The sequence below is a fragment of the Marinobacter sp. ATCH36 genome, assembly GCF_023555055.1.
GTDB lineage: Bacteria > Pseudomonadota > Gammaproteobacteria > Pseudomonadales > Oleiphilaceae > Marinobacter.
The window spans coordinates 288358-471911 of record NZ_JAMJPL010000003.1; the positions used below are offsets into that span (position 1 = coordinate 288358).

The 183554-nt window shown below is 55.4% G+C and carries 168 protein-coding genes and 6 tRNA genes (1 of these 174 running past the window's edge); 64 read left to right on the forward strand and 110 right to left on the reverse strand.

All coding sequences use genetic code 11. The features are described 5' to 3' along the window. The 4 genes from M8010_RS12210 to M8010_RS12225 form a co-directional block, all read left to right on the forward strand. Positions 1-676, forward strand: the end of a protein-coding gene (locus M8010_RS12210; RefSeq protein WP_250091574.1) for a glycerol-3-phosphate dehydrogenase/oxidase. The gene continues 947 nt to the left of window position 1, outside the view; the window shows 676 of its 1623 coding nt (coding positions 948-1623); its start codon lies beyond the left edge, outside the window; it ends in the stop codon at positions 674-676. Continuing rightward, on the forward strand, positions 673-2235 hold the full coding sequence (locus tag M8010_RS12215) for an FGGY-family carbohydrate kinase (protein WP_250091575.1): 1563 nt from the start codon (positions 673-675) through the stop codon (positions 2233-2235). Before M8010_RS12210 ends, M8010_RS12215 begins: the two co-directional genes overlap by 4 nt. A gap of 108 nt (positions 2236-2343) precedes the next feature. Continuing rightward, positions 2344-3186 carry a cytochrome c oxidase assembly protein gene (locus tag M8010_RS12220; RefSeq protein WP_250091577.1) on the forward strand — a complete coding sequence of 281 codons (843 nt, stop codon included), beginning with the start codon at positions 2344-2346 and terminating at the stop codon, positions 3184-3186. Further along, complete coding sequence (locus M8010_RS12225; protein WP_250091578.1) at positions 3183-3806, forward strand: SCO family protein; 624 nt, start codon at positions 3183-3185, stop codon at positions 3804-3806. Before M8010_RS12220 ends, M8010_RS12225 begins: the two co-directional genes overlap by 4 nt. On the opposite strand, the gene M8010_RS12230 is transcribed toward M8010_RS12225, so the two are convergent. From M8010_RS12230 to M8010_RS12270, 9 genes are all read right to left on the reverse strand, one after another. Continuing rightward, the gene (locus tag M8010_RS12230) at positions 3783-3944 is read right to left on the reverse strand and encodes a hypothetical protein (RefSeq protein WP_250091580.1); all 162 of its coding nucleotides are present in this window, start codon (positions 3942-3944) and stop codon (positions 3783-3785) included. The genes M8010_RS12225 and M8010_RS12230 overlap by 24 nt on opposite strands. A 59-nt stretch (positions 3945-4003) precedes the next feature. Beyond that, on the reverse strand, positions 4004-5308 hold the full coding sequence (locus tag M8010_RS12235) for a TRAP transporter large permease (RefSeq protein ID WP_250091581.1): 1305 nt from the start codon (positions 5306-5308) through the stop codon (positions 4004-4006). A gap of 4 nt (positions 5309-5312) precedes the next feature. Beyond that, a complete protein-coding gene (locus M8010_RS12240) occupies positions 5313-5852 on the reverse strand; it encodes a TRAP transporter small permease (RefSeq protein ID WP_250091582.1) in 540 nt (179 codons plus the stop codon). A gap of 38 nt (positions 5853-5890) precedes the next feature. Then, a complete protein-coding gene (locus M8010_RS12245) occupies positions 5891-6865 on the reverse strand; it encodes a TRAP transporter substrate-binding protein (RefSeq protein WP_250091584.1) in 975 nt (324 codons plus the stop codon). Between the two features lie 142 nt (positions 6866-7007). Next, entirely contained in the window at positions 7008-7751 is a 744-nt protein-coding gene (locus M8010_RS12250) for a 3-oxoacyl-ACP reductase family protein (protein WP_250091585.1), read from the reverse strand. Positions 7752-7964: 213 nt separating this feature from the next. After that, complete coding sequence (locus M8010_RS12255) at positions 7965-8534, reverse strand: condensin complex protein MksE (protein ID WP_250091586.1); 570 nt, start codon at positions 8532-8534, stop codon at positions 7965-7967. Beyond that, the gene (locus M8010_RS12260; RefSeq protein WP_250091588.1) at positions 8527-9927 is read right to left on the reverse strand and encodes a hypothetical protein; all 1401 of its coding nucleotides are present in this window, start codon (positions 9925-9927) and stop codon (positions 8527-8529) included. The genes M8010_RS12255 and M8010_RS12260 overlap by 8 nt, the downstream gene beginning before the upstream one ends. Next, positions 9920-12862 (reverse strand): coiled-coil domain-containing protein, encoded by a 2943-nt coding sequence (locus M8010_RS12265; protein WP_250091589.1) that lies wholly within the window; start codon positions 12860-12862, stop codon positions 9920-9922. Before M8010_RS12265 ends, M8010_RS12260 begins: the two co-directional genes overlap by 8 nt. Further along, complete coding sequence (locus tag M8010_RS12270) at positions 12855-13637, reverse strand: hypothetical protein (RefSeq protein WP_250091590.1); 783 nt, start codon at positions 13635-13637, stop codon at positions 12855-12857. Before M8010_RS12270 ends, M8010_RS12265 begins: the two co-directional genes overlap by 8 nt. Before the next feature lie 141 nt (positions 13638-13778). Here M8010_RS12270 and M8010_RS12275 point away from each other — a divergent pair, with 141 nt between their 5' ends. The 3 genes from M8010_RS12275 to M8010_RS12285 are packed head-to-tail and all read left to right on the forward strand — an operon-like array spanning position 13779 to position 15763. Next, positions 13779-14306, forward strand: coding sequence for a CIA30 family protein (locus M8010_RS12275; RefSeq protein ID WP_250091591.1), 528 nt, complete (start codon positions 13779-13781; stop codon positions 14304-14306). 47 nt (positions 14307-14353) lie between these two features. Beyond that, positions 14354-14668 carry an ArsR/SmtB family transcription factor gene (locus M8010_RS12280; protein ID WP_250091835.1) on the forward strand — a complete coding sequence of 105 codons (315 nt, stop codon included), beginning with the start codon at positions 14354-14356 and terminating at the stop codon, positions 14666-14668. A gap of 48 nt (positions 14669-14716) precedes the next feature. Further along, positions 14717-15763: a permease gene (locus tag M8010_RS12285; protein WP_250091592.1), complete on the forward strand. Its 1047-nt coding sequence runs from the start codon at positions 14717-14719 to the stop codon at positions 15761-15763. An 8-nt stretch (positions 15764-15771) separates the two neighbouring features. Here M8010_RS12285 and fdhF read toward each other — a convergent pair whose 3' ends face one another. Both fdhF and M8010_RS12295 read right to left on the reverse strand, forming a co-directional pair. Beyond that, the gene (gene fdhF, locus M8010_RS12290) at positions 15772-18630 is read right to left on the reverse strand and encodes a formate dehydrogenase subunit alpha (protein WP_250091593.1); all 2859 of its coding nucleotides are present in this window, start codon (positions 18628-18630) and stop codon (positions 15772-15774) included. 10 nt (positions 18631-18640) lie between these two features. After that, positions 18641-20356 (reverse strand): NADH-ubiquinone oxidoreductase-F iron-sulfur binding region domain-containing protein, encoded by a 1716-nt coding sequence (locus M8010_RS12295; RefSeq protein WP_250091594.1) that lies wholly within the window; start codon positions 20354-20356, stop codon positions 18641-18643. Positions 20357-20646: 290 nt separating this feature from the next. Between M8010_RS12295 and M8010_RS12300 the strand changes: the two genes are divergently transcribed. Together M8010_RS12300 and M8010_RS12305 are read left to right on the forward strand one after the other, a co-directional pair. Further along, a complete protein-coding gene (locus M8010_RS12300; protein ID WP_250091595.1) occupies positions 20647-21429 on the forward strand; it encodes an SDR family NAD(P)-dependent oxidoreductase in 783 nt (260 codons plus the stop codon). 48 nt (positions 21430-21477) lie between these two features. Beyond that, positions 21478-22413, forward strand: a complete 936-nt coding sequence (locus tag M8010_RS12305; protein WP_250091597.1) for a ketopantoate reductase family protein — start codon at positions 21478-21480, stop codon at positions 22411-22413. 628 nt (positions 22414-23041) lie between these two features. Here M8010_RS12305 and M8010_RS12310 read toward each other — a convergent pair. Both M8010_RS12310 and M8010_RS12315 read right to left on the reverse strand, forming a co-directional pair. Then, on the reverse strand, positions 23042-23473 hold the full coding sequence (locus tag M8010_RS12310) for a hypothetical protein (protein WP_250091599.1): 432 nt from the start codon (positions 23471-23473) through the stop codon (positions 23042-23044). A 12-nt stretch (positions 23474-23485) separates the two neighbouring features. Then, positions 23486-23944 (reverse strand): hypothetical protein, encoded by a 459-nt coding sequence (locus M8010_RS12315; protein ID WP_250091601.1) that lies wholly within the window; start codon positions 23942-23944, stop codon positions 23486-23488. 770 nt (positions 23945-24714) lie between these two features. Here M8010_RS12315 and M8010_RS12320 point away from each other — a divergent pair. Further along, positions 24715-25278, forward strand: a complete 564-nt coding sequence (locus M8010_RS12320) for a hypothetical protein (RefSeq protein ID WP_250091603.1) — start codon at positions 24715-24717, stop codon at positions 25276-25278. Positions 25279-25280: 2 nt separating this feature from the next. Continuing rightward, positions 25281-25787, forward strand: a complete 507-nt coding sequence (locus tag M8010_RS12325) for a replication protein P (protein ID WP_250091605.1) — start codon at positions 25281-25283, stop codon at positions 25785-25787. On the opposite strand, the gene M8010_RS12330 is transcribed toward M8010_RS12325, so the two are convergent. Both M8010_RS12330 and M8010_RS12335 read right to left on the reverse strand, forming a co-directional pair. Then, positions 25776-26926 (reverse strand): IS3 family transposase gene (locus tag M8010_RS12330; protein ID WP_250091508.1). Its coding sequence is split into 2 segments (ribosomal slippage): positions 25776-26683 and positions 26683-26926, totalling 1152 coding nucleotides; the frame shifts between segments, so codons are not numbered across the junction. The two genes, M8010_RS12325 and M8010_RS12330, sit on opposite strands and share 12 nt — an antisense overlap. A gap of 23 nt (positions 26927-26949) precedes the next feature. After that, positions 26950-28896: an AAA family ATPase gene (locus tag M8010_RS12335; RefSeq protein ID WP_250091606.1), complete on the reverse strand. Its 1947-nt coding sequence runs from the start codon at positions 28894-28896 to the stop codon at positions 26950-26952. Positions 28897-29137: 241 nt separating this feature from the next. Here M8010_RS12335 and M8010_RS12340 point away from each other — a divergent pair, with 241 nt between their 5' ends. The 9 genes from M8010_RS12340 (at position 29138) to M8010_RS12380 (ending at position 38518) form a co-directional block, all read left to right on the forward strand. Continuing rightward, positions 29138-30511 carry a hypothetical protein gene (locus M8010_RS12340; protein ID WP_250091608.1) on the forward strand — a complete coding sequence of 458 codons (1374 nt, stop codon included), beginning with the start codon at positions 29138-29140 and terminating at the stop codon, positions 30509-30511. Positions 30512-30695: 184 nt separating this feature from the next. After that, a complete protein-coding gene (locus tag M8010_RS12345) occupies positions 30696-30956 on the forward strand; it encodes a hypothetical protein (RefSeq protein ID WP_250091610.1) in 261 nt (86 codons plus the stop codon). 1 nt (position 30957) lies between these two features. Further along, the gene (locus M8010_RS12350; protein WP_250091612.1) at positions 30958-32229 is read left to right on the forward strand and encodes a site-specific integrase; all 1272 of its coding nucleotides are present in this window, start codon (positions 30958-30960) and stop codon (positions 32227-32229) included. A gap of 92 nt (positions 32230-32321) precedes the next feature. Beyond that, positions 32322-32558, forward strand: coding sequence for a type II toxin-antitoxin system Phd/YefM family antitoxin (locus M8010_RS12355; protein ID WP_250091614.1), 237 nt, complete (start codon positions 32322-32324; stop codon positions 32556-32558). Continuing rightward, a complete protein-coding gene (locus tag M8010_RS12360; RefSeq protein WP_250091616.1) occupies positions 32558-32992 on the forward strand; it encodes a type II toxin-antitoxin system VapC family toxin in 435 nt (144 codons plus the stop codon). Before M8010_RS12355 ends, M8010_RS12360 begins: the two co-directional genes overlap by 1 nt. Before the next feature lie 5 nt (positions 32993-32997). Next, positions 32998-34272, forward strand: coding sequence for an MksB family condensin complex protein (locus tag M8010_RS12365; protein ID WP_250091617.1), 1275 nt, complete (start codon positions 32998-33000; stop codon positions 34270-34272). Further along, positions 34265-34858: a condensin complex protein MksE gene (locus tag M8010_RS12370; protein ID WP_250091618.1), complete on the forward strand. Its 594-nt coding sequence runs from the start codon at positions 34265-34267 to the stop codon at positions 34856-34858. Before M8010_RS12365 ends, M8010_RS12370 begins: the two co-directional genes overlap by 8 nt. Next, on the forward strand, positions 34855-37626 hold the full coding sequence (locus M8010_RS12375; protein WP_250091620.1) for an Mks condensin complex protein MksF: 2772 nt from the start codon (positions 34855-34857) through the stop codon (positions 37624-37626). The genes M8010_RS12370 and M8010_RS12375 overlap by 4 nt, the downstream gene beginning before the upstream one ends. 34 nt (positions 37627-37660) lie before the next feature. Further along, positions 37661-38518: a DUF7281 domain-containing protein gene (locus M8010_RS12380; RefSeq protein ID WP_250091622.1), complete on the forward strand. Its 858-nt coding sequence runs from the start codon at positions 37661-37663 to the stop codon at positions 38516-38518. A gap of 420 nt (positions 38519-38938) precedes the next feature. Here the strand turns inward: M8010_RS12380 and M8010_RS12385 are convergent, their stop codons facing one another. Next, positions 38939-39127, reverse strand: coding sequence for a GFA family protein (locus M8010_RS12385; RefSeq protein WP_250091837.1), 189 nt, complete (start codon positions 39125-39127; stop codon positions 38939-38941). Positions 39128-39206: 79 nt separating this feature from the next. On the opposite strand from M8010_RS12385, the gene M8010_RS12390 reads away from it, so the two are divergent. Beyond that, entirely contained in the window at positions 39207-39797 is a 591-nt protein-coding gene (locus M8010_RS12390) for a LysE family translocator (protein WP_250091838.1), read from the forward strand. Here the strand turns inward: M8010_RS12390 and M8010_RS12395 are convergent. From M8010_RS12395 to M8010_RS12475, 18 genes are all read right to left on the reverse strand, one after another. Next, a complete protein-coding gene (locus tag M8010_RS12395) occupies positions 39756-40613 on the reverse strand; it encodes an AraC family transcriptional regulator (RefSeq protein WP_250091624.1) in 858 nt (285 codons plus the stop codon). The genes M8010_RS12390 and M8010_RS12395 overlap by 42 nt on opposite strands. Positions 40614-40702: 89 nt before the next feature. Beyond that, positions 40703-41536, reverse strand: coding sequence for a PhzF family phenazine biosynthesis protein (locus tag M8010_RS12400; protein ID WP_250091625.1), 834 nt, complete (start codon positions 41534-41536; stop codon positions 40703-40705). Positions 41537-41628: 92 nt separating this feature from the next. Next, positions 41629-42048 (reverse strand): GFA family protein, encoded by a 420-nt coding sequence (locus tag M8010_RS20140; protein WP_502846217.1) that lies wholly within the window; start codon positions 42046-42048, stop codon positions 41629-41631. A 101-nt stretch (positions 42049-42149) separates the two neighbouring features. Next, a complete protein-coding gene (locus tag M8010_RS12405) occupies positions 42150-42638 on the reverse strand; it encodes a hypothetical protein (protein WP_250091626.1) in 489 nt (162 codons plus the stop codon). Between the two features lie 32 nt (positions 42639-42670). After that, positions 42671-42997: an antibiotic biosynthesis monooxygenase gene (locus tag M8010_RS12410; RefSeq protein WP_250091628.1), complete on the reverse strand. Its 327-nt coding sequence runs from the start codon at positions 42995-42997 to the stop codon at positions 42671-42673. A gap of 33 nt (positions 42998-43030) precedes the next feature. Then, entirely contained in the window at positions 43031-43441 is a 411-nt protein-coding gene (locus tag M8010_RS12415) for a hypothetical protein (protein WP_250091629.1), read from the reverse strand. A gap of 95 nt (positions 43442-43536) precedes the next feature. Further along, on the reverse strand, positions 43537-43842 hold the full coding sequence (locus M8010_RS12420) for an NIPSNAP family protein (RefSeq protein ID WP_250091631.1): 306 nt from the start codon (positions 43840-43842) through the stop codon (positions 43537-43539). A 107-nt stretch (positions 43843-43949) separates the two neighbouring features. Further along, a complete protein-coding gene (locus M8010_RS12425; protein WP_349666107.1) occupies positions 43950-44210 on the reverse strand; it encodes a DUF3303 domain-containing protein in 261 nt (86 codons plus the stop codon). A gap of 87 nt (positions 44211-44297) precedes the next feature. Beyond that, positions 44298-44615, reverse strand: coding sequence for an antibiotic biosynthesis monooxygenase family protein (locus M8010_RS12430; RefSeq protein WP_250091632.1), 318 nt, complete (start codon positions 44613-44615; stop codon positions 44298-44300). 91 nt (positions 44616-44706) lie between these two features. After that, the gene (locus M8010_RS12435) at positions 44707-45384 is read right to left on the reverse strand and encodes a class I SAM-dependent methyltransferase (RefSeq protein WP_250091634.1); all 678 of its coding nucleotides are present in this window, start codon (positions 45382-45384) and stop codon (positions 44707-44709) included. Positions 45385-45494: 110 nt separating this feature from the next. After that, positions 45495-45860 carry a cupin domain-containing protein gene (locus tag M8010_RS12440; RefSeq protein WP_250091635.1) on the reverse strand — a complete coding sequence of 122 codons (366 nt, stop codon included), beginning with the start codon at positions 45858-45860 and terminating at the stop codon, positions 45495-45497. Between the two features lie 112 nt (positions 45861-45972). Next, entirely contained in the window at positions 45973-46371 is a 399-nt protein-coding gene (locus M8010_RS12445; RefSeq protein WP_284048088.1) for a GFA family protein, read from the reverse strand. Between the two features lie 465 nt (positions 46372-46836). Next, positions 46837-48045 carry a VRR-NUC domain-containing protein gene (locus M8010_RS12450; protein ID WP_250091637.1) on the reverse strand — a complete coding sequence of 403 codons (1209 nt, stop codon included), beginning with the start codon at positions 48043-48045 and terminating at the stop codon, positions 46837-46839. 88 nt (positions 48046-48133) lie between these two features. Further along, positions 48134-48964, reverse strand: a complete 831-nt coding sequence (locus M8010_RS12455) for an abortive infection family protein (RefSeq protein ID WP_250091638.1) — start codon at positions 48962-48964, stop codon at positions 48134-48136. 108 nt (positions 48965-49072) lie between these two features. Next, complete coding sequence (locus M8010_RS12460) at positions 49073-49600, reverse strand: hypothetical protein (RefSeq protein ID WP_250091640.1); 528 nt, start codon at positions 49598-49600, stop codon at positions 49073-49075. Between the two features lie 100 nt (positions 49601-49700). After that, complete coding sequence (locus M8010_RS12465) at positions 49701-50654, reverse strand: restriction endonuclease (RefSeq protein WP_250091642.1); 954 nt, start codon at positions 50652-50654, stop codon at positions 49701-49703. Positions 50655-51266: 612 nt separating this feature from the next. After that, positions 51267-51340, reverse strand: a tRNA-Cys gene (locus M8010_RS12470). A gap of 66 nt (positions 51341-51406) precedes the next feature. After that, positions 51407-51482 (reverse strand) — tRNA-Gly (locus M8010_RS12475). A 182-nt stretch (positions 51483-51664) separates the two neighbouring features. Between M8010_RS12475 and M8010_RS12480 the strand changes: the two genes are divergently transcribed. Genes M8010_RS12480 through M8010_RS12495 form a run of 4 tightly spaced genes read left to right on the forward strand, consistent with a single transcriptional unit; the run spans position 51665 to position 55148 of the window. Beyond that, positions 51665-52789 (forward strand): ABC transporter permease, encoded by a 1125-nt coding sequence (locus M8010_RS12480; RefSeq protein ID WP_250091643.1) that lies wholly within the window; start codon positions 51665-51667, stop codon positions 52787-52789. Continuing rightward, the gene (locus M8010_RS12485) at positions 52786-53592 is read left to right on the forward strand and encodes an ABC transporter ATP-binding protein (RefSeq protein ID WP_250091645.1); all 807 of its coding nucleotides are present in this window, start codon (positions 52786-52788) and stop codon (positions 53590-53592) included. The genes M8010_RS12480 and M8010_RS12485 overlap by 4 nt, the downstream gene beginning before the upstream one ends. Before the next feature lie 18 nt (positions 53593-53610). Next, positions 53611-54549: an MlaD family protein gene (locus tag M8010_RS12490; protein WP_250091646.1), complete on the forward strand. Its 939-nt coding sequence runs from the start codon at positions 53611-53613 to the stop codon at positions 54547-54549. Beyond that, positions 54546-55148 carry an ABC-type transport auxiliary lipoprotein family protein gene (locus M8010_RS12495; protein WP_250091648.1) on the forward strand — a complete coding sequence of 201 codons (603 nt, stop codon included), beginning with the start codon at positions 54546-54548 and terminating at the stop codon, positions 55146-55148. The genes M8010_RS12490 and M8010_RS12495 overlap by 4 nt, the downstream gene beginning before the upstream one ends. A gap of 6 nt (positions 55149-55154) precedes the next feature. Here M8010_RS12495 and pgsA read toward each other — a convergent pair whose 3' ends face one another. The 4 genes from pgsA to M8010_RS12515 all read right to left on the reverse strand — a co-directional run bounded on the left by pgsA (position 55155) and on the right by M8010_RS12515 (position 58599). Further along, positions 55155-55712 carry a CDP-diacylglycerol--glycerol-3-phosphate 3-phosphatidyltransferase gene (pgsA, locus tag M8010_RS12500; RefSeq protein WP_250091650.1) on the reverse strand — a complete coding sequence of 186 codons (558 nt, stop codon included), beginning with the start codon at positions 55710-55712 and terminating at the stop codon, positions 55155-55157. 7 nt (positions 55713-55719) lie between these two features. Next, positions 55720-57597: an excinuclease ABC subunit UvrC gene (gene uvrC, locus M8010_RS12505; protein WP_250091652.1), complete on the reverse strand. Its 1878-nt coding sequence runs from the start codon at positions 57595-57597 to the stop codon at positions 55720-55722. Next, complete coding sequence (gene uvrY, locus M8010_RS12510) at positions 57581-58246, reverse strand: UvrY/SirA/GacA family response regulator transcription factor (protein WP_250091655.1); 666 nt, start codon at positions 58244-58246, stop codon at positions 57581-57583. Before uvrY ends, uvrC begins: the two co-directional genes overlap by 17 nt. Before the next feature lie 101 nt (positions 58247-58347). After that, the gene (locus M8010_RS12515) at positions 58348-58599 is read right to left on the reverse strand and encodes a YheU family protein (RefSeq protein WP_250091656.1); all 252 of its coding nucleotides are present in this window, start codon (positions 58597-58599) and stop codon (positions 58348-58350) included. 117 nt (positions 58600-58716) lie between these two features. Here M8010_RS12515 and M8010_RS12520 point away from each other — a divergent pair, with 117 nt between their 5' ends. The 6 genes from M8010_RS12520 to M8010_RS12545 all read left to right on the forward strand — a co-directional run bounded on the left by M8010_RS12520 (position 58717) and on the right by M8010_RS12545 (position 62764). Then, positions 58717-59421, forward strand: a complete 705-nt coding sequence (locus tag M8010_RS12520) for an AzlC family ABC transporter permease (protein ID WP_250091657.1) — start codon at positions 58717-58719, stop codon at positions 59419-59421. Further along, complete coding sequence (locus M8010_RS12525; protein ID WP_250091658.1) at positions 59414-59752, forward strand: branched-chain amino acid transporter permease; 339 nt, start codon at positions 59414-59416, stop codon at positions 59750-59752. Before M8010_RS12520 ends, M8010_RS12525 begins: the two co-directional genes overlap by 8 nt. Positions 59753-59755: 3 nt before the next feature. Then, entirely contained in the window at positions 59756-60355 is a 600-nt protein-coding gene (locus M8010_RS12530; RefSeq protein WP_250091659.1) for a DUF938 domain-containing protein, read from the forward strand. Between the two features lie 31 nt (positions 60356-60386). Beyond that, complete coding sequence (locus M8010_RS12535) at positions 60387-60662, forward strand: acylphosphatase (protein WP_250091660.1); 276 nt, start codon at positions 60387-60389, stop codon at positions 60660-60662. A gap of 11 nt (positions 60663-60673) precedes the next feature. Beyond that, a complete protein-coding gene (locus M8010_RS12540) occupies positions 60674-61621 on the forward strand; it encodes an AEC family transporter (RefSeq protein ID WP_250091661.1) in 948 nt (315 codons plus the stop codon). 117 nt (positions 61622-61738) lie between these two features. After that, positions 61739-62764, forward strand: coding sequence for a GGDEF domain-containing protein (locus tag M8010_RS12545; protein ID WP_250091662.1), 1026 nt, complete (start codon positions 61739-61741; stop codon positions 62762-62764). A gap of 32 nt (positions 62765-62796) precedes the next feature. On the opposite strand, the gene M8010_RS12550 is transcribed toward M8010_RS12545, so the two are convergent. After that, positions 62797-62887: transfer RNA gene (locus tag M8010_RS12550), tRNA-Ser, on the reverse strand. Positions 62888-63156: 269 nt separating this feature from the next. Here M8010_RS12550 and M8010_RS12555 point away from each other — a divergent pair. The 3 genes from M8010_RS12555 to M8010_RS12565 all read left to right on the forward strand — a co-directional run bounded on the left by M8010_RS12555 (position 63157) and on the right by M8010_RS12565 (position 67717). Then, positions 63157-66435, forward strand: coding sequence for a carboxyl transferase domain-containing protein (locus tag M8010_RS12555; protein ID WP_250091664.1), 3279 nt, complete (start codon positions 63157-63159; stop codon positions 66433-66435). Positions 66436-66518: 83 nt separating this feature from the next. Beyond that, positions 66519-67049 (forward strand): isochorismatase family protein, encoded by a 531-nt coding sequence (locus M8010_RS12560; RefSeq protein ID WP_250091665.1) that lies wholly within the window; start codon positions 66519-66521, stop codon positions 67047-67049. A gap of 17 nt (positions 67050-67066) precedes the next feature. Further along, on the forward strand, positions 67067-67717 hold the full coding sequence (locus tag M8010_RS12565) for a cupin domain-containing protein (RefSeq protein WP_250091667.1): 651 nt from the start codon (positions 67067-67069) through the stop codon (positions 67715-67717). A gap of 19 nt (positions 67718-67736) precedes the next feature. Here M8010_RS12565 and M8010_RS12570 read toward each other — a convergent pair whose 3' ends face one another. Next, positions 67737-68264, reverse strand: a complete 528-nt coding sequence (locus M8010_RS12570; RefSeq protein ID WP_250091668.1) for a lipocalin family protein — start codon at positions 68262-68264, stop codon at positions 67737-67739. 571 nt (positions 68265-68835) lie between these two features. Between M8010_RS12570 and M8010_RS12575 the strand changes: the two genes are divergently transcribed. Then, a complete protein-coding gene (locus M8010_RS12575) occupies positions 68836-69897 on the forward strand; it encodes a Glu/Leu/Phe/Val family dehydrogenase (protein ID WP_250091670.1) in 1062 nt (353 codons plus the stop codon). Positions 69898-69958: 61 nt separating this feature from the next. Beyond that, positions 69959-71365 carry a sodium-dependent transporter gene (locus M8010_RS12580; RefSeq protein WP_250091671.1) on the forward strand — a complete coding sequence of 469 codons (1407 nt, stop codon included), beginning with the start codon at positions 69959-69961 and terminating at the stop codon, positions 71363-71365. Positions 71366-71427: 62 nt separating this feature from the next. Here M8010_RS12580 and M8010_RS12585 read toward each other — a convergent pair whose 3' ends face one another. Genes M8010_RS12585 through M8010_RS12595 form a run of 3 tightly spaced genes read right to left on the reverse strand, consistent with a single transcriptional unit; the run spans position 71428 to position 74423 of the window. After that, entirely contained in the window at positions 71428-72615 is a 1188-nt protein-coding gene (locus M8010_RS12585; protein ID WP_250091673.1) for an MFS transporter, read from the reverse strand. Positions 72616-72623: 8 nt separating this feature from the next. Beyond that, positions 72624-73451 (reverse strand): CheR family methyltransferase, encoded by an 828-nt coding sequence (locus M8010_RS12590; protein ID WP_250091675.1) that lies wholly within the window; start codon positions 73449-73451, stop codon positions 72624-72626. Positions 73452-73490: 39 nt separating this feature from the next. Next, the gene (locus M8010_RS12595) at positions 73491-74423 is read right to left on the reverse strand and encodes a chemotaxis protein CheV (protein WP_250091676.1); all 933 of its coding nucleotides are present in this window, start codon (positions 74421-74423) and stop codon (positions 73491-73493) included. A 196-nt stretch (positions 74424-74619) separates the two neighbouring features. On the opposite strand from M8010_RS12595, the gene flgA reads away from it, so the two are divergent. The 3 genes from flgA (at position 74620) to M8010_RS12610 (ending at position 76311) form a co-directional block, all read left to right on the forward strand. Further along, the gene (gene flgA, locus M8010_RS12600; protein WP_250091678.1) at positions 74620-75324 is read left to right on the forward strand and encodes a flagellar basal body P-ring formation chaperone FlgA; all 705 of its coding nucleotides are present in this window, start codon (positions 74620-74622) and stop codon (positions 75322-75324) included. A 182-nt stretch (positions 75325-75506) separates the two neighbouring features. Further along, positions 75507-75833, forward strand: coding sequence for a flagellar biosynthesis anti-sigma factor FlgM (gene flgM / locus M8010_RS12605; protein ID WP_250091680.1), 327 nt, complete (start codon positions 75507-75509; stop codon positions 75831-75833). Positions 75834-75840: 7 nt separating this feature from the next. Further along, positions 75841-76311, forward strand: a complete 471-nt coding sequence (locus M8010_RS12610) for a flagella synthesis protein FlgN (RefSeq protein WP_250091681.1) — start codon at positions 75841-75843, stop codon at positions 76309-76311. A gap of 34 nt (positions 76312-76345) precedes the next feature. Here the strand turns inward: M8010_RS12610 and M8010_RS12615 are convergent, their stop codons facing one another. Beyond that, positions 76346-77038, reverse strand: coding sequence for a cyclic di-GMP-binding domain-containing protein, MshE-related (locus tag M8010_RS12615; protein ID WP_250091683.1), 693 nt, complete (start codon positions 77036-77038; stop codon positions 76346-76348). 217 nt (positions 77039-77255) lie between these two features. Here M8010_RS12615 and M8010_RS12620 point away from each other — a divergent pair, with 217 nt between their 5' ends. From M8010_RS12620 to M8010_RS12630, 3 genes are read left to right on the forward strand one after another with little or no spacing between them, the layout of a single operon-like run. After that, positions 77256-77873, forward strand: coding sequence for a peptidylprolyl isomerase (locus M8010_RS12620; RefSeq protein WP_250091684.1), 618 nt, complete (start codon positions 77256-77258; stop codon positions 77871-77873). 29 nt (positions 77874-77902) lie between these two features. Next, the gene (gene mnmC / locus M8010_RS12625) at positions 77903-79816 is read left to right on the forward strand and encodes a bifunctional tRNA (5-methylaminomethyl-2-thiouridine)(34)-methyltransferase MnmC2/FAD-dependent 5-carboxymethylaminomethyl-2-thiouridine(34) oxidoreductase MnmC1 (RefSeq protein ID WP_250091686.1); all 1914 of its coding nucleotides are present in this window, start codon (positions 77903-77905) and stop codon (positions 79814-79816) included. A 60-nt stretch (positions 79817-79876) separates the two neighbouring features. Then, positions 79877-80509: a CBS domain-containing protein gene (locus M8010_RS12630; protein ID WP_250091688.1), complete on the forward strand. Its 633-nt coding sequence runs from the start codon at positions 79877-79879 to the stop codon at positions 80507-80509. A gap of 24 nt (positions 80510-80533) precedes the next feature. Here M8010_RS12630 and M8010_RS12635 read toward each other — a convergent pair whose 3' ends face one another. The 5 genes from M8010_RS12635 to M8010_RS12655 all read right to left on the reverse strand — a co-directional run bounded on the left by M8010_RS12635 (position 80534) and on the right by M8010_RS12655 (position 90724). Further along, positions 80534-83281 (reverse strand): hypothetical protein, encoded by a 2748-nt coding sequence (locus tag M8010_RS12635; RefSeq protein ID WP_250091690.1) that lies wholly within the window; start codon positions 83279-83281, stop codon positions 80534-80536. Positions 83282-83384: 103 nt separating this feature from the next. Next, positions 83385-85418 (reverse strand): NAD-dependent DNA ligase LigA, encoded by a 2034-nt coding sequence (gene ligA, locus M8010_RS12640; RefSeq protein WP_250091691.1) that lies wholly within the window; start codon positions 85416-85418, stop codon positions 83385-83387. Continuing rightward, entirely contained in the window at positions 85415-86413 is a 999-nt protein-coding gene (gene zipA / locus M8010_RS12645) for a cell division protein ZipA (protein WP_250091693.1), read from the reverse strand. Before zipA ends, ligA begins: the two co-directional genes overlap by 4 nt. A 131-nt stretch (positions 86414-86544) precedes the next feature. After that, positions 86545-90039 carry a chromosome segregation protein SMC gene (gene smc / locus M8010_RS12650; protein WP_250091694.1) on the reverse strand — a complete coding sequence of 1165 codons (3495 nt, stop codon included), beginning with the start codon at positions 90037-90039 and terminating at the stop codon, positions 86545-86547. Between the two features lies 1 nt (position 90040). Then, complete coding sequence (locus M8010_RS12655; protein WP_250091696.1) at positions 90041-90724, reverse strand: GntR family transcriptional regulator; 684 nt, start codon at positions 90722-90724, stop codon at positions 90041-90043. Positions 90725-90997: 273 nt separating this feature from the next. Here M8010_RS12655 and M8010_RS12660 point away from each other — a divergent pair, with 273 nt between their 5' ends. Further along, a complete protein-coding gene (locus M8010_RS12660) occupies positions 90998-91927 on the forward strand; it encodes a GGDEF domain-containing protein (protein WP_250091698.1) in 930 nt (309 codons plus the stop codon). Here M8010_RS12660 and rluB read toward each other — a convergent pair whose 3' ends face one another. From rluB to sdhC, 13 genes are all read right to left on the reverse strand, one after another. Beyond that, positions 91928-92899 carry a 23S rRNA pseudouridine(2605) synthase RluB gene (rluB, locus tag M8010_RS12665; protein WP_250091699.1) on the reverse strand — a complete coding sequence of 324 codons (972 nt, stop codon included), beginning with the start codon at positions 92897-92899 and terminating at the stop codon, positions 91928-91930. A gap of 36 nt (positions 92900-92935) precedes the next feature. Further along, positions 92936-93598: an SMC-Scp complex subunit ScpB gene (scpB, locus tag M8010_RS12670; RefSeq protein WP_250091701.1), complete on the reverse strand. Its 663-nt coding sequence runs from the start codon at positions 93596-93598 to the stop codon at positions 92936-92938. Between the two features lie 39 nt (positions 93599-93637). After that, positions 93638-94483, reverse strand: a complete 846-nt coding sequence (locus M8010_RS12675; protein ID WP_250091702.1) for a segregation and condensation protein A — start codon at positions 94481-94483, stop codon at positions 93638-93640. Positions 94484-94512: 29 nt separating this feature from the next. Beyond that, a complete protein-coding gene (locus M8010_RS12680) occupies positions 94513-95727 on the reverse strand; it encodes a tryptophan--tRNA ligase (protein ID WP_284048090.1) in 1215 nt (404 codons plus the stop codon). Positions 95728-95883: 156 nt separating this feature from the next. Beyond that, entirely contained in the window at positions 95884-96756 is an 873-nt protein-coding gene (sucD, locus tag M8010_RS12685) for a succinate--CoA ligase subunit alpha (RefSeq protein ID WP_250091703.1), read from the reverse strand. Then, the gene (gene sucC, locus M8010_RS12690) at positions 96756-97922 is read right to left on the reverse strand and encodes an ADP-forming succinate--CoA ligase subunit beta (protein ID WP_250091705.1); all 1167 of its coding nucleotides are present in this window, start codon (positions 97920-97922) and stop codon (positions 96756-96758) included. The genes sucD and sucC overlap by 1 nt, the downstream gene beginning before the upstream one ends. A gap of 76 nt (positions 97923-97998) precedes the next feature. Next, complete coding sequence (lpdA, locus tag M8010_RS12695; protein WP_250091707.1) at positions 97999-99438, reverse strand: dihydrolipoyl dehydrogenase; 1440 nt, start codon at positions 99436-99438, stop codon at positions 97999-98001. A 35-nt stretch (positions 99439-99473) separates the two neighbouring features. Continuing rightward, complete coding sequence (odhB, locus tag M8010_RS12700; RefSeq protein WP_250091709.1) at positions 99474-100724, reverse strand: 2-oxoglutarate dehydrogenase complex dihydrolipoyllysine-residue succinyltransferase; 1251 nt, start codon at positions 100722-100724, stop codon at positions 99474-99476. Between the two features lie 25 nt (positions 100725-100749). Beyond that, complete coding sequence (locus tag M8010_RS12705; RefSeq protein ID WP_250091710.1) at positions 100750-103587, reverse strand: 2-oxoglutarate dehydrogenase E1 component; 2838 nt, start codon at positions 103585-103587, stop codon at positions 100750-100752. Positions 103588-103896: 309 nt separating this feature from the next. Further along, the gene (locus M8010_RS12710; protein ID WP_250091712.1) at positions 103897-104601 is read right to left on the reverse strand and encodes a succinate dehydrogenase iron-sulfur subunit; all 705 of its coding nucleotides are present in this window, start codon (positions 104599-104601) and stop codon (positions 103897-103899) included. 13 nt (positions 104602-104614) lie between these two features. Next, a complete protein-coding gene (sdhA, locus tag M8010_RS12715) occupies positions 104615-106387 on the reverse strand; it encodes a succinate dehydrogenase flavoprotein subunit (RefSeq protein WP_250091713.1) in 1773 nt (590 codons plus the stop codon). 3 nt (positions 106388-106390) lie between these two features. Further along, the gene (gene sdhD, locus M8010_RS12720; RefSeq protein WP_250091714.1) at positions 106391-106735 is read right to left on the reverse strand and encodes a succinate dehydrogenase, hydrophobic membrane anchor protein; all 345 of its coding nucleotides are present in this window, start codon (positions 106733-106735) and stop codon (positions 106391-106393) included. Beyond that, entirely contained in the window at positions 106729-107103 is a 375-nt protein-coding gene (gene sdhC, locus M8010_RS12725) for a succinate dehydrogenase, cytochrome b556 subunit (RefSeq protein ID WP_250091715.1), read from the reverse strand. The genes sdhD and sdhC overlap by 7 nt, the downstream gene beginning before the upstream one ends. 457 nt (positions 107104-107560) lie before the next feature. Here sdhC and gltA point away from each other — a divergent pair, with 457 nt between their 5' ends. Together gltA and M8010_RS12735 are read left to right on the forward strand one after the other, a co-directional pair. Further along, on the forward strand, positions 107561-108835 hold the full coding sequence (gene gltA, locus M8010_RS12730; RefSeq protein WP_250091716.1) for a citrate synthase: 1275 nt from the start codon (positions 107561-107563) through the stop codon (positions 108833-108835). Positions 108836-108951: 116 nt separating this feature from the next. Next, positions 108952-109824 carry an NAD(P)-dependent oxidoreductase gene (locus M8010_RS12735; protein WP_250091718.1) on the forward strand — a complete coding sequence of 291 codons (873 nt, stop codon included), beginning with the start codon at positions 108952-108954 and terminating at the stop codon, positions 109822-109824. Positions 109825-109973: 149 nt separating this feature from the next. Here M8010_RS12735 and topA read toward each other — a convergent pair whose 3' ends face one another. The 3 genes from topA to fadB all read right to left on the reverse strand — a co-directional run bounded on the left by topA (position 109974) and on the right by fadB (position 116221). Then, complete coding sequence (gene topA, locus M8010_RS12740) at positions 109974-112616, reverse strand: type I DNA topoisomerase (RefSeq protein ID WP_250091719.1); 2643 nt, start codon at positions 112614-112616, stop codon at positions 109974-109976. Positions 112617-112864: 248 nt separating this feature from the next. Beyond that, on the reverse strand, positions 112865-114040 hold the full coding sequence (fadA, locus tag M8010_RS12745) for an acetyl-CoA C-acyltransferase FadA (protein ID WP_250091720.1): 1176 nt from the start codon (positions 114038-114040) through the stop codon (positions 112865-112867). Between the two features lie 33 nt (positions 114041-114073). Beyond that, a complete protein-coding gene (gene fadB, locus M8010_RS12750) occupies positions 114074-116221 on the reverse strand; it encodes a fatty acid oxidation complex subunit alpha FadB (protein WP_250091721.1) in 2148 nt (715 codons plus the stop codon). Positions 116222-116609: 388 nt separating this feature from the next. Here fadB and M8010_RS12755 point away from each other — a divergent pair, with 388 nt between their 5' ends. Together M8010_RS12755 and M8010_RS12760 are read left to right on the forward strand one after the other, a co-directional pair. Beyond that, complete coding sequence (locus tag M8010_RS12755) at positions 116610-117431, forward strand: hypothetical protein (RefSeq protein WP_250091723.1); 822 nt, start codon at positions 116610-116612, stop codon at positions 117429-117431. Between the two features lie 156 nt (positions 117432-117587). Beyond that, positions 117588-118019 (forward strand): universal stress protein, encoded by a 432-nt coding sequence (locus M8010_RS12760; protein WP_250091724.1) that lies wholly within the window; start codon positions 117588-117590, stop codon positions 118017-118019. A 33-nt stretch (positions 118020-118052) separates the two neighbouring features. On the opposite strand, the gene M8010_RS12765 is transcribed toward M8010_RS12760, so the two are convergent. The 3 genes from M8010_RS12765 to M8010_RS12775 are packed head-to-tail and all read right to left on the reverse strand — an operon-like array spanning position 118053 to position 121460. Then, positions 118053-118724: a DUF6901 family protein gene (locus M8010_RS12765; protein ID WP_250091726.1), complete on the reverse strand. Its 672-nt coding sequence runs from the start codon at positions 118722-118724 to the stop codon at positions 118053-118055. Further along, positions 118721-120649, reverse strand: a complete 1929-nt coding sequence (locus M8010_RS12770) for an ATP-binding cassette domain-containing protein (RefSeq protein ID WP_250091728.1) — start codon at positions 120647-120649, stop codon at positions 118721-118723. Before M8010_RS12770 ends, M8010_RS12765 begins: the two co-directional genes overlap by 4 nt. Position 120650: 1 nt before the next feature. Further along, a complete protein-coding gene (locus tag M8010_RS12775) occupies positions 120651-121460 on the reverse strand; it encodes an MOSC domain-containing protein (protein ID WP_250091729.1) in 810 nt (269 codons plus the stop codon). A gap of 82 nt (positions 121461-121542) precedes the next feature. On the opposite strand from M8010_RS12775, the gene M8010_RS12780 reads away from it, so the two are divergent. Next, a complete protein-coding gene (locus M8010_RS12780) occupies positions 121543-122196 on the forward strand; it encodes a protein-L-isoaspartate(D-aspartate) O-methyltransferase (protein WP_250091731.1) in 654 nt (217 codons plus the stop codon). A gap of 28 nt (positions 122197-122224) precedes the next feature. On the opposite strand, the gene M8010_RS12785 is transcribed toward M8010_RS12780, so the two are convergent. Beyond that, positions 122225-122300: transfer RNA gene (locus tag M8010_RS12785), tRNA-Gly, on the reverse strand. Positions 122301-122527: 227 nt separating this feature from the next. After that, entirely contained in the window at positions 122528-123130 is a 603-nt protein-coding gene (locus tag M8010_RS12790; protein WP_250091733.1) for a DUF924 family protein, read from the reverse strand. Positions 123131-123227: 97 nt separating this feature from the next. Here M8010_RS12790 and M8010_RS12795 point away from each other — a divergent pair, with 97 nt between their 5' ends. The 3 genes from M8010_RS12795 (at position 123228) to M8010_RS12805 (ending at position 124758) form a co-directional block, all read left to right on the forward strand. Beyond that, positions 123228-123596 carry a sirohydrochlorin chelatase gene (locus tag M8010_RS12795; protein WP_250091735.1) on the forward strand — a complete coding sequence of 123 codons (369 nt, stop codon included), beginning with the start codon at positions 123228-123230 and terminating at the stop codon, positions 123594-123596. A 78-nt stretch (positions 123597-123674) separates the two neighbouring features. Next, positions 123675-124580 (forward strand): TIGR01777 family oxidoreductase, encoded by a 906-nt coding sequence (locus M8010_RS12800; RefSeq protein WP_250091736.1) that lies wholly within the window; start codon positions 123675-123677, stop codon positions 124578-124580. A 102-nt stretch (positions 124581-124682) separates the two neighbouring features. Then, positions 124683-124758, forward strand: a tRNA-Glu gene (locus M8010_RS12805). Between the two features lie 16 nt (positions 124759-124774). Here M8010_RS12805 and ccoM read toward each other — a convergent pair. Beyond that, positions 124775-124936, reverse strand: coding sequence for a cytochrome c oxidase subunit CcoM (gene ccoM / locus M8010_RS20145; RefSeq protein ID WP_250091737.1), 162 nt, complete (start codon positions 124934-124936; stop codon positions 124775-124777). A gap of 243 nt (positions 124937-125179) precedes the next feature. On the opposite strand from ccoM, the gene M8010_RS12815 reads away from it, so the two are divergent. The 3 genes from M8010_RS12815 to pta are packed head-to-tail and all read left to right on the forward strand — an operon-like array spanning position 125180 to position 130983. Next, positions 125180-127594, forward strand: a complete 2415-nt coding sequence (locus M8010_RS12815; protein ID WP_250091739.1) for a bifunctional diguanylate cyclase/phosphodiesterase — start codon at positions 125180-125182, stop codon at positions 127592-127594. A gap of 27 nt (positions 127595-127621) precedes the next feature. Then, positions 127622-128830 carry an acetate/propionate family kinase gene (locus tag M8010_RS12820; protein WP_250091742.1) on the forward strand — a complete coding sequence of 403 codons (1209 nt, stop codon included), beginning with the start codon at positions 127622-127624 and terminating at the stop codon, positions 128828-128830. Further along, positions 128830-130983, forward strand: coding sequence for a phosphate acetyltransferase (gene pta, locus M8010_RS12825; RefSeq protein ID WP_250091743.1), 2154 nt, complete (start codon positions 128830-128832; stop codon positions 130981-130983). The genes M8010_RS12820 and pta overlap by 1 nt, the downstream gene beginning before the upstream one ends. A gap of 32 nt (positions 130984-131015) precedes the next feature. Here pta and der read toward each other — a convergent pair whose 3' ends face one another. The 13 genes from der to trmJ all read right to left on the reverse strand — a co-directional run bounded on the left by der (position 131016) and on the right by trmJ (position 143738). Then, positions 131016-132440, reverse strand: a complete 1425-nt coding sequence (gene der, locus M8010_RS12830) for a ribosome biogenesis GTPase Der (protein ID WP_250091746.1) — start codon at positions 132438-132440, stop codon at positions 131016-131018. A gap of 62 nt (positions 132441-132502) precedes the next feature. Then, the gene (gene bamB / locus M8010_RS12835) at positions 132503-133675 is read right to left on the reverse strand and encodes an outer membrane protein assembly factor BamB (protein WP_502846218.1); all 1173 of its coding nucleotides are present in this window, start codon (positions 133673-133675) and stop codon (positions 132503-132505) included. After that, positions 133675-134331 (reverse strand): YfgM family protein, encoded by a 657-nt coding sequence (locus M8010_RS12840; RefSeq protein ID WP_250091748.1) that lies wholly within the window; start codon positions 134329-134331, stop codon positions 133675-133677. The genes bamB and M8010_RS12840 overlap by 1 nt, the downstream gene beginning before the upstream one ends. A 51-nt stretch (positions 134332-134382) precedes the next feature. After that, positions 134383-135663: a histidine--tRNA ligase gene (hisS, locus tag M8010_RS12845; protein WP_250091750.1), complete on the reverse strand. Its 1281-nt coding sequence runs from the start codon at positions 135661-135663 to the stop codon at positions 134383-134385. A gap of 40 nt (positions 135664-135703) precedes the next feature. After that, complete coding sequence (gene ispG / locus M8010_RS12850) at positions 135704-136822, reverse strand: flavodoxin-dependent (E)-4-hydroxy-3-methylbut-2-enyl-diphosphate synthase (protein ID WP_250091752.1); 1119 nt, start codon at positions 136820-136822, stop codon at positions 135704-135706. Positions 136823-136855: 33 nt separating this feature from the next. Continuing rightward, positions 136856-137851: a RodZ domain-containing protein gene (locus M8010_RS12855; RefSeq protein ID WP_250091754.1), complete on the reverse strand. Its 996-nt coding sequence runs from the start codon at positions 137849-137851 to the stop codon at positions 136856-136858. Next, the gene (gene pilW / locus M8010_RS12860; protein WP_250091847.1) at positions 137841-138605 is read right to left on the reverse strand and encodes a type IV pilus biogenesis/stability protein PilW; all 765 of its coding nucleotides are present in this window, start codon (positions 138603-138605) and stop codon (positions 137841-137843) included. Before pilW ends, M8010_RS12855 begins: the two co-directional genes overlap by 11 nt. A gap of 87 nt (positions 138606-138692) precedes the next feature. Beyond that, the gene (gene rlmN, locus M8010_RS12865) at positions 138693-139805 is read right to left on the reverse strand and encodes a dual-specificity RNA methyltransferase RlmN (protein ID WP_250091756.1); all 1113 of its coding nucleotides are present in this window, start codon (positions 139803-139805) and stop codon (positions 138693-138695) included. A 60-nt stretch (positions 139806-139865) separates the two neighbouring features. Next, positions 139866-140294: a nucleoside-diphosphate kinase gene (ndk, locus tag M8010_RS12870; RefSeq protein WP_250091758.1), complete on the reverse strand. Its 429-nt coding sequence runs from the start codon at positions 140292-140294 to the stop codon at positions 139866-139868. Between the two features lie 67 nt (positions 140295-140361). Then, entirely contained in the window at positions 140362-141510 is a 1149-nt protein-coding gene (locus tag M8010_RS12875) for an IscS subfamily cysteine desulfurase (protein WP_250091760.1), read from the reverse strand. Positions 141511-141530: 20 nt separating this feature from the next. Beyond that, the gene (gene iscR, locus M8010_RS12880; RefSeq protein ID WP_250091761.1) at positions 141531-142028 is read right to left on the reverse strand and encodes a Fe-S cluster assembly transcriptional regulator IscR; all 498 of its coding nucleotides are present in this window, start codon (positions 142026-142028) and stop codon (positions 141531-141533) included. A gap of 77 nt (positions 142029-142105) precedes the next feature. After that, on the reverse strand, positions 142106-142879 hold the full coding sequence (cysE, locus tag M8010_RS12885) for a serine O-acetyltransferase (protein ID WP_250091763.1): 774 nt from the start codon (positions 142877-142879) through the stop codon (positions 142106-142108). 4 nt (positions 142880-142883) lie between these two features. Next, complete coding sequence (gene trmJ, locus M8010_RS12890; protein WP_250091765.1) at positions 142884-143738, reverse strand: tRNA (cytosine(32)/uridine(32)-2'-O)-methyltransferase TrmJ; 855 nt, start codon at positions 143736-143738, stop codon at positions 142884-142886. 200 nt (positions 143739-143938) lie between these two features. Between trmJ and M8010_RS12895 the strand changes: the two genes are divergently transcribed. Beyond that, complete coding sequence (locus M8010_RS12895; protein ID WP_250091766.1) at positions 143939-144736, forward strand: inositol monophosphatase family protein; 798 nt, start codon at positions 143939-143941, stop codon at positions 144734-144736. A gap of 65 nt (positions 144737-144801) precedes the next feature. Here the strand turns inward: M8010_RS12895 and secF are convergent, their stop codons facing one another. The 18 genes from secF to M8010_RS12985 form a co-directional block, all read right to left on the reverse strand. Beyond that, entirely contained in the window at positions 144802-145758 is a 957-nt protein-coding gene (gene secF / locus M8010_RS12900; RefSeq protein WP_250091768.1) for a protein translocase subunit SecF, read from the reverse strand. Then, on the reverse strand, positions 145751-147625 hold the full coding sequence (gene secD, locus M8010_RS12905; protein ID WP_250091770.1) for a protein translocase subunit SecD: 1875 nt from the start codon (positions 147623-147625) through the stop codon (positions 145751-145753). Before secD ends, secF begins: the two co-directional genes overlap by 8 nt. Before the next feature lie 77 nt (positions 147626-147702). Then, a complete protein-coding gene (yajC, locus tag M8010_RS12910) occupies positions 147703-148065 on the reverse strand; it encodes a preprotein translocase subunit YajC (protein ID WP_250091771.1) in 363 nt (120 codons plus the stop codon). Positions 148066-148124: 59 nt separating this feature from the next. Further along, on the reverse strand, positions 148125-149243 hold the full coding sequence (gene tgt / locus M8010_RS12915) for a tRNA guanosine(34) transglycosylase Tgt (protein ID WP_250091849.1): 1119 nt from the start codon (positions 149241-149243) through the stop codon (positions 148125-148127). A gap of 14 nt (positions 149244-149257) precedes the next feature. Beyond that, the gene (gene queA, locus M8010_RS12920; protein WP_250091772.1) at positions 149258-150322 is read right to left on the reverse strand and encodes a tRNA preQ1(34) S-adenosylmethionine ribosyltransferase-isomerase QueA; all 1065 of its coding nucleotides are present in this window, start codon (positions 150320-150322) and stop codon (positions 149258-149260) included. Positions 150323-150363: 41 nt separating this feature from the next. After that, positions 150364-150450, reverse strand: a tRNA-Leu gene (locus M8010_RS12925). Between the two features lie 82 nt (positions 150451-150532). Further along, positions 150533-151750, reverse strand: a complete 1218-nt coding sequence (flgL, locus tag M8010_RS12930) for a flagellar hook-associated protein FlgL (protein ID WP_250091774.1) — start codon at positions 151748-151750, stop codon at positions 150533-150535. Between the two features lie 19 nt (positions 151751-151769). Continuing rightward, positions 151770-153821, reverse strand: coding sequence for a flagellar hook-associated protein FlgK (gene flgK / locus M8010_RS12935; RefSeq protein WP_250091775.1), 2052 nt, complete (start codon positions 153819-153821; stop codon positions 151770-151772). A gap of 5 nt (positions 153822-153826) precedes the next feature. Then, a complete protein-coding gene (gene flgJ / locus M8010_RS12940; RefSeq protein WP_250091776.1) occupies positions 153827-154816 on the reverse strand; it encodes a flagellar assembly peptidoglycan hydrolase FlgJ in 990 nt (329 codons plus the stop codon). A gap of 8 nt (positions 154817-154824) precedes the next feature. After that, positions 154825-155922 carry a flagellar basal body P-ring protein FlgI gene (locus M8010_RS12945; protein ID WP_284048091.1) on the reverse strand — a complete coding sequence of 366 codons (1098 nt, stop codon included), beginning with the start codon at positions 155920-155922 and terminating at the stop codon, positions 154825-154827. After that, positions 155919-156623: a flagellar basal body L-ring protein FlgH gene (gene flgH / locus M8010_RS12950; protein ID WP_250091778.1), complete on the reverse strand. Its 705-nt coding sequence runs from the start codon at positions 156621-156623 to the stop codon at positions 155919-155921. Before flgH ends, M8010_RS12945 begins: the two co-directional genes overlap by 4 nt. Positions 156624-156651: 28 nt before the next feature. Then, positions 156652-157440: a flagellar basal-body rod protein FlgG gene (gene flgG, locus M8010_RS12955; protein ID WP_114612551.1), complete on the reverse strand. Its 789-nt coding sequence runs from the start codon at positions 157438-157440 to the stop codon at positions 156652-156654. Between the two features lie 83 nt (positions 157441-157523). Continuing rightward, a complete protein-coding gene (locus tag M8010_RS12960; protein WP_250091780.1) occupies positions 157524-158276 on the reverse strand; it encodes a flagellar basal body rod protein FlgF in 753 nt (250 codons plus the stop codon). Positions 158277-158358: 82 nt separating this feature from the next. Continuing rightward, positions 158359-160257 carry a flagellar hook protein FlgE gene (locus M8010_RS12965; RefSeq protein WP_250091781.1) on the reverse strand — a complete coding sequence of 633 codons (1899 nt, stop codon included), beginning with the start codon at positions 160255-160257 and terminating at the stop codon, positions 158359-158361. 27 nt (positions 160258-160284) lie between these two features. Beyond that, entirely contained in the window at positions 160285-160959 is a 675-nt protein-coding gene (locus M8010_RS12970) for a flagellar hook assembly protein FlgD (protein WP_250091783.1), read from the reverse strand. Between the two features lie 18 nt (positions 160960-160977). Continuing rightward, positions 160978-161427, reverse strand: coding sequence for a flagellar basal body rod protein FlgC (gene flgC, locus M8010_RS12975; RefSeq protein WP_250091785.1), 450 nt, complete (start codon positions 161425-161427; stop codon positions 160978-160980). A 34-nt stretch (positions 161428-161461) separates the two neighbouring features. Continuing rightward, on the reverse strand, positions 161462-161863 hold the full coding sequence (flgB, locus tag M8010_RS12980; protein WP_250091788.1) for a flagellar basal body rod protein FlgB: 402 nt from the start codon (positions 161861-161863) through the stop codon (positions 161462-161464). Positions 161864-162074: 211 nt separating this feature from the next. After that, on the reverse strand, positions 162075-162632 hold the full coding sequence (locus tag M8010_RS12985) for a nitroreductase family protein (protein ID WP_250091790.1): 558 nt from the start codon (positions 162630-162632) through the stop codon (positions 162075-162077). 204 nt (positions 162633-162836) lie between these two features. Here M8010_RS12985 and M8010_RS12990 point away from each other — a divergent pair, with 204 nt between their 5' ends. Beyond that, on the forward strand, positions 162837-164273 hold the full coding sequence (locus tag M8010_RS12990; protein WP_250091792.1) for an adenylate/guanylate cyclase domain-containing protein: 1437 nt from the start codon (positions 162837-162839) through the stop codon (positions 164271-164273). A gap of 14 nt (positions 164274-164287) precedes the next feature. On the opposite strand, the gene queF is transcribed toward M8010_RS12990, so the two are convergent. Genes queF through M8010_RS13005 form a run of 3 tightly spaced genes read right to left on the reverse strand, consistent with a single transcriptional unit; the run spans position 164288 to position 166845 of the window. Continuing rightward, positions 164288-165106 (reverse strand): NADPH-dependent 7-cyano-7-deazaguanine reductase QueF, encoded by an 819-nt coding sequence (queF, locus tag M8010_RS12995; RefSeq protein ID WP_250091794.1) that lies wholly within the window; start codon positions 165104-165106, stop codon positions 164288-164290. Positions 165107-165127: 21 nt separating this feature from the next. Beyond that, positions 165128-165901, reverse strand: a complete 774-nt coding sequence (locus M8010_RS13000) for an ABC transporter permease (RefSeq protein ID WP_250091796.1) — start codon at positions 165899-165901, stop codon at positions 165128-165130. Further along, the gene (locus M8010_RS13005; RefSeq protein ID WP_250091797.1) at positions 165898-166845 is read right to left on the reverse strand and encodes an ABC transporter ATP-binding protein; all 948 of its coding nucleotides are present in this window, start codon (positions 166843-166845) and stop codon (positions 165898-165900) included. The genes M8010_RS13000 and M8010_RS13005 overlap by 4 nt, the downstream gene beginning before the upstream one ends. A 219-nt stretch (positions 166846-167064) precedes the next feature. On the opposite strand from M8010_RS13005, the gene M8010_RS13010 reads away from it, so the two are divergent. Beyond that, positions 167065-168186: an organic solvent ABC transporter permease gene (locus M8010_RS13010; RefSeq protein ID WP_250091799.1), complete on the forward strand. Its 1122-nt coding sequence runs from the start codon at positions 167065-167067 to the stop codon at positions 168184-168186. A gap of 18 nt (positions 168187-168204) precedes the next feature. Here M8010_RS13010 and M8010_RS13015 read toward each other — a convergent pair whose 3' ends face one another. The 3 genes from M8010_RS13015 to M8010_RS13025 form a co-directional block, all read right to left on the reverse strand. Continuing rightward, the gene (locus M8010_RS13015; protein ID WP_502846219.1) at positions 168205-169512 is read right to left on the reverse strand and encodes a cyclic di-GMP phosphodiesterase; all 1308 of its coding nucleotides are present in this window, start codon (positions 169510-169512) and stop codon (positions 168205-168207) included. Between the two features lie 179 nt (positions 169513-169691). Further along, positions 169692-170297, reverse strand: coding sequence for a hypothetical protein (locus M8010_RS13020; RefSeq protein ID WP_250091802.1), 606 nt, complete (start codon positions 170295-170297; stop codon positions 169692-169694). A 16-nt stretch (positions 170298-170313) separates the two neighbouring features. Beyond that, a complete protein-coding gene (locus M8010_RS13025) occupies positions 170314-170586 on the reverse strand; it encodes a PilZ domain-containing protein (protein WP_250091804.1) in 273 nt (90 codons plus the stop codon). A gap of 199 nt (positions 170587-170785) precedes the next feature. On the opposite strand from M8010_RS13025, the gene M8010_RS13030 reads away from it, so the two are divergent. Then, positions 170786-171799, forward strand: coding sequence for a Fe(3+) ABC transporter substrate-binding protein (locus tag M8010_RS13030; protein ID WP_250091806.1), 1014 nt, complete (start codon positions 170786-170788; stop codon positions 171797-171799). Between the two features lie 91 nt (positions 171800-171890). Beyond that, positions 171891-173579 (forward strand): ABC transporter permease, encoded by a 1689-nt coding sequence (locus M8010_RS13035; protein WP_250091808.1) that lies wholly within the window; start codon positions 171891-171893, stop codon positions 173577-173579. Between the two features lie 25 nt (positions 173580-173604). Here M8010_RS13035 and M8010_RS13040 read toward each other — a convergent pair whose 3' ends face one another. Together M8010_RS13040 and M8010_RS13045 are read right to left on the reverse strand one after the other, a co-directional pair. Further along, positions 173605-174090 carry a thioesterase domain-containing protein gene (locus M8010_RS13040; protein WP_250091809.1) on the reverse strand — a complete coding sequence of 162 codons (486 nt, stop codon included), beginning with the start codon at positions 174088-174090 and terminating at the stop codon, positions 173605-173607. Between the two features lie 67 nt (positions 174091-174157). After that, a complete protein-coding gene (locus tag M8010_RS13045) occupies positions 174158-175825 on the reverse strand; it encodes an AMP-binding protein (protein ID WP_250091810.1) in 1668 nt (555 codons plus the stop codon). A gap of 296 nt (positions 175826-176121) precedes the next feature. Between M8010_RS13045 and M8010_RS13050 the strand changes: the two genes are divergently transcribed. The 5 genes from M8010_RS13050 (at position 176122) to M8010_RS13070 (ending at position 182191) form a co-directional block, all read left to right on the forward strand. Further along, positions 176122-177096, forward strand: a complete 975-nt coding sequence (locus tag M8010_RS13050; RefSeq protein ID WP_250091812.1) for an ABC transporter substrate-binding protein — start codon at positions 176122-176124, stop codon at positions 177094-177096. Between the two features lie 61 nt (positions 177097-177157). Then, a complete protein-coding gene (locus M8010_RS13055) occupies positions 177158-178060 on the forward strand; it encodes an ABC transporter permease (RefSeq protein ID WP_250091813.1) in 903 nt (300 codons plus the stop codon). A gap of 10 nt (positions 178061-178070) precedes the next feature. Beyond that, entirely contained in the window at positions 178071-178865 is a 795-nt protein-coding gene (locus M8010_RS13060; RefSeq protein WP_250091814.1) for an ABC transporter ATP-binding protein, read from the forward strand. Between the two features lie 470 nt (positions 178866-179335). Beyond that, a complete protein-coding gene (locus M8010_RS13065; protein ID WP_250091816.1) occupies positions 179336-181474 on the forward strand; it encodes an adenosylcobalamin-dependent ribonucleoside-diphosphate reductase in 2139 nt (712 codons plus the stop codon). 27 nt (positions 181475-181501) lie between these two features. Then, entirely contained in the window at positions 181502-182191 is a 690-nt protein-coding gene (locus M8010_RS13070) for a TSCPD domain-containing protein (RefSeq protein ID WP_250091818.1), read from the forward strand. The last annotated feature ends 1363 nt before the right edge of the window (positions 182192-183554 follow it).

Consider the following 183554-nt stretch of genomic DNA (forward strand, 5'->3'; position numbering starts at 1 on the left):
CGCGGCAACCCTGTTTCCTTCCAGTGCCATTACCGAGCGCGACATCATTGCAACCTGGGCCGGTGTGCGGCCAGTGGTAAGCGCACGGAGTACGAAAGCAAAGAGTACAGACGCAAAGCCCGTGAAGCCTTCAAAGGAAAACCGTGAGCACGTCACCTGGTCGGACAACGGACTGATCAGTATTGCCGGTGGAAAACTCACCACCTTCCGGCTGATCGCCCGGGAGGTACTGGCGCGCGCGCAAAACCTCGTACCAGGCTTCAAGCTCAGAAAAAACGAGGCGCGCGTTTTCTCACCACCAGCGGAGCTTGAGCGGCCGCCGAGTATCGGCCATCAAAATTGGGAACGCCTGCAAGGCTTCTATGGGCCCTCATTGAGCCAGGTGCTGGCTGCCGGCTCCCACAGCACCATAGCCCCGTCGGACACATTGTGGGCGGAGCTGGCCTGGGCTGCGGGCCACACCGGCGTTGTCCATCTGGACGATTTGTTACTCCGGCGCACGCGACTTGGCCTGATTCTACCGTCGGGAGGAGAGTCACTGATGCCAGAAATACGAACGCTATGCCAACCCATCCTGGGCTGGGACAACAGCACCTGGGATCGTGAGCAGGTGCGGTATCTTGGAATTAGGCATTCCAGCTATTCGCTCCCCGTAAACGGCAGCAAGGCGAGATGAGCCCGGAAAAACCGCTGATTCTGGCCATCGACAACGGCACACAGAGCGTTCGCGCCCTGCTGTTTGACGCTCATGGAAACCTGGTGGCCAAAGGCAAGCAGAACATTGAACCCTATTATTCCGAACAGCCCGGCTGGGCCGAACAACACCCGGAGTATTTCTGGGAGTCCCTGGGCGACGCATGCCGGCGGTTGTGGGAGAGTTCAACTGCTGACCCGGGCCGGGTAGCCGGTGTCACCGTAACGACCCAGCGTGGAACGGTGATCAATCTTGACAGCAATGGCAAACCCCTGAGGCCGGCCATCATCTGGCTGGACCAACGCCATGCCAAAGTTGACGGGCCCGTGCCAGGCCCCTGGGGATGGCTCTTCAAACTCCTCCGCCTGGAACCTACGGTTGACCGTTTTCGCGAGAAAACCCAGGCCAACTGGATCGCCCAGAACCAGCCTGAAATCTGGGCTGATACGAGTCATTTCCTGCTACTTTCCGGTTACCTGAATTATCGTCTGACCGGCCGCTTCCGCGATTCGACAGGCAGCCAGGTGGGCTACATTCCCTTTGACTTCAAGCGCCACCGCTGGGCAGGCAAGCGTGATTTCAAGTGGCAGACCATGCCGGTCAAGCCCGAGATGCTGCCGGAACTGGTCCAACCCGGCGACCGAATCGGCGAGCTGACGGCTGATGCCGCCGCTCACCTCGGCCTCCCTGCATCCTTGCCGGTAATTGCCGCAGCGTCAGACAAGGCCTGTGAAATCCTTGGGTCCGGCGGTCTGACTCCAGATATTGGTTGTATGAGCTATGGCACTACAGCCACCATCAACACCACCAATAAGCGCTATATCGAGCCTGTACGGATGATGCCGCCCTATCCGTCCGCCCTGCCCGGGCACTATTCCACGGAAGTCATGATCTACCGGGGCTTCTGGATGGTCAGCTGGTTCAAACGGGAGTTCGGCCTGAGGGAGCAGAAACTGGCTGAACAAAGAGGCATAGAGCCAGAGGTGCTATTCGATGAGCTGGTTCGTGCCGTGCCGCCCGGTTCCATGGGCCTTATGCTGCAACCTTACTGGTCACCCGGGGTACGCCAGCCCGGTCCCGAGGCGAAAGGCTCCATCATCGGCTTTGGTGATGTACACACCCGTTCCCACATTTATCGTGCCATCCTGGAGGGGCTTGCCTACGCACTGCGTGAAGGTAAAGAGCGCATTGAAAAACGTAGCGGCGTTCCTATCCGCAAATTGAGAGTAGCCGGGGGCGGTTCCCAGAGCGACGCGGCCATGCAGCTGACTGCAGACGTATTCGGGTTACCCGCCGAACGCCCCCATACCTACGAAACGTCCGGTCTGGGTGCGGCCATCGACGCTGCTGTGGGGCTTGGCCTGCATGCGGATTTTGAAACCGCGGTTGGGGCTATGACCCGCGTCGGTGACGTATTTTACCCGGAGGAAAAGGCCCAGAAGCTGTATGAGCGGCTCTATCGGGAGGTATACCTGAAGATGTATCCGCAGCTGCAGCCCCTGTACCGAAAAATAAGAGACATCACCGGTTATCCCGAATAACACGGGCAGTCCAACTATCGCTTGAATTTAATCGCCAGTCCGGTAAAACTCTGATCCTGCGACCATAACAATTCTCTGGTTTCACACCAGTGCATCAAGGCATACTCGATGTCCGCCGTAGACTACCTGATACCCTATGATTTCTCGCCAGTGACCATACTCGGCTTCGTGCTCGTGCTGGGTTTCTATGGGTACGGGCTTTTGGCGATGCCAGAGGCAGATCGGCCAGGTAGTGGACGAATACTGGTCTTTGTTGTCGGGGTCATGATTTGCTACGGCGTTATGCAGACCCGGTTCGACTACTACTCCCAGTACATGTTTTTCGTTCACCGGGGCCAGCACCTGATCCTTCATCATCTGGGTCCATTTCTGATCGCACTGTCCAACCCACTGCCGGTGATGCGCTTTCTTTACAGCCGAATCAAGCCTGGTATCAGGCAGGCACTGACGCCTCTGGGATGGATATACCGGTTTTTACAGCACCCGGCCATTGCATCCTTCCTGTTTGTCGGCCTGATTTACTTCTGGCTGTGGCCGCCTATTCACTTCGACGCCATGCTAAGCCGTGATCTTTACTGGATCATGAACTGGAGCATGCTACTGGACGGACTGCTGTTCTGGTGGCTTATCTTTGACCCCCGGTCACCGGTTGTCAGCGATGCGCTTGGCTATGGCAAACGCATCCTGCTACTGGCGCTGGTAGCGCTTCCCCAAATGGTCCTGGGAGCCACAATCGTGTTTTCCAGGGGCATGGTTTACGACGTCTATGAAGTCTGCGGCCGCGCCTGGCCAATGCCACCGGAAACGGATCAGCTGCTGGGCGGGCTGCTTACCTGGATTCCACCCGCCATGATGAGCATTCTCGGCATACTGATCATCCTTCGCCGCGCCATGCGTGAAGACGGGAAGCTATCCCCCTATTCCGAAAAACTGGAGGCCACCCACCCATGAGCATCCTGCGCCGATCACGCTTTCTTAACCGACTGTCAATCATCGCTGTGATGACATCATCGGCCATACTGGCGGGCTGTTTCGGCGATGACGAGTCCTGGCGTGGCAAGGACATTAGCGGTCTGATGCCGGAACTGGCCTTCGAGCTGACGGACACATCCGGCGACACCCTGACCGCTGATGACACCGCCGGCGAAATCCGCATGGTGTTCTTCGGCTTCACCTCCTGCCCTGACGTCTGCCCGGCAACGCTTCAGAAGCTTTCTCGTGCTGTGAAAGACATGCCCGGCGAGTTACAGGAAGACACCCGCATTGTCTTCGTCAGCGTGGACCCAAAGCGGGACACTCCGGAGCGTATCGCCAGTTACGTGGATTTCTTCAGTGACAGAGCCATTGGCCTGACCGGCGAAGAAAAGGCACTGCGGGAGCTGAGCAAGCGTTATCGCACCACCTTCGGTTACGATGACCCGGATGAGGAAGGCAACTACAACGTTTCCCACAGCGGAGCGGTCTATGTGTTCGACCGCGAGGGAGACGCTCGCCTCCTGTTCAGGCCTGACCTGAGCATTGAGGACATCCGCGCTGACCTGGTTGCGTTAGCCGAGGAAAGTGGTATCTAAGTTGTCGGTCCTGGCCCAGCCAATGTCTTGGTCCACAAAACGCCCAAGCAGGCGTTCCGGTACGAACACAACGGCGGCTCGCCCGCCGCGATGAGGTGTGGATAGCAACTGGGGTAATCCGGGGAACTGTGGCTTCATGAGCAATGCTCCTGATAGAGCTGACTGACGTTTGCTTGAGTATAGTCGGGTTTGGTCGGTCAATTTCCCATTTTACCGGGCAGATAGGTGACAATTTCCGGGAAAATGGTGATCAGGAACACTCCGGCCAGCAGCAGCAGAAAATAAGGCAACGCGGCCATCGCAATCCGGATAATGTTGTCACCGGTAAGCCCCTGGATCACAAACAGGTTGAACCCCACCGGAGGCGTTATCTGGCTCATTTCCACCACGATCACCAGGTAGATTCCAAACCACATCAGGTCGATCCCGGCGGCTTGCACCATCGGCAGGATCACCGATGTCGTCAGCACCACAACGGAAATACCATCGAGAAAGCAGCCCAGAAGAATGAAGAACGCCGTCAGTGCCAGGAGCAGCATGTAGGGAGACAATTCCAGTGTATTGATCCAGGCTGCCAGGTCCCGGGGAATGCCGGTAAAACCCATGGATACAGTCAGAAAATGGGCGCCAACGAGAATGAAAGCGATCATGGTGGAGGTTTTCACCGTGCCCATCAGGGCTTCCATACAGTTGGCCCTGCTCAGGGAACCGCCACGCCAGGACAGCAGGTGCGCCAGGGCAACACCGACCGCAGCCGATTCGGTTGGTGACGCCAGCCCGGCATAGATAGATCCGATGATACCGACAATGAGCAACACCACCGGAATCAGTGGCTTGCTGCGGCGAAACTTCTCTGCCAGCGGCAAGGATTCTTCTTCATCAGTCGGCACGCCGGAGGGATTCATCCTCGACCATATACCGACATAGCCAGCGAACAACACCATTAACAGCAGGCCCGGCAGAATGCCGGCCACGAATAGCCTGGCAATGGATTGCTCAGTGGCAACGCCGTACACAATGAGGATTATCGACGGGGGAATCAGCAGGCCGAGGGTGGCTGAACCGGCAAGAGTTCCCAGGACCTGCTTGCGATCATAGCCTCGCTGGGTGAGCTCCGGTATTGACATTTTTCCGATGGTTGCCGCGGTCGCCGCCGACGAACCGGAAATTGCAGCAAAGATTCCACAACCGATAATGTTGGTATGAAGAAGTCGGCCCGGAATGCGACCAACCCACGGGGCAATACCGTTGAACATTTCCTCCGAGAGCCGGGAACGAAAAAGCACCTCGCCCATCCAGATAAACATGGGCAGCGCTGCCAGCTCCCAGGACGCGCTGGCCCCGTAAAACGAGGTTGACAGGCTCTGGCCTATCGGAATGTTGCTAAGGAAATGCAGTGCCGCCAGGCCAGTTGCGGTCAGAGCAAAGGCTACCCATAGCCCTGCTGCAAGCAAAATCAAGAGCCCGATCAGGAGCGCCAGGCTCATCCAGATCATGTCCATGGTTTTACTCCATCGGGGCCTGGTCTTTGATATGGGTAATGCGACCAGTGATCAGCCCGACCAATACATCGAGCAAGGCAACCAGAAGCCAGATGAGCCCGACCACCATTACTGCTTGCGGGAACCAGAGGGGAACCGGAACCATGCCAATGGAGAGATCGCCATAGTCATAGCTGTCATAGGCCAGCAGAATACAGTACCAGGTGGCGAATCCGGTGATCGCCAAAGCGGTTACTGTCACCAGAACGTCCAGGGCTTTCTGAATACTCCCCGGAAGTGCCCTGTGCAGAAGGTCAACCCGGATATGCCCGCCCACCATCAGTGTGTAGGCCAGCCCGGTGAAGGTGGCCCCGAGCAACAGAAAACCCGCCAGTTCCGCCAGACCCGGTATCTGCAGGCCCAGAGATTTCATTCCCAGAGCCTGCAGGGCTTCGTCGAGAACTCGTCCGGACACCTGGAGCACCACCATAGCCATGATCGCTGCAAGCTGCAGTGCCGAGAGGTACCCGCCGAACCGGTACAGAGAGTCCAGAAACCTGCGCATGGATATTCTCCGGGTTGTTTTGCCTGTCTATCCGAAGACTAGCGGGCGCGATAGGCTTCCAGCAGCTCCTTACCGTCATCACCGGCACGCTCCAGCCATTCCTGCTCCATCGCCGCACCAACTTCCTTGAGGCGTTCAACCAGTGCATCGCTGGGTTCGGACACGATAATGCCGTTTTCTTCCATGATTTTGATCTTGGCGTCGGTCTCGGCCTTGCTGGCTTCCCATCCCCGCTTCTCGGCTTCAGCAGCGGCCGTATCAATCGCTTTTTGAGCAGACTCAGAAAGCGCGTCGAAACTCTTGGCGTTGACGATAACCATGTTTTTCGGCAACCACAGTTGAGCATGGTTGAAGTGGCTCAGATAATCCCATGCCCTCGTATTGGCCCCGGTTGACGGGGATGTGATCATAGCGTCGACTCGACCGGTGCCAAACGCCACCGGAATATCCGGCACTTCGACCTGAGTCGGGACAGCATCGAAGAGTTCGGCCAGGCGTTCGCTCGATTTGTTGTAGGCGCGCATCTTCACACCCTGGAGTTCGTCGCCGGTTTCCACCGGGAACTCCGTATAAATACCCTGCGGCGGCCAGGGCACTGCAAATAGCAGCTTCAGGCGCTGGCCTTCAAGACGCTCTGCAAGGATATCCCGGGACGCCTGCCAGAGTTCCCAGGCTTCATCGTAGTCGCTGGCCAGATAGGGAACCGAATCCGCCTCGAACAGCGGATCCTCATTTGCCAGTCGCGACATGATCAGCTCGCCGATGGGTACAAGGCCACGGCGAACAGAGTTCTTGATTTCAGGATGTTTGATAAGGGACCCGCTGCTGTGAACCGTAATGTTGAGTTCACCATTGGTGGCCTCTTTCACATCTTCAGCAAATTCGCGAATATTGACCGTGTGGAAGTTGGAATCACCGTAAGGCGTTGGCATATCCCAGTTCGTCTCTGCCTGGGCATTACCGATGACCGCGCAGAGAATAAATGCAGCCAGGTGCTTGGTGTTTATAGTCATGTCCCCTCCTTTTGGCACCGGAAAATTTCGATCCAGGCCATGCGATTTTGTTTCACCCGCCGACGGCCATGCAGCATGACTCGTCGGCGGATGTTGCGTTTCCCACTGCAATTAAACGCATTTGAGCACGGGCCCGGAACACCTACATATAAACACCGCCGTTCACATTGATCTGCTGTCCGGTAATGTAATCGCCTTCCGCCACAATGAATACCACTGCACGGGCAATTTCTTCAGGCTTCCCGAAGCGCCCCATGGGCACCCTGGCAACTATCTTTTCCCGGATATGATCAGGAACCTGGGCCAGCATCTCGGTTTCGGTAAAACCCGGAGCAATGGCGTTAACCGTGATGTTGTATTTCGCCAATTCGATCGCAAGGGTCTTGGTGAACGCGATTATTCCGCCTTTACTGGCAGCATAGTTTGCCTGGCCATAATTGCCGGCCTGGCCCACAAAGGAGGTAATGTTGACGATGCGACCATAACCCTGGTCCATCATGATTTTATGCACTTCCGAGCAGGTGGCGTAAACACTCCCCAGGTTGGTGTCCAGCACATCCGTCCAGTCCTCGTCCGTGAGGTTCTTCATAGCCTTGTCGCGGGTAATTCCGGCGTTATTGATGAGAATATCAACCCGGCCCCACGCGTCGTTCACTTTGCGAATCAGGCCCCTGGCAGCGCTCATGTCCGACAGATCTGCCTGAACCGCCATTGACCGGATACCGGTGTTCTCCAACTCTTTAACGACTTCATCGGCATCAGCGCTTCGGGAGCGGTAGTTAATGGCAACGTCAGCCCCACGACGTGCAAGCTGCAAAGCTATTTCCCGACCAATCCCCCGTGAGCCACCCGTTACAATCGCCACTTTACCTTTAAGATCCTGCATATTCGTTCCCACCCTTTTGTTTTTGTCGATCCTGCCCCTCCCCTGTTAGAGGCCGGGACGCGGCACCAGATCAGGCAATTTCTTTTTTCTGAAAGCCTCAATTGAAATTAGCAGAGGGAACAGGACCGGACAAATTCGGGGATGCAAGTAATCAGATACCCCGGAAGATTTTCTCCAATCCAAAAGCACCATTGATTTCATGTGGTCTGGTTCTTATCCGTGCTCATACTCACGAACCAGCTCCTGAAGAAAATAGAGCCCCGCGGAGCTCAGAAAGCACCGACCGGCCCCGGCGCGGAACAGCAGATTGCGTTTATCCAGGTAATCCAGGGCTTCCGAAAAGTCTTTTTCAAACCGTGCCGCCCGCAGAATTTCCTGATATTCCTCATCGCCCGCCAAAGCTTCGAGATCCTGCTCATTCAACCCCGCATCGGGCCGACCAAGGTATTCCAGATCCCGACCGCTTCGCGCGAAATAGCGCCCGATCAGTAGCAGTATTACCTGGACCCGAAAAGCATTTTCATCGTGCTCTTCGTTCTCGTCGTCACTGCTTTCCTTGAGAAAGAAAAACGAACCGGTATCGTTGAACACCAGCTCGCTGCCCAGGTGCTCATAGAAAGTGCGGAAATGGGACAGATGGTTGTACAGCAGGTTGTAAAGCGGATTGGCACGCAGCTCGGAGCGGTTGCTGTCCCAAACGTCACGCACAATTACCCGACCGGCCTGGAATTCCCGGAAGATAGCAGCGCTGTGGGCGGGCAGGATTTGATCGAACTCAGACATGGTGTTGCTCCAGGCGACGCTTACGGTAGACAAACTGCTCACTGTCGGATGACTGGTCCAGGATTCGGAAACGGTTGGTGGTGACCACCTGCAGGCCCTCCGGTGGCGTATTGATCAGCCGGTTCAGGGCCGCCAGCAAGTCCGGAAAACGATAGCCGGGGATAAAGCCGTCCAGCCGGCCGTGCAGCTCCCGCACCAGGTCGGTGGTCGGACGCAGATCCAGGGTTTCCAGCCATTGATAGAGCTGGTTGATGCGCTGAACATCGATGCGGGTGTGGCGGCCGCTGCCTTCTACTGCCTGCAGAACCGGTACCTCGGCTTTGCGGCGAAGATCGTTCAGGCGCAGGTCCAGTTCGCTGAACAACAATTGGTAGTAGCTGGACGAGTTACCGAAGGCGTAGTGTTTCGGGTGCTGCTGGGCCCGTAGGCCGAGCAGGAAACCGGTGCTGCGGGCAAAGTCGCCTCCCTCCAGCCATTTTCGCTTGAGGCTGAGAGTCTCGGTTTCGCCCTTGAGTTCCTGTAGCTTGCTGTAGAAATGTTCCATGGCGTTGTACTGGACCATGCCCTGGCGGGTCTTGCGCAGGAAATGCTCCACCTCCCGGGCCACTGCCTGAATGGGTTTGTAAAGGGCGTTTAGGCTGATGGAGGAACGGAACAGCTGGTCCGCCAGGCTGTGGTCGCCGGCATTTTCCAGCAGACGGACCATGGCTTCCAGGGTCTCGAACAGGTTGCTGCCATCGGGCAGGCGGGTGTCCGGGTTGAGGAACACCAGGGTCGGCTTGATGTGGCGCTCGTAGAGGGTAACGATCTGCTCGAACAGGTTCTGGCGGAACTCCAGGTATTTGTCCGGCGCCCGGCTGGCGTCGCCGGACAGATCCGCAAGCTGCGCGCTGATCATCTGCATGCGCAGCACGTTCTGGCGCAGCAGGCCGATCAGCTGGCTGACCCGCTCGTTCAGGTCGTCCCGCAGTTCGGTGTAATCCGGGTCCGCGTCACTAAAGCTGCTGGTTTCCAGACGATTACGCACGTCCCGCAGGGTCACCAGATGGCCTCTCAGGCGGGCATCGGTCAGTTCCTGGTAGAGCGACGCGTTGCAGGCCCGCATCAGGTTGATCAGGGCATCCTGGAACACCAGCCGCCGCTCGCCCTCGGCCTTCATAATATCGATCACCAGGCCGCTGCGGAACAGGTTATCGGTGTTCAGGGCCAGTCGCACCCGGTCCCGGTCGGCCCTGCCGAGGGTGCGGGTATAGTCCATTACCTCGGCCACCAGATCACTCTCGCGAATGTAACGGGCCTCATTCCGGTCCATCCGTTCGATCATCCGAAACAGGATCTTTGGGTGCTCGAACAGCAGCCGGGTGGTATCCAGGGTGCTGAAGCGCTTACTCATCCGCTTGCTCCAGCAGACTGTTCTGGGTCTGGTCGGCCCAGTGGCTCACCGGCTCGCCATTGGTGAAGCCTTCCGGCCCGCCCCAGAACACCAGGGTGCGATTGGCACTGTAGGGCCGCGCGGTGCGCATCTGCCCCACTTCCAGATGGCGGCCAACCAGGTAAATCACTTCGGCGCTGGCACTGTGGGTAGCGGCGGAGAACAGGTTGAAGCCCTGCTTGCGCAACCGTTCCAGAAGCGACGGCACCTGGCTGATGTCCACGCTGGCCAGTTCGTCCAGAACCAGCGGGAAGGACAGCTGCACGCCCGGGTAAAGCACCCGTTTCAGCAACCGGTACACCAGCTCCAGATTGATCAATGCGATGGTGGAGGTGGACTGGCCTTTCTTGTCCAGGCCCGTGGCGCTCTCCTTGCGGGTGCGGTAGGAAATGCCGGTGATCACCCGGTCCATGGTCAGGCGCTTGCTACCGCCCTGCTCCCCGAAAAAGTCCGCCACAAACACCCGCAAACGGTCATAGAAGGCATCGGACTGCAACTGGTTGCCATAAGGGTCGATGTTGTTGGCTTCCTCCACCAGGTTGCGGAATTTCGGGTCGGTGTGGATATCGACCCGGATTTCCACCAGATCGTTGATGCGCACGCCATCCAGCTCACGGTTCAGCTGCGCTTCAAAACGGGCAATGTGCTCGTGGTTGGATTTCAAAGCCTGCCGATAGCTGGCCACAGTCTCGTTGTGGATACCAACCTGCTGCTCCAGCACACTCCAGCGCTCTGCCATACCGGCAAACAGGTCCGACAGACTTTTGAAAGTTTCGCGGATGACCGACGACGCCGGGCTGTCTTTCTGCAATTCGCCTTCGGTATCTTCGTGGATGCCCAGGTAGACGAACTGACGCAGGTGGTCGAGGATGCTGCGACGGCGTTCTTCCAGATCGTCCAGCTGGGTTTGCAGGTCGTCGAATGCGGCGACCGAGACCTGCTCGATATCCAGTGGTTGCTCGATTTCCACGGTTTTCAGGTGCGGGAAACGGTGTTCCACAGTGCCTACACTACGGCTAAGGCCCGCCAGTTCCCGCTCCCGCTCTTCGATACGTTCTTTTTCGGCCCTGGCTTTAGCGGCTTTTTGCTGAACGGCGTCCTGCTTCTCGTGTTCGAACCGCGCCTGCTCTTCCAATTTGGCCAGCTGTTCCTCGGCTGCCTGCTTTTCCTCGGTGGCGTCCCGAAGAGTGGTTGCGGTGGCCGGATAACGCTGGAGCGTTTCAAGGTCTTTCTCGATGGCGCGGATTTCCTTTTCCGTGCGCTCGATCAGTTTGGGCCGGTCCTGTTCTTTATTGGCTGTGTCCGCCAGCTCGGACCGCTCCCTTTCCAGGCCATGAAGCTCGCCATCAATGTGCCGACGCTGCTCGGCGAAGTCGGTCTGCCGGGCGGGCTGAGCCGGGTATTCGGCGTCGAACCAGTCAAAGCCTTTGTCATTGGGCACAAACAGCCGGGCAAAGGCTTCGATGGCGGCTTTGCTGTCGGCATCCAGATCCTGGCCCGGGCTGGCCATCACCAGCCGAGGGTCGACGGCTCGCAGAGGCGCGGCGGTAGCCTCGTCCAGCTGGTTTTGCAGCTGCCATTGCTGTTTGCTTTCACGTTCTTTCAGGGTTTCGAGCTTGCGCTCCAGTTCCTGGGTTTTGCGCTGGATCTGTTCCAACCGGATTTCTGCCTGGGCGGCACTCTTCAATGCGGCCAGGTGACCTTTCTTGCTCTCGAGTTCCTCTCTCTGGATGTCCTCGATTTCCTGCAGGGTCATTTCCCCGTACTGGGATACCAGCAGATCGCCGTCTTTCTGGTTCTGCTCCGCCTGCTTGATGCGGCGGTCGGCGGAGCGGATTTCGCCCCTCAGGCCGCTGTCGTCCTGCTCCAGCTTTTTCAGGGCCTGCAACACATGGCGCAGGATGTCGTTCTGCTCGTTGAACGCTTCTACGGCGGCTTTGCGCCTGGCACCAATATCCTGCAAGGCATTGGCAACTCCATCCCGAAACGCGGCAAAGTCGTGTTGGCTGCGAAGCAAGGTCTGGTAGGCCTGATAATCCCTTTGCAGCTTTTCAAACCGGACCCGCTCTTTCTCGATCTGGTTCAGCTGGGTTTGTTGCTGCTTTAACTGTTCATGCCGGTTAAGGAAATCGTCGATGTTGAAATCGAAGGCATCTTCGGCAAACTTCTTGTCCGCCTCGATGATGCTGGCCACCGCATTGGCCATGGCCTGATCGTCCGCCTTCATTTCGAACAACAACAGGATCAGCGTCCGCAGCGACTGCACCCGGCGCTCTTCGGACTCGCCCAGAGGCAGCACGGAGTAGCGCACGGCATCGGCGTTCATCAGCTCGCTGCTGTACAGCATCTGTTTGAGTTTGGCTGGGTCACTCACCAGACGGGTTTCTTTGGAAAGTTTTTTCAGGTTTTCCGACAAGCGGCTGAACGACAGCTCCGGCACCGCCTGCCCGATACCGTCCTCATCGTCGCCGTTCCAGAACATGGGCCGCAGCTGATCATAACCCACCGGCACAAAAGCGCGACCGTAGCTGAGCTGGCTGGCGCTGTCCCGGTACAGAATCTGGCAATGCACCCCGGCCGGGTTCTCGGCTTCCATGATCAGGAAACTGAACTGACTGGGAAAGTAATGCTGGTAGCTTTCCTCGTTGGTGTAGAAGCTGCCGGCGCTGGCATTGCGAAAAGCGAATTTCTTGCGGCTGTTCTTGAAGTTGTTCTCTGGCAACAGGAACAGCCGCAGGCTGTTTAAAAGGCTGGACTTGCCCAGGTTCCCCGGCCCCAGGATCAGGCCGTGGTTATCCAGCGGAATTTCCACGTAACAGAATCCGGCGGAATCCACCAAGACAAGACGGCGAATGCCAAAGGTGTAATGGCTTGGGCTCCCCTGGGAGTCACTCATCCAGAATCATCTCCTGTTCCATGAATTTGCCGGTCGCTCGAAACGCCTCTGCAAGGGCCGCAAAGCCAAGCCCTTCCGCCAGCGATACCGCTCTTGTAAAGCGTTCGGTACTGTCCGGTATCTTGCAGAACTTCGCCAGCCATGGTTTCCAGTCACGCGGCTGCACAAAGGTGGCCTTGTCACCGAGCGAGGCCGCAATTGTCGAGAACATTTGCAGACCACCCGCATCATAATCGAATGCGCAGAATACTGCTTCGTAGCCGCTTAACCAGTCAAGAATTGCGCCCCGGGTAATCCGGTTGCCACCCCCCAACACCAGGTCACAGTTTGCCAGCTCCAGACGCTTGCCCAGTGCCTCGCTGGCAAAATTCAGCATCTGCGGATACTGGTAAAAATTACGCTCATTCTCCACCACCAGCACCGACCGGGCCCTTTGAAAACCAGCATTGACAGACTCGTTCTCTATCACCGCCACATCCGGCCGACTGGACAACAGCCCCTGATGATAAACCAGAACAAAACTGACCTCGGTGCCATGACGGTGGGAATTGCCCTTCTTCGCGGCGTCTACCCGGCTTACCGGGGCTTCCGCGACATTCTGCAACTCCGCGAAAGTGGTTTCATCCAGGACTGTGACGATCCAGCGGTTGGTTTGTACCTTTTCCGTGGCAAATAATTCCCGATGGCGGCGGCGAAACTTGTCCGGGAGCTTTTTTAGAAAGGCCTCGTAATTTATCGGGTGGCCGTGAAGGATTTTCTCGAGGTAGTCGTTCAAGGGTGCACCACAATCACTCTGAATAGTGTTTTTGAACGTATGGTTGGCAATTAGTGTAACGCTACCATGCGCCTACTGTATCGGGGGCTTTTGATACAGAATGATAGGCTGAGCCTCTGCAAAACTATTGAAGGTAAATCAATGAAAGAAAGGCACACTAGCAGTAACTGCAACCCAACCCTGGTTACGTTCGATATTCAGGGTAATCCATTGGAATGGGAATCCCTCGGTGACCAGGTGATGGGCGGACAATCCGACGGCCAGCTGGTCTGCTCTGAGGAAGGCGTCGGCCACTTCCATGGCACGGTTCGACTGGACAACGGCGGCGGCTTTGCCTCCGTCAAAGCAGACTTGCCGGAACCGATCGATGCCGCGCAATGGACTGGTATTGAATTGCTAGCACTGGGGGACGGAAAAACCTACAAGATTGGCCTTCGCAACAGCACCGACCGACGCAGTATTGTGTACCAGCATGCATTTACACCCGACACCAGAAGCTGGAGCCGCATCCGGCTTCCTTTCATGGACTTCATTCCTACCTGGCGAGGCCGGACAGTGCCCGATGCAGAGGCACTTGAAACCAGTCGATTGGCGTCAGTGAGTCTGTTTGTTTCTGGGCGGCAGGCCGGGGAGTTTGCGTTGAAGATGCAGGACTGGCTTCTTTACTGATCGATAATATTTACAAAACCAGTTTTATAGTTATAATTGCGTTTATGATGACGACAACCCGAACAGCCCGCGCGCTTGCCGCGCTTGGACATGAAGTACGCCTTTCCATATTCCGGCTCCTTGTAAGAGCAGGCGATGAGGGATTGAACGTGGGTGAAATCAATCAGCATCTCGGCATCGCGCCTTCCACGCTGGCGCATCACCTGTCCACGCTTGTGGATGCCGGGCTTGTAGTACAGGAAAAGCGCAGCCGTGAAGTCGTCAACAGGGCGGAATACGCAGTGATGCGGGAAACGCTGGACTTCCTCACCTCTGAATGCTGTACGGGTGTAAAGATAAAGCCTTCCAAGGAAACCGCCTGAACTGAGTTTTTTTGGCGATAATATAACTACTAACCTAGGTATATCGTTATGGAAAATATAACCCCTAATGTCCCGATGGTTCAGGCGCTGACCAGGATCTGGAGGGAGTACCGAGTCTGGCTGGCCTCCTTGACGATCGTAATGGTATTGGCCATTTTTGATCCAGGACAGGCATTGGACAGCGTTCTTTTTGCAGCCAAGGCGTTAATGCAGACCGCCCCTTTCCTGGTGCTTTCCATTGCTATCGCTGCCTGGGCCTCAGCAACCGGCGCCGACAACCTGATTGCCCGGGCTTTCACTGGTGCTCCCATGACCATGATCCTGATGGCCGCGATTGCGGGTGGCGTCTCGCCATTCTGCTCCTGTGGGGTGATACCGTTAATTGCTGCGCTGCTTGCCATGGGGGTGCCCTTGTCGGCAGTAATGGCTTTCTGGCTGGCCTCCCCAGTCATGGATCCCTCCATGTTTGTCCTGACAACGGGTGTCCTCGGGCTGGAATTTGCCATCGCAAAAACGCTGGCGGCAGTCGGACTGGGTTTATTCGGTGGTTGGGTTGCTCACAGCCTGAGCAAAATCGGCGGGCTGTCTTCGCCGTTACGTGAGGGGATTGGTAACGGTGGTTGCGGCGGGAGCAAGATCCGCGCGCCCAAACCGGTTCTGTGGCGGTTTTGGGAAAATCCGGAGCGCCGTGCAAGATTCGGGCGCGAGGCGTCAGGCATCACCCTCTTCCTTACCAAGTGGCTGGTGCTGGCGTTCCTGTTGGAGAGCCTGATACTGGCTTTCGTCCCGGTCGAGACCATTACCTCGGTTCTGGGCGGCACCGGATTCGGTCCAATTGTGCTCGGCACCCTGGTCGGCGTACCCGCCTACCTGAACGGTTATGCGGCGTTACCACTTGTTGGTGGACTCATTTCCCAGGGTATGGCGCCCGGCGCCGGGCTGGCGTTTCTGGTTGCCGGAGGGGTGACATCGCTTCCCGCGGCTCTTGCTGTATGGGCCCTGGTAAAGCCAGGAGTATTTGGGCTCTATATTGCGCTGGCGCTCAGTGGCGCTTTGTTTGCAGGCGTTCTGTTTCAGCTATGGAGCGCAACGTGAGAATGACATTAGGCCGGGCTCAGCCGGCACGCCGCATACTTGAACTCCGGAATCTTCCCATAAGGGTCCAGCGCCGGGTTGGTAAGCAGGTTCGCTGCCGCCTCCGCAAAGGCAAAGGGTATGAACACCATACCTTCGGGCATGGCCTGATCGACCCGTGCAGTCAGGGTAATGCTGCCACGCCGGGTGGCGACCTGGATTGCATCGCCCGACGCTACGCCGAGGCGAACCATTTCCGATGGTGCCAGATAGGCGGCAGCCTCGGGCTCCCTTTCGTCCAGCACCCGACTGCGACGGGTCATGGCCCCGGTGTGCCAGTGCTCGAGCAGTCGGCCTGTGGTTAGAACGGTGGGATAAGCCTTATCCACCGGCTCGTCTGGCGGTAGCGGACGAGCCGGCGAGAATTTGGCCCGGCCACCCGCGCGAGGGAAAGCGTCAGAGAAGACCACATCCTGCCCAGGCCCGTCGTCGGCAGGGCACGGATAGGTCACCGAGCCTTCGCGTTCCAGACGGAACCAGGAGATGTGATCGAGCGAGTGCATACCCTGTTTCATCTCGGCGAATACCTGCTCGGGGCCATCGTAATCCCAATCCAGCCCGAAACGCCGGGCAATTTCCTGAATAATCCACCAGTCGGGCTTTGCTTCTCCCGGCGGCGCCAGCGCGGCGCGGCCCATTTGCACCTGCCGGTTGGTGTTGGTGACAGTACCGGATTTTTCTGACCAGGCGGCAGCAGGCAGGATGACGTCAGCAAACTGGGCGGTTTCTGTGACAAACAGATCCTGCACCACCAGGTGTTCGAGTGCAGCAAGCGCAGCTCGGGCATGGGTCAGATCCGGGTCGGACATCGCGGGGTTTTCGCCGAGGATGTACATGCCCTTGATGGTGCCCGCCGTGATGGCGTCCATAATCTCCACAACGGTGAGCCCCGGCTCCGGGTCAAGTTTGGTGCTCCAGAGTTCTTCAAAAGCAGAGCGCAGCTGGGCATCGCCCACCGGTTGGTAGTCGGGCAGTACCATGGGAATCAGGCCGGCGTCCGAGGCGCCCTGAACATTGTTTTGGCCACGCAATGGATGCAGGCCGGTTCCGGGCCGACCGGTGTGGCCGCAGGTCAGGGCCATCGAGATCAGGCAGCGGGCATTATCGGTGCCGTGCACGTGCTGGGAAATGCCCATGCCCCAGAAGATCATCGCCCGCTCGGCACCTGCGTAGGCCCGGGCCACTTCGCGAATGGTGTCCGGTTCAACGCCACAGAGTGGGCTCATTGCCTCCGGCGTCATGTCCGCGACACTAACTGCAAGTGCTTCGAAGCCTTCGGTGTGGTCGTCAATGTAGGCCTGATCGTAGAGTCCTTCGCTGATGATCACATTGAGCATGGCGTTGAAGAGCGACACGTCACCGCCCGGCGAAAAACGCAGGCTGCGCCATGCGTAGGCATCCAGCGCCTGGCCCCGGGGGTCGATGATAATCAGTTTGGTACCGTTTCGTGCTGCCTGCTTGAAATAAGTGGCAGCCACCGGGTGGTTCACGGCCGGATTGCAGCCGGTGAGGATCACCACATCGGCCTGAAGCGCCTGCATGAAGGAGGCAGTCACTGCGCCGGAGCCCAGGCACTCCATCAACGCTGCGACGGAGCTGGCGTGACAGAGCCGGGTGCAGTGGTCAACGTGGTTGGAGCCGAAACCGGTGCGCACCAGTTTCTGGAACAGCCAGGCTTCTTCGTTGGAGCACTTGGCGCTGCCAAAGCCGGCAAGCGCACTGGGACCGTGCATCCCTTTGAGCTCAGTTAGCCCGGTTGCGGCAAATTCCAGTGCCTCTTTCCAACTCGCCTCTCGAAAATGAGTAAGGGGGTTGGCCGGGTCAAAATCGGGGTCGAGGGCCTTGGGCATGCCCTCCCGGCGGATCAGCGGCCGGGTAAGCCGTGCCGGGTGCGCAGGGTAATCGAAGCCAAAGCGCCCCTTGACGCAAAGCCGGCCCTGGTTTGAGGGTCCGTCCCTGCCCTCAACAAAGAGGATGCGCCCTCGCTGCTCGCCATTTTGAGACGGCTCATCGTTCACGTGATAGGTCAGCTGGCAGCCAACGCCGCAGTAGGGACACACGGAATCCACCGTGCGATCGGCCATGGCGGAGTCTCCGCGGCCTTTGGCATCAATCAGGGTGGCCGGCATCAGCGCCCCGGTCGGGCAGGCCTGCACGCATTCGCCGCAGGCAACGCAGGTGCTGTCTCCCATGGGGTCATCAAAGTCAAAGACCACCTTGGACGCCGCACCGCGGTGCGCCAGACCAATTACGTCATTGCCCTGCACTTCCCGGCAGGCACGCTCGCACAAGCCGCAGGTGATGCAGGCGTCCAGATTGACGTTCATGGCAGAGTGGGTGGCGTCATGGCCCTGAGCGTGAGGTAGCTCATTGGACCGTTCCGCGACATGATGAACCGTGGGCTCTTCCCGCTCAGAACGGGCCGGCAGACGCTGGCGGACGGTACTGGCATCAATGGCCAGTTGATCCGCCGTATCCCACAGATGGCTTGAGCGATCCGGACTTTCTGTTCTCTCGGGTTGATCCGCCAACAACAATTCCAGCACCGTTTTACGGGCCGCCTGGACACGGCCGGAGCCCACGCTGCGAACAACCATGCCGGGCGCCGCCTCGCGAATACAGCTTGCGGCCAGCACCCGCTCACCCTCCACTTCCACCATGCAGGCGCGGCAATTGCCATCCGCGCGGTAACCTGGGGCGTCTTTGAAGCAGAGGTGCGGGATGGTCTCACCAGCGCGCTTGGCTACCTGCCAGAGTGTTTCGCCGGGGAACGCCTGAACGTCAGCGTCGTCCAGGGTCAGGGTGAAACTTATGCTGGAATGGCCCATGGCGGTCTCCCTACCCTTTTGCGATCAGGTTGTGGCTGGCGAGTTCGCTGCGAAAATCGCGAAGCAGACTCAGCACCGGATTGGGTGCAGCTTGGCCCAGACCGCAGATGGAGGCATCCGCCATCACCCCGGCCAGCTGCTGGAGCGTTTCCTCATCCCAGGTTTTTCGTTCCAGCAAGGTGAGCATTTTCTCGGTGCCGACGCGGCAGGGCGTGCACTGCCCGCAGGATTCATCCGCGAAGAAACCCAGAAGGTTGGAGGCTGCAGCGGCCAAGTCGTCCTGATCGGACAAAACAATCACCGCGGCGGAGCCGATAAAACAGCCGTGTTCCTGCAGGGTGTCGAAGTCCAGGGGGATGTCGGCTTTGCTGGCGGGCAGTATTCCGCCGGAGGCTCCGCCAGGCAGATAGGCCAGCAGGCGATGCCCTTCGGCCATGCCGCCGCAAAACTCCTCAATCAACTCATTGAGGGTGATCCCCGCCGGGGCAAGGTGCACGCCGGGCTGGGCAACCCGCCCGGAGACCGAAAAGCTGCGAAGCCCTTTACGACCATGTCGCCCCTGGCTGGCGAACCATTCGGCACCCTGGGCATGGATGCGCGGGATCCAGTAGACCGTTTCGACATTGTTGACCAGGGTGGGCTGACCAAACAGCCCTTTCTGAGCAACGAACGGGGGGCGATGGCGGGGCTTGCCGGGTTTGCCCTCCAGGGATTCGATCAGGGCTGATTCCTCACCGCAGATATAGGCGCCGGCGCCACGACGCAGGATCACAAAGCCAGGCTCAATGAATCCGGCCGCTTCCAGTTCGGCAATGGCCTCCTTCAATACCCTGAGAAGGCCGGGGTATTCGTCCCGCAGGTAAATGTACAGAGCCTTTGCCTCGACTGCCCAGGCGCTGACCAGTGCGCCCTCCAGGAAGACATGGGGCTCGCGTTCCAGGTAATAGCGATCCTTGAAGGTGCCCGGTTCGCCCTCGTCGGCGTTGATTACCGCGTAGCGCGGCCCCGGCTCAGCCCTCACTGCCTGCCATTTGCGGTAGGTGGGAAATCCGGCGCCGCCCAGTCCCCGCAGGCCGGCCTGCTCAAGTTCCTGCGCCAGGGATTCGACGCTCACCCGGCCTTCACGGCAATCTGCCAGCAACCCATAACCACCCGCGGAACGGTAATCCGCCAGACTCGGCCAGCGGATTTCTTCTGGTCGAACCTGCCCATGCTCTACGGCGTCACCCACATTGAACGCATTGGCATGGCACACATGATGATGCCCAACGGCCACCACCGGCGCTGTATCGCAGCGCCCCATGCAGGGCGCGCGCAGTACCCGAACCCGGGCGGGATCAGCCCCGTCAACCAAATCCTGATGCAGTGCTTCCGCCCCGGCCAGCTGGCAGGAAAGTGAGTCACACACCCGCAGGGTTATCTCGGCCGGCGGCACCTGTTCATCGTGAGTAACATCAAAGTGGGCGTAAAAGGTGGCCGTTTCATAAATGGCGGCCATGGGAAGATTCATGAAAGCAGCCAGGGCCCGGAGCCGTGGCATGGAGAGATAACCGTAGTTGTCCTGCAGTGCATGCAGGTGCTCGATCAGGCGATCACGGTGGCGCAGCGATGAATCGATTCGTTCGTCACCGATCAGATCCCGCAGTTCCGACAGTAAAGCCGTTTCCAGTTGACGGCCCCGAAGCGCGGAGCGCCGGCGTTTGACCGTCTTATCGTCTGTGCTCATTGTTTTTGACCAGACCCCTGGGTACAAAAGACAGCCTTGGTGGCTGGCCTGACTATTTAACATTGATTGAAGCATATCCGGCTGGGTCGCCGCCAGCAGCCTGTCGGACTTGCACCTGACAACGTCGTTTTTAGTTGCCCTGTTCTTTAGGCTGCTGGCCTCTTTTCAATCCACCGGGTACCGACAGCAATTGATGTAATCCACTGTTCGAGAGAAGATAACGTTCTCAGACTTCACGGGCGAAACCTGTGCCCCCTCTGCAAACCAACAACCACAAAAAGAGACTTGCCATGAAACTCAAAGATTCCGTCGCCATTGTCACCGGCTCCTCCTCCGGTATCGGCGCCGCCATCGCCCGCCTGTTTGCCGAACACGGATGCCACGTGGCGATCAACTACAGTAACAATGAAGACGGCGCCCGGGCGGTAGCCGCCGACTGCGAGAAGCATGGTGTAAAAACCCTGGTAATGCGCGCCGATGTGGCGGAGGACGCCGACTGCCGCGCCCTGGTGGACGCCACCCTGGATCAGCTAGGCCGTGTTGATATCCTGGTAAACAACGCTGGCACCACCAAATTCTGTGATCACGCCAACCTCGACGGCCTCGACAAACAGGACTTTCTCGACCTGTACGCCGTCAATACCGTGGGCCCCTACCAGATGACCCGTGCCGCCGAGAAAGCCCTGCGGGCCAATGGTTCCGGGCACATCATCAACATGGCTTCCATTGCCGGCCTCGCTGGCATCGGCAGTTCCATTGCCTATGCCGCCTCGAAGGGCGCCCTGGTAACCATGACCCGCTCCCTGGCCCGGATCATGGGCCCGGAAGTCCGAGTCAATGCCGTCTGTCCCGGTTTCGTACAGGGTGAATGGCTGAAAAAGGGCCTGGGCGAAGACAAGTATGACGCGGTACTGGAGAAGACCAAGGGTGCCTCGCCCCTGCATGATGCCGCCTCACCGGAAACCGTAGCCGACGTCTGCCTGGGCCTGATCATCGGCGGCGACCTGACCACAGGGGAAACCATCCTCATCGACGGTGGCGCTCACCTGGGTATGGCGCCGGTCCGTCGCTAACAGCCCTGAGCAGAGGGATCCACTTCGAAACAACGAGATCGTCCTGACATGAGCAATAAACCCAGCATTCTGATCGTCGGCGCGGGCGCCATTGGCAGTTTTTATGGCGCCATCCTCAAAAAAGCCGGTTGTAGCGTCAGCACCGTGGTGCGCTCCGAATACGACGCGGTGAAAGCCAACGGCATAACCATTTCGAGCCCCCTGGGGGACCTCTCCTACCGACCAGATCATCTCTACCGTGGCGGCGACACACCAGTGGCAGAACCGGATTACCTGATCCTGTGTGTGAAGGTACTGCCGGGCGTAGACCGCGCCGCCCTGGTCAAACCCTGGATGGGCAGCACCACCCGCCTGGTGCTGATCGAAAATGGTCTGGACATCGAACGGGAGCTGGCCGAAGCCTACCCGGACAATCCCCTCATCAGCTGTCTGGCCTTCATCGCTGCGAGCCGCACGGAACCTGGCGTGGTCGAGCACAAGGCCTATGGCAAGCTGGTCATGGGCCGCTACCCCAAAGGCATCGACGACAACTGCCGGGAATTGTCACAACTGTTCATGGACGGCGGCATCCGCATCGACCTGACCGAGCAGGTTGAGGGTGAGCGCTGGCGCAAGTGCCTGTGGAACACCCCATTCAATCCCCTGTCGGTCATCGCCAATGGCGCTGACACCCGGACCATTCTGGACACCGAAGGTGGTGAGGATCTGATCCGTGCCATGATCCGTGAAGTCATGGACGTCGCTGCCGCCGAAGGCTACCCCATGGACGACAAGGTGATCGAGCAGAACATTACCGGTACCCGAAAGATGCCGCCTTACAAGAACAGCATGGCGGTGGACTACCTCAATGGCCGGCCCATCGAGCGGGAGGCCGTACTGGGCAATGTGGTGACCATCGCACAACGTCATGGCATTCCGGTACCGCACCTGAACACCGTGCTGGTGACGCTGAAAATGCGGGCGGCGCTGGAAGGCCGGGACTGACCGCAACAAAGCACACCCCAAAGCGATGAAAAAGAAGCTAACTATTTTCTATCGCTTCAAGTTGCTATAAAAAATGGAGAAAAATGGAGGCGCGGGTCGGAATCGAACCGGCGTTAACGGAGTTGCAGGACGAACATCCAGAATGCTTTTTTTCTTTTTAATACAATGACCTGGAAAGTATTCCTCCGATATAAACTACGCCCATTGGGTTTTTATAAAATCGTTTCCGCTCAATAAGTTACATTTTTATTTTTTGGGTAAATTACCGCGCTTCCCCTGGATCGAAGAGGGTCACATTCCAGAACGGTCGAGCAGCAGACGGCCGCACCTGGATTCAGACGATTCAGAACATTGGGAAAACCCAAATCCGTAGCGGCACTGACAAAAGCAAAGCCGGCCGCATCGACACTACTTGCAACCAATTCATGTCACTGATGTAGCCTGAAAACCATCGGGTAAAAGCGACCTGAATATGTTTGCGGTCTGGCGACAGCAAGGTTCTACTTCGTTTCCAGGGACGCTTTTCGGGGTAAGTCCATGCCCCTAATGTTTGGTTGGAAGCCCTGATCGTCAGAGTAGTGCTCGGAAATCAGGCAGTTATGGGTGGCTGTTGAGGATATATCCCAGCTCAATCGATGGGCTGACGCAGTTGGATAACTTCCCAAGCTGGCTTTTCCTGAAGGCGGCTGAATAACTCCTCAGTGTCCAATCGCAGTAGGTCGTCAGGCACTGCTGCGTGCAGCTTCCGCAGTTCGCTCGAGGAGCTCGAGATATTTTTAAAAAGATCCCATCTGATGTCGCGAATGAACCTTTTCGAATCTACTGACATTGCCGGCTTAAAGGGCCACCAGCAAAAGATACACAGTGGATGAACAACGTCCACCCCCGGCCAAAACCTACGGCTCAAAAGCTCAGCTCGCCGCTGCCCAAGCTCCCAACCTCCAACTACGATTTCATTACTATTTTCATGTGGCATAGCGGTTAGACTCACCACATTTTCGAAAACTTCTATCCAATTCTCGTCGCTCCATTCTTCCGATGTCGAGTTTGAAATTGACATGATTTGCCTCCGTTAAGCGTAAACAGCAGTATATATTCCGGAAACTAACCAAATCATCCCTATTAGCAAGGCAGCCAACTGAGGACCAAATGGAATTCCGGTCAGCATGTCTCTTACGACGTTATATTTTTGGCTTCTCATTGGAATCAGGAAAAGAAGGAACAAGCCAAATGCTAGCGACAGTAGAAACCATAAAGAAGCTCTAAAGACCTCTTCGAGGGCTCGATTTGGAAACCCCGTTTTCTCTGCCCCTAGTTGAATCATAATCACTGATGCAGGTATCAGAATGCTCACCGCCGTCACCCCAGCTACACTCGCGTTATTCAATGCGGATGCTGCAAACTGTCTCTGTTCAAGACAATCGAGCGGACTGGACCTAAGCGAACTTCGTATTTCCAGCCATCCGCCAATATGGAAAACTGCAAACAAAAGGAAGACGATGATATCCCACCACTGATAGAGATAATTCATTGCGCCTCCATAGGGTTGATCCAGAGATTCGTAGTTACCCAACTGCGTACTATGCGAACGCGTTCGGTTATATATGTTTGCATAACATAAATTTCAGTCGATCCTGCGATCCTAAAACCGTATTGATAATAGTTTGCCGAACTCTTCTGGACATAAGGATATAAATTCAGAGAGCATCAATCTAGCTATTGTTATGCGTCGACCAGTTACTCACGTTAGTAATTGAAGACCAAGAATGCGAAGAGCGCAATACAGGGGCTACCCACAGGCTAATGCCTACAACGGGGCAACAAAGGGCGCGAGTGGTCCTGTTGAGTAACAAGGGCTTTTCCGGGCGGGTGTTCGCGGACAGAGTGAGTGTCTTTGTAGAGCCGATCAGTAACTGGGGTCATCCACTTGAGCATTTCGCGTCTCTACTGAAGTGGGGGAAACGCACCTTGAAGTGGATCGGCCCGATCGACCAAAGCGCCGGCCCTAAGGAACATTTGACCCTATTGATACCAAAAGTGCTGCCAGAACTGTGTTGCCAAGCATTGCGACGGCAATAACCAGTAACCTGACGATTAGAAACCGTTTGCTGCACTCATCCCACAACTCACCACTCATTCGAACTGTCAACACAACACGCAGCCAGTTTTACGCGGGCGTATTGACAGTCAGGCGGTTTGCAACCCGGTAAATTAGTTTTCACGCAGTAGGGGGCGCTACCGGCACCAAACGTCAGACGCGCTCCCCGGGTAATGAATCCAAAGCTTCAGGAACAAACAGTAATGACGATTGTTAAAAAACGATTAACTGAAAATTTCGCTACGATTCCAAATTCCATATTCGATGGTACACAGCTGTCGCTCGACACTATAGGAGTATTAGTTTATCTCCTCTCACTTCCCGAGAATTGGGAAGTCCGGGCTGACCATATTCGGAGAAAATTTAATATTGGCAAAGCAAAACAACAGCGAATCTTCAAAGAACTCGAGAATGCTGGTTATTTGATTCGGGACAAAGCGCAAGGAACCGATGGGCGCTGGACCACGGGTATCAAGATTCGCCAGGTCCCTCAAAAGCCAGCTGCTACCAAGGACGGATCTTCCGGTATCGGATTTTCGGGCAACGGTCGTTCCGACACCGGTGCACATGGTCCTTTATGTAAGACAATATCCAACAAGAAATACTCAAAAAATAAAAATATCACTAATACGCAGCCAAAGCCCGACAGCAAGTGCAAGAACCCAACTCCGAATGAAGAAATAACGGCAACCAGGTCAAATGACAGTACGTCAGCTTTGACATTCGATATAAATCACGGAGACATTTCCTGGCTATGGGAGAGTTAAAAATGCAGTCACAACTAAAGCCGATTGATGCCGAGATTCAGATGGCAAAGGCTGTTGAGTATATATTCACCCAAATTAAGCTGATCTGTCCGGGTTGGAAAGCGACGTGGTCAAACGAATCAGTTGAAAATGAAGCGAAGAAATTCTGGCTGAAAGTTCTCTTGGAGACGGGTATCCGAACCGATCTTGAAATCAAGTGCGGACTGCAGAGAACTTTGAAAGAAGGAGACCCATACTGCCCTCCGATAGGACGGTTTATCAGGTGGTGCAAACCCAATCCTGAGGTTCTGGGATTACCATCGGCAAGTGCTGCCTACAGGGAGGCGTGCCAGAAAGTTCATCCTGCGCGACGACAGTGTGCTTGGAGCCATGCAGCGGTATTTCTCGCAGCGCAATCGGTAGGAGCACATGAACTCCGCATATTGAGCCAGGACAAGAGTTGGCCAATGTTTGAGCGAGCGTACGCGATTGCCTGCGACTGGCAAGCCCCCGATATCCTAGACACCTGACAGCTTTGTGAAATACTGCTTTTCGAAGTCCGCTGGCGACAGGCCACCGTTGTTGCCATGACGGCGAACCGGGTTATAGAACATCTCGATGTAATCGAAGATATCTTGGCGAGCCGTTTCCCGATCTTTGTAGATTTTCCGTTTCACCCGCTCGCTCTTGAGCAACGAGAAGAAGCTTTCGGCAACGGCATTGTCGTGACAGTTGCCACGCCGGCTCATGCTGGGTTTCAGTCGGTGGTCTTTCAGGAAGTCTCTCCATTCACGGCTGGTGTACTGCGATCCCTGATCGGAGTGGATCAGAACCTCCTGTTTTGGCCGACGCTTCCAGGAAGCCATCAACAGCGCATCCATAACAAGGTCTGTCGACATTCTCGATTTCATGGACCAGCCAACGATTTGTCGTGAGAACAAGTCCAGCACTGCCGCGAGATACAGGAAGCCCTCATGGGTACGGATGTAGGTGATATCGGTCACCCAACGTTCGTTCGGCTTCTGGGCCTCGAACTCACGGTTCAGATGATTCGGTGCCACGTGAGCCGGCTTGCCACCGTAATAGCCCTTGTGGCGCTTGTAACCGCGCTGTGCGCGGATGCCTTCGTTTCTCATGAGCCGGTACACCCGGTTCTTACTGCACCGCTCTCCGAGGTCTTTCAGATCCAGGGTGATGTTCCGGTAGCCGTACACGCCACCACTTTCGAGCCAGGCCTGTTTGATCAATCCCACCAAGCGACGATTGGCCTTGGCGCGAGGGCTTTCCGGTGTATGTAGCCAGCTATAGAAGCCACTGAAGTGGACTCCCAGAACCCGGCACATGACACGGACTCGAAATTCACTCTGGTGAGCCCTGATGAAGCGATACTTTACTTGGACTCTTTGGCAAAGAACGCTGCGGCCTTTTTTAGTATGTCGCGCTCTTCACTGACCCGGCGCAACTCCGCTCTCAACTTGCGCAGCTCATCCTGCTGGTCGTTGATCTGTTGGTGCTGGCTGCCAGCATCACCGTAGAGCTTGATCCATTTATGCAAGCTGGCTGAGGTGATCCCCAGTCTCCGGCACACATCCGTCACCTTGTAGCCACGCTCGGTGACTTGCTTGACGGCCTCAATTTTGAATTCTTCGGAGTATCGCTTTCCGCTCATTACCAACACCTGTAGATTTGCGTTTAGTGTAACGCTATCAGGCGTCTACTGTATCGGGGGCTTGCCACCCATTTCACTTCAAGAAGATACATATGGGCATTGAGAGGAGTTTTTTTCTTTCGACCGTTAATATGGTCGAACCAGTTACGAACTAAGCGGAAGAGCTGAAAACTATGTGTAAGGATGAATAGTTGCGCGGCTTCTGCTGTTTTCATTTTCATAAAACTGAAGGCGCTATACAGGGAGTTAGCATCCAGGCTGGATATTGGGTCATCTATGACGATGATTGTTTTCGTTAAATCCAGACTTTCATCCTCGAGCGTCTTCAGAAAATACATGAAGGCAATCGCCGTCCGCTCACCCTCACTGAGATGATACGCCGGCTCTCCGTAGCGAAATAATCGATAGCCTGAGTCAGATGTCTCAAACGTCAGTTCGCGCCTCCCAAGGTATGCAGCTACCTCTTCGTTCAATTCCTCTGCTGCTTTTAGATGATGACGTACCTCCTCTTCAAGTTGTTTTATCCGAGCCTTGTTTTTGTCACGCTTGCTCCTTTTGTCCTCAGCGCTGGCATCCAGCTGAAGCAAATCGGCCTTGTATTGTTGATACTCATCTAGCGCCTCGAGAACCATGTCATCCGCAACGCGATTCATCGCGTCTTGGACTTGCTGCTCAAATGATGAGCTGTGCCGATTGTGCTCGTCGATCAACTTATTAATCCCGTCAACGACCCCGAGCCCAAACTGCGCTGCAATATTCTGCGAGGCATCCAGCGCTATGCTAACGGTCTTGACTAACCAGTTGGAGTCTTTCGCTGCAGTCGAAAAGGCGAATAGAAAGTCTCGAAGATCCATCCGTTGAAAGGGATTTTCACGTTTTTTCTGAAGAGCTGATGCCAACGAATCCAGGAAATTAACAACGCTTAGTTTACTCGAGCTCCACCGTTCAGCGTATTTTTCGAAGTCAGCCTGAAGGTGTTGATAAAGTAATCCTGTAGCAGGAAGCTCGAAGTTCTTGATTGCTCTGATGGAAGACTCGATATTCTGGATTTGACTGTCCAGTTCCGCCTGATACCGATTAAGCTCATCATTAAAATGGGCTTCTAGATCTTCGAGGCGATTTTCGGGGAGGCTCTGTTTACAAAACAGGCAGTGGTCTGTTTCGGAGCGATTCTTATGGAGGTTCAAGCCAGATTGAACCCACTGTCCAAGCTGGGGGTTGTCACGGAGCTCCTGGATAACCGACGCCGTAACCGACTTCTCCAGTAAGCGCTCGACCCTTTGGGTCAGTTCCATGAACTTAATCGGAGGCAACTTCACGTTGGCAACCGTTTTCATGAGTTGCGCATGTGCAACTCCCAGAAGTTGTTCCCTGTCAGCTTCCTTCAAGCGAGCACCACCTGAGGTCAACAGCTCCTCTACCCGGCTTTCGAAAGCTGGGCGATTGTAATTGTTGAATCGGCCACCAGGCCGCGTGAGAGCATTTTTTATGTTCGACGCGCCCTCACTGCAGAATTTGTCGAACCCCTTCTGTTTAGCGCTCTTCTGGGTATCGAGCGACTTCAGATCTTCAACGATGGTTTCGACATCGGACCTTAAACCTGAGATTTCCTTCTGCTTTTCAACAGAGTCCTCACCAAGGTAGAAAACTGGAGCCAACTCCTGCTGCGCCGGATCTTCGAAGATGGCGTGTTCGATGAAACTTCGATTAAATACCCGGATCGGCGGAATGGAGCCTTTTTGAGGAAGCTTTCCGTTCACCGTTTTATCACCGAATTCGAAGTTCAATGACGATGCGCTGGCCGAACGCCGATGTTCCAGATCGGAAAAAATGGTCGTCAGGGTTGTTTTGCCACTTCCATTTAATCCGTAAATCAAGTTGAAGCGTGCAAAGTCATCAAGGTTATCCGGCCAAGTGAAGTCTTTAAAAATCCGAAACCCTTTGATTTCCTTGATTTTCGTTAAACGCATCCTGCCCGTCCCTAGTTTACTGCCAAAGCCAAGAAATGGTGTGTGGTGAATACTGAATGATTCGCTAAGGGAAACCAAGATCCTGAGCTGATTCCGGCTGCGACGAGTTGAACACAACCCATACAAGAGAAAATCGCCTAGAATCTCAACAGAAGAGAAAGGGATCGGGGCAATGGAGTCAGAGTCAGACGATAGCCGGCTCGAGAGAGACCGAGAGGAACTTTTCCACCTTGTGTGGTCGATGCCCAGTGAACAAGTAGCCACAACACTCGGGATTTCTGGCGTCGCGCTCACAAAACGATGCGCCAGGCTTGGAATTCCGAAGCCCCCTCGCGGCTACTGGGCACGATTCAAGGGCAATTCGAATCGATCTATTCCACCAATGGCTGCTTATCAGGAAATCCTTTCGGCTCGGCTTAGCCAAAAGTCAATTCAACCGGGACTGCATTTATCCGAAAGAAAACAGGAGCTCTTTCAAAAAGCCGCCGATACCGTTCTGGCCCAGAACCCCGAACTGGGCCGACTCGAGTTCAAAGGGTCGAGGCTTATGCATATAGACCTCGCGCTCGCCTCTGCAGTTTTAACCACAGCGATCAAGCACTTTGAAGAGTTCCTGCCCAACACACCGTTTGTTTCCGCAAGGCAGGTAGCAGCCGGCCTATTGGATGCCCTTCTCCCCGTGGTTGCGAAGAATGTGTTGGTTTTTCCTAAATCCGAAAAACCGAGTTATCGGTCTGAGAGTGATTTTTTGGTGGTCCGCATTTCCGAGAATTTGCTACGCCATCTTGCCAATGCCAATCGGTTAGTGAGCGACCTGCAGCTGGCGTTTTCAGCGATCCCACTAAATAGCTCAGAATATTGCCAGAGCGTTCGATATATTTTCACCCCAAAATCCTATTGGATCGCCAAAGCCGATTTGTGCGTGTCTAAGACACATGCCTGGCTTAGGATTGAGCAACAGTCTCCCGCGAACACCTACGAGACCATTCAGGTTCCGATCGACCATCTTGGACCGCTATCTTTCGTGCCAGGGCTGCCTCGTTACACTCACACCGATCCGGAAGTTCGAATATACCGAGAAGACTGGGACCTGCTGCAAACGCTGCTGGAGGCTGAGGATATGCATACACTTGGCTCCTCTATCGTGTACGACCTCCTGGATGAAGATTTACACCTGAAGCTCGGACGCGCTATGAAGATATGGTGGCCCCGCGAACAGTTTCAGGCGCTCCAAGTACTGCAGGAAGGATTGGTCTCTGCTGAGCAGCGCATCGAACAATGGGAATCGGAACTTGCGGCCGCCAAGCAAAGACTTTGTGAAAAAATTCTTGGCATTCGCTCCGGTGATGTTCTGCAGGTCATGCAACAAGGAAAGCCGGGACGCATTCAGGTCGACAGGTTGGACGTGTTCAAGTATGAGCACAAGATCACGTTTATGGCGCATGGCAAGCTGTTCAGAAAAGACGGGATGGTCGGAAAGCGGAATGAAACGTTGTATCTGTCGCTGCCAACCATCATCGCTCATCAGCTGACCGGATTTAAAGAACCCCCCCAGCCATCTCCGCAACAAAGCGCGAGGGCCTACCCATTCTGGAAATGGAGTTGGCAACGTTGAGGGAGCCTCGAGTTACCCCAGAAGCAGCGGTACTGCAAAACGATGGCATTTTTATGCTGTCTTTTTGCGCTTGCTCCTCCCACAAAAGACGTAAAGTGATCTCAATATCTGATCATTGCCGCTTCTGACGCAGCGTCTCTAAAGCGATCAGATGCGTCTAAACCAATGAGTTCGGGAGATTGCCATGCGTCCGGTATCGATTGAAGATTTTATTCAAGTGGTCTTTGAATACGACAGCACGCCACCTGCCCCATCAACTATTCGCCGGCTCTGCGCAACAAAAGACGAGTTCGGGCTGGCAGTCATCCCCGGTGCCTTTAAGCTAGGAAAAGCCTGGAAAATTGACTTGGATGGCTATTTCCGGGAGATGGAGCGTCGGATGTCCGGATCCGACTTTGAAGACGACAACTTCATTCACGAACTGGCGAATAAATTAGCGTCCTGACATGGCACCGAAATACCGCTCTGACAAAAATTCGACTCTACACAGGTATCCTGGCCTCTATCTGAGCGAGGACGGCGTCTACTTTGTCGTCCATCCCATAACCAAAAAACGTGGCAGTTTGAGAACGAAGGACCGAAACGTCGCTATTCGGCGGTGGTCGGTGCTAAACCAATCGTGGGAGACAGAAGTCCATGAATGGCACGCCAACTCCCTTGCTGAAAAATTAAATGGTCTTTCAACACCGGCAAGCAAAGGTGATCATACCCTCCTCCAAGACTACCTCAAGAAATGGAGAACGGAGGTTCTTGGTCATCAAATAGAAGGTAAGCGCATAGTTTGGTCTGAGTGCCGGGTTCTATCGCTACGAGGGCCAAACAAAGGCGCCCCTATTGCTAGGCCAACCAGAGTGGATTACGCAAGCGATGCCAGGCAATTGGAACAGAGTGACGACGCAAAGTTTCCCCTTTCTGATCCACAGATTCTTCGCAAGATCCGAAAGCTGATGTCGCCATGGTTGCCGATGCCGACACATTATAACGGCCTCAAGAATACGTTGAACCGGGTTTTCCTCCATGCCGTTCAAGAAGGTCTCATTGACAGAAATCCGATGATTGATATCCGTAAGGCGGCCGAGGAAAAGCGCAAAGTGCTAATCCCCGATGAAGCCTACCGGAGGATCACGGAACATTTATGCGTTCACCGGCACAACAAACGAGACATGGACGGCACCTGGCGCGCAAAGATTTGTGATCTCATCTATATGATGAGCCAACAGCCCATTGACGTGTTCAATCTGAAGGAAAACCAGGGCGAGCTCTATGACAAGCCCATTGATCGTGGGGACTACGTTGCACACGGCGTCATCCGGTTCGCACGACACAAAACCAAAATCGGCATCGAGCTTGAAATGAATGAGGACCTGGCAGACTTGTGGAGGTGGTTTATCGAGTTCAAGCGAAGGGAGGCAATTATCAGTGAGTATCTGCTCGTGTATCCACGCTATTTCGACATGCGCTCCCGAGCACAACACGTGAAACACAGAACAATGCAGGAAGCCTGGCGAGACGCATGTAAAAAAGCGGGCTATGGTGGCATGTACCACCTCAGAGATCTTCGCAAAAAGGGATTGACAGAAGAATTCCTGAGCCAAGGGGAAAACGACAAAGGTGGCCATGAAACGGAGGCCATGCGCAATCACTACCGGTTGATCAAACCGCCGAAGCGGGCTAGGACAACAATCCGATTTGAACGGGAGCAGAAAGTATCGGAGTGAGTGAGATAAAACCAAAATTCTCCGAAGGCCCTGATTGCCAGAAAACTTCTACTGAGAGTACACTAGTTGTGTACACGCATAGGGTGAGAATAATGCAAACCATAAATGTTCGGGAAACTCGGGAAAAGCTCTCAAATCTATTGGATGCTGTGGCTGCAGGAGAAGAGGTTGTGATTCTTCGCCACGGCAAACCTGCCGCACGCCTGACCGGCGCCCTGCCCGAGAAGATCCAGTTTCCAAACCGTTCGGAACTCAGGGCATCTCTGCCACCTGTTCGGGAAAGCGCTGCCCAAGCGGTGCGGGAACTCAGAGATGAAGAGCGCTATTGATGCTGTATTTCGATACAAGCGCCGTTCTCCCCTACTACCGTCAAGAGCATGCTAGCGATAAGGTTCAGGCTTTGCTTGAGTCTCAGACCAAGCCTGTTCTCATCAGTCATCTCACTAAAGTCGAGGTGGCAAGCGCACTGGCCCGGTGGGTACGTATGGGAGAGCTCAGTGAACCTCAGGCGAACCGAATCGAAAGTGCCTTCCATGATGATGTTAGCCATGGGCGCTTCAGCCTTTGCCCCATTGAAACGGACCACTATCAACGCGCCAGCCAGTGGATTGCGACAAGGAAGACAAGCTTGAGGACATTGGATGCACTTCACCTGGCCTGCGCAGAGCATCACCAGGCTCGTTTGATCAGTGAGGATGAGGCACTTGTTTCCGCTGCCGTTTTCTTTGGTATTGATGCCAGCCTTGCCTCAAAGAGCGCCTGAGCACCATGGCTAGCCCAAAACACCTCACTCGGACACTTTTTGAGCACTGGGAAACTGCCGAGGCATTGGTCCGGGCCACCCGGGAAATGCCGGCTTTCTCCGAGGAACAGGTTCTTTCTGCAATTCGTCAGGCTCAGCCCGCCCTTGACGACGTTCAAGTTGGAGATGCCCTACGCAAGCTTGTTACAAGTGGCGTGCTGGAGGTTCAGAGTCGTTCTGAAAGCTTTGTGGTCAATGCCCATGTGCTTGAGTTTGTGCGTGGCCTGACGCATGAACACGAACTGGGGCTGTCTTCAGTCATTCAGGTGCGCATCGAAGCGATTCGTGGCGCGACAGAGACTCTCACCGCCGGCATCGAAGCCGGAGATACCGGCCAGCAGACTCAGGCAATTAACCGACTATCTACCCTGTTCAGAGATATTGCCCGCCAGCTTGAGCAGGACCGCCATGCGATTGCCGAGCTGGCCGAGCAAGCAAAATCAGCAGACACCCGGGCCCCAATAGCAAAACGCTACAAGTCCGTCCTCGACGCCTACGATCAGTATGTTGAGCCGATGAACGAGATGATGGATTCCGGACCTTCCGGGATTTTCTACCACCACCTCGCTGCAGCGGAAGACGCCCTCGACCTGGGCTACAATCGCCTGGTCACCAAAGGTGCGCTCTACAGCCACCTCAACCGCCTCCGGCACGTTGGTTATCAGGCCAAGGAACTGCGACGGCTGGGGCGAATCACGGCTCAGCAATGTGCACATATTCTATTGCCGCTGCGAGAAGAAGCACGCCAGCATAACAATCTTTCCTCAGCCATCAGCCGATTGCTGGGGCAGGTTCGCAAAAAAGGGCTCAACCGCACCTTTCGCAAACGCCAGGATCAGCCCTGGCTGCCTGTGTGGCGCGTGAATCAGGGTCGCAGTGTGTCTGTAGGCGACGAGGTCAAAACAATCATGGCCGACGCCAGGAAGTTTGAGCCGATTGAACGGGAGTTCCCGGACGAAGTGGATGCAGCGCCTATAACCATTGCCGAGTGGATCGACGAAGACCAGCTCCGGCGACAGTTGTTGAATGAGCTCCCGGTCAGCAACTTGCTTGAGTGGCTGCAGCAGCACTACCCCGCCCTGCCTGACCAGGTTCTTCTGCGGCTTTACCATGACCTGGCACGTGAGGATCAATGGGAATTGGAGCTCGAAGAGCGGCCCACAACATCCACCCTTTCCCGGGTTTCAGTGCATTACTGGCCCTATCGTCTAACGCAACCGATGAGCAAAACCCGTGAGTAATTCCAGCCAATTCCAGCAAATCGCCAGCAACCTGCCGAATCTGGCCCTGCTTTTTCGTTGGTTCAACCGGGGCCGGCACCTCAACCGGATTGCGGAACCGGTGTTATGGGAAGAGCTTGAACGCAACCTCGACGACTATACGGCGATTTTTACCGCATTGGGTTCTGAACTTCGCCTGGATGGCCGAGGCTTTGCCTGGTTCCATCAGGACGATGGCAGCAGCAATACCAACAAGGCCACCCGGCAACTGGCCCTGTTGTTCATGGTCATCTTTGATACACAGGCCGACGCCGGCATTCCTCTGATGAAATTCGAGCATTGGAGAATCGACCAAACCTTGCTGACAACGGTTTTTCAGCAACATCAGGACTTGCTGGAAGCCGAGGAGCTGGATCTCGCAGGCCTGGCAGGCCTGATGAAAACCGCCGAAAACTTCGGCTTTGCCCGTTTCGATGCTGGGGCCTGGCAGTTGTTGCCGGCGGTGTGTCGTTACCTGGACCATTACGAAGAACTGGCGACCAAGGTGGATCAGGATGAAGATGTGTCCTGGGCGCGCGATCAGGACGACGAGGATACTTCCCTATGAGTTCCGATTACGGATTTCAACAGCTGGTGCTTCTCAACAGCGCCGGATACGAGCGCGCAGAGCTTCCTCTGGATGAATCAGTTTCTCTCATCGCCCCCAACAATACTGGCAAGACCAGCTTGATCAATGCTCTGCAATACCTGCTGATTATCGACAAGCGGCACCTGGATTTTGGTGCCCACGACAAAGACAAAGCGAGACGTTTCTATTTCCCATCCAACAGCAGTTATATCCTGCTGGAAGTCACTTTGCCTGAATCCGGCACTGTGGTGCTAGGGTGTGTGGGCAAAGGATTTAGCCATGACTACGACTATTTTGCCTATCAGGGCCCTCTGCATATCGAGGAATACAGGCTGGACAATGGCAAGCTGGTGACCCAACCCCAGTTGCTGGAGCAACTGGCTCACCACGGGCGAACGGCCAAATTCTACTCGTCGACTGAGTTTGCCGAGATGGTCTACGGCGGTGCACGCAAGCGGGGACAGACCAGCTCCGAGTTTACGGTGTTCCGGCTGGAGAACCGCAAGGACGCAAACGCTTACCGTCAGGTTCTTACCCGGACCCTGCGCCTGGACAGACTCAGTTCCGGCGAAGTAAAACGCCACCTGCTGCAGATCTTCAGCCGTCAGTTGCCGGACTCCGTGGTGGATTTCAAACAGGAATGGGACAAAGCCTTCGCCGAGGTGAACCAGGACCGGGAGCAATATCGGGCCGCCAAAAACCAGCAAACACAGATTGACGAACTCGAACGCCAGCAGGACGAGCGACTCGCCACCAGAGGCCGAATCATTGCCCGCCGACCACTCATCGACGATGGCCTGCAACGCTGGCAGAACCATTACCATACAGAAAGCGAAAGCCTTCAGCATCAGCTTGGGAAATTGCAGAAGCAGGAAGCAGAACTGCTTCAGAGGGACAGGGAACAGACCCGCCGCCAGAGTGAACTCGATCGGCAGCTGGAGGCAATAAACAAGGACGAGCAGCGACGTAAAGAACTGGAGAACCGGTTCGCGCTGGTCAATGACCGCAGCCAGCTTGAGCAGCAACTTGCCAGCGCTACCGCAGAACGCGACCGGCAGATTGCCTTACTCACCAATGTCCATGGGCAATCTGCTGCCGCCACTGACAATCAACTCCTGCGCGAGCAACAGGAACTATCAGCACTGCGCAAGGAACATGAAACGCTCTCGGACAATCTTTATCTCACACTTAAACAACACCTCTCCGAAGAGCAGCTCAGTACCCTCAACCGAGGGCTCAACCGCCAGCTTCTTACCCTGGCCCCTGAAGACTATCAACTGGATTCCGGTCAGCTTCGACAATGGCTACAGGCAATGCGCGAAGACCGGTTTGAACTAACCGGGCTAAATCTGTCTGTTGAACATCAGGTGCCGCAGTATGAGCAGCGATCAGACGACGAGATTGTCCAACTGATTCAGGATTGCCAGGGCCGACTCCGGCAATTGCAGGAACAGAAGGCCGCCACCGAGCAATTGGATACCCAGAAGAAGCGCAAGGAAGAACTGGAGCAGGAAGTAAAAAGCCTGGAAAAAGATCTGGAACAGTTTGACGAGCTGGCTCAACTTCAGAAATCGCGACCGGATCGCCTGAAAGCGATGGAGGCAGCCAATCAGGAGCTGGCAGAGATAGAGCACGCCCAAAAACAGGCGGGTGCCCGGCAACAGGCGCTCAGGGAGCAAATCCAGGGTGTCGCCAAACAGCGGCAGGCACTGGATACTGCTCACCAGGAGATAGATCGTATCCGCCAGAACCGGGGCGACAGCGACGATCAGTTCAACTGGCTAGCTGAGCTGCCCCACACACCATGGATGGGTGATCCTGAGCTACCGCTCGACCAGCTCGCCCAAACATTGCGGGACTATCAGCGGGATTGTCACCAATTGAAGGACCTGGACCAGGATCTGCATCACCGACGCATTACCCTGCACAGCGGCGGCCTGACCAAGTTCCAGTATGCCCCAAACCCGGAAGAGGAAATCCGGTTGATGGTAGAATTTCGCCATCATCTGGCCCGGGAAGCAGAAGCACTGGAAAAGAAAGCCCGCAGTGCCGTCGTCACTGTGACGGCCAGCCTCCGGGATCTTCGCGGCAACCTGCGGTCATTCGAGAATGCCATGCATGAATTCAACCGACTGATCAGCCGCAGAAAACTTTCCGACCTCAAGGTATTTCGCATTCAACCGGTTCATGAAAGTCATCTGGTAGAAGCCATCGACCTGCTGATCCAGACAGCAGAGAAAGTGGAGTCCGGTGAATCCTTCGAGCTGTTCAATCAAACCAGCGTACTGGACGACCGTCAGCTGGACCACGCGCGCCAGTTACTGATTGATGAAGGTGGCGCCCGCCACGGGCTGAAGGTCGCCGATTTGTTTCGCCTCATGTTCGAGCTCGGCAAAGAAAATCAGGATATAGAAAGCTTTGACGACATCGATAGTGCAGCTTCCAACGGCACCGTGCTCATGGCCAAGTTGGTGACCGGTCTTGCCATGCTTCACCTGATGCAAGACAAGAGCCGTAATGTTCAAGCCCTTTGCTACTTGGATGAAGCCCTCGCCCTGGACGCGGCCAACCAGAGAAGCCTGATTAAAACGGCTTCCGAATTTGGTTTCGCGCTAATGTTCGCTTCCCCTTCACCGTTAATTACCGCTCATTACTGCGTCCCTATCCAACAGATGAGCAACGGCAAAAACCACATCAGCCGCAAGCACTGGCAGATTCTGCAGCCGCTCGAAGCTGTCGAGGCATGAGCTCCCCCTGATGAATAGGTCACTCAGAGAAGCATTGATCAAACTTGAGGACTCCGGCGGAGAATGCCTTGGATCACGGTTCACCCCCTCACAGAAGCGGGTGCTTGATGAGTTCCTTCGCAGAACTGCATGTGTTACCAAGCTGCGTCAGGGCAATGGCTTCGTTTATCGCATCAGCAACTCACCGGTTTTTGAGCAGCACCTTCGGGAGTTTCGACCCGATGCAGATTCAGCCAACCAGGCGCACCCAGTTCGGGCACAAAACCTCGCATTTACCCGATCCACCAAAGGTCGAAAGAATTTGCACGAGGCTTCTTACCGTCTTTTGAAAGCAACAATACGAGGCGTAACCTGGCAATGTGACGGAGAAGCACTCGATCTATGGCACCTGACATGCATCGCCGGTGCCCTCGCCATCGATATCAGCCAGATGGATGCGTCCCTGGCCACAGACAGTACCTTATGGCTGGTTGAAAATCAGGGCCTGCTGGACGATACCAGCTGGGTGCCCGATGGCCTGCATGGGTCTGTGCTTTATTATCAGGGCCAGGTCAGCGAACGGCTGGTAGAGTGGTTACGCGGGAAAAAACGAAGTCCACGGATTCTTATCTTTCCAGACTATGATGGCGTCGGCCTGGAGAATTACGCTCGTCTGCGTAAAGCGCTTGGTGAAGACATCGAACTATGGCTAATGCCTGACTGGAAACGAAAACTGGAACGCTATGGCAATTCTGAGGTATGGCGAAATAATCTTAAATATGTTGCCAATGCCGAGAAAAATTTATATTTGGATCAGGAACCGGAGGAGGTCCTCAAGCTTATTGATACCCTGAAGCTGAGCGGTAAAGCGTTAGAGCAAGAGGCTGTCTTTCTGATCACAACAGACAGCTAATCAAGCGTGTTCAAGATGCTCTGCGCATTCAGTTATTCGCTCTTCCGCCACGTATTGAAGCGGATAATATCGCGAGGCGCTGGAAGAGGACAACTGAGCAAAAAAGCAAGGTTTAACCTTGATCTGATCAATGTGTAGTAATTAACCGACCCTCAAGCCTCGACCAGCATATGGCGAGGCTTTTTTATTATCAGGTGCCAATCACTGTTCTTGAAACCATAGTCTGGCCGAAACGTCCACATTATGGCGACATAAGTCGGCAGTTCTGGCAACGCTTTCATTGGAAAGCGGACCTTTGTGCTGCCCCTAGATGGGCTATTAGGAGTGCCTGGATAGTGTTCCAAGCAGCAAATTGCTCGGTGAAATGATCTATTTTTTCGAACAGCCCCAATCCCGTAGCTGCGACTTGTTATCGCTGTCTTAGTCGTACTTTGAATGCTGAGGCAAATCATCCGTAATCTCGAACCACGGAGCCTTACTGCCCACGAATACATGACGCCTTGGTTTTACCCCGGGGTCGGTGTCGAGTGTTCCGAGCGGAAAACCATAGACCTCGGGATTGGCATCAAACTTGGTGTAGAGGCTGGAACCGCAATTCGAGCAAATCACCGCAATTTTGTTCAATACGTCGCGCCAGCGCTATCGCAAACTCCAAGAGAAGTTAATCAACAAAGAGAAAAAAATGACAATCTCATTGATTCTACCAATGATGGCATTTGCCCTTGCAGCGTCTATCTCACCCGGCCCGGTAAATTTGGTGTGCCTAAGCAGCGGCGCCCGTTACCCCCTTTCCAAAGGCCTTATCTTCGTTACAGGCGCATCCCTGGGCTTTATTGCTCTTTTCCTTGCTATCGGTCTGGGGCTGTATTCAGTGCTGACGGTGGTGCCTGGATTCGATTCACTCTTGAGATGGACAGGCATCGCATTTTTGCTTTATCTGAGTGTTCAGCTCTTTCGCGATAACGGACACCTGCCTACTGGTGAGCAGCAGAAGCCACCGGGTTTCATAACCGGCACTGTCATGCAATGGCTCAATCCTAAGGCCTGGCTTGCGTCCGCTTCGGGGATTGGAGCTTACACAAGTGGTCATGACTTAACTGAGATCATCCTTTTTGCAGCGCTTTACTTGCCTATCTGCTGGTTATCACTGAGTTGTTGGGTTTACGCTGGCGCTTTTCTCCGTCGTTACATTCATGAGCCAAAAGTGCTGATCACCCTCAACCGAGGACTCGCCCTGTTACTCGCCGCAAGTTGTGTCTTTCTGCTGATTGAGCAGTGACTGTCGGTACTGCTTTGGTGTGGCCGCCAGTAGTTTCTTGAAGGTGCGCTGAAAATGCGGCTGATCCGCAAAGCCTAAATCGACTGATGTATCAGCTATAGGTTTGCCACGTTTCAACTCCCGTTGTCCGCATTGGACCCGATGATTGATCAGATAAGCGTGTGGAGTGAGACCGAAGTAATGCTTAAACGAGCGGATCAAATGCCCGGGACTGTATCCAGAACGTTCGCACAACGTGTCTAAGGACACCTCCAATGCCGAGTTAGCCTTCAAATAATCAGCCAGCGCTTGCAAGGTATCGGGCGTTTTCGGTGGCGGCGGAGCCGCCTGGCCTGACAGCTCAAACATCAGGGCAGTCAGGTATTCCACAGTAACCGTTTGCTTCTCTAACAACTCTCGCTCGGAATCCAGCAAACACTCCGCCATCCGACAGTATCCCGTGTACCACTCGGGATCAGATAAGGTGGCTGTCGCGATATCCTGCCAACGAGGAGTGTCCAGAAGGCCCGCCTCATACCGCAGACTGGTCAACCAATCCGAGTCGATATAAAGCATCAGGTAACTCCAGGGCTTATTATCGATCGGGTTGCAGGCGTGAACCCAGTCAGGGTTCATAATGACCAGGGTACCTGCACTGACCTGAAACTGATCGTGCCGGTAGAGAAACGTGCTTTGCCCCTCGGTTATAGCGCCCAAAGACCATTGAGTATGGCTGTGGGGGGCATAACAGACCTTCCTCCCGTCATCGACTTTCCGAAGTTCCACATGAGGCATGCGCCAATCACGCCAAAACACGGGTTTGCTGGGATCATTCATGGCTTACACAGTCTGGTTGTTGCTTGAATGCCAATGCAATGCAGTGGCGACGAAAAAGATAATCAGGCCTGAAATGCGGCCTGGACCAGTCAAAGGGTAATTTCACCCTGAATAACATCCACAACCTGGCCGCCCACCCAGACAGTGTTTGACGTTTGACTGAGGTGAACCCGCCCAGCGCGTTGCATAACCGTTCCTTGCGCGGCGGTGTAGGGCGAGCTTACCAAGCCAGCAGCCATGAGCCATTGTGCCAGGCTCGCATTCAGGCTGCCTGTTACCGGATCTTCGTATCCACCTCTCCCGATAAATGCTCGAACCTCGACTGTCGCGTCAGCCCCAGAACGATGAGGGCCGACGACGCCAAGGTTAAACGGCAAAAGGGTGGCCCAATCCGGTTTGATCGAAAGCACTCTCTCAGCGGAATCAAGCATTACTGCGCACCAGCCCGGGCCGTTATCCACCCATTGATGGTGCGCTATGTCAGCGACCGAGAGCCCAAGTCCTCTGGCAATCTGCGCGAGGTCACCCTTGGCGATGGGCCCGGAACGAATCAATGGTGGCGCTGAAAATTCGAGCCGAACATCGTTTCTTCTGATACTCACTAACCCCACACCGCATTGCTGCAGAATGCGATCCGCCTTGATGGGCGCCCCGCCGGCCATCAACCAGACATGACAGGAGCCTAGCGTGGGGTGCCCGGCAAAGGGCAATTCTCCCTGGGGTGTGAAAATGCGCACGCAGTAGTCTGCGTCCAGATGTGTCGGTTTCAGGAGAAACGTCGTTTCCGAAAGGTTTGTCCAGCGTGCAAGCGCGAACATTTGATCCTCACTGAGGTCGTCCGCATCATGAACCACTGCCAGCGGGTTGCCGTTTAGGGGGCTGGCTGAAAATACGTTCACTTGGGAAAATCGATAGGTTGGCATAGTAGAGCTTTCCTTTCAGCACCCGTGTCTAGCGGCGCCCACGTAGCGCAGCGAAATGGACGTCCAGTGGAGGGCCGAAAGCCTGGAACGTACTACAACAATTTATTAAGTGATTCCAGACTCTCAAGTCCGCCGTCGAACCGAACGCAAGCCGTCGATTCCTGCTCCCATGGGGCAGCGGACGTCGTGTGAAGATGAACAGAAATCCGCGATGTAACCAATTCATCAAGCAAACCGGCTGGAATCCAGACCATCTTGGTACCATGCAAATTATTCGGAATCGGACTCCCACAAACTCCACAAAAGTCGCTTCGGAACCCGCTTGGCTTTTGGTAAGACCGGATCTCACCTTGGCCTGACACCCAGCGAAAGCTATCACTCTGCACAAAAGTTGCGGCATTAGCCGCAGCCCCGGTGACTTTGCGGCAGAGCGAACAGTGACATTGATAGAGATTCCGTATTTCCCCGTCAATTTCGAATTTCACGCTTCCGCAGAGACATTCACCTTGCATTGATCAACCTTTTGACACCTGACCGAGAGCACACCGGTCGCCTTTACAGAGCGAAGCGGCGTAAAGGGCATCCGCGTGACGCGTTTTGGTCAAACCTGACATCAGGATCCACCTGACTTAACCAGCCGCACCGCGACATCGGTATGGAGCGATTCATTTTCACTCTCGTGACGGTAACCAAACAGGTTTACCCATTGGCCTTTCTCCAGCAATAGCTGCCCTTGGCCCGAGCTATTCCCGTTACGTGTGGTGTACGTGCCAGCGTAACTGAATTCGAATTTGCCGGATGAGTCTTTGACTCGATTGAATTCATACCCGACTGAAATTTCGTGGGTCGAGACGAATCCCTTATCTTCGGGGGACACAGCGACCTTCAGAATACTCGACTCCTCCAGAAAAGCCGTTAACAAATCGGATGGAGAACCATCAAGGCTGGCCGCCTCGCATTCACAGTATCGGACTTCCAAGACCAATTGTTTACTTCCGATGTAGTCGTCAGGATCCGCTTTTCCAGCCAGTGTAAGCCCGGAGAAAACAAACAAAGCGGACAGAATTAACTGGGAAATAGTTTTTGGTGTCATCCATGGCATACAACCTCCTGCTTTCTGGTTTTAGCACCCGCCTACCTCCGCTGCGCAGGCGAAAACTGATGTTCGATGACCTCATAGTGCTGTACTGAGAGGTCAGGCTCAAGCTCGTATACCGCATCCTCCGGGTACAAGCGAGCCCGAGAAATGTCGTTGCCAGCAAACGCCTTGATTGACTCCATCTTGTCCCAGTACGTGATGAGGGTAAGCTCCACCTTGCCGGCCACAGTGCGATGGAAAATCTGGGCGCCGAGAAAGCCGGGGGTTTCGGAGGAGTCCTTAATGCCAGTCTCATAGAGATAGGCCGTGAACCCCTTGCTGTGAGGTTCAGGTACCCGACATTTCCATTCCCTGGCGATCATCACTCAATGCTCTCCCTGTACTACAGCGCCTTATTAATTGGTAATCTCAATGTACCACTTGGGCTTGATACGCCCGAAATCTTGACGAACGTTTGATCGCAGAGCCCTTTTGGAGTCCAGCACCATGGCTTGACCGCCTTCTCTGACGAACAGCACCCAATGCCAGAATGGTTTGCCATACTCCATTCTCCACTTGATGGCCAAAAGTGCTTTATCGGGTAAACGTTCCCACGACTCAAATGGTGTCTCTGTTGGAGAAACCGATACGCCGCAATCACGCAAGAGCTTTCGAACGTACTCTGTGTCCGACCAAAGCGAAGTGTCAGAGGCAGAAATACCTAGTGCACTGGCTCTATTTTTGGCTTCGCCATAGCTGAGACCGGCGAGCGCAGCAGATGCGGCAATACCGCAACCTGTTGCTTCTTCTTGGATGACGACTTCCATATTTTACCTATTAACGCCAGCAATAAACGGCGCCCTGACAAGGGCGTCCGGTGGGGGCCGTAGGCCGGAACTAATTTGATCGCCTTGTTACAAGCCTACTCGAAAACCGGCCTCATAAAACTGCGCTCACAGCTTAGTACACAACGAGTTTCTTCGGCGTATTTGAAGGCAGCTTGGCAATCCGAGTCTTTGAACGAAGCCTCACGATATTTTTCATAGGTTGCCAGCGACTCGAACGTGAATAACGCGATGGCGATATTGTTGGCCCCCTCGGATGGCAAGAAATACCCATGATGTTGACCACCGAATTTCTCGACCAAGGGTATCCACATTTTCGAGTAGCGCTCGAACTCGGCGGCTTTGTAGGGATCTATAACGTACTTTAGATAGCAGGTAACCACTTGAACTCCCTTTCAGTTGGACTTGTAACGCTGTGCATAAACAGCGCCCGACTAGGGCGTCTGGTGGAGGCGGCAGGCGGTAACGAATTTAATGCATGGTAAGCATTTTATTGACTCTGAGACGAGTCATCTATAGGCACAATGTTAAATTCAACCAGGTCGTTCCAGTGGCTAGACCATATGCTAAACAATTGAAAATCGGTGGTTTCCATCAGCTGATAGCAAATTCCGAGCTCATTGTTTACCCATGAGTTCACATAGTGAAGCCCCGACGGCAGCATGCGTCCTTTCCTGCTAAGCCTCTCGTAAACTGCCTTCACACAGCCGGGCTTGAAGCGCTCGATTACCATGTATTGCTTCATGGGCATGAGTCCGTGTCACAGCTTAATTCTGGTAAAGTCGGCGGGCCGGCAGAGGCGTCCGATGGGCGCCGCAGGCCGGAACGAACTGATTGGTCATATGCCGTAATCACGCTCCACCCTCGCGACACGAACCCGAAAGCTGGAGTACCACTTTTGATGGCCTAATCGCTGAGCTTCCTGATGCTCTGCGTTTCTTTTCCAATTGGTGATGCATTCCAAGCTTTCCCAGTACGATACCGTGATACCCAAATCCTCTCTGGCAGACTCAACACCCAGGAATCCAGGCTGGGTTGCAGCCAACTCTACCATCCGCTCAGCCATTACCCCGTAACCATTGTCTCCTTCTGTACGATGACTGCTAAAAATGACTGCGTAGTAAGGCGGTTCAGGAGTCTTGGCTATTTCTGACATAGATCCCTCTAGGCATTTAACACCGTCAGCCTATGCGGCTGTCGAAATGGAAGCGAAGCCCCAATGGCAGGCGTCGCCGTGACTGACTTCGTTATACAGACTTCGCCACCAACATTTCTGTAGCACCTTTTTGAAACCGGTAGCTGACCGGCTGCAACGAGACATCAATACCATTTGCGGATAATGCCGCCATGACCTGATCCAAATGCTTCGAGGTAGCTCCGTCCAGCGATACAACAGGAAAGACGCGGACCTCAGACGCAACTCTGCATAGCTCCCGCATTGATGCCAGGTGAGCCGCCCCATCTACATGGTCACTGTAGAGAAAAAGGTAGTGGGAGCAGAGCGCTAAATCGAACTCGGAGTCAGGGAATGGCAGCGTAGGCAACGATGCTGATACATACCGCCCTTGCCGGCAACCAGCATCAAAGTCGGACAGGAACCTCGACATGGCCTTCATCCGGATCTCGCCAAGCCGCTCGACGCTACCCAGTGACTCCCAGATATAGTTGTTCGCTCCCTGATTCATCTTAGCCATGATTTCCGGGTACACATCTTCAATCCGGCGGCGTATTTCATCAGCCTGAAATTGATACACCGGGTCACAAGACGTAACTTGGTGCCCACGGTCTGTTGCCTCTACATTGAAGCTCGCGAGGCCATCACCACAACCAAGAATTCGATGGTTGAGGTCGCCATACGACAATCCGAACATTTCCTGGTATTCGGCAAAAGACCGACCCCATGGGACTACGTTAGCTAACTCCAAATCTGACCCTCCCTAGTCTCTATAACGAATGAAATAAGTGGCAACCGGACAGGGACGTTCGGTGGACGGCTGTCGGGCCGGAACCGAACTTAATTGCCTTTTTGACTGGCCTAGACCCAAACATCGCCTTCTGCTGTCTGGCTACCGGATTCGTCGCCAGTGTTAACCACTCCTCGTGGTTCGATCAGTAAGACTTTTGCTTCACTCTCCGCATAAGGCTTATGTTCAACCCCCTTCGAAACAACGAACATTTCGCCCTCCGATAGATCCACATGCCCATCCCTGAAATCAATTCTCAGACTACCCTCAAGCACAATAAATGTTTCGTCCGTATCTTTGTGGTCATGCCACACAAAGTCGCCCTCAATTTTGACGACCTTGAACTGGTAGTCATTCATCTCGGCAATGACCTTTGGTGACCACTGTTCATCGAACAGGCCGAACTTGTTTTTGAAATTGACGGCTTGATAGCTCATGGGAACCCCTTTTCAGTAACAGTTAGCGACAGCCAGCATGCGCGGCTATACAGAATGGAGGCGAAGCCGCAATGTAGTAGACGCAACTGTGCCTGGCCTTGTTATCACTGCTTCACGGATTCTCGGAATACTGAGGCAGGTCGTCGGTTATTTGAAACCACGGGGCTTTGTTTTTCACGAATACGTGACGGTCTGCACGGACTCCCGGATCGCTATCAAGGGTGCCGAATGGAAAAGCATAGAACTCAGGATTCGAGTCGAATTTTGTGTAAATACTCGATCCACATGTGGAGCAGAAAACTTTATGCTCGCCCGGCGACGACTCATAGAATTTTAGTAGATCCTGACCGTCGACGATGCTCCAATCGCTGGCCTGCACTTTGGCGCGTGTTCTAAAGGCCGAGGCGTGAAGTTTTCGGCACATTGAGCAATGGCAATTAATGACCTCGGTGAGTCGCCCATGCACCTCGTACCGGACCCCGCCGCAAAGACAACTACCCGACAACGCCATTGGTCTACCTCCCTTTGTGATAATAGCAATTGGACTGAGATCGCAGCGATTGCACAAACTTGACCGCTTTATGATTAGGTTCTTTTGAAACGATACCGCTTAACCCAATAAGAATGTAAATCAGTAGCTTAGACCACCGCTCAAACTTTTGCCACGCGATCATTTTACCTTGGTGTTTTGTGCACACCGTAATTCCGCGGCAGGAAAAGTTCGCTTTGTGGTCATGGCCTTGAAATCTAGTCTGGTCGGAATGGCGACATTTGAGGAGTTCTGACTGCGGAACCATTGGAAAGCGGACCTTTTTTCCGGGCCGGTAGCTGCATCGTCATATCGTGACCAGCTGTTGAAGACATAAAATGGCAGTTCGGTCGCAAAGCGAACCGTGAGATGGTGCGGTAACGCCACGCTTTTCGTCAATTTTGGAACCACGAAGATTTAGAAAAATTGTCCTGCAAAAATAAATAGTTACGCTTTGCCAACTTTAAAAATTGTTGCATTAAACCCCATGTGGGCATGATTACCCAACAGCCAATTTTTCTGGTCTTCACTCAGCTTGTCGTTCTTTGACTTAACTTCAACGAATCGTATCTCATCGTCATTGTGAACCAACAAATCAGGCCATCCGCAAAAATTGCCCCAATAATCCATAGATAGGTAATGGAGCACCTTTTTTAAGTTTTCCAAGCCGAGTGCGCGCATTACTTCTTTCGCTTTTGAAACGTCACTATCACGGTGCGCCCAAAGATATTGCCTAAAGTCAGAACTATGACCAAGCCAATAATCGAATAGCCATTCAGGATCGTCTAATTCACTTATGTGCCAATTTACCAAATCTTTTTGTCTTTCGTAGTACGATTTACTTCCGAAGTCATCTGGAAGAATGGTAGATATAGGGCCTTCATCCGACCTACCGCTATCAAAATCGTTTCTGCTTCCAAACCGGACGAATCGACCTTTCTCATCCCCAACATCTTGGATAACAAGAAACATGAAAATACCGAACAAAACGTGAAAGGGCACACTCTCAACATGCATTACACTGTATCCGAGACTTTTAAAATAACGAGATGCAAACTCTTCTACAGTGACGAGTTCGTTGTCGTCCCGAATAGCGACTTTACTCTCTTCAGTTTTAACGTGCTCGGCATTGACGAGAACAAATTCGGTGTTCGTTTGAGATATAACTTCAGACTGAGATAGCTCGTTGTATTGATATTTAGGGGAAATTTCATGAAGACTTTTCATTTCTTCAATAACTTGCTTTTCTATAAGCGTCCGTTCCTCCGTAAAGCTAAACTCAGATAGGCCATAGTCGTTCGGATCAATCTCTGGATGGGAATCGTAGAATCTCTTGGTGGTCTCAAAACATATCTCTCGCCAGTAGTACCTAGCTATCTTCGATGTTGCCCCATGCATAGGAGCTTTCGGAGCAGCTTCGGGCTTCTCTCCTCTGCATTCCGGACACGTATTATCCTGGAATCCAAGTGTGACGGGCACCCTCACTCTGGAACCATACCAGGAACCAAATTTAAGCTGGTGAGGCAAGAACCGCTCGCCGTGCTCCCTATCACAGGTGCACATCATCACCTCTTTACAGAACTCGCACTGGTATTTACGAATCAAGTCATATTGATTCAGGCATTTCAAATATGGATGCGTGCAATTCTTATTCATAACTTATTCATAGAGCCTAGGCAGAGCCGCCGGTTTAGAGACGTACCGCGCCGGGAAAGTGGTGGACTTTCCCCGGCGCAACGCTTTGTTATGGCTTTTTCCTCTCAAGATTATCCAGCATAAGCTCTGAAATCGTGCCTATGAACTCAACTGCTGCTTTTGCTTCAGCTGGCCTCAAATCGGGCACCCAAGGACGACCATGCCCGGTACCTTGTTTGTTCCTAAGGTTGTTAATTGAGCATGCGGTTTCATAGAGTGAACGCTCCATCCTACAGCGCTGATGCTCCCCTTGTGCAGGGATCTGCTCTGGAGTAGCCATTTCAAGCGCAATAAATGCCTGCCCGAGAAGGCTTGGAAAGTTGGCCGTAGACGGATAGCTGCCCCATAATTCCTGAATTACATGAGCAGCTACCGCTTCCATTAAATCTTTACTTGTTCCTACTGCGAGCGCCGCGTCTTCGATACCTTTTTTTGCACGATTTACATAACCACGCAAAGCCTGGCTAAGATTTCGGCCTGAGAGGCTATCAAGTGCAACAGGGGACATCGATCCATCTTCGCCCAATACAACACCTTCTGGACGTAAAGCCGCACTTAAATCGGCAATAGCGTCAGCCCCAACGAAGTTAGGTGAGGAATTCCGAAATCCACCGCAGCTTTTAACTGAGGAGATTATTCCAGCGGCCAATTTCTCTGCTTTGGCTATTTCGTTCTCTATCGCCCAATTTAGTACTGTGCGCAGCCTTTTGGCTTTGCCCACAGGTGAACCATCTTTATTTGGATCGACACGGTGTAATGCAGCTCTGTTAAGTTGGAATTCAATATCTGAATGACTTGGATCACGCCTATCTTTTTGCGCGTCGTCAACGAGACGCGCCAAAGAGTAAATGATCGTGTCGTTTACAGGGATTCTATCCATTTCATCCTATCTTCCATTTTCGGCAAGCCATATCGCCAGTGGTAATGGCGTGCCAACGGAGCGCAGCGTATATAGCGCCCCGTTGACCATCTTGTTAAGTCCTTTTACTCAAGGCTCGATGCCAACCTCTTCGGGATTCTTAACTAAATGTGCCATGGCGGCACTAACAGCAAAGGAAAATCCAACTGCAAAAATTACGACTACAAAGTTAGCGACGCTAAACCACGGTGACACCGATTCTTCGAGAGTAAGCCAAAATACCAACCCGGCGCAGCTCATGAAGATAGCAAGAAATGCTATCATAAGAACAACAAACGCTTCCGGCGCAACCTTTCCTTTAGATGCTACGGCTCCCTTTACTAAGCTGAACATGGCAATACCGGAAACGATCATAGCGGCCATTGGCAGTTCGGGAGTCGTCAGAAATTTCAAAATTGATCCATTCAATCCGTGTGCAATTGAATAAAGCACGAAAGGAAAGAAAACGAAGGCGATCTCACCACCCGCATTTCGATAAGCCCATGTTTTGTTTTTAGAATGCCCCTTAGATTTTCCGAACATCATTGCAAAAATCATCGCAAACAAAACCAATGTAAGATTAAAAGACCAAAAAAGCGGGCTCGTAACATAGATCAACTTCTACCTCTCCTTTTTTACTTAAAGCCGGGCTTACGCGCCGGTTTGGAGCCGCCAAACAACGGAAAATCGGTCGTCGTGCAGCCAATTAAATGAACATTTACCCTTGGTACATCTCGCTGATAAATTCATCTCTAGCAAAACCTATTCGATACCGATCCATATATGGCTCGTAATACTCTTTGTGATCCAAGTGAAAGTGATCACTAATTTGCCAGCATGGTACATATCTTATATCCCAATGCGTAATAAACCACATTCCTTCCCCATCAGAATACAGACCCATACCATCATTGAGGTATTCATCAATTTCTTGGGGAGAGGCAACGTCACCTTCTTTGTCGCGAGGGTATAAATAATCGGCGAACACGGTGAAGTTTTCATGCTTGTTATCAAAGTAAACGGCTCTCGGCCTAATAAAGTGTCTGTTCCAGTTGTCTCCTTCAGGCAACTTTACGCTCTCTAATCGCCTTACAATTTCCTCAACATCTTTTAGCTCTGGAAAGGTGTTAGCGGTTCTCGATCCCAGATACAAAAAGTAGTCCTTGTAATTGGCCGCCCAAAAAGAAGGGGTATGTGTGTTGTATATTTTCCATTTAAAGTTTTCGGCACTTTTAGGGAAGAACAGGCTAATGAGGGGGAAGGTGGAAGGCGTATTAAGCCGTTTTTCAATCTCTACACCATCCAAATACTTAGTCAACACTCTCCCGTTCCCGTTGATTTCTTCTAGACGCCTAACAACTGTTGAAGAGGGTTGAGTTGAACAGGCTAGAAGAAAACCTTGGGCATCAACAGCCGCACATGCATCTGTTACATCAGCAACATCTTGGAGTCCAACAGATTTTCCAGAATTTGCATAATGCTTACAGCTTACCAGCCATTTTCTGTTGAACGGAGCTAGATGCCCCTCAGCTTTCTCAGTTACAACAAGATCACGACCTGCATCGGGTCCTACGCCAGTCCAATGTACTTCAAATCCACTTCGGATAAATAGCTCTCGAACCAATTGCTCAAACTTCGTACCGTTCGATGGAAGTTCCGAAAAATCGATCATAATTTCCCTTTTGGGGGATTGGTCTAAAAGTAAATTGGTTTGAATTCCGGCTATACTGCAGTTGCCGCCACTGAACTGTGACCATCCTAAAAAGTAGATCGTGATGCTATCATTAAGCTACCAAACCAGTCATTTCTGAAGCAGCGACTTTCTTCTGTGTGACAATGCGCCTCAGCTTATCTGAAACTAGATGAGACCACATATGTAAACGTTTGTCAAAAAAACTAGAAAAAACAATGCGTTGAAGATCTGGATCGGGATAAATGCGCCTGGCCTCCACGGGTTCAACGAGACCTCCAAGCATTGAATCGATGCATTCTGCCCTTGTAACTATGTGTTTATTCAGAATCTACTTGGGCAAATTGCTGCTTGTAAAGCACTATTTTGGACCGCGAAAAAGGTCCGCTTTGTGGTCATAGCAAAGAAGTTGGGTCAGAGACGGGCAAACTATTGTGTAAAACGGCGGCCAAATTATATGGTGAACTGATCAATGACTCGCCCAGAGGCAACTCGACGAGGCGGATAATACTTTGGGTTTAATTTGGGTTTAATTTGGGTCAGGAATGCAACTAAAATCGATGGACGTAAAATGTTGATTTTAATCGGTAAAAATGGAGGCGCGGGTCGGAATCGAACCGGCGTTAACGGAGTTGCAGTCCGCTGCATAACCACTCTGCCACCGCGCCGGTAAAAGCTCGAAGGGGATTCGATACTTTTATGCTCTCAGGTGGGCATTGAGAGACTGTGTTAATTGGAGCGGGAAACGAGATTCGAACTCGCGACCCCAACCTTGGCAAGGTTGTGCTCTACCAACTGAGCTATTCCCGCTTGATCAACGAGGGCGTATTCTACGGATTCGTCCGTTTGCGTCAACCACTTTTTTCAACTTTATGTTTTAGCTCAGGTTCTTGATTATTTTTCACCCAAGGATCGGAAGCCCAATGGTAGAATCCCAGCTAGTATCACGGACACACCACAAGATTGACTGAAAACGGGCACAGGAACCTCGGATGTCATCACCCGGCCAGCTCGCCTATGAAGCGGATCGCCTCGTCGTTAACGGCGACTGGACGCTGCCGAATTATGCCAGGCTTAAAAAGGAAGTGTTTGCCGCCCTCGCCTCACAGAAATCCGGGGGCCAATCTCCGGACCTCACGGCAATTGAAGCACTGGACACAGCAGGAGCCTCCCTGTTGGCTGATCTTCTGGGTGCTAAAAGATTGGTGGAGCTGACTGACGAAGAGTCGGGACTTCCGACTGAGCGGCGGGACCTTTTGCGCCTGGTGGGCGAAGCTCTTTCCAGCCCGAATGAGGAATTACCTCGCCGCGGGTCAGCTGTCGTCGCTTTTCTCGCGCAAGTTGGACGTCAGGTTGCCGATTACTGGGCGCAGCAACGTTTGCTGATGGGTTTCACCGGGCAGATCCTCGCGACGTTGGGCGCTATTCTGCCCACCCCCTGGCGTTGGCGCATGACGTCATTGGTTGCACACATTCACCAGACCGGGCTAAACGCTCTGCCGATTGTGGCCCTGCTTACCTTTCTGGTGGGTGCGGTAGTCGCGTTTCTGGGTGCCACCGTTCTGGATCAGTTTGGCGCAACCATCTATACCGTCAACCTGGTGGCGTTTTCCTTTCTGCGGGAGTTTGGTGTGCTGCTGGCAGCCATCCTGCTGGCAGGCAGAACGGCAAGCGCTTTCACGGCACAGCTTGGGTCGATGAAAGCGAATGAGGAGATTGATGCCCTCAGAACTTTCGGTCTCAGCCCGATTGAACTTCTGGTTATTCCACGTGTGCTGGCAATGGTTATCTCCCTGCCCATACTGACCTTTGTCGGTATGATCAGCGGCATCATTGGCGGTTCAGTGGTGTGTCTAACGGTACTGGATATTTCCATCCCACAGATTATTAACATTCTGGAGAACGATGTGGGCCCAATTCACTTCCTGGTCGGGCTTGGTAAGGCCCCGGTATTTGCCTTTGTTATCGCAGTGATCGGCTGCCTTGAGGGTTTTAAGGCCAGCGGCAGCGCGGAATCCGTCGGTGAGCACACCACTTCCGCCGTGGTACAGTCAATCTTTATGGTAATCCTGCTGGACTCCATAGCTGCAATTTTCTTCATGGAGATGGGTTGGTGAATCAACAGGCCTCGCAACAGGATGTGGTTATCAGGGTCCGGGAGCTTAATAACCGGTTTGGGGCTAACGAGGTCCACACGAATCTTGATCTTGAGCTCTATCGCCGGGAAATACTGGGTGTGGTGGGCGGATCGGGAACCGGTAAGTCGGTGCTGTTACGCAGTATTGTTGGACTACACGAGCCCCATTCAGGAGTCATTGAGGTCTTCGGCCACGAGTTGCGGGCACTCTCTGCGGACCAGCGATCCCGGGTTGAGCGGCGCTTCGGCGTGCTATTCCAGGGTGGCGCCCTCTTTACGTCGCTGACTCTACAGGAAAACGTTGCACTGCCGCTGATCGAACACGCCAGGCTCTCCAGAGAGGACGCGGAGTATCTCGCAAGGGTAAAGCTGGCACTGGTGGGCCTGCCTGCGAATGCATCTACCATGGTGCCTGCGCAGCTGTCCGGTGGCATGGTAAAACGGGCATCACTGGCACGAGCGATTGCACTGGATCCAGAGATTCTGTTTCTTGATGAGCCCACGGCAGGTCTTGACCCGATCGGTGCAGCGGCATTTGACCGGCTGATCGTTACGCTGCGTGATGCCTTGGGCTTCAGTGTGTTTCTGGTGACTCATGATCTGGATACGCTATACAGCACCTGCGATCGGGTGGCGGTATTATCGAACAAACGGGTGTTGGTTGAAGGTCCACTGGAGACCGTCGAAAACACCGATGACCCCTGGATCCGTGACTATTTCCACGGTCCGCGAGGCCGGGCTGCAAACCGGTCGCGATTGGTAACTGGCGGAGAAGTCGGATGAATCAGGAGTATTGCTGAGATGGAACCCAAAGCACACCATGTCCTGATCGGGCTGTTTACGTTGCTATTCCTGGCCAGCGCTCTGGTTTTCGCGCTGTGGTTGGCCAAAACCGGCACCGACCGTGAGTATGCCTGGTATGAAGTGGTTTTTGATCGGGGCGTGAGTGGGCTGTCCGAGGGGAGCCCGGTCAAATACAGCGGGATAGAGGTGGGCGATGTGTCCGCGCTGAGGCTGGACCCAAAAGATCCCCGCAATGTGAGAGCACTTATACGCGTTTACAGTGACGTTCCGATCAAGGAAGATACCCGGGCCGGTCTCGCCCTGACCAACATAACCGGAAGTATGAGCATTGAACTCAAAGGCGGAACACCGGATAGCCGGACACTGGAAGGCAATCGAAATTCTCCACCTACCATTGAGGCAGAACCCTCTGCACTTAGTACAATCATGCAAACCAGTGAAGAGCTTTTTGCCAAACTGGACCTGGTTCTGACAAACGCCAATGCAATGGTCTCTCCGGAGAATGCACGCAACCTGACGCGCAGCCTCGATAATATCAGGACCCTGTCATCCGGCCTTCTGGAACAGCGGGAAGAGCTCAGCAGACTGGTGGCCAGTTTCGATCAACTCAGTGGTCAGACTGAAAACACACTGGAAACGTTCCGCCGCTTCGGCGAAACCGCGAATTCCATGCTTGATAACGAAGGCCGACAGCTCTTTTCCACCGCACAAAACGCCATGAACTCTCTGGAGGCAGCAACCACCCGCCTGGAAGAGCTTACCGCCAGGAATGAGGGCGCTCTGGACCAGGGCATGCAGGGTGCCGCTGAACTGGCTCCCGCGATGCGGGAGTTGCGCAACACCCTGCGCAGCCTTAATAGTGTGATCTACCGATTCGAAGACGACCCAGCCGGCCTGTTGCTGGGTCGCGACCCAATCCAGGAGTTTAACCCGTGACAATCGCATTAACACGTTTACTGATTGCCACCGCGACGACAATGGCGCTGGCCGGCTGCACCGTGTTTCCGGACCCGCCGGCCCATCAGATTTTTCAGTTACCGGAACCAACAGCACCAGAGACCACTGCCGAACCCATCGATAGTATTTTACGTGTATCCACACCTCTGGCGGTGGCGCCCATTGACAGCCCCCGCATTCTGGTCAAACCGACTCCTCACGAAATCCGTGCCTATCAGGGTTCCCGCTGGAGCAACCGGGCGCCGGTACTTGTTGGTACGTATCTGCTCGAGGCATTCCGAGTGGACGGGCGGGTGGCAACGGTGGTGACCGATACCAGCGCAGTTCAGAGTGACCTTACACTGACAGGCGATCTCACCCGGTTCCAGGCCGAGTATAAACATGGGAAACCGGTTATCCATCTGGAACTGAACATGCAGCTGATTGACGAGCGCAGCCGAAAACCCGTTGCAAGCAAACGATTCGAAACCAGCCAACTGGCGGGCGGAGAATCTATCGAAAGTGTGGTGGAGGCTTTCGGGCAGGCCAGCGATGAACTGGCCAGGCAAGTGATTGACTGGGCGGTGGCTCAGATCTGAGGGGTGTCAGCCTGTATCTTTTTCAGGAAACAGGTCAGGCCAGGCAGCCTTGAGATAGAGAATCATTGACCAGAAAGTCAGCACTGCAGCCACGTACAGAAGCACTGTTCCGACATAGGTCCAGACCACGCCCGGCGGAAACGCCAGAAGCATGATAATGGCTACCATCTGTGCCGTGGTTTTGATTTTTCCGATGTAGGACACCGCTACGCTTGCCCGGCTTCCGATTTCCGCCATCCATTCCCGCAATGCAGAAATCACGATTTCCCGACCGATAATCACCGTGGCCGGAATGGTGAGAATAAAGCTGGCATGGGACTCGATCAGCACTGTCAGCGCAACAGCCACCATCAACTTGTCCGCCACCGGGTCCAGGAAAGCGCCAAAAGGCGTGCTCTGGTCCAGTTTCCTTGCCAGATAGCCGTCCAGCCAATCAGTAGCCGCTGCGAGGCCGAAAATACCCGCGCTGACCAGATAGCTCCATTGAGCGGGCAGGTAGTAGATGATCACAAAAACCGGAATCATCAGGATGCGGGAAAGTGTGAGGATATTCGGTAGATTCATGCTGTCCCTATTCGTCATGCAATACTGCGTAGATGGTTTCTGCCAGATTCCTGCTGATTCCCTGAACCTTGGACATTTCGTCGACACTGGCCTTTCGAAGTTCCTGAATGCCACCAAAGTAACGAATCAGGTCTCGGCGTCGCTTGGGCCCGACTCCCTCGATACCCTCAAGGGTAGACTGCCGGCGTTTCTTGTCACGCCGGGCACGATGACCGGTAATTGCAAAGCGATGTGACTCGTCCCGGATGTGCTGTATAAGGTGCAGCGCCGGAGAATCGGCCGGCACCCGGTAGAGGTCGCCAGTCATCGCATCGATCAACTGCTCCATGCCTGCACGCCGTGTCACACCCTTGGCCACGCCGATCAGCGGAATATCGGTAATTTCAAGCGCATCAAACACTTCCCGGGCAATGTTCAACTGCCCCTTACCACCGTCGATGAATACCAGGTCCGGGCGTTTGCCTTCACCTGCCACCATGCGTTTGTAGCGCCTTGTCAGCACCTGGCGCATGGCGCCATAGTCGTCCCCGGCGGTAACGCCTTCAATATTGTACAGGCGATAGTCGCTTTTCAGGGGCCCATTCTCGTCGAAAACCACGCAGGATGCGACCGTGTTTTCACCATGGCTGTGGCTGATATCAAAACATTCCATGCGGGACGGTGTCTCGGCCAGGTCCAGCAAGTCACGCAACGCCAAAAGGCGACGATAGACGGTTTCCTTGCTGGCAAGGTGAGACAGCAAGGTCTGGCGGGCGTTGGTCATCGCCAGTTCCAGCCAGCGCCGGCGCTCGCCGCGCACATTCTTGCGGACACGCGTATCGCGCCCTGCCAATTCCGTTAACGCCTGTGACAACAATTCCTGCCCGTCCACATCAACAGGAACCAGAATATCCGGGGGAATTTCCCGCCGGGTGCTACCGCCGAAATAATACTGTCCAAGGAAGGCGCTTAACAGTTCGCCTTCTGACTGCTCGATGCTGTATCTCGGGAAATAATCCTTGGTGCCCAGCACACGACCACCGCGCACGATAATAACAACAATACAGACCACTCCGGCGTCCTGGGCAATCGCGACAACATCCGCATCACCGCCCTCGCCGTCCACGCTTTGCTGTTCCTGTACGTGGCGAAGGTGATTGATCTGATCCCGGTAGGCAGCCGCTTTCTCGAACTCCAGGTTTTTTGAGGCCGTTTCCATCGCAGCCATCAGGTCCTTCAGAATGGCTGGGTTTTTACCCTCCAGGAACATGGTGGCGTGGCGCATATCTTCCCGGTAGTCCTCCGGCGTAATGAACTCCACACATGGGGCGGTACACCGATTGATCTGATACTGCAGGCACGGGCGGGTTCTATTTCTGAAATAGCTTTCACTACAGGATCTTATACGAAATATCTTCTGTAGAATATTAAGACTTTCCTTGACCGCACCGGAGCTTGGAAACGGACCGTACCAGGTACCGCCACCCTTTTTTGTGCGTCCACGACGAAAGGTCAGCGACGGGTAATCATCGTGTGATGACAGGTAGATATAGGGATAGGATTTGTCGTCCCGCAGCAAAATGTTATAGGGCGGCCGCAGAGATTTGATCAGATTCTGCTCAAGCAGCAGCGCTTCCGTTTCGCTGCCGGTGATAGTCACTTCAATAGAGTTGATCCGGGAAACCAGAGCCTCGGTTTTCGGGGCCAGGCCCGACTTACGGAAGTAACTGGTTACCCGCTTTTTGAGGTTACGGGCTTTACCGACGTACAGCACATTGCCGTTGGTGTCGTACATACGGTAGACACCGGGCCGTTCAGTCAGTTGTTTGAGGAAGCTTTTGGTATCGAACTCCCTGTTGCTCTCTGCCTCGGCAGTATCGGCTGGAGAATCAGACCTTGTCGGCATCAAGCAACCCGAGCCTGACCGCCATCAGCGCCAACTCAACGTCACTGGAGATCTCCAGCTTCTCGAAAATGCGATAGCGGTAGCTGTTTACGGTTTTGGGACTGAGGCAGAGCTTGTCGGAAATATCCTGCACTTTCTGGCAATCCACCACCATCAGCGCAATCTGCATTTCCCGTTCGGACAACCGGTCGAAAAGCGTTAATTCGCCATCTTCGTCCCGTGCATCGCCGCCGCCGAGCTGTTTCAGCGCCATCTTCTGGGCGATTTCAGGGCTGATGTACCGCTGCCCGGAGTGGGCCATGCGAATGGCTCGCACCATTTCCTTGATATCGGCACCCTTGGTGATATAGGCGGATGCGCCTGCCTGCATGACCCGCGTGGGATAGGGGTCGTCGGCACAGGCCGTTACGGCTATCACCCGAACAGCATCATCAATACGAAGAATACGGCGGGTTGCTTCCAGCCCACCAATGCCCGGCATGCGGATATCCATCAGCACGATGTCCGGGCTGTCTTTGCGCACAAAGTCGATGGCATCCTCACCGGAGGAAGCCTCGCCAATCACGTCAATATCGGGGTTATCCGCCAGCATCCGGGTAATACCGGACCTGACCAGTTCATGGTCATCTACAACCAATACCCTGATCAAAACTCACCTCGCATGCGGCTTTATTAGAATTATCGAATTGTACCGGTTAAGGGTGCCCGGCGGTAGGTGCATCCATTAACACCGGGACCCTGTCACGCGCTTTATACCGGCACACCCAGGCTTGCGGTATTCTCAACCGGATCAAACCAGACCACCAGATCCCCACGCCGGACTGCAGATTTCACACGTTCCCGCTCTGACATGGGGTTTTCTGTATCATTGAGCCCGTGATAACGAGTGCAGTACTCATCAACGAGTCCGTCAAGCTGATCTCCCGAGAGCAGCTGCGCGTCTACTACGAATTTCTCTTCCCGTGGGTCTGGCTGCGGCTCCTGGCCTGTTTTATCGGTCATGGTCTGCTCCGCCTCAAACCGGTAATGGTAATGGGTTTGAGGCGGATGTAGAAGGCCCGACTTCTCAATACCCCCACGATTCTCTATCATGCCCTGCTTTCATATGTCCGGGGCCCTATGAACCAATCCGTTTTCCGTCTGACGCTGCCAATCCTGTTCGGCTACCTGCCTCTGGGTATGGCCTTCGGCGTGCTGTTTGCCACGCAACTGGATTATCCCTGGTGGGCCGCGCCAGTCATGGGCATCCTTATTTACGCTGGCGCCGGCCAGATTCTGGCGGTAAGCCTGCTTGCCGCTGGTGCGGGCCTTTTGGAAGTGTTTGTGGCCATGTTCGTGCTCAATGCCCGCCACCTGTTTTACGGGTTGTCTCTGCTGGGCCAGTTTCATGGCGCAGGATGGCGCAAGATCTATCTGATTTTCGGGCTCACAGACGAGACCTATTCCCTGCTCACGAGCCGGAGGCGAACTGGTGACAAGCACTATGAACAGACAGTGGATTTTCGCATCACGCTCTTCAACCAGTGTTACTGGGTTGCTGGTTGCGCTTTGGGCGCACTGCTGGGTGCCAATGTGGCCTTTGACAGCACTGGCATCGAGTTTGCGCTGGTGGCCTTATTCATCGTGTTGACCATTGAACAGTTCAAGGCTCTGGGGGATATTTTCCCCATCGCAACGGGAGCTGCGGCCGCCGGCATCGCCATACTCGTTCTGCCAGCAGCCCACCAGCTGGTCGGCGCCATCGTGGTTGTAAGCGTGGTTCTGCTGGTGCACTACCACAAAAACCGTGGTCTGAAGCCAACAGAGGGCGTGAATAATGGCTGACACCTGGTATCTGGCCGGCTTTATCGCCGTCGCTGCAGCAGCGACCTTCGCAACCCGAGTGATCCCTTTTCTATTCTTCCAGAGGCACACCGAGCATCCCCTGGTTCGTCATCTGGGCCGCTATCTCCCAGCGGCGGTGATGGCATTGCTGGCAACGGTCTTCCTGCAACGGTCTGCGACCTGGAACAACGCCTTGCCGGGGCTGGACGCCCTGTTACCAGCCATACTGGTGGTGGGCATCCACCTGTGGCGCCGCAACGCGCTTTTATCAATTACCTCTGGCACGATAGCCTACATGGTCATCGTGCAACTGAATCTGATACAGGCGTAAACCATGGCTCGTGACAAGCCCTACTCCCAGGCCTGCGAAAACAACAAGCAACCCATTCTCGAACGCATCCGGGACATATTCATCAACCCGGGAACCATACTGGAAATCGGTACCGGTACGGGCCAGCATGCCGTTCATTTTGCGGCGGCCCTTCCCCATCTGATATGGCAGCCGAGTGATCGCCCCGGTGCCACCGACCACTGTATCGGATGGATTGAGGATGCCGCCCTTCACAACGTACGCCCGCCCCTGGAACTGAATGTGGCGTCGGAGATCTGGCCATTAGACAGTATTGATGGCGCCTACTCTGCAAACACGGCGCACATCATGGCGTGGGAGGAAGTTGAAGCCATGTTTGCCGGCCTCGGCAAACGACTGGGATCAGGCAAGCCATTTTGTCTTTACGGCCCGTTCAGCTACGGTAAAAAGCATACCAGCGACAGCAATCGTCAGTTTGACCGGCACCTGCGCCAGCAGTCGCCGCAGATGGGTATCCGCGATGTGGATCATCTGCTAACTCTGGCGCGACAGGTTGAGTTCCGGCTTGAAAACGACCTCGAGATGCCCGCCAACAACCGATTGCTGGTGTGGCGTAAACTGTAAACAGACATCCGATTATAGGAGGAGCCAAACCATGAGCAATCAGAGGCAGACCATGCTGATCAGTGGCAAGGTTCAGGGCGTCTACTACCGGGCATCGGCGGCGGAAAAAGCACAGCAGATTGGCGTGACTGGCTACGCGCAAAACCTGTCCGACGGGCGCGTCAAGCTGGTGGCCGAGGGTTCCCCGGCACAGTTGACTTCCTTCAGGCAATGGTGCCACGACGGTCCGCCAGCGGCCGAAGTGGACATGGTCAATGCCACCGAAGGCGCCGCAACCGGTGAATTCACCGGCTTCGAGGTTCGGTAACCGCCGCCAGGATGACGCTACTCGGAACCTTCCTAAACACTCTTGAGACCACTCTGCCGGTTTTCGCCATGGTGTTCATCGGTCTTGGCCTCAGGCGCCTGGGCTGGATTGATTCCGCCTTCATCAATACCGCGTCGGCATTGGTCTTCCGTGCCACCCTGCCGACGCTGGTGTTTCTCAGCATCGTGCGAGCCGATCTGGAAACTACCCTCAATCCCGCTCTGCTGGGGTTCTTCGTGGTTGCGACGTTCGCCAGCTTTATGCTCTGTTGGCTATGGGCGCTGCGCACTGTTCCGATGGCGGATCGGGGCGTCTATGTTCAGGGGGCATTCCGGGGTAATTGCGGCATCGTTGGCCTTGCGCTGGCCGCCAGCCTCTACGGCGGTTACGGCCTGTCAGCGGGCGGACTCTTGCTGGGCGTGGTCATCATTTCCTACAACGCCCTCTCGGTAATCGTGCTGACCACCTATCAACCGGGGCAAACCGCCAGTTGGGCTCGCATTCTCGGGGATATCATTCGTAACCCCCTGATTCTGGCGGTGGTAATTGCGGTTCCTTTTGCATGGTCTGGCCTGGCCCTCCCGGCCTGGCTGATGACCAGCGGTGATTACTTCGCTTCCCTCACCCTGCCCTTGGCGCTGCTGTGTATCGGCGGCACTCTGTCACTGAGTGCCATGCGCAATGATCGCAAACTGGCTGTCAGCGCCAGTATCATGAAGATGGTCACACTACCGGTGTTGTGCACACTGGCGGCCTGGCTGGCCGGGTTCGAGGGCAGGGAGCTGGGGCTGATGTTCCTGTTTTTCGCCAGCCCGACCGCGGCCGCCAGTTTTGTGATGGTCAAGGCATTGGGTGGTAATGATCGCCTTGCAGCCAATATCGTAGCGCTCTCCACACTCATGGCCAGCGTGACGGTGACAGTTGGTGTGTTTGTTTTACGCAGCGCCGGAATTGCCTGAACACGCCTAATGCATAAACAAGATACAGGATTTACACTGTGAACCAGGCTTCGGAAATTCATCCAATCCCGAGCAGGCAGAATCGCGCTTTACTCCGGGTAGTGATCGGTGATGCACATGAACAGCATTCTGGACAAACTGGCCCTGACTGTCGCTGAAGGGGACGACCTTGAATCTCTGGTGCGGTCGCTTCTCGAGCTCCTGGAAGCCATAACGGGCCTGGAGTCCACTTACCTGACCTCAGTAGACCAGGAAAATGGCGTCCAACGCATTGTCTTCTCCCGCAACAGCAAAGCACTCAATATTCCCGAGGGCCTGACGGTTCCGTGGGGAGACACGTTGTGTAAACGCGCTCTGGACGAAGGGCAAATGTATTCTGATAACGTCAGTCGCGATTGGGCAGATTCCGAGGCTGCCAGGGCGCTTGGACTGACAACTTACATCAGCGAGCCGGTCTGTGTCGGCGACAACGAACTGTATGGCACCCTCTGCGGCGCGAGCCGGGGCAAAGTCATGGTATCGGATCATGCACGCCGTATACTGACCATGTTCAGCAAACTCATTGCCCGGCAACTGGAAAGAGACCAGTTGCTGGCAACCCTCAGGCGTGAACATATTACCCTGACCGAATTTGCACTGACCGATCCACTCACCGGCATCCCCAACCGCCGTGCCATGGAGAACGAATTGAAACGGTCAATGGCCAATGCCGATCGCTCCAAAAACGTTGTTCACCTCGCGTTCATTGACCTGGATGGTTTCAAGTCCATCAACGATGAATACGGACACGACGCCGGGGATCGTTTCCTCATCGAGATGGCAAAGTCTCTGAAAAACGGAATGCGTGAGGGAGACTTCATTGCACGAATCGGTGGTGATGAGTTTGTGGTATTCGGTGGCGCATGTTCCGGCGACCACGAAAACGGCCGAACCGCCATCCGCATGCGGCTGGAGGATCTGACCAGGGGCACGTTTAATCTCGGAACCACAGCAATCAACTATGCCGGAGCAAGCGTGGGGGTTGTTACGTCAGATCCAGGGGTGAGAGATCCGGAGGCCTTGCTGAAAAAAGCTGACGAGAAAATGTACGCAATCAAGAGGGAGAGGCGTTTGCGAGCTGTCAATCGCCCAATCGGCCAATAAAAAACCCCAGCATTTCTGCTGGGGTTTGTTATTGGCGGAGAGGGAGGGATTCGAACCCTCGAAACGCTATTAACGTTTACACACTTTCCAGGCGTGCGCCTTCAGCCACTCGGCCACCTCTCCAATAAACTGTTCCAAATCAGCAACGTCGTCGCTCATTTGAGGGCGCAAACTCTAATGGTTTTATCGCGGTTTGGCAACTCCAATTTTCAAACTCCTCGCCTGAATTCCTTTTACGGCTACCGGTTGAACAGATTCAGCACAATCAATGCCGTTGATATTCAGGGATAAGTAAAGATCACTTCAACCGCTGGCTCCAGCGGGCTAGGCTACTGTGTTAGCGCGCAATATCAGTACCAGGAACAACATTCCAGATAAGGATACCCCGTTACATGCCCTTCCAACGCTTGCTGATTGCCAATCGAGGCGAAATTGCTATCCGTGTTGCCCGTGCCGCCGCGGAGCTCGACATCCCCACCGTGGCAGTCTATGCCCAGGACGACAGCCAGTCGCTTCATGTGCGCAAGGCAGATGCCGCAGCGGCGCTGGACAAAGCCGGAGTCGCAGCATATCTGGACGGGGAGCAGCTGATCGGCATTGCCAGGGACTATCACTGTGACGCCATTCATCCGGGTTATGGGTTCCTGAGTGAAAGTGCGGATTTTGCGCGCCAGTGTGAGACTGCGGGCATCTTCTTTATCGGCCCCTCGCCGGCGGCGCTGGATGTTTTCGGAGACAAAGCCAGTGCCCGTCAGCTTGCTAAAAAGCACGGTGTGCCGTTGATTCACGGTACCAACGAACCAACCAGCCTGACCTCAGCCAGGTCTTTCATGAAATCGTTGGGGGAACATGGCTCCGTTATGCTCAAGGCCATCGCCGGTGGCGGAGGCCGGGGCATGAGGCCCGTTCATTCCCTCGACGAGCTTGAGTCTGCTTTCAACCGGTGCCAATCGGAGGCATCTGCGGCTTTCGGCAACGGAGACCTCTACGTTGAGCAGTTGATCCCCAACGCCCGTCACATTGAAGTCCAGATCATTGGCGACGGCACTGGTGTGACGCATCTGTGGGAGCGGGACTGCACCCTCCAGAGACGCAACCAGAAGTTGATTGAGTTAGCACCTGCGCCAGGCCTGGATCCGACGCTGAGGGCCCGGCTTCTGGCGGATGCCGAGATGCTTTCACGTGCCGTAGGATATCGCGGATTGTGTACCATTGAGTTCCTGGTGGACGCCAAAGCTGGCCAGTATGTATTTCTCGAAGCCAATCCCCGCCTACAGGTTGAACATACGATCACCGAGGCAATCACCGGGCTGGATCTGGTTCAGCTACAGATTCGGGTGGCGGCGGGTATGTCACTCGCTGATATTGGCCTTACCAGCGCTCCGGAGCCCAGGGGCCAGGCCATTCAGCTTCGCATCAACCTCGAAACCATGGCAAAAGATTGCAGCACCAAACCCGCCGGAGGCAGGATAGCCATCTACGAGCCACCCTCGGGTCCCGGCGTACGGCTGGACGGCTACGGGTACAGCGGTTACACCACCAGCCCGGCCTATGATTCCCTGCTGGCCAAGCTGGTAGTCCATTCCGAAGGTGATTTCCCCACCCTGCTCCGCCGTGCCTATCGTGCCCTGTGCGAATTTCGGCTGGAAGGCGTTCCCAGTAATATTGCATTTCTTCAGAACCTGCTCAGACACAAGCAGGTGCAGGCATACGATCTTTCAACCCGGTTTGTTGATACGCACATGGCGGAACTCGTCCCCGACGAGACGTCCCTGCATCCAAACCTGTATTTCAGCGAAGCAACGCCAATGGAGGATCCTGGCCAGACCCCGCCGAGCAGTCCCGAGGGGGCCGAATCCATTACATCACCGGCCCAGGGTGTTGTGATCAGTATTGATGTTCACCCCGGGCAGATGGTGGTTGAAGGCCAGCCAGTTGCTGTCATCGAAGCCATGAAAATGGAGTTGGTGATAAAGGCCGGGCAAAGTGGTCAGGTCATCTCCATAGCCGTCGGACCTGGCGATACCGTCTTTGAACAGCATCCATTGATTTTCATTGAACCCGCGGATGTTAAAGCCGCTGAAGTCGATACGGAAGAAACCGTTGACATGGAACGCATCCGCGCGGACCTGCAGCAGGTGCTATCCCTCCACGAGCAGCTTGCCGACGAAAACCGGCCCGAGGCGACGGCAAAACGTCGCAAGACCGGCCAGAGAACTGCCCGGGAAAACCTGGCTGATCTGCTTGATGATGACAGCTTCATGGAATACGGCGCACTGGCCCTTGCTGCACAACGTACACGGCGCAGCCCGGAGGAGCTTCAGGCTCTCAGCCCGGCCGACGGCCTGATTGCAGGTATCGGCATGGTGAACGGCGACCATTTCGGCCCGGAAACTGCCCGCTGCATGGCCATGAGCTACGACTACACCGTATTCGCTGGCACGCAGGGAGTGATGAACCATAAGAAAACCGACCGCATGCTGGAACTGGCAGAAAAACAGCGCCTGCCTCTGGTGTTTTTCACCGAAGGGGGTGGTGGCCGCCCCGGCGATGTGGACTGGGTTGGTGTGGCCGGGCTCGATTGCACCACCTTCATGCGTATGGCGCGGCTCAGCGGGAACGTGCCCCTGGTAGGCATTGCGTCCGGACGTTGTTTTGCTGGTAACGCCGCCCTGCTGGGCTGTTGTGACGTTATCATTGCCACTGACAATGCCACCATTGGCATGGCGGGGCCGGCGATGATTGAAGGCGGCGGGCTTGGCCGTTTCATGCCAGAAGAAGTCGGGCCGGTGTCTGTACAGAGCCGCAATGGCGTGGTGGATATCGTCGCCAGGGACGAGGCAGATGCCACCCGGATCGCCAAACAGTACCTGGCATGTTTTCAGGGTGACCTACCGGCGAGTGACGCCGCAGACCAGCGAGAATTACGGCATCTGATCCCGGAAAACCGTCTCCGCGTATACGACATCCGCAAGGTCATCGAAACCCTGGCAGACCAGGGCTCCGTGATTGAACTTCGCAAGCATTTCGCACCCGGAATGATTACCGCCCTGGTACGAATCCGTGGCAAGGCCTTCGGACTTATTGCCAATAACCCCATGCACCTGGGCGGCGCCATCGATGCAGTTGCCGCAGACAAGGCTGCCCGCTTCATGCAGCTTTGCGACGCGCACGGCCTACCCTTGATTTCCCTGTGTGACACGCCGGGTTTTATGGTCGGCCCCGAGGCGGAAAAACAGGCCACCGTGCGCCATGTGTCTCGGATGTTCGTCACCGCTGCCAGCATGAAGGTACCGTTTTTTACGGTGGTACTACGCAAAGGTTATGGTCTTGGCGCTCAGGCCATGGCCGCCGGCAGTTTCCATGCACCCATGTTTACCATCGGCTGGCCCAGCAGTGAATTCGGAGCCATGGGTCTTGAGGGGGCAGTCCGTCTCGGGTTTGCCAAGGAGCTCGCAGCTCATGAGAACGAGGACGAACGTAACGCCCTGTTCAACAAACTGGTGGCACAACTCTACGAGCGGGGCAAGGGGGTCAGCATGGCCAGCTTCCTGGAAATCGACGCAGTCATTGACCCCGCCGAAACCCGGGACTGGCTGATCCGGGGTCTGAACTCGGTCGATCCCGAATCGCTCAGTGGCGGCCGCAGTCCAATGGTCGACACCTGGTAGCCAACAAGCCGCAGAAACCGGTGACAGGTTTGTGCAATACTGGGGATAACACACGCCCCGACCGCAATGAGGAGAAGACCGCCATGCTGATGAATGCCGAGCAATCGACACTGGTACTGGTAGACCTTCAGAAGAAGCTGATGCCTGCTATCAGCCATGGTGATTCGGTACTGGCTGAAAGTGTGCGACTCGCGCGAATTGCGAAGCTATTGAACGTGCCCGTGATTGCCACAGAACAGATTCCCGAAAAACTGGGCCACAACGATGACGACGTCGCCGCACTTGCTGACCAGACGGTGACAAAGATTCATTTTGACGCCTGTGGCGGCGGCCTGGTGGATGCGATGTCCGACGACCGCAAGCAGGTCATCATTGGCGGCTGCGAGGCCCACATCTGCATGTTGCAAACAGCCCTTTCCCTGCTGGCGGCAGGTTTTGGTGTCTGGGTAGTGGAGAATGCAACCGGGTCTCGTCATGAAAATGACCGCGATGCTGCCCTGGAACGCCTGCAGCAGGCCGGGGCAACCATTGTGACGGTGGAAATGGTGGCCTTTGAATGGATGCAACATTGCGAGCATCCATGCTTCCGGGACGTCCAGAAACTGATCAAGTAAGGATGGTGGAGATCGTCATGCTTAACATGGACTTCAGCCAGAAAGTGGTTATCCATACGCCTGATCAGGAGTGGATTTCCAGCCCGTCTGGCGGGGTTTTCCGTAAACCCCTGGCGCGCGAGGAAGCGGAGCGTGGCCATGCCACCAGCATTGTCCGTTACCAGCCCGGCGCCAGCTTCAGCCGGCATGAACATCCCCTTGGCGAAGAAATTCTGGTACTCGAAGGCGTATTTTCCGACGAAACCGGTGATTATGGCGAAGGCTCTTACTTGCGCAACCCGCCCGGCAGTGGCCATGCCCCTTTCAGCAAGGAGGGCTGTGTGCTGTTTGTAAAGCTTCACCAGTTTGATGAACGTGACACCGCTACCGTCCGCATCAATACCAACAGTGCCGAGTGGTTGCCTGGCATTGGCGGCCTTGAGGTGATGCCATTGCATGAGTTCGAACATGAACACGTGGCGCTGGTGAAATGGCCTGCACATGAGAAGTTCCAGCCTCACCGTCACTTTGGTGGCGAAGAAATACTGGTACTCTCCGGCGAGTTTTGTGACGAAAACGGACGCTATCCTGCCGGTACCTGGATGCGCAGCCCTCATATGAGCCAGCATTATCCGTTTGTGGATCAGGAAACCGTTATCTGGGTCAAAACCGGCCATCTACCCTTTTAAGTCAGCCGCCCCTGAGGATTTACCGATTGCGGCCCTGATCAACCACGATCAGTTCCTCAAGGTCGAAGCCCTTCGCTATTGCTTCCTCTCTGAACGCGGCCAGAGCTTCGTCGTCCACGGTGGGCGTTTTGGAAAGAAACCACAGGTAATCCCGGTCGTAACCGGTGATGTAAGCATACTCATAATCGTCATCAAGTCCGAATACCACGTAAGACGCGTAGAAGGGGCCGAAGAATGACACTTTCAGGTGCCCATTACGCTCGTCACTGACGAAAACCGCGCGACCCTCGGCTTCCTCCCATTGGCCGTCTTCTTCCGAATAACCCCGGTTAATCACCTGAATGCTGCCGTCATCCTGCACTGCATAGTCTGCTGTGACGTTGGACAGCCCCTCCTCGAATGAATGGTCCAGTCGGGCGATTTCATACCAGGTGCCTTCATAGCGCTTTACATCCAGCTCACTGACAGGGTCAATGCCCTCAGGCACACCGGTACACCCTGCTACAAGAATAACAACGAAAATGATCAGACTTTTTGCAAAGGGCATAGATGGATTCCTGACTGATGAATATGCCGAAACCGGTAACCCGTTCCGGATCTGTAAAATTAACGTTTACGTAAAGTGGAGCTATCTGCCTGTATGCATTAAATTTTTCAAATCTGTCGAGAAATGTGTGATCTCGGACCATTGACGATGATGTAAAAGCTATCTAATCTTTTTTCCCGTTGGGCCTCAAAAGGGCCCCACACAATGAAATCAAGCCAACCGGCCAACCCGCCGGGGCACAACAACAAAACGACCACAGAAGCCGTGATCCGGCCTGGTGGAAGAGGATTTCAGTATGTCACTGCCAAACCCCTCCCCGATGATGGGCTCCCACGCCCGTGATCTGCAACTCCCGTTAACGCCTCACCGGAAGCATTCCGTTTCTGCATCGCGATCATCTCACTATAACCCTGTACGAAGTTCCATCTTAAAGCGATTGCCGCTGCCCCAGCCCGGTATTTGATCGCACCGTCGACCGTTAAAACTTCGCTTTCGGATTTGCCCGCAATCAGCCAGTGCATCCGGAACCGGGGCGAACCCCTATGCAAACGCGTTAACAGGAACCAGAACAATGACTGTATTCACACATCCCGAATTCGACCACCACGAACACCTGACTTTCTGCTGCGACCCGGAAACCGGGCTGCGGGCCATTATCGCCGTTCATAATACCTCCCGGGGACCGGCGCTCGGCGGCTGCCGGATGTTTCCTTACACAAGCGACGAAGAAGCCCTTCGTGATGTTCTGCGCTTGTCACGGGGCATGACTTACAAGTCTGCCCTGGCCAATCTCGACCTTGGCGGCGGCAAGTCCGTCATTATCGGAGACCCCCGCAAGCACAAAACCGAAGCCTTGCTGGAATCCATGGGGCGCTTCCTGGAACAGCTCGGCGGGCTCTACATCGCGGCAGAGGATTCTGGTACCAGCGTCGCAGACCTCAGGGTTATGGGCCGCCAGACGGCCAATGTCGCCGGTATCAGGGAACGCCCCGGCTTCGATGGCAAACCAAGCAACGGTGACCCGTCACCCGCCACAGCGTGGGGCACCTTCGCAGGCCTCAAAGCTGCAGTGAAACACAAACTCGGCCGTAGCGACCTTGAAGGTCTCACGGTAGCCGTCCAGGGCATCGGCAATGTGGGTTACCGACTGGCTCAACATCTTACCGAAGCCGGCGCCAAATTGTGGGTGTATGACATCCATCAGGACCAGATGGACCGGGCAGTAGCGGAGCTCGGCGCCACACCCGCCACTGCCGAGGAAATCCTGTATCTGCCGGTAGACGTGGTGGCGCCCTGCGCCATGGGAGCGGTACTGAATGACCTGTCCATTGCAAAGCTCCAGGCTCCCATCGTCGCCGGCGCCGCCAATAATCAGCTTGCCGGCCCGCTTCATGACGAAATGCTCTGGAAACACGGCGTGCTCTACGCACCGGATTTTGTCATCAATGCCGGTGGCATCATTGATGTTTATTACGAGCGCACCGGACCGGACCCGGATGCAGTCCGGAAACACGTGGACGCCATCGGTCAGACTCTGCATGAGATTTTTGAGCGTTCAGACCGCGATGGCCTGCCTACCGGGCAGATCGCCGACCAACTGGCGGAAGAACGATTCAAGCACTTTTCCCGTTGAGGGCTGGTCACACAGCCCTCACCCACTCCCCCGAAAACAAAAACAGTAACAGGAGAATTCAATGAGTAATGCTTCTTCTTCCGCCACAGGCGGTGCCATGGACAAAGCGGCAGCCGCACGCGGGCTCTGGTCCTCGCGGCTAGCGTTCATACTGGCGGCAACCGGCTCTGCGGTAGGCCTCGGCAACATCTGGAAGTTCCCTTACATCACCGGCGAAAACGGTGGCGGTGCATTCGTTCTGGTGTACCTGCTTTGCATAGCAGCCGTAGGCCTGCCCATCATGATGGCCGAGGTTCTGATTGGTCGCCGTGGCGGCCACAGCCCCGTCAACAGTATGAGGGCGATCACCAAGCAGGAAGGGCTGAAGTCCGCATGGCGCTGGTTAGCCGCGATCGGTGTGTTGGCCGGGTTTCTGATTCTGTCGTTCTATTCAGTGATTGGTGGCTGGGCCATGTCCTATGTGGGCACGGCCGCTACCGGGCAGCTTGCTGGCCAGACCGCCGAGTCCATTGGCGCCATTTTCACCGGACTCTTGGGTGATCCCATCAAACTACTTATCTGGCACACCCTGTTCATGGCACTGGTAATGATTGTCGTCGCCCGTGGTGTTCGCTCAGGGCTTGAGCGTGCTGTGAGCATATTGATGCCCGCCCTGTTCGTATTGCTGCTCATTGTTGTGGCTTACGCCATGACCACCGGCCATTTCGGCCAGGCGGTAAGCTTCCTGTTCCAGCCGGACTTCTCCAAACTCACCACCTCTGGCGTACTGGTGGCCCTGGGGCATGCTTTCTTCACACTCAGCCTGGGCATGGGCATCATGATGGCTTACGGTTCCTATCTGCCGAAGAATATTTCCATCGCAAAAACCTCGGTTACCGTTTCCGTGATGGATACGCTGGTGGCTCTGCTGGCCGGACTGGCGATCTTCCCGATTGTCTTTGCCAATGGTCTTGAACCGGGTGCAGGCCCCGGGCTGATTTTCCAGACCCTGCCGCTGGCGTTTGGTCAGATGCCGATGGGGAGCCTGTTCGGCACGCTGTTCTTCGTGTTGCTGATTTTCGCCGCCTGGACGTCCGGTATTTCGTTACTGGAGCCAATGGTGGAATGGCTTGAGGAGCAGAAAGGCATGAACCGGACCGTGAGCACGCTCGGTGCAGGCATCGCCTGCTGGTTACTGGGCATTGCTTCCATACTGTCCCTGAACCTGTGGTCAGACGTGGCGCCATTGGGCATGTTCACAATGTTCGAAGGCAAAACCATCTTCGATCTGCTGGACTTCCTGACCGCCAATATCCTGCTGCCACTGGGTGGGCTTCTGGTGGCGGTATTCGTGGGCTGGTTCCTGTCCCGTAAGGCACTGGAAGAGGAACTGTCCATGTCGCCTGCTGCCTTTATCGCGTGGTATCGGGTGCTGCGCTACTTCACCCCGATTGCCGTAGCTATCGTGTTTATCTACAACCTGGCTTGATCGCGAGCTGGCGCAGGTGCTCTGCCCGGGCACCTGCGCCACCCTTCCCTACTGATCCCCGGCTATTCCGCCGATTCTGTTGATACCCGGCGACTCATAAGCCAGACCGCCATCAGCACACCGTGAAGAATCAGGAACGGCACAGCAATCAGCAACAACCCCGTCCATTCAAATGCCGCCAGGACTGCACCGGCGCTCAGCGCAGCGGTTGCCTGTGACCCGAAGACCATCAGATCATTCAGTCCCTGAACCCGGAAGCGTTCCTCATCACGATAACCCTGTGGCAGTAAGGTGGTGCCCCCCACAAACAGGAAATTCCAGCCAATACCGAGCAAAATCAGAGCAGACAGGTAATGGTGAAAAGTGATGCCACTGAAGGCCAGCAACACGCACCCGAGATACGCCAGCAACCCCAGCCCCATCATCCGGGGAATACCCACAACCCGGATCAGCCACCCGCTCACCAGCGACGGCAGATACATGGCCATGATGTGAATCTGGATAACCCATTTGGCATCCTCGAGCTGATGATCCGCTATTTCAGTCATGCTCAGCGGAGTTGCGGTCATAATAAAGCTCATAATCGCGTAACCGACCGCAGCAGCACTGATCGCCGCCCAGATGACCGGTTGTCGTAGAATGGCAGCCATTGAACGGCCACCCCCTACTGCGGCCGTTCGTACGTGTTCGCCACTGGCGCGATACCCGACCACCAACACCACCATGGCAAGCACCTGCACTGCACTCAGCGCAAGCCATCCGCCCATGAATGGGTGGTCCGCCTGTTCACCACCGCCAGCCAGCGCGACTTCCGGTCCCAGCCAGGCCGCAACCAGCCCGCCCAATAGCACTCTGGCTGCAGCTGAGCCCGCCATGTCGGGAGACACTGATTCCATGGCGGCGAAGCGGTACTGGTGCACCACTGCCAGTCCCGTTCCGCCCACCACGGCGGCTGCACACAGCAACGGAAAATTGACTGTCCAGGCGGCTAGCGCTCCAAGCAAACCCGCCACCGCCCCGGCAAAGGCTCCCAACAGCATTACCGGCTTTCGTCCCGTGCGCTCCATAAGCCAGGTCGCGGGTTTGATTGCCAGCACGGTACCCACAACCACAAGCCCTACGGGCAGCGTTGCAAGTTCAGGCGACGGTGCCAGCAAGCGGCCATGAATGCTTCCGATAAACACAATGAAAGGCGCGGTGCACATGGCAAGCGCCTGGGCGGCGACCAGTATCCATACATTGAGGGGCATGGGCGGACCTATTTCTTCCTGTAAATGATCCCTGGGTGGCACTGCACCATTTCGTAAAGGTGGGGTAACCCGTTCAGCGATTCCGACGCTCCCAGTATCAGGTAGCCTCCCGGATTCAGAGTGGCATGGATACGGGTCAGAATGTCCTTTTTCAGCTCAGCCGAGAAGTAGATCAGTACGTTTCGGCACATCACAATATCAAACTTGCCAAGCATGTAGCGTTCGAGCAGGTTCAGCTCCCGGAACTCGACCATGCTCTTGATTTGCGGCCTGATCTGCCAACTGCCGTTTATGGCGGGGGTAAAAAACTGCTTTTGCCGGTCCGGCGACAGACCACGACCGATGGCAATCATCTCGTACTCACCGCGCCGAGCCACCTCCAGCACGCTTTTGGAAATGTCCGTGGCGGTGATTCGCACGTCCCGCAGTCGACCCGGCCGTTGGCGACGGAACTCTTCAATAATCATCGCTACGGAATAAGGTTCCTGGCCAGTCGAGCAGGCCGCCGACCAGATACGCAGGGACTGTGCCCCCTTCCGGTCACCAAACTCTGGCAATAACTTTTCCTGCAGGATACGAAACGGGTGGTTATCCCGAAACCACAGGGTTTCATTCGTCGTCATCGCATCAATCACGACTTCCTTGAGGCTGCTGCGGCCAGTGCGTTTCACCCGCTCCAGAAGCTCAGCCAGGGTGTTGAGCTTGTTTTCTTCCATGATTCTGCGCAGGCGACTTTTGACCAGGTACTGTTTGTTATCCCCAAGCAAAATGCCACACGCATCCTGCAGGAATGTCTTGAAGGCCTCGTATTCCTGTGGCGTTATTTCAGCTTTCATCTGATCTCAATATTGGGTGAGTCGGAAGTGAGCGCAACTTCACTGCTCGCGGTCGATGATCTCCATGACCCTTTCCGCCAGCTCATCGGGACTGAATTTGGCCATGAAGTCATCGGCACCTACTTTCTGAACCATGGCCTTATTGAACACGCCGCTGAGCGATGTGTGCAACATTATAAAAACATCCCTGATGGCAGCCTCATTCTTGCATTTGGTCACCAGAGTGTACCCATCCATTTCCGGCATTTCGACATCAGAGATAATCAGTGACAGGTGATCAACGGCACGGGAACCGTCCGCTGTAATTTCCCTAAGGTAGTCATACGCCTGTTTGCCGTCGTTCCTGGTAACCACGTCCATGCCAATGGCGGTCAGACAGCGCTCAATCTGGCGTCTCGCGACAGCCGAGTCGTCCACCACCAAAACCGGCAAGTGGCCCGGCGCACGTGCTGCACTTTTTGTACGCAGCTCTTCGCCGACGTCCTGCTCGAGGGGTGAAACCTCGGAAAGGATTTTTTCTACATCAATGATCTCGACAATTCTGTCATCAATGCGGGTAACAGCAGTCAGATAAACGTCCTTGCCAGCCCCCTTGGGGGGCGGAAGTATGTCTTCCCAATTCATGTTCACGATGCGATCAACGCCACCGACCAGGAATCCCTGGGTCTTGCGGTTGTACTCGGTAATGATCACGAAGCAGTTTGCCAATTCCTCCCGGGGAACCCCCGGAAGCCGAATGGACATGGCAAGATCAATGATTGGAATAGTTTCTCCCCGGATATGCGCGACACCACATATCATGGACCGGCTGTTCGGAATCGAAGACAACTTCGGGCACTGGAGCACTTCCTTTACCTTGAACACGTTGATGCCATACATCTGTTGGCCGCGGAGCCGGAATAGCAGAAGCTCCAGGCGGTTCTGTCCCACCAGCTGTGTACGCTGATTAACGCTGTCCAATACCCCTGCCATCGTCTCTTCTCCTGCTCGCAACGACATGTTGCCGGCACGCATCTTGCTGCATACCCGATTACGCCAAATGGCACCTATTATGTGCCGGTTTATTGACTCCTGAATGGGCTTAACGGCCAAATTCGAAAATCATTGAGAATTTGCCGAATTACCTGCCCTTACCCGATTATCGACAGCATAGGACAAACTGCAGCGTATGCGCATCACCAATTTCGTTACCGCACTGCTAATGTCTACCATTGCAGGCACTGCGATGGCATCCAATACCACGGCAGAGCAGATCTATTCCGCCGCCCAACAGTTCCTGGAGGCATTTGCGGAAGAACAGGCGCAAGAAGGGTTCTCCGTAGCTCACAATACCGGTAAACCGGACGCCCGTCTTTCCCTGGCCACCTGCAATAGCCCACTGGCTGTTTCTTTCAGCGGCGACCCCTGGAAGACCACACAACCGTCACTGCTGGTTTCCTGCGAGGGTGACCGGCCCTGGCGTATGTTCCTGCCGGTCTCCGTGACCATCACCGGAGATGCCATGGTGGCCGCCCGCACTCTCGGCAGAGGCGAGAGACTGACGGACAGCGCATTACGTACTGACTCGGTTGTGGTGAACTCTGTCCGGCGCGGCGCCATTACCAGCGCCGATCAGCTCGTCGGGATGGAAATGCGACGTGGGGTGAATGCTGGTACCGTATTCACCCCTGATCTGCTGCTGAGTCCTGCGGCTATAGAACGTGGCGATCATGTTATCATCAGTGCCCGCAGTGGAAATTTTTCGGTAGACTCCCGTGGCAAAGCTCTGGCCAGTGGCGGAATCGGCGAGCAGGTGCTTGTAGAGAACCTGTCTTCATCCCGAACGGTACGCGCCCGTGTGACAGCACCGGGTCGCGTAGAGATCCCGATGTAGTGTCGGCTTCCGCGGCATTCTCTGACCGCAGGCGGCAAACATTTGCCGTCGGTCGACAAGATGACTGACTTGTAATCAACATCGTGTAAAAATTTGCTAAAGAAATGTAAAAGCATGCCGTTACACAGGTATGAAACTCGTGGAGCCGCCCAATGCGGCCGATCAGCAAAGCAGGTAACGTTATGTCAGTTGACTTTAATGGAATAGGCCCAGGCCAGGTCAACACCCAGAAAACCACGGCCGACAAATCTTCCGGTGCACAGACTACGCAGCCCTCTGCAGGGGAGCAGGCGAAAGCGCAGACTCAGGGTGCCCGGGGGGAAAATGTTAATCTGAGCAGCCAGGCTAAAGACCTTAAGCAGCTTGAACAGAAACTGGGCAATTATCCGGAAATGGACGATGATCGCATCGAACAGATTCGCTCTGCCCTGGAAGACGGCTCCTACAAGATCGATGCTGAGAAACTGGCCCAGAAAATGCTTGAGATGGATGAAAGCATTTTCGGGTGAGTAAATCATGGCCGCAATCGATGAACTGAAAGATCTTCTTACCGAGGATATCCGCCAGCTGGAAATTTTGGCGGATATCCTCAATCAGGAAAAAGCCTGCCTCTCCGGCTCTGACATCCGTAAGCTCGAATCACTGACCGGCGAAAAAAACAGGTTGCTGGAACAGGTCCGTGAAAGTGCAAAACGGAAAATCCGCTTGCTGGTTGCCATGGGCTTTCGCCCCGAAAGTGGCGAACCTTCCCGATTCATACGCAGCGCAGGGCTGCCAGACCTTCTCGCACTCTGGGAGGAAGCCGACCGTCGCCTGCGAACCTGCCAGGAAATGAACCAGACCAATGGCAGGGTGATCAGCCATCTTCAGAAGCGCCTTTCCCGCCTGACTGACATATTCCGTGGCGTTGCAGGACACCAGAAGCTCTATGGCGCTCAGGGAGAGCAGAAAGCAGTCTCTCATAGCACCATTCTTGCAAGCGCCTGAGCCCTCATCCTCATGACCATCTACACTGGCGTTACTAGCGGGTGTAGATAGTCATCTTTGAATCAGGGTGAAAACGGATGTTGTCAATGGTGATATTGCCCATTGACGGCCCCCGGCTTCCACTGACACGGATATTGTCCATGCGAATCTGTTCGATCCGCTCTGGAAAGGCCATGCGCATGCCACCGTTCGCCAGCAATTCATAACGCGGTTCATTGCCGCGATAGTGCACACCGGTAATGGTCAAATCCGAATCCAGAAAATTCAACAGCGGCACGAAAATATTCGTGGTCACTGTTAGTCCCTCGACCACCTCCGGTTCAGGCTCTCTGATGTCACCCTGTTCTCTACCCTGCCCGTAAACGCCAGCCAGCTCTTTATCATTCATCGGTGCAAAACCGGGCTGTTCGTATAGTTGGCCAGCTTCGGAAAAATCCCGGGATTCACTCGTACCATTGCTTGCGGCAAAGCTCACCAAAGGCTGAAACGGCAGAACCGCCATGGTGACCAGCGCAGCGGCGTTGCGGTACCGGGATTGATGTTTCAGAACCCGCTGGAGCTCCCGCTCGGTAATCCAGCCGGACTGCACAAACACTTCACCCAAGCGCTGGCCGGTTTCCTGCTGAAGACGCAGGCCTTTTTGCAACTGACTGACGGAAAGATAGCCCCGATTGATCAGCAGCCGGCCGAGGCGGGATTTTTCTTCAAAACCCTGACGGATTTTCACGGTATACCTCCACTGTATTCACTGTGATTGCCGTACAACCCGGCCCGGCCTGAAAACGTCAGCACCGCTGGCGTGTTAGATAGTTTGTTAATGCTCGGTAACCAGCGCGGATTGTGGCCGACCTGGCTGCGGATATCTGCTAAAATCCGCCCTCAGGCAGCGGTCATCAAAGTATGGCAGCAAATGACCCGGAGCTAACAACGTGAGCCATTATAGAATGATAAATCCCGTTAAACCGTTTCGATATGTGATGCAGATCGTTCTCTGTGTAACCCTTCTTTTGGGCATGACTTCACCACTGTCCGCCCAGGAGCTCGAGAACGAGCTTCCGCAGGTGATCATTGAAACCAGTGAAGGTGTGATTGAAGTAACGCTGCGTCCGGACATTGCACCGGAGACCGTCGACAATTTCATTACCTACGTTGAGAACGGATTCTACGAGGGAACCATCTTCCACCGGGTTATTCCGGGCTTCATGATTCAGGGTGGCGGATTTGACAAAAACCTCAACCGGAAGCAGACCCGTGGACCTGTGCGCAACGAAGCCAAACCGACAGCCAAAAACCTGCGAGGCACCGTTGCCATGGCCCGCACCAGTTCTCCTGATTCCGCCACGTCCCAGTTCTTCATTAATCTGACTGACAACAGCTTCCTAGATGCCGGTGTACGCGGGCCGGGCTACGCCGTTTTCGGCAAGGTAAGCGGCGGAATGGGTGTGGTGGATGCCATCGCCGGCAAGCAAACCGGTCAGTCCGGCGGTATGGCGGATGTACCGAAAGAACCCATTGTTATTCGCAGTGTGTCTCAGAGACAGGCCGATAGCGCCTCACAGTAACAACAGCTTGATAATACGGTGACAACACAGTGACTGCGGAGACCAGGGCCCCATCCATCGAGACAGCTGTCATAAAGTGGCATGACGGTGTCCCCTGCTCCACCCGTTTTGACGATATCTATTTCAGTCGTGATGATGGGCTGGAAGAGTCCCGTCATGTGTTCATCCGCCACAACCAATTGGCCGAGAGGTTCGCCAGGGTTTCGGCTGGCGGGTCATTTGTGATCGCTGAAACGGGCTTTGGCACCGGGCTGAATTTCCTGGCTGCCTGGCAGGCCTGGGAAGCCGAAAACCCCGGTGATGACAGGTGCCTGCACTTTGTTTCCGCTGAACGTTTTCCCCTTGACCGCGAAGATCTGAGCCAAGCTCTTTCCCTGTGGCCCGAGCTCGGAGATTACGCAGCCCGGTTGCTTGAACACTACCCCCCGCCGGTCCATGGGGCTCACCGTCTGGTATTGGCTGGTGGACGTATCCGGCTAACCTTGTTCTTCGGCGATGTTCTGGAAGCCTGGCGCGAACTGGACTTCCACGCCGACGCCTGGTTTCTGGATGGCTTTGCTCCAGCCAAGAACCCGGGCATGTGGGAAGAAGCAGCAATCACCGCTCTCAGAAGGCATAGCAAACCGGGCACCACCCTGGCCACCTTTACGGCTGTCGGTGAAGTTCGCAGGCTGCTAACGAATGCCGGATTTAACATGCGGAAATTGCCTGGCTTCGGTCGCAAACTGGAGATGTTGGCCGGTCAACTTCCCGCGGAGCCAGAGGTGAGCTGCACAAAAAGCCCGATAGCTTCGCGCCCCATCGCGATTATAGGAGCGGGCGTTGCTGGCAGCCTGCTGGCTCGCAACCTGGCCGAGCGGGGGTGTGACGTAACACTGATAGACAAGGCGCCTGAGGCGGGAACGGCGGCATCCGGTAACTATCAGGGCGCGCTGTATGTGAAACTTGGCGTGGAGTTCAATGACCAGGCCAAGCTTGGCCTGAGTTCATTGCTATTCAGTCAGCGCTATTACGCTCAGTCTGGCGGCGAATACTGGCACCCGACCGGCCTTATCCAACTGGCCTACAATGATTCAGAGGCGAACCGGCAGAGCCGGTTCACTGCACGGAATGATTACCCACCGGCAGTACTTAGCGCGGTCAATGCCAGTGAAGCTTCCCGCTTGGCTGGAATCCCCCTTCAAAGCGGCGGCCTGTGGTTCCCCCACAGTGGCTGGCTGGAGCCAGGCATGCTGTGCCGCTCGCTGACAAACCACCCGCGGATACAACGCTGTTTCGGCTTCGATGTTCACCGGCTGACCCCCTGCAATGGCAAGTGGCATGTTGCGGGAACCGGTGAGCAGGATGTTGTTGCCGACCGGGTAGTCATCTGCGCTGGGCATCTCAGCCCGAAGCTGATACCGCTGCGCAACGAATTTCGCTTCCGAACCATTCGTGGTCAGGTTTCCCATTTGCCGGAATCCTCCCTGAATAAACCGGCGGTCGTGCTCTGCGGGCCCGGCTATATCAATCCCGCTCATCAGGGAATTGCGCTGGCAGGGGCAAGTTTCGATCTTCACGATCACTCACCGGCATTGTCTACTGAAAGCCACCGCGAAAACCTTTCGATGCTTGCTTCCATGGTGCCTGAAGCACTCAACGTCAAAGCGGAACCGATCGATCCGGCCATGCTCGAGGGGAAAGTCGGTTTTCGGTGCACAACTCACGATTACCAGCCGGTTGCCGGCCCTCTGTCGGACTCTGCAGGACGCATTCTTGAAGGTATCGACCTGTTTACCGGGCTGGGCAGCAAAGGCCTGAGCTACGCGCCCCTGCTGGCGGAGTACCTGGCCGACCGTATCAGTGGCCAGCCACAGTGCCTGCCAGCATCCCTCGCCCGACGGGTGGCAACTCTGCGCTGCCACAGGCCAAAAACCTCGCAATCGGAAACTATTGGCGCCTGAAGATATCCAATATCCGGCCGATAACCTTAAAAGGCCCTGTTATTACCGGAGCAAACCAAAATGTCCATTCATGTCAGTGAACCCGGCCGACCGGTCGGCACGCGTCTTCCGGAGGTGTTCAGAGGCCGCCGCGTTGGCGACGTTACTGAACTGACGGAATCCCATCGAATTGACGTCAGCCACAGCGAAACCACCGACGCCGAGTTTCAGCTGGCGGCCAGGTCTGGCCGTCATCGTGCGCTTGAGGAATATGGCGCTGCCGCAGCCGGGGAGCCCAAAGAACGGCGGGCGTACCTCCCGGTGTCCCAGATCTGCACACCGGCTCTGTTTTCGTTGCCAGCCGACGCCTCGGTGGCCGACGCACTGGATACCATGGAAGAAAACGGTATACATCACATTGTCATAACCGCCGAGGGCAATGTAGCGGGGCTTGTGGATCTGCGATGGTTACTGGTCTGGCTGCACCGATCTAACGCCAACGACCTGAGTTCGGGTTTCATGAATATCGAGTTACCAGCGTTTCTGACCGCCTCGCCTGAAACCGATGCGCATCAACTGGCGAGACTCATGCTGGCACACCAACTCAATGCCGCTCTGGTCATCGACGAGACCGGCCATCCAACCGGGATCGTAACCAGCACCGATTATCTGCGGATTTACGCCAGTGTAGGAAGACATGAGGGCAGCGTTTAAGAGCCGCAAATAGCGTTCCGCCTCTCAGTGCAAGGAACGCCCCTCTCCGGTAAACAGCCGTACTTCCCAACGGTCCGATGTGGCGCCAGATACTCTGACCAGTGCGACGATCTCATCATCCCGATAGTTTTCCAGGTGAACAATCTCTGCATTGTCCCCAGCAAGGGATAACTGCGTCCGCCACTGGCGACTGGTGTCGGTTTCGTCACTGCCCTCTTCATCGTCGCTGTTTTCTTCGCTTAGGGAAATCCGGGCGAGGATTGGCTGAACCAGGGTATTGCCTTCACTGGCAGCAAAGTTACCGTTCGTGCTCCCCGCCACCAGGATGTCACCATCATAGGCGGCAACCGCGTTCAGCACTTCCGTCGAGGCGTCATCATGGTCATTCAATGTAAATCCACGGGTGACATCCCCAACAACCGTGTAGGACAGGAGAAATCCGGCCTGACTGTTAAGCCGGCTGCGATCCAGTGAGCGGTCACCACGCTCAGGGTTCACCCGGTAATCGCCATCACTGCTACCAAGCAGCCAGAGATTGTTGGCGCTGTAGATGCCATCGGACAATGTGTCGTCTCCATCGGAACCACGCTGGTTAACATTGATTTCGCTGTCGGAATTACGGGCAACAAAGAAGAAAGCATCCGCGCCACCATTATTGGGTTCGCCCCTGACCTGTCCGGCCGAACGACCAATCAGCAACGGGCTGCTGGTATCATTACTGCCACCGACCACTGACTCATCCTGGCCTACCGATCCAACCTGTCGGGTCCACGCCACCTTTGGGGAAACGGAATCACCATCCACCACGGTATCGATACGCTGAAGAAAACTGTCGACACCACCGGCTGCAGTCTCGTTCGGCCACTGGCCACTGGTCTCACCAGCATTGGCAACAAAGCCGCTATCCGCATCGATACCTGTCCATCTGGGAACATCATCGCCAGGGGTTCCGACAACGGTTTCCCAGACCTGCACATAACTGTCCGGGTCCTGCGCTGTATCAAAGAAATACAGCAGGGTATAAACATCAACACCATTGCCACCTGGCGCTCCTCTGGCGGTCTGATCACTGCCGAACGACACTGCAAATTCATAGCGGGTGACGTCATCACCGCCCTCTTCCACCTCCCGCTCCGCAAAGCCAATGACGGGAGGCGCGTCCCTGCTCACAGAGGCCGCCGAGAGCTGCTGTTCCACCAGGTCGCCTTTCTGATTGAAGATTCGAACCCAGGGGCGATCGTTATCATCGGCCCGGTAACCGGCCACAAAAAGCCGGCCATTATGGCCAACGGCCGTATCAGTGGGAACAAAGCCACTGTCTAGTCCGGCATCAAGAGGCGACATCAGTTCATTGATATTGATACGGAGCTTGTCAGCGTCTGCCGCAGCTGCAAAGTTCTCCCGTCCGGCCTGATAACGTTCATCAAGGCCGAGCAGGATAAACCGGTCGTCCTCCAGGCCATTGCTGTAGCTGTCAGGGATACGGACGCGGAACCGAACCTCATCGGTACCTTTCTGAAATGCGAGGATGTCGTTATCGACCCACTCACCGTCGGCGCCACGAACCTCAACAAAGAAGTCCCCTCCCAGAACGGCCTGGGAATCATAATCTTCCCCCAGCTTCACCTGATAGACGTCATCTCGCTGACCGCTGATCAATGCCACATATTCCCGGGTATCGCCGACATTGAGCGCATCGCGGTTACCGCTTGCCCGGGTTTCAAGGCGCACGGCAGGCTCATTATCCTGTATCCGCAATAACTCCCTGACCTCGGAATTGGAGCTGCCCAGCCCCGCCAGGCCGGAGCGCACTTCCGTCAGCCGCAGGTTCAGGGTTTCCAGGGGCTCGGCCTCGGTATCCTCAATCACCTCCAGCCTGATATAGCATTCGGTAATGCCGGGTTCGAGCGTGATAACCCCCCTGGAGAAAAATCCCTCGTCATCCGGTTGGTATTCGAGATAGGAAGGTACTGGCAAATCCGCTTCGCTAGCGGAGCCGAGGCCCACAACATCCTTACCGATAATGGCTTCGTTATCATTGGCGACGCCATTTTCACAGCGCTGGTGCGGCGCATCGAAGTCGTCATCACACCGTTGGGGGTTGAAACTTGAGTCCAACTCGAAAGCCACCGCCACGCGGGTGACAGAAGGCTGGTCCAGCAGGACACGCACCAGTACCGGATAGGTATCCCGGGTGCGCTGCTCGGTAGTGGTGACAGAGCCATCGTCGCCATAGGTATCGGCCTGGTAGGAATGGCTGCCGATTTCACCCAGCTCGGGTGCTTCGCAACGGCTGTCTCTCTCTTCGGGAACTTCCGACGCCTCGCCTTCAGGAAAATCCTCAACCGACAGGCTAAGCACATTTTCCTGCACTTCTATCTCAAATGACTGTGAGCCTGACGCCCCGCCATCGTTGGCGACAAGGTTGATGTTTTCGGTAGTGCCAAGGTCATCGCGCCCGCGATTTCCGCCTGTCAGCCCCGGAACGCCGCGCATGATGACGCCTTGCCGGGCTTTGTTGCTGGTATCTTCCAATGCCAGCCAGGAAGGCGCATTGGTCAGGGAATAATCGAGCACGTCATCGCTGTCAAAAGCGCCGAAGTTATAGGCGTATTCAACGCCGAGGTAGGCATCGACCGGTGGCACACCAAGAATGATCGGGTCGTCGGCATCACGTTCGGTTTTACAACCGGCAGCGGCGATGATGAACAGCGACAGAAGTGCAAGAAAGCCTGCCCGGAGGGAAAAGCGGGAAAAGGAATCGGCGCGCATGAAAAAGTCCGTTTCAGAGCATTGTTTTTATAGGTGCTTTACACACCGTTACAGAACAATCTCATGGTAATCAATTTCCCGGGGGCGGGATCTGCGCGAGTTCTCAGATTTTGACGTCATGGGTTGCGAGAAAATCGGTAAAAGCCTGTTCATCCATTACCGGCACTTCCAGGCTTTCCGCTTTGGCGAGCTTTGAACCCGCCGCCTCGCCGGCGACGACGCAGGCGGTTTTTTTTGAAACACTTCCGGCGACCTTCGCACCAAGAGACTCAAGCCTGGCCTTGGCCTCATCCCTTGTCATGTCGGAAAGGCTGCCCGTCAGCACCCAGGTTTCTCCCTTAAGGGGCTTTTCAGCGGCAGTAATTTCCTCGCTCTGCCAGTGCACACCGGCATTTCTGAGTGCCTGGATGGTTTCCTGATTGTGTGGCTGATCGAAAAAACTGCGGATATGGCCCGCGACAATCGGTCCAACGTCAGGGACCGACTGCAATGTCTCCTCATCAGCTTCACTGATTGCCTCCAGCGTACCGAAGTGACTGGCCAGAGCCTTGGCGGTGGCCTCGCCTACCTCACGAATCCCCAACGCGTACACGAATTTCCACAGCACCGGATGCCGGGAGCGATCAATCGCTTTAACAAGATTGTCGGCCGACTTCTCTCCCATCCGGTCCAGACCCGTCAGGTCGGATTTCTTCAGCAGATAAAGATCTGCAACAGTCGTCACCAGTTCCCGGTCGACCAGAATATCGATCCACTTGTCACCCAACCCCTCGATATCCAGTGCCTTGCGGGAGGCATAGTGGCGAATGGCCTCCTTGCGCTGAGCCGGGCAGAACAGCCCGCCGGAACAGCGGGCCACCGCTTCGCCGTCTATCTGTACAATATCGGACTGGCATACTGGACAGGTGTCCGGAAGCTCAACAACCCGGGCATTATCGGGGCGTTTTTCGGTTACCACCTTGACTACCTGGGGAATCACATCACCAGCACGCCGTACAAAAACGGTATCGCCGATACGCGCATCTAGACGGCGGATCTCATCCATGTTGTGGAGTGTGGCGTTACTGACCGTGACACCGCCCACAAACACCGGTTTGAGGCGCGCAACGGGAGTCACTGCGCCGGTGCGCCCCACCTGGAATTCCACATCTTCGATAATGGTAAGCTCTTCCTGCGCCGGGAATTTGTGGGCGATGGCCCAGCGCGGCGCCCTGGACACAAATCCCAGCTGCTGCTGGAGTGCCAGGCTGTTAACCTTGAAGACGATTCCGTCAATCTCGTAGGGCAGTTCCGGCCGTTTCTCCATAAGGTCGCTATAGGCTTGCAGGCAGGCCTCCACACCAGTCGCCTTGCGCATCTCCGGGTTTATCCGGAAGCCCCAGCTTTTTACCTGTTGCAACCCTTCCCAATGGGTTGCCGGTAACCGGCTTTCGTCCTCAAGGGCAACGCTGTAGGCACACAGCTCGAGCGGGCGGCGTGCCGTAACGGACGGCTTTTTCTGCCGCAGGCTTCCTGCCGCAGCATTACGGGGATTTACGAACGTTTTCTCGCCCCGGTCAGCCAGGCGTTTGTTAAGGGTTTCAAACCCTTGAAGAGGCATGTAGACCTCTCCCCGGACTTCAACAAGCGCAGGTACGGAATCCCCGCGAAGTCTTAATGGAACCGAGGGAATGGTGCGGATATTGGCGGTGATATCTTCACCGGTGTAGCCGTCGCCCCGGGTAGCGGCACGAGTGAGAATGCCGGATTCATAATGCAGGCTGACGGCCAGGCCATCGAGCTTGGGCTCGCACACGTATTCAATGTCTTCGGTGGTTTTCAGCCGGTCTCTAACCCTGCGATCAAAATCCTTCAATTCTTCTTCTCTGAAGGCATTGTCGAGGGACAGCATCGGAATCCGGTGCACCACTTCCTCAAAAGTGGTTTCGCCCTGCGCGCCGACACGACGTGTGGGTGAATCCGGGGTAACTACATCCGGGAACTTTGCTTCCAGTTCCTGCAGTTCGCGGAACAGGCGATCGTATTCCGCGTCCGGCACCCGGGGATCGTCCAGAACGTAGTACTGATAATTATGCTCTGTGAGGATTTCCCGGAGTTCTCCGGCCCGGCTGATCACGTCAGGGGTGGCTTTGGTCATTTTCGGGGGGATCGTTGCTTGCGTTCAAATTCACGGATGCGCTGGCGACAGTGTTCTATAGTCTGCGGAGTCATCACACTGCGACGCTCGTCTTTCAGTTCGCCACCCAGATTGCGTACCACGCACTGGGCTGTCTCCAGCATGAACTCGAAAGCCTGCAGGGAATTGGTTGGCCCGGGCATACTCATGAAAAAACTGATGCCAGGGGTTGATAGCTCAGGCATGTCTTCCGGCTTGAAGGTGCCCGGCTCCACGGCACTGGCAACGCTGAACTGTACAGGACTGGTGGTATCGGTCTGTTCGTGACGGTGATAGATGTCCATGTCACCGTGCTCAAGGCCACAGGCTTCAAACAAAGCCTTTAGACGGTTGCCCGAAAAGTTCTGTTCACTCTTTGCCAGTACATTGATCACGACCACTTCCCGGGCTTCGGGACGATTGGCTCCGGCCAACGGTTGACCTGATGTTCGAGCGACCTGATCCCTCCGGGCGGTATCCTCTTCCACCTCGGTGGTCACTGTGGGAGGCACTGCCTCACGCTGATCTTCCGGTTCATCGTCTACCGCGCCCCACCCGGTGTCCGATTCAAACGAGCCGTGGTCAGTTTCACTGGCTACAAAATTCTCCGGCGTTTCGTCCGGCACGACTTCATCCGGCACGACTTCATCCGGCACAACTTCATCTGGCATCTCATCCCTGTTGCTATTAACAACCGGGCGAGTTGGCTTCTGTTGCGGCTTTGCGAAACGGCTTTTTTCCGGTTTCACATAACCACGTTCTTCCAGAGTATCGCGGGAAATGGTACGCGCCCCACCGTTGGGGAGTTCCGGGTTGTAGTCCTTGTCCAATGGGGATTCGTCGAGATCGTCCGCCCCCATACCCGAGGAAATCGCAATCGATTCCTTGCGGGCACGCCTCATGCGACGCAAACCATCGATGACAATACCGAGGATGACCAGGATACCGATGGCGATTAACCATTCCCTAAGAGACATAGTGATGCTGTCCTGTTTGCAGATCAGATATCGTTGCTACTCTAAGAAAAGCCTGTAATGAATACAACGCAAACACAGGCCAGATGGCGTTTTTGTCATTTTTGCACGAACATTGACCGGCTGAAACCATATCAGGCCTCAGCCAATGCTGCTGCCTCGTCCACATCAACCGATACCAGTCGCGAACAACCCGGTTCGTGCATGGTAACGCCCATCAACTGGTCCGCCATTTCCATGGAAATTTTGTTGTGGGTAATGTAGATGAACTGTACCTGCTTCGACATTTCCTTCACCAGGTTGGCATAACGTCCCACGTTGGCGTCATCCAGAGGCGCGTCCACTTCGTCCAGCATACAGAACGGCGCCGGATTGAGCTGAAAAATCGAAAACACCAGCGCAATGGCCGTCAACGCCTTCTCACCACCGGAAAGAAGGTGGATCGTGCTGTTCTTCTTCCCCGGCGGCCTGGCCATGATCGCCACGCCGGTTTCCAGTAGGTCTTCGCCGGTCAGTTCCAGATAGGCATTGCCGCCACCAAATACCTTGGGGAAAAGAGCCTGCAAGCCTCCGTTGACCTGATCGAAGGTTTCCTTGAATCGTTGTCGGGTTTCCCGGTCAATCTTGCGAATTGCTGTATCGAGCGTTTCCAGGGCTTCCATCAGGTCTTCGTGCTGGCTGTCCAGATAGGTTTTGCGCTCACTCTGTACCTGATACTCCTCGATGGCTGCCAGGTTAATCGCGCCCAGGCGCTGGATACGTGCTCCCAGCTTTTCCAGCTCGTCAGCCCATTCCTTTTCGCTGGCATTCTCCGGCAAGGTCGACAGAACCTGTTGCAGACGTATATCCAGCTCTTCAAGCTGTTCCAGATGGTTGCCGGCACGGATTTCCAGCGCCTGCGACTCCATCTTCAGTTTCTCGAGACTTGCCCTGACATCCTGGATGGTATGCTCAATGCGACTGCGGCTCTGCTCCTTCTGACGCACTTCCTGATCGATTTCTTCAAGGGCATCCCGGGCAGCACCCAACTTTTCTTCTTCCGCAAGGCGACGATCCAACAGCCCCTCCAGCTGCATCTGCAGGTCTTCAATCGGTTCTTCCGCGCTTTCGCGGCTTTCACGCAGGATATCCAGACGTTCGTCGATTCGCTCTTTCTGCAGCTGCATCCGGTCGATGGTCTGCCGCAGGCCATCTCGCTGGCTGTTCAGTGACTGTAACTGAAGCTGTAACTGGTGGGCATGGTCCCGATCATGCCGGGCCTCCTGGCGCAGCCGGTCCAGGTTTTCACGCAGCAGGTCCCGGCGCTCAAGCAAACGCTCTTTCTCTTCGTCACTGTCCTCAGTGGAAGCAAGAGCCTGTTGCCATTCTCCCCGGGTTTCCTGAAGTTGTTGCTGCTGCTCTTCGAGACTTCCTGACACATCGGTGAGGTCGTCGCGGATACGCTGCAGCCGCGCATCAATTTGTTCCGCACGGGCCTTCAGGCCACTGATTTTCGAGGACAGGCTTGCCAGCTCCCGGTCGCCATCCGCCAGGCGAGCCTGGGCTTCGTCTCTGGCAGCTTCCGCCCGCTCGGACCGCTCCAGCAAACGATCAAGGTTCTCGGTAGCGGTTTCCAGGGCAGACTCTGCCTGCTCGAGTTCCTCTGCCAGTGCGGTGACCTTTTTCTGGCGTTCAATCACACCAACCTGCGCGGCATCGGAATCCGGCATCAATATCCAGTCGGCAGCCAACCATGCGCCATCGGGTGTAATGATACTCTTACCCGACGCCAGTGTAGTTTGTCGCCCAAGTGCCTCTTCCAATGTCTCTGCCGTATCCACCAGAGCAAGTATTGTAGCCATACCACCAGCACCAGCTACTTTGCCGGCAAGCCCTTCTGCTTGCCCGGTATCGCTTGATTCAGTGCTCACCAGTGCGAGCCCACGGGGGGCAGCGGTCATCGCAGATTGCGCTGAGCCCAAACCGGGGACGCTGAGCCCCTGGGTGAACCGGCCAATCACCTGCTCAACTGCAAACTCCCAGCCGTCTTCAATCCGGAGTTGTGACGCCAGCCGCGGGCTATTGCTCAGGCCCTGATCATTCAGCCACGCCTGCAGAGTATCGTCGTGGCCGCCCATTTGCTCGTCCAGCAGAGCCTGCTGGGATTCAAGGGATGCTCTCAGGCTCTGGACCTGCTGCCTGGCGTTGGTTGCTGCGTGCTCAGCATCCCGTTGCAGATGACGCGCTTCCTGGAGTTCATCCTGAACCACATCAATTCGTTCCGATGTTTCTTCCCGCTGCAATTCCAGGGTTTCCTGCTGCTCAAGGAAATCGTCCAGTTCAGCGCGGTCAACCTGGCCTTCCAGCAGTTCCTGTTCGTCCCTGAGTCTTTGCTGACGGGTCCGAAGCTGCTCAATAGCGTCTTCGAGAGAGCGAATACGAGACTGGGCCAGCTCGGCCTGACGACGGGAGTCCGCCGAACGCGCACTGAAATCTTCCCAGGTGTGCTGCCACTCATTCATGGCATCTTCGGCGTTCTGAAGCTTTTCGCCGGACTCATCGGATTTCAGCGCGAGCGCCTCCTGTTCAGGCTCCAGCATGTCCAGATCTTCCTGAATACCGGACAGCTTGTCCTGGTCCTGATCCAGCTCCCGGGCCAGTTCACGCTGGTTCGCCATGGCCTGGTCCAGTTCAGCCGCTGTCTGGCGGCTGCGTTCCCGCTGGTGTTCCAGACTCTGCTCGATGCGGGCAATATCGGCACCCGCCTCGTAATAACGGGCCTGGGCCCTGTTGAAGTGTTCGTTGCGATCCTGGTGGCTCTCCCGCAGGGATTCCAGGGAAGTTTCCAGGCTGACACGCTCGGAAAGCTGCTTCTCGAGTTCCAGCTCGGTATCACGGATGCGGGCGCGCCAGGTTTGCAGGTCGTTATCCAGGGACTGCCAACGCAGAACCGTCAGCTCTGCCTTCTTCTGGCGCTCTTCCTGCTTGTAGGCTTTGTATTTTTCGGCTGCCTGGGCCTGACGCTCCAGATGCTGTAGCTGACGCCCCAGTTCCTCCCGCAAATCCGTAAGGCGCTCCAGGTTTTCCTGGGTGCGACGTATGCGGCTTTCGGTTTCCTTGCGACGCTCCTTGTATTTCGAGATGCCAGCCGCTTCCTCGATGTAGACCCGCAGTTCCTCCGGCTTGGCTTCAATCAGCCTGGAGATCATGCCCTGCTCAATAATAGCGTAGCTACGTGGACCCAGACCGGTTCCGAGGAACAGATCGGTAATGTCGCGGCGGCGACATTTAGAACCATTAAGGAAGTATTCCGACTGGCCTTCGCGGGAAACCCGACGCCGGACTGAAATTTCATTGAAGCGAACGAACTCACCCGGCGCTGAGCCATCGCTGTTATCGAACACCAGTTCAATGGAGGCCTGACCGACGGGCTTACGGGCACTGGAGCCATTGAAAATGACGTCCGACATGGACTCACCACGGAGATACTTGGCAGAGCTTTCACCCATAACCCAGCGCACGGCGTCAATAATATTGGATTTGCCGCACCCATTCGGGCCCACAACCGCGGTCATGTTAGAAGGAAACGGCACCGTTGTAGGGTCTACAAAAGACTTGAAACCGGATAGTTTTATGGATTTCAGGCGCATATCAGGCGCTCACCTCTTCCCTGAGAATTCGTAGTACCTGTTGGCGTTGGTGTTCACCAAATTCGCAGATTGCGCGCTCCAGGCCGGGAGAGTCGCCCCGGACTGCAGCATCGGCCAATAACCGGAAAAAGCGGCCGGTTTCGTCCAGTTCGTCGCGGAAGTTTTCCAGAGCCACAAAATAGGTGCGGCTGATGGCGGGCCGGAAATTCTCCAGAGTCTCTTCCAGGAAGGGATTCTCGACCAGGCCATAGGCGTAACGCATGACTCCGAAGCCCGCGTCAATCACCTGCTCTGCCGCGTCACCACCGGAGGAATTCAAGGCATCAATCACAGCCTGCAGCTCTCTAACCTGTCCCATCACCCCTGACAGCTGTTCACCAGACCAACGTTCAAGCACTTTGCGGCCCAACATGCACAGCAGATCGATATAGATATCATAAAGGCTGTTCACCAGTTCCGGCGTCAAGCGGGATACTACCGCGCCGCGGCGGGGAAAGATTTCCACCAGGTGGCGACGCTGGAGTATCAGCAGCGATTCTCTTACGGAGCCCCGGCTGACATTAAGCTCTCCCGCTACCTTGAGTTCCTGGATCCGCTCGCCGGGCTCAAGTTCACCGTTAACAATGCGCTGCCCGATGTGTTGGGCTATCTGCTCGGAAAGACTTTCGGGGGCCTGAAACCTCATAAAGTTCGTCGCTCACTCGCTACTGGCAGCAAAGAATTAGCGCAGAAGTTTACCACAGGGACAGACGAGCCCAATCCCTTGTCCGACATTTTAACGATCTGACCGACCCGGCAAGCTACTGCCGGTTTGTTGACGCCTCGTTCGGTTTCTCTGTCATGAATACTGGAATCCACTTTACTTATTAAACATATCTATTTGTTTTAATTGTCTATTTTATTAATGGCCAGCTATTTGCTTATGTACAGCGAAATTACACTTATCGGGCCATGCAGAGTGAAAAACATCCCAACGATCAACAAGTCAGGACCTCAACCCCAAAAGCTCGCAGCGCTCAGACAGGCTCATCGGGAATGGAGTGAATCCCCGGATGTTCTTACCCGCCTTACACGCAGGCTCTCAACAACACTGAACCTGGAAACACAGTTGGCCATCCTGGCAGAAGAAATCAGTTCTGCCATACCTTTCGACTGCATGAACTACCGGCACCGGATAGCATCCCGAGATTTTGTGTATGCCACCGGTATGGGTGGCCCCCATCGTTGCGATTATCGGCTGAACCTGGAGGGTAGCTTTTACGGCTCACTCTCGTTCAGCCGGCGCCAGAAATTCGCCGAGCAGGAGCTGGAGGGTATTGAACTGATACTGTCGGCAGCCATCTGCCCGATTCGCAATGCCTGCCAGTTCATCTCGATCGAACAGGCCGCGCTGACGGATTCGTTGACCGGTGTTCCCAACAAACGGGCAATGGATGAGGAACTGTCACGCGCATGTTGCCTTGGAGATCGCCATGGCGACGATTACTCAATGATCCTGTGTGACCTGGACTATTTCAAACAGGTGAATGATCAACATGGCCACGTAGTGGGAGACCATATCCTGAAGCTGGCTGCTGACGAACTCGGGAAAGCGGTGAGGAACTCCGACAGTGTTTATCGCTTCGGTGGCGAGGAGTTCGCAATTCTGCTGCCCCACACAGATGAAAGCCACGCCCGCGCCGTTGCAGACCGGATTCGGGAGTATATAGGAAGCATTTCGGTGAACTGTGGTGATACCGATGTGTCGGTCACCACCAGTTGTGGTGTGGCCCAGCGCCTTCCCGGTGAAACCGCCGATCAATGGCTGGCCCGCGCCGACGAGGCACTGTACCGGGCGAAAGACCATGGCCGTAACTGCACCAGGGTATTCGCCGTTATCGGAAACTGATTACTGTTTTGACGACCGGGCAGCGGGTTTGCGCGTCGGCTTCTGTTCAGGCCTGGAACTGTCAACCTGCCAACGGGGCTTTCCGGTTTTTCTGGCGGCAGAGCCTGGCTGCTTACCGCGCTGGCGGTCATGAACCTTCTGCTCAGAGGGTGTTTTTGCCGGAATCTCAACCGGCTTCAGATCCACCGATTTGCTGAGCGAGTCTACCGCTTTCTGGTCCAGCTCCTCCCATTTGCCAACCGTCAGCCGGCTGGGGAGAAAAATCGGCCCGTACCGTACCCGCTTGAGACGACTGACACGAACCCCCTGAGACTCCCATAGCCGACGAACCTCCCGGTTACGTCCTTCCAGCAATGTGACATGGAACCATTGATTGATCCCTTTGCCGCCGGCTTCAGTGATGTCGGAAAACTTCGCGATGCCGTCATCCAGCAAAACGCCCTCTGACAACCGCTTGATCATCGCTTCGTCTACTTCACCAAAAACCCTCACGGCGTATTCACGATCGATCTGTCGCGACGGGTGCATCAGCCGGTTAGCAAGCTCTCCATCCGTGGTGAATAGCACAAGCCCGGTTGTGTTGATATCCAGCCGACCGATAGCGATCCAGCGATGGTCTTTGAGCCGTGGAAGGCTGTCGAATACAGTCGGACGCCCTTCCGGGTCTTTTCGGGTGGTCACTTCCCCTTCCGGCTTGTTGTAGATCAGCACACGCCGAAGAACTTCCGCACCGGCAGCAATGTCAAGGCGCTTGCCGTCCAGCTCAATACGATCACTGACCGACGCCTTCTGTCCTGGCTCCACTGGCTGGCCGTTTATCACCAGGCGGCCGGCCTCTATCCAGCCTTCGACTTCCCGGCGTGATCCCACACCGGCTCTGGCCAGTAATTTCTGAATACGTTCCGGGCCAGCAGGTGTCGTAGTGTCTTCCGGCTTTTTAGTGACTGGCTTGCGGGGGCGATCTGCCGCCATGAATCTTTCCTTAACAAGTGGCTGATGCCATCGGCATCAGTGAAGTGTCTGCTCTGTGGAGGACTCAGAGGATGTTTCCCCATCGTCATCACCAGCATCTCTGGCCGGAGATTCAAATTCAATCTCCGCCTGCATGTTCTTTTCAATTTCCCGCCCGATCTCTTCCAGATCCCGGATTTCAGAAAGCGGGGGGAGCTGGTCCAGCCCCTCCAGGTTGAAATAATCCAGGAACTGTTTCGTGGTAGCGTACATGGCAGGCCGGCCCGGCACATCCCGGTGTCCCACAACCCGCACCCATTCACGCTCAAGCAATGTGCGGACGATGTTGCTGCTGACCGTAACACCGCGAATATCCTCAATCTCGCTGCGAGTGATGGGCTGGCGATACGCCACCAGTGCCAGGGTCTCAAGCAATGCCCGGGAATAGCGCTGGGGCTTCTCCTCGAACAAGCGCCCAACCCAGGGCGCGTATTCTTCCCTGACTTGCAGCCGATACCCACTGGCCACTTTCTTCAGTTCAAACCCCCGCCCCTGGCAGGATTGCTCCAACAGCAGCAGGACATGCTCCATAATTTGACGGGCCGGGCGTTCGCCCTCTTCAAACAGTTCCCGCAGCTGATCCACAGACATCGGCTTGCCGGCAGCAAGCAGCGCAGCTTCGGTAATCGCCTGAATTTTCCTGAGGTTTTCTTCGTTCATGGTTCCACTACCAGTATCGGATTGGGCAAGGTCAGTCTTTCAGCGGGACGCCCTGGCCCTGACATGAATCGGGCCGAGAACCTCGGCCTGCACCACTTCGATCAGCTGCTCTTTAACCAATTCAAGTGTTGCCAGGAAGCTGACCACAACCCCCAGTCGCCCCTCTTCCGGTGTGAACAGACTTTCAAATGTCACGAACTGATCGTCCCGCAATGCCGACAGGATTGCGGACATGCGCTCACGGGTCGACAGCCGTTCCCTTTCGACGTGGTGACTGGTAAACAGGTCTGCGCGTTTCAGTACGCCTTGAAGTGCCAGCAGGATTTCCCGCAGATCCACATCCGGATGTGGCTGACTGGAGGGCATCTTCGGTAATGCGGCCGAGCCCGTAAAATGGTCCCGCTCGAGCCGTGGCATCGCGTCAATGTCCTCGGCCGCCTGCTTGAAGCGCTCGTACTGCTGCAAACGGCGGATCAGCTCGGCCCTTGGATCAATCTCTTCCTCATCCTCGGTTTCCTGCCGCGGAAGCAGCATCCGGGATTTAATCTCCGCCAGGGTGGCAGCCATTACCAGGTATTCTGCCGCCAGTTCAAATCGCATGGCCTCTACGGCACCAATATAATCCATGTACTGCTTGGTGATTTCGCTGACATCAATATCCAGAATATCCATGTTCTGGCGCCGGATCAGGTACAACAACAGATCCAGCGGCCCCTCAAACGCTTCCAGAAATACCGCCAGTGCATCCGGGGGTATATACAGGTCACGGGGAAGGTCAACCACCGGTTTACCGGAAACCCTTGCCAGCGGCGCCTGCTCACCTTCCTGAACGGGTGATTCCACCCCCTCGTCTGCCACTGTGTTGCCTGCAGTATCGTCTGTCATGGCATCTCCAGAGTGTTCGTCAGCGGCGTTCAGCGGTAACTCAGCCCCATCGCCGCCCGGACTTCTTCCAGGGTATCCCGCGCCGCGTCTCTGGCATGTTCACAGCCTTCTTCGATAATGGCATGCACCAGGTCGGGGTTGCCCTCGTACTCCCGGGCACGTTCATGCAGCGGGCGCTGCTCTTCGATAATCGAGTCAATCAGAGGTTTCTTGCATTCCAGGCAGCCAATGCCCGCACTGCGGCATCCGGTTTGCACCCACTCCTGGGTATCCGAGTCGGAATACACTTTGTGCAGCCCCCACACCGGGCACTTTTCCGGTTCGCCCGGATCGGTCCGCCGCACACGCTGCGGATCGGTCTGCATAGTGCGGACCTTTTGGGCAACACTGTCAGGGTCTTCACGCAGGCCAATGTAGTTGTTGTAGGATTTGGACATTTTCTGGCCGTCCAGTCCCGGCATCTTCGATTCGGGCGTTAACAACGGCTGGGGCTCCGGAAGGATCACCTTACCGCCACCTTCGATATAACCGTACAGCCGCTCACGATCCCCCAGGGAGATGTTCTGCTGCTCCTTGAGCAGGGCTCTGGCGGTTTCCAGCGCCTCCATATCGCCTTCTTCCTGATAACGCTTCTTCAGGGTGCGGTAAAGCTTTGCATTCTTTTTGCCCATCTTGACGATGGCGCCCTCGGCCTGCTCCTCGAACCCCGGCTCACGGCCATAGATATGATTGAAGCGGCGGGCGATTTCCCGCGTGATCTCCACATGGGATACCTGGTCCGCCCCCACGGGCACGCGGCCAGCGCGGTACATGAGAATGTCCGCGCTTTGCAACAATGGATAACCCAGGAACCCATAGGTCGCCAGGTCCTTCTCACGCAGTTTTTCCTGCTGATCCTTGTAGGTGGGAATGCGCTCAAGCCAGCCCAGAGGCGTGATCATCGACAGTAACAGGTGCAACTCGGCGTGCTCTGGCACCTTGGACTGAATGAACATGGTGGAAGAACCGGGATTGACACCTGCCGCAAGCCAATCAACAACCATGTCCCAGACGCTATCCTGGATACCGCTGGGGTCGTCATAATTGGTCGTTAGCGCGTGCCAGTCCGCAACGAAGAAAAAACACTCGAATTCATGCTGGAGTTTTACCCAGTTCTTCAGAACACCGTGATAGTGGCCAAGGTGCAACTTGCCGGTGGGACGCATGCCGGACAAAATCCGTTGCTGGGAATCGACAGAACTCAAAGCATGAACTCCTTCTGTTTATAGGAAACAGCCATCATAGTGCAGGCTGACCGGGCATTATAGTCTTATGTGCTCCCGGCGTTAAGGTGCCTTAAAACAAAAAGCCCCCGGAAGTCCGCAAGGCAGACCCGGGGGCTTTTTTGAACCGGCGGTGATTTACCAGCCAGTCACTTCCTTCAGTGCCTTGCCAATTTCGGCCAGACTACGCACAGTTTTGACACCGGCGTCGTTCAGGGCAGCAAACTTCTCATCTGCCGTACCCTTGCCACCGGAGATAATCGCACCAGCGTGGCCCATACGCTTGCCAGGAGGCGCAGTCACACCGGCGATGTAAGATACCACTGGCTTGGAGACGTTCTCTTTGATGAACGCAGCTGCTTCTTCCTCGGCGGTACCACCAATTTCACCAATCATTACGATAGCCTCGGTCTGAGGATCGTCCTGCAGCAGTTGCAGGATATCGATGAAGTTGGAGCCCGGGATAGGATCGCCACCGATACCGACACAGGTGGACTGGCCGTAACCGAAGTCAGTGGTCTGCTTGACCGCTTCGTAGGTCAGGGTTCCTGAGCGGGACACAATGCCCACCTTACCCGGCTTGTGGATATGGCCCGGCATGATACCGATCTTGCTTTCGCCCGGTGTAATGACACCCGGACAGTTAGGCCCGATCATGCGAACGCCCTTACGATCCACGTACTCTTTTGCGTACAGCATATCGATGGTCGGGATGCCTTCAGTGATGCACACAATCAGCTGGATTCCAGCGTCTGCCGCTTCAATGATGGCGTCCTTGCAGAACGGAGCAGGTACATAGATAACCGTGGCTTCCGCGCCGGTTTTTTCGACTGCCTCGCGCACCGTATTGAATACCGGCAGGCCAAGGTGTTCAGTACCGCCCTTTCCGGGGCTTACGCCACCAACCATCTTGGTACCATACTCAATTGCCTGCTCAGAGTGGAAAGTACCCTGTGCGCCGGTAAAGCCCTGGCAGATAACTTTGGTGTCTTTGTTGATCAGGATGCTCATTATTTACCCCCTGCGGCTTTAACGACTTGCTCTGCCGCATTCGACAGACTGGTGGCAGCGATGATGTTCAGGCCGCTGTCGGCGAGCACCTTGGTGCCTTTCTCAGCGTTGTTACCTTCAAGACGCACAACCACTGGCACCTTCACGCCAACGTCTTTAACGGCACCGATAATGCCTTCAGCAATCATGTCGCAGCGAACGATGCCGCCAAAGATGTTTACCAGAACCGCTTTCACATTGTCGTCAGACAGGATGATCTTGAAGGCCTCGGAAACACGCTCTTTGGTCGCGCCGCCGCCTACGTCCAGGAAGTTGGCGGGCTGGCCGCCGGACAGCTTGATGATGTCCATGGTACCCATGGCCAGACCAGCGCCATTAACCATGCAGCCGATGTTTCCTTCCAGTGCTACGTAGTTCAACTCCCACTTGGCTGCTTCCGCCTCACGGGGATCTTCCTGGGAAGGATCGTGCATTTCATGAATCTTTTTCTGGCGATACAGCGCGTTGCCGTCAACACCGACTTTGGCGTCCAGGCAATGCAGATCGCCTGCCGGAGTGATAACCAGCGGGTTAATTTCAACCAGTGCCAGATCGCACTCTTCAAACAGCTTGGCAAGCCCAATGAAAATCTTGGTGAACTGGCCGATCTGCTTGCCTTCCAGACCCAGCTTGAAAGCCAGTTCCCGGCCCTGGTAAGGCTGCGCGCCGACCAACGGGTCAACTTCGGCCTTGAGGATTTTCTCGGGCGTTTCTTCTGCGACTTTTTCGATCTCGACACCACCTTCGGTGGACGCCATGAACACGATGCGACGGGTGCCACGGTCAACAACGGCGCCCAGATACAGCTCCTGGTCGATATCGGTCAGGGACTCAACCAGGATCTTGCCGACCGGCTGCCCGTTTTCGTCGGTCTGGTAAGTAACCAGATTCTTGCCCAGCCAGTTTTCCGCAAAAGCACGGATCTCGTCCTTGCTCTTGACCAGCTTCACACCGCCGGCCTTGCCGCGGCCACCGGCGTGGACCTGTGCCTTTACAACCCAGGCGTCGCCGCCGATTTCGTCGGCAGCAGCCACGGCATCTTTTGGCGTCTCGCAGGCGATACCCCTGGATACTGGCAGGCCATATTCAGCAAACAGCTGCTTGCCCTGATATTCATGCAAATTCATAGTTAATGTCCCGCTATTTTATGAAGGATAGCAGGAGGGCGCCTTCATTGGCGCCCTCCCTGTTTCCTGATTTGCGTTACTTCTTTTTGCGACGGTTGGCGATATGAATCGCTCCGCCAGCAACGCCCAGAGCTGCCTCATGCACGGACTCGGACAGAGTCGGATGCGCGAAACAGGTAAGGGCGAGATCTTCAGCACTGGAACCGAATTCCATGGCGATTACGCCCTGGGCAACGATTTCAGAAGCCTGCGGGCCTACCACATGGAAGCCAACAATTCGGTCGGTTTTCGCGTCAGCGATAATCTTCACCATGCCGGATGCCGAGTTGGCAGCCATGGCACGGCCATTGGCAGCAAACGGGAAGGTGCCAACATTGTACTCTTCACCTTCCGCCTTTACTTCCTCCTCGGTCTTGCCGACCCAGGCAATTTCCGGGAAGGTGTAGATTACGTTGGGAATGCAATCGTAATTAACCTGTGGTTTGTGCCCTGCAATTCTCTCAGCGACCATGACACCCTCTTCGGATGCCTTGTGAGCGAGCATAGGACCACGAACCACATCACCAACGGCCCAGACACCCGGGGCTTCGGTTTTGCAGTTGTCATCGACAAAAATGAAACCGCGTTCGTCCATCTGGACACCGGCATCCTCGGATAGCAGATTGTCGGTGTATGGGCGACGACCAACAGCCACGATCAGCTTGTCAAACTTGGCTTCCTGTTTACCCTTGGAATCCTCGTAGCTCACATTCACCAGCTTACGTTTGACTTCTGCACCAGTCATACGGGCGCCCATGACGATATTGAGCCCCTGCTTCTGGAACTGCTTCAGTGCATCCTTGGCAAGCTGCTGGTCAACAGCCGGAAGGAAAGTATCCAGAGCTTCAATCACCGTTACTTCGGCACCGAGCCGGGCCCATACGCTACCCAGTTCGAGGCCGATAACGCCCGCACCTATGACACCAAGACGCTTCGGAACTTCGGTGAATTCCAGCGCGCCCTCGGAATCAACGATATGCTCGCCGTCGAAAGGCGCGGGGGGGATCTGAATAGGCTTGGAACCGGTGGCAATGATGACGTTTTCGGCCTCGTAGGTCTTGGTTTTGCCATCCTGATCCGTCACTTCAACGTTGCGGTTTGCCAGCAACTTTCCGTGCCCCCAGATCGGTGTCACACCATTGGCCTTGAACAACCCGCCGATGCCACCGGTGAGCTGGTTCACGATGCCTTCCTTGCGCTCCATCATCTTGCCGATGTCCATCTTGACATCTTTTGCCATGATGCCCTGATCGGCAAATCCGTGATTCGCTTCTTCGTACTTGTGGGAAATTTCCAGCAATGCCTTTGAGGGAATGCAGCCCACATTCAGGCAGGTCCCGCCAAGCCGGTTTTTACCTTCCTTGTCCGTCCAGGATTCGATACACGCGGTTTTCAGGCCCAGTTGTGCTGCCTTGATGGCGGCAACATAGCCGCCAGGACCAGCGCCAATGACGATTACATCGTACTTGTCAGACATGTTTTATCCCGTTTTTCAATTCGTTAAGTGTCAGCTTAAACGTCCAGCAGAATACGCGCCGGGTCTTCAAGCATTTCCTTGATAGCCACCAGGAACTGCACTGCTTCCTTGCCATCGATCATGCGGTGGTCATACGAAAGCGCCAGATACATCATCGGCTGAATCTCGACCTTGCCGTTAACCGCCATGGGGCGCTCCTGAATCTTGTGCATGCCCAGGATGGCCGTTTGCGGCGGGTTGAGGATCGGTGTCGAAATCAGTGAGCCAAAGATACCGCCATTAGTGATGGTAAAGGTACCACCGGTCATCTCCTCGATCCCCAGTTTTCCCTCTTTGGCCTTGGTTCCATATTCCACAATCTTCTTCTCGATGCCGGCCAGGCCAAGGGCATCGGTATCACGTAAAACAGGAACGACCAGACCACGATCGCTTGAGACTGCGATGCCAATATCCTGATAACCATGGTAAACCATGTCATTACCATCGATGGAGGCATTCACAGCCGGGAAGCGCTTCAGAGCTTCTGTAGCCGCCTTGGTGAAAAACGACATAAAGCCGAGCTTGACACCGTGGCGCTTCTCGAAGCTTTCCTTGTACTGCTTGCGCAGCTCCATCACAGGGCCCATGTTCACTTCGTTGAACGTGGTGAGCATGGCCGCGGTCTGTTGGGCATTAACCAGGCGCTTGGCAATACTGGCGCGCAAACGGGTCATCGGTACCCGCTTCTCCGGCCGCTCTCCTGCGTTCACATCAACCTGAGGCATATCACCGGCCGGCTTCGATGCAGGGGCTGATGTAGAACCTGAAGACTTTCCAGTATCTATATGATTTTGAACGTCTTCTTTGGTTACTCGACCGTCTTTTCCTGTACCCTCAACCGAGCCCGGATCAATACTATTCTCCTCGGCCAGCTTGCGGGCAGCCGGGCTGAGAATGGCGTCGCCAGAAGGTTTGGCAGACGCCTCAGCCGGCTGATCAGCCGTTTCTTCCTTCTTGCCTTCCTCTTCTTTACCTTCATCCTTCGCGGCGGGCTTTGATTCGCCAGCGGCGCCTTCCTTGAATTTGCCGACCACTTCACCGCTTTCTACGGTGTCGCCTTCGCCCTTGAGTATTTCCTCGATTACACCATCAGCCGGGGCAACCACCTCGAGCACGACCTTGTCGGTTTCAATGTCGACGATCAGCTCGTCACGCGAACAGGCTTCGCCAGGCTGTTTGTGCCAGGTCGCGACTGTTCCCTCCGCGACCGACTCTGGGAATACGGGGGCTTTTATTTCAGTTGACATCTCGGGTCCTTAGTTCGGTAGCTCGTCAGATTTCAAACGCGTCGTTAACCAGTTTTTTCTGCTCTTCAATGTGGGCGGACATATGCCCACAAGCCGGGGCAGCGGATGCATCACGACCAGCATATTGAAGATACAATTTCGGATTCTTGCGGTGTAGTGCATTGCGCATGTGGTGTTGACTGCAATACCAGGCACCCTGATTCATGGGCTCTTCCTGACACCAGACTACATGCTTGAGCTTGGGGTACAGGGCCAGAAGCTCGTCCAGGTCATCCCCCGGGAACGGATACAACTGCTCTATACGAACAATCGCAACATCGTCCCGTTCATCTGATTTCTTGCGCTCCAACAGGTCGAAATAGACCTTGCCACTACACAGAATCAGGCGATCGACCTTCTTCGGATCTGACGGCTCTTTCTCGGGCAGCACTGTTTTGAAGGTGCCTGACGTAAGATCGTCAAGATCCGAGGTTGCCTCTTTATGTCGCAACAGGCTTTTTGGCGTTATCGCCACCAATGGCTTGCGCAGCGGACGTTTTACCTGACGGCGCAGCATATGGAATACCTGCGACGGGGTTGTTGGCACACACACCTGAATGTTGTGCTCTGCTGAAAGCTGTAGGAAGCGTTCAAGGCGGGCTGAACTGTGCTCTGGCCCCTGGCCTTCGTAACCATGAGGCAACAGCAGAGTCAGACCGCAGAGGCGGCCCCATTTGTGCTCACCGCTGGTCAGGAACTGGTCAATAACAACCTGAGCGCCGTTGGCAAAGTCGCCAAACTGAGCTTCCCAGACCACGAGTCCGCTCGGAGCCGTCGTTGAGTAGCCGTACTCGAATGCCATCACCGCCTCTTCGGACAGCAATGAATCATAGATCTCGAACTTCGGCTGATCGTCGGCAATATGTTCCAGGGCGGTATGGGTCGCGCCGTCTTTCTGGCTGTGCAGCACAGCATGGCGATGCGAGAATGTACCGCGACCGACGTCCTGACCGGTAATACGGATCGGGTGCCCTTCATTTAGCAGCGTGGCATAGGCCATGATCTCGCCATAGCCCCAGTTAATGGGCAGGGCACCAGCTGTCATTTTTTCGCGATCACTGATGATCTTGGACACCTGGCGCTGCACACCGAAACCTTCCGGTATATGGGTCAGTTTTTTACCAAGCTTCTGGATCGTCTTCAGAGCAACGCTTGACTTACACTTCGCTGTCCACTCATGACCCAGATACGGAGTCCAGTCTACATAGAGCTCTTTGTTGGGCTCCTTGACCAGGGCCTTGACCACATGGTCGCCCTTGTCCAGCTCGTCACGGTAGTCCAGCTCCATCTGCTTCGCCTCTTCCTCGGTGATAACCCCGTCCGTCACCAGCTTTTCGGCGTAAAGGTTGCGAGTCGTTGTCAGCTTGCGAATTTTTTCGTACATAACCGGCTGGGTGGCAGCCGGTTCATCCGCCTCGTTGTGGCCGCGACGGCGATAGCACACCAGATCAATCACCACGTCATTCTTGAACTCGTGGCGATAATCCATGGCCATCTGGGTCACAAACATGACCGCTTCGGGATCGTCCGCGTTCACATGCAGAATCGGCGCCTGAATCATCTTGGCCACATCCGTGCAGTATTCCGTGGAGCGGGCGTCCTCCTGTTTGCTAGTGGTAAAACCGACCTGGTTGTTAATGACGATATGGATCGTACCGCCAACACCATAGCCCCGGGTCTGGGACATCTGGAAGGTTTCCATGACCACGCCCTGCCCTGCAAAGGCGGCGTCACCGTGCATGATAATGGGAACACACTGAGTACCGTTAGGGTCTTCGCGGCGGGTCTGGCGGGCGCGAACTGAGCCCACAACCACTGGCGAGACAATCTCCAGGTGTGACGGGTTAAATGCCAGGGCCAGGTGAATTTCACCGCCCTCAGTCATCACGTTGGATGAGAAGCCCTGATGATATTTGACGTCACCAGAGCCGGAATCCGCGAGTTTCTTGCCCTCGAATTCATCAAACAGTTCTTTGGGGTTTTTGCCAAGCGTATTCACCAGAACGTTCAGGCGGCCACGGTGGGCCATACCCAAAACGATTTCCTTGGCGCCATAGCTGCCCGCCCTCTGGATAAGCTCGTCCAGGCACGGAATCAGGGTTTCACCACCTTCGAGACCAAAACGCTTGACCCCGGGATAGCGGGAACCAAGATATTTCTCCAGCCCCTCTGCAGCTGTAAGACGTTCCAATAAGTGCTTGCGGGTAGCGACTTCGTAGTTGGGCCGGGAACGAACCGGTTCCATCCGCTGCTGAAACCAGCGTTTAATCCGCGTGTCCACAACGTGCATGTACTCGGCACCAATGCTTTCGCAGTAGGTCTCACGCAGGCCGTCAACAATATCCCTGAGCTTCATGGTCTCGGACCCGAAGTTCAGGGAGCCGGTCTGAAACTCCAGGTCGTAATCCGCTTCGGAAAGCTCATGAAACGAAGGGTCGAGATCTTCCACCTGAGGCCGGTCCCAGACACCGAGAGGATCGAGTTTCGCTTCCTGGTGGCCACGAAAGCGAAAGGCATTGATCAGCTGTAGCACGCGAATCTGCTTCTTGTCCGCATCCACGGTGGCACTGGCGGGCACGCCGCTGCTGGCAAGGAAACGCTGATTACGGGAAATGTGCTCGAACTGCTGGCGTATAGACGAATGATCTATATCGCGACCTTTAAAGCCATCAACACTGGGAAGTTTGTCGAAATAACTACGCCACTCTTCAGGAACGGCATTGGGGTCTTTCAGGTAGGTTTCGAAAAGCTGTTCAACATAGGCAAGATTTCCACCTTGGAGGTGGGAAGTCTGCCATAACTGCTCCATCATGCTTTCGTGCATTTTGTGTAGCTCACCTTGGGCTGGTGCGGGGAGCTGGCTATGGTCGGCCAGGGGTAAATCTGAGTCAATACGGGTTTTTACGGGATCGACTTTGGCCACCACACCCAGCAAGGATGTTTTCCGTTCCCCGGTGGTTATTATACTCAGCAACGTCGTGGGGGAACCTTATAAGCTCCCGTCACGGCTTGCGTAGTTTGCACCCTGTTAAGACTTTTGACTATAAGCCTTTGGTTGAAGAGCCCGCGTCATTGCAGGCTCCTCCGGGTGCGAGCTTCATCAGCACAGTATAGACGTTGTGCCGGATTTTGCTTAAGTTGCCCGCTGAAGCAGAAGATTGCGGATATGGCCGATCGCCCTTGTAGGGTTCAGGCCTTTAGGGCAGACACTGACACAGTTCATGATTCCACGGCAGCGGAATACGCTGAACGGGTCGTCAAGATTGGCAAGCCGCTCTTCCTGGGCGGTATCCCGGCTATCCGCCAGAAAACGGTAAGCCTGCAACAGACCGGCCGGGCCAATAAACTTGTCCGGGTTCCACCAGAACGACGGGCAGGACGTGGAACAGCAGGCACAAAGAATGCACTCGTAAAGGCCGTCCAGTTTTTCCCGGTCTTCAGGAGACTGGTAGCGTTCAATGGCGGGGGCCGGGTTATCGTTGACCAGGTACGGCATAACCTTCTCGTATTGCTTGTAGAAAAGGCTCATGTCCACGACCAGGTCACGGATAACCGGAAGCCCCGGCAACGGGCGCAATACCAGTTTGTTGTTCTTGAGCACCTCTGACAACGGGGTAATACAGGCAAGACCATTCTTGCCGTTCATGTTCATACCATCTGAACCACACACACCTTCGCGGCAGGAACGCCGGTAGGCCATTGAAGCATCCCGCTCCTTGATGAGATTCAGCACATCAAGGACCATCAGGTCCTTGCCTTCGGGAACTTCGACTTCCACGTCCTGCATATAGGGCGCGTTGTCGACTTCCGGGTTATAACGATAAAGGCTCACTAACATTTCAACGTCCCCCTTAGTAAGTCCGGACCTTCGGCTCAAACGTGTCAACGGTCTTCGGCGCAAAATTCACAGCACGCTTACCGACACGCTTGTCTACCGGGTAATACATAGAGTGTTTGAGCCAGTTCTCATCGTCCCGCTCGGTAAAGTCATTGCGGGCATGGGCGCCGCGGCTTTCCTTACGCTCAAACGCGGAAATGGCAGTAGCCTGAGCCACTTCGAAAAGGTTGTCGAGCTCAAGCGCTTCGATACGGGCAGTATTGAAGGCATTACTGGTGTCGGCCAGCTTGGTGTTACGAACACGCTCACCGATCGCCTCCAGTTTCTTCAGCCCCTCTTCCATGCTCTTGCCGTCACGGAATACGCCAAAGTAGAGCTGCATGCAACTCTGCAGCTCCTTGCGAACCTCGGCAACACTTTCTCCCTCGGACGCACCGTTAAGGCGCTCAAGGCGGGCCATGGCATTCTTGATATCCTGCTCACTGGCGCCGTCAACCTCGAACCCGCCACGAAGCTGCTCTTCAATGTGCAGACCAGCCGCACGGCCAAACACCACAAGGTCGAGCAGTGAATTGCCACCAAGACGGTTGGCGCCGTGAACCGATACGCAGGCTGCCTCGCCACAGGCGAACAGGCCCGGAATCGGCTTGTCGTTACCACTTTCGTCCTGAGTCAGGGCCTGACCGCCGACGTTGGTCGGGATGCCGCCCATCATGTAGTGACAGGTCGGAACAACAGGAACCGGTTCTTTAACCGGGTCAACGTGTGCGAAGGTACGGGACAACTCACAGATACCCGGCAGACGCAGGTTCAGGGTTTCTTCTCCCAAATGATCCAGTTTCAGCAGAACGTGGTCTTTTTCCGGCCCACAGCCCCGACCTTCAAGAATCTCGATCACCATTGACCGCGCGACAACGTCACGGCCAGCCAGGTCTTTCGCGTTAGGAGCATAGCGCTCCATGAAACGCTCGCCCTCGGAGTTGATCAGATAGCCACCCTCACCCCGGCAACCTTCGGTCACCAGCGTACCGGCACCATAGATACCCGTCGGGTGGAACTGCCACATCTCCATGTCCTGCATCGGGAAACCAGCACGCAGGGCCATGCCAATACCGTCGCCGGTGTTGATCAGGGCATTGGTGGTAGACGCGTAAATCCGGCCTGCCCCGCCTGTCGCCAGTACGGTAGCCTTGGACTTGATATAAGCCACTTCACCGGTTTCAATCTCGATGGCGACGATCCCGACTACTTCGTCTTTGCTGTTCTTCACCAGGTCGACTGCGTACCACTCATTAAGGAAGGTAGTGCCACCTTTCAGGTTTGCCTGATACAGCGTGTGCAGGAGCGCATGACCGGTACGGTCAGCGGCGGCACAGGTACGTGCTGCCTGAGTGGGATTGTCCGGACCTTTGGACTGACCACCAAACGGGCGCTGATAAATGCGGCCCTGCTCGGTACGGGAAAACGGCAGCCCCATGTGCTCCAGCTCGAATACTGCCTGAGGACCTACCGAGCACATATACTCGACGGCATCCTGGTCGGCGATATAGTCAGAACCCTTGACCGTATCGTACATGTGCCAGCGCCAGTCATCGTTCGGGTCAGCACTGGCAATCGCGCAGGTAATACCACCCTGGGCAGATACTGTGTGGGAACGTGTCGGGAACACCTTGGTGATACACGCGGTATTGACGCCGGACTCGGTCAGCTGCAGGGCTGCACGCATACCGGCACCGCCGCCACCGATAACAATCGCGTCGTAAGACATGGTCTTGATATTAGCCATTAATTAAAGCCCCCAAAGAATCTGAATGCCCCAGACTACATACACAAACATTGTCAAACCACACAGTGCCTGAACCAGGAACCGGGGCAGAGTCGCCTTGATGTAATCCGTTGTTACTGTCCAGAGCCCCACCCAGGCATGCGCGCCGATTGATAACAGTGCAAGCAGGGTAAAGATGCGAAACCAGGTCTGATCGAAGAGCGACGACCAGGATTCATAGTTGACGTCAGACGTCAGCATGAAACCGAACAGAAAAATTGTATACAGAGCAAGTACGTAGGCGGTGACTCGCTGGATCATCCAATCAAATACGCCGCTGCGCCCGAGGTTCGTTACGCTGTTTACCATACCCAGACTCCTGCAAGAAGGATGAGAATAACGGAAATCACGACTGTGGCTTTCGCCGCAAGCCGGCCACTTTCCAGCTCTTCGCCGATGCCCACATCCATCAGCAGGTGCTTGATACCCGCAACCAGGTGGTACAGCAAGGCAGACAGAATGCCCCAGGTAATCAGCTTCGCAAGGAAGCTGTCCAGCAACCCACTAACACGGCTGTAGCCCTCTTCCCCGGACAGGGAAAGTTGAAGTCCGTACAGCATGAAAGCGACACCTACAAAAATGATGATGCCACTGACGCGATGCAGTATGGACGTGATAGCTGGCAGCGGAAAATGGAACTTGCCGAGATCGAGATTTACTGGTCGTTTGCTATTCACAGCGCTCTCACACTCTCTCTTGGTTCCGCGGGCCGGATAAACCGGGTGCGGATGGTTGGTATGTAACGATCATAATGCGGAACGAATCCGGCACACGATTGCCTAAGGAGGGAGAAAACCCGACATGCGCTCTTCTAAAATCTGACGCTGCGGTCGGCTCAATCCCCGATTCCGGGATACGGATTATAAGGAGTACCCCTGCCAATTACAAACGCGGAACCTTGTGAAAGCCCGTAAAATCAGGCCTTGGGACTTGCTATAAAGACAATTGACAAATCCGATTTGTGCTGGCCGGGTGGGCATGTATCGGATTTAAACGATTGACAGCGAATGTCGAAAAACGGGTTTTATGGCCCCCTCCATTGACAAAAAAAGCCAACGCCCTATATTTTGCCGCCAGTTTTGCGATAATACGCGCCTTCTCGCGCTTTAAAATGCTGATAAATAGGAGAGCACCATGACCGACAGGAAAGCAACGCTTTCGGTGGGTGACAAGACCATTGAGCTACCGGTTTACTCAGGCACCGTTGGCCCTGACGTCATTGACGTAAGAAGCCTGGTGCAAGAAGGCGTCTTTACATACGACCCCGGATTTGTATCCACCGCGGCATGCCAATCCCAAATTACTTACATTGATGGCGCCAATGGCGTTCTCCTGCACCGGGGCTACCCGATTGAGGAACTGGCAGAAAACTCGGACTACCTCGAAGTCTGCTATCTGCTACTCAACGGTGAGCTGCCAACTGCCGAAGAAAACAAACAGTTCCACGACACCATTAAAAGCCACACGATGCTGCATGACCAGATGCGCAATTTCTACCAGGGCTTCCGTCGGGACGCGCATCCCATGGCCATCATGTGTGGCGTTGTAGGTGCGCTTTCAGCGTTTTATCACGACCAGATGGACGTCACCAATCTGCACCAGCGGGAAATCACGGCGCACCGCCTGATCGCCAAGATGCCCACTATTGCTGCCTGGTCATACAAGTACAGCATTGGCCAGCCGTTTATGTACCCGCGCAATGACCTTTCGTACTCCGAAAACTTTCTGCAGATGATGTTCGGTGTTCCCTGCGAGGAGTACAAGCCAAACCCGATCCTGGCAAAAGCCATGGACAAGATTTTCATTCTGCACGCGGATCATGAACAGAACGCTTCCACGTCTACCGTGCGCCTGGCCGGCTCCACCGGAGCCAACCCTTACGCCTGCATTGCTTCCGGCATCGCAGCGCTCTGGGGCCCGGCTCACGGAGGCGCCAACGAAGCCGTTCTGGATATGCTGGCCGAAATCGGCGACGAATCCAACATCGAGAAGTTCATCGCCAAAGCCAAGGACAAGGACGACCCGTTCCGTCTGATGGGCTTTGGCCATCGCGTATACAAGAACTTTGACCCGCGCGCCAAAGTCATGGCGGAAACCGCTCACGAGGTACTGACCGAGCTGGGGCTGGAAAACGACCCACTGCTGAAGATTGCTCAGCGACTGGAAAAAATTGCACTGGAAGACGAATATTTCGTCCAGCGCAAACTGTACCCGAACGTGGATTTCTATTCCGGCCTGATTCTCAAGGCAATCGGTATCCCGACGTCCATGTTCACGGTAATTTTCGCTCTTTCCCGCACCATTGGCTGGTTTTCACACTGGAACGAGATGGTCAGCGGCGACTACCGCATTGGCCGTCCCCGCCAACTGTACACGGGCGAAGAAGCCCGAAAATACCCAAAAAAATAAGCCACAACCGCTTATTAGATCAGGGCCGCTGCACAGCGGCCTTTTTTGTATCTGCTCATTCTGTAATGATTGAGTCTGTTTTCCCAAACAAAAACCGAGATCCGGAGACAGACTTTATGAGCGTAACCGCAGCATTTATCGGCCTGGGCGTTATGGGTTACCCCATGGCCGGCCATCTGGCAAACGCAGGCGTCGGCGTACGGGTATGGAACCGTAGCGCCGAAAAATCCACGTCCTGGGCCGACGAATATCCGGGTAAAGCCTGCGACTCAATCGCCAGCACCTTGATGGAAGCCGACTTCGTATTTACCTGCGTCGGCGCTGACCGCGATCTTATTGAAGTATACGAGGGTCCCGATGGCATCATCGCCAATGCCAAACCCGGCGCTATTCTGGTCGATCACACAACAGCCTCGGCAGGCATCGCCGAACAGCTGGCGCAGCTTGCCAGGGCCCGCAACCTTGAGTTTATTGATGCGCCGGTTTCCGGCGGGCAACAGGGCGCCGAAAATGGAAAACTCACCGTAATGTGCGGCGGGAACGATGAACCATTTTCGCAAGCGAAGCCGTTGATGGACCACTATTCAAAAGCCCTCAACCTGATGGGCCCCGTTGGCAGCGGTCAGAAAACAAAAATGGTGAACCAGATTGCCATAGCAGGTCTGGTTCAGGGGCTCTCCGAAGCGCTGCACTTTGCTGAGCAGGCCGAGCTGGATGTGCGCAAGGTTGTGGATGTAATTTCGAAAGGTGCGGCCCAGTCTTGGCAGATGGAGAACCGCTCCGCCACCATGATTGAAGGGAAGTTCGAGCATGGGTTTGCGGTCGACTGGATGCGCAAGGATCTGGCGATCTGTCTTGAGGAAGCCCGTAAAAATGGGTCGAAGATTCCCGTTGCTGCCCTGGTGGACCAGTTCTATGCCGATGTTCAGGATATGGGCGGGCGCCGCTGGGATACGTCTTCGCTGATTCAACGGCTTCGGAAGAAGTGATTTTTGGCCACGAAATCCAAAGAACACGAAAAATACGATAGAGCCTTGTGGTCTTTCCATCGCGGATCTTTGTTCGTGTTCTTTAGAGATGGTTTTCGTGGCAATATCGTCTTTGGCTTTTTCTTTCAGTGTCCTTCCGTGGCTAAAAGTTATTTCTTTTTGTCCTGCGGAACCCAGCGCCCGTTCTCGTACCACGCCGACCAGCCTGTCGCCTTGCCGTCCTTCTCCGACATGACGTACTGCTCTTTGCTCTTACGGCTGTATCGGATGACCGTGGGATTGCCCTCGGGATCCTTTTCGGGCGCATCCATCAGGTAGTCATATTTTGGGTCAATTTCCTTGCGATGGGGCTTGATCTCCATCACCAACGGCGGCCGTGTCTCCCGGTTCTTGGGAAACTTGCTGGCGGCCAGGAACAGTCCTGACGCGCCGTCACGAAGCACGTAAGTGTCATCAACTTTCTGGCACTGGAGCTCCGGCATAGGCACGGGATCCATCTTGGGAGGTGCCGGCTCACCACTCTTCAGTAATTTACGGGTGTTCTTGCATTCAGTGTTGGTGCAACCGAAATATTTGCCGAAACGACCGGTTTTCAGCTGCATTTCAGAACCACACTTATCACACTCAAGCGTTGGCCCTTCATAACCCTTGATCCGGAAGGTGCCCTTTTCTACTTCATAGCCGGAACAATCAGGATTGTTACCGCAAACATGCAGCTTGCGGGTTTCGTCCACCAGGTAGCTGTCCATGGCGGTTCCGCACTTCGGGCAGCGGCGCTTTTTGCGTAGCAGGCGGCTTTCGCCCTCACCTTCCACATCTTCATCAGCACTGACCACTTCGTCGCCGGAAACCAGGTTGATGGTGGTCTTGCAGCGCTCCTTCGGTGGCAGCGAATAACCGGAACAACCCAGAAACACGCCGGTACTGGCCACCCGGATCTGCATCGGGCGGTTGCAGGTCGGGCACGGGATATCTGTTTCCGTCGGGGTGTTGGCCCGCATACCACCGTCTTCGCCGCCCTCGGCGGTTTCCAGTTGCTGGCGGAAGCGGGCGTAGAAATCGTTCAGCACCTTCTTCCATTCCACTTCGCCACCGGCAATATCGTCGAGCTCATCCTCCATCTTGGCGGTGAAGTCAAAATCCATCAGGTTCGGGAAGGATTCGGACAGGCGTTCAGTGACGATCTCACCCATCTTTTCCGCATAAAAACGCCGATTTTGCAGGCGAACGTAACCGCGGTCCTGGATGGTGGAAATGATCGACGCGTAGGTTGAGGGCCGCCCGATACCCTGCTTCTCCAGCTCCTTGACCAGGCTGGCTTCGGTGTAACGTGGTGCCGGCTTGGTGAAATGCTGGCTGGGATCAAGCTTTTTCAGATCCAGGGTTTCGTTAACCTGGATATCCGGAAGCGCAATGTCTTCGTCTTTCTTGGCAGACTGCGGCGCCACTTTGAGGAAACCCTCAAATTTGATAATACGACCGCGGATACGAAGCTCGTAATCACCGTTGGCGACCAGGATGGATGTGCTCAGGAACTGGGCATCAGCCATCTGGCAGGCAATGAACTGTCGCCAGATCAGGTCATACAGCTTTTCAGCGTCCTTCTCCAGGCCGCTGATATCCGCCGGCCTACGACCTACATCCGTTGGACGAATCGCTTCGTGGGCCTCCTGGGCGCCTTCCTTGCTGCCGTAAACCCTTGGGGTGTCGGGCAGATAGTTGTCACCGAACTGTTTTAGTACAAATTCACGACAACTGGTCAGGGCGTCCTGACTCAGATTGGTGGAATCAGTACGCATGTAAGTGATAAAACCCGCCTCATAAAGGCGTTGGGCCAGCATCATGGTTTTCTTGACGCTGAACCCCATCCGGTTACTGGCCGCCTGCTGCAGTGTCGAAGTAATAAACGGTGCTGACGGCCGTGACTTGGTGGGCTTGTCTTCGCGCTTGGCAACCTTGAAAGTGCCCGCTTTCAGACGCTCAACGTGCTCGGTGCTCTGCTTCTCATTGACCGGGCGATAGGCTTTATCATCATATCGCGTGACCTCGAATCGAAGCGGCTGTTCCGCTTGTTTCGAAAGCAGATCCGCGTGCAGTTGCCAGAACTCTTCGGGAACGAACTTGCGGATTTCCCGCTCGCGCTCGACGATCAGTCGGACAGCGACGGACTGGACACGACCAGCCGACAGGCCACGGGCGATCTTGGCCCACAGCAATGGTGACACCATATAACCCACAACCCGATCCAGGAAGCGTCGGGCCTGCTGCGCATTGACACGGTTGGTGTCCAGGTTTCCGGGGTCTTTGAAGGCCTCCTGGATAGCGCGCTTGGTAATCTCATTGAAGACCACACGGCGGTACTTGTCAGACTCGCCACCGATGGTTTGCTGAAGGTGCCAGGCAATCGCCTCCCCCTCACGGTCAAGATCCGTTGCCAGATAGATATGATCGGCGGATTTCGCCAGGCGCTTCAGTTCACTGACAACCTTTTCCTTGCCGGGCAGAATCTCGTACCGGGCACTCCAGTCGTGCTCCGGGTCTACACCCATCCGTGCGACCAGTTGCTCCCTGGATTTGCGCTTCTTGTGAGCCGCCTTCTCGTCCGGGCTCATCTTGCGGGTCAGCGCTGCCTGCCTGGCGCGTTCTTTCGGATCCGAAGTCGAGCCGCTGCCACTGACTGGCAGGTCGCGAATATGCCCGACGCTCGACTTCACGATGAAGTCTGAGCCCAGGTATTTGTTGATGGTCTTCGCTTTCGCTGGCGACTCGACAATAACGAGACTTTTACCCATATCGGAGATCTGTGTCCTTGGCGATAATCGGTTGAAAAATCAGCAAACCGTAAACTCGCTGTAAAATCAGTCGGCTAGAAAACGTTCACTAACCGCCACGTTGGTATAGGTGCATTGTTTTACAGGGTCAAGAAAAGCAAGACAACCCATTCTTCTGTTTAGGGCCGGCTTTTTTGCGCGGCCAGAGACAGGAAAGCCCGGCATTCGCCGGGCCTCCTGAGAGCTTGTCACCAATCCGGCTTACCGAATCAGAGCCGCTCCCACACTGTTGCAATGCCCTGCCCCAGGCCGATACACATGGTGGAAACACCAAGCTTACCGCCTTTGGCCTGCATTACGTTCAGCAGGGTTGTGGAGATTCGTGCACCGGAGCAGCCCAGCGGATGGCCGAGGGCGATCGCGCCGCCGTTCAGGTTCACTTTCTCTTCCATCACGCCCAGCAGCTTCAGGTCTTTCAGTACCGGAAGTGACTGACCGGCGAACGCTTCGTTCAGTTCCCAGAAGTCGATATCTTCGACTTTCAGACCTGCACGCTTGAGCGCCTTCTTGGTAGCCGGCACCGGGCCATAACCCATGATCGCGGGATCACAGCCGGCTACCGCCATGCTGCGAATCCTCGCCATTGGCTTCAGTCCCAGTGCTTCCGCACGCTCGGCTGACATCAGCACCATCGCGGCAGCACCATCAGTCAACTGGGAAGACGTACCTGCAGTAACGGTACCGTTCTTCGGGTCGAACGCCGGCTTCAGCTGGCCCAGAGACTCAACCGTCGTCTCGGGACGAATGGTTTCATCTTCTTCGATCAGCTTGACGAAGCCGTTCTCGTCGTGACCCTGGATTGGCACGATTTCATTCTTGAAACGACCCTCCTGGGTGGCTTCATGGGCCAGACGATGTGACCGGGCGCCAAACTCGTCCTGCTGTTCGCGGGTAATGCCGTGCATTTTTGCCAGCATTTCCGCAGTCAGGCCCATCATGTTGGACGCTTTGGCAGTGTACTTCGACGCCGCCGGGTTGTGGTCGAAACCGTCAGTCATGGGAATGTGGCCCATATGCTCCACACCACCAACAAAGAACACATCACCGTTGCCAGTCTGGATCGCCTGGGCAGCCGTGTGGATCGCGCTCATGGCGGAACCACACAGACGGTTGACAGTCTGTGCCGCGGACTCATGCGGGATGCGCGTCAGCAGTGAAATCTGACGTGCCACGTTGAAGCCCTGCTCCTTGGTCTGGTTTACACAGCCCCAGATCACGTCTTCAACTTCTTTCGGGTCAAGCTTCGGGTTGCGCTCAAACAGTGCTTCAATCAACGCAGCCGATAGGTTTTCCGCACGTACATTGCGGAAGCAGCCATTCTTGGCACGACCCATCGGACTCCGTACGCAATCGACGACGACAACGTCTCTCGGATTAAGGCTCATAGATCTTTCTCCGTTCGGAAATCTCGTTCAGGGTTAGCCAAAGAACTTTTCGCCAGTCTTGGCCATTTCACGCAGTTTCTCGGTCGGGTGGTATAAAGGACCAAGATCTGCAAACTTGTCTGCCAGCTCGACGAATTTGTCGACACCCATATCGTCGATATAGCGCAGGGCACCACCACGGAACGGCGGGAAGCCGATACCGAAGATCAGACCCATGTCCGCGTCTGCCGGATCCTCAACGATGCCGTCTTCCAGGCAGCGAACGGTTTCCAGGCAAAGCGGGAGCATCATGCGGGCGATGATCTCTTCGTCGTCAAACTCTTTCTTGCCCTGAACGACCGGTTCAAGCAGCTTGTAGCTCTCTTCGTCCACAATCTTCTTCTGCTTGCCCTTTTTGTCGGTTTCGTACTTGTAGAAACCCTTGTCGTTCTTCTGGCCGTAACGCTCGTTCTCGAACATGACTTCCACAGCGGACTTGTAGTCGGCCTTCATGCGCTCGGGGAAGCCTTCAGCCATTACCTCGTTGGCGTGCTTGGCGGTATCCATGCCAACCACGTCCAGCAGATAGGCGGGGCCCATCGGCCAGCCGAACTTTTCCATAACCTTGTCGATTTTCTGGAAGTCTGCACCGTCACGTACCAGTCCGGAGAAACCGCCGAAGTACGGGAACAGCACGCGGTTGACCAGGAAGCCGGGGCAGTCATTGACCACAACCGGAGTCTTGCCCATCGCCTTGGCGTAGGCGACGGTAGTTGCGATGGCACGGTCGGACGTCTTCTCACCGCGAATGACCTCAACCAGCGGCATCATGTGCACCGGGTTGAAGAAGTGCATACCGCAGAAGTTTTCCGGACGCTTCAGATTTGTTGCCAGTTTGTTGATGGAGATTGTTGAAGTGTTGGACGTGAGGATGGTGTCTTCACGGACACTGTCTTCAGTCTCGCGCAGAACCGCGTCTTTCACCTTCGGATTTTCAACAACTGCTTCAACAACCAGGTCTACGTTCTTGAAATCACCATAGTTAAGGGTTGGCGTAATGTTGTTCAGAACGTCCGCCATCTGGTCGGGCTTCATCTTGCCCTTGTCGATACGCTTGGTCAGCAGCTTCTTGGCTTCTTTCAGGCCGAGAGCAATACCGTCCTGATTGATATCCTTCATGAGGATCGGCGTGCCCTTCAGCGCAGACTGGAAAGCGACACCACCACCCATGATGCCCGCACCCAGTACCGCAGCCATCTTGACGTCGTTGGCTTCTTTTTCCCAGGCCTTGGCTTTCTTCTTCAGCTCCTGGTCATTCAGGAACAGGCCAACCAGGCACGCTGCAACATTGGTCTTGGCCATCTTGGCAAAGCCCTTGGCCTCGACCTCGATTGCCTTGTCGCGGGTCAGCCCGGCGTGCTTCTGCATCACCTTGATGGCCTCGACCGGAGCCGGGTAGTTCTTGCCAGCCTGTCCGGCAACGAACGCTTTGGAGATCTCGAACGCCATCATGCTTTCCATGGCGTTCAGTTTGATCTTGCCTGTCTTCTCTTCGCGACGGGCCTTATAATCGAGCTTGCCGTCGTTGCACTGGTTGATAATGCCAACAGCGGCTTCCATCAGCTTTTCGCCTTCAAGAACCGCATCCACGGCGCCGATTTTCAGAGCTTTGTCAGCACGGTTCTCAGTGCCACCGCAAATCCACTCAACAGCGTAATCAACACCAACCAGACGGGACAGCCGAACAGTACCGCCGAAGCCCGGGAAAATGCCCAGCTTTACTTCCGGAAGACCAACCTTGGCCTTCTCATCCATTACCCGGTAATCGGTGGCCAGACACATTTCAAATCCACCGCCCAGAGCGATACCGTTGATGGCGGTGACCGTGGGGAAAGGCAGGTCTTCAATGGCACTGAATGCTTCATTGGCCTTGAGATTATTGGCAACCAGGTCCTCTTCCGGCCCGGCAAACAGGTCGGTGAATTCCGTGATGTCGGCGCCAACTATAAAGCTGTCCTTCGAGCTGGTCACCACCAGGCCCTTGAGGCCTTTCTGGGCTCCCAGCTTGTCAGTCGCGGCGCGGAGCTCTTCAATCGTGAGACGGTTGAACTTGTTCACTGACTCGCCCTGCAAGTCAAAGTTCAACTGAGCGATCCCGCCTTCGATCTCTTTAACCGTGATGGCTTTACCTTCGTAAATCATCAACTGATCTCCAGTCTGTGTTTGGAACTGCTATAACAACCGCATGAGCGCTCGCGAAGCGGCCGCTGATGCAGCGAGATTTCGGTCACTACCCGATCAATCGATTCAAAAATTCATACAGTCGTTTGAATCGTGGGGTGACACGATGAAAAAAAACGGCTCGTTTGTCAATTTGTTTCTGGAAGAATCAACCCGACCGCCCCCCGAATGAGCAGCCGAACGGCATCTGGGGGTGACTTGAATTGTTGTTAATCAAGCAGCTGTAGAGGTTTTTGCATTTGCGCCTGTCCTGCCCCGCAAAACTGCTTGATTGGCCGGCCCAGTTACTTTACCTTCGGCTTACGACTTTAGTCCACAATAATAAAGTAGCCTTACGGAGACCCATCCGATGAAAGACGCTCACCTGCGGGTACGTTCACTCGTAACCGCCCTTGCACTGCTATTGATTGTTTCCTTTACCGCTCGTGCCCAGGAGGCAGGAAACGGCTTCCTTTCCAATCTTCACGACTTCCGCGTCAGTAATTACGTGGCGCTGGACGCCTACTATCGCTTCAGTGCCTCCGGCGATACCGAAACACTGAACGAGATCGTAGCCGCCATCAACGAGGCCAACGATTCGATGAATTCGGTCGCCGACAGCACCGCCGGCGTGCTCTCCGGCAATCAGGTTGAAAGCCTTAACGTGGAATTCGACAAGTTCAAGGATCTGATGCGCAGCAATATCAACGACGTGCGTAATACCGGTTACCCTGACCTGCGTCTGGTTTCGGACATGGCGAACCAGGCCCTGCTGATGAGCCAGGTAGCATCAGAGATGTATGCTGTGGCGCAGGAAAGCTCGGAAACGGCAATCAACAGCCGTATTGAAGCGGCTCGATCCGCCGCAGTCACCATGGCCCAGATGATGGCAAAGTATTCCGCGCGCACACACTCGTCAGTGGCCCAGACGTTTCAGGGCTCCTCCAACGATATCCCTCTGGACGAACAGGCACGCCTCTTCGACACTTTGCTTGCACAGGTAAACGAGGGTGACTCACAGGGCCAGTTGAAAACCACTCTGAATGACCTGACATCGAAGTGGGAATTTATCCGCGGGTCCTACATCAATTACAACGACAACAACGTCGCGTTTGTGATAGACCGTTACTCCAAAGGCATTCTCAGGAGCCTGGAAACAACCATCGGGCTGTTGCGGGAAACCGCGGCCTGATATCACCGTGGCCGGGGCAATCCAATGCCCCGGCTTCGCCAGACCATCCCGCTTATCGCCCGTTTTTGATACCCGTCAGTATTGGTTTACACTTTTAAGGTACAGTAATCTCTGGATAAGCCCCGTTTCAGACTTCATCCGCGAAGGAGCGATGCGATGTCAATCTATCAAAAAATCCTGGTGGCCATTGATCTGACAGAAGAAGCCCCGCAGGTTCTCAACAAAGCCGTGGAGATCAGCAAGGCCCATGGTGCGCAACTCATGCTGGTGCACGTGGTGGAACCGGTGGGCTATGCCTATGGTGGCGACATCCCCATGGACCTGACGGAACTACAGGACCAGTTGGACAAGGCAGCAAAGGATCAGCTTACCCGATATGGCGAGCAATACGGTGTGTCGAAAGAAAACCAGGTGGTGACCGTTGGCCGCCCAGAGTCTGAAATCCACCGTCTGTCAAAGGAACAGAACGCTGACCTGGTCATCGTTGGAAGTCATGGGCGCAAAGGCTTTCAATTGCTTCTCGGCTCTACTGCCAACGGCGTCCTGCACGGAACCGTCTGCGACGTACTGGCCGTTCGGATTCAGTAGCGCGACGCGACACTAAATCTGTGGGGTGGCGCCTCAGGCAGCGCCATCTCCCTGCATCTTTGCCTGCAGCTTACGAAGTTGGCTTTCCAGGGAGAAGCTTACACTGGACGCCATGGAAAAGAAGTTGAGCAGCGCCTTGAGGTTACTGTCGCCCTTGCAGACGGAGTGGATGCGCTGCCACAGTGCCTGATTGACCAGTTGTAACCGCTGATTCCTCTCCACCAGGCCTTTCAGGTCCCAGTCCGGCTCCTGATGATTGCGTTTCGCCAGGTACTGCTGCAGCAGGTAGTGGGAAACGCTTCGCATGATGAATTCGTCATTACTGGCGAAAGGCAGATGGTGTACCGCCATCGGTTTCAGCTCGGACAGCACCGGACAACCACTGGTGGCCATTTTAAGCCCCAGCAGAGAACGCAGGGCTTCCTCAAGCGTTGTTGACTTGGAGTAGGTCCTGCGGTCGTCGGTAACCACGACGTCAACTTTCTGATAGGCGTCTTCTGCCTGAAACTGGTTCACCACCGGCAGTATTTTGACAGCCGCTGGGCATTGCGGCGATTCCGACACCTTCAGGGGGCAGTTCGAGCACTGGCAATGGTCCAGTTTTGTCCAGGCAGGTAAATTAGCTTTTGCGACTGCCGGTTGATCCGTCACCTTGAAATCCACGGACCGATTATCTTCAAATCTGAACTGATACGTTACATTCATTGATTCGCCTGTTCCTCCAGCTCCATCCATCGCTCGATAACCTTTTCCAGACGGGCCTCCCTGTCACCCAGTTCAGCAAGTGTTGCGGACACATCATCCGCCGGCGCGGAATAAAACTCCGGGTCCGCAATTTGCTGCCGCAAGCCTTCCAGCTCACGCTCCAGTTCTTCGATCTGGCCCGGCAACTGTTCCAGTTCCAGCTTGAGTTTGTAGCTCAGCTTGACCGGCTTGGCTTTAGCCGTTCCGGTTTCCGTCGATACAGGCTTCGGAGCCTCTGGTTCTGGCTTGTCGTTCATCGGCGGCCTGGACACCTTTCGGTTACCGCCCTCGGAGGGAAACCGTCCGCCCTGTCTTCGCCAGTCAGAATAACCGCCAACAAATTCCGCTACCTTACCGGAGCCGTCCAGAAATACGGTGTCGGTGGCCACATTGTCGAGAAATTCCCGGTCGTGACTGATCACCACCACAGTACCCGCAAACTCCACCAGCCTGGATTCAAGCAGTTCCAGGGTTTCAACGTCCAGGTCGTTGGTTGGCTCATCCAGTACCAGAATGTTGGCGGGTTTGCTGAACAGTTTGGCCAGCAGCAATCTTGCCCGTTCGCCACCAGAGAAGACATGCACGGGAGAGCGTGCGCGCTCCGGACTGAACAGAAATTCCTGCAAATAGCCCAGCACATGCTTGCTCTGGCCATTGATTTCAATGAATTCACGCCCCTCGGAAAGGTTGTCCAGTGCATTACGTTCCAGATCCAGCTCTCCCCGAAGCTGGTCAAAATACGCTACTTGCAGGTTGGTGCCCAACCGGATTCGGCCTTCTGTGGGCTTGAGATCCCCCAGCAGCAGGCGGACCAACGTGGTTTTACCGGTTCCGTTTTCGCCAACCAGACCAATCTTGTCCCCTCGCAGGACCGTCATATTCATGTCGCGGATAACCGGGGTACCGTCAGGATAAGCAAATCCGGCTTCGCTGGCTTCTACCACCAGCTTTCCGGAGCGGGCCGCATCCTCCACCGAGAAGCTGGCCGTGCCACCACGCTCGCGCCGTTGCCGTCGCTCTTCACGCATGGCCTTGAGTGCCCTCACCCTACCCATGTTGCGGGTTCTGCGGGCTTTGATACCCTGGCGTATCCAGGCTTCTTCCTGCTTCAGACGCTTGTCAAACAACGCGTTTTGACGATCTTCCTCCTCCAGCGCCTTTTCCTTGAGGTCCAGGTAACGGTCGTAAGTAGCTGCAAAGCTCACCAGATGGCCCCGATCCAGCTCTACGATTCGCGTTGCCATCCTGCGGATAAACGCCCGGTCGTGGCTGACAAACAGTATCGCGCCCCGGAACTGCGTCAGAGCCTCTTCCAGCCAGGCAATGGCAGGCACATCCAGGTGGTTGGTGGGTTCGTCCAACAGCAATACGTCGGGTTCTGTGACCAGTGCACGGGCCAGAAGGACCCGCCGCTGCCAGCCACCGGAGAGCGTATTCAGCTGCTGGTCAGGATCAATGCCATACTGGGCAAGAATAGCACCTACTTTCTGGTCGAGCCGCCAGCCATCAAGTGCCTCCAGACGCTCCTGAACCTTCATCATTCGATCAAGGCTTGCCTCATCGGCGTTCTGCGTCAGTTTGTGAAATTCGGCAAGCAAATCACCCGTCTCGGGAAAAGCGCCGGATACGGCTTCATAAGCAGTCCGCGTGTCGTTGACAGGCAGGTTCTGGGGCAGCACCGACAGCTTTGCGCCATCTTCCAATCTCACAACACCGCCGTCCGGCACCACCTCACCGGTGACGATTTTCAGTAATGTGGATTTCCCCTCCCCGTTACGCCCGAGAAGGCACACGCGTTCTCCGGGTTCCATGGTCATGGAGGCCTGGTCAAGTAATGGCTGCATGCCAAAAGCCAGCGATATGGCATCCAGCGTTAACAATGGCACGTTATTGATTCTCCGTGGTCTTAGTCTTTGATAGGGTCACCGGGCTTCCGACATGGATATCCCCGGCTGATTCATGAATGGCATTCATTCCAAAAATCACTCCGTCTGGGGTGCGCCGGTAAGTGCCAAGTTCGCGCAGTGGCTGAAGATCTGCTGATTTCGTACCAGCATCGGGATCTACGGTGGTCACGACACACCGAGAACAGGGTTTGACCAGGCTGAATTCAAGATCGCCGATGAACAGCTTCTGCCAGCGGTCTTCTTCCCAGGGCCCGGCACCCTCAACGACGATGTTGGGCCTGAACCGACGCATTTCCACTGCCGTGTCCAGCCGTGAGTTCAGTTCCTCCAGTGAAGCAAGATTGGTAATCAGGAATGGAAAACCATCAGCAAAACTGACCCGACGATACTCGGTAACCCGGCTCGCATCAACGCGGCGGAAGGTGTCATCAGGCATATAAACAAATCGAAACCCCTGGCCGCAATAACGCGACAACGCCTCTGAGGCCTCATGCCCACCGTATACTGCTCTCGCCCAGTCTCTCCAGACCCTCACACGACACTCCTGCGTGCCCGTCATGAGCGGGAACTCCCCTTCTCCAGGAATGTCGACGACCACCCGCCCCCGTTCAAGCCGAGTTCCTATCCGGGCCAATTCCGGGTTGCTGCGTTGAGTGATGAACTCCCTCTCCGCATCAACGATCATCCAGCGTCTGTCACCTGCCGGGCCAAAATCATCCAAATCAAACGAGGAGACCTCAATTCCGGCCAGCGATTTGACCGGATAGACATATAATGAATGTACCCGCATGGCGCCTCCGAAAGTGGTAAGTGTAAAAACGTGATCACGGAGTATACCCGACAAACGGGGGCCAAGGCTTCAGGAGAGGAACATGACCAGGGAACCGTTTCAGCGCAAAGATAAAAAGCTTTTCCTCGATCTGCTGGCGCGAAGAGGCATCAGGGACAAACGGGTACTGAAAGCCATGGCGGCCGTTCCGCGGGAGGCCTTTGTTGGCCAGGCTTTGGTTGACTCTGCCTACCAGGACTCCCCGTTACCGATCGAAGAGGGACAGACCATATCCCAACCCTATATTGTTGCCCTGATGACTGAAGCGATGCGGCTTGGGCCGGACAATACCGTGCTGGAAATCGGCACCGGCTCTGGCTACGGAGCGGCTGTTCTGGCGAGTATCGTGCAACAGGTATATACGATCGAACGGCACCAGGTACTGGCAGACCATGCCAGCAAACGCCTGGCAAAGCTTGGCTATGACAATATAGCGGTTCGTTGTGGCGATGGTACGCTTGGTTGGCCTGAGCACGCCCCTTTTGACGCAATCGTTGTTACGGCCGGAGGGCCTGGCGTTCCGGAATCCCTGATCAGTCAGCTAACCATTGGCGGGCGATTGGTGATTCCGGCAGGCGCGGATCAACACCAGCAACAACTGTTACGCATTACCCGCCTCTCGGAGAATAAAACAGAGACTGAAGACCTGGGAGGAGTCAGGTTTGTTCCGCTTATCGGTAAAGAGGGTTGGAGATAACGCAAAACTGGAAGGTGTGATCATGAAATGGAGCGGGAAACGAGATTCGAACTCGCGACCCCAACCTTGGCAAGGTTGTGCTCTACCAACTGAGCTATTCCCGCTTGATCAACGGAGGCGTATTCTACGGATTCATCTTTGCCCGTCAACTGTTTTTTATCGACGAATACCGTTGCTTTTTTTCATGCCGGCGCTCAACTACGGCTACCCGCTGGCGCAACGCTGTCCGCTACCTGACTGGTCTCACAATTCAACTGGCCGTATTCGCGAACCCACTCTTCGTTCACATAGTCTGCCCCGGGAATAACGATGGCACATTAGCGGTTCCTCACTACTGACCGAAGCGCTTGCCTGACTCAAGATAGATCGCTTCTTCCGGGGTGGAATCTCGCTTCAGGGCTTTATTTCGGTGAGGAAACCGCCCGAACTTACTGACAATATCCCGGTGATCTCTGGCTGACTGCAGAAAACTCTCCATAAAGTCACCAGCAATGCCACCGGTGGCCGTGGCCAACTGCTCGTAGCAATCCACAGAAAGATTCTGGTCTTCCCTTTTCTCTGAATGCTGCAATGGCATGTAAAGAAAGGCCCGCTGAACCGCCGGCAACGCCATGTCATGCCCACTACGCATGGCACTTTTGCAAAGCCTGATGGCCAGTTTGTCATTGTCGAATGCCAGGGCCCCACCCCGGTGGATCTGGCGAGTGAACTGGTCCAGCAGAATAATCTCCGCTAACGCACCACCGGGCACACTTCTCCAGTGTCGTAACCCGTCTTCGGAGGCAAACAGCACCATCGATATAAACCGCCGGCGGATCTCCTGATCAAAGGCACGCGAAGAGCGAAACCAGCGATTGCGGTGCTCACTATCCGGCAGCCCGTGTTCATCAAGTTCACCAAACCAGAAATCCAGAATCTCTTTCCAATCGAACATATGGTTTACCCTGTTGCGTCACGGCAGGCCGGTTTTGGCGCCGGCGCTGCTACACTTTACGAAAGCTACCCGGCTTTTGGTCATCCCAGGAGATACTATGAACGACGACCCCAGAATTATTCTTCTCGCGCATGGAAGCAGTGACCAGCGCTGGTGCCAGACCTTTGAAAAGCTTGCCACGCCAACGCTTGAATCAGTGGCTGGCTCTCGCATTGCCTATATGGAGCTGGCGGAACCCTCGCTGGAAACCATTATCCGCGACGGCAAAGAAGACGGCATCAATACGTTCATCATTATTCCTCTGTTCCTGGCCGCGGGCCGTCACCTGAGAAAAGACGTACCGGGGATGATAGAAGAGCTCCAGGCGGCTCATAATGTCACTATCACTCTCGCGCCACCGATCGGGGAAAACCCGCAATTGGGCAATGCAATCCGGGATGTCGTTAACCAGGCGCTCGAGCGATAGAAACAGCCGGCATAATAACAGACGGTTGTGGTACCTGCGCATGCAGTGAAAGCGGCAAATCATAAGGGGTGGAAGATCATGGGAAAACGGATTTTGGTGACCGGTGGCACGGGCTTCATAGGCCAGTTGCTGTGCCAGAAACTGATCGCAGACGGTCATAGCCTCACTGTTCTGAGTCGTCAACCGGCACACAATGTTCAGTCTGCGTGCGGTCGAGTCGAAGCGGTAAACGACCTTGACGAATTGAAGGGTAGTGAGGGTTTTGATGCAGTGATCAACCTGGCCGGGGAAGGTATTGCGGACAAACGATGGTCCGAGTCACGCAAACAGGAACTCAGGGATAGCCGTATCGCGCTCACCGATCAGCTGGTGAACATCAGCCTCAGTTGGAAGAAACTCCCCCTCGTTATGGTGTCCGGTTCAGCCGTTGGCTTTTATGGTGACCAGGGCAGCCAGCGAGTCACCGAGGATACGCCGCCTCATGATGAGTTCACCCACCGGATGTGCAGCGATTGGGAACAGGCCGCGTTGCGACTGGAAACCAGCGGAGTACGAGTGTGCCTTTCCCGCACGGGTGTCGTGGCAGGGCCCGGAGGAGGTTTTTTGCAACGCATGTTGCTGCCGTTCAAACTGGGGCTCGGAGGCCGCCTGGGCAATGGCAGGCAATATATGCCCTGGGTGCATCGTGACGATGTGGTCGCGGCATTGACCTGGATGATGGATAACGAAAGCGCCAAGGGAGCATACAACGTTGTCAGCCCGAACCCGGTAACCAACCGTCAGTTCACCAAATGCCTGGCCGGGGTTCTCGGGCGGCCAGCGATATTTCCCGCCCCCGCTCCAGTTCTGAAAATTGCACTCGGGGAGATGTCCAGCCTGCTACTCACAGGGCAAATGGCAGTACCTGAACGGCTTGAAGCTGAAGGATTCCAGTTCCGGTTTCCCGACCTCAGTCCCGCCCTCGCGGATGCGGTTCGATACTGAGGGCTGTTTTTCAAGGATTAATTTTGAAAAACTGTTTGACAGCCCGGACCGGCTTACTTAATATACGCGCCACCTCGACGAGGCAAGGTTTTGAAGCGATGCGTCCCCTTCGTCTAGTGGCCTAGGACTCCGCCCTTTCACGGCGGCAACAGGGGTTCGAACCCCCTAGGGGACGCCACCTTTCAGCTTCTCACCTATGATTTACGGCCTTCACGGGCTGACTTCTCTGAGTGCCTGCCATGGTCTCCAAGCTGATGCTTTGAGTCCTTCAACACGAAAACTCCTACGCCAACGAAAAAGCCTACCATCAGCAACACGGTTACGATTCCTGCAATAACAACTGCGTCGGTATACATCGTCAATTCCTCCAGACAATCCTGATCAATTGAGCCCAGATTACGCCTGCCACCGTGGCAGCATCTTGACCTGTATCAATGGCACTGATGACGGCACACACGAAAAAATCCTGAACCGCACCACATTTCTTTCGATAATTCCTGTATTTGCGAGGCATTCGCGAAAAACTGCTGCTATAGTCCTGAGTGTACATTTCGCAATTCGTTATCAAACCTCCTTGCGCGGCCGAAGTAATATAGGACATGCAAAATCTTTTGACTCGCCTGCAACGATTTAGAACCGGGTCCCCGCTGTCCTTCCGGCTACTTGCGTACATCCTGCTATTCAGCTCCCTGTTCACACTGATTTCATCTGCGGCCCAGATATATTCCGACTATCGCAAGGACCTGTCCCAGATCGACCGGCGCCTGAAAGTCATCGAGACCGGTTACACCTCCAGCCTGGCCCGAAGCCTGTGGGCACTTGACCAGAAACTGCTGCAGACCCAGCTCGAGGGCATACTCAGCCTTCCGGACATTGTCCATCTTCGGCTGAAAATTGAACCGGACTCAGAGTTGGTCATGGGCGATATCCCCCGAGGCGCCACGACCACCACACATACCTTCAATCTGAGCCATCAGGGCGATGACATGTTCACCCTCGGTCAACTGACCGTTACCGCTGACCTTAAACGGGTCTATTCAGATATGCGGCAAAAGGTTGTCGTGGTACTGACAACGCAGTTCTTCAAAACCTTCTTTGTGTCGATATTGATCATCTGGATATTCCAGTATTTTGTGGCCCGTCACCTCAGCACCATGGCCAACTATGCCCGCAACTTCTCGCTCAACAATCTCTCCAGCCCACTGCAGCTGGACCGACCGGATAATTCGTTAAACCGTAACGACGAGCTTGCCCAGGTAACGGATGCCATCAACCAGATGAGAGAGCGGCTCAATGACGATCTGGACCGCCAGGAACGGGATGCGGCTGAAATCAGGAAGTTCTCCAAAGCGATTGAGCAAAGCCCTTCGTCAGTGCTCATTTGCGATCGCCAGTGGCGCATCGAGTTTGCGAACCAGAAATTTACTCAGCTGACCGGCTATGATGCCGAATCAATCATCGGCAAACACCCCGGCGTGCTCTCGGAAGATGCCCATGCTCACCGGGAAAACCGCCAGTTATGGCAATCCATCCGTCTACAGGTCCAGCGTGTTGGCGTTTGGCAGGGTGAGATAAACAGCGTTCGTAAGAACGGTGAGCGATACTGGGAACAGCTGATTGTCACTCCCATCAAGAACTCCCAAAAAGAAGCAACGGGTTACCTCATCCTCGGCGAGGACATCAGTATTCGCAAACGGTATGAGCAGCAGCTTCTGCGGCAGGCGAATTACGACATCCTCACCGGTCTTCCCAACCGCATGCTGGCGCTTGACCGTCTCAAGCTGGCGCTGGCTCAGGCACGACGCGAGAGCTCCCTGGTCGGCGTCATGTTTCTGGACCTGGACAACTTCAAGCACATCAACGACACCCTCGGGCATGACGCCGGCGATAACCTGCTCATCGAAGCAGCACGAAGAATCTCCAGCTGCCTGCGGGGTACCAGCACCGTCGCAAGGCTCGGAGGCGACGAGTTTCTGGTTATCCTGCCTGGCCTGACGGGGCCTGAAGCCACCTCTCAGGTAGCGGAACGTATTCTCAAGACCTTTGCCCCGCCCTACCTGCTCAACAACCAGGAAGTCTTTGTAACCACCAGTATTGGCATCGCGATCTTCCCCAATGATTCGGATAACAGTGGCACCCTGCTTCAGCACGCGGATGCCGCTATGTATCAGGCCAAGCACAAGGGCAAGAGCGCTTACGCACATTTCGCGCCAGAGATGACCGAAGTTTCCCACGAGCGCTTACAGATGGAATCGCTCATGCGCAGGGCCCTGGAACAGAACGAGTTTGAACTCTATTATCAGCCTATTGTCCAAACGGATTCCGGTGAACTCTGCTCGGCGGAGGCACTTCTGCGCTGGAACAGCCCGGGCCTGGGGATGGTCATGCCGGACCGTTTTATCCCCCTGGCAGAGGAAACAGGCCTGATCACACCTATTGGAGAGTGGGTACTGCAGGAAGCCTGCATGGCGGCCATGCGCTGGAAAGAAAACACAGGCACCAGCATTGGCATATCAGTGAACGTTTCGCCCCGCCAGTTCCGGGACCCGGGTTTTATTTACACCGTTATGAGCGCACTGGAAACCAGCGGGCTCGAGCCACAGCAGCTGGAACTGGAAATCACGGAACGGCTGATACTGGATAACACCATTGAGACGGCCGATATACTTCGCCAACTGGACCAGTCCGGAATCCGTCTGTCAGTGGATGACTTTGGTACCGGCTACTCTGCGCTCAGCTACCTGAAGAGCTACCCCTTTGATACCCTGAAAATCGATAAGTCCTTTGTTCAGGACGTGATGAAAGAACAGGACGATGCCTCCCTGGTAAAAGCGATTATCAATATGGCTCACAGCCTCGGCCTGAGGGTGATTGCCGAAGGCGTCGAGGAAGAGGCACAGACCCACTTCCTCCAGCGGGAAGGTTGCGACTACTCTCAGGGCTATTTCTACAGCCGCCCATTGCCGGAAGGCGAATTCGGGGACTGGCTAAGAACCAACCATCGAGTTCGCTGAAAAACCACTGACCAGAATGGATTATGAATGAAAGGAACGATCCTTGTCGTCAATTGTGGCAGTTCGTCGCTCAAAATTGCCCTGTTTGATGAACAGCTGAATAAACTGGCCAGCGGTCTGGCTGAACGGCTTGGCAAAAAGGATGCCTTCGCCACGGTCAAAGGCCGCGCGGAGAAAATCAGGCTGGCCAACGCAGCAAACCACAAGGAGGCGCTTGATACCCTGGTGGCTGTGTTGCAGGACGCTGGACTGCTTGATGAAGCACCCGCTGCAATCGGACATCGGGTCGTCCATGGCGGCGAAACCTTTCGCGAAGCCGCGCTCATCAACGATGACGTACTAGCTGCCATAAAAGACTGCGCCAGCTTGGCACCGCTGCACAATCCTGTAAACCTGGCAGGAATCGATGCGACCACAGCCCTGTTCCCTGGCATCCCCCAGGTGGCAGTATTTGATACCGCCTTCCACCAGACCCTGCCTCAGAAAGCTTATCTCTATGCTGTTCCATTAAGCTTATACAAAGAATGGGGCGTCCGGCGTTACGGCTTTCACGGCACCAGCCACCAATTCATGACCAGGGAAGCCGCCCGCATTCTGGGCAAGACGCCCGCCACTACCTCCATTATTTCGGCCCATTTGGGCAATGGCTGCAGCATTACGGCCATTCGTGACGGTAACAGTGTGGATACCAGTATGGGCCTGACCCCCCTGGAAGGTCTTGTGATGGGCACTCGCAGTGGCGATGTTGACCCCGGCCTGTTTGATTTTCTGGCCAACAAGGGTGTAGCCGCGCAGGAAGTTCATCGAATCCTGAACAACGACAGTGGCCTGCTCGGACTCTCCGGCCAGACTAACGACATGCGCTCCCTTTGCGAACTGGCGGATCACGGCCACGAACCGTCGCACATTGCCATTGATGTCTTCTGCTTCAGGCTTGCCCGCTACATAGGTGCCATGATGACCTCCCTTGACCAACTCGATGCACTTGTCTTTACCGGCGGCATCGGCGAAAACAGCACCCTGGTGCGCAAGAAAACACTGGCTCAGCTGAGACTGTTCGGGTTCACCATTGACGATGAGCTGAACAATCAACATGGCTGCATCAGCGATGGGCAGATCGAGGGCGCCGACAGCCGTTTTCGTGTTCTGGTCATACCCACCAACGAAGAACTTGTGATTGCCAGTGAAGCCCTGGAAATGGCTGGCAAACCGCGAACCAACGCAGGGAGCCTTTGATGGCAAAAAACCTCTACATTGCGCCAACCTCCATGAATTCCGGCCTGACATCCGTGTGCCTGGGGTTGCTGCGCGCCCTTGAACGGGTGGGTGTCAGCGTGGGGTTCTACAAGCCGTTTCGCCAATCAGTCCACGAAGGCGAAGCCCATCACAATCGTGGTGAAGACACCTCCGTAGCGTTCGTTCGCGCTCGCAGTCACCTCGAACCTCCCGAGCCCATGAGCCTGAAGGAGGCTCAAAACCTTCTCAATACCGGCAAGGCCAACGAGCTGCTTGAAACCATTGTTGGCGAGTACCAGAAAGTCGCCAAAACCGTTGATGTGGTCATTATTGAAGGCTTGGTGCCAGATCGTACCGAGGCCTATATTGCCAGGCTGAATGTGGAAGTCGCCCGCAATCTCGGCTCGGAAGTTGTTCTGGTCAGTACCCCCGGCAGAACCGATCCGAAAACCCTGGACGAAGAACTGGATTTCTATGCCCGGCTGTTCTCCAGCCCCGCCGACCCTGAAGTAATCGGCGTCGTTCTCAATAAAGTGGGAGAGCCTGAAAAGTCGGAGTTTACCCCAAGGGTGAATTCCCGGGTCACTGAAGAAACGATTGATTATGGCCAGGCCTGCAGGGTCTTCAGTGAGGGCCGCTACCGCCTGCTGGCAGTCATCCCCTGGCAACCGGAACTAATGGCGCCACGGGTATCGGACATTGTTCGTGAAATGAATTCGGAAGTGCTTCACGAAGGGGAAATGCATAGCCGTCGTGTGCAGAAGGTAACCGTCAGTGCCCGCACCATTCGCAATATGGTGGATACCCTGAAACCTGGCACTCTTATGGTCACCCCCGGAGACCGGGAGGACATCATCGTGACCACCGCCGTTGCCGCACTCACTGGCGTTCCCCTGGCCGGCATAATGCTTACCGGCGGTTTGATGCCCGACGACCGGGTCATCGACCTCTGTCGCCGAGCACTGGAAACCGGGCTTCCGGTAATGAAAGCCGAAACCAACACCTATGAGACAGCGCACCGGCTCGCCAACCTTTCCTCTGCCATTCCGGTGGATGATCCGGGGCGGATCGAAAAGGCCATGGAGGCAGTTGCAACCCGTATCGATGCCGAGTGGCTAAGAGAACATCTGAAGGTAGAACGCCAGAGCCGGTTATCACCTCCGGCTTTCCGTTATCTGCTATCAGAGCGGGCCAGGTCAGCAGCCAAACGCATTGTGCTGCCGGAGGGTAATGAGCCGCGCACGGTGCAGGCCGCAATTATCTGCCACCAGCGCAAACTGGCTCACTGCATCATGCTGGGAGATCGTAACGATATCGCCAACGTGGCCCGCTCCCAGGGGCTGGAATTGCCTGATGACATGGAAGTGGTCAATCCCGCCGAGGTTCGTGGAGACTACATAGAACCCATGGTGAAACTCAGACAGCACAAAGGTCTGGCCCCCGATTTGGCTGAGGCAATGCTGGAAGACAATGTGGTTCTCGGCACGATGATGGTCGCTGAAGACAAGGCCGACGGTCTGGTATCCGGTGCCGTGCATACCACCGCCAACACGGTGCGCCCGGCGATGCAGCTGATCAAAACCCACGACCAAGCGAAGGTGGTATCATCGGTTTTCTTCATGCTGCTGCCGCAGCAGGTGGTGGTCTACGGTGATTGCGCCATCAATCCCGACCCGAACGCGGAGGAGCTGGCGGATATCGCAATCCAGAGTGCCGGTTCCGCAGAGGCCTTCGGTATTGAACCGGTGGTGGCCATGATCAGTTACAGCACCGGTGAATCAGGCAGCGGCAAAGACGTGGAGAAGGTGCGGGAAGCCACCAGGATCGCCCGGGAAAGGCGCCCTGACCTGCTGATTGATGGCCCTCTGCAATACGACGCCGCTGCCATAGAAAGCGTTGCCAGAAGCAAGGCGCCGAACAGCAAGGTTGCTGGCAAGGCCACGGTGTTTATCTTCCCGGATCTGAATACCGGCAATACCACCTACAAGGCCGTCCAGCGTAGCGCCAACGTGGTGAGTATCGGCCCCATGCTTCAGGGCCTGAGAAAACCGGTGAATGACCTTTCACGCGGTGCCCTGGTGGAAGACATTGTCTTTACCATTGCTCTCACCGCGGTACAGGCCAAACAGGTAGAGGATGCAGGGCTTATCTAACGGATCAGCCCTGCCCTGGCGCCCTGGCAGGCTCAGCGTTTCTTGCTCTTCATTCTCGCTTTCTTTTTTACCGGCCGGCCTTTCTTGATGTCATTGTCTTGCTTGACCTTCTGGCGGGGCGTCAGCCGGCTGACCTTGTTGGCAAACGGGTTCTCGCTGGAGCGGAACTCAAAGCGGATGGGTGAGCCGCTTACCTTCAGAACCTTGCGGAAAGTGTTCTCCAGATAACGCTTGTAAGCACCCGGCAGCGAATCCGTCTGGTTGCCGTGCACCACTATGACCGGCGGGTTGGAACCGCCCTGGTGGGCGTAACGTAGCTTGATACGGCGCCCCTGAACCAACGGGGGCTGATGCTGTGCAGTTGCATCCTGTAGAATGGCTGTCAGGCGATTAGTAGGCCACTTAGCCATCGCGGATTCATAACAGTCATGAACCGACTCGTACATCACGCCGACCCCGGAGCCGTGAAGTGCGGAAATATAATGCTTGTCGGCGTAATCGAGAAAATCCAGGCGACGCTGAACCTGTTCCTTCACCTTAGCCTTGTCTTCCGGGTCCATGCCATCCCATTTATTGACCGCGATCACCAGGGAACGGCCTGCATCCAGTACAAAACCAATCAGGTGTAGATCCTGGTCTACCAGTCCTTCCCGAGCATCGATAACCAGAATGACCACGTGGGCATCATCAATTGCCTGCAGCGTCTTGATGATGGAAAACTTCTCCACCGTCTCACTGACATTTTTGCGACGACGTACGCCGGCCGTATCGATCAGCGTGTACTGGTGGTCCATCCTCTCATAAGGGATGTAAACGCTGTCCCTGGTAGTGCCGGGCATGTCGAACACCACAACCCGGTCTTCACCCAGCATGCGGTTAACCAGAGTTGATTTGCCCACATTCGGGCGCCCGACAATACCGATCCGGATGCCGGGGTAGCGATCCGCCCTGTCCTGAGCCTCCCGCTCCTCTTCCGAGGGCAGCAATTCCTCAAGCATCGAACGAATGCCCCGGTTGTGGGAGGCCGCGATCAGGAAGGTAGACTGAAAACCAAGTCCGTGGAAATCGGATGCTGCAATATCCGGGTCCTGGCCGTCAGTCTTGTTGACCACCAGGTGTGCCCGTTTGCCGGTTTTACGCAGGTGATCGGCGATAAGCTCATCACCACCATTAAGGCCACTCTTGCCGTCCACCATGAACAGCACAATATCTGCCTCTTCAACCGCCTGCATCGACTGACGGGCCATCTCAGCATCAAGGCCCTCCTCGCCACCGGTAAGACCACCGGTATCGATAACAATAAACCGCTGGCCCTCGTAGTTGCCCTCACCGTATTTACGGTCACGGGTGAGGCCGGGGAAATCCGCTACAAGCGCATCCCGGGATCGCGTCATCTGGTTAAACAGTGTCGACTTGCCGACGTTGGGACGCCCGACAAGTGCAATTACAGGGGTCATAAACTTTCGCTACACAGTAAGCAGGGCCAGCGCTTCACAGCGATATGGCCGGAAAGGAACGCTCAGTCGCGCTCCCGAATTTTTAACACCGACATTCTACCGCTATTGCCGTAGACCAGAAGGTTTCCGTTTTGCAGGCGCTGAAAAGGCACACGCAAGCCATCATCGTCAAACTCGAGCTGGCCCTGAAGGCTACCGTCTTCCAGTGACAGCATGTGGATATAGCCCTCATAGTCACCGATAAGCAGATAGTCGCCATAAACGATGGGCTGGGTAGGCTGGCGCCACGACAACCTGTCCTGCGTCCACAATTCGCGGCGATCAGAACCACGGTAGGCAGTAATATCGCCATCAGCGCCGGCAATAAAGATATTACCATTACCAATCATCGGAGACTGCAGACTAGATTCGCTCCGGCTCCATATTTCCTGACCACTTTGCAGGTCAACCAGAGCCAGCTTGCCCTGATAACCAACCACCATGGCCGCACTCTCAAGAATCAGCGGCTCTCCGGCAACATCCACCAGTCTTTCCAGTTCTGTACGACCCTGGGGCTGGCCAACTTCATACTGCCAGACCGGTTGGCCGGACTCGGTAGAAATCGCCATCAGTTTGCCGTTGGCGAGTGAAGCCAGAACCAGATCTGCGCCCACCAGTGGTGATGCGGCAGCCCGCATGGACAGAACCGGCACATCGCTGTCGTATTGCCACGCTTTTTCACCACCATTGGTATTGAAGGCAAGGACTTTGCCGTCGATGGTCTGAACCACCACAAGACGACCATTCGATTGCGGCGAAGCCAGCGCTTCGTTGGGCAGAGGCTGCTCCCATAGCTCGGTACCATCCTCTCGCGAGAGGGCTTTCAACTGCGCATCGCGGGTGATCAGGTAGAGGTTGCCCTGGTCGCCACCAACGCCGGCACTGATATCCTCGTTCAGATCCTGATACCAGGCTACCGCACCGTTTTCCGGATCGACGGCCCAGATCTCACCTTCTGCCGATGCCGCATAGAGCATGTCACCGGCATTCAGAGGAGCCAGATAAAGGAATTTATCGTCATGGCCATCACCGACACTCATGGTCCAGACACTTTCCAGCTCAAGAGTGGCGGATATTTCGGGCACTGGCTTGGGCTGCTCAAAGGTATCCGAAGTGCTGCAACCGGCCAGTAGTGCCACCACCAGCAGGCTGATCAGAGGAACGGAACGCATCTGCCCTATGAACATCAGGGGCATCAGGCTCCCTCCCCTACGCCGAGATCCGATAGCTTGAGTTCAAGGATGCCGCTGCGTCCCTGCTGATTTTGATCTCTGGCTGCCAGATAGGCATCACGGGCGCCGTCGCGGTTGCCCTGTGCCAGCAGGATATCGCCTTTCAGTTCAGTGAAGACGGCGCTGAAGCTGCCGGCGTCATCCACGTTCTCGACCATGGCGAGGGCTTCATCGTATTGCTCGGCGGCAAAAAGCGCGCGGGCCAGCCGGTTACGGATCACCAGTGCCAGAGCGCCGGATTCACCCGCTTTTTCCTGCGCCCAGGAAAGAGACTCTATAGCCGCCTCTGCATCGCCCTGATCCATCATCTGCTGTCGGGCCAGCATCAACATACCGTAGATGGCGAATGCACTGTCGCTGTATTCTTCCCGCAGCGTCTCAGCCACGTAGGCCACTGTCTCGGCGCGGTTATCATCACTTTCATCGCTGTAGGCATTGATCAGGTCCGCAAACTGGGAGGCAGCCTCGGTGCGCTGCTGCATCTGATGGTTCTGCCAGGCCTGCCAGCCAAACACGATGGCCAGTGCCGCGGCGATGCCAATCAGGAGCGAGCTGCCGTTGTTCTTCCACCAGTCCTTGATTGCCTGGACCGTTTCTTCCTCAGTGCGCATTTCAGCCATGATGACTCCTGTAATAAATGGTTATTGTGCCTGTATCCGTTCGGTCGGCCATCAGCGGCCCAGCAATTCTTTCAGTACGCCCGCAAGCTCTGTCTGGTCAACGTCCTGCTGCGGTTCATCCGACCGTAGGGGCTTCAACCCCACCGTGCCCGCGGCCAGTTCGTTTTCGCCGAGAATCAGGGCATAACGGGCACCACTGCGATCGGCTTTTTTCATCTGGCTCTTGAAACTACCGCCGCCACAATGGCTCATGATTCGCGCTTCCGGCAAGACAGAACGCAGTGATTCGCCCAGTGCCAGCGCTGGCGCCACTGTTGCACCGCCCATGGCGGTCACATACACATCCACATTGCCGTTGGCACTGGATGGAACCAGATTGAGGGTTTCGAGTAGCAGAATCAGGCGCTCAAGCCCCATGGCAAATCCCACGGCAAAGGTGGGTTTACCACCCAACTGCTCAACGAGCCCATCATAACGGCCCCCGGCGCATACCGTACCTTGTGCACCAAGACTGTCGGTAATCCACTCAAACACGGTTTTGCCGTAGTAATCCAGCCCACGCACCAGCCGTGGATTTACCGTGTAGTCGATGCCAGCCGCATCCAGCAGTGCACGAAGCTCGCGGAAATGCTCTACGGACTCCTCATCGAGGTAGTCTTCCAATCTGGGTGCATCCGCCAGAAGCTGCTGGGTTGCAGAGTGTTTGCTGTCCAGAATACGCAGCGGATTGGACTCAAGGCGGCGCTGGCTGTCTTCATCCAGCTGGTTACGATAACCCGACAGGTAGGCTACCAGAGCCTCGCGGTATTCACGACGGGCTGCAGAGGTGCCAATGGAGTTGATTTCCAGACGGGTATGCTCGCCCAATCCGAGTTCGCGCCAGAGTCGGGCCGTCAGCACCAGCAATTCTGCGTCGATATCGGGGCCATTCATGCCAAAGCATTCCACGCCGATCTGGTGGAACTGGCGATAACGCCCTTTCTGCGGGCGCTCGTGCCGGAACATTGGGCCGGTATACCACAGGCGCCGGGTCTGGTTGAAAAGCAGACCATGCTCTTCAGCCGCGCGAACGCAGCCTGCAGTGCCTTCCGGACGCAGGGTCAGGCTGTCGCCATTGCGATCTTCGAAGGTGTACATCTCCTTCTCGACAATGTCCGTCACTTCTCCGATGGAGCGCTTGAACAGGTCGGTCTGTTCCACCACCGGCATACGGATTTCCTGATAACCGTATTGCGAAAGTACTCGCCTGACTGTGCTTTCCACAAACTGCCACACCGGCGTCTGTTCTGGCAGGATATCGTTCATCCCGCGAATTGCCTGGATCTTAGCCAAGTTACTACCTTATCTGTTTCAGTGATTTGGCGATCTGCACTCAGTCAGTCGAGCGGGTAATGATCGCGTCTTCTTTTTCCTTGCGACGGGCAACTTCTTCGCGAATCAGCCGCTCCAGGTCGTCGGTCAGGTTGGCGTTATCAAGTTTCTGATTCGGCTTGCCCGACATGTAGAACAGGTTTTTCGGGCTGCCGCCAGTCAGGCCGAGATCTGCAACCTTGGCCTCGCCAGGACCGTTGACGATACAACCGATAATGGCAACATCAAGCGACTCGTTGACATCTTCCAGCCGGGCTTCCAGATCGTTCATGGTCTGTATCACATCGAAGTTCTGACGCGAACAACTCGGGCAGGCGACAAAATTGATGCCACGGCTGCGCAATCGAAGGCTCTTGAGTATGTCGAAGCCAACTTTGATCTCCTGCACCGGATCCGCAGCCAGAGATACACGGATGGTATCGCCGATGCCATCCATCAGCAGCATGCCAAGGCCAATTGAAGATTTCACGGTACCGGAACGAAAACCGCCCGCCTCTGTGATACCGAGATGAAGCGGCTGCTCAATTTGTGAGGCAATCTGGCGATACGCCGCCACCGTCATGAACACTTCAGACGCCTTGAGGCTGACCTTGAAGTCCTGGAAATCGTGCTTATCGAGAATGTCGATATGACGCATGGCCGACTCCACCAGTGCCTCGGGTGTCGGCTCTCCATATTTGCGTTGCAGAGCCTTCTCCAGTGAACCGGCATTCACTCCGATGCGAATCGGGATATTACGGTCACGGGCGGCGCTGATGACCGCACTGACACGGTCATCACGGCCAATGTTACCCGGGTTGATCCGAAGGCAGTCCACACCGAGCTCCGCAACTCTCAGGGCAATGCGGTGATCAAAGTGGATATCCGCCACCAGTGGCACGGATACCATGGACCGGATTTTACCGAAAGCCTCCGCGGCATCCATGGACGGCACGGATACCCTGACAATATCAGCACCGGCTTCCTGGAGCGCACGGATCTGGCCGACGGTTGCTTCCACATCACAGGTATTGGTGTTGGTCATGCTCTGAACAGCGATCGGAGCATCACCACCCACAGGAACATCACCCACCATTATCTGGCGGGATTTACGTCTTTTGATCGGAGATTCGTGAATCATAGCCTGCCAACCGGAAAAGTGTGTTCGTAACTGTCAGATATCCAGAGTGAATTCTGCGCGGTTGTTGACGACCCGGAAACCGGACATATCTACCGGATCACCATCAAAACGTATTGTATCGATGGCATCAACGGCCCCTACAATCACGTCAATCGGCACCCTGCCGGACACTTCAATCCGGTCGCCATTTTGCTGCAGGGAACCCACGAGACGATTGCCGGCGGAGTCTGTTACCTGAACCCAGCATTCATCGCTGAACGTCATTTCCAACCGAGCGTTTCCAACTGCGGCATCCGGCTGCGCACTTTCCTCGAACGCTGGCTCTGGAGTACTGGTAACCACCGGTACGCGGCTCTCGCCAGCGTCGGCAGACGGTGCCGGTAGACTTACCTCTGCAACAGTCGACTCTTCCACCATCGGCTCGTTGTCCAACTGCACGGGCTCTACTGTCTCAGCCACTTCACTGGTGCCACTGACGACCTCGGAAGATTCGCTACTTTCAGGCTCTGCTTGCTCGGGCTCTGTTTGTTCCGGCTCCTGCTCCGCCGGCTCGCTCACCTCGGGCGCCGTATCGGAGCTGTCTGGTTCTTCCGGAGCGGAAGCCGAATCCATGGTGTCGACAAAACGAAGGCCAACAAACGCCACTATCCCGATAATCAGGATAAAGAACAGGAGCTTTGCCACCCGCCGCTTCTGACGCCTGCGGCGCTCAATATCGACCAGTGGATTCAGCTCTTCCGCCTGGGCTTTCTCCTGGCGTAGCGGTTCCAGCTCCTTATCGAGAGTCGCGATTACGGTATCCGGGTCTAGGTCCACCTGGCGCGCATAGATTCTGACATACCCCTTCAGGAACAGTTCACTGTCGATCTGCCCATAATCACCATCTTCAATGGCATGAATGACTGCCGGGCGCAGGTGTTGGGCATCAGCTACCGCAGAGACACTCAGCCCCTTTTGTTCCCGCGCACGCTTGAGTTGATAGCCTGCGGGCTCATTCACCACTGGCTGTTGTGTGTCATCACTGTCCATTTGAGGTCATCACCCTGTATTGTTGGTATTCCACAGAGTTCGGGAAATTGTTCTTCAATTGCAGCCCCAGACTGGACGCTTGGTCACGATCACCAAAATGGCTCGCAATACGAATTCCCGTGTAGAGGCTCTCCGGGGAGTGGCGAAGATTCTTGTTTCGTTGCATCAGAGTCGCCAGCCGACTGTAATGTCGGGATGCAGCCTGGTAGTTCCCGGACTCCACCAGCGTACGAGACAGGGCGAGCAGCGATCTGGCATCGCCGCGGGACAATTCAACAGCCCGTCGATAGGCAGTAATCGCACCCTCCAGGTTGCCGATCCTTTCTTCGGTCAGGCCCAGGTTGAAAAAGACCGAAGCTCTCTCACCATAGCCGGTGTCCCTGGACGCCGCGAGAAACTGATCACGGGCATCTTCAAACCGTCGCTGCCCATACAGGTAAGCCCCATAGTAGACTCGCCCGCGGGTATAATCGGGATCATTTTGCAGGGCTTCCCTGAACGACCTCTCTGCCAGCTCGGGTTCACCCTCAGATTGATAGATCAGTCCCTTGGCCGCCAGAGCACCCGGATTCTCCGGCGAAAGCTCCAACGCACGATCAAGGTGGTTTCTGGCCCGATCGATATTATCCTGACCAATGTAAGCCGTTGCCAGCTGAACATAGTTCCTGACCGCTTTGTCGCGGTCGGCTTCACGAGCGAACCGGCTGTCCGTGTTGGTCACACAACCTGTGACCAACATTGCCAGCAACACCATGGCAAATGCCGCCCGGCCCCGGTTTACTGGTTCAGATGTCACAGTTGGCATTTCCTCTTATCATCAGGGGTGAAACCTCACCCGGGTTCATGGACTGACCTGGTGCACCTGTATATAACGCTGACTTCTTTTCGTCCGATCTTCCACCTTGCCCACAAGCTGGCCACATGCTGCATCAATATCATCGCCACGGGTTGTTCTGACAGTTGCAATATAGCCTGCCTCGTTGAGAACCGCTTGAAACCGACGGGTGGCATTCATGCTCGGCCGCCGGAAATCGCTCTCCGGGAAGGGGTTAAAGGGGATCAGATTGATCTTGCACGGCAGACCACGCAATACAACGGCCAGTTCCCTGGCTTGCTCCGGTTGATCATTGACCCCTTCAATCACTGTGTACTCGATGGTCGCCTTGCGCTTGTCCGGCAAACGGGCCAGGTAGCGACGGGTGGCGGCCAGCAATTCCGAAATCGGATACTTTTTATTCAATGGCACCAATTGGTTACGCAATTCATCATTGGGGGCATGAAGCGAAATGGCCAGTGAAACATCGGTAACCTCGCCCAGCCGGTCGATCGCCGGAACCACGCCAGAAGTGCTGACCGTAACCCGTCGCTTGGAGATACCGTAGGCCAGGTCCTCCATCATCAGGTTCATGGCGTCAACGACGTTATCAAAGTTCAGCAGCGGTTCGCCCATCCCCATCATCACCACATTGGTAATCGGGCGGTCGGGACCTGGTTCGAAAGGCATGAAAGCCTTGCGGGCCACCCAGACCTGACCAATTATTTCGGCAGCGGTCAGGTTACGGTTGAAGCCGCGCTTTCCTGTTGAGCAAAAGGTGCAGTCCAGACTACAGCCGATCTGGGAGGAAACACACAGGGTTCCGCGCTCGCCGTCGGGAATCAGCACAGTCTCGACACTGTTGCCGTTGTCCATGCGCATTACCCACTTGCGGGTGCCGTCTTTCGACGATTCATCGTAGACCACTTCCGGCCCGCGAATCTCTGCCACGCTCTTCAGTTTTTCCCGCAGCGCCTTACTCATATTGGTCATTTGATCGAAGTCATCGGCACCGCGCTGATGAATCCACTGAAGCACCTGCGTTGCCCGGAAACGCTTCTCCCCCAGGGATTCGAAGAAAGCCTCCATTTTGGCCTTCGGCATTCCCAGAAGGTTGGTTTTCTCAGCAACAGCTGTCATTTCATAACCTCGATCAGATAACCAATCCCGACCGGAAAATCCGGCCGGGAGCCAGCTCAATCAACCGCGCGGGCAGATCTCGCTGTCATTGAAAAAGTACGCGATTTCACGCTCGGCTGACGCGGCTGAATCCGAACCGTGAACGGCGTTGGCATCGATGGACGACGCGAAGTCGGCGCGAATGGTGCCAGCGTCTGCTTCCTTCGGGTTGGTAGCACCCATCAGATCACGATTTTTCAGGATAGCACCTTCGCCTTCCAGAACCTGAACAATCACCGGGCCAGACGTCATGAAAGCAACCAGATCATTGAAAAACGGCCGCTCCTTGTGCTCGGCATAAAAGCCTTCTGCCTGCTCCTGTGTCAGATGCATCATCTTCGCGGCAACAATGGTCAGGCCCGCTTTTTCAAAACGGGTGTAAATCTCGCCGATCACATTTTTTGCGACTGCGTCGGGCTTGATAATCGAGAGCGTGCGCTCGTTTGCCATGATCTGTCTCCATTCAGGTTCAGAAAAATTTCAGGGTTGGGATTATACGCAGTCCGGAGGCTACTGCCTACCGCACTGAACGGAGACGGCTAACAACGTCAACGATTTGCGTCGCTGCAAAGTCAATTTCCTCGGTTGTGGAAAAGCGACCGAAGGAGAACCGGAGAGCGCGATGCGCTTGCTCATCGTCCAGCCCAATGCCTTTCAATACAAACGAAGGTTCAATCGTCGCCGATGAGCAGGCCGACCCGGAAGAAACCGCCAGATTCCTCAACCCCAGCATCAATGACTCTGCATCTACTCCTGCAAACGACAGATTCACGATGCCGGGGACCCGGTGTGAATCACTGCCATTGAGTGTTACGCCTTCCAGGCTGTCCAGACCCGCCAGAAAACGACTGCGGATGCCTTCCAGCATCTGTTTTTCCTGCTCCAGTTGTTCACTGGCGAGTTCGAACGCCTTGCCCATACCCACGATCTGGTGCGTAGGCAGCGTACCAGATCGCATACCACGCTCGTGACCGCCACCATGAATCTGCGACTCAATGCGCACGTCCGGTGAACGGCGGACATACAGCGCACCAACGCCTTTGGGACCGTATACCTTGTGAGCAGAAAGCGATAGCAGGTCCACCGGGGCAGAGCTGACATCTACTTCGGTTTTACCAGCGGCCTGGGCCGCATCCACATGAAACAACACCCCACGATCCCGAAGTGCGGCGCCAATCGAAGCGATATCGGTCTGACAACCCAACTCGTTGTTAACCATCATCAGGCTCACCAGAACGGTATTGTCCCGAAGCGACTTTTCGACCTGCTCCACCCCAATACGACCATCACTACCGGGAGCCAGCCAGGTCACACTCACACCCTGCTTCTCAAGCCAGGTACAGGTATCGAGAACGGCCTTGTGCTCAATAACAGACGTTACAATATGGGGGTTCTCGCGGCCTGGAATGGCACCCTTTATCGCCAGGTTATCGGATTCGGTGGCACCGGACGTCCAGACAATCTCTCGCGGATCAGCGTGTATAAGGTTTGCCACATGGCGACGGGCTCCCTCTACCGCGGCTTCGGCTTGCCAGCCATAAGCATGGGTACGGGAGGCGGGGTTGCCGAAAACGCCGTCGATTGTGAGGTATTTACACATTTCTTCGGCAACAACGGGATCTACGGGCGTGGTCGCCGCATAATCCATATAGACGGGTTTTTTCATAGGGGTTTCAGGATAATCGTTCAGGCCGGCGCCTGATCACTGAGGCGCTCGGTGTTAATCGTCTGTGAATCACCTTCGGAATGACGCCTGTTTTGCCGGCTGGCAACCACCTGAATTTCCCGTTTCCTCATCAGATCGCCAAGGCTTATATCGCTCAGGAACTGATGGATCTGGTCGCTCAGATCAGACCACAGGTGGTGGGTCAGACATTTTTCGCCATTCTGGCAATCACCCTTATTACCGCAACGAGTGGTATCCAGGGATTCGCTGACCGCGTCTACCACCTCAGCAATGAAGACGCCGTCTGGTTCCCGGCTAAGGCGATAGCCACCGCCAGGTCCCCGGATACTGGTCACTAGCTTGTGACGACGCAGGCGGGAAAACAGCTGCTCAAGATAGGATAGGGAAATCTCCTGCCGGGCAGATATATCGGCCAGACTGACCGGCCCCTGATCCCCGTGGAGGGCCAGATCCAGCATTGCCGTCACCGCATAGCGGCCTTTGGTGGTCAGTCTCATAAACTCAGCCCCGGTCAGGGATTGATTCGGCTTTAATTCAGCCGAGTATGAATTGACCCACTATTTCAGTCAAGTATTCACCTCTGTGAGGGCTCGTCATCCCGCACGCAGTCGAAGTCCTCCTCCGGCAGTGGCGGCATTTCACCATTCTGATACTCGCTGTTAACTTTTCTCAGTGCCTTGCACATGTTTTCAATACGGTCATCCACGACATGCATGTGGTCCAGCAGGCTACGCATGGCACGGGCAACCGGGTCCGGCATTTCCTCGGTAACGCCGTAAGCATCGAAGCCCATGCGCTCTTCCATTTCTTTACGGCGGTCACTGTCCTCGTCTTTACGTTTGGCAACCACACGGCCCGGAATCCCGACTACGGTCGCTCCGGCGGGTACTGCTTTGGTGACCACCGAGTTGGAACCGATCTTGGCACCCTCTCCTACTTCGAAGGGCCCCAGGATCTTGGCGCCAGCACCCACCACAACGCCATTGCCCAACGTCGGGTGTCGTTTTCCTTTGTTCCAGCTGGTTCCGCCCAGAGTTACGCCCTGGTACAGCGTCACGTCGTCACCAATGATCGTGGTTTCACCAATAACGACACCCATGCCGTGATCGATGAAAAAGCGACGGCCAATCGTCGCACCAGGGTGAATTTCAATCCCGGTAAGCCAACGGGCAAGCGTGGAGAAGGTACGCGCCAGCCACTTCAGGCCCAGATTCCATAGCCAATGCGAAAACCGGTGGCACAGGAGCGCATGAAGTCCTGGATAATTCGTCAGAACCTCAAAGGTGTTACGAGCTGCGGGATCACGATGAAACACACTGTTTACATCTTCCCTTAAACGTTCAAACATAACCCTATTCCTGCTCACCGGCTGCTGAGCCAGCCTTTAAAGTATTTGATCCGGATCGGTCCGTACCGGCGGATTTCTGCACAGCGGTCAGGACACCCCGGAGAATATTGATTTCTGTCTGATCCAGTTTCGCTCTCTGAAAAAGACGGCGCAACCGGGTCATCAACAATCCGGGTTTCTCGCGGCGATGGAAATCAACATCAACCAGCACCTGCTCAAGATGCTCGAAGAAACCCTCGACGTCTCTTACCGGTGCCGGAGGAACATCCCAGCCAGCATCCCCCGGCGCAGTCATGGGCTTGAGATATGGGCTGCCATCGCCACCTTCAAGCCCCCTCAGATAATGCATGCGCAATTCATAACACATCACCTGAACCGCCATGGACAGATTCAACGAACTGTAGTCCGGGTTCGACGGAATATGAATGTGAAAGTGGCAACGCTGCAGCTCTTCGTTACTCAGGCCATGATTTTCCCGTCCGAATACCACCGCAACCGGACCAGCTCCTGAGTGCTCCGACGCCATGGCGGCAGCGTCAGGCGGCGCGATAACGGGCCAGGGCACCTTGCGACCCCGGGCGCTGGTGCCCATAACGCAGACACAGTCCTCAATAGCTTCGTCAAGGCTGTTAACAACCCGGGCATTATCCAGTACATCCGAAGCTCCCGCCGCCCGCGCGTAAGAGGTTTCATCAGGAAACGACACCGGATTAACCAACCAGAGACTGCCCAGCGCCATATTTTTCATGGCCCTCGCTACGGCTCCAATATTGCCGGAATGAGACGTTTCAACCAGAACAATCCTGATCTGGTCATCAAAGGTGTCGGTGCCCTCCTGGGGCATCGCGGACTTGTGCATAGCGCTCGTGTCTCTGTAGTAATCTGCCTATGGAATTCCGGGGAAGGCGCGCATGATACCAGATTTTTCACCTCTGCTGCCTCTCCGGATAAGCCCTGATACAGCGCCATCAGTGACATCACCGAGTCGAAAAACATACAAGCGGCGTCAGTTTTTGCTATCCTATGCGGCCTTCACACACCCGGATAATGAACACTCAGATGCAACCAGCTATTAAAATGGCCCTGCGCGTCGCGCGTCAGGGGTCCGACTATCTGAAAGCACACTTCGAACGCCAGGAACCGAATGGCGACACCGAGGACCGCCGCAAGCAACTCGAGCGGGTCGAGCAGTCTGTTTACGACAATTTTTCCGAACAGCTCGAAAAGTCCTACAAGGACCACATGATCGCACCGCTGAATGAAGCGGATGCTGACGGTAACGACAAGAGCTGGCACATATTCCCGGTGCTCGGGCGCGAAAACTTTCTGCGTGGTATTCCTGATTTCGCATTGGCGCTGCTGCAGAAGAAAAACAACCGCACCGAAAACCTGCTGCTCATCAACCCAGTCACCGGTGAAGAATATTCTGCCAGTCGCGGCCATGGTGCGGCTCTGAATAGCCGGCGCGTGCGCACCAGCGAAGTCAAGCACGCCGACCGCGCCGCCGTGGTCAGCAACCTTCTGGATCAGACCCGACATGGTGACGACCCGCTGATGTGGGGCGAGATGGCATCATTGCTGGCCCGGGACAGCAGCATGTTCCGCACGGCCGGCTGTGTTGCGCTGGATATTGCCAGAGTATCTTCAGGGCATCTGGACGCTGCCGTTATTTTCCGTCCTGAGCCCGCAGATCTTGCCATTGGCGTCACCCTGGCTCTGGAATCCGGCGCCCTGACCGGTGATTTCTCGGGCAACCCGTCAACCGAGCGGGCCAAACAGCTTATTGTCGCCAACCCCAAGCTGTTCCGGGAAGTACTGAAAACCCTGCACCCCTTCCGGGGCCGCCTGCCACGCTGAACCGGCCAGGCACAAAAAAGCCGCAACACCTGAGGGGTTGCGGCTTTTTTGTGGCTGCCACCGAATTACATCCGGTTAAGCCACTCAGGCGGCTGCTCTTCTTCCTCTTCCTGCCCAGCCAGTCCTTCTTTGGGCGGCACAATAAGATCCTCACGGGCGACACCCAGGGCTACCAGCATATTGGCAGCGACATAGATGGATGAATAGGTGCCCACTACAACACCGATGATCAGAGCCAGCGCGAAGTTGTTGATTGCCTCACCCCCGAGAAAATAAAGGGCAAGAAGGACCACAAGAGTGGTACCGGATGTATTGATTGTCCGGCTAATGGTCTGATGAATGGACTCGTTGATGACGTGCTCGGAATCCCCTTCCCGCATTTTGCGGAAATTCTCACGAATCCGGTCCGCCACAACGATGGTATCGTTGAGAGAGTAGCCAATAACCGCAAGCAAGGCGGCCAGCACGCTCAGATCAAAAGTCCACTGGAACAGGGAAAAGACACCAAGAACAATGACGACATCATGGGCGAGGGGCACAACGGAGGCTATGCCGAACTTGAACTGGAAGCGCATACCCACATAGATCAGCACCACTGCAAGAGCGATCAACATTCCCAGGCCGCTGTCTTCTTTCAGTTCGTCCCCTACCTGGGAGCCCACAAACTCGGAACTGACAAGTTCAAGCTCGGCACCGCCGGCGGAGAGCACCTCCGCAACTTCAACAGCGAGCTTGTCGTTTTCCGATTCTGCCATCCGTACGAGCACCGTCGTGTCTGAACCGAAGTTCTGTACCACAAATTGCTCGTAACCTGCTTCATCCAGGCTCGCACGAACGTCATCAAGTGCTGGCGCTTGCTGGTACTCAAGCTCTACAGATGTGCCACCGGTAAAATCAAGACCCAGGTTCAAGCCACGTGTCGCCAACAATGCAATTGCGACGACCACCAGCGAAACGGAAAGAACGGAAGCAATCTTCCGAAAGCCCATGAAATCGATAGGTTTTTTCTCAGCTTCAGACATTGGCCAGCTTCCCTCCGATCGACAGCTTTTCGACCTTTCGACCGCCGTATACAAGATTTACGATGCTGCGGCTGACCATCAGCCCGGAGAACATCGACGTGAGAATACCGATCGACAGCGTCACCGCGAACCCTTTCACCGGGCCGGAGCCCATGGCAAACAGGATCACTGCCACCAGTAGCGTGGTGATGTTGGCATCGAATATCGATACAAACGCTCTGGAGTACCCGGAATTGATAGCCGACTGAGGCGGAATACCCGTCTTAAGCTCTTCCTTTATGCGCTCAAAAATAAGCACATTGGCATCCACGGCCATACCCACCGTCAGGACAATACCGGCGATACCCGGCAGGGTCAGGGTTGCTGAAAGAATCGACATGCAGGCAATCAGCAACATCAGGTTCAGTGTCAGTGCCACGTTGGCGATAAGGCCGAAGCCGCGGTAGTAAAACACCATGTAACAGAGCACCAGCACGAAACCAAGCAATACGGACATCATACCGGCATCAATATTCTTCTGACCCAGGCTTGGGCCAATGGTGCGCTCCTGGACAAAGTACATCGGCGCAGCCAGTGAGCCAGCCCGCAACAACAGCGCCAGTTCCGAGGCTTCCGGGATGGAATCGAGACCGGTAATCCGGAAACTGCTGCCCAGCGCAGACTGTATGGTGGCAAGGCTGATAATGCCTTTTTCAACAACCCGGTTATCGACAGTGCGGGTTTCGCCATCCACAACCACTTCTTCCGTTTCCGTGCGGTATTCAATAAACAATACCGCCATTCGCCGACCAATGGCGTTCCGTGTAGCGCGGTTCATCAGGTCACCACCGACAGAATCCATAGTGATATTAACCTGAGGCTGCCCGTTCTCATCGAATGCCTGCTGGGCATTGGAAACATTATCGCCGGTTACAATGATGTCCCTCTCCAGGCGCGCCTCACGATTGGGCGTATCACGGAACTCGTACGTTTCCGTGTTCGCCCCCGACTCGTCCTGGCGCGCCTCGAGACGGAATTCCAGGTTGGCGGTGGCGCCAAGTACACGTTTCGCCGCTGCCGTGTCCTGAACACCCGGCAACTCGACAATAATCCGGTCGGCACCCTGGCGCTGCACAAGAGGCTCGGCAACACCCAGTTCATTCACTCGATTGCGGATGGTCGTCAGGTTCTGCTCCAGGGCATAATCCTGAATCGACTTGATCTCTGCTTCCGATATGGTGAGAACCAGCCGGTATTCATCATCTTCACGCTGCTCGTCCAACGTAAACTCATTGTACTGATCGCGAATCAGGCTGAATGCCTCACTACGGGAACTCTCATCCCGGAAGTTCAGAACAATGGAGTTGTCGCCTTCCAGATCACCGCCGCGATAGCGCACGCGTTCTTCTCGCAATTCACGCTTGATCTGGCTGGACATGGCTTCGAGGCGCTGCTCAACCGCAGTTTCCATATCCACTTCCAGCAGGAAGTGAACACCACCGCGAAGGTCAAGGCCCAGCTTCATGGGCCCTGCACCCAGACTTTCAAGCCATTCCGGTGTCGACGGCGCCATATTCAGGGCAACCAGGTAATCTCTGCCAAGCGCATCCTGAACAACTGGCCTTGCCCGCAACTGGGAGTCGGCATCGTTCAACCGGATCAGGGCGTCGCGATCCTGGAGCTCGGATTCCTTGACGGCAATCCCTTTCGCTTCGAGCGCATCAACGGCCCTCTCCAGGATCCTCTGATTGACCTCGGTGCTACTTCGCGCACCCGTAATCTGTACGGCGTAGTCGTCTGGGAAGACATTAGGCAGCGCATAAATGAAACCGATCACCAGTGCAATAACGATGACCAGGTTTTTCCAGAGCGGATACTTGTTCAGCATGGGGTCCCTTTAAGCCGGCCAATGGGCCGGCTGTGATGTTTCAGCTTGGCAAATTCAGACCTGAGAAAGAAGCTGGCTCAGATGTCCTTCAAAGTTCCTTTCGGAAGGGCCGCTGCAACAGCAACTTTCTGAATCTTGACTTCTACGTTGTCGGCAATTTCAACCACGATAAAATCGTCGGTAACTTTCGTGATCTTGCCCGCGACGCCGCCAGAGGTGACCACTTCATCACCCTTGTTCAGACCGGACATCAACGCCTTGTGTTCTTTGGCACGCTTGGACTGCGGACGCCAGATCAGAAAGTAGAAAATCAGGATAAAGCCGGCAAAGAAAATAACCTGCCCCATTACGCCCATGCCACCGGCACCAGGATCCTGTGCCATGGCCAGAGCCGGCATCGCAGCAAATAGTGCAGCAACAAGTAACTTGATTGATTTCATTGATTATCTCCGTTTTTAAAATAAAGTTCGTTAGCGTTTGAGAACCGGCTTGCCCGCAGTCACTGTGCCATTGGCGGCACGGTCTCGCCGCGGCGGGCATAGAAGTCGCTGATAAAGTCCGACAATGTACCTGCTTCAATTGCGCCACGCAATCCGGCCATCACGTTCTGGTAGTAACGCAGATTGTGGATGGTGTTGAGTTGTGAACCGAGCATTTCCCCACATTTATCCAGATGATGCAGGTAACTTCTCGAAAAATTCTCACAGGTATAGCAGTCACATTGATCATCCAGCGGCGACGTATCGTGACGGTGGCGCGCGTTGCGGATCTTGACGATACCGGTGGAGGTGAACAGGTACCCGTTACGGGCATTACGGGTGGGCATTACGCAGTCAAACATGTCGACGCCACGGCGAACCGCTTCGACCAGATCTTCCGGCCGGCCAACGCCCATCAGGTAGCGTGGGCGGTCTTCAGGCATTCTTGGTGGCAGGTGGTCAAGAATACGGGTCATATCCTCTTTGGGCTCCCCGACAGATAACCCACCAATGGCATAGCCATCGAAACCGATATCTGTGAGCCCCTTTAGTGAACGCTCCCTGAGGGACTCATACATGCCGCCCTGGACAATACCGAACAATGCCGCGGGGTTACCTGCATGCGCCTGCTTGCTTCGCTCAGCCCAACGCAGCGACAACTCCATGGACTCGCTGGCCTGTTTTTCGGTGGCGGGGTAAGGGGTGCACTCGTCGAATATCATCACTATGTCCGAGCCCAAGTCCCGCTGAACCTGCATGGCGATTTCCGGCGACAGCTCAACAGGGGAACCATCCACCGGCGAGCGGAAGGTTACGCCGGCCTCTGTAATCTTGCGCATTTCTCCCAGACTGAACACCTGGAAGCCACCGGAGTCCGTCAGAATCGGGCCGTGCCATTGGGTAAAGTCGTGCAGGTCGCCATGAGCCTTCACAACGTCGGTGCCTGGCCGCAACATCAGATGAAAGGTGTTGCCGAGGATAATCTCTGCGCCAATACCCTTGATATCCCTTGGCAGCATGCCCTTGACTGTCCCGTAGGTTCCTACGGGCATAAAAGCCGGCGTTTCCACGGTGCCCCGGGGGAAGGTAAGCCGCCCCCGCCGGGCCCGTCCATCCTCGCCCAGCTTTTCAAAGGACATAAAACACTGGTCACTCATGGTTGCTCTCCGGGTTTGAGGGCGCCCAGACTCGGCTCCTGCCCTGCAATAAACATGGCGTCACCGTAGCTGAAAAAACGATAACGCTCGGCGACGGCCTCGCGATAGGCGGACATCACGTTGTCATAACCTGCAAAAGCGCTGACCAGCATGATCAGCGTTGATTCCGGCAAGTGAAAGTTGGTCACCATAGCGTCGACGCACTGGAAACGATAACCGGGGTAAATAAAGATATCCGTTTCACCTTTGAACGGACTCAGTACCCCGCCCCGACTGGCTGACTCCAGCGAACGCACCGAGGTGGTACCTACCGCAATCACACGGCCGCCACGGGCACGGGCAGCCTCAACGGCAGCTACGGTTGCTTCCGGCACATGGGCGACTTCACTGTGCATTATATGGTTTTCAATGTGCTCAACACGAACAGGCTGAAAGGTGCCGGCGCCCACGTGCAGGGTAACAAACGCACTTTCAATGCCTCGCACCTCAAGCTCCGCCAGAATCCGCTCGTCAAAATGCAGGCCTGCTGTCGGGGCCGCCACAGCGCCGGATTCCCGGGCATAGATGGTCTGGTAGCGTTCCCGATCGGAGGATTCATCAGGGCGATCGACATAGGGGGGCAACGGCATGTGCCCGATGCGCTCAAGCAATTCCAGCAGGGGTTCGCTGCTATCGCACACCAGATGGAACAATGCATCCTCCCGCTGCTTCATCAGCATGGGAGTGCCGTCCTCCAGAACAATCCGTTGCCCCGGTTTCAGCGCCTTGGAAGCTTTTACGTGGGCAAGTAGCTCATGCTCTCCGAGCAGCCGCTCGACCAGCACTTCAACCTGACCGCCCGTTTCCTTTTTGGCGAATAGCCGTGCCGGTATCACCCTGGTGTTATTGAATACCAGCAGGTCTCCGGGCTGAAGCAAATCCGGCAGGTCCGAAAATTGTCGATGGGAAACAGAGCCAGAGAGGCCATCAAGGCTTAACAGTCGTGACGCGCTTCGCTCTTTGAGTGGATACCGGGCGATGAGTTCATCCGGCAGATCAAAGTGAAAATCGGAGACGTTCATTGGATGGACTATTCAAGACACCGCGTTGTGCGGCTCGTTAATGGTAGCGGCGGGCGGACTCGAACCGCCACGGGTTTTACCCCAACGGATTTTGAATCCGTCGTGTCTACCAATTTCACCACGCCGCCATCGGAGAGTGTTGGCGATTATACTGAGGTTGAATCTGAAAGCAATAACAAGTGCCGGACTTCCTTGTTCCGGCAGGCTTTTTTACAGGCGATCGAACAACGACAACCGCGATACCTGGGCAAATGACTGCTGAGCGGCCTGCAACACGAAGCTCTGGAAGCTCAGGTTACTGATAGCTTCAGCGTAGTCCACATCCCGTAGCTCGGAACGGATATCCTCACTGTAGACGGAAGAGTCCTCAAGAAATGACTTGGTGGACTCAACAGCATTCAGCCGCCCGCCCAGTTCGGTCTGCTTCTGGACGATGCTTTCCTGGGCGTTGTCCAGATTTTGCAGTGATGCGGCGATCAGATCATCGTAAGCAGCCTGGCCAGCCGGAGAGCCCTTGTCGATGGTATCAAGGCCAGCGATCAGGTTTTCGAAGGTGGCAAATACCGACTGTTTCGCACTCGAGCGAATGACAAATTCATCGCCAGCTGCTTCATCTCTGATCGTGGCGCTTACGCCCGCAATTTCAAATGGCACGCCGCTTTCGTAGGCCACAGGAGAACCTGCCAGTTCAACGCCCGTTCGGCGGTTAAATGCGGCGACCTCGTCTTCTGCAGCGTTTACAGTAAGTGCAATATCATCCGGCGCAACTGAAGAGAACTCACCATTGTCAATCACTCGGACCCCGTCAATTCGCCCTTCGGCTGGTGGATCCTGATCCGGATTACGCTCGCCAAACACCTCAGCCGGTATCGATGAAAAAATACCTTTGCCATGATCGCTGATTGGAACGGTCACACCGTCATCAATCTCCAGCATCCGCTGGCCCTCATCCCCCTGGTACACCCAATTGCCTGACTCATTCTTTCCGAATGCCGCGGTAGAGCCTTGGAACCCACTAAAAATATATTCACCCGAAGCATCCCGGGTATTGGCTATATTCGCCAGCTGCCCCAACCGCTCCTTGATTTCCGAGGAAATGGATTTGCGGTCATTGGCTGAGAGAGAGCCGTTACCGGCCTGAACCGTCAGTTCACGCACCCGCTGGATGACATCCACCGAGCTGGCCAACGTACTTTCCTCCTGCTGCAGCCGGTTCTCCGCAAGCCCGGCATTACGCTGGTAGGTTTCAATCCGCGACAGTTCCTGGTCCAGCTTGAGAATCCTCGCCGCTGCAACCGGGTCGTCCGACGGACGGTTCACCCGCTTGCCCGTGGAGATCTGCTCCTGGGTCTGGTTCAGGCTGCTATTGAGGTCCTGCAGCCGGTTTATTCCGCCGGAGAATATCTGTTGTGATGAAATTCTGATCATGTCACATCACCTCGCACTGTTACCGGAAACTCTGTAACAGGGTATTGAACAAATCCTGCGCCACACTCATCACCTGAGCTGAGGCGTTATAGGCGGCCTGGTATTGGATCAGCCTGCCTGCTTCTTCATCCAGATTGACACCTGACACCGATTCCCGCTGGTTACTGGACTGCTCCAGCAGGGTTTGGCCGGCATCCTTGTCCAGCTGGCTCTGGCGGGTTTTCACACCAATATCCTCAACCAGGCCGGCGTACCCCTCGGCAAAACTCTGGCTACCACTATTCAGGGTGTTCTTGGTCCCCAAGGCCGCCAGGAACTCGGCGTTACGGTTATCCGACACGCCGTTGGTGTTGTAGTTGATGTTGAATGAATCGCCAGGCCTCGGGTTGCCGGATATTTCGAACTGGAAGCCGAAATAATTTTCCTCACGCGGGTCTTCACTGAATAACTTCTTGGAAGCGCTGGGATCGAATAAGTACTCCGGAGGCGGGTCAGTAGGAGGATCAACAGGCGGGAATGGATCGCCAGTTTTGGCATCAGTAATTGTATAGAAAAGTTGTCCACTATCCTCAGAGAACTCAATGTTCAGCGGCGGATCCAGCTGCCCATCCTGGCGGAAATTAGATAACAGTGAGTTGGTAAACGGGTCCCGCACATTCAGCATCTTGCCCTGATTAATGGTGGCATCACCGATATTACCATCAGCACCCTCGGCCCTCACAGGGCTGGCAAAGGCAAGATCTTCCTCGCGGTCCACTTTCAGGTCGATATTGGCGGCCGCCTGACGCGTAGGCTGGATCAGGAACTTGTCACCGGCATTGAATGTGCCGTCTTCGACACGGATATTGAACCCCGGCATGGAAATTTCAGACTGGACCGGGTCCGGCAGACGGCCCTGATTGACCACTTCACCGGTTGCACGGTCCACCAGCTCGAAGTTCCGACCATCGCCGCCGAACTCAAGAGACCAGCTTCCGGCCGGAAGCTCCGAACTGTCGACAATCTCTACCGCCAACTGTGCGTTTCGCGGAGCGCCGTTGTTCGCATTGGCAATCACCCTGCCCTGCTGTGCGGCTTTGGAGTTGATATCGCTGAAGAACAGGCCTCCCAGGTCGCCCTCAAGGTCCATACCGATTTCGTGCTGGTGGTTGACCGTATCCGACAACGCGATGGCCACCCTGCCCAGCTCATCGAAAGCCGGCCGCAGGCCCTCGGATTCAAATCGACGCAGACCACCCAGCTTGCCACCGTTGATCTGGTCATCGACGTTCAGGGTTCGCCCACCGGTGGTCAGGGTGAATTCCAGGGTGGTGGGGTCTGCAGAGTTGTCACGGGTGCCCAACTGCGCTGCCCGGTCGCCGACCACCAGCGACTGCCCATTGCGCAGGGAGACATTAACCTGGCTTCCCTCGGCCTGCGTCACTCGAATATTGACCAGCTCCGACAGTTCCCGGAGCTTCTCATCGCGCTTGTCCAGCAACTCATTAGGCTCACGTCCCTGCGCCAGTCCCGGCGATTCAGAGATGGCATTGTTAAGCTCGGCAATGCTTTTCAGCAGGGTATTGGCGTCTTTCGCACCCTGCTGCATCTGGGTCTTGACAGATTCCCGCTGCTGGATGAATTCCTGGTTAAGCGCTTCGAAACGGTTAACGACCTGTTGTGCTTCGCTGAGCACCAGTTGCCTCTGGGGCAATGAAGCCGGGTCCTCGGCGGCATTCTGAAGGCTGGCGAAGAAATTATTCAGGGCATTACTCAGGCCTGTTGACTCACCGCCCAACAAGTTGTCCAGCCGCGAAAGCTCGGAGTTCAGGGTTTCCTGTTCACCGAACAGCGTGGTGTCTTCACGCACCTGCTGGGTCAGAAATTCATTCGCCATCCGACGGATATTGGTCACATTTACGCCGGTGCCAACAGAGCCCGCCCCGGTGCGCTGAGCTGCCTGGGTCTCAAACTGAACTTCCTGGCGACTATAGCCCGGAGTGTTGGCATTGGTGATGTTGTTGCCCGTTGTGTTCAGCGCCGCCTGGTGTCCAAGGATACCGGTCAAGCCAATATTGATAAGCCCTGCCATAATCCTTACTCCTCAGCCCCGCGGGAGCCCATGGACAACGTTGTCATGGAATCATTGTTCATGATGCGACGAATTTTCGCGCCGTAGTTCGGGTCGGTAGCGTAACCCGCTTGCTGTAGCCTGTCGGCAAACTCGTCAGGGTTGTCCGCTGCCGCCAGGACATCCCGGTAGCGTGGGTTGGATTCCAGGAACGACACATAGTCCCGGAAGCTGGATTCATAGTCCGGATACGACCGGAAAGCGGCCCGCTCATTCATGGGCACACCTTCCCTGAACTCGGTTGTGGCAATATCCACCGACTCACCCTGCCAGCGATTGTCCGCCTTGATACCAAATAGGTTGAAACTGGGTGCTCCTCCGTCGCCTTCAATCATGTGCCGGCCCCAGCCGGTTTCCAGGGCTGCCTGGGCAACCATCAGACGGGGGTTAATACCGCTCTGCTCGGACACTTTTTCCGCCATTGGCAAAAGTTCGCGCACAAACTGTTCTGGCGAGTCAAACCGGGCCGGCAGTGGTGCCGTTTCATCCCGTTCAGCCGCTGGCGCGACGGTTCCGGCAACCTCATTCACCTTCTCCACCTGCTCAGGCAAACGCGCTGACAGCACCGGCAAGCTGCGGTCATAATCCGCCAGCGCCTTCTTGTGGGCAGCCATCGGCTCGCCTTTCTCATCCATACCCGGTATCTGGCGGCTTAGTTGTCGAACCAGTGCTTCCGAAAGACCCGTACCCTGTTTCTGCGACAATGTCAGGCTGAGCTGGCTGTCGAACATTTCGCGATAGAATTCCGACTGCTGGCTGTTCAGGTAGTTGCCCTCGGCAAACACGTCGCCCGCCTTACGCATGGACTTGACCATTTCCGACAGAAACAGGCCTTCGAACTGCTTGGCCACTTCCATCAGCGCGGCGTCTTTATCGGTCCTTGCCTGGGTCTTCAGATCGTTGAGACCACCAAAATCGGTATAGACCTGTGCTTTCTGGAGACTTAAATCCTGCATCACGCCACCTATATCACGATCAGCTCGGCCCGCAGGGCGCCGGCCTGTTTAAGCGCTTCCAGCACCGCCATCACGTCACCAGGAGCAGCGCCCACCTGGTTCACCGCCTGAACAATTTCGTTTAGCGTGATGGCAGGGCCAAACTGGAACATTCTTGCCGGGTCCTCGGTAATCGCGATCTGGGTGTTGGGCTCGACAACCGTCTGGCCATCTGTAAAGGGATTCGGCTGGTTGGCTTGCGGATTTTCTTCAATGGTCACGGTCAGGTTGCCGTGGGTCACGGCCGCAGGGCTGACCTTCACATTCTGCCCTACCACAATGGTTCCGGTGCGGCTGTTGATGACCACTTTGGCGGCTTCCTGCGCCGGGTCGACGTTAATGTTTTCAAGGATAGAGAGAAAGCTCACCCTCTGTGAGGGATCCCGTGGCGCCTTTACAGACACCGCAGTGGCATCGTGAGCATAGGCCATGTCCGGCCCCAGCTGGTCATTGATGGCTTCCACCACCCGGCGAGCTGTTGTGAAATCAGGGCGCATCAGGTTGAACGTGATGGTATCGCCCCGGGTAAAAGGTGAGGTTATCTCCCGCTCGATGGTGGCACCGTTGGGAATGCGGCCAACACTGGGCACATTCACGGTGATACGGGAGCCGTCAGCACCCTGGGCGCCAAATCCGCCCACCACAAGACTACCCTGGGCCATGGCGTAAACCTGGTCATCAGCACCCTTCAGAGGCGCCATCAACAACGTGCCACCCCGAAGGCTGTCAGCGTTGCCGATTGAGGATACCGTAATGTCCAGTTCCTGCCCCTGCTTCGCGAACGGCGGCAAAGTTGCCGTAACGGTTACTGCAGCCACGTTGGCCAGGTTGGGATTCACGCCTTGCGGAAGTGTGATTCCGAACTGGTTCATCATATTGCGGAAGGTCTGGTTGGTGAACGGCGCCTTGTCACCAGTGCCGTCAAGACCTACTACCAGGCCATAACCAACCAACTGGTTGTTACGCACACCTTCGATACGCGCCAGATCCTTCAGGCGGTCCGCCAGTACCGGCGCCGCAACAACCGACAGCGCTATCACCATTATGCCGAATCTCAGCATTTTCATAGCGGGAACCACTCACTGTTAAAGAACCGGGCCAGCCAGCCCATCTGATTGGCCTGGTCAAAATCGCCGGTACCACCGTAAGCGATACGGGCGTCTGCAATTCGATTGGAAGCCACCGTGTTATCCGGTGAAATGTCCTGGGGGCGAACCAGCCCGGTCAGGCGAATATACTCGTCGCCGTTGGTCAGCGAGAGCCATTTCTCACCGCGGATATGCAAAACACCGTTGGGCAACACTTCCGTCACTGTGACCGTGATATTGCCGTTCAGGCTGTTGCTCTGGTCCGCTTCCGCCTGACCCTGGAAATCCCGCTCCAGATCAATGTCAGTGTCCACACCAAGGTTGCCCTTGCCCAGAATACGTGGGTCCAGCATGGAAATTTCATTGTCCTTGGTAATGCTGCTTTCTGCGTTCTTGCTGGCGCGGGTGGATTCTTCCAGGGTCACCGTCAGGATATCGCCTATGTTCAGTGCGACGGTATCGCCGTAAAGGCTGTAGTTACGAGAGGTCTGGTAAATAGCGCCGGACTCGGGGTCTCTTTGCATCATGGCCTCGGCACGCACCGGAGAGTACGCCGGATCGTCCGGTATTGGCCGGGGGCGGCTCATCGCAGTGCAGCCCTGAAGTAAAACCAGAACCAGCACCATAGCGAGGGTTCCCGCACCATGCTTGCCTGGTTTATCAGTAAAAATCGATGTCATGATTGCCCCTCCTGAACGCTGCTGCCGGTTAACCGATGTTATTGGTGATGAACTGCAGCATCTGATCCGTTGCGGAGACCACTTTGGAGTTCATTTCATAGGCCCGCTGGGTGGTAATCATGTTAACCAGCTCCTCCACCACTTCCACGTTGGAGGCCTCAACCATGCCCTGCTCCAGGGTTCCCAGGCCGCCAATGCCGGGCTCACCCTCTGCCGGGTCACCGCTGGCGTTGGTAGCCTTGTAAAGGTTGTTGCCGATGGCCTGCAGCCCCTGGGGGTTAATGAAATCCACCAGTGTGATCTCGCCAAGGTTCACGGGTGCGGCCTGGTCATCGGTTACCGCAGACACCGTACCGTCCTTGCCGATGGTGACGTTCGTGGCGTTCTCCGGAATATTGATATTAGGCTCCAGGGTGTAGCCATCCGGATTCACAATGTCGCCGTCGGCATTCAGCTGGAACTGACCGTCACGGGTGTAGGCAATCTGGCCGTCCGGCAGCAGGATCTGCATGAAGCCACGGCCGTTCACCGCCATATCCAGTGGTTGTTCGGTGACTTCCAGATTACCCTGGGAGAACTGTTTGGTGGTGCCTACGATACGCACACCCGTACCCAGCTGAAGCCCGGATGGCAGCTCCGAGTTCTGGGTATTCAGACCACCGGGTTGCCGGTCGATCTGGTACAGCAGATCCTGAAACACGGCACGGTCGCGCTTGAAACCGGTGGTGTTCACGTTGGCCAGGTTGTTGGAGATGGTGGACATGTTGGTGTCCTGTGCGCTCAACCCGGTTTTGCTGACCCAAAGTGCTGGATGCATGTCGTCTACTCCTTGCCGGGGCTGTCGTGAGGCGGCTGATTATTGCCGCTTTGTGCCCACCCGGACGATGTTCAATAGGTTTATCAGAGGTTCTGCAACAGTCGTGCCGAAGCCTCGGAATTCTGGTTGGCAGTTGTCATTATCTTCACCTGCATCTCGTACTGACGAGACAACTGCAGGTTCGAAATCATCTCTTCAACGGCATTCACGTTCGAGCTTTCGAGGAAGCCGGAGGCCACGCGCATAGCTGCATCGGGTGGCTCCGGGCCATCCAGCGCCTGATCCGCCTTGCGGCGGATAAAGCCGTCCTGTCCTTTCTCGAGTGCTTCAGGCGGCGGATTCACCAGCTTCAGGCGATCTACCTCAACCAGCTGATCCGGGGGTCCACCTACTGGAACAATGGAGATCGTGCCATCGGCACCGACCTGCACATTATCGAAAGGAGGCAAGGCAACGGGGCCGCCATTACCCATGACCATCTCGCCACTGGATAGGCGCATCAGCCCGTTCACATCAATCTGCATGCTGCCGGAACGGGTGAACACTTCCTCGCCCTGCTGGTTCTGGACGGCTAACCAGCCATCACCTTCTACAGCAACATCCAGTTTGCGGCCTGTGTCCTGAAGGGCTCCAGCGGAAAGGTCTGTGCCTGGTCTTTCCGCCATGGCATAGGCGCGTGTGGGATGGTGTTCACCAAAAACCGGCATGCTGCGGGCCTGGGCAAAATCCCGCTTGAAGCCGGTGGTGCTGACGTTGGCCAGGTTGTTGGCGTGGGCCTGCTGGGAAAGCATGTTCTGTTTGGCGCCAGACATGCCGATGTAGAGGGCTTTGTCCATGGGAAAACTCCTGCCGGAATATTGACTGTTTCCAGTCTTTCCAGTGTTCCTGCAGGAGTTGTGCCATGTTCAGTTTTCAGGGTTAGCGGAGATTGATGATCGTCTGGGTGACGGCATCGGAAGTTTCGATGGTCTTGGCGTTGGCCTGATAGTTCCGCTGAGCAATGATCAGGTTTACCAGCTCCGCCGAGAGGTCCACGTTGGACTCTTCAATAGAGCTGGCCTTGATGGAGCCGAGCGTTCCGGTGTCCGGCGCGCCGACGATGGGCTGGCCAGACTCGAAGGTTTCCACCCAGGTCGTTTCACCGACAGGCGAGAGCCCATTGGTATTGTTGAAAGACGCCAGGGCCACCTGCCCGAGCGACTGGGACTGTCCGTTGGTGTATCGTGCGAACAGAACACCCTGGTCCGAGACATCCAGGCCTGACAGACGACCGGTTGCGTAACCGTTCTGGCGCTGGTCATTCACCCCGAAATCACTGCCGTACTGGGTGGTATTGCCTAGGTCCAGCACAAAGGCGGAGGTTGTGGGGGGGTCTGGAATCGGGGTAGTGATGTTATCCCCCGGCCCCGGAGGCCCGTCGGCACCGTTGGGTGTACCGTCGGCATCCTTGGGAGTCCAGTCGTCGATCAGGATTTCCCCATTGGGATCACCGTTCACCGACTGCAGCTCACCATCCTGATTAAAACGCGCCTGATAGGGATTCTGATCGGTTCCCCCTACAAACTCGCCATCGATCTGGGTATAAACTGACCATTCACTGACACCCACACCATTTCCCGGAGCCGGCTGTTTTACATAGAACTGGGTCATCTCATGAGAGTTACCCAGGCTGTCATAGATCGTGGTCGATGTGGCGTGATTATAGGTGCGCTGATCCAGGGGATTGAACTGGTTGGTGATCTCGATGGTTCTCGCATCCCACGAATCTGTCAGATTGGTTTCAACGCCGGTTGAAGCAATGTCCGTGATATCGCGGTCAGCTTGCGGCCTGACTGTACCAACGGCTGTATCCGGCCCCTGGCCCAGGTTAGTGCTGCTAAAACTGGCAGTAAGATTGTTGCCCCTATTATCAATCAATCTTAGGTTGCCGCCGGTCAGCGATGCACTAATCGTCGGGGCCTGGGCATCGTTAATCGCATTTACCAGAGATTGCGGATCCCCGACGCCCGTCAGATCGACCGGCACCGTTACGCCGCCGACAGCCAGATTGAAGTCGAAGCCGCCGTCATCGATTGCATCCTGCAGATCACCTTCCGACATACCCTCATAAGTGGTCGTTGCCGACGCAGAGAGGCCTTCCTGTCCGTTCAGAACGTCTACCACATCGGCTGCCGAGAAATCAGATACTCCTGCATCGTTGATCGGCACACTAACAACACTGCCGTCTGCATAGTTGATTTCAAAGGTTTCGGAGGCAAAACCTGTGGCCCCTGCCGGTGCCGTAAAGTCGCCCATATCCGCCACCCGCCGCTCCAGAACGGTCTCCCGGGAATCCAGGTTCAGGTCCGAACGGAGGTTGGTCGTGCGGCGAGGCGCCAGGTTATCGGTTTCTACCTGCAAATCATCGCGAATGCCCGACAGGTTGCCGTCATCATCGGCCACAAAGCCCTGAACCCGCATATTCTGATTGTTGGTAACAAAGCCGTCCTTGTCGATACCGAACTGGCCGGCCCTGGAATAACGGACTTCGCCGCCATTGTTCAGCACGAAAAAGCCATCGCCATTGATGGCCAGGTCGAGACCGTTATCGGTAAAACTGATATTGCCCTGGCTGAAGGACTGCTTGACGTCCTGGACCCGAACGCCGTCACCGATGGGGTTGGTGCCGGCGCTCAGAAAACCGCTGGCGTACAGGTCACCAAACTGTGCCTTGCTACCCTTGAAACCTACGGTACTGGCGTTGGCAATATTGTTACCGGTGACATCAAGGTCAACCGATGATGCCCTTAAGCCGCTAAGACCTGTGTTAAAAGCCATACTTCACCCCTTGCCGTTTCACCGGTATCAATTAATCTGCTCAACTTCCGACAGGGCAATGGAGCCCATGCCCGCGAGGTTCAGCGTAATATTGCCGCCCTTGCCCAGCGAAACGCTGTCAACGTTGGCGCTGAGCATGGTGCCAAGCTGTTCGGGACCGTCCGGAGTGGATGCTTCAGCGACCACTTTGTATGGGCCAGGAGGCAAACTGTTGCCGTTGCCGTCCTTGCCATCCCAACTGAACCCGGTTACCCCGGCCTGCTGGGAGCCCATGTCAATCTGCCGCACCCGCTCACCTGCCTGGTTCTCGATCGAGATTCTCAAACCGGAGGTGCTGGCCGGAACTTGAACGTTGCCTGAAATCTCGCCCTCAGCGCCCAGAATGCCCACTGAAGAAGGCGCCAGAACAGAACGGCCCACCATGGCTGATGCCTGCAGCGCCTGGGTGGAACGGAACTGACTTGCCACATCGTCCACGCTGCCGGAAAGGCCCTGCATCTCTTCCAGAGAGCTGAACTGCGCCAGTTGGGAGATAAACTCACCGTTGTCCTGGGGCTCCAGGGGGTTCTGGTTCTTCAACTGGGCGATCATCAGCTCCATGAACTCGTTTTTGCCGAGCTCATTGCCGCTTTTGGTCTGCTGCTGTTCGAGCTTGTATTTGCTCAGCACATCCGAAGCGTCTGCCGGGTTAATTGCGCTCATGATTAAATCCTCGCTCGGTTACTGCTGACCCAGGGTCAGGATGCGCTGCATCATGGATTTGGCGCTGTTCATGATGTCCACGTTCATCTGGAAGCTGCGGGATGAAGACATCATGTCCGCCATTTCTTCAACCACATTCACGTTGGGGTAGTACACATACCCTTCTTCGTTGGCCGCGGGATGTTCAGGCTGATATCGCATCTGTAATTCAGCGTCACTTTCAACAATGCCTTCAACCCTCACACCCGCTCCAGAGCCCTCTTCGCTACCGAAGGCCATGCCTTGCTGCGATGGGTTCAGCATGGACTGCTGAATGGCCGCGAACACCGGCTTACGCGCGCGATAGGTCTGTTCGGTACTGGAACTGGCGGTCTCGGCGTTGGCGATGTTGGACGCAGTGGTGTTCAGCCGCAGTGACTGGGCTGTCATGCCGGACCCGGCGATATCGAAAATGCTACCCAGTGACATGGTGTTGCTCCTCAGTTAATTGACTGCGCCCGGATCACTGACCCGAGAGTGCCTTTTTGATGCCTGAAACTTTGCCATCCAGGAACTGGAAACTGGCCTGGTAGTCCATCGCGTTACGCATAAAGCGGGACTGCTCCTGCTGGGAGTCCACCGTGTTTCCATCCACTGAAGGCTGATGCGGAATGCGGTACAGCAGCTCACTGTCCTGGCCCATTGGCGACGTGTCCATGTGAGACTCGTGCGTCCGGTTCATGCCGAACCCGCTGTTCATGCCCTGCTGGGCTTTTTCCATCATCGCCTGAAAGTCGATATCCCGTGCTTTGTAACCAGGGGTATCCGCATTGGCAAGATTGTTTGCCAGCACCTCGGCACGCTTCACCCGCCCTTCCAGGGCGTGCTGGTGAATGCCTAATGCTTTGTCCAGGGAAATAGCCATAATGCCTCCGATTCCTGCATCCGGCGTTGTTCGTATTGCCGGTTATGCTTCATGCAGGAGTAAAAGCAATCGCAATGCCAGTTTTTAGAAGTTGTTGCAGGGCGCGGGCTGAGGCGGATTCGCGGGCAATTCGGGGAAAGGAAATACGATGAAAGCGGCAATGGATTTCCCCCGCCAGAGCCGGCAGGGGCAAACGGCCGGCAACCTCCTGCTACTGCGGCCAGCGGCCGACAAACTCGGTCTGGTCAGGACGAGGTACCGTCGGTTTGCTCGAACTGACGCTGCCAACATACAGAAACCCGGTAATGATCTCGTTATCTTTCAACCCAAGTCCTTTCGCAACCTCGGGATGGTAAGCCAGGCCGCCGGTGCGCCACATACCACCATAGCCCGCCGCTTCCAGTGCCAGGAGCAAATAGCCCATGCCCACGGCCGCCGACATGGTCTGCTCGATTTCCGGCACCTTGGGGTGGTTTTGATGGCAGGCAATACCGACGATGACCATCGGTGCCCTCATGGCATTCGCGCGAAGCTTTTCCCGCACTTTCTCCGGGGCATCGGCGTCGGGGGTGGAAGCAAACAGGTCCCCCAGAGCGGCCAGGGCTTCGTCTCCCTCTATAACCAGGTACCGCCAGGGCCGTAAAAGGGCATGGTCCGGTGCTCTCGCGGCACAGGCGAACACTTTCTCAAGAGTTTGCGCATCCGGTGCCGGCGCGGTCACGCGCGCCTCAGAGGATCGGTTCAACAATGCATCCATTACTACAGTCATATCATCTCGCTATGTTCAGGGATATGCCGTCACTTCCGGACGAATACCCCTTCGAATTGTGGGAAAGAAGTATTACTGTTAGTCTTTAGTCTAAGTAATTTCCACGATAAACACAGACTATCTACCCGAACAATGACAATAAGCCGGTAGACGCTTTATGAGCCAACAGCCAAGCTTTCGCAACTCCCCGGATTTGCATCTGACATGATGAGCGCACCGATTGACCTGCGTAACGCCAGCTCCAGCGCCAGTAAATCTGCTGTACTGGACGCGCAGCACAACCCGATAGCCATTCCCCCCATGCCGGATTACAACGGCAGAATTCTGGCGTATACGGCAACCGCGGGGATCATTGTCTCAGGCATCCTGCAGGATGTGTTTGGCATGTGGATGCTATGGCTGCTCGCCGGCGCCCTCACCTGGCCTCATATTGCCCACCAGCTTACCCGCAAAACCTTTTTGCGCAACTCTCCCCGCATACGCCAGAAAATGCTGCTTGTGGACTGTGCCATCGGGGGCGGATTTGTAGGTTGCATCGGGCTGATTGCCATCCCGGCCGTGGCCGTGTTTCTGATGCTGATGTTCAGTTGCCTGATCATCGGCGGCATCCGCCAGTGGCTGTTTGGCACGATGTTCATGGCGGCCAGCTGTGCAATTGGCCTGGCCATTGTAGGGCCTGCGGATTCTTTCCAGTCGCCGTTGATTACCAGCATCATCGCCATACTGGCCACAGGGCTCTACATTTGCGTTACCGCCTTTTACTCACACCAGCAGGCGCGTGCTCTGATGATGGCAAAAACCCAGATTCAGAATCAACGGGAACAGTCCATCGCGCTGTCCCACAAGTTGTCCAAATACCTCTCACCCCAGGTGTGGCAGTCCATCTTTACCGGTGAACGCGACGTTCGGCTGGAAACCCAACGCAAGAAACTGGCGGTGTTCTTCTCCGACATCAAAGGCTTTACCGAACTGTCCGAAGAGATGGAACCGGAGGCGCTGACCGAACTGCTCAATCACTACTTCAATGAGATGTCCGAGGTCGCCCTCAAATACGGTGGCACCATCGACAAGTTTGTGGGTGATTCCATCATGATCTTCTTCGGCGACCCCACCAGCCGGGGCCAGAAAGAGGATGCTTTCGCCTGCGTGTCCATGGCCATAGAAATGCGCAAGCACATGAAAATCATGCGGCAGAAATGGCGCAGCCAGGGCATCAAAACGCCCCTGGAGATTCGCATGGGTATGAGCACCGGATACACCACCGTGGGCAACTTCGGTGCCGAGAACCGCATGGACTACACCATCATTGGCAAGGAAGTGAACCTGGCCAGTCGGCTTGAATCCCTCGCAGAGCCCGGTGAAATACTGATTTCCTACGAAACCTTTTCGCTGATCAAAGACCGCATCATGTGCCGCGACAAGGGCGAGATCACGGTGAAGGGCTTCGGGCGCCCGGTATCCATCTACGAAGTTGTCGATTTCCGCCGCGACATGGGGCCCAACCGCAGTTTTCTTGAGCACGAACACAGCGGCTTCGCCATGTACCTGGATTCGGAAAAGATAACCGAGCAGGAGCGCGAGTCCATTCTCACTGCCCTCGAGGATGCTGCCGAGCGGTTACGTCAGGAAGAAGATTCCTGAGCTACCCCAACACCTTATTGCCTGATTAACCTTGGCCCTGCCGCGTGTTCCGGTTCGGTGCTGCGCCAGGGATTGATATCCAGCCCGCCCCGCCGGGTATACCGTGCGCAAACCGAAAGATGTTGCGGTTTGCACCTGGCCATCAGGTCCGTAAACATTGTTTCCACACAGTGTTCATGGAAATCCTGCTTCTGACGAAAACTCACAATGTAACGCAGCAGCCCTGCCCGGTTGATTGCCGGGCCGGTGTAATCGATCAATACCGTGGCCCAGTCCGGCTGGCCGGTTACCGGGCAGTTGCTCTTCAGCAAATGCGAGCACAGCTTTTCCGAGACCGCATCGCCAGTGGCCATCAGGCTGTCCGGGTTGTACTCGTAACCGACGGAATCCACTTCCTCGTCGTCGATCAGCAGGAAACCTTCAGGTCGCCCAACAGCCCTCGCCCCCTGGTCAACACTGTGCAGGTCTACCGTCACCGAGGCGCCACTGGCGCTGGACAGGTCCCGGGAAATTACATCCCTGACCTGATCAGCGGAGGAAAACACCGTCTGGTTCAGGGAATTCAGGTACAGCTTCAGGGATTTCGATTCAATGATCGCCGGCGATGCCGAAGGTACACGGATTTCTGCCCAGGCCACCGCTGGCACACCGCCCGGCCGCAACCAGGAAACTTCCCAGGCCTGCCACAGGTCTTCACCAAACCAGGGCCAGCGGCCATCATCGAGACCAATACGACGGCGGTTCTCCTCCCGGGCTACCGGGAACAGCAGGTCCGGATTGTAAGCGTCCGGGTAATCGCTGGATTTGCCCAGCGGAGCATCAATAAGGGCCATGATCAATCCTGGAACCAGACATCAGTGACGAATGCCCTTGCCGCGCGCCAGCATGCGCAGGGAAATGGCAGACAGAATGGCAATAAACAGCAGAATCATACCAAGCGCAACGTATGGATTGACATCCGACACGCCGAGAATGCCATAGCGGAAGGCGTTCACCATGTAGAGAATCGGGTTGATCATCGACACCCCCTGCCAGAAGCCCGGCAGCATATTGATGGAATAGAACACCCCGCCCAGGTAAGTCAGTGGTGTCAGCACAAACGTCGGCACGATGGAGATATCATCAAACTTGGTGGCCAGCATGGCATTGATAAAGCCACCCAGTGAAAACAGTGCCGACGTAAGGAACACCGTCAAAATAACCATCGGCAGATGATGAATCGACAGCTGGGTAAACCCGAGAGACAGCAACGTTACGATCAGCCCAATACCCAGCCCACGGGACATGCCGCCGGTGACATACCCTGCCAGAATGACCCAGTTGGGCACCGGAGATACCAGCAGCTCTTCAATGCTGCGTTGAAACTTCATGGAGAAAAACGACGACACCACATTGGCATAGGAGCTGGTGATCACCGACATCATGATCAGCCCCGGAACGATAAACGACATATAGTCAAAACCGCCCATCACTCCGATACGGGAGCCAATCAGGTTGCCGAAAATAATGAAATACAGCGTCATGGTGACAGCAGGCGGCAGCAGGGTTTGCGGCCATATGCGCATGAACCGGCGAATTTCCCGGTTCACAATCGTTTTATAGGCAGTCAGCATCGCGTCCGTTCTCATGCGCTTACTCCCTGGTCTGCGTTGCTGGTGTTGTTGTCTTCCACCATGCGAATGAACAGCTCTTCCAGCCGGTTGGCCTTGGTACGCATGCTGACCACACGAATGCCCTGTTGCTCAAGCTGAATGAACATACCGTTGAGGCTCTGGCCCTTCTCTACGTCCACTACCAGGCCACCCTCGCCATCGAGATGGTTGTAGAAACCGTCCAGTTTCGGCGCTTTCTCTAGCGGCTCGTCGGTATCCAGCACAAAGGTCTCTGAACTCAGCTGCTGTAACAGGTCGCGCTTGCTGGTGTTCCGCAGGATCCGGCCGTGATCGATGATCGCAATATTGCGACACAGGGCTTCCGCCTCCTCCAGATAGTGGGTAGTGAGGATAATGGTGGTGCCCCGGCGGTTCATTTCCTCAAGGAAGGTCCACATGGAGCGGCGCAACTCGATATCCACGCCTGCCGTGGGTTCATCCAGGATCAGCAACTTCGGCTCGTGGACCAGGGCACGAGCAATCATCAGCCGCCGCTTCATGCCACCGGACAGCATCATTGCCGGGGTGTTGCGCTTGTCCCATAGCCCGAGCTGACGCAGGTACTTCTCAGCGGATACGGAGGCCTGCTTCAAAGGTATGCCGTAGTAGCCCGCCTGAGTAGTGACTATGTCGAACACCTTCTCGAACTGGTTGAAGTTGAACTCCTGGGGTACAACACCCAGGTTCAGCTTGGCGTCAGACAGGTGGGTGTCGATGTCGGACCCAAACACACGAACCTTGCCAGCGCTCTTGTTGACCAGAGAGCAGACAATACCCAGCGTGGTTGACTTGCCGGCCCCGTTGGGACCGAGAAGCGCAAAAAAGTCACCTTCGGCAACATGCAGATCAATGCCCTTGAGGGCCTGAAAGCCGTCGCCATAGGTCTTGACCAGACCTTCAATTTCGAGTGCGTTGGTCATAATGAATCCAGAGGAGGAACAAAAAAACAGGTAGCTATAAGTTGTGGTCCGGAAAGAGAAATTCAAGTAGGCGGTGGGCGGCCGGGCCAGAGTCACTAAAACCTGAAACTGCGACAGGTTTCCCGATATGGCAGAACCGGCCTCCCTATAATGCCGGTTACAACAATTTACAAAGGCTCTGCCACGCAAGCCAAAACGTCGGGAAATGTACGCGCTGCCATGAGATCCGTTCACTTCAAGTCTGCTTTTCTGCCCATGGTTTCAGCCCTGCTTCTAGCTGGTTGCTTCGGCGATGATGGCAGTGGTGGCGAAGACGGCTCCCGCACCGGCCAGATCATGCCCGCCGGCATCACCGGGCTGGCTTACTCCACCGCAAGCCGTAACGGCGCCACTGACGAACAGGGCCGTTATCACTATTTCCCGGGTGAGACCCTGAGCCTGAAAGTCGGCAATCTCAAACTGGCGGAGGGAGTCCCCGTGCGGCCGGTGGTCACGCCGCTGGAATTTTTCCCGGACCTGCGGGCCGCATTGCAAGTCGCCGGCACCACAGACGAAGGGCTTCAGAGCCACAGAATTACCGAGCAGCAGTTGCTCCAGGACGTCCCCCTGATCAACCTCACCCGCTTCCTGATGGCGCTGAACTGGGAGCTGAACCTTTCTAATGGTGAAGGCATCGACATTCGGGAGCGCGTAATCAGCCAGCTGAATACCGCCCTGGCTGACCTGGACGAGCCGATTGACTTCAATGCGCCCCAGGACGAATTTGAATCCGCAGGTAACGATCCGTCGCCCGCTAACCAGGTGCTCAGTCGTATCTGCTTCTTTCCTGAAGACAATGAACTGTGCGAAGACCCACCCACGGATGCCGAAATCACCGCAGCCCCTGAGCGCCCCGAGAACGTGGACGAGCGTGATGAAAACGTTGACTACCGCGAGGACCTGGAGAACAAGCGCGACCGGATACTGAACGCGGTTCGCAGCCTTGAGGACGCGGAGGTTGAGGATGCCAGAGCTTACCTGACCCGGGAACTGGACGCCATCAGCACCCGCTTGGCGAACCGCTATTACCTGGACGACGATGTGGTGGAGTTCCCCGCAGCCGATACCGCTATCAAAACCGTCAGCGTCAGGAAAATAGCCGGCAAACCCGAGCTGGACGACATCGAAGCTATCAGCACCCGCGACCAGGACGTGGTTGTGCATTCCTTCGGATGGCAGTCAGCGTCCGTAGACTACTTTGTTGCGGGGGAAACAGGAGGGGAATCAGAACTGCTGGTCAACTTCCGCCCGGACGATACCTATCGCTGGGTGAAAAAGCAGTTGCGGGTCATTATTGAATAAACTGCCTTTCTGGCAACCTCAGGCGCCAACGATACGGGATAGACTCCAGCGAGACTCCGCCCCGGTGACATCGTAGCGTTCCGGATCCAGCCCCTCGGTGCCATGCGGCAGACACTCGGCAATGGTCAGCGCTTCGTGCTGGTTTCGGCCGTCGTTGTATCTCGCCAGATCCACAATCCGGGCGGACTTCAGGGGATTGTGTTCGCGATCCGTCATCACCATCACCTTCGGCCACAAGCGGCGCTCTGGCGTATGGGAAACCACAATACCGCGTTGGCCATCAGTCAGCTCAACCAGGCTGCCAGTGGGATAGATACCAATGGCCTGAATAAACTGCTCAACCAGGTCTACCTGGAACTCAATGTTGCGCATGTCGTAAAGCAGGTTTACCGCACGGGCGGGTGTCATCGGCTCTCCCGAATCACGAGGGCCAATCAGAGTCTCAAAATATTCCGCCAGCCCGGCCACCTTGGCCAGTAATGGAATTCGGTCACCGCGGACGCCTTCCGGGAAACCGGAACCGTTATGGCGCTCCCGGTGCCCCTGCACAACGCTGACAACAGCGCGGGATAAACCGGTATCCGCCAGCTTGGCTACGCCTTTTTCGACATAACTACGGTAGATCGCGAAATCATCAGCGTTCAGCTTACCCTCGTTGCGGAGGATCTGGTCCGGAAGGTCGAGTTTGCCAATCTGCGATAGCAAACAACCCAACCCAAGGTGATTCAGCAGCCCTTCGTTCAGCCCGAGCTGACGGCCACAAACCAACGCCCAAACGGCGGTATTCAGGGAGTGCCGGTAGGTGTAATCGTCATGGTGCCGTGTTCTGCTGAGCCAGAGCAGCGCGTCAGGATTGCGAACCGCACTGGAAACCATTCTGCGAGTAACAACCGCCACCTCACGCAAATCCGGAGCATCGCCTTCCTGCACCGCTTGAAAAACCTGATGAAGCGAGGCCTCGGCATCCAGAATGACCTTCCTCGATGCTTTGAGCTCTTTCTTCATGGTGGTGACGTTGTGATAGCTCACCGGCTCCTTGATGCTCAGCGGAGGTAGCTGCACTTCCTCGCGGTTGTTTCCGGAGGGCCGGGATTTACCAGCAGCCAGACGGCCGCCGGATTTGTTCTGTTCGATGCTGTCACGGGTTTCAGCCACGTCTATGGCAACCCACTTGCAGTAGGAAACCAGTGAACGGATGTCATCCTGGGAGCGGATGTGGAAGCCCTGGATCGGGAAAGGCGTCTGGTGCCACGGGCGATCGAGATCAGATACAAACATGCCGATCTCAAGATCATGTACAGCTATTTTTGTTTGGCGGACTCCCACGGGGCACCTCTGTACGTCCACGAATCGATAATCACTATTGTGACGTCCCTTGCGAAAGAGTCCATTACATTTATGTAGTGCAAAGTAACCCAAATGCGACAGGGAGTAACGAAAACTATCAACGGGAAACAAAGTGTAGCAACGTGACAACCCTCACAATTAAACAGATTGTCAGAAAACTATTCGTCGCTTTCACAGACACCGTCACCGAGCTCGGGAGGCCCGGCATTCAGCCTTCCACGGGGGGACTTGCGGCTGTATACGGTGTAAGGCACCGAAGAAGCTCGAATGTAGTCGGTATTTTCACGGCCATCATCACTGCCGCGAACCGTACTCACGGGCTTGCAGGAAACCAGTAGCTGCAGTGACGACCCTGTATCCGTGATCAGCGCGGCCGGATCATCGGGATTGATAGCCATACAACGAGTGTCAGGCCCTGCGGGCCGGCCGGTCCGGGCCAGAACATCCTCACCTTCAGCTCCGCAGGCGCGAATCCCACCACCACAGTCGCTCTGGCTGGCCTCATCATGGCTGTCATCCACCAGCCGCCACTTCCGGGTACTGCACTGGGTTTCTATGGTGACAGGCGTGGACTTGTTATCGACGACCCACCAGCCCGGGTATTCAGCGGTCTGCCAGGTAAGCTTTACCTGGCGGGCCTCCCCCTGGGAGTTTTCTGCCGGGAACACCGCATAATGACTGTAATAGGAAGCACACCCACTCAGAAGCAGCGGTGCGAGGGCCGCGAGAAGGCCGGAGGAACGGGAAAACCCGGGGCATTTCATACTGATAACATCCGTATTACTGGTCTGCGAACTGCAAACCAAATCCATCGTTGGTCTTGCGTACCACCACCATGTCAAGCACCGGGGCGGGAACCGGCAGGCCCTGCACCTGGACCTGAACCTTGTCACCGATGGATGGCGCAAATGGCTCGGTATCCACCACCAGGAAAACACCGCCATCGGATATATCTCTGGTCGAGAACACGAATTCGCCAAGCTCCTCATGAGTCACGCGGACCTTCGCACTCATTGCTGTGCGGTTATGTATTCTACGATCATTCCCAACCATAGTCTGTGTTCCCACCACTTTTTGCATAGTTTTTATAGTCTTCCGAAGCATAGCACCATTTTGAAAAGAATATGGCAACGGTGTATTGACACTTGACCAAACAGAAATGAGAATGGTTGTTGTTTTTAAACATTGCTGAATCTCAATACCGTTCAGCAAGCTACTGCTTCTTACCGCAACCAACGAAGGAAGGTACAACATGCGCATGAAACTTGCCGCTACCGCCATCGCAGCAGCCTGCGTCCTGCCCGTTCAGGCCAGTGCCGATGGCGAAGTCAATATCTACTCCTACCGTCAGGCCTATTTGCTCGAACCCCTTCTGAACGCCTTTGAAGAAGAAACCGGTATCGAGACCAACGTGGTTTTCGCCAAGCAAGGGCTGGCAGAGCGGCTAGAGCGCGAGGGACGTAACAGCCCGGCGGATCTGGTGATGACCGTTGACATTTCCCGCATCAATGAATTGGTTGAGCGGGATCTGGTGCAAGGCGTCAGCAACAATACGCTCGAAGAAAACATCCCTGAAAACCTGCGCCACCCGGACGGAAAGTGGTTTGCGCTGACCACACGCGGCCGCCTGATCTTCGCTTCCAAAGAGCGTGTTGAGGAAGGCGAGATCACCACCTATGAAGAGCTGGCTGACGACAAGTGGAACGACCGCATCTGTACCCGCAGCGGCAAGCACCCTTACAACATTGCCCTGTTCTCCTCAATGATCGCTCATCACGGTGAGGAAAAGGCCGAAGAATGGCTGACTGGACTGAAAGACAACCTGGCGCGCAAACCCCAGGGCGGTGACCGCGACCAGATCAAAGCCATCCACGCTGGCGAATGTGATCTGGCCATTGGTAACAGCTACTACTATGGCAACATGCTGAACGACGAAAACCAGCGTGAACAGGCCGAGGCAGTACGCCTGGTATTCCCCAACGCCGACGGCCGTGGTACTCACATCAATATCAGCGGCATCGCACTGACCAACAGTGCCCCTAACCGCGACAACGCCATTCGGTTGATGGAGTTCCTGTCCACGCCAAAAGCACAGACTATCTACGCTGAGGCGAATACTGAATACCCGGCCAACCCGGACGTCAAGTCCTCAGGCATCGTAGCCGAGTGGGGCGAGATCAATCCGGATGACCTGTCACTGCAGGAAATTGCAGAAAACCGCAATGCAGCCGTGCGCATGGTAGACCGTGTCGATTACGACAACTAATCAGGCACTTCCGTCAAAAAAGCCGGGACGTTGGTCCCGGCTTTTTTGTACAATCCCGGCCCTACGTTTTTCATGAACCCCAAGGGAACCTATGACCGAGGCCATTACCGCAGACCAGACCGGAGCTGACCACCCTCTGCTGGCCAAGCGGACCTCGAAACGCTGGCTGATCACAGCAGCGCTTACCACGGCCATCGTGGCACTTCCTGTAATGTCTGTGATACTCCTTGCCCTGTTTCCCGAAGAGAACATCTGGCCCCACCTGCTGGATACCACCCTTCCCCGCTACCTGACCACTACCCTCAAGCTGATGGCAGGCGTTGCGGTAATCACCCTGACAATTGGCCTGGCCACTGCCTGGGCCGTCACCATGTGCGAATTTCCCGGGCGCAAGTTCTTCGAATGGGCCATGTTGCTGCCTTTTGCAGTGCCGGCCTACGTTATCGCTTATGTATACACCAGCCTGCTGGATTACGCCGGGCCGGTTCAGACTACCCTGCGGGAGTGGTTTGGCTGGAATAACGCCGCGGATTACTGGTTCCCGGAAATTCGCAGCCTGGAAGGCGCCACGTTGATGATCGGCCTGGTGCTTTACCCCTACGTATACCTGCTGGCACGGGCTGCCTTTCTTGAGCAGTCACCGTCATTATTTGCCGTCAGCCGCAGCCTGGGCCACTCCGCCCTGAGCACTTTTTTCAAAGTGGTACTGCCCATCGCACGCCCCGCCGTTGCCGTGGGCCTGTCCCTGGTGCTGATGGAAACCCTCAATGATTTCGGTACCGTAGACTTCTTCGCGGTGCAGACCCTGACCGCCGGCCTGTTCGACACCTGGATGAACCTCGGCAACCTGGGCGGTGCCGCACAGATTGCAACCACCATGCTGGCCTTCGTGGTGATTCTGGTCACCCTCGAACGCTACTCACGGCGCAAGCAGCAGCAGTTCGCAGCGCGGGACAACCGCGAGCCTATTCGTCGCTTTACCATGTCGTTTCCCCGCCAGATGATTTGCCTGGCCGTTTGCGCCCTGCCCGTGATTTTCGGCTTTCTGTTACCGGCCATCACTCTTGGCCAGTACGCTTGGGAATATTTCGATGAGAGCTGGAACCCGGACTTCATTCGCAACACCCTGAACAGCCTGTTCCTGTCGGGCACCGCTGCGCTGACAACGCTGATTATCGGCGTAACCCTGGCGTACAGCCGCCGGCTTCACGATACCCGCGGCATGCAGATCATGATGCGGCTCTCCAGCCTGGGTTATGCCATGCCCGGTGCGGTGCTTGCCGTAGGTGTGATTGTGCCACTGGCAGGGTTTGATAACTGGGTAGACAGTATTATGAGGGAGACCTTCGGGGTCAGCAGCGGGCTTCTGCTCAGTGGCTCTGCTTTTGCCCTGGTGTTTGCCTACACCGTACGCTTTCTCGCGGTATCCGCAGGCAGTGTGGAAAGCGCCCTGCAGAAAATCACCCCGAGCATGGACATGGCATCCCGATCCCTCGGGCACACACCCGGGCAGACGCTGGTGAAGGTGCACCTCCCCATGCTCAGGGGCACCCTGATTACCGCCGCTCTGGTGGTGTTCGTGGATGTGATGAAAGAGTTACCGGCAACGCTGATTCTGCGGCCGTTCAACTTCGAGACGCTGGCCACCTATGTGTATCAGTTCGCCTCCGATGAGCAGCTGGCACACAGTGCGCTACCCGCATTGATTATCGTACTGGCCGGCATCCTGCCGATTATTCTGATGAGCAAGTCCATCTCTGGATCTCGCTCCATCAGCTAAAGCGTGATGCAGATGCCCGGCCTTGCTAGATAACTGGCCTGGAGCGGGCGCCATGCACCACGAAACGCCCCTGGAATACCGCTACCGGCTCGCTGAGGGGCTCCGTTGAAGGCTCGCCGCAATAAACTTCGGCAATCAAAGACAGGCGCCCTTTACCATGGCGCGCCAGACTCTTGCGGAATCTTTCGGGAATTTCGCCACCGGGGAGGCGGCATAAAGCGTAGAAGTCACTTTCAACAGGTTCAATATACTCGATTTCGCCAACCTGTATCACTGCGTTTCCGGCCAGCCCCAGGTCGGACAGAACAAGCTCAACCAATCCCCAGGCTGAAATCACCGCCACTGAATAAACACTGCCGCCGAAACCGGTTCCCTTATGGTTATGGTTGGGTTCCAGGGGGGCGCTCACCAGCAAGGCATGGCCATCGTAGGAAAGCAGTTCCACACCCAGCGCTTCCGAGAGTGGAATCATGGTATGAATGCGTTTCTGAAACCGGGCTAACTGAGTCATATTCCCTCCTGAACGTGTACTCAGTTTATGCCCGTTTTCGCGCTTTCCCTATGCGACTAACGTCGGTTTACTGCCAGATGACAGGCTCGCGTTTAGCGTACCAGCTGTCGACCTTTTCCTGATAGGCATCCTCAACCACATTGCGTTTGAGCTTCAGCGTCGGCGTCAGGAAGCTGTTCTCGATCGACCACTCGTCACTGACCACGGTGATAAACGCCAGCTGCTCGTGGGGATCAACCGTCTTGTTCACATCAGTGATCAACTTCTTGAAGCTCTCCTCCATCTCCCTGCGGAACGCCTCATCGGCCATCTTCGGGCGGATTTCCTCACCCAACATCACCAGCGCGTACGGATGGGTCTGGTTGGAACCGGACACACACACCATCTCGATGGCCTCGTGGGACATCAGGCGGTTTTCAATTGGCGCCGGCGCAATGTACTTGCCCTTGCTGGTCTTGAAAATTTCCTTGATGCGGCCGGTTATTTTCAGGCGGCCCATCTCGTCAAGTTCGCCCTTGTCGCCGGTTTTCAGGAAGCCGTCCTCGGTAAAGGTTTCGCGGGTTTTCTCTTCATCCTTGTAATACCCCATCATGGTGGCCGGGCTCTTGACCAGAATCTCGCCAACATCGCTAATCTTCACCTCCACGCCGGGTAGCGCCTCACCCACATAACCGGTGCGCGAACGGCCCGGCTTGTTCATGTGCGAATAGGCGAAGTTCTCGGACATGCCGTAGCCTTCCAGCAGTTCCAGCCCCAGGTTGCGGTACCAGTCCAGCACATCGTGGGAAAGCGGTGCTGAACCGCTGCCCGCAAGTTTCACCTTGTCCAGGCCAAGGCCCTTGAGCACCTTTTTCTTGATCAGCCTGTTCACGAGAGGAATCTTTAGCAGTTTGTCCAGCTTCTCTTTCGGCAGCTTCTGTAGCACACCGTGCTGGAATTTCACCCACAGGCGCGGCACTGAAAGGAACAGTGTGGGCTGGGCCCGCTGAAGATCCTGCACAAAGGTATTCAGCGATTCGGCGAAATATAACCGGAAACCGGCATACAACGAGGCCAGTTCCACAAACGTGCGCTCGAACACGTGGGCCAGTGGCAGGTAGGACAGCATGCGCTCGTCGGAACCGACTTTCAGCACTTCCATGCCGCCTTCAGCGGCAAACGCCATGTTGCCGAAGCTCAGCATCACACCCTTGGGGCGGCCGGTACTGCCTGAGGTGTAAACAATCGTGGCCAGTTCATCGGCATCACGATGGGTGTTCTCTTCCAGCGGCGGGAACTTGCTGACAATGTCGTCCCAGGTTTCGAAGTCGTTGGATGGGCTCAGCGGATAGGACACGCAACGCACGGACTCCGGCACACCGGACTTCATCATGTCCCAGTCATCAAGCTTGCCGACAAACAGAACCTCGCACTCGCTGTGGTTCAGAATGTAGTTCACCGTATCCGCGTTCAGCGTGGGGTACAGCGGAACGGAAACATGGCCGGCCATCCAGATAGCCCAGTCCGACATAACCCACTGGGCACAGTTCTTGGAGATAATCCCCACCCGGCTTTTTTCCGGCAGGCTCAGGGATTTCAGGTAAGACGCCATGCGACGGGCCTCGTCCACAGCGCGTTTCCAGGTGTATTCCTCGACTTTGCCGTCACCGATCGGCTGTGTCATGTACAGGGAGTCCGCCTTTGCGGTTTCCCAGTGGTAGAGCATATCCAGGGGGAGTTTGTTGGTGGTGTCCATGGACCTTCCTTGAAATGTGTTATTCGAGTTATTGGATTATAGTTGTAAGGGGTTTCGCGTATCCGACTTTAGTAGACTATTTCAACACATGATTCGCCGTCAAAACGTGACGCAAATAAAACTATTCCCTATCCCGGACATTCTAGCGACAGATTCCCCCTCTGGAATTGACCAATAAGGTAGCTTCCCCTACCCCGCAAGCGAACAGCCTGTGATAAACTTCCGCCCCGATATTAAACGGGCGTTCGACACTCAGGTCACGCTACACATATTGAACTGACTCGGGAGACCGGCTTATGGCCAACAGAATTATGCGCACACTGCTTGGCACTGCCCTGCTGGCACTGGCAGTAATAGCTCAGGCTGATGAACAGCGTGTTGTTGCCATTACCCAGATTGTGGAGCACCCGGCGCTGGACGCCGTGTATCAGGGAGTCAGGGACGAACTGGAAGAACAGGGATATAAAGACGGCGAAAACCTGCGCATCATGCACGAAAGCGCGCAGGGCAACTCCGCCATCGCCTCTCAGATCGCACGCAAGTTTGTGGGCGAAGGCCCGGACGTCATCGTCGCCATCGCCACGCCCTCGGCGCAGACCATGGTCGCCGCTGCCCGCAAAACGCCCGTGGTGTTCTCTGCAGTGACCGACCCCGTGGGTGCGAAACTGGTCAAAAGCCTGAAAGCTCCCGGCGCCAACATTACCGGCGTGACCGATATGCTGCCTATCGAAAACCACCTGGACCTGCTTGAGCGCGTGGTTCCCGATGCGAAGCGCATTGGCACTGTCTACAACCCCGGTGAAGCCAATGCGGTTGCCCTGGTAGAACTGATTGAAGAGCGCCTGGAAGCCCGCGGCATGGAACTGGTAAAAGCCGCTGCCACCAAAACCTCGGAAGTACTTGGTGCCGCCCGCTCCCTGGTCGGCAAGGCAGACGCCATCTACCTGACCACCGACAACACCGTGATCAGCGCCGTAGAAGCCGTCATTTCCGTGGGCGAGCGCGCCAGCATCCCGGTATTCGCGGCTGACACGGCTACCGTCAGCCGTGGTGCCGTTGCCGCACTCGGGTTCGACTATTACGACCACGGCCGCCAGACCGGCGCCATGGTTGCCCGCATCCTTGAGGGCGCCAATCCCGGTAACATGGATGTGGAATCCGTTGACACTCTGAACCTGTTCGTCAATCCGGCTGCCGCAGAACGTATGGGCATTACCCTGTCTGACGAACTGATCAGCGAAGCCCAGGAAGTCGTAAACAGCGACCAATAACACACTGTTCACGGGCGGCCTCACAAGGGCTGCCCGTTTTCATTTACGGTGAACCTTCCCCATGCTTAGCAATATTGCGTTTTACGGCGCCATAGAAACCGGCCTTATCTACGGCCTGGTCGCCTTCGGTATCTACATTTCCTTTCGCGTGCTCGATTTTCCGGACCTGACGGTAGACGGCAGTTTTCCTCTGGGCGCCGCCGTAGCTGCGGTACTCATTATTGAGGGTGTAAACCCCTGGCTGGCGACCGGCGCTGCCGTTATCGCCGGCATGGGCGCCGGTGCTGTAACAGCATTGCTCAACGTAAAGCTCAACATCCTCAACCTGCTGGCCTCGATCCTCACCATGATCGCGCTCTATTCCGTGAACCTGCGGATTATGGGCCGGCCCAACATTGCATTGTTGACCGAAGAAACCGTACTCACCCCCTGGTACAACCTGGACCTTGAATACCACCAGGTACCCGTGGTGCTGTTCACCCTGGTAGTGCTGGCAGGCCTGGTACTGCTGTGGCGCTTCATGAAATCCGAAACCGGACTGGCCATGCGCGCCACCGGCGCCAACCCGAGAATGGCCCGGGCACAGGGCATCGCCACCGGCGCCATGATTGTTTTGGGCGTAGCCCTTTCCAACGGCCTGGTGGGCCTGGCAGGTGCGCTGTTTGCCCAGAGCCAGGGAGCTGCAGACGTCACCATGGGCGTGGGTGTGATCGTGATTGGCCTGGCCTCGCTGATCGGTGGTGAAGCCGTACTGACACCCTCATCGGTGGTGCGGGCCCTGATTGCCTGTGTTATCGGCGCCATCATCTACCGGCTGGCCATCGCCCTGGCACTGAATGCGGACTTTCTGGGCCTGCAGGCACAGGACCTGAACCTGATCACCGCTGTTCTGGTCACACTGGCCATAGTGCTACCCGGTGTTCGCACGTCCGTTGCCGCGCGGTTTACCCGCAACAAGGCCTGAAGGGGAAATCATGATTACAGCAACCGATCTGAAACTGACCTTCGGCAAGGGCACACCCCTTGAAAACCCCGCCCTGCGCGGAATGAGCCTGACCGTCAACCAGGGGGAGTTTGTCACCGTTATTGGCAGCAATGGCGCCGGCAAATCCACCTTCCTCAATGCCCTCGCCGGCGAAGTAATGGTCGACAGCGGCAAAATCATCGTGGACAACCAGGACGTCACCAAGCTGCCCACTTACAAGCGCGCTGGCCGTGTGGCGCGGGTTTTCCAGGACCCGCTGGCAGGCACCTGCGAAGGCCTGACCATCGAAGAAAACCTGTCGCTGGCCATTAAACGTGGCCAACGCCGGGGCCTGAGCGCAGCGGTCAAAGCCCGCTATATGGACCAGTTCAAAAACAGCCTGGCCTCACTCAACCTGGGGCTTGAAAACCGCCTCGGCGACAAGATGGGCCTGCTCTCCGGCGGCCAACGCCAGGCTGTCAGCCTGCTGATGGCCAGCCTGACGCCATCTGCCATACTGCTGCTGGACGAGCACACCGCCGCGCTGGACCCGAAAACGGCATCCTTCGTGCTGGAACTAACCACCCAGATCATCAAGGAGCAGAAGCTCACCGCACTGATGGTCACCCACAGCATGAAACAGGCGCTGGAAGTCGGCGACCGCACGGTTATGCTGCATCAGGGCCAGGTCGTTTTTGATATTGCCGGCAAGGACCGCGAGGGGCTGGAAGTGAAAGACCTTCTGGAGCTGTTCGAAAAACAGCGCGGGCTGGAAATAACAGACGACAGCCTGCTGTTGGGATAATCCGGTCAGCGGGGCATTTATCTGCCCCGCAATCATCTTCTCCTGAATTTTTTCAAATTTCTAGCTGCACAATTTTTAACCACAACATCTAGTGGTATCTGACAAAACCGCTCAAGGCAAGGTTTCGGCGGTCATTCCCGGATTTTCAAGGTGTCTGCCATTGATTTTCTTACGCTGCCAGGCGCTATCCATAGTCGTCTTCTTCTTCACAGACCACTATATCCTGTTATACTCCAGACATATTCACCCATATATGGGATTTGTCTGAACAGCCCACCACTACCGGCATTCAGGCACACACAGGGTGACCATCTTTCCTGAAAACGCGCTGTCAGGCCCTTTCCGGGCCAATCGGCGAGCAACGACATACCAGATCTAGTGTTTTACAGATCTTGCAACACAAAAGGGGTATGGCCGGCTGCGCATTGCAGCGGCCATCGCAAAGACATACCGGACATTCGAGGGTAGTAATGAACGCTAAAGCACAGGCAGTGATAACAACAATTCCAATGCAGGAAGCTTCGCTGGACATCTGGAACAGCAAGTATCAACTCAAAACCAAAACCGGTGAACCGGTCGACAAGGACATCGAAGCGACCTACGAACGTGTCGCCACTGCCCTCTCGGAGGTAGAGAACAAGGCCGACCGCGCCAGGCTCAAGAAAGATTTCGCCTGGGCCCTTCGCCACGGCGCCATACCGGCCGGCCGTATCACCTCCAACGCCGGCGCGGAAGCTCACAAGCCCGCCACCTCTACCATTAACTGCACCGTCTCCGGTTCCGTTCAGGACTCCATGAACGACATCCTGGAGAAAAACCACGAAGCCGGCCTGACTCTGAAAGCAGGCTGCGGTATCGGTTACGAGTTCTCTACCCTGCGCCCGAAAGGCGCCTACGTGGCCGGTGCCGGCGCCACTACCTCCGGCCCGCTGTCGTTCATGGATATTTTCGACCGCATGTGCTTCACCGTGTCTTCCGCCGGTGGCCGCCGCGGTGCCCAGATGGCAACGTTCGACGTACACCACCCGGACGTGATCGACTTCATCCAGGCCAAGCGTGAAGACGGCCGCCTGCGCCAGTTCAACCTGTCGCTGCTGATCACCGAAGACTTTATCGACGCCGTCCGTAACGACGACGACTGGCACCTGTCCTTCCCGGTCACCCGTAAAGAAGCGGAAGCGGAAGGCCTCGACCTGAACGACGAGAGCCAGTTCGTCTACCGCGACTTCCCGGTCCAGAAAAACTACGTGGTCAACGAAGAAGGCAAAGTGGCGTGCAAGATCTACCGCACCCTCAAAGCCCAGTTCATCTGGGACACCATCATGACCAGCACCTACGACTACGCCGAGCCAGGGTTCATCCTGATCGATAAGGTCAACCAGATGAACAACAACTGGTTCTGCGAAGACATCCGCGCCACCAACCCCTGCGGCGAGCAGCCACTTCCGCCGTACGGCAGCTGCCTGCTGGGCTCGGTAAACCTGACCATGTTTGTGGACTACCCGTTCACCGACAAGGCCAGCTTCAACTATGAGAAGTACCGCAAGGTAGTCGCCATCTTCACCCGCATGCTGGACAACGTGGTGGAAATCAATGGTCTGCCGCTGGAAGAGCAGCGCCATGAAATCACCTACAAGCGCCGCCATGGCATGGGCATCCTGGGCCTGGGTTCCACCCTCGCCATGCTGCGTATGCCCTACGGCTCTGAAGAGTCCGTGCAGTTCACCGAAGACGTGGTACGTGAAATGGCCGTGGAAGGCTGGCGCCAGTCGCTGGCCCTGGCCGAAGAAAAAGGCCCGGCACCGATCATGGATGATGAGTTCGAAGTCACCCCCAAGATGCTGACCAAGTGCCCACAGCTGTCCGATGACGGCTACAAGCTGGGCGACAAACTCAAAGGCAGGGTACTGCACGCCAAGTACAGCAGGTACATGCAGCGGATTGCCGGCGTAGAGCCTGAGCTGATCGAACAGCTGGCCGAGAAAGGTGGGCGCTTCACCCACCACACCTCCATCGCGCCTACCGGCACCATCAGCCTGTCACTGGCCAACAACGCCAGTAACGGCATCGAGCCGAGCTTCTCGCACCACTACGCGCGCAACATCATCCGCGAAGGGCGCAAGACCAAGGAGAAAGTCGACGTTTTCTCCTTCGAGCTGCTGGCTTACCGCCACTTGATCAACCCCGGCGCCATGCCCTTCTCTGAAGAAGAAGACAAGCGCCTGCCGGAATACTTCACCACGTCCGAAGACGTGACACCGGCACAGCACGTGGATATCCAGGCCGCAGCGCAACTATGGGTGGACTCGTCCATTTCCAAAACCGCCAACGTGCCCCAGGACTTTGCGTACCGGGACTTCAAAGACATCTACATGTACGCCTACGACAAGGGCCTGAAGGGTTGCACCACCTTCCGCTTTAACCCTGAAGCCTTCCAGGGCGTACTCGTCCAGGAAAAAGACCTCGAGAACACCCTGTACGAGTTCACCCTGGACGATGGCAGCAAAGTGACCCTCAAAGGCAACGAAGAAGTGGAGTATGACGGCGAAATCCACAACGCCGCCAACCTCTTCGATGCGCTTAAAGAAGGCACTTACGGTAAATATTGATCCGGAAACCGACACAGGACAAAGACCATGACAGTTAAAATCAGCAACAAAATCGTCGGCTACCGCGTCAAGAAAGCCGACCCGGCAGCCACCGAGCAACAGGCACCGGCAGAACCCAAACCCGTTCAGATGAATGAATACATCGAACGGCCGGACTTCCTGCTGGGCACCACCTACAAGATCAAACCGCCGATCGCCGAGCACGCGATGTACATCACCATCAACGACATCCTGCTCAACGAAGGCACCGACCACGAAAGCCGGCAGCCGTACGAAGTGTTCATCAACTCCAAGTCGATGGAACACTTCCAGTGGGTAATCGCCCTCACCCGGGTTATCTCTGCGGTATTCCGCAAAGGTGGCGACGTAACCTTCCTGGTGGAAGAACTGCGCAGCGTGTACGACCCCAACGGCGGCTACTTCAAGAAAGGCGGTGTATTCATGCCGTCCCTGGTGGCTGAAATCGGCGCCGTGATCGAGAAGCACCTGAAGGCCATCGGCCTGCTGGAAAGCGAGGAAATGAGCGAAACCACCAAGCGCATCCTCGCCGAAAAGCGCGCCGAATTCGAAGCCAGCCACGCCACGGCCACCAACGACGACAAAGCCAGCGACTTCCCACCCAACGCCACCATGTGCGGCAAGTGCAGCACCAAGGCGGTGATCGTGATGGACGGCTGTGCGACCTGTCTGAATTGTGGCGACAGTAAGTGCGGTTGAGATGATTGATCGCGATGAGTGATGAGGAGGCCTGGGGTGAGAACTTCGGGCCTTTTTGTTTTTCGGATACTGAAGAATATGGGGATATACGACAATTGTCCGGAAACTTCATGGCTTTCTGCCCTATCGGCTTACAAAGCTCTGAAAATTATAGAATAGTTCTGGCATGATCGATATGGACAAGAGAACAGTCATTGCCCGGCGAATTGCGACAATTGACGCTTACCTCCAAAAGGCCCACTTTCTGAATGCGGTATCCTTCAGATATCTAAGAACAATCTAATCACGCGCATCGAAGAGGCACTGAAATAGACCCGTTTAGTTAGATGTCATTTGTCGTTGAATTAGCTGTTATAAATATCTTGTTCGGAGACGCCTTGAAGATGTCTAGACACCACCTATCTGTGGTTATCTGTTCGGTGGTTGCAGTCGTGTTCGTTTGGATTAGCTTTGCTACCAAAGATTGGACGTGGTTTGCACGATCGGGCTCAGCAATTGTCATTGTGGCTATTTTTACTGAGTACATGCCAACCCTGAGAGAGGGGAATGTTCAAAACACTAAGTTCTATCCTCAGCAAGAGGATCATTCCTCAACCCGAGTAGCGGCCTATTTAGTAATGATCGGGACCGGAATTTGGGGTTTTGGTGACTTGGTGGGAAAGCTAGTCTGAAAAATTTATGACCATTCGCGTCCCGCGGATGCCCTTTAAGCCGCTTCGCTCTGTAAAGGCCACCGGTGGCCTCTGCGTTAAATCTATAAGGAGGAACGTGTGATGGAAGTTATATATAGCTCGAGTTCAAAGGAAAAGAAGGTCCACACCACCGTTACCTTGCATGAGAACGTCGATTCGCATGGTGGCAACGTTGAAGTCGGCTGTTGGGTGCCAAATTCGGACTCAAGAGCTGAGTGCGCGGAAAATACCAAGCGTGAAGCGATTAGACTGTTAAAGCTGGCTTTGGCTGAACTAGAGTCATAATTGTAGAGGTGGCCAAGTTTTTAATGATTGGAAGCTAACGGGCCGCTTAGTGATTTAACCAAGCGATCAACCGGATGCCAAAAGCGTGCCGCTTTTCCTACGCTGCGCTCCGGCGCCGGTTACGATCAGCGTTAGCGGTTACTTGGAAGGCAGAGCTTAATGATCTAGAACGTCATTATCTTTTCTCATTCATTCAAAGTGGTTTAACTTGTGACTCAGATTATTGGTGCGGTATACCAAGGACATGCCTTTCTAGTTAGTGCCCATCCAGAAACACCGTTTTCCGGTGATCTGACGTGCTCCAGGAAGAACCAGTGTGAGTGAGAAGCTAAAGGATACCAGCGATGCCTGAATTATTGGCGTCATTGGTTGTTATTTGGTCAACT

Coding starts and splice junctions, on each gene's coding strand:
- M8010_RS12250 (WP_250091585.1), bottom strand. CDS start 7,751: ATGCAGGATCTTAAAGGTAAAGTGGCGATTGTAACGGGTGGCTCACGG.
- rlmN (WP_250091756.1), bottom strand. CDS start 139,805: ATGACAGCTGTTGCTGAGAAAACCAACCTTCTGGGAATGCCGAAGGCC.
- M8010_RS12565 (WP_250091667.1), top strand. CDS start 67,067: ATGCTTAACATGGACTTCAGCCAGAAAGTGGTTATCCATACGCCTGAT.
- flgJ (WP_250091776.1), bottom strand. CDS start 154,816: ATGCAGGATTTAAGTCTCCAGAAAGCACAGGTCTATACCGATTTTGGT.
- queA (WP_250091772.1), bottom strand. CDS start 150,322: ATGAACGTCTCCGATTTTCACTTTGATCTGCCGGATGAACTCATCGCC.
- M8010_RS12285 (WP_250091592.1), top strand. CDS start 14,717: ATGGAAAATATAACCCCTAATGTCCCGATGGTTCAGGCGCTGACCAGG.
- M8010_RS12305 (WP_250091597.1), top strand. CDS start 21,478: ATGAGCAATAAACCCAGCATTCTGATCGTCGGCGCGGGCGCCATTGGC.
- M8010_RS12780 (WP_250091731.1), top strand. CDS start 121,543: ATGACCAGGGAACCGTTTCAGCGCAAAGATAAAAAGCTTTTCCTCGAT.
- M8010_RS12235 (WP_250091581.1), bottom strand. CDS start 5,308: ATGGACATGATCTGGATGAGCCTGGCGCTCCTGATCGGGCTCTTGATT.
- M8010_RS12260 (WP_250091588.1), bottom strand. CDS start 9,927: ATGAGTAAGCGCTTCAGCACCCTGGATACCACCCGGCTGCTGTTCGAG.
- queF (WP_250091794.1), bottom strand. CDS start 165,106: ATGGCCCTTATTGATGCTCCGCTGGGCAAATCCAGCGATTACCCGGAC.
- M8010_RS12545 (WP_250091662.1), top strand. CDS start 61,739: ATGAACAGCATTCTGGACAAACTGGCCCTGACTGTCGCTGAAGGGGAC.
- M8010_RS12945 (WP_284048091.1), bottom strand. CDS start 155,922: ATGAAAATGCTGAGATTCGGCATAATGGTGATAGCGCTGTCGGTTGTT.
- M8010_RS12855 (WP_250091754.1), bottom strand. CDS start 137,851: ATGGACAGTGATGACACACAACAGCCAGTGGTGAATGAGCCCGCAGGC.
- M8010_RS12760 (WP_250091724.1), top strand. CDS start 117,588: ATGTCAATCTATCAAAAAATCCTGGTGGCCATTGATCTGACAGAAGAA.
- M8010_RS12535 (WP_250091660.1), top strand. CDS start 60,387: ATGAGCAATCAGAGGCAGACCATGCTGATCAGTGGCAAGGTTCAGGGC.
- M8010_RS12215 (WP_250091575.1), top strand. CDS start 673: ATGAGCCCGGAAAAACCGCTGATTCTGGCCATCGACAACGGCACACAG.
- M8010_RS12815 (WP_250091739.1), top strand. CDS start 125,180: ATGCAAAATCTTTTGACTCGCCTGCAACGATTTAGAACCGGGTCCCCG.
- flgK (WP_250091775.1), bottom strand. CDS start 153,821: ATGGCAGGGCTTATCAATATTGGCTTGACCGGTATCCTTGGACACCAG.
- M8010_RS13050 (WP_250091812.1), top strand. CDS start 176,122: ATGGCCAACAGAATTATGCGCACACTGCTTGGCACTGCCCTGCTGGCA.
- M8010_RS20140 (WP_502846217.1), bottom strand. CDS start 42,048: ATGCAAGGTGAATGTCTCTGCGGAAGCGTGAAATTCGAAATTGACGGG.
- fadB (WP_250091721.1), bottom strand. CDS start 116,221: ATGATTTACGAAGGTAAAGCCATCACGGTTAAAGAGATCGAAGGCGGG.
- ndk (WP_250091758.1), bottom strand. CDS start 140,294: ATGGCAAACGAGCGCACGCTCTCGATTATCAAGCCCGACGCAGTCGCA.
- sdhD (WP_250091714.1), bottom strand. CDS start 106,735: ATGGTAAACAGCGTAACGAACCTCGGGCGCAGCGGCGTATTTGATTGG.
- pta (WP_250091743.1), top strand. CDS start 128,830: ATGGCAAAAAACCTCTACATTGCGCCAACCTCCATGAATTCCGGCCTG.
- M8010_RS12595 (WP_250091676.1), bottom strand. CDS start 74,423: ATGGCAGGGGTATTGGACAGCGTTAATCAGCGTACACAGCTGGTGGGA.
- ccoM (WP_250091737.1), bottom strand. CDS start 124,936: ATGTATACCGACGCAGTTGTTATTGCAGGAATCGTAACCGTGTTGCTG.
- M8010_RS12875 (WP_250091760.1), bottom strand. CDS start 141,510: ATGAAAAAACCCGTCTATATGGATTATGCGGCGACCACGCCCGTAGAT.
- M8010_RS12375 (WP_250091620.1), top strand. CDS start 34,855: ATGAGTTCCGATTACGGATTTCAACAGCTGGTGCTTCTCAACAGCGCC.
- M8010_RS12655 (WP_250091696.1), bottom strand. CDS start 90,724: ATGAGGTTTCAGGCCCCCGAAAGTCTTTCCGAGCAGATAGCCCAACAC.
- M8010_RS12775 (WP_250091729.1), bottom strand. CDS start 121,460: ATGCGGGTACATTCATTATATGTCTATCCGGTCAAATCGCTGGCCGGA.
- M8010_RS12255 (WP_250091586.1), bottom strand. CDS start 8,534: ATGTCTGAGTTCGATCAAATCCTGCCCGCCCACAGCGCTGCTATCTTC.
- fdhF (WP_250091593.1), bottom strand. CDS start 18,630: ATGGGCCATTCCAGCATAAGTTTCACCCTGACCCTGGACGACGCTGAC.
- fadA (WP_250091720.1), bottom strand. CDS start 114,040: ATGAGCCTTAATCCGAGAGACGTTGTCGTCGTCGATTGCGTACGGAGT.
- M8010_RS13000 (WP_250091796.1), bottom strand. CDS start 165,901: ATGAGAACGGACGCGATGCTGACTGCCTATAAAACGATTGTGAACCGG.
- M8010_RS12840 (WP_250091748.1), bottom strand. CDS start 134,331: ATGGCTGAAATGCGCACTGAGGAAGAAACGGTCCAGGCAATCAAGGAC.
- M8010_RS12540 (WP_250091661.1), top strand. CDS start 60,674: ATGACGCTACTCGGAACCTTCCTAAACACTCTTGAGACCACTCTGCCG.
- M8010_RS13030 (WP_250091806.1), top strand. CDS start 170,786: ATGCGCATGAAACTTGCCGCTACCGCCATCGCAGCAGCCTGCGTCCTG.
- odhB (WP_250091709.1), bottom strand. CDS start 100,724: ATGTCAACTGAAATAAAAGCCCCCGTATTCCCAGAGTCGGTCGCGGAG.
- flgM (WP_250091680.1), top strand. CDS start 75,507: ATGTCAGTTGACTTTAATGGAATAGGCCCAGGCCAGGTCAACACCCAG.
- M8010_RS12895 (WP_250091766.1), top strand. CDS start 143,939: ATGCAACCAGCTATTAAAATGGCCCTGCGCGTCGCGCGTCAGGGGTCC.
- flgC (WP_250091785.1), bottom strand. CDS start 161,427: ATGTCACTGGGTAGCATTTTCGATATCGCCGGGTCCGGCATGACAGCC.
- M8010_RS12820 (WP_250091742.1), top strand. CDS start 127,622: ATGAAAGGAACGATCCTTGTCGTCAATTGTGGCAGTTCGTCGCTCAAA.
- M8010_RS12525 (WP_250091658.1), top strand. CDS start 59,414: ATGGCTGACACCTGGTATCTGGCCGGCTTTATCGCCGTCGCTGCAGCA.
- M8010_RS12350 (WP_250091612.1), top strand. CDS start 30,958: ATGGCACCGAAATACCGCTCTGACAAAAATTCGACTCTACACAGGTAT.
- M8010_RS13040 (WP_250091809.1), bottom strand. CDS start 174,090: ATGACTCAGTTAGCCCGGTTTCAGAAACGCATTCATACCATGATTCCA.
- M8010_RS12555 (WP_250091664.1), top strand. CDS start 63,157: ATGCCCTTCCAACGCTTGCTGATTGCCAATCGAGGCGAAATTGCTATC.
- sucD (WP_250091703.1), bottom strand. CDS start 96,756: ATGAGCATCCTGATCAACAAAGACACCAAAGTTATCTGCCAGGGCTTT.
- pgsA (WP_250091650.1), bottom strand. CDS start 55,712: ATGAATCTACCGAATATCCTCACACTTTCCCGCATCCTGATGATTCCG.
- M8010_RS12480 (WP_250091643.1), top strand. CDS start 51,665: ATGTCATCACCCGGCCAGCTCGCCTATGAAGCGGATCGCCTCGTCGTT.
- M8010_RS12490 (WP_250091646.1), top strand. CDS start 53,611: ATGGAACCCAAAGCACACCATGTCCTGATCGGGCTGTTTACGTTGCTA.
- M8010_RS12675 (WP_250091702.1), bottom strand. CDS start 94,483: ATGACAGACGATACTGCAGGCAACACAGTGGCAGACGAGGGGGTGGAA.
- yajC (WP_250091771.1), bottom strand. CDS start 148,065: ATGAAATCAATCAAGTTACTTGTTGCTGCACTATTTGCTGCGATGCCG.
- M8010_RS12320 (WP_250091603.1), top strand. CDS start 24,715: ATGACGATTGTTAAAAAACGATTAACTGAAAATTTCGCTACGATTCCA.
- M8010_RS12400 (WP_250091625.1), bottom strand. CDS start 41,536: ATGCCAACCTATCGATTTTCCCAAGTGAACGTATTTTCAGCCAGCCCC.
- rluB (WP_250091699.1), bottom strand. CDS start 92,899: ATGGCGGCAGATCGCCCCCGCAAGCCAGTCACTAAAAAGCCGGAAGAC.
- M8010_RS12755 (WP_250091723.1), top strand. CDS start 116,610: ATGAAAGACGCTCACCTGCGGGTACGTTCACTCGTAACCGCCCTTGCA.
- M8010_RS12585 (WP_250091673.1), bottom strand. CDS start 72,615: ATGCCCCTCAATGTATGGATACTGGTCGCCGCCCAGGCGCTTGCCATG.
- M8010_RS12610 (WP_250091681.1), top strand. CDS start 75,841: ATGGCCGCAATCGATGAACTGAAAGATCTTCTTACCGAGGATATCCGC.
- ligA (WP_250091691.1), bottom strand. CDS start 85,418: ATGACCAAAGCCACCCCTGACGTGATCAGCCGGGCCGGAGAACTCCGG.
- M8010_RS12960 (WP_250091780.1), bottom strand. CDS start 158,276: ATGGACAAAGCCCTCTACATCGGCATGTCTGGCGCCAAACAGAACATG.
- scpB (WP_250091701.1), bottom strand. CDS start 93,598: ATGAACGAAGAAAACCTCAGGAAAATTCAGGCGATTACCGAAGCTGCG.
- M8010_RS12630 (WP_250091688.1), top strand. CDS start 79,877: ATGTCCATTCATGTCAGTGAACCCGGCCGACCGGTCGGCACGCGTCTT.
- smc (WP_250091694.1), bottom strand. CDS start 90,039: ATGCGCCTGAAATCCATAAAACTATCCGGTTTCAAGTCTTTTGTAGAC.
- M8010_RS12410 (WP_250091628.1), bottom strand. CDS start 42,997: ATGATCGCCAGGGAATGGAAATGTCGGGTACCTGAACCTCACAGCAAG.
- M8010_RS12345 (WP_250091610.1), top strand. CDS start 30,696: ATGCGTCCGGTATCGATTGAAGATTTTATTCAAGTGGTCTTTGAATAC.
- flgB (WP_250091788.1), bottom strand. CDS start 161,863: ATGGCTATTTCCCTGGACAAAGCATTAGGCATTCACCAGCACGCCCTG.
- M8010_RS12575 (WP_250091670.1), top strand. CDS start 68,836: ATGACTGTATTCACACATCCCGAATTCGACCACCACGAACACCTGACT.
- M8010_RS12415 (WP_250091629.1), bottom strand. CDS start 43,441: ATGGAAGTCGTCATCCAAGAAGAAGCAACAGGTTGCGGTATTGCCGCA.
- M8010_RS12635 (WP_250091690.1), bottom strand. CDS start 83,281: ATGCGCGCCGATTCCTTTTCCCGCTTTTCCCTCCGGGCAGGCTTTCTT.
- flgH (WP_250091778.1), bottom strand. CDS start 156,623: ATGACATCGATTTTTACTGATAAACCAGGCAAGCATGGTGCGGGAACC.
- M8010_RS12220 (WP_250091577.1), top strand. CDS start 2,344: ATGTCCGCCGTAGACTACCTGATACCCTATGATTTCTCGCCAGTGACC.
- M8010_RS12560 (WP_250091665.1), top strand. CDS start 66,519: ATGCTGATGAATGCCGAGCAATCGACACTGGTACTGGTAGACCTTCAG.
- M8010_RS12590 (WP_250091675.1), bottom strand. CDS start 73,451: ATGAAAGCTGAAATAACGCCACAGGAATACGAGGCCTTCAAGACATTC.
- M8010_RS12395 (WP_250091624.1), bottom strand. CDS start 40,613: ATGAATGATCCCAGCAAACCCGTGTTTTGGCGTGATTGGCGCATGCCT.
- M8010_RS12765 (WP_250091726.1), bottom strand. CDS start 118,724: ATGAATGTAACGTATCAGTTCAGATTTGAAGATAATCGGTCCGTGGAT.
- sucC (WP_250091705.1), bottom strand. CDS start 97,922: ATGAATTTGCATGAATATCAGGGCAAGCAGCTGTTTGCTGAATATGGC.
- M8010_RS12240 (WP_250091582.1), bottom strand. CDS start 5,852: ATGCGCAGGTTTCTGGACTCTCTGTACCGGTTCGGCGGGTACCTCTCG.
- bamB (WP_502846218.1), bottom strand. CDS start 133,675: ATGCCCCTGATGTTCATAGGGCAGATGCGTTCCGTTCCTCTGATCAGC.
- M8010_RS12230 (WP_250091580.1), bottom strand. CDS start 3,944: ATGAAGCCACAGTTCCCCGGATTACCCCAGTTGCTATCCACACCTCAT.
- M8010_RS12455 (WP_250091638.1), bottom strand. CDS start 48,964: ATGGATAGAATCCCTGTAAACGACACGATCATTTACTCTTTGGCGCGT.
- M8010_RS13005 (WP_250091797.1), bottom strand. CDS start 166,845: ATGACCAACGCACTCGAAATTGAAGGTCTGGTCAAGACCTATGGCGAC.
- lpdA (WP_250091707.1), bottom strand. CDS start 99,438: ATGTCTGACAAGTACGATGTAATCGTCATTGGCGCTGGTCCTGGCGGC.
- M8010_RS12965 (WP_250091781.1), bottom strand. CDS start 160,257: ATGGCTTTTAACACAGGTCTTAGCGGCTTAAGGGCATCATCGGTTGAC.
- M8010_RS12335 (WP_250091606.1), bottom strand. CDS start 28,896: ATGCGTTTAACGAAAATCAAGGAAATCAAAGGGTTTCGGATTTTTAAA.
- M8010_RS12620 (WP_250091684.1), top strand. CDS start 77,256: ATGATAAATCCCGTTAAACCGTTTCGATATGTGATGCAGATCGTTCTC.
- M8010_RS12355 (WP_250091614.1), top strand. CDS start 32,322: ATGCAAACCATAAATGTTCGGGAAACTCGGGAAAAGCTCTCAAATCTA.
- M8010_RS12800 (WP_250091736.1), top strand. CDS start 123,675: ATGGGAAAACGGATTTTGGTGACCGGTGGCACGGGCTTCATAGGCCAG.
- M8010_RS12310 (WP_250091599.1), bottom strand. CDS start 23,473: ATGTCAATTTCAAACTCGACATCGGAAGAATGGAGCGACGAGAATTGG.
- M8010_RS12795 (WP_250091735.1), top strand. CDS start 123,228: ATGAACGACGACCCCAGAATTATTCTTCTCGCGCATGGAAGCAGTGAC.
- M8010_RS12985 (WP_250091790.1), bottom strand. CDS start 162,632: ATGACTGTAGTAATGGATGCATTGTTGAACCGATCCTCTGAGGCGCGC.
- gltA (WP_250091716.1), top strand. CDS start 107,561: ATGACCGACAGGAAAGCAACGCTTTCGGTGGGTGACAAGACCATTGAG.
- M8010_RS12340 (WP_250091608.1), top strand. CDS start 29,138: ATGCCCAGTGAACAAGTAGCCACAACACTCGGGATTTCTGGCGTCGCG.
- M8010_RS12295 (WP_250091594.1), bottom strand. CDS start 20,356: ATGAGCACAGACGATAAGACGGTCAAACGCCGGCGCTCCGCGCTTCGG.
- M8010_RS13055 (WP_250091813.1), top strand. CDS start 177,158: ATGCTTAGCAATATTGCGTTTTACGGCGCCATAGAAACCGGCCTTATC.
- der (WP_250091746.1), bottom strand. CDS start 132,440: ATGACCCCTGTAATTGCACTTGTCGGGCGTCCCAACGTCGGCAAGTCG.
- pilW (WP_250091847.1), bottom strand. CDS start 138,605: ATGGTGTTGCTGGCAATGTTGGTCACAGGTTGTGTGACCAACACGGAC.
- M8010_RS12580 (WP_250091671.1), top strand. CDS start 69,959: ATGAGTAATGCTTCTTCTTCCGCCACAGGCGGTGCCATGGACAAAGCG.
- secD (WP_250091770.1), bottom strand. CDS start 147,625: ATGCTGAACAAGTATCCGCTCTGGAAAAACCTGGTCATCGTTATTGCA.
- M8010_RS12735 (WP_250091718.1), top strand. CDS start 108,952: ATGAGCGTAACCGCAGCATTTATCGGCCTGGGCGTTATGGGTTACCCC.
- M8010_RS12280 (WP_250091835.1), top strand. CDS start 14,354: ATGACGACAACCCGAACAGCCCGCGCGCTTGCCGCGCTTGGACATGAA.
- M8010_RS12315 (WP_250091601.1), bottom strand. CDS start 23,944: ATGAATTATCTCTATCAGTGGTGGGATATCATCGTCTTCCTTTTGTTT.
- M8010_RS12520 (WP_250091657.1), top strand. CDS start 58,717: ATGAACCAATCCGTTTTCCGTCTGACGCTGCCAATCCTGTTCGGCTAC.
- M8010_RS12515 (WP_250091656.1), bottom strand. CDS start 58,599: ATGACCGATAAAACAGGCCAGGAGCCGCAGCCAGACCCACGGGAAGAG.
- M8010_RS13045 (WP_250091810.1), bottom strand. CDS start 175,825: ATGGACACCACCAACAAACTCCCCCTGGATATGCTCTACCACTGGGAA.
- M8010_RS12450 (WP_250091637.1), bottom strand. CDS start 48,045: ATGAATAAGAATTGCACGCATCCATATTTGAAATGCCTGAATCAATAT.
- topA (WP_250091719.1), bottom strand. CDS start 112,616: ATGGGTAAAAGTCTCGTTATTGTCGAGTCGCCAGCGAAAGCGAAGACC.
- M8010_RS12425 (WP_349666107.1), bottom strand. CDS start 44,210: ATGCCCATGAAGCAATACATGGTAATCGAGCGCTTCAAGCCCGGCTGT.
- ispG (WP_250091752.1), bottom strand. CDS start 136,822: ATGATTCACGAATCTCCGATCAAAAGACGTAAATCCCGCCAGATAATG.
- flgA (WP_250091678.1), top strand. CDS start 74,620: ATGCGCATCACCAATTTCGTTACCGCACTGCTAATGTCTACCATTGCA.
- M8010_RS13070 (WP_250091818.1), top strand. CDS start 181,502: ATGACAGTTAAAATCAGCAACAAAATCGTCGGCTACCGCGTCAAGAAA.
- M8010_RS13020 (WP_250091802.1), bottom strand. CDS start 170,297: ATGAAATGCCCCGGGTTTTCCCGTTCCTCCGGCCTTCTCGCGGCCCTC.
- M8010_RS12570 (WP_250091668.1), bottom strand. CDS start 68,264: ATGCCCTTTGCAAAAAGTCTGATCATTTTCGTTGTTATTCTTGTAGCA.
- M8010_RS12705 (WP_250091710.1), bottom strand. CDS start 103,587: ATGCACGAAAGCATGATGGAGCAGTTATGGCAGACTTCCCACCTCCAA.
- M8010_RS12445 (WP_284048088.1), bottom strand. CDS start 46,371: ATGGCGTTGTCGGGTAGTTGTCTTTGCGGCGGGGTCCGGTACGAGGTG.
- M8010_RS12275 (WP_250091591.1), top strand. CDS start 13,779: ATGAAAGAAAGGCACACTAGCAGTAACTGCAACCCAACCCTGGTTACG.
- flgG (WP_114612551.1), bottom strand. CDS start 157,440: ATGCATCCAGCACTTTGGGTCAGCAAAACCGGGTTGAGCGCACAGGAC.
- M8010_RS13065 (WP_250091816.1), top strand. CDS start 179,336: ATGAACGCTAAAGCACAGGCAGTGATAACAACAATTCCAATGCAGGAA.
- flgL (WP_250091774.1), bottom strand. CDS start 151,750: ATGATCAGAATTTCATCACAACAGATATTCTCCGGCGGAATAAACCGG.
- M8010_RS13010 (WP_250091799.1), top strand. CDS start 167,065: ATGAGATCCGTTCACTTCAAGTCTGCTTTTCTGCCCATGGTTTCAGCC.
- sdhA (WP_250091713.1), bottom strand. CDS start 106,387: ATGGCTAATATCAAGACCATGTCTTACGACGCGATTGTTATCGGTGGC.
- M8010_RS12970 (WP_250091783.1), bottom strand. CDS start 160,959: ATGAGCGCAATTAACCCGGCAGACGCTTCGGATGTGCTGAGCAAATAC.
- M8010_RS12430 (WP_250091632.1), bottom strand. CDS start 44,615: ATGTCAGAAATAGCCAAGACTCCTGAACCGCCTTACTACGCAGTCATT.
- M8010_RS12465 (WP_250091642.1), bottom strand. CDS start 50,654: ATGATCGATTTTTCGGAACTTCCATCGAACGGTACGAAGTTTGAGCAA.
- zipA (WP_250091693.1), bottom strand. CDS start 86,413: ATGTCTCTTAGGGAATGGTTAATCGCCATCGGTATCCTGGTCATCCTC.
- M8010_RS12365 (WP_250091617.1), top strand. CDS start 32,998: ATGGCTAGCCCAAAACACCTCACTCGGACACTTTTTGAGCACTGGGAA.
- secF (WP_250091768.1), bottom strand. CDS start 145,758: ATGTCTGAAGCTGAGAAAAAACCTATCGATTTCATGGGCTTTCGGAAG.
- M8010_RS12300 (WP_250091595.1), top strand. CDS start 20,647: ATGAAACTCAAAGATTCCGTCGCCATTGTCACCGGCTCCTCCTCCGGT.
- uvrC (WP_250091652.1), bottom strand. CDS start 57,597: ATGCCGACAAGGTCTGATTCTCCAGCCGATACTGCCGAGGCAGAGAGC.
- tgt (WP_250091849.1), bottom strand. CDS start 149,243: ATGTCCTTTGAAAAGCTGGGCGAGGATGGACGGGCCCGGCGGGGGCGG.
- cysE (WP_250091763.1), bottom strand. CDS start 142,879: ATGTTTGAACGTTTAAGGGAAGATGTAAACAGTGTGTTTCATCGTGAT.
- M8010_RS12325 (WP_250091605.1), top strand. CDS start 25,281: ATGCAGTCACAACTAAAGCCGATTGATGCCGAGATTCAGATGGCAAAG.
- trmJ (WP_250091765.1), bottom strand. CDS start 143,738: ATGCACAAGTCCGCGATGCCCCAGGAGGGCACCGACACCTTTGATGAC.
- M8010_RS13025 (WP_250091804.1), bottom strand. CDS start 170,586: ATGGTTGGGAATGATCGTAGAATACATAACCGCACAGCAATGAGTGCG.
- M8010_RS12245 (WP_250091584.1), bottom strand. CDS start 6,865: ATGACTATAAACACCAAGCACCTGGCTGCATTTATTCTCTGCGCGGTC.
- M8010_RS13060 (WP_250091814.1), top strand. CDS start 178,071: ATGATTACAGCAACCGATCTGAAACTGACCTTCGGCAAGGGCACACCC.
- M8010_RS12225 (WP_250091578.1), top strand. CDS start 3,183: ATGAGCATCCTGCGCCGATCACGCTTTCTTAACCGACTGTCAATCATC.
- M8010_RS12440 (WP_250091635.1), bottom strand. CDS start 45,860: ATGAGCTATCAAGCCGTCAATTTCAAAAACAAGTTCGGCCTGTTCGAT.
- M8010_RS12710 (WP_250091712.1), bottom strand. CDS start 104,601: ATGTTAGTGAGCCTTTATCGTTATAACCCGGAAGTCGACAACGCGCCC.
- M8010_RS12265 (WP_250091589.1), bottom strand. CDS start 12,862: ATGAGTGACTCCCAGGGGAGCCCAAGCCATTACACCTTTGGCATTCGC.
- M8010_RS12990 (WP_250091792.1), top strand. CDS start 162,837: ATGATGAGCGCACCGATTGACCTGCGTAACGCCAGCTCCAGCGCCAGT.
- iscR (WP_250091761.1), bottom strand. CDS start 142,028: ATGAGACTGACCACCAAAGGCCGCTATGCGGTGACGGCAATGCTGGAT.
- M8010_RS12405 (WP_250091626.1), bottom strand. CDS start 42,638: ATGCCATGGATGACACCAAAAACTATTTCCCAGTTAATTCTGTCCGCT.
- M8010_RS13035 (WP_250091808.1), top strand. CDS start 171,891: ATGACCGAGGCCATTACCGCAGACCAGACCGGAGCTGACCACCCTCTG.
- M8010_RS12530 (WP_250091659.1), top strand. CDS start 59,756: ATGGCTCGTGACAAGCCCTACTCCCAGGCCTGCGAAAACAACAAGCAA.
- M8010_RS12360 (WP_250091616.1), top strand. CDS start 32,558: ATGCTGTATTTCGATACAAGCGCCGTTCTCCCCTACTACCGTCAAGAG.
- M8010_RS12790 (WP_250091733.1), bottom strand. CDS start 123,130: ATGTTCGATTGGAAAGAGATTCTGGATTTCTGGTTTGGTGAACTTGAT.